Below are 190,779 nucleotides of genomic sequence, written 5' to 3'. Positions count from 1 at the left end.
CCACGAATGATTTACACCATTGTTAGAGTTAACCACTGTAGGCGCTGAGCTTGCTGGCGCGTGGGTTTGTAGGTTGGGCTTAAGCCCAAATGATGGTTCTTACTGCTAGCTTTGTCGGGATAAATCCGCGACCTACATTAAAAACCTTATTCAAGGTTTTGTCGCGCTGGCGACGGCAGCCAAAGAGGGGCTGCCGCTGACCCCTCTCTGGACTCTCCCAGCGCCACCCGAGCATCACGCTTAATCCTTCAAACCACAATAGATGTGAACGTAAACGGCGAAGATAGGCCATCCATGGCCTAGTTTCGCCTTATCGCGCATCCATGCGAGACATTACTCATCAATTGCTTATTTTCAGGGCGTAATGACGGGGGGAGGGTGTTAAACGTAAGATTGGTATTTGGTCTTGGCAATATGCAAGACCTAGCCCCACGGTTTCCAGTCATAGAAAAGCACACTGCCTTTATGCACCTAATTAAGAATTACATTGTTTTGAGTGTTTTTTAACTAATTGATAATATTTAATAAGTGGATATAAGAAGATTAAAGCAACAAAAAATATGATGTTAGAAAATAACAACATTTCACTTCTAGTATAACCTCCAGCAGTAAACTCATAATAAAGCGCCAAAAGAACAGCTGTTATTTGAGCGTATATAATGAGTAACCAAATGATATGATGTAAAATATAACGTTTATATATAATACCTAAACATGCGCCGATAGTAAGAGTATCAAACGTAAATGTAAGACAACTCAGCCATGCTGGCTGAATTTTTTGCAAGCTTATATTGAAAAAGGAGTTATAGATGTCATAGCCTGTGGTAAGTAAAAGTAATAGGAGAAACAAGTACCAAAATATATTGCTTTTCATAGTATCAATACCAATAACCATAAGGTATATCGTTCGGATTTTTTGGTAGCTTTAACCAACCTTCACTGTCATCTATGTATCGTTTAGTAAAGTTTCTTCTTATCGCACCTGCTGGCGCAAGGTTTGCTAGTATTTTTAATAAATTGGTAGATTCATTTGAGCTGCGGCCATAAGTTTGAATCGTAAGTTTTATGGTAGGGTAAACTCTAGTATATGCTTCATTTGCATCTTTATGATTACCGATGAACTGGCGATATACGAAATGGCCTACTGAAGCGATTCTACCGGCAATACCTACTTTTTTCACAACACTCATTTCTTTTGATGAGCTCATAACTTTCCTTGTTCCTTTTTTGACCTATGCTGAAGTTCGATATTCTCACTTTTTTTTTGTAATGTAAACGAACAATTTTTTAAGGCTATGGGGCTTTCTGTTTATAAGCAGTTAACGCAAACGCGAAGATAGTCCAGACTTTCACGCTCCCCAGTTCGGCCATCCATGGCCTCTAGTTCAAAGCTGCGCTTTTCACCCATGGCAAGTCACGGTTTTCATTTCATTGCCTACATGGATGTAGGTACTTAGGATTTGTCGGGAACAAAATCCTGCCATGAAATGCATTACTCATCAATTGCTTATTCTCAGGGCGTGATGACGGGGGAGGGTGTTAAACTTGAGATTGGTGTTTAGTCTTGGCAAGAAACAAGATCTGATTCTCTGCATTTGCATCTTATTTTGTTATAAACACTTAATTTATTGGGTAAAATATGATTAGATAGATTCAAAATATTGTAGGGAAGCTGAATTGTGGCAAAAGTCGAAGTTGATACTAAAGGAATTAAAAATCGTTTAAAATCATATAAATCATTTAAGGCAATTTCTGAATATATCTGGAATGGCTTTGATGCTGGCGCAAGTCAGATATTAGTAGACTTTTCTTTTGATGAAGACGTTGGCAATATTAATTCTTTAAGTATTTCTGATAATGGTTCAGGTATCGATTTTTCTTTGTTAAAAGATAAGTTTAAACCAGTCTTAAAGTCAGAAAAAAAAGATCTACTGAGCTCGAACAGTTCATCTCTACTTCATGGTAAGAATGGTTTAGGGCGTTTAACATTTTATCATTTTTCTGCTAATGCTATTTGGACTACAACATATAAAAAAGGTAATACTTACCAAGAGTATTCCATTAAAGTCGATAGTGATACTCTAGACGATTATAATGAATCCTCACCAATAAACTCTCCAAGCTCTACAAGTAAAACCGTAGTTACATTTCACGGATTTGATGCGAAATTTTCTAAACTGTACTTCGAATCACATGTCATAAAATTTTTAAAGAAAGAGTTTTGCTGGTTTTTGGAACTAAATAACAGTTTAGGATTTAGCATAATAATAAATGGCGTTCCTCTAGATTATGATGCCTTAGTTGGAGAACGTGATTTTAAAGAAATATGCATTTCAGATTATAAATTTAATATTAATTACATTCGTTGGAAATCAGCCCCTAATAACCAACCATCTAGGTATGTTTTTACATCATCTACTGGTTTAACTAAGCATTTCCAAACAACTAAATTCAATCGAAAGGGTGACAGTTTCCATCACTCATTAACAATCCAAAGTGATTACTTTGATAACTTTATCGTTGGTAAGCAGAATGGGACTCAAGATCATTTTAATACGTCAGCCACTGATGAAGAGTTCAAAGAATTAATAAGAGAGTTAGACAGTTTTGTTAGAGGAAAAAGAACACCTCTACTGCATCAATTTGCTAAAGAACTTGTAGAAGATTATGAAAAGAATGGTATTTTCCCTACTTTCAACTCAAGTGACAAGTATCAAGTGTTAAAAGCTCAGGATCTTAAATCAACTGTTCAGTCTTTATATGAGATTGAACCCGCAATATTTAAGGAACTAAATAAAACTCAAAAGAAAACTTTTGTAGGATTCCTTAATTTAATATTAGACGGTGGTGAACTTGAGAATCTCTTTAAGATTCTGGAGAGTGTTATTGATATAGACTCTGCTCAAAGAGAGCAATTTGCTAAACAATTAAATGTTACTAAATTAGGCAACATTATTGAGTCAATAGATTTAATTGTTGATAGAAAAAGATCTGTTGAAGATTTAAATAAACTTGTTTTTGATAATTCGTTATATGCTAAAGAAGTTCCTCATTTACAAAATAAAATGGAAAAGTGTTATTGGCTACTTGGAGAACACTTGAGATTAGTCACAGCAGCTGAACCAAAGTTTCAAGAAGCACTAGATAGATACTCTTATTTATTAAGAGGTGAGAAGCCTGAAGAAACTTCTAAAGAGCTAGTCGAAGGTGAGCATAAATTAAAAGAAATGGATTTATTCTTAACTACTAGAACTATTTATAATGACAAAATAGAAAATATAGTGGTTGAATTAAAGCACCCTACTAATGTGAAGCTTGGAAAAAAAGAAATAGACCAAGTTTTTAATTATTACCACCAAATTAAATCTACAGATGGGTTTAATACTAATCAAGAGAGCTGGAAATTCTATTTAATAGGAAATAGATATGATGGTAGTGAATTCATTGAAGAGCAAATAGATAATTTAAAACATTTTGGAGAAAAGTACCTAGCATATAGAGGTAAGTACGATGTTTATGTTGTTCTTTGGGAGGAGTTATTTACAGACTTTGAGATTAAGCACAACTTCCTTTTAGATAAGCTATCCATCCAACGTGATAACTTAATTGAAGATGAAGAATTATTATTAGCTGACGATTTTGCCAATGTAGAAAGAAGTTCTGACCAAGCTTCTGAGGTTACGCTAGATAAAATGACGTAATTAGAATACCAGTAGGCTCACCGATTAGGACTAAAGGGGTTCAGACATCAAAGGTCTAGATTTATAGTTTACTACTCATTGAGTGAATTACTATGTCTAGGCCGCTGCGAATAGAGTATGAAAATGCGTTTTATCATGTAATGAATCGTGGAAGAGGGCGCGAAAAGATCTTTTTAAATGATAACGACTTTGAGTATTTTTTACATTCCATTGAGCAAGCCTTCGCTTTAATATTGAAGTGCATTCATATTGTTTAATGACCAATAATTACCACCTGCTAATCAAAACCCCAGATGCAAATTTAGGCCGAGCCATGAAGCATATTAATGGCCTTTAAACCAAGTGGGGTCTAAACCAAGTGGGGTCACCCATTAGAAAGTTCCGGTCAAGCAGGCAGCTGTGCTTTCTTGATCTTTTTATTCAAAAACCAAGTGTTGTTACTTTTTTAACTCACTTTAAATATGACTACACATCCAGTAATGACGCCGATTGGTGCGAATATTCACCATGGTTTGGGTAAAGAAAGCTATATGAATTTTAGGCAGTTAAGCTTATTGATAATTAAGGCCCTTGGCTTTCGCCTCGGTCTCACCGTTTAGTTCCAATATCAGTCCGGAATTAATGAATCGAGGAAAAGGGCGCGAAAATACCTTTTTGAGTGATGGTCTTGGGGATCCGCCAGCTCTGAAGAAACCCCAAACCAAAAATCCTAACTAAAAAGTTAGGATTTTTGAACGTATTTACTGTTATTTATTCCTCAGCGCGTGCCGTGTCTTTATAACTTGGCATTGCTTTTAATGTATCTTTTGTTGGATTACCTTTATAAAACAACCAAGGGTAATAAAATTCACGCAATTGCTGGTGAAAATCACGAATTTGCTGCTCATATTTATACGCAGCGGGTGCATCCGTTTCAGCGATACTCGTTAAGCTGCGCTGTAATAATAACGGCGGCGATAACCATGACACCAAGCCCGCTAGCTGATATTTTTGTTTTGCAGCATCGCGATACGCTTTAGACAGCTCTGCCGCTTTAACATCACCCATTTGCTGAAATGCATAATACCATTTCCATTCAAACTCGCTGCTCATATCGGTGTATGGTGTAAACTCTGGGTACTCTTTTGCAAATGCGTTCAGGGTTGTTGATTTGGGTATATCCCATGCACCGTTTACTGCTTCTCGTTGAGCAAGTACGATATCGCCGCCTTTTGGTGCATGCACGGCTTTATTAATAGCAAGGTCGCCTAAAATAGGAATAATAAACGCAAATAAAACCCATAAACCAATTAAGCTCGAAGCAACACGCGGCGCACTGGTTGCGTTTTTACCCCACCACACACTTAGGGCCGTCCAAAATCCTAGGTAAATAATACATAATAACGTGACATAGCCCACTTCAAATAGGCTTGTACCTGCTAAAAATGCGCCAATCAAAAACGGTAGCATTAAGCATAATACACATGCTACGAACCGAACGGTGATACGTGCCCCCCATAATGCAAAGTAAGATTTGGCAGTGGTTACCAATAAATCATGCCTGCCACTTGTACGTTCGTTGGCGAATAAATCATGAAAAAGTAAAATAATTACCAGCGGGGCCAATGCACTAATCACAAACACAAAGTCTATTTTTCCAGCCTGGGCTAACTCTGTATTTTGTGTATCGCTTTCGTATATTTGCCCCTCTAGAGCAAGTAAGTTAATACGATGCTTCCATGGGAAAATATCACGCTCACCTAAGGCTGCAAAGGCAAGATCAGATGGCTGAGAATACGTTAAATGAAAGCTATAATAAGCCATCATTCCCAAATCGTCGTACTTTTGCTGCACCTTTATACGATCTGCTTTATCCGCTGTGTTTAAGCGTTCAAGAGTCTGTTGCTGATCTTGAATTTCGCTTAAACCGCTATTAATGGCAAATCCCGATAACACAAAGCTACAAACAAGTAAGACGAGTAAATATTTTTGGCGCAGTAAAAAACGCCATTCACGTACAAGTTGTGTCATTAAATACATCATATCAACCGTTTTCCTACAAATTTAATTCCGCCAACCAGTACTACAATCCACAGTATTAGCTGTAAAAACGCTGCCATACTGCGTTTTGCACGCACAGTTGCGCTATCCACTGTAAAAGAAAAGTTGTTAAGTAACGTCCAGTTTTCTGCGCTAACACGTGCTCTATTAGATGCGTCGGCACTGGCATTTCGGTTCATATCATCTTTATAATCAAGCTCTTCAGTGTGAATTTTATTAAGCCCTTGAACAAAATCGTAGCGCAGCTGTTCTGTTTCACGTAAAAAACGATGGTGCGTTTCAATACTTGTACCAACCACTGTCATCGACAACGTTCTTATTGCCACCATTGGCGATAGCCAACCAAACCAACGAGAGACCTGTGTTTGCTCAAGCTCTGCTTGCATTCGCTGCTCAGCAAACTGATTGAGCACTTGTGCTTGTTTTGCCTCAGATTCACTGGCAAGTAATCCTCTTAAATTGACTGGCAACTCCTCCATGCTTTGTACATTGTATTTTTTAAGCAGTGATTGTTTAAATTGCTTAAATGCAGGATCGTTTGAGTTATGACCATCGCCTTGCTTTCTAAGCTCAGCTTTTACTTCAAAATCAGTTTCTATTTTACCTGCTGAAGGGACTGCGGTTGATGCACTGGTACTCGCAACACGCGGCATGACAATACATAATAAAATCCAAGCAAACGCCAGTGCTGTAAAGCTCCCGCTGTTTTTACTAAATACGCACGATGCCAGTAAAATAACTAATACCCACACCATTAAATATAACGCGTAGCCCACTACAAAACTTGCAACAGCCACTATGTTCTCACCGCTAGCGAGTGTAAAAACAGCAGATACTGCAAGTGGAGTGATAATTAATCCTACTACAGAGAGTAACGCCAAGCCTTTACCTGCGATCAGCGTACTACCTGCAGTCCCTTGCGCTAATAAGTAAGTTAACGTTTGTGATTCGCGCTCTCGGCTTATAGAGCTATAGCCAATTAAAATTAGCAATAAAGGGGCTAGTGTTTGCACTATAAATGCAGGTGTTAAACTACCTAATTTAGTTAATGCAGTTCCTTGGCGCTGATCGGCAAACATTGCGCTATTTTGCCTATGACCCTCTAAAAATATTGAATTACCTGTATAAGCATCAATACCTGGGTCGAGCGTGCTCAATAGAGAAGGTGTTCTAAATGCATAATGGCCATAATGTACCATTCTGTGAGGGTGACGATCGGGCTGATCAACAAAACGTTGCTCTGCTGTTGTTTGTAACTCATGACGAGTGTGACTTAATTCGTGCATCGTAATCGCTGTCACTATCACCGATGAAAGCGTAAGTAACAAACCAATCGCTAATACACTCATAGCAAGCTTTGAGCGAAGCCAATATCGCCATTCATCCTTGGCTACAATAACAACCTTTGAAAAATTATTAATACTCATTAAGCGCCTCTTTGGGCAAATGCTGCGTGAACTTGCTCAGTCTCAATGCGTGCGCCTTTTGGAGCCTCAAATTCACCCACCAGCTCGCCGGCTCTTAGTAAACCAATACGATTAGCCACTTGGCAGGCACCGTATACATCGTGAGTAACCATTAAAATAGTTGCCCCAGTTAACGCAAGTTCACGTACAAGTTGATTAAATTCATCAATAGCAACGGGATCTAGGCCTGAAGTAGGCTCATCAAGTAAAAATATGGGTGCTTCACGTAATATTGCGAGTGCAATAGCGGTTTTTTGCCTCATGCCTTTTGAGTATGTTTGCATAGGGCGCTCCCATGCAGCTGGTTGCAATGCTACACGGTCAAACGCAGTATTTATTTGCTCCTCATTTTTTTTAATATCAGCGAGCGATAAAAAATATTCAACGTTTTCACGCGCGGTTAAATGAGGATAGAGTGTAGCTGACTCTGGTAAATATGCTGTTTTACTTCTTACAAAATCAAGCGCTTGGGTTACTTCTTTACCAGCAACCTTTACAGAGCCTTGAGTAGGTTTATTAAAGCCAAGTAAGGTTTTTAAGGTGGTCGATTTACCGGCCCCGTTACCGCCAAGTAACGCATAAATTTCACCGCAGCCAACTCTAAAGTTTAAGTTTTTTAAAATAGAATTATGTTTAATATCAAAGCTTAATGAACTGACTTCTATAATTGCTTCGTTTTTATTCGTTGCTAATTGACTATGCTGAGATTTTATTGGAGATGCTTGTTTTTCTGAAAATGATATTGTCACATTTGAACTCTATTAACAGTGAATTTTGTATGATGATATAATAAATTTACGATTAAATGCAATGGTATAACATTGTGATTTGGTGAATATTTACTAAAGTAAAATATATGAATTAGTAAATATTGAATAATTGAAAGGTTTGCAACACTACATGTCTGAAGAGCTAAAAATCTGAATAGTTACCTAATTTAATATCTTGAAAATTATCTAACCAAAACAAATTTTCACGAAAATCATCTTCTGTTGTAAACATACCATTTATATAAAATAATCTTAGTTGATCAATTTGTTTGGTACAGTACCTATCTAGAGGTTGATAACTTGCAGAAGCATAATTAGTGAGAATGAAAGCAAATACTATTAGTTATTTAGTCATTTGATTGCTCCTTCTAAGGGGTTACAGTCTTTATCTGCTGCATAATGAAAATCGTCATCCCAAGCAATATAGTCACTAATTTTATTTTGGCTTTTACGGTTTGCGTAGGCTCTGTCTATTGTATTGAAGTACATAAGTTTTGGGTTTCTAAAGTGTGGGTGCTTAGTTTGAAGTTGTCTTGTACACATACTAATATTTATAAAATCTAAAATAATCTGTTTACCAATATCAGTATCTAAACTTGGGATACGGCCTTGCTCAATATCAATAACCAGTTGCAATGTCGAAGCAGCACCTAAACTGAAGGTGATGAGCTGTGGGGAATCAAATTTTTCATACACATAGCGCTCATAATCATCACGGATACCGTTGTCATTTTGATCAACTCCGTCCAACGTTTTATAGTCGTCAATGTGTTCAGGCGGTAGCTCTGGGGTAAGGTAAAATAAATCTTTAATGCGTTGCCAACTACTGTGGGGCTTAGGTTTGTTATTCTCATTCCAGTAGCGGGCAAGGTAGTAGTCGGCTCCGTGTTTTACAAGGTTGCCACCTTGATACACTTTGTTTGCTTGCCATTTTTCTATCACAGTATTTTGCAGCCAAATCCAACCATCCCAATGGGGTTGGTTTTCTATCGGTTCAATGCTTTTAACCCAAAAAGCGGCAATAAATAAGCTGTTGTTGTGAGTCACAACATCGCCGGCTACATAAATTGAGCTGGCATTCCATTGTGGGTGGTTTGGTTGAATATCGGCTAAATCTGTATTTTTAGATTGTGAGTTAAGCTTAAAAATATTTGTCGCGTAAGCATACGAACAAAAAAGTAACCAAGCAATAATGATGAGTTTAGTCATTGCAAATTCCTTTTGATGAAGTTCCATTACTTTTTTAATTAAGTTCACTTTTTAGGTAAATGCAAGGTGAGAGGATTAAATATTTAAAAGTAATTACTGAATTTGTAGATGTGGATTAATCGGCTAATGAATTTAATATTAGTGTTAAAATCAGCTTTTGTAGGCGCCAAGCTTGCTGGCGCGTGTGGATTTGTAGCTTGGGCTTTAGCCTGAGAACTTAATATAGCTATGAGGCGACGAATAAGGCATTGGCTAACAGTTTTACTCGCTAACTTGGTGATCCAAATCAGGGCGGAGGGTTTCAAACTGAACAGCAACAGGTACATCACTACCTATCAGGGGGAAACAGTCGTAATTACCAGCTTGTGACCCTGTTTGGTTCTTTCTATTTAATCACTAGAAAAATATTACATTAAGTTTTGAAATAGGTTACCGAGCACCGTCGCCGTTTACAGTAATCAAAAAAACTGGATTAATTAAGGCGTAATATTCAGCGCAACTGCTGCACTTATATCGCGACAATGTTCCGTTTCTATGTGTATGGCTATCTGAGGTAATATTTGATTATTTACCGTGCGCACCGTGTGCATCAGGTTCTTTGGTAGTGTAATCAGTACAGTGTTTTCATCATATTTACCGGGGCTAAGCATGAACTCCTTTTTAACTTCAATTTCTTCAATCTGTGTCACGTGACGGACAATTCTTTTTCTATTAAAGGAACTATCATCATCGGCGGAAAAAACAAAAAATACCTCAAGAACTTCAATACGAGCAACTAGCCTTTTTATCTTTACGGCTTGCGTAGGTGACACTTTGTATTTGATTTTAATAGTTTTCCCTGGTTTAAAATCTTGGTGATCAACTTTGATTGATATTGGCCCACATCGACTACGATCCAATTCTTTGCGATAGTAAAAATAGGTTTTAGGAACAAAAAACAACCATAAAGCCGTGCATATCCAACCAAAGGTAGATGGAGCCCATAGGCTTGGGATGGCAATCAGGCTTAACAAGATTGAAAACAGTGTTAAGCGAATACGAAACTGAAGCGGTTTAGAATTTCCATGCCCTTCATACACATTTTCCACTTCTGCTGGCTGTTGGGGAGGAAGGCGACGAACTAATTGTGACTCACCTTGCTCATTTTTGGAAAAAAGCTCGTATTCTATTTGGATTGCCCCCGGTGTTTGCGTCGTAAACGTTGGTTTAAAAGGAATTGAAGATTGGTTTGAATAATCAAGTAAATATTTTTTAATAACTTTTTTATCCCAGCCCAGGGGAATATCCGCGTAAGCTATAATATACCAATCTATCGATAATTTATCGCCGTGCCAGGTTATCGGATAGTCATCCATCGCAAACTGAAAGGGGAGGTGATGCTTTCCTGCAGGCAAGGGGGCTTCATCAGTCTGAAGAACTACTTTATATTTCTCGTGTTGTTCAGTTCTGCCGGCGCCATGTAATTTCCAGTAACAGCTAACATAGATTTCGTTAAATAATTTAGGTGAATCTAGCTCGATATCGACATAGCCACTAACGACTTCACCAAGGGTATAGTGCTCTTTTTTAAGTGATAACTGTAATTCCATGGGCAACTGATTAAAGGGAGGGGGGAGATACTCCTGAGATTATCATATATATAACGTATTAAAAAGTAATAGGAAAATGGGTTTGCTAAGTTATTAACGTTGACACTTTTATATGCTTTTGATGAGCGCTGTAAACCTCGATGCTGACACGTTTTTAATAGATAACCATTGTGAGTCACTAGCAAAAAACTTTGCGGGTGAGGTAAATATTTACACTTCCCGTTGGCGAATAACTGGTTTCCTAAACCTAGAGTGGCTAGCAAATTTGTCTTATCAAAAAATGGACCACCGATTAATATTTTTTATCTATTATCTCATCGAACCTTCAAAACATTTGATAGTAGCAAACGCCTGTTAAATTTGTATTTAGCAGGCGTTGTGACTTTTACAGGTCAATCGTATTATTGCTGCGATCTGCATCGGGTAATTTATGCTCAGGATCGAGGTTGGCACGTTTAATTGTTTTAGTAACAGGCAATACCACACTCGGCGTACCTGTGCGCATCCATGTTTCAACTGGAATGCGAATATCTTCATGTGTATTATCACTGTATTGCACACGCAGTGTTGCTGGCATAACTAACTTTTGATTACTTTTAAAGCTAACTTTAGTGCCTTTACCGTGTTTATCATCAATGGCTTCAACACCCGTTATTGCCATATCAAGCTGCCAGTTATTTAAGTACCAACCACGCCACCACCAAGAGAGATCTTCCCCTGCGGCGCTTTCCATAAAGCGGAAAAAATCTGAAGGGCTAGGATGTTTATAAGCCCATGTTGAGATATATTCTTTAAAAGCAGGATCGAATCGCTCTGGCCCTAATATCTCTTCTCGCAGTAACACTAAACCTAGCGCCGATTTAAAATAAGCAATAGAATGGCGGTATTTCTCATCCGTGGCCTCTGCAGGGGCCATTAATGTAGGTGCTTCATTATCGGCTAATACGGATAAGATCTCATCAACCGGGTTACCGCCTTTCGGGGCATATTCTCCGTCACGTTTTGGAGCAAACTCGCCATCATTAAAAGCATCTGAGGCATAAACATCTATAAACGTGTTAAATCCTTCATCCATAAATGCATGGCGGCGCTCATCAGATCCTACAATCATCGGAAACCAGTTGTGGCCTAGCTCATGCGCTGTTATCCAAAAAAGCAAATCGTCTTTGTCTTGCATACCATCGAACACAATTCCTGGATATTCCATACCGGCCCCATGGCCGCCTAAGTTAATAGCTGCAGGGTAGGGGTAAGGATACCAAGTGGAAAAATGTTCTATATTCGCTTTAACATACTCTGTTGAGCGATCCCATTTAGTACTGCCAATGCCTTCAACTGGATACGCAGACATTGCTAACGCGGTTTTACCCTCTGGTAGATTAATTTTAGCGCCATCGATAATAAACGCAGGTGAAGCGGCAAATGCGACATCGCGGGTATTATCCATTTTGAAATGCCAACTTAATCGCTGGTCATTTTTAGGCCGACTATCGGGGTTATTAATATCTGCTTTGTTGCGAATATAGACGGTTTCTTCGCTTTTTTTAGCTTTAGCTAAGCGCTTCTGTTCCGTTTTAGTGAGCACCTCTTCAGGATTAATTAGCTCACCTGAGCCCACCACCCAATAATCTTTTGGTACATTAACCGTATAGTCAATCGTGCCATATTCTAAATAAAATTCAGAGCTAATGTAAGGATTGTTATTCCACCCATGTAAGTCATCATAAACTGCCATACGTGGGAACCACTGTGCAATTTCAAAAATTTTGCCATTTTTAGAAGGCGTGACCGCAGTTCGACCGCCCCATGTCCCAGGTACTTTATAGCTGTAATCAATTTGCAGTTGTAATTTACCGCCTTGAGCAGCTAGAGGGTTTTTTAAATCGATGCGCATTCGTGTATCGTCAATTAAAAAATCGGCATCGTAATGTTTGTTATTTATAATCACGGTTACTTTGTCAAACTGGTAACCATCAGTAAAATGAGAGCTACGCCACTGCGAGGCGATAGAGCTTCGCGAGTCTTTGCGATACATATTTTGATCAAGTTGCACCCACAAACGGGTTAAATCATCAGGGCTGTTATTAGTATAAGTGATGGTTTCTTTGCTACTTAAAATATCTTGTTCGGTATCTATTGAGGCATTAAGAGAATAATCGACTTGGTTTTGCCAAAAAAGCGGGCCAGGCTTTCCTGCGCCGCTGCGCATTGCATTTACTGAATTGGGTAATGATAGTGGAGCAAACAAGGCTTGTGAGTCGTAGTTTGAAGTCGTGGGGGTTGTTGCCCCTATGGCTATACTTGCAGAGCTTGCAACGCATAGCAAAGTGGTTTTTTTAAACCAGTTAAGCATTTTATTTCCCTTATTTATTATTTACAGCCACTGTTAAAAAGCAGCGCATGCGAGAAGTAGATACCATATAGAAAATTACCAGCTTAGTAAATTCGCTTTATCGGTTGTTAGCGTAGGGGGGGATCATACTTTGTAAATAATTATAATTTATGATCTAATGCGCTAAATTTCATCATTTTATATTCCATTTGTCTTTATTTTCCTATCTAGAACTCGTAAAAGATAACCGCTCAACAATCAACCAGTATCATAACCTTGTCGATGTGCTTTTTCTTATTATTAGTGCTGTAACATCTGGGTGTGAAGAAATGCAAGGCATTGAAATGTAAGGTTGGCTGGTTAAAGCAATTTCGTCCTTTCAGCAATGGCATACCGACACGACACAGTATTGCTCGCATATTTCGAACGGTTGATACGGATTTACGGATTCATTAAGATCAATGAAATACCCGCAGTAAGAGACCCTCTTCAAATGATTGATATTAAATATGCAATCATTACGTTAGATGCATTGTCAAACAGAGACATTAAAACAATTAGCTAGCCGACGTGACGTGCTGATTGTCTTGATGCGTCTACGTTAAAGCCTGAAATTAAGAAAAATGGCGGTCAATAAACACACTCGTTACGGTAAAAAGAGAAAGAAAAAAGGGAATAGAACGAGTATAGATACCCATTATTATCTGACATCGTTAACAGATAGCGCGCTGATAAGCAAAGCTATCAGGCATCATTGGCTGACAGAAAATCAACAACCCTAGATATTAGATGTGGCCTTTAAAGAAGATGCCAGTCAAATACATGAACCACTGAGTGCGCAGCACATTGGTGTATTCCTTCGAGTGATAAGAAACATGGTAAAACAGTATGCAAATAGCAAAGGGTCGATAAGAAGTAAGTGTGTAAGAATCTGTTATGATGACGCTTTTAGAGAGGAATTATTATTCGGTTAACTTTATTAACAAAGTGTCCTCGGGCCCTGTGGAATAACTTCATGTTTTCTTGATATAAAATCGGTTAATATTAATAATTATGGATTGAAATTTAGGAGATAACCTTGCATACAGAGTTAACGGATAATTCGAAAAAGTCAGCATTAGCAGCCATTATTAATTTAGATACCAGTTCATTAAGCGCAGCTGATCTCATGCTTAATGAATTCGAAAGCGATGAAGTCATAACAAGTCTGTTGTTTTTATTAGCCTTTAATAATGAAACTAATAATAAGCTCACGTTGGACGAGCAAGTTAAAGATATACTTGTTACAAGTTGTTATGAGCATTTATCAAAGCAGAGTAAGTATGAATTCAATACTCAATGGTTATATAAGATTATTGACAACTGGGGCGCGGATATCATTCAGGCGTTAATACCTCGGCACTTTTTTTCAAGGTATTTATTATTAGATCTTATTAACTATATCAGTGATTATGATATTGCAGAAACACTGCTTGATGAAATGGATAATGATGATCCTGAATATCGAACCAATGCCAAAATAGCATTATTAGATTTAAAGGGGCAAACAAGTGATATAAATTATCGTAATATATTCAACTGGTTTAATGAAGATATTCAGCTAACGAGTTATGTAGCGGATGGTCGAGAAGAAGCGATGAGCCTTTTGCATATTTTAAAGTATATGCTAAAGCATGAATTCCCGCTTGAATACATTAATCAAACTGTTGAAAAATTAAATAGTTTGTTTATGGTCCGAGGCATTATGCCGTTTTGGAAAGATGCTGCCACGGCTTTAGTGCTCGCTGCGAGTAATCACTCACTGGCACAAGAATATATTGCACTTGCAATGAAATTAAACGATAGCTCAATGCCCAGCGAAGAGCTTATTTTTTATCGTTTAAGTCATGGGTTGATTGACTTACCCACAGCGTGCGATGCACTGCTGGTGGGTTACCCGATACAACCTAACCTACAGGTTTTACGTGATTATTTTGCACTAGATAAGCAGTCTGAGGTGTTTCTAGCCATTGCAGACGCGAGCCTAATCGATAACAAAAACGATAAGTTAAGTGCAAATACGTTATTGACGCTTTGTGAGCACATCCCCAGTGAACATGCGTTAAATAATACACTTATGGCTCGTTTAGATCGTGAATACGCCTCAGGATTCATTTCCTATGCACTGACACACGCACCTGACAAGGTTGAATCATTATTAGTATTGGGAAGAGAGAGCCGAAGTTTATGGGCCATAATTGAAGCTAATACCGAGTTTTTCTCACACGCTATTAATGTTGAGCCAGAGCACGCATTTAAACGTTTTTTTACTGAGATACCAACCGATTACATTGACTATGGATTGTTCATGGCAAACTTTACCCAGCAGCACTGGGTATATTTTATGACCGGGCTTGAAGAGCATTTTGCTAGCACTACTGAACATATTAGATCTGAGACTTTGCAAGCTATCCCTATTTCAGTAATACCTGAACAGTATATAGAAAAGTTTAAGCAATGGATTATTGAATTAGAGTATGGATTTGATCGCGATGAAATTTTTTCTAAACTCACATTCCCTGCAAATAAATTACAAGCGTTATTAATTAAGCTACAAGAGCTGCCGTTGGATTAGTTACTTAAACTTTATCTGAGTAAATGCCATTTGAGCATTATGCTTAAGTGGCTTTTACGATTTTTATCAATTAAGACAAATATAAAGTTTGATCCCGACCTACACTATGAGAGTAAAAGATTAAACTAGATTTTTAAAAAATAAATGTGGTTAACTAGGGTCTGTTTATCTATCGAGGTTGAATTTTCAGCAGTGTTTTTGGCAATTACCTAACATTCATAGGTTTTATAGATAGGTTTGTTTATAAAGCTACTTAGATCATTGGCTACTTTTTCTAAGCTGTTTTTGTAACCTTTATTTATTAATATGTATCTATCTTCATTAACTAATTTAAGATAAAGGCGGTAATCTCTTTTACCAAATAATTTTTCGTCAACCACTATGCCGCGTATATCCGCAAATGCAATTGAATCTGCTTTAATAACGTAAATGCTTTTGGCGCGTATAATTATGTTTTTTGTTTCTTTATCAATTTTAATTTTGTAATTAGCAAATGTACAACAAAAGCCAAGTGTGGAAATAGCAGCCCAAGGTACCAAGGGAAATTCGCCATCTATTACACTAAACATACATAAACAACTTATAAATAAAATAAATGCGCCCATAAAGTTAACAGCACTTGTGGCAAATGGCTTGATTTGCGCTTGTTGATTTGTCAGTTTTGTAAATTTCATTTTATAAAGTAATCGCTATTAGTCCGATGATGATAAAACAGATGAAGGGGAGGAGAATCATTTTAATTAATGATTTGGTATCCCAGAAAGTTATATCTTTGCCGCTTTTTAGAGCTGGATCATCTACTGTATTTGTAGGTCTATTATCGAGTGCATTTTGGTCTAAATCGGGCGTGTTATTGCTGACGTTTGTTTTTTCTGTAAACTCATTTACCTTTTCTGTGTGTATACAGCCAAAATGATTAGCTAAAAACGCGGCGGCTGCTTGGGTATCTTGGTAGGTGCCAATTGTGTAGCGTTCATGACACAGCGCTATTTGATACTTATCTGCAAGGCCTGGAATTTGTTGCACTAAAACTTCAACATCGTTTAAATTTTTTAAAATCTTTTTTGATGTGGCTTTAGCTAGAAATAATTTTTCTTTGTACGCTTTACCTGTTTCAATATCAAGGACTAAATAATGGCTTCTTGAGTAAGCAAAAACGAGTGATAAAAATAAAGGAGCAAAGCAAATACCATAAAATATTGACTCAGTAAAATAGCCAACCACACCACAAAATGGAACGATGAAAGTTAGTATGGCCCTAATTGCAATAATATTGAGGTGGCCTTGAGTCCTTAATTTTACCTTATTTGGCAAATAGGTATTTTTAATGTGAAACTTTACATTCTTAGGTAGATTTGAGTGTTGCAAAAATACATCATCCTTGATTTAGAGTTTTCTAATTTAGCATGATATTTTTTAATAAACCACAATGGGCAGCTATTCGAAAACCTTTAGCAAACAGGCTGCTTTTTGCTTGGTTCTATTTATCATTTAATACCATGTTCTAAGGTTGAGCTTATTTTTGATTGTGTAAGTCGTGAATTAAACCCAAAAATTTGATAATTTAAAGAATAAGATAAGTCGATCATGGCAGTTAAGGTAAATAAATGAATCAACAATTAGTTTTTACAAACGGGCAAATCAGTGATAATTACGCCAGTATTTTATTAGGTCATCACGATGAGTCATACGTGACGCCAATAATGGAATATAAGGAGTATGAACTGATTGTAGAATCGGTTGTTATCATTTTACTTGATGACGACACAGAGCTAATGGGAACAGAGGTGTTAACGTTGGTTGATAGTGGGCACTGTACGTTAGCGCAGTTAATTAACTTTTTAGCCGGTGAAGAGGTGGAGGAAATGCAAGAGTTTGAGTTTATTTCATCTGCTTGGTTTACATGGCAAAGTAAACACGGCGATTGGTCAAGCGAGCCATTTGATACTGTTTATGAATCGCAAGATAAAAACATAACAACGCTTAATAAGTTATTAAACGAGTAAGTTTGCGTTTTTAACAAGCGCTTTGGCATTTTAGGTGTGCCAACCGAGGCAGTTGGTTTACCTTGCCTTTGATTGATAATACTGTAAAAATCAGCGCGTTTTAAATTAAACAGTTGTATGGAATTTGGCGTTGAGTAAAGAACAGCAAAAAGACTATTGGCGCAATGAAACTGTGGCTTTTCTCGCGTTGACTTCATTAAGCGGCGTTGGGTATTGGGTATTACACAAAATAGCAGAGTCAGGCTTAGGCTTTAAAAATTTACTTAAAGCGAGTAATGCTGATGAAATTTCTAAACACCTGAACGTGTCATTACCTGATGATATTGAATGGCAGGCATATCAACAACAACTTTGGTCAATTGGCTTAGCGCGCGCACGTTCTCTTCATGCTGATAATGTAAGACTTTTGTTCAAAGAGCAGGAGCTTTTTCCTCAAGAGTTGAAGAAAATTGATGATGCACCTCATTGGATTTTTGTTCAGGGTCCAATTGAAAACTTACATAAAAAATCCGTATCAGTGATAGGTACTCGTAAGCCATCAACAGATGGTGTAATTTTAGCCAAAACAGTCATCGCAGCATTGGCAAATAAAGGGCTTGTTACAGTCAGTGGCTTAGCTTTGGGTATCGATCAAATAGCACATACAGAATCGATAAAATATAACATTCCCACCGTTGCGGTTCTTGGTAATGGTATATACGTTGAGTTTCCTAAAGGCTCTAACACACTTAAAGCGCAAATATTAAATCGTGGTGGCACAGTAGTAACAGAATACCTCCCTGAACAATTATACAGTGCCGAAAACTTTGTTAGACGAAATCGAATACAGGCTGCGCTTTGTAATACGCTACTACCTATCGAGTGGGAAATTAAAAGTGGCAGTGCTCACACTGTCGCATTTGCACATAAGTACAATAAAAAAATTGCTAATGTGTTCTTACCTGGAACAGCCAGTTTAAGGCCTGAATTAAAGTTCTCTGAAATGGAGCGCGGTGCCAGCGCGTGGGAAATGCCAATCTGCGTGAATGGGCTGTTAAAGTATATTCAAGACGACATGCAAGCAAACGGTAAAGTCGTTCAACAAAGCTTAAGCTTTCAAGACGATTTTATTTCAACGTAAAAGGTTTTAGTTTATAAAAAAGCCCATCATTACAACTAAACGATGGGCCAAGATACGTCATTAAAAGTTGCTGTTAATCTTCGTTATGCATAAAACCAGCAATGAGTTCTGCTAAGCTATGCGCTTGTAGATAGCCGCTTTCTTGGTCTGCGCCAAAACTAATTACCTGCCCAGGTTTTCCTTTACTGTTTGGTGCAAGATCGAGGGCATAAAAATTACCACAACCTTGGTCGAAAAAGGGGATCCAATAGGGGGTGCAATATAAAGGCAGTACTGTGCCATCGTTACTGCTGTAAGTATCGAGCAAGTCCTCTTGCGTCCATTTTTGATATGGTATTTGCCAGTCACTCCATTCTTTTAGTATGGTCTTTGCATTCATAAAGCCTGTTTTTTCAATGCCGTTATGCAGTGTTAAAAAGTCTTTTAAAATAGTGGGAAACTCAAAACCAGCTTGCATTTTAAATTGTTGATAAATCGCTTCGTTATCAATGGGCTCTATTATTTTTAATCCCTCAGACTCAACTAATAGAGTTAAATTTTGTTTTACTAAAGAAAAGTTCTCGTAGGCATCGAGGTTAATAAATGGGGTGATGTAATCTATTTTTTGTTGCGCTAATTCTTCTGCTTTAAATGCATTAGGAATATTTTCATCAATAAACTCACCGGTATGTGTGAATATTTGCTCAGCAAACGCTCTTGATATTGGGCGACTAGATAGACTATTACTGGCAAGATCATACAGCTTAGATTTAGGTTCTACGCCTTTTCTTCTTTCTCTATCAATTGTTGTTAACCATTGTGAAAATAGTGGGGTGTTGAGCACTTCGGCGGTAAAAATAGTCTTATCTTGTAAGTAGGCAACCATATAAAAATGATTACTCAATTGAGTATCAGGTGTTATTAAGAAAAGCTTGAGAACATCTTGGTCTGTTCGATCTTTTACTGCTTGATGAAGTAAGTCACTAAAGATGTAGCTTTCATCTTGTGAAAAAGACGGCAAATTGGTGATTTCTATTGCTGGAAAATGAAAGTCATGCCATTTTTTGGTTTTTAAAGTATCGTTATACGCACAGATATTTTGCATGAGAATTTTATTAATAAAGTAAAAAATAAACTCATTATATCACAGCAAGCTTAACTCAATATTAATTTAAAATAGCTTGAAACTTACAATTAATTAACGTTGAAATTTTAATATATTTAAGATCGTTTTAATTAGTTAATGGATCTACTGTTATCTTTGATTTCTTAGATTAATCATTTTATCTGTTATGGTTTTGTTTTTATCTCATTGTTTAATAATACTTTTATTTGTTAGGATGAACATCTTTTTGGCCTGAATTACACGCACTGAAAAAAATAGGCTTTTTTATTGCACTTTCTTATTTTGATGGATTTTACATATAACAATCAATGTTAGTATAATAAGTGGTTTTTTAAATAGTGGTTTTAATATATATAAAATGATTTAATAATGTTCCGATAAGCGGGGGAGTAATATGAAGATAGGGATTGATCTGGGAACGACACACAGTGTTGTTGCTGTATGGCAAGATAGTGGTGTTAAACTTATCGCTGACTCTGAGGGCAATGTTCTAGTGCCTTCTATTGTGAGTTTTTCAGATGACTATGTATTGGTAGGTCAAGCTGCTCGGGATCGTTTAGCGACTCATCCTGAGTTGACGGTGTCTGAATTTAAACGTTTTATGGGCACAGATAAAGTCTATCAATTAGAAGAACAATCTTATACCCCAATAGAGCTGTCGGCTATTTTACTTAAGCACCTTAAAGAGCAAGCTGAAGCATATTTACAACAACCCATTACTGAAGCTGTTATTTCAGTACCAGCCTACTTTAATAATAAACAACGGCAAGCTACACAGCAGGCGGCTTCACTTGCTGGTTTAACGGTTGAGCGCTTAATTAACGAGCCAACCGCCGCAGCCCTTGCATATGGATTAGATAATAAAGATTCAGATAACACTTATTTAGTGCTTGATCTCGGTGGTGGAACATTTGATGTGTCAGTTATTGAAGTGTTTAATGACATTTTTGAGATTCACGCCTCTGGAGGCGATAATTACCTCGGTGGTAATGACTTTACCCAAGCTATTGTCGACGATGTATTTGGCAAAAATGATATCCAACCGTACCGTCTAGCCAAAAGTGAGCGAAGAAATATATGGTCTTTATGTGATCAATTAAAATGTCAGCTAACCATCGATGATTCTGCCTGTTTTGATTTTGAATACAAAGGCGATGTTTTAACTTATACCCTAAGTGAAGATGATTTCGGCCATATTTGTCATGATTTAATTGAGCGCATTAAGTTTCCCATTCATAGAGCGATGTCTGATGCAAAATTATCGATGGATGATATTGCAGGTCTTATCTTTGTCGGCGGTGCGACCCGCATGCCTATTTTTCGCCAACAAATTAATCATGTATTTTCGCGTATTACACAAATCCAATACAACCCAGACCATGCTATTGCTATTGGGGCTGCCATTCAAGCAAGCATGAACGAGCGTAATATTCAGCTCAAAGATGTAATAATGACTGATGTTTGCCCATTTACACTGGGCGTTGAGGTATCTAACGAGCATAATCAACCCGAGTTTTTACCCATTATTGAGCGTAACTCTACGATCCCGGTCAGTGAAACGCGCTCTTTATTTTCTAGACATCCAAGTCAAGAAAGTGTGTTGATTAACATTTATCAAGGTGAAAATTACCTACCTAAAGATAATGTATTAATGGGTACATTAGATATTACACTTGAACCTTTGAACAAAATTCAGTCTTTTTATATAACTTACACTTATGACCTCAATGGTGTGATTGAAGTGGAAGTTAAAAACAAGGATTCTGAAAAAACCTATCGTACTTATGTTGGTGAGAACGTGAAAGAGCTTGACCAAAATCAATTGCAAGAGCAATTTTCAAGACTTCAAGCTTTAAAAATATTGCCAAAAAATAAACTTGCCAATACCGCTTTTAAAGCAAAGCTCGATCGCATGTTTCAAGAGAGCTTAGGTGATAAACGCAGGAAGGTTGGTGAAAGCATTGGGCTTTTTGAGCGCACGTTAGAAACCCATGATAATCATAAAATTGACGCTGCCAAAGAGCGTATAAAAATGTTTTTGAATATTTCTTATTAACATGCATTCTATTATTTGTGCCCACAACATAAGAGTAAACTAAATGTACCACTGGATACTATTAGGTATTGAACCCACTCAAGATAAGCGGGCTATAAAATTAGCGTATACACAGTTACTAAAACAAACGCCGCCGGCAGAGTTTCCTGAAGAGTTTAAAGCGTTACGTAAAGCGTATGATCAAGCACTAGAAGAAATCTCAAAAAGTGATGATGATGCAAATGATAATTCAGCTAGTTGGCATGATGCGCCACTTAAAGAGTTTCAGCCGCAACTAGATACTGATATTGAAGACACACAGGATGAAGTTTTTTCGGAGCCACCACCTAGTTCAAATCACGAGACTGATGACGACGAACCCGTTGAATTTTCATCTATAAAAACGATAGCCGAACTTAACCTTGCCTTAACACAGCTTTATAGTGATATTTCAGTTAGGCACAATTTAGAACAATGGAAAATGTTGTTCGCGGCGCCGATATTTTGGGATGTTAATCAAAGTAATGCGTTGACTGTCAACTTACTCGACTTTTTGTCTAAACACTATTTTTTACCTGAAAATATCTGGACATTTTTAGATACCAGTTTAAGTATTTCTGGCAGCTTATCTATCAGTGGCGATGATACTACGCGTCAAATTGCGGTTGCATTGTCGGGTTATATAAAAACGTTACCAAAGAGAATACATGACGGTTTAGTAGTCGGTATTTCAGAACATGTTGATTTTAAAAATCTTCAACGCCATCTTGAAATACGTAAGTATATTGAAGATAAATGTTTATACGACACATTGACTACAGAAGATTTAGAAAATGTTGCCGAACAAATTGGACCTGAGTTTAAAAATGACTTTCCCCTTTATAATTATATAGTTAAGTATTTATGGACGCTTAATAGCTATAGCGCCATTAAACGTATACTAGAACCTTTGGTAATTCCACAAACAGAGGAAGATCTGTTAAATTACCAAGCACATGCTGAGTATAAATTAAAAAATTATGAGCTTGCCCTTAAGCTGTATATACAACAAGAACATAATTATCGCGGCATGTGTACTAAGGTGATGTTTAAATATATCGGTTTATGTTACCTAAAACTTAATAACTTTGAAAAGGCATATCTTTATTTAGATGCAAAACTAGTTGCTATTGGTGATATGGAGCTTGAAGTTGCATTAATTACAGCAAGACGCGGATATATAAGACAACTAAAAGCTGATGAAGATAAAAACGCGATAAAAATTGCGACCTTATTGTATGAAAATGGGCGTTATCAGGATGCGTTGTCAATCACCGAGCAATATAAACTGGTGTTTTTAGAACAGGCGAACTATTTGCAAGCGCTTTGCCTATGTAAATTACACCGTTTTGAAGAAGCCTACTCCGAGTTTTTGGTGTTTATTGATTTATACAATCAACGCCAGCTGTGGGGATGGCCATTAGTTGTTGATTTATTAAGATATTGCTACGATTTAATCACATATGAAGTTTTAGTTGATACATTACAAGAGCATATCGCTAGTTTTCAGGATTTCTATAAAACGGATTTCTTCCCTGGTTCAACAAAACCACGTTGTTACTCAGAGCAAGAAATGGCAATACTTGAGCTAACCCGAGAAGACGATTCAGTGAGGCGCCCAGTAGAATCTCTTGGGCATACTGAATCACTGCAAATTTTTGCACTGGCTATATTATATATTCGTGACACCGAATTAGTTGCTTATGCGGATACAAGTGTTGTTGATGATTTTCAACGTAACGTACTTAATTATATAAAAGAAATTAAACAACTTATGCTTTACAACCCGCGTGATTGTTTAAAGTTTTTGGAGGCCGCGTTTGACCAGCAAGACTTTGACACCTGCATCATGTTAGCTGATATAGCGATTAAAGGTTTACGTGCAGCACCACAAGCATATTATTTTAAAGGGTGCGCACTTTTAGAGTTAAACCAATATGACACGGCTTTAGCTGCATTTCAACAAGCTGCCCACGAATATAATACTCATCCATATGCCGTTCATTCTTTAAATTCAGCTATTAAATGCTGTGAAGCGCTTATCGAACAAGGGTTACCTTATGCACAGCAGTGCAAAGCTTTATGCCAGCAATTGCAAGATACAAAGGAGAGAGTTGATGGACAATAATCAAGAAGACTTAATGTTGCAAAGTCAATCGTTAACCGATGAACAAAAGCAATGGTTAATCAGCTTATCAGGCTACTTATCGATGCAAAATGGCTACTCACTGGATTGCTTATTACATAAGAGTGAAACGTACCCACTACAAGCGATTATTAATGGCAATGTAAAAGTATTAAAAAATAGTTATGGTATACATACTAAAGCTGATTTAGTTGAAACATTAAATATTTTTTTAGATACAGCTCGTAGCAGCGAGTTTATGAGCCGTTTGATTGAAAGTGTGCGTTATGATTTATTTATTGAACACTTTTACTTGAATCGAAACAACGATAAAAACAGTAATGAATATATGGTTAGTGGATGGGCTCAAAAGCATAATGTTTCATTATCTGACTGTGGGATTAAAGGTTTTGATGTGGGTCGTTCTGCATTTCTATGCCGGTGTGCGTATACTACGGGTTTAATTACAGAACAAGAAACTTGGTATTATTTGCTAGTGCTAGGTAAAATTGCGCAACAATTATTTACTGATTGGCAAGAGTTAGCCATGAGTCACATAGTAGGGCGCTTAACTTGGGTGGGTGTAAAACTCGATAAACCTATGGATGGTCCACCAGAACGCTACCCTGATGCTTTCGAAGTAAAACAAGAGATTAAGCTAGATATCGAAGAATTGACATCAATTTTAGCTGACGATAACCACCCTTGGTGTCAACTCAACTGGCAAATAGACCTGTAGCGCTAACATTGTAATAAAAGCCACTTAACGTGGCTTTTATTACAACATGTAAACCCGTACTAGCAACAAAACCAAAGAGATAAAATCTTGACTTTACACGTTAAAGCTCTAGCTTTTATAGTCAATTACTTATTGAGTTAATTAATGCTGAAAAATATAGAGAGCGCTAAAGTAGCGCGCACTGCATTAAATTTGCTTGTTCTAGATTAACTCAAAAGGTAAATTCCATAATATAAACTGTACCAAACCACACACCGCGAGCTGATAGTGTCTCAGCCTAAAAAGCTTGAGCAGTTAAGAATATATTTAAAAAATGATCATGCTGTATTTAAAAAGCTAGTTATATAAAAAGTGTTACAGAGTATTCTAAAGCAATGACACATTTCATGAGGTTAATCTTCATCATATTGTAGTTTACTAATAAACAGCTCAAAATTTGTAGCAAGAATGGTTTTTTTAAAGTCATTTTCTTGATCGACATGTACCACTGTAGGCTCACCTGTAGGCCCGCACTCAGTGTAATCTAAAGCAACCAAGTGGTGCCCTGCCGAAGGGCAATTACAAATATATAGCCCGATATCAGGATAACCCCATTCGTTTCTCATATATTCACTTTCTGCAGCGATAGAATCTAGCCTAATAAACTCGCTGATACTATAGTTAGATGGTTTTTCTTCATTGAGTTGAATGAGCGTGTTTTGTGGATAGCCACCATTTTGTATTTTCATTAACTGTATATAGAGTATGGGTAGCGTATATCCCAAGTTATTCACAGTATTTTGAATTTCCTCATCGGTTAATGGCTTATCTATATCCGCGTGGTTTTCTTCGCTTTGTTTTTGCCAAAAGTTAGAGTATTTATTAGCATTAGGGGCCTTAACTTCAACGGTGGATTCTTCAGCTGAAGGACGCGGGGTAAGTTTATCTTGGGTTTGTCGTGCTTTTCGACGCTGTTTATACATCGTTTGCAGTTCACTTTTCTCAATGCCTTTGACATTTGGATCTGCAAGAGAATTATTGTCTGGTAACGGCTCTTTAGGATGAGACAGTAAAGACAGCTCCTCCAGCTTTAGCGTTAGTAATTGTTCTTCATTACAGGTAGAGCGAGCAGTGTCTAACATATCAAAGTTAAGTAGGTCACGCGCGGAAATACTTGGATCAGCTCTTTGCATTAGTTCAATAAATGTTGATAGGGTTGTTTCCTCATTAAGTTCATCGTCGCTAACCAAATCATAGTCAATATCGAACTGCAGCATAACTTCAAATATAAGAGCTGTAGGCCAAATTTCAATTCCATGTTTACGGCTGGATCTACGAAGATCACGAGGTGTCTGCCGTAAAACTTTTTTGCAAGCTGTACAGGCTGCTTTTTCAGCCTTAAGCGGGGTTAACGGATAATAAGCTAAGTGTTGACAAAACTCGCATTTGACTGGAAAAGGGTCTATAAATTGCATCTATATTTTCCTCCTTGTAAAGATGCTTGATAGTCTATCTAAAAAAATGATTCGTATATAGCTTTGTATCAAGTCTAAATATGCATCAAAGAAGTTAGGTCGCTTAGAATCAATTGTTGTGTGCAGTTTTTTTAAATCAAAACGTAAACAAAGAAAGAAGAATAACCTTCGAGGAAAAGCTATTCGCAGCAGCGTAAGCTTGAAATATACTAAAGGTGCTTCGCAGTCATGGCTATTATTTACCTCATTGTCGTTGCTATGAAAAAGGCCACTTGAATGTCACGTTATTGATCGCGTTAAAAAATAGAAAAGTGCTGTCTGGCTTTAGTTTTGGGGCGCAATACTTTGAAAAATTTGGCTATAATATAAAACTGAGAATCTTTTCAAAAGCACTTCAGCAATTAAATAAGGCTTGCCGTGAGTGCTTGTCGCTTAGATAAAAACTGTATGGCTCTCTCGGGATCTGATCCTTACTATAATAGAATTTAAGGAGCAATTAGTTCCCTATATCTAACGGGTATTTACACAGTTTTTACATCCATACCTTTGCTATTCGTTTTAGGTAACAATGCCTCTAGCTAGCTGGTCAACGTATTTTAATAAGGTTGGGTGGCGATTTTTACCATGCATGTGCAGTATGTGTTCTTTTGCTTGTTCAAGATCAATTCCCACACTGCTTATATAAAGAGGATTTTCACTTTTTCCTCGCAAAATTCCAGCTTCTTTTGGTGTATCGACAAATGATCTTTTGGCTACGCCAATAACGGGAATCTGTTGTTCAAGTGCTTCATAAAGGTGCATGCCCAGACCTGGCTTTTGTGCACTACTTAAAGTGACATAGCCATCAACAATGATGATATCTGGTTGAGTATCTAAAGATTTTAGTACGGACAAAATACACGGTAACTCGCGTTTATAAAACTGCCCCGGTTCATAGGGAGCAATATTTTCAATGGTGTTGACTTGCTTTGCTGTTATTTCTTCGTCGTGCCAGTTTTCAAATAAGATACCGGCAGCAATAGCTGTGTCGTCGTAATATTGGCAATCAATGGCAAAAATCAATGTGTACTCCTGTTAAATTATATGTGTCGTAGTGCTTTATTAATAATCACGGCTTTAATTTAAGGTGGCTTAACAGCCGCTTATATCAAGCTTAGATAATGCAGCGACTCGCTTATCTGTTATAGCTGCTATGGTGTTAATGGTTGCGGTGTAGGTGCGGCTGTCGCATTCTACCGATGCGCTAAAATCATTAAATGTGACTTCTACGGGTTGCTTTATAAGTCTTTCTGTACCATGACTTAAACGTTGCCAGTTTTCTTTACCTGCAAATAGTTCGTCTAATTGGGGAGCTGATAAACGTATAAAAATAGCCTCAATCGACGATGTATAACGTCCATGAATGATAGCGGGCAACTTACTGCGCGCTAATCGAGTTGGAATAATACGGATGTTGATAATATCGCCGCTTGCTTGAGTTGGGCTTGCCATATCAAGCTGAATTACGAGTAGTCCACGTATTGTAATTGGCCCGTTGAAACGATAGCGATATAGCTCAGGATTTTGCTCAACTAAAGTTAACGCTTTGCTGTATTTTGGAAAAATAGCAGGCTCAGAGGCGTAGCTTTGAAAAGCAAATATATTAAATAGCAAAATTAAGTATAGACTCAGGTGTTTTAAATTAGTCAATCTCATTCGTTATCTCTAAATTAGTGTCTAGGGTTAATTTACTTGGCTGTTTTTTGTTGTGCACTTAAGCGTTGATAGTGCTGTTTAGTTTGACCATCACTAAACACTGCTTTATTGACTGTTAATGCAATTAAGGTGAGCTTGATTGGGTGTGTTAAGTGTTCACTGCGTATTACCAATATACAATTTTTATCAAGCTGCCACTTTGCCGTCATTTCAGGCCTTTGGTGTAACCATGAATGAAATATATCTTCTCTCTCTAGTGCAAAGGTATCAAAATAGGAGTGCCCCAAACTTCGGTAGCTTCCGATTAAGTCATCAGGTTGCCATTGACAAGCAATTAAAGGTAAGGGGCATAAAACAAGTAAGCTTAGAAAACGCTTTATCATCTTTTTATCCTTAATGATCAGCTTCGGATACGAATATTACTATTATTTAGTTATAGATCTCGTATTTCACTTTGCTTGGTGTTCTTTTGCTAATAAAAATGCCAGTATATCGGCCTTTTTATCATCATCACTGGCACAAGCTGCAGGTGTTTGTTCCTTGTTGTTTAGTGTGTTGACATCAGCCCCATACGCTATAAGTATTTTTATTCGTTCTAAATTAACAACCGCTCGGGCTGCTTCATGTACATAATTAGATGCAGCAAGGTGTAAAGGTGTGTTACCTTCCTCATCGGTTTGGTTGATGTCTGGTCGAAGCATAGCTAACGCCAGTTTTAATGCGTCTGGGTGTGCTTCTGTTACTAAATTTTCCATTGGGGTAGAGTAATGCTTTTCACATCTACTGTCGTGATTAATCTGATAAAGATCAGGCTGTCCCTGTAGTAATAAAGAAAATAGCGTTAATTGATCTTTTCTAACCCCATGGTCTGTAAAGCGAAATAATACACTATGGCCTTCTCTATCTTGTTTTTCATAATCAAAAGCGAGTCCATGCTTAAGTAAAGCACTCACAAAATCGGGATTGTAACTTGTAACTGCTATTTCTAATAAATCAAAGCCATCAATATCCGTTTTTTGAATATGTATATCAGCGCCTAACTCGATCATAACGTCTATACGCTGTGTTGCTTCACCTGATTTAATTAAAGCAATGATAGGGGTTTCGTCTATTACATCACGGTGATTAATATCTAATCCTTGGTCTATAAAATAGGTTAGATATTTTTTAAACGTATCTATGTCTACTTGTTTACGCCATTTCACTATATTAAAAAGAAAGTTTTGTTGAGCGTTATTCTCATACATAGGGTCACACCCCTTTTCAATTAAGGCATCGAGAATCGACAGTGGTGTGTTAGGTGAAAGCGCTTGTGTTAATAATTTTCCCCCTTTGGCATTTAAATTTCTACAAGCGTTTATAAATTTAACTAATATGGCACATTCTTCTTCGCTTTTATGTTCAAAGTACCTTAATTCATTTTCTAATATTAGCAGTGGAAATGATTTTTTTTGATCGACTTTCAGTTTTGGTTTTTCGGTTGTTGAATTGATGAGACTTTCAATATCAATGTTATTAAAATCGACTTCCTCCTCGTCCCCCATATTTTTTAGCAAATCGAGCGACACGATATTTTTTTCATCTAATAGCAGCCAAAAATCCAAGGCAAGCCAATAGGCATGTAGATTTTGTAAAACAAACGTCTCATTCAATACTTGTATAATTTCGCTATCGCTGAGGATTTTTGCTATTTGTGTCGCGAGATTAAAATCCTTCGACTCGAGTGCTTGCTGCAATGTCATTAATCATCCTTGCTTTAAATTATATCAGGCGCGAGTTTTAATAGGGCACCCATTATATATTCAGTCACTACGGCTTCAGCACTGGAATCGGTGCTAAATTCATCGGTTTGTTGAGGATAAATACGTTGATACAAATCACTTAAATCTGCGGTTATAGTAACGCTGCTTTTTTGTGATGCAAAGTTTGTCGCTAGTAGCATCATAATGATATCGCGAAAGTGGCCACTGTCTTTATCTTGGTCAGTTGCAGGCATGAGTGGGTCGCGCTTGTTGCCAAGCAGCGTTTCAAATTCTTTAAGAAAATCCTTACTGCTACGCTCTTTTATCACGAGTGCTTGCAGAGCTTTAAGTTGCTCTGCGCGAGATTGTTGCAGAGCAATCGCAGCAACCGCTTTACGAACATGGTCACTGGGTTCTACTTGAGGAAATAGCATGGGTGCGTAGCGTGCAGCATCGGCGGCTTTCCAATAACCTTTTTTCATATCGCGTGCGATTATTTCAAGTAATGGGCGTTCTTTTCTATCCATTTTGTTGCGCCTGTTTTGCTATTAATAACATTTCAGTTATTTCGTTAAACCCTTTTTGATTACTATAATCAATAGCTTGTTGTTCAGCTTTGTTATAAATCAATGTATCGCAACCGTGTTTTATTAATTCTTTCACTATATCTTTTTTACCGCCCACAGCAGCATAATGTAATGCGCTACTACCTGCGGCATCCAGTGCATCAATATCAGCCTCTTTCTCAAGTAATAGCTTAATCATACTTAAGTGACCTTGTTTAGCTGCAACATGTATTAGGCTTTCGCCTTCACAGCTAATTGCATGATAGTTATCATTACTATAATTTAGTTGTTCGATAACTAAGTCTAAATATGAATTGAGTACAAACTCTTTATTGGTATTTTTACTGTAATTTACATCGACGCCTGCATTTAAAAATGCCGAGACGATATCTTTTTGGTTATTAGCACACGCAAGCCAAATAGACGATACGCCTTCATTAGATTCGATAAGCGGATCAGCACCTTGCTCTAGCAGGTATTTAACAAGCATATTGTTGTGTTTAGTGCAGGCAATGAATAACGGTGTATAGCCATCGTCATTAGCGATATTTATATCGCTACCATGTTCTAGTAGCAAAGTGACTAAGTGTTTATTGATTAATGCTGTTGCTATCAATAACGCGTTATTACCATTTTTGTCACTGTGGTCAATATCGGCGCCTTGATCTAATAAATTGCTTACAACATCACGTTTTCGATTACTAACCGCCAGTAATAATGGACTGTCTGAATTTGTATTGGTTAAATTGATATCTAATCCGGCATCAATTAAAGGGCTTAATAACGCATTTTGGCCTGTTATGGCGATTAGGTGAAGTAGACTATTACCTTGGTAATCACTAATATCAGGACGGGCTCCGAGTTCAAGTAGCAACTCTGCTGCCGGCTTTTGTCGAGCCTTTATAGCCATAAATAAAGCCGTCCTACCTTGATGATCTTCATAGTCAATTTTTGCTCCACTTTCCAATAGCTCGGACATTATATCAACGTATCCGTTAGCCGATGCATAGTGCAATGCTGTACAGCCGTGCGAATTAGTATAATTAGGATCAAGGTCTTTTTCTTGTGATAAGAGCAACTGAGCAATACGGCGATTACCGTCAGCGCATGCTTTAATAAATGATTCTGACATATCTTTCCTTGTCGATTATGAGTGTAGCGTATAACGTGTTATTAATATTTTTATACTAGCAAGAAATAGCATGATGAGAAAGCGACTAAAGCCGCGCAGGAGCTGAAGTTGCCATCTCCATGAATTTATATATTACAAATATTTTCAATTGGTTACACTACATTTTTGTGTGCAATTCAATACTACACAAGCAGTTTATGAACTTAATCTTATTATGAGTTAAGAATGAACGGTTCGTGGTGTTGTCAATTATTTTGGTGTGCTGTTCAGCCTGCTTTGGTATTTTATTTCGCGGTTTATTTTTATTGGGATTATAAAAACGTCTTGGTTTAAGATGTGGTGGTGAAGTGAAAATTAAGTAAAACTACTGCGTTTTTTACAACCCCTTACCTATACTCATTTAAGTAACAAAGAGTTAGTCGCCCAAGGCATTTTGATAACGCGTGTCTGAAATTTATTCGAAAAACTCGATCCTCATTCTTTCAGAACAAAGTAACTTATATATTTTATCGTTTCCATTTACTTGAGCAAACTCCTCTGGGGTCAATCCTTGGTTATCTTTTGATTCTAATAGTTGCCCACGTTTACAAAAAATACCGGTTCCGGGTAGAAGTGATAATAAAAACCAAATGATATCTTCATCTCCTCGCAGAGCAGCATAATATATAGCGGAGCGCCCGGTACTGTCTTTTTTAAACATTTCATCATCTATAGCAAGACTTTTATATTCGGAGTATATGAACTGCTTAATTTTGTCTAGGTTTAAATTCTCAATACTTAACATTAATTCTGTTTTGCCTGAAATATTCATATAATTTATTTTATTCCATAATTTGGCTGAAGTTAGTATTTTCGTTTTTCTTTAAATTGTATTTTAATAACTTTGTAATATTTATTGCAAGTAGGGTAGCGTTTTTTGCCTTGTTTGTATAGAATTCTAAATGATAACTATTATTGCCTACATCTTCAGCTAATTGCCTAGTAGGTTACATTTAAAATTTTTTTGAGTGCAAACTTAATTGATTAAGCTGTGTTATATCTAAGAGATAGAATGAATACAATTAAACGAATCCAAATATCAGCGCTTTCAATTGCGATAAGTGCAATTTTATCACCTTCAGTATACGCAACTACGGCGTCATCAAGCATTGAGAAAATAGCTGTTTCGGGTGTTAGGCAAGCTTTTCGCGGCGATGTGCCTTTAAGTGAACAACCACAAAGTATTGAATTTATATCTGCAGAAAACCTTGATGATGCAGGGGTGACCACACTCACAGATATATTTGATTTAACGCCGAGTATTTCTGAACAAAATGATTTTGGTGGATTGTGGGAAAGCTTTGCAATACGTGGTTTAGTAGGTGATGAGAATATTCCTTCAGGCTTTTTAATTAATGGCTTTTCATCTGGTCGAAGTTTTAGCGGCACCCGTGATACCAGTAATATTGATTATGTAGAAGTGATGAAAGGCCCAGGCTCTGCACTTTATGGCCGCTCTGAGCCTGGTGGTACTATTAACATTATTACTAAAAAGCCACAATTTGAAGAACAAGGCTCTGTAAAAATAAGCGCAGGTAGTTGGCAAAGTTATCGCGGTGAAGGCGACTACACTAATGCAATTACCGAACAACTCGCCTTTAGAGTAAACGGCGCGATTGAAGAAAGTGAAAGCTTTAGAGACTACCACGAAAATAAAAAAACGGTGATAACGCCTTCAATATTATGGTTAATTTCCGACACAACAAAGTTAAATTATGAACTAGAATATGTCGACCAAAGTGTGACGTTTGACCGTGGGATTGTCGCTGTAGGCGGGAAGATAGACGCATTACCCATTGAGACTTTTTTAGGTGAGCCAAGTGATAAACCGACTGAGGTTGATGCTATTTCTCACCAACTAACGTTTGAGCATCAAATTGGACAGTGGTCACTTTTAAATGGTTTTAGCTATAGCGATTCAAAATTTATAAGCGAATCGAGCGATGCAGAACTGGCACCAGGGCGGCAGGTTTATTTTACTGATGGCGAAACCTTAAGTAGACAACATAACCAGCGTGATTTTCAAACTAAAAATATTTCTGCGCGTACCGAGCTTAGTGGCAGTGTAACAGCGGCTGGGTTTACCCACCATTTATTAATAGGTGCCGACGCCAGCAAGTTTGATTTTGATAAACTCTGGTACAGATACCGCCCTACGCTTGAAGATACGCGCTATGCAATCAATATGTATAACCCTGTGTATGGGCAAACAGCACCCGAAGGCTCACTTTTATATAACAGCACTGAAGTACAGCACAGTTACGGGGTTTATATTCAAGATCAAATCGACATCACTGAGCAATGGAAAATGCAAGTGGGCGGCCGTTATGATTGGTTTGATCAGCAAATAGATAATCACATCAATCAAAGTCAGTCTAAGAGTGACCAAAGTACATTTAGTCCACGGGTTGGTTTAGTGTACTCCTACTCAGACGATATACAATATTACACCAGCTACTCTGAAGGTTTTAGGCCAAACAGCGGTTACGACATAAATGGTGATGCATTTAAGCCGGAATCAACAACCTCTATTGAGGCGGGTATTAAATTTAGCACCGATACCCTAAATGGTAGCTTTACCGTATTTAGCGCCGAAAAAAGCAATATGCTAACTACAGATCTGCAAGCGGGTGTGTCGACAGCATTAGGAGAGGTAACTAGCGAAGGGGTTGAGTTTGATTTGCACGGTTATATTACAGAGCGCACCTCATTTGATTTTGCCTATACTTACACCGATGCAAAAACAGCAAACGATACGGTTAATACAGATTGGTGGGTAAAACTGCCAAAAGGTAGCCCATTACTAAATATCCCTAAACATAGTGCAAATGTGCGCCTTAAAAGAGATTTAAATGACTTAATCGATTTAAATGCGACTATTGGTATAGCTTTACAGTATGAAGGTGAACGTTTAGGTGAAACAATTGATCCTACGTATTACTTACCTTCGTATACGCTGGTGAATCTGTTTGCAACTTACAACGTTAATGATGATGTGAGTGTACAGTTAAATGTAAATAACGTTCTGGATAAAGAATATTACTCAAACTCTTACTCTGCAATTTGGACTCAACCCGGTGAGCCGGTAAATTATAAGCTGAGCTTAAAATATAGCTTTTAATTTATAGTAAAAAACCATTTAGCCGCAGTACTACTGCGGCTAAATGGTCTCGTGTGTATTGTCAGTTGGGCTTTACTAACTTGTAGCTAACTGCGTGACTTATATTACAAAACCGCATAAAACAATACTTTGTGTAACACGGCAGCAATAAATTCATTGAATAAGGGTTCTAAACATCAAGTTGACTGGGAAAAGCCAATTTTATCATCACTTTAAGCTTAATTTAGACAATACAGGTTACTACAGGTTTCCAAGTGACAGAGTTATTTTTAATTTAAAACTATTTAAAAATAAATAGTCCAACAGATTAAAGGCAGGTTTTGTTTATGTGTAACAATTAAATTATTACACATAAACACCGTATCGGAAGCAGACCATTACATCAGATTAGTTATTTTGTAAAACACTGGCTCTATCTAAACAAGAAAGTGTTGCTTGGCCTTGCTGCTTATAAAGTTCTGCTATTTCCTCTCTGCCTTGTGCTGCTTTATCTAAACAATACAATAACTCGTCTGGGCGCATTAATTTTATATTTATAGGTAAAAAGTTAAGATGATCATGATTTATATGCGCATTATCTAAACCAATAAACATACCTATATTACCGTCAGGGTGATCTACTGACCATTCTTCAGGTGCGCCATCCATGTCTAATTGTAATGTAAGAAAACGGTGTTTTTTGAGGCGCTCTTTAAAGTTATCGATATTGGGTATTATACCGCCAATGGTTTGAATTAGGTTCATCTGCCAAGAGCTGTTGAATCTTTGAATGGGTTCATTGGTCTCTAGATATACCTCAAATGGTGCTTCAGGACTTGATAAGCCACTTGTAGCAACGATTTGATTTTCCCATTCTGGTGGTGTAACCAAAACAATATCTCGCGTGCTGCCATGCCAGTGAGGGTAACCTGCTAAATAAGGATTCAAAAAGCTCAGCTCTAATGTTTCGTTTATTTCACCGGCTTGTTGCCAATAAGATGATAATATTGCTTGCTCTGATTCAGTTTGTTGCTGATCATCTGAATTGCCTTGCAAAAATATGATCTTATCATAACTGCCCCTTTTCCATGGGCATGACATATCATCTGGCAAGCCTTCCCAAGATTCTATGGCTAAATGAAAGTCGCGACTCAATGAGTCAAACTCAGCAGCATCAGCATCTAGTCCAGTGTAGATTATATAATCTTCATCAAACTTAGTTTTAACGTCGTAACTACCATCACTTTCTAATTCAAAACGAGCTTTGTTCCAAGGTATATCCGATTCGTCTTTCTTCATCATTTTATAAAGTGCATAAAATGCTTCATCACACTGAGAATATTTCAACACTCCATCGATTATATCTACACTATAAAATTTTTCTTCACCGCCTGTATAGTAAGTCCCTGCCATAAAACCACAGGTATTTTCTCGACTCAGGCCGATATCACAATAAGCTTTATCCCACTGTTCGGGTAATGCGTCGAACATTGATTGGCCAATATGCTGGTGAATTTCTTCTGCTGAATTAAACATTATTACTCCTAGAGATTAAAATTAAACATCCTGGTCAGTTAATTGGATCTGGCGTTCTTTAAAGCTGCTAATTAATTTTTTTGATGGATTACTGTGCTCTAAACCGATGACTTGTTGTAAGTTAGGCAGCAGTGGCAAGTCTTTTGATGCTTTATTGCTTACCTTTAACACCTCATCTCCACAGCCTGGATCCCAAAAAGGCCATATCTGAGCATAAACATCTGCGCCGCCATCGACACCGCAATCTTGTGTCAACGAAGTGACTTTCGCTAACAATTCCTCAGAGATATCAAGCCCTTTAAAATAAGCCAGTGCCTCAGGTATAACTTCATACCCTTCTTGCTCTTTATCAATTTCTCGCAGGTGGTATTGGGCTATAAACTGGGTAAGGTCAAACTTAGGGGTTAATAAATTTTTTTTATACATCAGCTCTTCGATAACAAGTAACTTAAAATGCAGGTCGCTAAATTTGATCTTAGGCGTTTTATTAATAGGAAATACTTTGGGGGTGTTTTTAAGGGCTAAAGTCTGTGCGATAAGTTGATCAAGATGTACTTTTGTTTTACTGTCTGGAGTAAGTTTTGAAAGATTCTCTAAAAATGTAATGGTATTATTTTTCACCATTAAAATTTTAGCAGCCTTGTTATAGCCCGCATTTATAAAGGCAATAGGGTCATTTTCAATATTTGCTATTTCTTGGTTATATTCTTTAACTCGTTTTTTGATAACCTGAGCATTGTAGTTACCTTCATTTAATTTTTTTATATAACCCTTTATTTCGGCAATCTTAGTTTTTGGAGTTGGATATATGCTATAGCCATTCAAGACGCCTTGAGTTATAAAGTAATCAATTTGGTCATCACTCCAATGTGAAATATGAGTTGAAAGTAACTTTAAGACCTCTTTTGATTTTTTATAGAAAAAGTCGCTTTTTTCGGTATAAAAACCAATCATTTCGCTAACTAAAATATAGAGTAGTAAATCACGATTTTCATCGTTTTGTTTGCTACATACAATGTCATTAATTAATTGTGTATATTGCTCTAATGGGTCTGAAGCTGATGGTAATAAACTGATTAGAAGGTTACTGGTATCTTGGTAAGGATAAGTGCGTAAAAACTTAAATGCTAAGTTGCCACCAATACGCTTTAAGTCGTCATATCCTTCACTGTGATAAGAAGGATGACAAAAATATAAAGAAATTAAATCACTCACCATTTCCCTTAAATCACCTTGCTCTGCAGGCGTTGGGTTTTGGATCAGTTGAGTGTTGGTCTCAAGTAACAGCTGCTCTATCTCACTCTCTAATAACTCTGTGTGCATTAGCAAAGCATGATGAGATTTTTTGTCAAAAATAACTTTATAATCTGATGAACTAAATAGCTGTAAAAAATAATATAATTTCGCAGGTTGGCTTTGACCTTCACGAAATAATCTTAATTCTTTAATTAGTGATGAATAAAGTTGTAAAAGCGTTGCTTTATCAAATGTGTCTTTCCATCGACGGTTTATCTTATCTTTTAATGACTTGTTTAATTTTTGTGTATTTAAATCCAGTTCATCCAAGTCAGGAATAAACGTTTTAAAAAATGACATATAGATACTCATTAATAAAAATAAAAAGGCTATTTTTAATTTTAAAGAAAAATAGTTTAGATATTAAATAATCATAACTTATCTCGGTAGTAAAAGTAATTGTTAGTTATTTTGGAAATAAGTGGCAATATAGAAATTAAAATATGTATTTTTCTGTATTGATATAGAAACTTTATTCAGCCTGCACCTCCGTACCTATTAAGTCGTCAATATAAGCGAGTTCTTCGCTAAAAATACCATTAATAAATGCACTTTGTTCACTCATTACAGCGTCATTAGGTTGGGCTTGGAAGTCTTGTTGGCATCTGACAAGTTCGTTGACTAACCATGGGCATTTGTCGGTTGCCGTGGTTATTGCTGTTTTTAAAAAAGAGGGCCATTTTATTTTTTGTAAATTAAAGCGGTAAAGCGTGACGGCGATATGACTATACGCTTGTTGCTCAAGAGATGGTGGGTTATCACTATTTGCAGTATCACTATTTAGCAGCTTACTACTGATAAGTGCTTGTTGCAGAGCGACTTGTTGTGATTTACTTAAAAAAATCGTTGTCATAATGCGTCGGAGGCCTTGGTTGCAATTAAAGATGGCATTTAATAGGAAGGTTAAGCAAGGCGTTTCATGACTCATGCAGCACCTAAAATGCAGCGACAGTGATAGCAAAATTGGGCTGACTCTTTACTGAATTAAGTAAATACAATTGTAATCGGGTGGATGATTTTAAACCGTAATGCCATAAATAGGCGGCTTACATACAGGCCGTGTTATGTTTTTGATTAACTTTATAAAAGCAATAACTTACTAAACCCATATACAACTATATGGATGCATAAATTAGAACTGTGCATGGGGGAGGTAACAAGCACACTTGCAGACTATAATAAGCTATTGTTTAACTAATATCAGTTCAGCAATAGCTTATTAATTTAATGTAATGGGTGTTATTTTTGCTGTTGCGTTATCCAGTCATTTATTACTTCTTCAAGTACTGCAATTGGCAGCGATCCTTGGCCTATAACTGTGTCGTGAAAGCTGCGAATGTCAAAATCAGCGCCAAGTTCTTTTTCAGCTTTTGCACGTAGTTCACGTATTTTTAGCTCGCCCATTTTGTAAGAAAGCGCTTGTGCGGGCCAAGAGATATAACGATCTATTTGATCTTCTACGGCACTTTGTGGCAATGCAGTATGTTCGCTCAGGTAGTTAATTGCGCGCTCTCGACTCCAGCCGAATGCGTGAATACCGGTATCAACAACCAGCCTAACTGCGCGCCACATTTCATATCCTAATCGGCCAAAATCACTGTATGGATCTTGATAAAAGCCGGCTTCTTTACCTAAACGCTCTGCGTAAAGACCCCAACCTTCACCAAATGCTGAATGGCTTAAGGTACGCCGAAATGGTGGTACATCCAGTTCCATTGCAATTGCATTTTGTAAGTGATGTCCTGGAATCGCTTCGTGTAGGCTCAAGGCTTCTAAATTATATAAAGGTTGCAACGAAGGGGTTGAAGCTAAAAAGTAAGTGCCGGCAGAGCGGTTATCTGCTGGTGGCATATAAAAAGCGCCGCGACTGGCAGAGTCTTTAATAGTAAACGTATTACGTGGTAAATGACCAAAATAGGTCGGTAATTTGCCATACATTTTTTGCGTAATGAAAGCCGCTTTTTCTAATAAATCTTGTTTGTCTTTTGCATAAAACTGCGGATCAGTTGCTAGAAACTGCAGAAAATCAGCATACGAGCCCTTAAAGTTTAGTGAATCAATAATAGCCTGCATTTCAGCTTTAATACGCGCCACCTCTTTTAGGCCAAGCTCATGAATTTCTTTTGGTGTAGCTTGTGTGGTGGTGTAGTAATTTACTGCATACTGGTAGTATTCAAGCCCGTCTTTAACGCTTGAAATTCCGGGATCTGTTCTGCAATTTGGCATGTAATCATCAACAAAAAAATTATAAAAATGCTGATAAGCAGGAACCACTTTATTGCTAATTAGGGCTTTCGCTTTTTTTTGATAGGCTGCTTTTTGTTGTTGGCTAAAGGTGTTGGGCATACGTGTAAACGGTTCATACAAGGCACTGTTTTGTGGCTCTTTTTCGATATGTTTACTGATGCTTTTATGATAATTTTTAAAGCTCTCGCAATAGTGTGTGTAGCCTTGTTGTATGCCTTCTTTCATGAGGTTGATGTTTTCTTGGTTAAAGCGTGGGTAGTCGCTCAAACTAACCAAAAAATTGTCGTAATCGGTGGTAGTTAAAAACGCCATATTAGCAGGGGCCTCGGCAAAATATGTATGCCAGCCGCTTAAAAAGTTAATAGGAAAGTACTTATCAAGTGACTGGTAACTTTGTTGCTCTGTTTCGCGCTCGTATTTAAAAAGCCGATAATTCATCAGTTGTTCTTTACTGAGTGATTTTGGGTTAATGGCAGCTAATTTGTGCAGCACTTGGTCGTTATAAGTTTGGCGCTTACTTATGGCTTGCTCACTCCAGCGAGCCAGATTTCCATTGGGTTTCCATCCATCGGGGTCGGTGCGAAAAAATACTTTTTCGCTTTTTGCATGTTGCCAGTGTTGGTCAATAATATTTTTTAAATCGGTATTGTCATCAGCCAGACTTGGCAATGACACCATAGTTAAAGAAAGAGCCAAGAGATTTGTTTTATACATGTTGTTTCTCATAATTAGCGAGTTAGTTTTTTATAAAGGGTAGGCAGTGATTTTTTGAGTGCGTACCAAGCTATATAAAATTTATTGTTTTATAGGTTAAGCGTATCAAATTAACGATATGAATGCGCTGACCTTGAACAGCAATACAGAGAAAATTGGCAAGTATGTTGTAAACAGAGCAAATTATTGATATTTAAAACATTAATGGAACGCTTTCGGTTAAGGTATTTAGCGACAACTAAAGTGTATATCGTTCACGCTTTTTATTGAATTTATCCCCCACCCTGAAGATGACAGCCTATGAGTGGTCATTTTTAGTTACTTTTACGCTAGTATTATTTTATAAAGTAAATCATTCTTTATTATTGTATTATAATTGCAGTGTACTACCTTTGTGTTGTTAGTTTTTTGCTAATGACATTATTGATATATCAGTTTACATCTGATGAGTAACCTAATTTAAGGACGATTTTATGACGATTGGAAGTACACCTAAAAAAACACTATATAAAGCCAAGCGCCTTTCACTGGCATTATTGCTCGCTTGTTCCACTACAAGTTATGCAGCGGTTGAAAAGTTAACCGTCAGTGGTAATCAAATATTAGCTGGTGATGAGGCAAAGAGCTTTGCTGGTTCAAGCTTATTTTGGAGTAATACAGGTTGGGGAGGCGAAAAGTTTTATACCGCGCAAACGGTTGCCAATGCGAAACAGGAATTTGGCGCTAATATCATTCGTGCTGCGATCGGTCACGGACAAAATACCTCAGGCAGTTTGAATGACGATTGGGACGGTAATATTACTCGTCTTGATACAGTTGTTGATGCAGCAATCGCAGAAGATATGTATGTCATTATTGATTTTCATAGTCACGAAGCGCATACCGACACTGATATGGCGATCCGGTTTTTTGAACGAGCAGCCACTAAATATGGCGACTACGACAACGTTATTTATGAAATTTATAACGAGCCACTACAGATATCGTGGGCTAACGATATAAAACCTTACGCCAACACCGTTATTGATAAGATCAGAGCTATAGATCCTGATAATTTAATTATTGTTGGTACGCCTACTTGGTCACAAGATGTTGATATTGCCTCACAAGACCCGATAGATCGCTACAATATTGCTTATACCTTACATTTTTATGCAGGTACGCATGGTGAGTCACTTAGAAATAAGGCGCAGACGGCTTTAAATAATGGGATTGCTTTATTTGCAACTGAATGGGGCGCAGTCAATGCTGATGGTAATGGTGGTGTAAATAGCAACGAAACTGACGCGTGGATGGCTTTTCTTAAATCAAATACTATTAGCCACGCTAATTGGGCCTTAAATGACAAAGATGAAGGTGCATCAACCTTTCTTCCTGGTGGTAGCTGGGATTCACTAAGTGCATCGGGGCAGAAGATAAAAGATATTCTACTAAATTGGGATATGAATAATGCACCGCTTGACTCAGATGAAGATGGTGTAATTGATTCACAAGATCAATGCCCTAACACACTGCCGAATACACCCGTAGATTCTATTGGGTGTGCGGCTACAGACTCAGATGGCGATGGCGTAATTGACGTACAAGATCAATGCCCCAATACACCAGAAGGTACTGATGTCGATTCCTCGGGTTGTGCTGTTACAACAGGAACAAGTTGTACTGAGGTAAAAACGTATCCAAATTGGGTTAGAAAGCATTATCCTGCAGGCCCTTACACACATAACGAAGCTGGCGACCAAATTCAGTATCAGGGCAATGTTTATAAGGCGAACTGGTATACAAATAGCCTGCCTGGTAGTGATAGTTCATGGACATTTGTTAAAAGTTGCAGCTAAGTCATACTTGTTTTTAAATAAATAGGTAGAGCGCAGTCGCTTTACCTATTTTATTGATTTTTATAGAAATAGGATTATAGACAATCTTCGAATTCATGACGTCAGGGTTGACTCTTTACTAAAATACAATCGTAATTGGATTGGCGGTTTTAAAAATCTAGCTGATAAGCTGGGGTGGATTTTTCTTTTGCGGATCCACATAACTTATAGCTTCTCCAGAAAACTAATCACTCATTGAGATCGACACAAGACCTACAACAGTACAATATAAGTCTATGCTTTAATTGATTTTGAAAAGAGGCTTTCATTGGATTCACTCACACAGGTTGTGCTTGGTAGTGCAGTTGCTTATACAGTATTAGGTAATAAGCTGGGCCGTAAGTCGTTATTAGTTGGGGCGGCGTTTGGCACGTTACCTGATTTAGATGTGCTCATTAATTTTGGTGGTAATGTCGAAAACTTTGTCTATCACCGCAGTTTTAGTCATTCTTTGCTTATACAGCTGTTAGTAAGCCTCTTGTTTGCATGGCTTTTACTTAAAATGAACTGGGCCAAAGGTGTATCGCTGAGGCGCTGGTCTGTCGCTCTATTTTTAATTTTAAGTACTCACTCATTGCTTGATAGTTTTACCGTTTATGGAACACAATTGCTGTGGCCACTGACGACTTACCCCTTTGGTATATCGAGCATATTTATTATTGATCCTGCGTATACTTTGCCATTGTTACTCTCTTGTATAGCGCTTTGCTTGGCGCGGATGTGGCCTTACGCACAGCGTATAAATACTGCTGCGTTAATCGTCAGTTCGCTTTATTTAGCTTGGGGGTTGGCGGCTAAATGGCATATCGAAGATAAAATTCATCAGGCACTAAATACCCAAAATATCATATTTAAGCACTTTGAAAGTACACCAACGCCATTTAATACCTTGTTGTGGCGGGCTGTGGCCGTTACCGAGTTTGGGCATTATGAGATTTATGCCTCTGTGTTTGATGACGCAGACAACGTTGATATGCAATTTTACCCTAGCGAAAATACGCTACTAGCAAAGCTTGATGATGCAAGGCAGATCAAGCTACTGCAAGCATTTACTAAAGGCCTTTATGGGGTGTATCAACAAGATGAGCAAGTCATTATGAGTGATTTAAGAATGGGCCTTGAAGGTTATTATGTATTCTCATTTGTGGTTGCACAGCAAAAAGATCAGCAGTTGATCCCAGGTTCTTATCAACAACTCAGCAACCGATTTCCACTTGATAAGCTCTGGCTTATTTTTGCGCGTATTACTGACCCAAATATCGATTTAGCAACTACCGTAAAAGAGCCCACATCTCCCTGAAATAGATTGCTGGGTTAGGCCTTCTATTTTGTTAATAATTATGTGGCTATTAGCCAACTATCGCTGGGTACCAATTTGCTAACACTACACCAAATAAGCCCACTAAAAATACAATGGATATCAACATCATTAAAGCTGCGGTGGCGATTGTTATCATTTTATTAGATGTTTTCCCCGCATACCTAACCAGTTCAGCAATGAGCAATGGCATCACATAAGAACATACGCTAACAGCTAACACGGTTGGGCCTGTGAACGTTGTAGTATCAATCCCGAGTGAGCCAAACGTTAAAAACCAGGCAAAAATCATTAACCTAAAAAATAGCACCCCGTTTGCTGCAAGGTATAAACGAATTGCCCATATTTGATGTGAATTTATATTACGCCCTCTAGCAGCCAGCACTGCAAATATGCTCGATAAAATAACCATACCACCACTAAACATTGTCAGGCTATGCATTAGCAGGTTGCCTACTGTGCCTCTAACAATCATAAGGTACATTCCTGCGATTGAAATGGTACAAGCTAACAGTACGAATACGCGCCCGTTATAGCGATGAAACTTAGTATATTTTGCTCTTATTGCGGGGATTAATTGCAAACTCCCGCCGATTATCATTACTACGGCAAGTAGCACATGCGTGGCATAGATTAAATTACCGATGGGGTCGCTCGCAACATAGGCGGTATTGTTAAGGCAGACCCAGCCAGATAAACCTGTAGTAACGCTAGTCAGGGCATACCCCAAAATAAGGTAAATTACAAAGCAACCTTGTGTCATTAGTAAGCAAATAAACCATATTTTTTTACTGTTTTCGAGCAGCCTATTTGGGGTTGTTTTCATTTTTTGCATTAACATGTACTTTTCCATTAAATCGTTTCAATAGCCAAATATAAAGACTTTCAGGGCGAATACTTCTCAAATTCGAAACTTGAGCAACGATATATGGATAATTTTTACGGTTAGTTAATTAGTTACTGACACATTCACTAACAAAGTCTTTTTGCCATCGCTAGAGTTACTTTGTATTATACAAGTTAAAGCAACGTTGTTTATACAACGTCATTTTAAGAGCGACCTGTTATGCAAAATAATTCTCCTTATTACCTTCTCGTCTTTGTGTGCATGGGGTTGATGTTATTTAATGCACTGAAAAAAGATAAGCAACTGGTTCACTATTTGTTTGCACTATTTTGTGGCTCGCTCTGTATGGTTGGGGCGCAAAAACTCAGTGCGTCAAGTGTCGGAGGGTATCAATACCTAATAGGGCTATTTACTTGCGCTACATGTAATGTTTCATGGTTGATTGCTAGAGCGTTATTTCGTGAAAACAAGCCAATTTCTCGCAGGCATATCGTTTTTGCTGCAACTATTGCAGGCTTGATAATGTTTAACCAAACATGGCATTACTTAGTGAGTTTTGATCCTCAGCCATTACCTACCAGTGATATAATGTGGCGCTTAAAGCAAGGGGTGAATGAAGTAACCATATTGCTTTCATCAAGCATACTTGTGCTCTCTTTTTGGGAGGCAATAAGAGGCTACAGTGAAAAAACAGTGTCGCAAAAAATGCAATCAGTGCTCTTTGCCAGCGCTTGGTTTTTAGCTGTGTTTAATGCAAGTGTATTACCTAAGCTAATGTTTAGTAAGACTGAAATTGAGCTATATAATCCCATTATTATTACCTCATCTGCACTACTAATTGTGCTTGCGATGCAAACATTAATGTTTCTTCAAGCGAGAGATAAAAATAGCCAAGGTATTAAAAATGAGGGCGATACAGTTAGTATTTTTAATGACATTGAGATAACTGAAAACACCAATCAACATGAACAAATCGATGTTGCCCCTGAATTAATCGATGGCATTGATCAACTTATCAATAAGCAACAGCTATTCTTGCAAACAAATCTTAAAATTTCAGATTTTGCTCAAGTATTACAAGTACCTGAATATAAAATCAGCCGAGCTATTCGCTATCACTACAAAGTAGCCAACTTTAATCTGTTTATTAATCAATATCGTGTTAAATATGCGCAAGTTTTATTGGCAAGTGAGGATGCTAAAGGTTGGAGCATTTTAAGCATCGCGCTTGAAAGCGGCTTGAAAGCGGCTTTTCTTCTTTAGCGACTTTTAACCGGGTGTTTAAAAGTATTGTGGGTGAAATTCCTAATGAATACCGAAAACAAAGCAGCAATCATCCTAATATAAGGGGTAGGGAACTTGTTGATTAGTGAGTTGTAGGTTTGTTTTTATAGTTAATCAAGAATATTAGATGTGAATCAACCACACTAAATTGAAAGTATAAGGTGCTATAAACATAAAAGCCGCTCATAGAGCGGCTGAATACTGAGGAGCTACTTTGAAAATTCTGGACAAGTTTTATCTTGTATTTGCTTTAAATCGTACTGCATAAAGCCTGCCTCGCCAAATACATCGGTGCCGTTCAAGTAATACTTACCTTGCTCTTCATTCGGGTTTTTAATGTCATAACCCAATACTTTAGCCACTTGCAGACTAATTAAATAATGGTTAGGCATACAACCTAATTCTTTTTTAATTCGAGTTATTTCATTTTTTGGAATATCAACACCGTAAAACATAAATGGTACCCGGGCGATATCCATATCGACAGCGTTATGTCCAAAACGACCATCTTGCCCTGTCAGTTCACCATGATCTGGCGTGAAGAATATATATGTTGGTTTACCTGAATCTTTAAAGAATTCATAAATGTTAGCTATCACCTTTTGTGTGTAAAGTACTGAGTTATCGTAGCTATTCAGCATGTACTTTTCATAGGGTTGCTCATCAACAGGATACACTTCTTGAGTTTTAGGGTAATTAGCTACATAAGGTGCATGAGCGCTGCGCATATGTAACGTAATAAATTGGGGCTTATTGTAATCCAGATTCATGGAATTAAGTTCGAGCAATAAACGATCATCATAATCTCCATCGAACTGATCTAGATGCTTATCTTCTTTCCAGGTATCAATATCCCCAAGTGAAAATGCATAGGTTAAACCTCCTGCATTTTTTTGTGTAGTAATGTAATGGGTTTCAAACCCTTGACGCTTAGCTAACCGAAACAAAGCAGTGTCCATTTTACTTATATGGACTGCATTATTAGGCTCATATACGGTGTTAAAAAATAAGCTAAGAGATACTCGTGTTGAAACAGCGCTTGAGATCGCAGGCAAATAAAAGAAATTAGGGTCTTGTTTATACGGCATTAAATCTGGCGTTGTATCTCTTTGATAACCATATAAACCCATATTGTAATAACTCAGGCTTTCACCCATTAAAATTACAATATTTGCATCCGCAGGTTCGCCTTTGCTCAATTGATAAGGTTGATAGCTAGGCATTTCTTTACGTAATCCCAGAATCATTTTTAACTGGCGAGCGCTAAAGAATGACACACTGTATAAGCCATTTTTCATAGCTGAGTGCGCAATATTAGGCTGGTATTTTTGAGAGCTCTTAGAACCTAAAGACTGTAAAAAGGGTAACGTGAGCAATAATACAAACAACACCGAGATATAAGGTACGGTAAAACTGGTTTTATGGTATTTGTTATAGGTGAAATACGCTAAGCCATAAAATGCCATGGATAAAAAGAACGCTGGAAGCATAAATTTCAAACCATCAGCAAAGCCAATTAGTGCATCATGCATTTCACCCATCATTAGCACCATATCAAAAGCACTGTAAAAGCCGCCAAAGTATTGGAAGTACATCAGTTCAGAGGCCTGCATTAGAGCCATTATCAGTAAAACAATATTGTTAAGTTTAGGGGTGCGGCTTAACAGCATGAAGACCATTAACAGTAAGGTAATGATAATGCTTTTGAAGTTATAACCGGCCAAGTAGTTATGATTAAACAAGCCATAAATGACATCCGGCATCAGTGCGAATGCCCATAGGGCCAAAAGCGTTAAGAGGGTATGTTTAAATTGTTGCACGTGCAGTTCCACTATTCAGGTTTGCAGGCATTGTAATAAAAATCACATGCAAAGGCATGAGTATTTGAAATAATGTATGAATTTTAACTATTAGGTTTTATACCTCTTTGGTCTGATGCCTTTTATTGCTTCTTTATGATGTGCTCACTCTTAGTAAATAAAGATATTTATGAAAAAGATCTTTATTTTTTTACACCTGCAAGATCAGTACACTAGCATCCGCCTGTCATGCATTTGTGCGTTCAGTGTTGATTGTATTTTCCTTAAAAATGCTTGTTAATATGTGGTATATATTAGTTACCTGTAAGGTAATATCAATTAGTATACTTTTAGTAACCTAGTTACATTTTTAGGAGAGTTAATGGGCGGCAAGTGGAAAGGCTCGAGTATTTATCATCTAAAAGGTGGGCTTGTTCGCTTTAATGATTTAACTCGCCTGTTAGGAGAAGTGAGTGAAAGCTCTTAATATAATGAAATATAAAGAGATATTACTTTGAACTACTTAGCTCATCTTTATTTAGCGCAGCCTACAGCAGACTCGCACTTTGGCAACTTGCTTGGTGATTTTGGCGGCAATAGGCATGTAAAGCAATTGCCAATCACGGTAAAAAATGCACTAGATAACCACTATCTAGTCGACAAGTTTACAGATACTCACCCTTTAGTGAAAGAAGCTAAACAGTATTTTTCGCCTCAGCGTAAACGCTTTGCGGGTGTCGCTATTGATGTGGTGTTCGATCATTTTTTAATTCAGCATTGGCAACGGTTTAACGATCAACCGCTAAGTGACTTTAAGCAAATCAGTTATAGGCTTTTGGGTAAGCGTACACCCGTTATGCCGCCAAGAATGCAAAGTGTTGTAAAACATATGACGCAGAATGATTGGTTTAAAGAATACGAAACCGTCGAAGGGGTCGGGGTTGCACTTGATAATATTGCCAAGCGCATTCGCTTTACTAATACGTTTTCTGGCGCTGCTGCTGATATAGCCCGACACTACACTGAATTAGATGCTATGTTTTTAGCGTTTTTCCCTGAATTGATTAAACATGTTAAGCAACGAGGTCTTGAAGGAGCTCAAGATGCTAGTGTGTAAACTTTTTAAATGTAAGTCAGGTTCTAGCCTAAAATGATGCAATATTGATAATTAGCTTTTGATGGAATAAATTCTGACCAACAAAAAGCTCGCATCATACTAAAAACGGCTTGATTGATGGCTACTATCTGACTTAATCATCAGGCCCCTTTAGGGTGAAAACTAAATGCTTGCGCATGTCTTTTAAAATAACGCCTTTTTTAAGCATTGCACCACTTAAACGTTTTTGCCACTTTAATAAGTCAGGCTCTGCCGCTGTTAACGCCTGCTGATTCTCAAACTGAAAACACATTAGTAAAGAGCCTGGAAATAAGTGATATTCCACGTCAAACCAGCATTGCAGCATGCCAGTGAGTTCATTACGGCCTTGCTCTTCAATTGCATCAGCAACTTTAAGTACCAGTGCTTGTTGTTTTATTTGCACCGCAGAGAGTTTTTTCATCGTTTTAATCCAGTTAGAGGCCAAAGATATAGCCAGATGAGCGGATTATAACCGAGCTTGTCGACTGGCAACAACTTTGATAGTAGTTTTAGCCGAAACCACCTTATTATTTGATGTTAAAGCGGCTTATCGTAGGCATAAAGCGTGTTATTTTTTTACCAAGAGGGTGCTGAATAGTTTTTTGATCGCAACTTCCCTTGCTTTAGTGAGGGGGTGAATATAACTCAATCGTAAAAAGTTTTTAAATTGCCCTGATGCTGAGAAAAGTGAGCCCGGGGTCATGACGATACCTTGTTGTAGTATTTCATTGTAACTTTTTTGGGTATCTATTGACTCATCTAACTCGACCCACATAGATATGCCGCCATTAGCTTGTGTAAAGCGTATATCCTCAGGCCAATGGGTTTGTAAAAAATTAATCAGCTCTGCTTGTTGTTGTTTAATTGCATATACGTGCTTATTTAGGTAGCGACGATAGTGACCATCTTCTATAAAAGTGGCTAATCCTTGTTGAATCGACCCACATGAAGAAAGTTGCGTAACGAGTTTAAGTTGAGTGATTTTATCATGCCACTTTCCTCCAAAAACCCATCCGATACGTAAATCTCTTGATAAGCTTTTTGAGAATGAACTACACAAAATTACTTGTCCTTGGGTGTCGAGACTTTTTAAAGACTCACTAACAAAAGGAGGAAAAGCCAGATCGCCGTAAATGTCGTCTTCGATAATACAAAAATCACTTTTCACTGCCAATTTAAGTAGCTCTTCTCTTGCTCTATGAGGCATACATGCACCTGTTGGCGTTGAGTAATTAGGTGAGACGACACATGCTTTTATGGGCCACTTGGCTATTTTTTTTGTCAGATCGTCAATGCTTATGCCGTGCTCGGGATCGCATGCTACTTCTATTATTTTTAGGTTAAGTTGTTCTAATATTTGCAATACCCCGTAAAAAGTTGGCGATTCAACAGCGACAGTGTCGCCTGGCGAACACGTGGCCATAAGAGAAATAAATAAACTGTGCTGACAGCCATTGGTAATGCAAAGCTCATCAGGTTTTTGGTTTAAACCACCATAGTGGTTAATTATTGCGTGCTTCAAACGCAAATCACCATCAGAACTATTATAGTAAAATGCTTTTTGACTTTGAGAAGAACGAAATGCTTTGTTTAAATGTCGATTAAGAACGGTTAAGTGAGTAGCATCTTCCTGCGCGCCAGCACTTGGTAAAATATCAAAGGCAGCACTGCGCGTCATAATGTCTTTTAAAATCGCAGGTACTGACACATTGCGTGGAGTAGATGATGTTTTGATTTGTTTTGGTAGCACTCGTTTAGGCGGCTTTATTTGCGTTACAAAGTAACCTGATTTAGGTTTTGCATAAATAAGTCCTTGTGATTCCAAGCGATGTAACGAATGTAATACGGTTGCTTTTGATAGGCCCTGTAGTTTGCAAAGCTCTCTCACTGAGGGCAACTTGCCTGTTGGAGTAAAGCTGTTAGCGTCAATTTTCTTTTTTAAGATAGCCTCAAGCTCTGTATATTTGAACTGTTTCATGCTCTCGCTCGTAGTGACAATCTGTACTCATTGTAAATTATTTTTCTGTGCCTGTACTGTAAAAAAAAGATATATACCATAGGTGATAAGTTTAATGTTTGCTCTGTAATTAACTAGGAGTAGGTTGGCGTTATGATAGATTTTACTGCTATTGATTTAGCTCGTATACAGTTTGCATTTACAGTCTCTTTTCATATTATTTTTCCAGCAATAACAATTGGCTTGGCAAGTTACCTTGCGGTACTTGAAGGGCTTTGGTTATACACGCGAAAGCCGATATACATGACGCTTTGTCGTTTTTGGATGAAAGTGTTTGCGGTAAATTTTGCTATGGGAGTGGTATCCGGCATCGTAATGGCTTATCAGTTTGGTACTAACTGGAGTCAGTTTTCTAATTTTGCTGGAGCTATTACGGGGCCATTACTCAGTTATGAGGTGATGACTGCGTTTTTCTTAGAAGCTGGCTTTCTTGGCGTTATGCTTTTTGGTTGGAATAAAGTTGGCGAAAAGCTTCACTTTACATCTACCTGTTTAGTGGCAATCGGTACGTTGATTTCAATGACTTGGATTTTGGCTTCTAACAGCTGGATGCAAACACCTCAAGGCTATGAAATTATTGATGGCCGAGCGGTTCCGGTTGACTGGTTTGAGATAATATTTAATCCTTCATTTCCTTATCGTTTAGTCCATATGGGCTTAGCCGCTTTTTTAGCGACAGCCTTGTTGGTAGGCGGATCTGGTGCATGGCATTTATTAAAAGGCTCGCACACTCAAGCGGCAAAAAAAATGTTGTCGATGGCAATGTGGATGTTGTTAATTATCGCACCATTGCAAGCTTTTGTAGGAGACGAACATGGCCTAAATACACTTGAGCATCAACCAATGAAAGTGGCAGCAATGGAAGGGCATTGGCATGAATCAGAACCAGGCGAAGGTGTCCCCTTAGTTTTATTTGGTTGGCCAAATATGGAAGAAGAACGCAACGACTACGCAATAGAAATACCGCGCGTAGCTAGCTTAATTTTAACGCATAGTCTTGATGGCACCATTGCACCATTAACATCTGTACCTCCTGAAGATCGCCCTTATGTACCAATTGTATTTTTTAGTTTTAGAATTATGGTCGCCTTAGGGTTATTGATGATTTTATTAGGCATAACAGGGTTAGTGTTACGTAAAAAAGGCCGATTATACGAGAAAAAATGGTTCTTAAGGTTTTGTGTTGTAATGGGCCCTGCTGGGTTGATTGCGATGCTAACAGGCTGGTTTGTCACAGAGGCTGGACGACAACCTTGGGTTGTATATGGGTTACAAAGAACGGTTGATGCAAGCTCTGCTCATTCGATGACGGCAATGAGTTATTCATTACTTACTTTTGTTGTTTTATATGTGTGTGTGTTTGGGGTCGGTGTGCGTTATATGTTAGCACTTATCAAAAAGGGCCCTGAACAAGTGTATGACAACGATAATAAAGATGATTTAAATAAACGCCCGGCTCGTCCGTTATCAGCGGCCGATGGTGTTGAGCTTTAGGAGATTAAATGATGGATTTTGATTTACCGAGTATCTGGGCACTCATTATTGGCTTTGGGTTAATGATGTATGTGTTTTTAGATGGTTTTGACTTAGGGATTGGCCTACTTTTCCCGCTGGTTAAAAATAAGCACGAAAGAGATATCATGGTTAACTCTGTTGCCCCAGTTTGGGATGGTAATGAAACGTGGCTAGTGCTTGGCGGGGCAGGCTTGTTAGCTGCATTTCCTATGGCTTACTCAGTTATATTATCAGCCTTATATGGGCCTATTTTAGTGATGTTATTTGGCTTAATATTACGAGGCGTTGCGTTTGAATTTCGCTTCAAAGCAACTGAGTCTCACCGCCCATTATGGGATAAGTTATTTTTTGCAGGCTCGTTTATGGCAACCTTTGCTCAAGGTGTAGCAATGGGCGCTGTTATTATTGGTTTTCCTGTTGAAAATGGTGAGTTTGCTGGTGGAGCTTTAGACTGGTTAACACCATTTAGCTTATTTACAGGGTGTAGTTTACTGTTTGCTTATGGCTTATTAGGTGCCACTTGGTTAGTGGTTAAAACAGAGCATAATTTGTATAAACAAATGCGTAAACTTATTAAGCCATTAACTATTTTATTAGCCTTGTGCATGTTAGGTATCAGTATTTATACACCACTTATCAACGCTGATGTAAAAGCAATGTGGTTTAATTGGTCAAATATTGTATACCTTGCTCCTTTGCCAATTATTACCGGTATTTTTGTTTTATTATTACTGGGCTCAGTAAACTCAAGTAAACACTATCGACCATTTATTTATGCGCTGTGTATGTTATTTATGGGATATTTAGGCTTATGTATTAGCCTTTGGCCAAATATTATTCCACCAAGTGTATCTATTTATGAAGCCGCAGCGCCTGAATCAAGTTTAAAATTCACCCTGGTTGGCGTTGTTATCATCGTGCCATTCATATTGGCCTATACGTTTTGGTCTTATTATGTATTTCGTGGCAAAGTTATTGATACCGAGGGGTATCACTAGTTATTCAATGCTATTGCACTATTTAGTGAAGGCTTTGTGGAGGGTATATGAAAAAGCATCTTCATCAATTTAAATGGTTAATTATCATTTGGGTCTTGAGTGTTGCTTCACTATTTTTAGTGTCTCTTTTGATCCGCTTTTTGATGACTCTTGCAGGAATGAAGTAATACCGTTAGTTAAATTACGGGGGACTATTTTATCAAATAATAGTCCCCTTTTTTATATTCTCATTACTTTTATTAAGACTTGAGTTGCTTGGATAAAAAAAGAGTTGTTACATCCGCTATCTTTATCAGTGCTTCTTTGTCTGCATAGTCCCATGACACTTTTGAGTCAACACTTTCACAACAAATTACGCCTAACGTTTTGTCATCTATAAAATAGATATAATCAAGTAAGGAATACACATTGAATGGTTCAAAATAGGATTTATTTAAGTCCTTTGTTACTTCGTTGTTCCTTGCATCCGATGCATCAAGTACTTGGTTACCTAAAATATAATTAAAGTATGCAGGAAAATCCTGAGCTTTTAAAACCATGTCATTTGTTACTACCTCATTTTCATCAAGGCATATTAAACAATTTATCGCAGTATATTCGTGGTTTAGTAACCAAAGGCTAACTCTATTTGCATTTGGAATTAGCTTTTTTAACTCTTGGCATGTCTGATTTAGTTTATATTTGCTTGAAATATTAGGATCACTAATTTTAACCGCTAGCTTTTTTAGATTGAGGTTATTAGGGTTGTAAATATTAAGTAAGCTATTTAATTTATCTTTATCAAATGGTTTAGCTAAATAACCATCCATACCAATGTCTAAATAATGTTCAATGTTTTGTTTCAAGGTGTTAGCTGTCAAGGCTATAATTGGGGTTGTTTTATCTCCTTGTTGTGCCCGAATTGCTTTTGTGGCTTGTACTCCATCCATTACTGGCATTTGGATATCCATAAAAATCAAATCTACAGGGTTTGTATTAAAGTAATCAACACACTCTTTACCGTTTTCTGTGATTACTACATTGGCGTTATGCGCTTGTAGCATTTTACTTACGATGAGTTGATTTATTTTATTATCTTCGGCGATTAGAATGGTGCACCCTTGTAAATTAGTTATTTCTTTCTTTTGTTTTAATGAATCATACAATAGATGTGTTTCAAAGCTCTGTTGATACGTAAATATAGAGCCTTCGCCTTCTTTACTTGTAAAGCCGATTTTACCTTTCATTAGTTGACTTAACTTAGCACAGATTGATAAGCCAAGCCCTGTGCCCCCATAACATCTTGATATAGATGCATCTGCTTGATGAAAATCTTGAAATAAGTTTTGTTGTGCTGCTTCGCTGATACCAATACCTGTATCAATAATTTCAAATAAAATATCCTGTTCAATTAATGAACTACTTTGAACGCTGACTTTGAGATTTACTTGCCCTTGGTTTGTAAATTTAATCGCGTTTGAACACAAGTTATTTAGAATTTGTGAGATCCTTACAGGATCACCTTTTAAAGTTGCTGCCACCTTCTCATCAATATATAAAGTAAGTTTAATGCCTTTAGCTGATGCTTGTTTAATGAGAGGCTTGAAGAGATCGTTAACAACCTCTTTAAGATTAAAATTGATATTTTCGATATCTAGTTTGCCAGCTTCAATTTTTGAAAAATCTAGAATGTCATTCACAATACTTGAGAGTATATTGGCTGAGTTTAAAATACTTTTCAAAGCGTTATCTTTTTCTAAACTCGTTTCTTCAGCTAGGCCAAATTCAGCTAAATTTAAAATACCGTGTAGTGGTGTTCTAAGTTCATGGGTCATATTTGCTAGAAATTGGCCCTTTAAGGTGTTGGCACTATCAGCTTCTTTTTTTAGTACTTCAAGTTCTTCATTATGTATTTTTTGTTGTTCTAGAGCTGATGTTAATCTTCTGTTGTTTAATCTAAGTTCAAGTTGAGTGATAACTTCTCGACCTAGTATCGTCAGAGCGTTAATTTGGTTTTGATTTAGCTTTTTGGGCTTATCGCTAATAACACAGAGTGTGCCTATAGTATTTCCTTTTGGGGTTACTAACGGGGCGCCTGCATAAAATCGTATGTTTGGATTATTAACAACTAGCGGGTTATCATGAAAGCGCTCATCGAGTAATGCGTTCGGTATTTCAAAAATGTGGTCTTGCAGTATTGCATGGGAGCAAAATGCAATCTCTCTCTCAGTTTCATCAACATCAATACCGTACTTTGACTTAAACCACTGTCTTTGCGGATCTACTAAGCTAATGAGTGAAATAGGCGTTTCACAAATTTCAGAAGCAAGTTGAGTTAAATCATCAAATACTTGTTCGGCTTTGGTATCTAATATTTCATACTCATACAAGGCTTTTAGTCTAGACTCTTCGTCTGCTGGGATTTGCGCTGTTTTCATTGCATTGCTCAATATTTATGTCCACTAAATATAGGATTAATTTCAGGGTAATAGCAACTTTCAGATTAAAATCGCATGAAAAAGGTAATATCTGTGCATTTCTTCAATAGAGCTTTATAGGCCTAGCTCTTTTAGCTGTAGAATTAATCTATTCAGTGACTCGAAATAAAACCTATTCAGTGACTCGAAATAAAACCTATTCAGTGACTCGAAATAAAACCTATTGAGTGCAATTAAAGCCTTGTTGTTTTACTAGAATAAATAACTCGAATATAAAACATTCAATGTGAGTTGTTTATTTTATATTGCGTGATATTATCCATCTTATTAGGGACAAAAATATAAGGATATGAATATGTTAAAAATTAAGAATATTGCTTTAGCGACTGCTTTAGCGTCTATATCGTCACTTACACAAGCTGCTGTATTTGATGGTGCCTCTCATTGCTCTGAAGATACAGTTTATAAGTCACAAGCCGTTAATAATCTAGCTGCTTCAATAGGTGATCTAGCTGCACTAAAAGAAGTAACTCTAGAAAAAACTGGTACTACAGAAAATGGCTACTTTACTTTTGATCCTCAATTTTCACGCTCTGAGCGTTATTTCAACTGTAGCATTCCTTTAAATGACACGATTGGTAATTTTGAGCTTAAAGTTCATGGCATTACTGAAGGTTTAAATAGCTCAAACGGCGGCTGCTTAATTTCACGTGTTCGTAAAGTAAGTGATGGCGGGCAAGAGAAGTGGTTTAAGTATGCTACAGGAAAGGGCTTTGACTGGATTGATATTGCTGACACTGCAAATAGCTCAAAGCAGTTTGTATCGTATGTAACAGCTCTTGATAATAATTTTGAAAGTGATGCTGTTCTTAGTTTGAAATGCCGCACTACATGGCAGCACGGCTCTGTTGCTATTGGGCAAATAGAAATCAATAATCAATAATATAATTAAAACTTAGTCCCTAATAATAAGGCTTAGAATCACTTCTAAGCCTTTTTTGTATTTGTTGCTGTTAGGTTAAACTTAGCAACTTAATTAATACCAATCGACTTAAATATCTAACCATTCTAGCGAGCTAAATAAAGCGCTAACTGCGTTATAATTTTTTCAAGTAGAACAACTACATGTCAAAATTTACGCCTTGTTATCACTGTATTTATCTGTCGCTATAAATGGTCATTAACTTAACACGATTGGTATAAGAGCTGTTTTATTTAACAAACACTTATAGCAAGCGCAGTTTAAAAACGCGCTCTTACACCTATACTAAATGAGCGACCTGGAAGTGGTGCTTCGTCTTTTAAGTAAGATGAATGCACGCGCGCTTCTTGATCGGTTAGATTGTCGGCTTTTAAATACAATGTCATGTCAACGTTACCTAAATCAAGGTAATAGTTAGCAGCGGCTGATAGCATGGTATAGCCGTCGGTGGTGGTTTCGTTTGCGGCAATTTTATCTTGCTTACTGTTGCGAGTGACTTCTACTTCAGTGTGCCAATTACCGTATTCATAATGTATTGAAGAACCAACACGTAATGGTGGGATCCTTGGTACGTTACCGCCTTTATCTAGTTTAGCGCGGGTATAATCCGAAAACACATCCAGACGCCATTGTTCGTTTAAGTGCCAGTCAACTTGTGCTTCAAAACCATAGAGTTTAGCATCTCCTTGCGCAAAATTTACCACAGGTAAGCCATCAGTCTCTTCATCTGAAGCTGCACCTGTATCTTGTAATTGATCATAAGCTTGGGAAGTAATAAACTCACCATCACTTAGTACAAGGTTGCTAAAGTCTTCGTAAATATAATCGTTAATTTGGTTCTGGAATATACTGATGCTGGCATTCCAGCTATCAGCGTTATAGCGATATGTAGCGTCTAAGTTGTTTGATACTTCTTTATCCATACTCTGGGCAACTTGAGCCACAGAGTAAGTACCATCACTGTTATTAACAACATCAAAAGCACCGCCTACTTCATATGTGCCTGAGCCTATGTGTGGGCCGTAGGCATAAATTTCTGATGCCGAAGGAGCTCGTTGTGAATATGCATAATTAAATGCTAATGAGTGCTTGTCGTTAATGCTCCAAACTACTCCTGCAGAGCCTGAAACCGCCGTGTAATCTTCATCTGCAAATGAGATACTATTATCGTTTGATAGCTCATCAAAAAATTGGTTATTCACTTTATGGGTTAGTTGCTCCACGCGTGTACCAAGCTGCCACAATAAAGCACCTGTTTGTTTTTCTTCCATTAAAAATGCGGCTAAACTGTCGGTTTTTGTTGGTGGTGTGAAGGCTTCTTCGCCAATCGCTTCAAAATCACTTTTGTTATAATGTAAGCCCATTATACCGTGCCAACCATAAACCGCGCTGTGCTCTGCCCATAGTCTAGACTCGATACTTTCATTTTTAAAAGTAGTGCCTACTTCAGTCCCTTCAATTTCTGAGTGTTGGTAATCAGTATATGCATTTTGCCAATGCAACGATTTTATAAAACCGTCAAGATTATTCCAATCAACAACACCTTGATAGCGGTCTTGTTTTAACTTAATAAATACGCCATCTTCACCCGGTAAACCGTATTCTGAGTCCATTGAGCCATAGGCAAAAGCGACGCGTGTATCGTCAGTGATCCAGCCAGCTCCTAAGTTATAACCGTGTGCATCGATTGCTGAGTTTGAGAGTTTAGTACTGCCACCATGTTCATTAATATCAGCGGGAACAGGTATTTTATAGTCACCGGTATTACGGTTGTAAGCATCAATATGAACAGCAAAGTCGCCCGTTCCGGCATTTAAATCAGTAGATGTTGTTTTTGAATCTGCTACGTTATCGTACTGAGCAAATACTTCTCCAGTAATACCTTGTTGTCTTTCAATGGGGAGGCGGTTATCAACCACATTAACAACGCCGCCAATTGCACCACTACCATAAAGCAAAGTAGCAGGGCCGCGTAATACTTCAATTTGTGTGGCCGTAGAGGTTTCGGTTGATACTTGGTGATCGGGGCCAACGCGTGATGCATCAGATGCGCCTAATCCGTTTTGTACAACCTTGATTCGAGGTCCATCTAATCCTCGGATAATTGGGCTACTGGCAACGGGTCCAAAATAAGAGCTGTGTACACCTGGCACATTTTTTAAGGTTTCGCCAAGGGTTGCTGCTTGGTGCTGATCAAGCTCTTCGCCACTAAGAATTGATACTGGGGTGCTTGATTCAAGTACGGTACGTTTAAGCGGTGAAGCTGTAATAACAATTTTTTCTAAATCGCTTTCATCTTTTTGTATTTGTTTCTCTGCTGCCATTGCGTGTGTACTGATAGCAGTTAATACCGCCAAAACTAATGGTGAATACTTAATTTTCATTGTTTAATCTCTAAAATTTGCACTAAAAATAGCTGCTTACCCAATGGCAAACAGTCTTTATAAAACGGTTTTTTAACAGTGAAATTTAAAGAGTATTCGGCGGATCACGGTTACCTGAAAATGCAACGGTCGCGCTAAATTGAGGAGAGTGTAAGGCTAAAACAGCGCTGTAGCGGTTACTTTCAGGTTCAAATATGCTGGTGGTAGGAGATATTAAATCGTCAAAATCAAACGAACTTATGCAGAGTTGGCACTCTGTGCTGCTTTGTACTGCGTGAACAGTTGAGTGCCACTGTGAAAAAACACTGAACAGCAGTAAAAGCACCATTAAATATTTTAATAGCGTTTTATTGTGTCTGAGTGAGTGTAAATTCATGTGTTTCATCAGGTGATAGTATAACGTTGTTTTTTTTGCAATGTCGAGAGCTGAATAAGTAAAATAATCTGTTTAATTATAAGTTTTTACTTTGTTATTTATAATCAGTGGTTTATGTTTTATTTTGATAAATAAAACCTCTAGATCAGACATCAATCAGGGAATAGGCTGTGCTTTGTTAGTTTGCCATTTTTTTATCAGTTCAACGCTTTTTAACTAAAAGCGATAATTTATAGGCTGTCGTTATGAGTGACAACGTCACTAGCGACATAGACTGAGCAGCCATATTTGATGATTTGATTGCTTGTTAAAGTAGCTTGATTTTTAGGTAATTGTAAAGCGCGAGGTTTGATAGTGTGAAAGGGTTAAATATGAGATTTTGGCATCTTATAGGGCTTTATTAAATGGTATTAAAAAGCCCTAAATTCAAATAATTAATAATTTCAGAGTAACTCTTAGCGACCATCTTCAAATGATGCAGTTGCAGACGCTTTGCTCCAACTTCCATTGGTATAAAGTATCGTTGCTTCCGCTTTGTAAGCTCTAAAAGATCTGATTTCAAATGAACAAGAAGTACCCGAAGTACCACAAGATTTGGCTGCATTGGACCAAATAACGCTATCTATTTCAGAGCCATTGCCGATGACACGAAATACCGCTGTCGCTTTATTTTGACCATAGATCAACGCCATACAGTGATTTGGTGTGTATTGATCATATGCTTGAGTGTCTACATAGCATTCCATTGAACTTGCATTTGCTTGAACAGAAAATACGCTAGCTGCTAGTAAAGTTGCTATTGTTAATACCTTTTTCATTTTTTTGTCCTTATTTATGTTTGTTTTTCAGAAACAACAATACATCATTTTTTAAACAAATAAAGCATTTAGTTAACATTTCTGGTTTGTTAATGATTATTGCCACATCTTATATGTGCTGTGCGGCTTTAATTACTGCGTATTTAGAGATGATATAATAAATTTACTCCAGGCTTTCTATTTAGAGGATGAAGCCTGAAGTCATATTTTTAGCAATAGGATAGTTATCCTATAAATTGATTTATAAAATAACTAGGCTTTGCTCTAACATTGCTTGAATTTGTTTGACTATTTTAGCTTCTGTTTCTGGTTCAAACTGCGCTATACGTGGCGTATGGATATGCCCAGTAGAAATATCTGAATTGAGTTGATCGCGCAGGCGAATACTGCGGTACGAAATTTCGTTAGACAGGTAACCACCGCCGCCGCCTTTTACTGCAATCGCATCTTTTAGTTCAGCTAAAGTTTTAGGTTCAAAGGCTTTTTCGAGTGTAACAACTTTATGATTGTCATTTATCGGAAATGGCCCTTTGGCTTGCTGTATTTGCGTGGCGGGCAAACTGAATTGCACAAACTCACTCCCTGGGAGTGGACGGTCGTTTAAACTTGGAATCAGTGGCGCTTTTGCTGTGCCGCCATAGACAATATTTGCATTGTCGGGGGCGGCTACACTGCGCCGCTTACCTGGAAAGCGCTCAAGATCAAAGTCTTTACTACCCATGCTAACGGTAACTATCATATCTACGTTATTCAGAGCGTAATAGGGGGCGAGTAATTCTTCAATAATACCTTGATCAAAGTCTTCATAGCGAACAGGCACCATCACAGTATTTATTTCAGCGCTGATACCTTGATAAGTAATTACTTGGCCATCGAGTAATAATGCGGCTACACCGGATGGATTACTTTGATTGATGTTTCTATCCAGTAAGAATGGATCAAAGCCAGTTAGTAAAATCTTTTTGGTGGTGTTTTTAGAGTAGGCTAGGTCGGTGCGTCCTCTGCTGCCATTTTCTAGCATTGTTAATAATGCGCTTTGCTCGGCAGTTGTTAATGCAAATTCAGGTTTTGTTGTACGGATTATTTTACTTGAAAGTAGGCGAGCCCAGTAAAGTGCTCTGTCATCGTAGCTTTTAGTGACGGTAATGTGTTGTTTGGCGTTGAGCCAGAGTTGGCTTGAGTAATCATGTAGTAAGTCAGTTGCCTGTTTAAAGTTTCTTAGGCTTTTCCAGCTTTGTTCAAATTGCGCGATATCCTCAGAAAATATATCTAAAACTTGTGGCATAGCGGTTGTGGCTTGCTTAATACGCAGCTCTTCAACCGTTGGGTTAGCGCTAAAAACAGAACCCGAAGAGAAGATTAAGCTTGCGGCTAAAAGTCGTTTGATCATGGTTTTCCTATATAAGCAGTTTTAATAGTTTCAATGCAAAGGCTACTATCGGATGTAGAGCGAGTAAGCGCAAATAAATACGTTGAGTATTGGGTCGTAACTCCCACCTTTAACGTTTAATCAGCCTCTAGAGCCTATTTTCATAAACTGTTATCCTTCACTCATTAAGTTATAACTGAGTAAACAGCATGATTAATGATAACGATGTAATTGACACCCTCGCAGAGCTAGAAGCTTTTTTATTACTGATTGATAATGGTGGATTGGGCTTAAAAAATATAGCCGGTGTGGCACTGGCGACCAATAATACCAATGGTCGCCCGTTTGTAGCTGTACTTGATGATAACCATAAGTTGTTGTTAGGCCGCTGGGTTACACAAGATGTGTTTGAAAACGGTAAAGAGCTTGTTCGTAGTGGGCCTAAAAAGCTACATTAATTTTGGAAAAGCGATTGAAGGCAGCTATTAACTTACTTAGCTTGGGGGGGCCAGCCGAAGTGAGCTTAATTTATACAACATTCATTTTTATAAAAATGCGGAGCATAAAGGCGGGGAGTTTAAAACGTATGCGGGCAATGACAAAGGTCATCTTATAGGCTACCTTTCTGAGCGTAAATTATCAGCTGCTCAATTAAAGCAGGTAAATTGAAGCTGTTACCTGCTTTTATAATATCGAAAATGAATCGCTAGTCTTTTAGTTCAGCTGTTTCGTCTTGCGTTTGAAAGTCTTTAAACAGGTCACCCTGCGGATCCTCGGTATCAAAGACTGCATTGTTTTCTTCATATTCATCATCAATTTCATCGACCACCAACATTTGCTCGTGGGCAGTCGTTTCTTCTATTCGTGGATCCATGGTCGCAGCCAGTGGCGAGTTGGTAACGTCTGATGTGCCTACAACGTAATCACTCGACTCCGGTTGTTCTACTTTTTGTTTCGAATTAATGTAAGTGAGTAATAAGTACATTATCACCGTTAATAGTGCGATGGAGGCATAAAGGGCTTGGTGACCAAAATAGGTCATAACTTGTGCATTGGCAGTTGAACCAAGTGCTGCACCGGCTCCAAAAACAACTAATAACGCAGATGACACGCCAACGCGCTCTTCATCTTCAACGCGTGAATTAGCTAAGGCTGAGGATAATGGATATAAAGTAAAGGCGAACAAGCCAAACATAAAAGTGAGTGCAAAGGCGAGTGTTTGCGTAATAGGTAGCAAAAATAAAGCCAAGCTAACTACACCAATCGCAACCGCATTGGTGCGGATCAACACGCTACGACGTATTTTATCCGACAATATCCCCATTGGCCATTGCGCGATCAGACCTGCAAAAATAGTGGCAGACATAAAAATGGCAATTTCTGACGAATTAAACCCAGATGACTTGGCAAATGTTGGTGCAAGGCCGTAAAAGCTGCCATTTATAATACCCGCAAAGTGAACAGCTGTAAGTGATTGCGGTACTTTTTTAAAGTAGTCAAACAGACTGACTTGAATTGGTTTTAATGGCTTGGGGTGAATCCTACGAGTGATTGAAATAGGAATAATGCCAATTGCCAGTGCCATGCACACTAAAAATAGTGGTGCATAGCCAAGCTCTGGGAATTCGGCTAATGCAAATTGACCTAAAATCATACCCAGATAAGAGGTGATCATATAAAACGAAAACACTCGCCCGCGAGACTCTGGTGCAGCTTGTTCGTTGAGCCAGCTTTCGAGCACCATGTAGTTACACATCATACCAAGGCCTACAAATAGTCGCAGGGCTAACCATAAATAAATATTATCGCTAACGCCGTGTGCTGCAACGCAGGCTAAAACAGCGGCGGTACTGGCTGCAAAGGTCCTAATATGGCCGACCGATTTAATAAGGTGATAACCAAGCTTTGAGCCAAGCAACAAACCCATGTAATAACATGAGGTCATTAACCCGATCCAAAAGGTCGAGATGCCATTTTTCCCTAAATAGAGGGCTAAATAGGTGGTGAGTAAACCGGTGCCAATAATTAAAAATAGATTAGCAAAATACAGCGAAGGAAATGATTTCATTTAAATGCAAATAGTTAGCCTAGACAAGTTGATACTAGAGTAACTAAATGTATTTTCCAAGTAGTAAATGGGTTGTTGGGTCGTTCTACTATTAACTATATTCTGATTAGTATTGAGTACTAAGCATTTATTACTTGGTTTTTTAGCGAATGTTATGGTGGCGCTTGCAGTAAAATAGACACGTTATGGTTTAGTGTGCAATAAAGTCACTCATCAATCTAATGGATACGCTATTACTATGATTTGTATTAATTTATCGATACACAAGTAGTAAGTGTGAGGTGTTTATTGCTACACTGAATTACCTAATTTAGCGAAGTCTCAATGAAACTAATGAAAAAAATAGTTATCACTTTATTTATTATGTTGGCACTGAGTGCTTGCAGTAAGCCAATACCCGCAGATAAGTTTGCTTATATAGGTTATTGGCAAGGTCCTGGCATGTATCTAGAAATACTCCCAGATGGAACTTTTGACTATCAACGAGGTGGAACTTCTATTTCATCATCCGTTGATGAGTTTGATGGCGATAATTTCTTAGTTGATATGCTTATAATGAATACAACTTTTGAGGTTTCGCAACCACCATTTTTTAGCGATGGGCAGTGGTCAATGGTTGTTGATGGAGTAAGATTAACAAGGACGGATGACTAACTTACTCTGCGTTTATGTTAACTACTATAAAATAAACTAATTGGTATCGGTGATTCATAATGATAATAACAGCGTTTCATAGCTTAACAGCGTTCTGTGTACTGACTTTCTTTGTGTTTAGCCACTTAGCTATTGCTCAGCAAGTTGATGGTTTTCAGCATACATTGATTGATGGTAAGCCTTCACTTCGTGGTTCGGCGATATTTGATCAATCGTTGTGGGTCACAGGTACCAATAATAGTGTATGGGTGAGTCAAGATGGCGGTAAACATTGGCATGATCGCAGTGTAAAAAGCAGCATAAATAATGATTTTCGTGATATTGCGGTGTTTGATACGCAAACCGCGATTGTAATGAGTGTTGGCTCAGGTAAACAGTCTTCATTATATAAAACAACAGATGCAGGTAAAAGTTGGCAATTATTGTTACAGAATCAGGATCAGGCAGGTTTTTTTGATTCAATTGCATTTTGGGATCAAGACAATGGTTTATTAATGGGTGATCCTGTCGATGGTTATTATGTAGTTAAACGTACACAAGATGGCGGCAAAACATGGACACGAACCGATAAAGTAAATTTACCTAGCTTAATACCTTCAGAGTCCGCATTTGCCGCCAGTGGTAATACACTCATTGTAGGAAAAGATAATCAAGCATGGTTAACAACGGGTGGAAAGTCGGCTTCTGTTTATCACTCAAATGATGGTGGACTATTTTGGCTAAGGAAAAGTGTTCCTTTGTATCGTAGCGCGGATACTGCTGGTGGTTATGGTCTGGCTTTGAATAGTGATGATGATTTATTTGTTGTTGGTGGTGATTACCTGCAACGTGACAAAAACTATCCAAATATGGCACGGTATGACGTTACAAAAAATCGTTGGAAACATGTTAAATCGGGTGACCGTGGACTAAGAAGTGCGATGGCATGTAACGCATTCGCTTGCATTGCAACGGGTAAAACAGGCAGTGACATTTCATACGATCAAGGAAATACGTGGCAACCACTTGCTAATCCAAAATATGATAATACCGGCTATTTTACATTAAGCGCCAGTAATGCTCGTTTTTTATTTGCAGGTTCTGAGGGCAAAGTAGCTGTTTTAATAATACCGACTGAATAATTAGTTTGATTAAAGAGTCACTAGTGCTTAAAGGCTTTATTTTTCAGAGGTTATCGGCTTTTATCGCTGATTTAGCCTACTTTAGCGCGTTGTTATGGCATCACACTTTTGGCTATAGTAAGTTTAGATTGAAAATTCATCAATAAAAACATAGTTAAACTAACTATGAAGGTACTTTATGAAAAATAATAAAATGACAAAATTTATAGGGTTATTTTGCTGTTTAATTTTTGCAAGCTTCATACAAGCAGAAGAAAATAAGCAGGAAGATAAAAGAGCTGAATATATTCGCTCTCATTATGCTAAATACGAGTACCAAATACCAATGCGCGATGGTACTAAATTATTTACAGCGGTTTATGTACCTTATGATAAATCAAGTAAATATCCAATCATGATGCAACGCACGCCGTATCGTGTTGCTCCCTATGGTGTAGATAAGTATAAAGCCAAGTTAGGGCCCAGTGAGATTTTTGAAGAAGAAGGGTTTATTTTTGTTTTTCAAGATGTTCGCGGTAAGTTTATGTCTGAGGGTAGCTATGTAAATATGCGTCCTCAAGATGCCGGAGACAAAGGTGGTAAAGCGGTTGATGATGCAACCGATACTTACGATACCATTGACTGGCTAGTTAAAAATATCCCAAACAACAATGGCAAAGTAGGCATGTGGGGCACCTCTTATCCTGGTTACTACACGTCGGTGGCTGCAATTAATAGTCACAAAGCATTAAAAGCGATTTCACCACAGGCTCCTATTGCTAACTGGTTTTATGATGACTTTCATCGCAACGGAGCTTTTTCAACACCAATGGCATTTATCTTTTTCGATACCTTTGATAAACAACGGGAAGGTCAGTTTGCTTATTGGCCTGAAGGAATGGATTCTACAACACCCGATGGCTATGAATTTTTCCGTAAATTAGGCCCGCTTTCAAACGTAAATAGAAAATATTTTAATGGCGAGCGTCCTTTTTGGAATGAATTAACTGAGCATCCTAATTATGATGAGTTTTGGCAAAAGCGTGATGTTTTGCAACATCTTGATAATGTAAAGCCAGCGACACTAATTGTCGGTGGGTGGTATGACACTGAAGACTTGTATGGGCCATTAGCGACCTATCAAAAAATGTCTAAGCACAATAAAAAAGATAATGTACATATCATTATGGGCCCTTGGTATCACGGTCAGTGGAATCGCGGAGAAGGCGACAAAATGGGCGAAGCTAATTTTGGCTTTGATACCAGTGAGTGGTTCCAAGAGCATATATTACTGCCATTTTTTAAGCATAATTTAAAAGGCACTAAAGAAGCGTCTTTAGCGAAAGCGACGATTTTTGAAACGGGTGCAAACAGATGGCGTGAGTTTGATACTTGGCCGCCAAAAGAAACGAGCGATGTGACGCTTTATCTTGGTAACAACGAGCAATTATTAACTTCAACAGATAAGCAAGGTGGTTCGAGCGATTATATTAGCGACCCTAATAAACCCGTGCCACACTCTGCACATACAAGTCGAGGTTGGGATCGACCTTATATGGCTGAAGATCAGCGTTTTACAGCTCGACGTACCGATGTATTAGTATTTAATAGTGATGTAGCTAAAGAAGATCAAACTATTGCAGGTGCTATAGATCTAAACTTGTATGTTTCTACCAGCCAAAGTGCAGCGGACTTTGTAGTAAAACTAGTTGATGTATTTCCTGGTATGGATGAATCCACTAACAAAGTTGATGAAGCCACAGGTAACCGCCACGAATTAGTTAGATGGGGCATTATTCGTGGTCGTTTTAGAGACAGCATGAGTGAGCCCAAACCATTTGAGGCAAATAAACCCACTTTAGTTAATTTTGAATTACTGGATGTTTTACATACCATTAAACGCGGGCACAAGTTACAGATTCAAGTTCAAAGTAGCATGTTTCCATTTATGGATATGAACCCACAAAAGTATGTTGATAATATCTTTAAAGCCAAGGCTGAAGATTTCGTAAAAGCGCAACATAAACTTTACCATAGTGAGCAATACCCAAGTTCGATTTCATTTAAAGTTATAGGGCACTAGTTAAATTGTAGCTACTGCTCTTGAATGAGAAACAAATAATAATTGCCAGCTGATAAATATGTTTATCAGCTGGTGGTTATTAACTGTAGTAGCACCTACCTGATCTTAAAGTTTTGACACACCGGTTTATATTTCATCTGATAGACAGTTGTGAGCTGTATGCAGATATTGGTATAAGTTAAATTTAGCCCCACCGCCATAAATATTTTAATTTTGCCCGATAACATTATTCACTGCTGTTTTGATGCAAAATAACAAGCCTTGATTTTAGCTATTTTAATTACTTGTTTACAAAGGTAATTATTAATAGAATTATCAGAGTATGTAATATAGGCCGTTTTGAGGTGTTATAAGCCACCAAAATGGTGTTCAATAAGACGTTAGGCGTAAAGGGAGTTTCAACAATGTTTGGTAAAAATTCAACGATTCGAAAGTATAAATACAAACTTCGTCCCGCATTAGCTAAAAGGTATGGCGGTTCAGCAACGTATGCCAAAGGTCAAGTTGATAAAACCATTGATGAAATGGGCTTTGATAAAAGGCATATTCATTATGCATATTTAATGTATTGTGATGTTGCAACTTTCAAAGCTAATACACCTGTTAATGAATCTAGCGAGTCAATGAACAATACAATTACTTCCGTAACTGGAGTTGGGCTTTTTGGTGCTCTATTTGGTTCTTCACATTATGGCGGAGGGGGTGATGGAGGTTTTTCTAGCAGCGACTCTGGTGGCGGTGACTGATTTATGCACAACACATATAGGCGCGTTACGCAGTAATCTCTTATTGTGATTTCATCGCAGCCAGTTTTTTCCCGTATCCTTTTGGGATCGCTGAGGCACTTCGACTAAATGGATTTAGAAGGTAGAGCGAAGCAGGATGCCAGAGCCGAGACATTCATCAGTTAACCTGATCATGGCATTATTCAAGGCTGCTGGCTTCATTATTGGTAAAAGCATAAACAGTTGCCCTTACGTGGATAAATAGAAGTGAATGCCTTCACGTCATTCTGCGGCAACTGTATTGCCTTGTTCATAATCTAGAAAAACTGCAAAACACGACGCACTAATTAGTGTGAGCCATTACCACCTCAAATAAGCCACTCAAACACCTGCAATACCTTCCAAAACGCCATTAAAGCAACAGCAAATCCTCTTTTTATATTTCACATGAAATAGAAGTAAACGATTGAATCAAAATAGGAACTCGGCTATGGTTAATGCATCAATAAAAATAAATTAAAAACGAGTAATTCTACAGGCTCGTTAGTTCTTCGTGAGAAATCGTATGAAATTAGCGATCGGAAACATAGTTTTTACTAAAGTGAAAAGTGAATACGATGAAGACTGGTATGATTGGCTTTCTTCGGAATTATCGATCCCTTTTCTGAACAACTCAAAGCTTCAGATAAGACTTGATTTCAATGATCAAGAATTAGATGAATTCAAATCTGAATTAGAGAAAACACTAAATAATACATTGGCTCTGGACAAAGATGACAGAGAATATCTCAAGGAGCACCTATTCGCATACTATAGAGACTTTGTCTTAGACGTCGGAGAAGAGTGCCTTGAAGATATGCCAGCTCAGGAGAATGAAGATGATATATTTGAGTTCGTACATATATCATCTTTATCAATTAGCAGAAGCTCTATAACTGAGGAATTTTTCTGTCAATTTACAGGTGGATGCGATTGGGAGATTGAACATGGGATTTCTATATCTTTTAAGGACGGGAAGAATCTAGCTAAAGTTGGGGGTTGTGGACACATAAATAACTCTGATGCTTACGCGGATAAATCCATGGATAAGTATATTTATTATGGCAATATCGTCAAAACATATGCAGCGGAATAGCACTAACAAGCGGTTGTAATCTGACCTCGGCAGTTGAGCCGGGAGTTGGTATGACTCCTACTTTTAAGTTAAACACACTGATCCTGTACTAGATCGAGTCAATATTAGCCCTGAGAACTGGTTAAAACTGATAACGCAGTTTACTCGTGTATTCCATGGTGCAGTCGGTCGACTATCTTCACAGACGAGCTATTGTGAAAGCTTAGGCTGGAAACGACGAGCGAACCTTAGTAACAGTGAAAGTTATTAGCCTAGCGCTGAATATCATTAATTAAACATTCACACTGCAACAATGCAATTATTTGGCTGTCTGTAATTAAAATTTTGATTCCGATAATCAGTTTTTATAAGTATTTTAAGCGTGGAAATATTTAGGTTTTTAGCTACACGGCAAGTTTTGTGGTTCAATTTTGAGAGATAAATTAAAGTGGGTATCTACATAAAATCCTTCTTAAAACACCTGTAATACCTTCCAAAACGGCAATTAAAGCAACAGCAAATCCTCTTTTTATATTTCACATGAAATAGAAGTAAACGATTGAATCAAAATAGGAGCTCAGCTATGGTTTAACCATCAATAAACATAAATTAAAAACGAGTTAATCTAAAGGCTTGTTAAATATTACAGTGGAATAAACTATGGCTACACATTTGGTTTCAGAAGTGCAACATCTTGATAGAAACCCACCAGAAATTCACTACCTAATGTTGGAAGAAAGTGATAATAAATATTATTTTCGAGCAGGTGAAGTCATTGGCAGAGGTGTCGCAAGTGGAGGAGGAGAAGCTAAATTCGATATAAGCTCACTTTTGAAAATGAATGGTTATGAAACGTTTTTAAGAGATACTGATTGCGAATGGATGCACGAAATTCTAATAAACGAAAACACAACAGAAAACGAAAAATACTTAAAAGTATTAAATCGGTGCAAATTGAAAAATATTAATATTTAACAAATTGCTCCACTCCAAAAATGCAGCTGAGCAAGGCGTTGAGGCTTTTTGAGAACGATATGACATCCACTGCATTCAAAAAATTAGATGATTTCCTTAACAAGAGCGATCACGAATCAATGGATTGGTGTGATGGCGGGGAGTCCGAAATGGCTGAAAAGCTTATCGAAAAATTTGACGAGCAAGATTGGAAAACACTTAGCGAAGTATCGCAAAACAGAAGTCTTCAATGGCAGGGCTGCTTGGTCAGTATTTTATGTCCTCAGTACGGAGCAGTTGCTCAATATATTCTCGTTAAAATGACAGGTAGCAAAAATCCCGACATTGCGTTTGCAGCGATGTATGCGATCTCATTTTACTGCGGTATAAACGCAAATTCTGCAGGGCCTTTTATAGATGACTGTATTGTACATGAAGAGTTTAGAGCCAAGCTTAGATTGAACTCAGAGTTTTTGGCATCCATTCCCCAAGTAGGTAATTTGGTGGGGCGTAATTATGAACTGTTACAAAGCATTCTACGCGGCAAGCCATAACAAAGAGCTGCTAACAAGGCGTATGAGGTAGCATCTTGCTTTTTGCTACTTTTTGTTTGAATGACCGAAATGACGCATATGCGACTGTCAGATTTGATTGAATCCCACTAACCAAATCTGACAGTTCAAGGTAAGGTTTATTCATATAACGATTTTGAACATTACCTCTTAAACCCCAGCTGTGGTTTAAATTTGCTGGTTTATACACTCTCTAATTTCATTCAAGGTGGTTTCTTTTACTAATTTACCGTCTTGAAAAACAACCTCTAGCAGTCCTTGTGCTTCTTCTTGCTCGGTTACGTCATCAAACAAGGTGAGCTCGCCATTGACTCGCTCTATTTTTAAGAGCCCTTTTGCTGATTTTTTCTTTGCATCAGTTTTAGGATCTTTAAAAATAGCTAAGCGTTCACCAGCTTTGACTACGCTCGTTGCTTTTACTGCTGAGCCATGTGTATCGCGAGTCACATATTGGTAGCTGTAAGAGCCAATACCTAATACGACTTTTGATGCAAAGCCTTTATCCATCAACCTTTGTAAAATTTGGCGTTGACGGGTTAGCGTTATAGCATCACCATAAATAGCGCCAATGTGTTCATCAAGTAGCTTGTAGCCTTTTGGCGTTGTGGTGCCACCAAATATACCCCATAAACATTCGATGAGCCCTTTTACTTCACATTCCATCAGTTCAATGGTGTTGTTATCTTCAAAGCCAAAATATTGGCCATTAAAACGGTATGCCTCAAAACCTTTTTGTAATACTTCTTTTTCAGCTTCATCTTGAGTGGTGAATAGTTCACTGTAATCAGATACCGGTGAAACAGTATATCCAGTGAGTACTTTAACCGGATCACCTGAGTCTGGGCGTATAACTAACGTGCCGTCGCGCGCCATGATTTCGTTTTTTAATTGTGGTAAGTAATCAGTTACTAACGTCCAAAAGTCCCAGGTATCAGAAACAACGCTTAAAATTCCTTTTGGTGACTGCTCTTTCATTAAGTATTTGAAAAACTCAATTTCACCTTCCATGATCCATGAGCACGTAACCGAATGTTCTGTTGCATCAACAGAGCAACCTACAAGCTCGTTATCTACATTAGCGCCGTAATATTTTTCGGCAAATAAAACAGCAGGAATGGTGTCTGTGCCTACCAGTCCTGATGCTAAATGACCAAAACCACTCATAGCGGCAGCATGTTTGCCGAACATCCCTCTAAAGCTAAAGTCATGCCCTTGGAAAGGTACAAACTCCATAGGCATTGCTGTTTTTTGTGCAAATTCTTTAAATACTTTTAAATAGGCAACAGAGGTTGTGGTACTTGTTTGGATTGGCCAGTTTTCGCAGCTTAGTACCGTTTCAATCATATTTGTTAACCATTGAAAACCGGCTTTAGTATTGACGATTGTCATAGGCGGAACTAAATAAGGGACTAGCGTTCCCTCTGGTAATGCTTTTATTTTCAATGGTAAATAACCTAAGTCATGTAAGTCTTCTAAATACTTTACATCAACAGTATAACCAAGCATTGAGCTCATAATACGTTTGTGATTAGCAACTGCTGTTGCCTTATCCACTTTGAAAAACTCATTCCATTCTTCTAAAAGGTAGCTTTTAATAAAGTACTGTAGACCAACAAACGCCACTTTATCGTTATTTTCTATGTTACTAAGCTTTCCGCTTCTTGATGTGAAGTTTGCATATACTTCACTTACGTCAGGGTGATAGGCGCGGCTATGGAATTCTTTATAAACATCTTTTTGCATACTTGCAGCTATAATAGTCATGGTGTTTTCCTTACATCTCAATAATTTCTAAATTAATGTTGTTACTATGTTTAAATTCATTAGCTGGTTTAAACGAGTCAGTCGTGTAAATTTTGTCTATTAGTCCTTCAAAAACATCAAGCCCTTTTGAAAAAATACCGTGGGTAATAAAAAGAGAAACTTCAACTGCACCATTATTTTTTAGAACTTTGGCAAGCTCAATAAATGTTCTGCCACCATCGCAAATATCATCGGCAATCAGCACGCTTTTACCTTTAACATCGCCAATAATTTCTGTTTTGATTATTTCGCCTGTTTTTAAGTTTCTGACTTTTTGTGCTTGAATAACCTCAGGTACACCATTGAACTTTTCTGAAATTTTAATGGTCTTTTTGCTTGCGCCCGCATCAGGAGAAATAAGGGTCAGCTCCCCTTGTGACAAACGTTGGCTTAGCTCTTCGCAGCGGGCGAGTAGCGAAATTTGTTCAATATTGTTCACTTTATTTATTAAAGCTGGAGATACATCGCTATGGGCATCCCAAATAGTAACCTTTGCAAAGTTTAAGTTATTAATAAACTTTGCCATAACAGCAGCACCTAAAGCTTCTCCTTCAACGCATACTCTATCTTGGCGAGCATAAGGAAAGTAAGGAATAACAAGTTCAATAGGTGTGCTTTCATTTGTTAATCTTTTTAACGCATCGACAGCAATCATTAATCTAACCATGTTTGAAGAGTTGGTTAGCCGTTCAAAAATCTCTATTTTTTTAGAGTCTGAAAAATTAGCGGTATTAAATCTGACATGTTCTTCACCACCAGAAAAAGTGAAATTATCATAATCGATTAACGATTTACTTCCTGCTGAGTCATAGCTAAATACTTTCATTTTTTTGTCCTTTGAATGTTTGTGTCCTAACGACACAAATAAGTTATCAAATGTACTCATTACATTCAAGCTATTTTTTAAACTAAATTACTGAACTTATGATAGGTGTATGATTGTACTATAGGTTGAAATTGAGAAGTGTTTGATTTATTGTGTCATTAAGACATTAACTTAGCGTGAGCATATTGTGGCTAATCATTACGATATTACTGAATATAAAAACCCTTTATTTACAGTCGACAGTGTACTGTTCACAGTTAAAGAGGGCGCTTTAAAGGTTTTAATGGTAAAGCGTGCAAGCGAGCCTTTTGCTGGTAGATGGGGTCTCCCTGGCGGATTTGTAAATGTTGATATTGATGACAATGTTGGCATGACTGCGCTGCGTAAACTTAAAGAAAAAACCAGTGTTGCCCCTCAGTATTTAGAGCAATTACAAACGTATTCAGGAGTTAACCGAGATCCTAGAGGTTTTAGTGTTACTTTGGTTTATTTTGCATTAATTGCAGAGGCGCAAGTATCAACTCATATAGCAACTGTTGATGATGCAAAATGGATAGATCTAAATAAACTAACTGAATTACCTGTCGCTTTTGATCATAAGTTTATAATTGAACAAGCAAAAGAGCGGTTAAAACAGAAAGCGCTTTATTCAATGATCCCCGTATATTGTTTACCAGAGCACTTTACTGTTGGACAGTTTAAGTTAGTGATTGAAACTATTCTTGGTAAACCAGTACAGCGAAAGAGTATTATTAGGCGTATTGAAGCAGCTGATATGTTTGAAAAAGTCGATGAAAAAGTGAAGTCTGGTGGTCGCTTAGCGCAGCTATATAAAGTAAAACCTGATGTAGATATTGTGAACTTTGAACGTAACTTGAGTGTTTAATGTATAAGGTGAAGCGCTCCTAGACTCATTTATAAGAGCGCTAGTTTATTCCTGCTTATATGAGTATGTACTAGCTCAGACTAGATTATATTGAAGTATTTTAAAATCGAGTTAGACTGCACAACCATCTTGGCTATCAGTCCCCCCCGAAGAGTTTAAAACTAGGTATAAATCGGCAAGCTAGGTGTCTTGAGTTTCAAGGGAAGATCATTTACCTGATTTAATAGTGTAGTAAATCAAAGTCTTTCAGACAACATTGAAAGGTTATTCAATTCGGAGAAATAAAATGACAATGAAATTTAATATAGAGCATATAGCTTCTTACTACAAGTACCTTCAAGAAAGCAGTAACTATCCGAAGGATAGTCTTTATGAGCTTTTTCTAATTGGTAAACTCTACAGAGATAAAGACGTTGTAAAAGAAATTTCAGAAATCTTAGAAAAATACGCGGGTAAAGCTCAGTTAAAAGCTTTTAAAACCCGTAATAAGCTTCCTGAAAAATTAGATGATACCGGAAAACTCATCAGTACGCTTGTGCATTTTGCAGCTATAGATCCAGGTTTTCCTATTGGCAAGCTATATAATATGCTGGGGTATACACGTTTCTTTTTAAGTGAAGAAAGCGTTGCTAAAAAAATAAGTAAAGATCCTTCTATTATTTTACGACTCCAAGGCATAACGGGTTTGAACATAACGAATGTATTTGCAAGTGGTATTCCAGAAGAATTTGGAACACTAAGTGGGGTAAATACGCTTTACATTAAAGGGCCGTATACAGTACTCCCAGATTCTTTTAGTAACTTTAAGAATTTAGAAGTCATATCGCTAAAAACCCCTTGTTTACAAAAGGTGCCAGAATATTTTAGCCAATTAAAGCAACTTAAGGAGCTCACTATTGATCAGGCTAAAGGGGGCGAAACGGTAACCTTAGAAATGCCTACAGATTTGCAGCAACTTAGTAATCTTGAAACTTTAAAATTAAAAGGCTTAACCACTAAAAATATTGATCAATTAAAACTTCCGACTTCTATAAGAATATTGGAATTAGAAAATTTAGAAAATTTAAAAACCTTACCGGACCTTTCTTCCTTGAAAATATTAGAAGAAATAAAAGTTTTTGATTGCCCTAGTCTTACCAAAATTCCAGATAACATCCATCAATTAAAAACACTAAAAAAAGTACGGTTTAAGCGTCTGCCAAAAGTTAAAGAGATTGATGATACTTTAGTCTTTATGCCAGATATAGGTGTTATACAATTAGATGACTCGATAGACATTATAAATACTAGTACTACTCTACAGGTTTCTAAATTGACGCTTTATCGGGAAGATTTCCTAGCTTATATGATAAAAAACCCTGAAAGCTTTCCGAATTTAAAGGAATTAGAAATCTACAGTATTAAGGAATTACCACAACTTGCTTCCGGTTTAGAAAGTTTACCAGCATTAGAAACTATTGCTTGTTTTGGGATGAATGATTGTGATTTTTTATTCGCCAATCTAGGAGCATGCCGTAAATTATCTACCCTCAAACTATGGAACTCTGAAATAGAAAAGCTATCTGAAACGCTAAAAAATATAGACCTGCTTGACTCTTTAGAAATTCAACGATGTCCTAATTTAGTCATTGAAAGTGATGTGCTTCCTCAAAAAATTAACAATCTCGACCTTTTAAACATTAAAGAGTTTATTCCAGGAGAAAGGTTAATACAAACTGAAAAAGCGTCTTTTCAATCGCTAAGCATCTCCAATATGAAGAATTTTTTTAGTAAAATCGTAGCCAAAAGCTTAAGTCTATATTTTCCTAAAGCAACGGCAGATCCTGAGATTGACTATTCTGCTTATTTTCCAAAGCCAGAATACTTAAAAAAACTACAGGTTATTTGGTCAACAGCGGCTATAAAAGATGTTTTAAAACACTGTCCGCAATTAGAAAAACTGTTTATAGAAAATCAAAACGAAAGCGAAGCTGCACTTAATGTGCACCCTGCTACTCAATTAAAAGGATTAAAATTAGACTATTATAAAGCGCAAAATGTAAAAGAATTGCTTCAGCAGATGCCTAATTTACAAGCGCTCTCAATAGAAAATAACCAAATTATAAAAGATTTCCCTGCTGTACAGCTTCCTCATTTAGAAAAGCTTTCCCTATCGCGTACAGAGCTATCGTCTTTAGCAGCTTTAGAGGCTCCCAAACTAAACGATCTAGAGATAACGTTATGCTACGCTTTTGATAAAAAGGCTTATGCTGGGCTTAATCAATTTACAGCTTTACAGCGCCTTCACTTAATGGGCGTAGGCGACGATATTAAAACCATACCAGAAAGTTTAACCAGCTTGGATCTTATTGATTTTAACCCGCATCATAAAATTGAGAAACTTCCGGATTACGTTAAAGAGTTTTCAAATTTGGAAACGCTCTATTTCGACGGTATACATTTTATCGATTTCCCTAAATGGGTTGCTGATTTACAACATCTACAGTATTTAGGGATTAATAATTGTACGTTTGAAAATGCTATTCCTGAATATTTTCAGAAACTAAAATTGAAAGAGGTGAAATACTTCATTTCTAAATTTAGTGGTAATAACATACCCTCTAAAACCTATCAAAATTTGATAACACCCAATTACACGAAACTCAAAAAAAAATTCAGTCATGAAAAGCTTTCATTCCTTTTTAGTGCCGACGACTACTAAGATAAGATGCAAAAAGAATTAACTTACTTAATATGCACAGCGTAACCGTCCGGTAATAGCCAAATTTAAAAACTGACGTTGCTACTGCGTGGTGTTCTTTTTCTAAGGAGAACACCAGAGCACAAAAGTGACACCCATCTTAACGCTTTGCGCATCTTTAGCTGCTTTATTTTCTTGCATTTATAAATCGTTTTTTTCAACAATGCGCGGGGGTATTTCTTGTATTTTACAACAACAAAAAACAACAAATATAAATCTCTTGATTTACATTTAGATACAGAGTTAGACTGAAAGTATCAAAAAAATCAAAGGGTTTTCTGTCTGCAACTCGCGGGTTTAGATCCTTTGAATAAGTTGCTATCTGAACTAGGAGGTTGTGGTGCAAGGAATTTGTCGGCTTTGCCATTCTGAGTCAGTTTTAAAAGAAAGCCACTTCATTCCGAAGTTCATTGGTAAGTGGGTAAAAAGAACTGGTATTACAGGCTACATTCGGGAAAGTAACGAAGTTGATAAGCGTGCTCAGGATATCGCAAAAGAGTACTGGCTTTGTGGGGATTGTGAAGCGCTGTTTTCTGAGTGGGAGCGAGAGTTTGCAAACAAGATTTTTTACCCATTTGCTGATAAAGGTGAATCAGTAGCAAATTACGGTGAATGGATGTCAAGGCTATGTGCCTCGTTGTCTTGGCGGACGCTTACATATATTCGTAGTAAAAATGAAGCCGAACAAAAATCTGACGATTACAACAAAGCTCTAGATTATGCTGAGCGACATCTGGGAAAATTTCTTCTGGGTGAAGAATCAAATCTTAATCAATATGAACAGCATGTATTTCCTCTAGAGCGAATTGAATCAACAACCGAGTCAGGGTTGCCACCAAATATCAATAGGTACTTTTTGCGTACAATGGCTATGGATATTGTTGGTAATTCGACAGATTTATACGTATATACAAAACTTCCTTGTTTCATTGTTTTGGGTGTGATTAAAGCAAAAGATCTGAGGAAGATGAGATCTAGCAGAATAGCCATTAAGCACGGAAAGATTAGCCCCAGAGAATATTGGTGGCCTGATGGTTTCATCAATTACATTGTTGAGAAGGCCCAGGCAGTTTCAGATGCATACGACAAAATACCGGAAAAACATAAAGCTAGCTTTGACGAGTACATAAGGAAAAACCCGGATAAAGCGGCAAGCTCAAAGCTATTTGAGGCGTTCACACATGATCACGACCAATTTGGCAAAAAAGTATTCAGATAACAATCGGCGGCAGTCGGATCCAGTTTCGCTCGTGCCTCGCTACAACTGGCCCGCTGCGCCGAGCGTTATGTGGCGATAGGGCTCTATGGAAACTGAAGCAATGAAAGATAACATGGAAAAGGTTTTAACACTCCTTGAAAGTTCTCTGTGTGACTCAGAAGAATCAATGTTCAGTAGTAAAACACCTGAAGAGCTACTTGTTGTCGTTTCAGCAAACCTTGCCTCTGTTAAGTCTACTGGGTATCTTTCTAGCCCAGAGTAAATGGTCAACATGTTCTCACCTACTGCATCCTTGCAAGAAATTGCAATGGATAATGGCTGAGGTAGCCAATACGTTGAGCTAGCAGATCATTTCGAGCAAGCTCTAGAATCGTGCAGTTAAAAGCACATAACAGCTTAGATTATGGCTGTGCAATCGAAAAGGCTTAACAAAACGTTGCAATTGACTTCGTATTGTCACGAAATGTAGTTTCCAACACGTTAAGACCAAATTTATCTTAATTATCTCGATGCTTACGGTATTAAAAAGTAATATCTTCTAAATGGAATAAAATTTTGAGTAGTAAAAATGTACTTTCGTATTACCGCGATTGCTATAAAGAAGATAGCGCGGATTTAAATTTATGGGATTTGAGTAAATTAAAAAAACAAGACTGCTTAGTACTTGAAGGGAGAGATGATGTAGGCTCGGGTTTTTTACCGCGACTGCCAATTCCTCAAGAGTTTGCTGAGCAAATGATAAAGCGTGTTGAGGTATATCAACGTGAACGTGTTTTGTTGTATGTGCGTTTTATATTAGTCGGCAAGCTTGAGATAAAAGGTGAGATAAAACAAGTTGTTTCACCTATCTTATTTAATGAAGCCGTGATAGAAAAAGATGATGATTATTACTTTTCGGTTATCGACTCTCAACCTGAAATTAATGAATCGCTCACCCAACTGTTAATGCCAGAAGCAGAACCTCTTGATGAAACTGCCGATATTCAATCAGCTTATTTTTGGACTTCATTATTAAAACAAAGCCCATTAGCGCTAAACGTATTTGAACTTTTAAATTATCCTGAGCTTGTTAATTATGCCAAAATAAAAAAAGCCTTAAAAAGTAAAAATTTGACACTTTTACCTGCCTCTATGCTGGTGTTTGTTGAACGTTCAAGCAGCAGTCGAGGGGTGATCCATGAGCTCGAAGAAATAATAGCCTCAAAGATGCTTTCGCCCCCTATAGATGCTTTAATTTCAAATGATTTGCCGCCGAACACGGCTAAGTCGTTAAAGTATGACTACTTACCAGGCTTATTGTCAGCACCACAAAAGAAAGTTATTTCGATTGCTGCTAATGCGCATTTAGGCTGTGTGTCAGGGCCGCCAGGTACAGGGAAAAGTTATACCATTGCCGCAGTTGCTGCAGAGCACATGGCGCGAGGTGAGTCAGTACTTATTGTCGCGAATAATGACCCGGCACTTGATGTGATTGCCGATAAATTGAATGAGAATTTTGCGTTAAGTGAAGTATCAATCAGGGCTGGGCAAAAAGAGTTTTTAAAAAATCTAAAAGCGTATATTGCAGACTTATTGTCTGGTTATTTAGCGGATGAGCAGGAAAAAGCCCCTGCTATTTTTGAATCAGAGCTAAAAGCACAAAATGTGTTACTTAATGATTTAGAGCAACGGTTTGATAAGTTTTGTCGCAAAGCGATAATCCGAGGTCAACGCCTTAAAAGGCTTGAAGATAAAGACATTCAATGGTTAAGCAATTTATATCTCAAGTGGGCTCAGCGCAGTATTAAAAAGCTTGCAAAACAGTGGTCTGCTTTAGATGAAATTAACGATCAACAAACAAAAAGAGAGCTGCTGGCTAGTCGTTATTTAACCGTGTTAAAGAATACTAATTTGCGAACGTTAGTTAACACTCAGCGTAAATCGCTGCAGGCGTTTAATCAGGCTATTCGCAGTCGTACTTCTAAAAGGCAGTTTGAGCTGTTTGATAATATAGAATACTCATCATTGCTAGCGGCGTTTCCTGTGTGGTTAGTGAGTTTGAATTCGCTGTATAGGGTATTACCCTTAAAGCCGCAAATGTTTGATTTAGTTATTATCGATGAAGCAACACAGTGCAATATTAGCAGTTGTTTACCAGCACTTTATCGTGCAAAACGAGCGCTTGTAGTTGGCGATACAAAGCAATTAAGGCATTACTCTTTTTTAGCAAAATCAAAAGAGGCTCAGCTTCGCACTAAGAATCAACTATCACTCTCGAGTGAGGGGGTTGTTAGTTATCGTGATAATTCAATTTTAGATTTGACATTAAATACACTCAATAGCGATCAGCAATTAGCCTTTTTAGATGAGCATTTTAGAAGTAAACCTGAGTTAATTCATTTTAGTAACCGCTATTTTTATCAATCAAAATTAAAAGTAATGCAGCATCGCCCTTGTACAAGCAGTGGGCATTTATTTATCCATCGCGTTAATGGTGAAAGAGATAAAAATGGCGTTAATCAGCTCGAAGCCAACGCTGTAATCGCGAGCATAAAACAGCAAATGAGTGATGATCGAGAAGCGGGTGTTTATCACAGTATCGGAATTGTTTCGCCATTTCGAAGCCAAGCAGATTTTATAGCAAAGCAAATAGACGCTAATTTTAGTGACGCTGAAATAATTAAACATAAGCTCAGAGCCGCCACTCCTTTTGGTTTTCAGGGGGAGGAACGCGATGTTATGTTGATCTCTTTTGCCGTCGATAATGATGCAAAACGTGCGGCAGTATATTTAAATAAAGCAGATGTTTTTAACGTGACTATAACGCGGGCAAGACAAGCACAGCATTTATTTTTATCCATTGATGAAACACAGTTACCAGAACATTATTTATTAAGACGTTACTTAGGCTCGGTAAGTGAGTTTGCAGCCGCTCATACGTGTTTGTCTGATGTCGATGATTTTCAACGCGATGTAATACAAGAGCTGATGAAATTGCAGATAGAAACATGGCCTGGGTATGCTGTTGCGGGGACCGAGGTTGATATTTTATGCCGCTATCATGGCCGCTACTTAGCTGTCGATCTGATTGGTTACCCTGGACCTTGGGCTGATTTCTTTGAACTGGATACCTATAAGCTATTTAGTCGTGCCAATATTGAAATGCTACCCATAAGCTATGGCTTATGGGTTGTCGATAGAGATACCTGTATGCAAGCAATTGTTAGTCGGTTGAAGATGAGTAACAACAAGACTTAATATTTATTTAGGCTTGTTGTGTACTGGCATCTTTAACTTCTTTAGTTTCGAACAAGTTTACTTCGGCACTTGATTGGCTGACGCTGTTTTTTTGTAAGGCAATATAGAGATCTGAATGCACGTAGATGCCGTCTTTACCGGATGTCATACCAGCAATTTCAAACCATGATAGTAATTGCCGCTTTCTGCCAGCAAGTTCTAATCGAATACCACGTTTTTTAAATATCACGTCTAAATCGGCGAGCATGGCCATGACACTTAAATCTAAATGGGTGAAGCAGGGGACTGCGTCGATAATAACGCATTGCGTGTCGTCTTTTTGCCGCGCATATTGTTCTAGCAAACGCCGTTTAAAGTAACCGGCATTAAAGTAAGTTAAAGGAGAATTAAAACGATAAATAAAGACTCCTTGTACTGACTTTGCTTTATCTGTGGCATCAAGGCTCCTAACAACGCCCTTAATATCAACACCTAATATATTGTCGGTAGGGCGCATTACGGTGCGAATAAACTGGAATAACCCCAATAGTACAGCGAGAGTGATGCCTGGTATTACGCCAATAAATAACACTGCGAATAAGGTGGCTAGCGCAAGGTAAAATGCTTGTTTGTCTTTACGCTTTAATAGCCAAATGGCTTTTAAGTCTAATAAATGGATTGAAGCAATAATAAGCACAACACCTAATGCTGCACTGGGAATAAATTCTAGGGGAGCGGTTAAAAATAGGGCGATAACAGCAATAATTCCCGCTGCGATAATCGACACTAATTGCGTTTTACCACCGGAATCATCGTTAACAGCTGTACGAGAGTCTGCACCACTGACTGCAAAACCTTGTGATAAAGCAGAGCCAATGTTCGCAATACCTAACGCTCTAAACTCTTTGTCAGCATCTATGTCGTAACCATTTTTAGCGGCAAAACTGCGGGCTGTAAGCATCATACTGACAAAGCTGACTATTGCTAAGTTAAGTGCAGGCACGACAAGTTCACGAATAATACCAATATCATAAATAGGGGTGTTAAACACTGGAAGGCCACCGGTTACAGTGCCAATTGTGTTGATATCATACTGTTTTAAATTAAAAACCCACACTAATAGGGCACCAAATGCGATAGCAAACATCGATGCTGGCCAAGTCGGTTTTAGTCGCTTCATGGCAAAAAAAACACCGAGGGTAAATAGGGCCATTAATAGAGTCGGGATGTGGGTTTGTGATAAATAAGTAGGCACACCTCCTAATCGTTCAAGTAAATATCTGTCATCGAAGGTAAAACCGAATACTTTAGAAAATTGGCTGACAATAATCGTAATTGCAACACCGTTTAATAAGCCCATTAAAATAGGCTTGGATAAGAAGTCTGCTAATACCCCTAATTTAAATCGGCTAGCAATAAAGCACCAAAAGCCAGTCATCGCGGTCATAGTTACAACGAGTTGCCAGTGTTTAACACTGTCCCCAGCTGCAAGTGGTGTCACCACCGCAGCAATAACCGCACATGTTGCTGCATCTGGTCCGACAATCAATTGTTTGGAAGTACCAAACAAGGCATATAAAATCATAGGTAATATGCATGAATATAGCCCGACAGCGGCGTTAACCCCAGTAAGTTGTGCATACGCGATAGCAACAGGTAGAGCAACGGCGGCAACGGATAACGCAGCCCTCACATCATCAGCAAACCACTTTCGTTCATAATGAAGTAAAGTGTTTAAACCCGGCATAAAATCATACAAACGCGACAGCACTAAAGTTTCCTTATTTAATCGTAAGCACACTTGGATAGTAAATTTAATATACCAACAAGTATAGCTCAGGGTTGAGGATTTTTTTAATAAATAGCAGATACTTAGGCTTAGGAGTGCTTTTGATTGAGTGTTAAGTCTGATGAAAAAGTTTAAGGGTGAGCGATATTAGCTGGTTGGTGTTACCACATCGCTAATATCATACTAGATGGTGGTTAAGATAAAACCAGCGCAGAGCAATGGCTTTATCTTAGAGTGTGTAAATGCTTATTAGAAACTTTTAGCGTGCAGAGTATTGGTGAGCCTTTAATACTTCAAGAGAGACTACTTGTAACGATTTTTCATGGGTGGCCTCAAGTATAACCGGCGGAGCTACGTTTTCAGCAACCGCATGGTGCCAGCGCACGGCACATAAACACCATTTATCACCAGCCTTTAGGCCTGCAAAATCGTACATTGGATTAGGCGTTATCAAGTCATTGCCTTGTGCTTTTGAAAACTGTAAAAATTCATCAGTCATGATGGCACATACACTGTGGTTACCAACATCAGATGCAGGGACATAGCAAAATCCTTCTCGAGTGTAGCCTGTATTCCCGCAGCACAAATGCAAGCGCGTACCTAATACATTTAATTGATTGCTCATAAAACTACCTTGTTATAATTTGTATTGTTTTACATTGAGTCTGCTTTCAGACTATGTGAAAACGTGGTGGATGAAAAGCTGAATATTGATAGATAGCATGGAGATCACAAATAACATAGCCATTAAAAATATTAAACGTCAGTTTATTAAACTAATGGCGAGGCCAAAATCAGTTCAATATTCATTTATAGTTGCTTGTTGTGTGATTATTGTGCAATTGTGTTTTTGTTGGCTAGCAATTTTTACGTTTACTGTACTAGTAAAAATTTATTATGGTAGCTTTGCGGCTACTATACGTTTGTCTTATATCCAGAATCTATATATATGTGAATATGGTATTTGAATAGCTTTTGATTTCAAATAAACACTTAATTGTAATTGGCAGTATAATTACAGTTTTTATAAGCTCTCGATGTATCAATACTATGGAGCTTTACATTGTTACACGTGAGGAAAAATGAGTAATCTAAGTCTGAAAAATAAGCTGTTGCTATTAGCTATTTTGCCGCTCACGCTGCTGTTAATTAGTTTAATGGCCAGCTCATATTATTTAGAGTATCAAAATCAGCAGCAAAATTTTGTATCGTTTAAAACAAAATTAATTGCTGACAAAGAAAGTTTATTAGCAACTGAGGTTGAGATAGGCCGCCAAATAATTAATTACGAACTAGCCAAGGGGACTAAAGAAGATGCAAAAAATGCATTGCGAGATCTCACTTTTGGTAAAGATGGTTACTTTTTTATCTATGATACAAAAGGCGTTAGTATTTTCCATGCGTTATTGGGTGATGCAATTGAAGGGCAAAATAAAATAGCCATGACCGATCCTAATGGTAAAAAAATAATTGTTGGGTTGCTTGAGCAAGCAAGACAAGGTGGCGGTGCTTTTTATTATGCTTTTCAAAAGCCTAATACAACGGGTTTAGTTGAAAAAATGGGCTATGCAGCGATGGTTCCTGGTACAGATTGGATGCTAGGAACGGGCGCTTATATGGATGATATTGAAGCTGAGCTAACAAAATACCAAGCAACAATACAAGCTCATATGAATGAAAAAGTAACGACCCTGTTATTAATTGCATTATTTTGGGTGGTGTTGACGGTGTTTTTTGCCTTAATTGCGGCAAACAATATGGTAAAACCAATTCACAATATGGTGCAAAACTTAGATGATATTGCAAAAGGCGAAGGTGATCTGACTAAGCGCTTAGAAGTGCATAGTAACGATGAAATTGGTCAATTGGGTAATTCATTTAATGTGTTTGTTAGTAAACTACATAGCATTATCACCAATGTGGCAGATGTAACCCGTGATGTAAAAGATTCATCAAATGATATCAATACACAAACACAGTTAATTGAAAATCAGTTAGTAAACCATAATCATGAAACTGAGCTGGTAGCAACGGCGATCACCGAAATGTCAGCAACATCTCAGGAAGTCGCGCAAAATACCACACAAGTGGCGGTATCAACCCAGTCAGCCACGCAAGATGTTGCCAATGCTCAAAAATGTGTAGATGTTTCTTTAGAAGAAGTTTCAAATTTAATGAGTGAGATTAATCAAGCTGCTGAACAGGTTAATTCATTAAGTGAACAATCTAAAAAAATTAACAGTGTATTAAGTGTTATCGGTGGCATTGCTGAGCAAACTAACTTACTGGCCCTTAATGCGGCTATTGAAGCTGCAAGGGCTGGCGAGCAAGGCCGTGGTTTTGCGGTTGTAGCTGATGAAGTGAGAAGTTTAGCCAGTCGTACACAAGAGAGTACGTTAGAGATTAATGAAATGCTTAATGAGTTACATACGCTAGTCACGGCTGCGGTAAAGGCAATGTTGGCAAGTCAGCAAAGCTGTAATCGCTCAGTTGAGTCATCTCGCGCAATTTCTGAAAGTTTAGGAGCGGTAACCAGCTCGGTTACTACAATTAACGATATGAGCACACAAATAGCTACCGCTGCCACAGAGCAAAGTAGTGTAACTGAGGAAATTAACCGTAACGTTTTTGCGATTCAAGAAATCGTTAATGAGCTTACTCGTTCAATTAAAACAACCTCATCAGTCAGTCATCACTTAGCTGGTCGAGGGGAGAGTTTAGGCGATTTGGTAGGTCAGTTTAAGATCTAATATAAACAAAAAATAGCGGTATTATTGTTGAGCAGTAATAAATAAAGATCAGGCTTTAAATAGCCTGATCTTTGACTTTAAATATAAATGAATCAGTTTAAACTGAACACAAAACCGCTAGATTAGCTATTGAGTTTGCCCGTTGACGATTCTAAGTGTGCACGCACAAACCATTGAAACTGTTCTAAATCGGCAAGTTGGCTAATTAGCATATCCTCAGATACAGGATCGAGCTCTGATAGCTTGCCAATCGCACTTCGGTGATCGCCATTAATCCCATTGTATACTTTATCAAGCGCAACTAAATGATCTTTTACCAAGCCCTTACCAATTGCGTAATCTTGCCATGAACGACGATCAACTATCGATTTTGGAGTACCAACCGGAACTCCGCCCAGCGTAGCGATTCGCTCGGCGATGGTGTCGGTCATTGCTCTGATCACTTCAACCTGAGGGTCGAGCATTTCATGCACGCCAATAAAATTTGGGCCAACTACATTCCAATGAATATGTTTTAGAGTCAATTGTAAATCGATCAGTGCGACCATGCGGTTATCAAGTGTAGCAATGGTATTTTTTGCAGATTCTTCATTCATACCTGGGGCAGTAAATTCAGCGATTTTGTTTGTTTCGTTATTGTTACTCATTATTCCTCCTGATTTATAAGGAATGTTCACAGCGTCTAATAAAGTCTATGAACATGCGTTAGTTTATATAAAGCAATGGCTGTGCCGATAAAAATTATTTTTTAAGTTTCTGATATTTAATAATTTATATGTTTTTTGAAGTTGGGTGATGAAAGCATTTCTTTGAAATGCCATGAAAAATATGCACTTTTTTGTAAAATCTGCAAAATAAAAGATGCTGTTACGTGTTAGCGAATTACTTACTCTCAATAATAACTGTGATACAGAAGTGTATTATCATTGTTGATTAATCATCACTTACATATACTCAACCCATCTTGTTATTAAAGGAGAAGTGCATGTTGAGATTTTTTTCTATCGAGCAGGGGGTGATCAGAGAGTTAGAGCCTTCATCCGATACCTCTCTTGAAGCATCAATCAGAAATGCACACTGGATTGACACAATCAACCCAACGGAAGATGAGCGAAATACGCTCGCAAAAACGCTCAATATAACTTTTCCTGAGTCAGGGGATGTGCAAGAGATTGAAGCTTCATCGCGATGTTTTATCGACAATGAAGGCTTGCATGTGCACGCATTGTTTATGTCGCCCAATGAAGGACGTTTTAATACGGTAACAGTGGCCTGTTTACTTCAGGATAACTGTTTGCTGACCATTCGCGATGACGAGCTGGCTGACTTTCGATTGTTACGCTTAAGAGCACGTAAAGGTCAAGTAATGTGTGATACGCCAAAACAGTTATTGGTTACATTATTCGATCAAAAAGTCGAAAACCATGCTGATATGCTCGAGGATATGCATCATCAGTTAGAGAAGCTCAGTGCATATGTACTAGAAGAAGATGACTCTGATCTAGAAGAAGCGGTCAGTCGTATCGCGCGTTTAGAGGATGCGAATGGGAAAGTGCGTTTGTGTTTAATGGATACGCGGCGCAATATTTCGTTTTTAATACGTCGTTTAGGTGTACAAAATGAGGATCGCGAATCACTACGAGAAATTGTACTTGATATAGATACGCTAATGTCTCACTGTACCTTTTTGTTTGATAAGGTGAACTTTTTGATGGATTCAACACAAGGTTTTATTAACATTGAACAAAATCAAATTATCAAAACCTTCTCTATTGCTTCGGTGGTTTTTTTACCACCTACCGTAGTCGCCAGTGTATATGGGATGAACTTTAATATAATGCCTGAGCTGCAATGGGAATGGGGTTACCCATTTGCAATTGGCATTATGTTGCTATCGGGCTTTGCCCCTTATTTATTTTTTAAACACAAAGGCTGGCTGTAGTGTGTGCCAAGGACTACTTGGCATACACGATTACACGAGTTTATATTCATTTTATACGGATAGCGGTCTTATTATCACCTTGCATTAAGATAATAAAGCGGCCGCTAGGCGTACAAAGTCTGACGAGGTAAGTATACCCACGAGTTTATTTTTTTCAGTGATCACAGGCATGCAACCATGGCGGTTATCAACAAAAAACCGAGCAACATCTTGCAGTGGTTGGGTTGCTAGTACAGTGGCAAAATCGGTTGCCATAATAGTGTGTATTTTCGTTTGTTTTTCCTTTCGTTCAAGTGCGCTAGGGCTGTAATTAGCCATAATATTCATCACTTGGGCAATCATGATTTTTTGTGTCAACATACCCACTAGTTCGCCATTGTGATCAATTACCGGAATATGGCGGATATTTTTTTCCTTCATTAGATTATGTGCGTCGTGTAGGGTGTTTTCTGCACTTACGGCATATGGATCTGATGTCATTAAATCTGCAACTGTTTGGCTCATTTTGGCTCCTGTTAAATTACTAACCAGAACTTTGGTTAAAAAGGTTTACTAAAATAGCTACTGGAGACAGATTTATTATCCAGAGCTCATATTATTATTTATTCTAGCCTGGTTTTTTCTTATTGCACTTTATCAAGATCAAGGCTTTGTATTTTGTATAGAAATAGTTTTTAGCTTGGCCATCCATAGCCATTGAGGATAGATTTATTATCCGAAGCTCAGATTATTTATCTTTATGCGAAAAATTATCCCTGAGTGTACCAACCCAGCTTGAAAATTTATGCATCGCCGAGCTGCCTTTGCCCAGTAGCTCATGCATTTCTGCTTCAAAATGGATTTGTTCTTTACTACTTGGCTCTGGTAATGGCGGTAAAATATGAGCAAAGTAGGTTTTATCAAGCAGGCGGTGTAATAACCGCTCGCCAATAAAGGGCTTGCCGCTGTTGAGCGCTCTAGCTCCTTTAATTAGGTTACGAATATCATATTGGGTTGGGCTAATGTCGGGCACTTGTTTAGGGATATTAAGTAACTTATATACCCCAATACGTGCTGTACGAATAGAGGCTTCCATCGTGAATATAATATCGTTGTGGGTTTCAACAAATTGACCAATCAAACCTAAGTTTGTACAACCTTCAGGAACTGAGGTGGGTCTGTCACCAGCTGCACGAGTCATAAATTGAGCTGTGATATAAGGCATTAGCGCTGTACGTATCTTGGTATTGGCAATGATTTCATCAAGCTGCTGTTCAATGCCCAAATGGTAGCAAAGCTCCGTAATTATTTCTTCACCGCTACATTGTGGCATTGTTTTAACGATACGATTACCTTGTTTGTCCATTAATAAACCATAGACCCAAAGTACTAACGTATCATCGGGTTGATCTGGAAAATGAGGTTGGCGGTTACACGTTACACTCAATAGCCAGTTAGAGTCTGTAAAAGTAATAATGCCGCCAGTTACCGTGCGACCAGAGTAAGGATCGTTTACTGATAATGTCTTTAGCTTATCTATAAGTGGGGATGGCTTGCAAGTTAGTGTGGCTGACTCCCACATAGATTTATCAATATCGCCATAAAATTTTTCGGGTTTACCAAAAACAGCTGATTTCTTCGCGAGGTTTTTCCATAAATTCCACCCGCTATTTTCGCCGGGATCGTGTTTTTCACAGTTTAGCTCGGGCACATTTTGCATGTCGCCATAAGCGGTATGCTCTGTCATTGAACCCGTTAGTGCATAAACTAAATCGTCTGGAGCAACGTTAATATGCTGTGCTTGACCTTTTATAGTGGCATGGATCCCCGTTACGGTTTTTTTATTACCGGTAAATGTTATATCCAGATCGTTTACACGGCTTGCAAATTGAAAATTCACGCCTTTGTCTCGTAATAAATTAGCAAGCGGTTTAATAAAGGTATCGTATTGATTATATTTCGGAAAAAGTAAAACAGACATGTCGGCAAAGCCATCAATAGAATCAAGAAAGCGATGCAAATACAGTTTAGTTTCTAACAAGCTATGACAATTTTTAAAGGCAAACATAGTACGAAATAAAAACCAAAAATTGCTTTGTAAAAAACCTTTGCTGAAATAGTCTTCAATGCTGAGATCGTCAAGCTCTTCTTTGCGCTTGAGCATTAAACGGATCAGCTCCCATTGCTGGGCTTTATTCAGGCCAAAGTCACTTGCATCGAGTATCTCACCGCATTTATTTATTAAACGGGCTTGTGAGTAATTAGCGTCGTTATCATTAATTAAACGGTACTCATCAAGCACAGAATAGCCTTCGGGCAGTTCAACAGCGGGAACGTCTTGAAACAGATCCCACAAGGTGTCGTAATTCCAGTTCATTTCACGGCCACCACGAATAATATAGCCGTCATCAGGGTTACCCGCGCCATCCATTGAACCGCCTTCAATATCCATTTCTTCCAAAATGGTAATATTTTCAGCGCTCATATGGCCATCACGGATAAGATAAAATGCCGCTGCTAGGCCACCAATACCTCCACCAATGATCCAAGCATTACGTTTTTCTATACCGGGTGTAGGCAGCGTTTTATGACGTGCATAAGGAGCAATAAAATCATGAGGGGGCAAGGTATTAAGTGGTTTATTGCCCCAAAAATCAGCCGTTGCGTCAGCTTCATGTTGGAAATTACTTGCTGCGGTTGCAGAAATATTAAACTTCGCTATTGCTTTATTCGTCATTAGCCATCCCTCTTCATGAATATAGATAAGTGTCAGTACTGTTTGCAAGTCTCTCCATAATTGCACGAGGCAAGCATAGTCATGTTGCAGTAGATCAAAGTTTTAGTTCGCGAGGGGGTTTATAAGTTAGCTGCTGGAAATTGATTTGTTATCCGAAATTGAGGTTAACAATGGCAACTTAACCAAGTTGCCATTGTTAAGGCGTTTATTTTTTTTATTACTCACAGCATACTAAAAAGTACCGAGGCGACTAACAATACAGCCATAAAAATATTGAATGCTCGTAGGCGCTTGCGATCTTTTAGCCATACTTGTAGCTTTTGTCCGACTAACGTCCATGAGCAGACACAGGGTAAATTAACTATACCGAAAATAAGACCTACAAGTACCACTGCACCAATTCCTTTGGATGGGGCATAAACACTCACTGCACTTAATGCCATAGTCCAGGCTTTCGGGTTAACCCATTGAAATAAAGATGCTTGTACAAAAGAAAAAGGTCTAGTATCGCTATTTTTAGCACCGATAGGAGTTTTATTACTGGCAATTTTATAAGCAAGATAAAGCAAATAAGCCATGCAAAGCACTTTTAATAGCTGGTAACTCCATGGAACAAAGTCAAATAATTGCATGACACCTAAACCAACCAATACGAGCATGATCACAAAGCCAATTGTTACGCCGAGTAAATGTGGCAATGAACGTTTAAAACCAAAGTTAGCGCCTGAGTTCATTAACATCAGGTTGTTAGGACCTGGGGTGATGGAAGATACAAGTGCAAATAATGCTAATGCTGATACCAATTCAATATTCATTTATAGTTGCTCAGTTGATAATGATTGTGCAATTATATTTTGTATGGCTCGCAATTTTTGCGCTTATTAATCTATTAAAAATTTACTTTAGCAACTTAATATGAAAAAAGATCGAATTAACGACAGGATATTGCAAGAATTAAAGCGCAGTGGTCGAATTGCCAACGCTGAACTTGCTGATTTGGTTGGTTTATCCCCATCAGCATGCTTGCGCCGTGTACAAGAGTTAGAAAAAGCAGGTGTGATCAAAGGCTACCGAGCAGTTATTAATAATCAAGCGTTTGGACTTGGTTTTGTCGCGTATGTGGGGGTGGGTTTAAATGAGCACTCTACGAAATCACAACGAGCTTTTGAACAAGCACTTGAGTTTATTGATGAAGTTAAAGAGTGCCATAATGTCACAGGAGCATTTGAATATTTACTTAGAGTAGAAACCGCTGATATTAAGTCTTATAAAGCATTCCATGCTGATGTTTTAGGATCAATCCCACAGGTACGAACGATCACTTCGCATGTAGTGATGGACTCACCAAAAGATGAGCGGGCGTAAAGTAGTTGGATAATCTATCTTATTAATAGTTGAGGTTAATAGAGCCTTGCTCGCAAAGCTCAAAATTAAGGCGAATTAATTAAATATTATCTTTCATAGTAGTTACATGCGCCTTTAGTTGAATAACCATTTGGGCTTGCTTTATACCATCCAGATCCAGGGCTGGCTTGAGCACACATCCTATAACCATTTACTTTACTTGCATATACATACCATGGATCAGTAGCGGCAGATGCATTAGATGCTATTGCTGTAAATATAAAAGTTGCAAGCAACAAAGTGGTGTTAATTAATTTCATATCATCATCCTTATTTATAATTTAATATATTGATTTTAAATGAGTATTAAATTTAAAATCAATAGTGTACCGATATTAGCACTGTGTATTGTTTGCGTAAAGGGTTCTTTAAAAGCATGTGTTATGAAAAAATTTAGGTGTAGGGAATTTGCACATAAAGGGATTTTCATTTTAATAAGTATGCTGGCGTTATTTATGTTGCTTCGATTTAACATTAGGACATATTAAGGTAAGTTTTTGATAAACTTGTAGCCACATAGAAGTCACAGGCAATAGTCAGCTTTTTATGTGAAGAAGAGCCATTTTATTGTTAGAATGGCTCTTCTTTAGTTAAGAACTATAGTAACTATCATCGCTGATACGCAGTGCCATACAATCGCTGTGGCCGTTTATAATCATGCTTTTATCAACGCGTACGCCAGCACCGGCGTATTTACCTGCTGCGGTAAAACTACATATTTGCACAAAGTAATCAGCTACTTTAGGAAGGGCAAATAACTGCTGGTATATTTGCTCTTGAGAGGCAAAATGACCCGTTGTTTTTTCTATTACGTGTTGTTGTTCATCAACGAGTTGAATATTTGCACCGCATCGACCAACAATCGGTTTAACGACATAGCCTGTTTGCAATAGCTCATCATTTAAATCAAATGCAGTATTGAGTAAAAACGGATGATTTGGAAATAAACTCCACAGTACTGGCAAAATTGCTTTATTACTGGGTATTAATGTCCATAGCGGCTCAAAAACCATCACATTTTTACGAAGTAATACATCGACCAAGCGTGGGGTTTTACCAGATTGCCAGTGCGGCTCAAAATCATCGCTTTGGGATTGATCTGCCTCACACTCTAGTCTTATTTGATCAAGAGCGGTTTCCCATGACCATGTTTTCCAAACGTAACTGAGTTTTTCGCCATCTGCATCAACAATATTACCCGCTGCGTCCCAGTGTAAATCAGTCAAACCAATGATTACTTTGCACTCAAAACCAGCGGCTTCAATGGCTTCTTTCATAAACAATGCATGGTAATGTTCTTCTGGCTCATCATCTTGCAATATATGGACAAGGCCGTTTACTTCACTTTTTCGCCATGCCCTTACTAAATCTTTAAATAAATCATGGCCGGCATCAATGCCCGTTTTAACACCAAAGTGTTTGGCCCATTTACCTTGTACTTTGCCACTTTCCATATAGCACGATGCTGAATCGCAGTTGTATTCATAGACTTTCAAGCCTGCGGGAGTTAATGCAAAATCAAATCGACTGGTGATCAGTTGATTTAAGCGATTATCCCAGGATTGGCGGATCTTATTGAGCACCGCATCGGGTAAATTAAACTTTTTTAATAGCTCAGGATGCTGCAGTACATAGTCTGTTGCATGCATAAACAAGCCATGTAATTCATTGGTAGCATGTTCAATAGTTTGTTGAGCGGTTTTTGAAATTGTAAAATAATGATGTTGATCAGCATTAACTGAAGTCAATTTATGCCCATGCATCATCTCTACGTAGGCTGCTTCATCGTCATTGGCAATGTTAAGCCATGACTTAGTGGCTTGCCCATAATCAGTGGCATATTGGGCTTTTATGGCAAACAGATCAGTGCTTATTTCAGGCGTCGGTTCACTAAATTCGCTGTGCTCAGTTTGTGTCATCCAGCCTAAAATAGTGGCGTCACTGTAAGAGCACTCAATCCAGTAGTCACCTTCTTTTGTGACTTTCGCTTTGAGTTCGCGACACCACTGTTGATCTTGCGGCCATAGCTGATGGGCCACGTTTTGTTCAGCAAGACGAATTTTATCCTGATGTACTTCAACCACCACCGCAACATGGCCAGTTTCTTCAAATTCACCGCCTTCTTCCCAAATGAGTAAACTTCCTACCACTGGGTGGTGTTTTGCACCATTACGAAATGCTTGTAAAGGCAACCTGGTTTGATTGTTTATGTCACGCACTGAGCGTAGCTCAAAAATATCGTAAGCCATTGCAACATCATCAAAAATATAGCCATGATTGAGATACATCCAGCGTCGCGCAAATTCAACACATTGCCATTTATAGCCCATGTAAATACCATCGAGGTAACTACGATAGGCGCTACGGTTAGGATAAATTGTTTCGTCAGCTGTATCGTAATCAGACGAATAAACAGCAACATTACCAGGCGCATAACCTAATAATTCACCAAACTGACTGACAGGAACGCGGGATTTGATAGACAAAGTAATTCAAAATTAAGGAGTGATAATTTGCAGACGATAGGAGTGAATAAGGCCGATAGCAAGATAATAAATATAATCTTTCAGGCATTTTATATGTTGCTGCTAGATGCGTTAACCAACCGTTATTGCGTATTACAAAGAGCTCATTAATCACTTAATTATCATTTAGTTGATTTACGTCTTTATTGTCCCCATATTAACTAAAAACAGTCATTAAAGGGAAGTTATGCGTCATTATCCATTATATAAAATTGATGAAAAATGTTTACGTCGCTTAGGTCAGGGAGTTTTAAAAACTTATAATTTAAATAAAATTATAGGTTTAGATACTGAAAAAGCAATCGCTAAAGAGTGTGAAGACTTACTTGCGCTGAATGAAGATTGTAATGCAGAGCATTTTGCCGAGCTTCGTCAAAGGCGGGTAATTAGTGACAGCGTGCCAGATGATGATCTATACGCGCAAGTTGTAGAAGCTGATGATGGTAGCTTATTTATAGTCAGTGTTTGTCGTAATGATGATGACGAGACTATGTTTGAAGTGTTTAGTGAGCATTCGTTATCAGAACCATTACTTGCACAGCTGGTCCGCTATATTAGTAAGGTATTTTGCTGGTGTACGCCTAGATATATTTGTGTATGGCCAGCACCAGGATCAATACCAGCCAAACAACTGCTAAGTTTGGCCGGTAGCCGCGCTGTTGATTCATTGTTAGCAGCACAAGATCCTAAACTGACTGTTGATGAATTACTCTGTGCAGATATTGCATTGCAGCCGTTTGAACTTGATAAAGATTGGCCTTGGTATGAGCGTGACTATACTCAGTTTTTAATGCAGCATCCTGAAATGGCAACAATAGTACCAATTAGCGAAAAAGACGATATCAGCGAAGCTATTGCAGCCGGATTGTGCAGCGCGGCGTTTTATAGAGGTAAGCCACTGGGTATGATAATGGCTGAGTCGAGCGATGAGCTAGGGTTTAACGGTTTACTAATCAGTGATATTTTTATTACTGGGCAATTTAGAGGACAGGGCTTTGCATCCCCAATGCAGCGTTTATATTATCAACAGCATATGCAAGATTTTGAATTTTTCTTTGGCTACATTCATGCTGATAATAAACCTTCGTATAACAATGCACTTAAACAAGGACGAGAGTTGCTGCGCCAAGAAGTGTACCTTCCTGCGCATTTATTCTTATAGTTGTTTTGCTATTAATTTCAAAAAAATTAATCAGCTAGAGTAAAAACTTGGTGTTGTCTTGTGGCAATATAGTGGTAATTAAGCTAGCCTTTTTATGGTTATTAGTTTTATTAAGTATGATATGAAGCCTAAACGTTTGACTCGTTATTTGCCGCTTAATTCATTAGTTATGTGCTTGGCAGCTTTGCCAAGTTTTTCATATAGTAATGAGCAAGATACTAACCTATTTGAGATCCCGCTTGAGAGCTTACTTAACATTGAAGTTGTGAGCCCTTCACAAACCGTAAAAAAGATAAGCCAAGCGCCGAATATTATTAGCTCAGTTAACGCCACTCAAATTGCAAGTATGGGCGCGCGAACGCTATCAGATATATTGAAAATGTTGCCTGGCGTACAAATACTATCGCGGCGAAATGGCCGAGACATGGTGTGGATCCGAGGCATTCCATCAGGTCGAAACAGCAAAGTAATGTTAACTATTGATGGCGTACCTCAGCGGGAAGGTTTAATTGGAGGCTGGTCTCCTGATGAACAGATACAAATAAATAATATTGAGCGAATAGAAGTTATCCGCGGACCAGGATCTGCATTATATGGTGGTGATGCATATTCAGGTTTGATTTCTATTTTTACGAAAGCAAAAGCGCCTGAACGAACTCGCATCTCAGCAGGGGTTGCCAGTTACGACCGTCAATCAGCTACTATCAATACGGGGAAAGAGTTTGCGGGCGGAACATTTGTTTTGTCAGGGCGACTCTTAGATAGCAAAGGCTATCCTCAACAATATGACCGCAACGGTTTTGCATCAACGCATGATAATAATGTTGATGCTAAAAGTCTGGGAGTGTCTTTACGCAATGAACAGTGGCAATTTGCTATAAATTATGATGATTACACGACAGAGTATCCTCATTATTCGTCAAATCAATATAAATCTCAACGCTATCAAACACTCAGTGCGCACATTCAAAATAAACTTAGCTTTGATAAATTATCGATAGAAAATCAATTGTATACCTACAAGGTGAAGCGCTACTTTGAGCGCACGATTACCGATCTGCAGGGCAATATTGATTTTTATTCTGACTCAGACTTGGATTCCACATCAAATGGTGTGCGCAGTCAGTGGAGTTACGCGTTTAATCCAAATCACCATGCTATTTTGGGGCTGACCTTTCAACAACGTCAAGTTGGTGAATATCATGAGACGATAAAAAAACAAATCGCGGTAGAAGTTAATGAGTATGAATCAAGGGTGATTCGAGATGGTGACTTAACACCATCAAGCCATAACCGAGCTATTTACTTTCAACAAGAATCACTATTTTTTGAGCAACGCTTAGGATTGACGGTTGGTGTGCGGGTTGATGACTACCCTGAGTTCAGCTCAGAAACTTCTCCGCGGATTGCTGTGACTTATCAAGGTAATGAACAGTGGTCTGGTAAATTGATATGGGGAACGGCTTTTCGAGCGCCTACTTTTTTACAGCAATATGAAGTGCGCAGTGACAATAATATATCAGGAAATCCAAATCTAAATCCTGAACAAATAGAGACATTTGAAGGTGAGTGGGTTTATCATTTTTCAGCTAATAATAATATTACTCTGCGCGGGTTTAGCAGTTACTTGAGTGAGTTTATTCAGTCTGTAAATGGTAAGCCTTACGAAAATAGCAGTGAGCAATTACACGTTCCTGGATATGAAGTTGAGTGGAATAATCAATATTATGCAGATTGGTCTCACTTTAACCGCATTAGTACTTCATTTAATTATACCCGAGTTAATTCAGAGCAAGCGTCATTGGCAAAAGATACATTAAATTGGCTGCTGTTTATGGAGGATGAGCAATTTTCATTTTATGCGGGAATTAATTACCTTAGTCGGCGTAACCAAAGCCTAAGCTATCATACCAGTGTAAAAGTGCCAGAAATTGCACAACGAGATAATAAAGGTAGCTACTGGACTTTGGATGCTCACTTGAGTTATCGCCCTAGTAAGCAAAGTGCGTGGCAATGGACTATTGGTGTAAAAAATATGTTTGATAAACAGCATTATAACCCTACCTATGCGCCAGATAGCTACTATGACGTAAGGAAAGAGCCACAAAGTTATGAAATGAGTGTGGCATTGTCATTTTAATAGGATGACCTGCTAGGTTATTTAAAACAGTTAATACAAAGCGGGTTATCAAGGTGCTTTTTAAATTCAATGTTTGCTGATAGCCATGTTGAAGGCTAACTTGCTTGTATGGTCCTGGGCAACACTTGTCCTGCGAATAGATATAAATATTGACTTCATCCAATATAGAATATTGCAATATCTCTCCTAAATATGCACAACTTTAGGTCTAAAAATAAATCCTAACAGAGGTAATAGTTAACTTTAGAGCGAAGTTTTTTAATTTGTTGAAATAGTTTTCCTCTTTCGTCGGTCTTTGCATGTGGGCACTAATAATAATAATCATTTCAAGAGGTCGTGAGTAGGATGACTAAAGTTAAACGCAGTAGGTTGGGTATGCCAGCGATACTTTATCGAGGTAGCTTATTACTAGGGTCGATGGCTGTTTTTGCAACGGCGACACTTTATTTTGCAGGCGCATTTAATCGTGATGCAGTAACAGCACAAAAATTTGTTGATTTGCAGCAAGGTGACACACCACATGCCGGTTTTCGTCGTGCGCATGCTAAGGGTATGTGTATAACGGGTAATTTTGAATCAACAGGGGCACTATCTTCTTACTCGGTCGCAGAGGTGTTTAAAAAGGGCAGTACGCCATTTTATGGGCGTTTCTCAATTGCAGGTAATAATCCAACCGCGCCAGATTTAAAAGCACCGGTGCGCAGTCTAGCATTTGCAGTAAACAGTGGCACAGTCGATGAATGGCGTGTTGCTATGAATACGCCTCCTGTAATGGCAGTTGCTACACCTGAGGCATTTTTTCAGCAATTGCAGGCATTATCACCGGATCCTATAACAAAACAACGAGACCCAGAAAAAATAACAGCGTTCTTTAAAGCACATCCAGAAAGTAAAGCATTTAATGATTGGAAAGCTGACTATGTGCCTGCCAATAGTTTTGCCGCTGAACGTTATCATAGTATCAATGCGTTTTATTTACATAATGAGCTAGGTGATAAACAAGCTGTGCGTTGGGTTGCGCGTCCGCACAAAGCGACAAATAATGCTGCGCTGCTCGATACGTCATCGGCCAACGCACTTCAACAAGAGTTGGCATCACGTTTAGATCAAAACGCTGTTAAATTTGATTTAATTTTTACCTTAGCGGCGTCTAATGATGATGAAAATAATCCAACCATACCGTGGCCCTCAGATAGACAGACGATAAATGCTGGCACATTATCAATCGTTTCTTGGCACAACCAAGAAAACGCAGCCTGTGGCGACGCAAACTTTGATCCGTTGGTGTTACCGCAGGGTATGAGTGCGACAGCCGATCCGATTTTACGTGCGCGTGGTGCCGCGTATGCGCAGTCCTATCGTCGTCGTGCAAAAGAAACATTGTTAGGTGCTAAAGTTAGCGCAACAAACGGAGGTGAATAATGTCAGCAAATAAGGGTTACTCAGCAGGCAGTCGGTTATTACACTGGGTGATGGCGCTGATGTTAATATCGATGCTATTTTTAGGGTTATCAATGGTACAAAGCTTGGCCGTTTGGCAGGTTGAGGCTGTTACCTTACATAAATCTACTGGTATTTTAGCGCTCATTTTAGTTGTGCTGAGATTAATAAATAAAGTGCGCAGTTGCACGCCTACTTTACCCACTGAGTTACCTAGGTTGCAGCGGTTTGCAGCTCATATCACTCACTTTGGGCTTTATTGCGCGATGATACTTATGCCGCTATCTGGCTGGTTAATGCAAAATGCGGACGGGCGTGTGGTGCAGTTTTTTGGGTTATTTCAGTTACCTAATTTGCTTGACGCTGATATTAAATACTTTGCATTTTTCCGAGAAATGCATGGCATTGTAGCTTGGTTGTTTTTAGCAATGATTTTTATGCACATCAGTGCCGCGCTTTATCATGGTTTAATCAAACGTGATGGCGTTATGAGCGCAATGCTGACAGGCAAAAAGTAGCTGTAATAAAGCTCACTTAGGTATTCATTCCAAGAAAAAGGCCAGTTTTACTGGCCTTTATGCATTTTAGTTTATTCATAGCTGCGGGCTTTTTTGGTTTTAATTACGGCAATATAGCCGTGCCAGCTGGCATAGCTAAGTAGTGGCATAATCACTATAAAACCAGTAGCACCAGTGACAAAACCAAGGGCTACGAGTATAAAAATACATGCAGACCAAACAATCATCGCTGAAAAGTTGGTTTTAACGGCATTCATTGATGACATAACCGCGGTCATTATATCGACCCGTCTTTCCATCATAATTTGTGGAGTAAATGCTGAAATAGCAAATACAGTAACCAGCAAAATTCCGCCGATAATGGTACCTAAAGTTAAAAAAGCGGAGAGTTCTTCAAATGTAGGATTAGCATGACTGGGGTAAAGTGCATGAACTATCGCTGCCAGACGCATCCATATAATCATTATTACCATCAGTAAAATTGCAAATCCCCATTCACCGACCGGGTTTCTGAACATTGATTTTAGAGAATGGCTAAGTGTTGGTGTGTGGCCTTTTTCTAGCTCCCAAGCAACATCATAGAGACCGACCGCAAATACCGGGCCGATCAGAGCAAATGCGACACTGGCTGGTAAAACAACTAAGTAGCTGTCAGTGAACACCGCGAAATAGACAATTGCCAGCGGGATCAGAGTGAAAACAATCCCATAAATCAAGCTTAAAATAGGGGCTCTGGCCATATCTTTAAAGGCCAGTGCCAGCCAATGAAATGCTGCAAAAGTGCTGACCTTATTGCACTCTAAACAGCGCGCAAATTCGGAGTGTTTATCTATTGTGTTTGTTGACGGCATAAGGAGCTTCCTCTAAAGGATATTCTTAAGGTTTAGAACATTTGGCCGCTATTTACAAATTTTCAATTAAGCTTTTTATGCCTCATAAGTGGGGGAGTATCATATTTAATAGGATATCAATTTTGACTTTGTTGAATGAGTAAAAGTAATTCTGCGGTTGCGCTGGCATCAGCGAGTGCTCGGTGATGGCTTGTCAGGTTTAAGTCAAAATGCGCACTGAGGTTACCTAAAGAGTATGATTTTAAACCAGGAAACGCTTTGCGAGATTCAACCACAGTACATAATTTGGGCATTTTAAAGTGGATACCTGCCATTTCACATTCTTTACGAATAAAGCCGTAATCAAAGTTTACATTGTGAGCCACAAAAATAGTGCCTTTTAGTTTATTAAGTAAAGTCTCAGCTATTTCAGTAAAGCGTGGTGCAGTTGCTATCATTGCGTCATTAATACCTGTTAAAGACACTATAAACTTAGGAATGCGCATTTGCGGGTTGATAAGTGTTGACCAAGTATCAATTACTTTGCCGTGTTGCATTTTAACTATGCCAATTTCGGTGATCCGATTGCCGCCTTTTAAACTACCAGTGGTTTCAATGTCGACCACGCTGTAAATACGATTGGGATCATTAACCCATTTTACGGCCGCAATGTGTACATTGAATCCATTACTTTTGAGGCAATCAATCGTTGTTAGCTGATTACGTCTTAATTTATCACCTGGGGCTTTTACTTCTTCAAAATGGAGTTTATTAGCATTTAGCACCATCAAATCAGGGTAACCATCTTTAAGCTGCATAAAGCGCATGGTCATATTCTTTAAGTGACTTTTTAGCGCTGCTAATGAGCTATTTAAAATCAGCACTTCTAATGGTCGTAATAGCTCGCTATGCCAGCGAAACAGCCCATTAGCTTGCTCAAAATAACGGGCGGCACTTTTACAAACGTGTTTTAGTAAATCATCCGGTGTTTGCCAGTTTGCTAGTAGTGCTTCAATTTGTTGGTGTTGGGTATGATAAAAGCAGTCGGTTCTCAATGATTGTGGAAACATATCAAACTCATTGCAAGGTGGGGTGGGAGTATCTATATAAAGCTCGCGCCAAAAAACTAAACCAAAAAGGCTCTGCCAAAGCGTATTTTCGGTATAAAAAACAGTTAACCCTTGTTGAGTGTAGTGTTCTGTAACACCTTGCTCTACATCGTTTCGATAAACTTCGTCAATTTCAATAACACATTGCGTATCGGCGAGCATTGCACTTAAGCGAGAGCGAGTTTGCTTGTTAAATTTACGCATTAAAAAGTCATCAGCAAAATACAGTAAATCATCAGTGAGCGGATCTTCGATGATGGTTTCAAGCTGGATTTTTACCCACTCTTTATTACCTTGGCGGTATTGCTCGCGTATTTGTAATTCAGTTGCTTCAGCGCTATTTTCACAGGCATTTAAAAGTGTAAAACACAGCTCAATATTATATTTTTTTAGTTGTTGGTGAAGTCGTAAAAGGAGCTTGTTTTTAAGGTTGACTGCTAATGTACCTTCGGCCGGTTGATTAATAAGCTCAATAGCTAAAGCTTGATATTCGTCATCACTTTGCGCGCTTTTAAATGCCATGCGATAACGATTTAGCGCGTAGTTAGATTGCGCCTCTTCACGTGTATCAAAGCGAGCTAAACTTACTGTATGGTTTTCTCGTGTGGTTCTTAGGCCCAAATCACGCAGTACAAAGCTATTTTGATGGTTAATATCACCAGTGCTTAAGCGGCCTATGTATAGAAATTCAAAGTATTCATACACAGCAAAGCGGTTATTAATAACAAACTGGTTATAAAGGCAGGTTAAATGTTCCGGCTTAGTAGCAAAAAAATCGCAAGTCTGTGCTACTAATTGCGCTTTAGTAACGCTTTTTTTAATACTAGGTTGGATATCGAAAGGCGCAAGTAGTGCTAGCAATGCGGGTTTAGTTAGATGTGCGAGTACGTGTTGATAGTCAGTGTAATTTGGATGACTAATGAGCTGTGCTGTTTTTAGCTCTTCGAGTGCCAGTGCAGGGCTGTCTATTTCATTATAATTAAGTGTGGTGATTGCTACGAGTAAAGGTTTACGAGAATAAATGCGTGCCAGCATGCACTGGCCTTGCTCAGTAAGTCGGTTTGCTTTATTAATGAAATCGACGTGTTTTTGCTCTAATAAGTGTCTGCATTGAGTGTCGATAAATGTTATTAGCTCTTTAAAGTGGGCTAAATAATATTTTTCGGGTAATTCTTTTTTCATAACACACACCGTAACTGTATAAAAAAACAGTATCTAGCATTTGCTTTAAGTAATCAAGAGTCGGTTAGTTGTTTTAGAATATCAGCCATAACTTGATTGTTATATTGATGGACGATGCGTTGACTCTTAAAAAGCTGTGGTAATTCAATTAACAAAACGACGATGATTAAAAATACGCCAAAGCTATAAATAGTGAGTATGCCAATTAGCATCAGCGTTAAATTCACCGCACCACGTTGAAATCTACCTAAGTAAAAGTGGTGTAAACCTGCGGCAAAAAACCAATTCAGTACCGCATAAGTATCAGGGTCTTTAACGAGACGCTTTTCTTGCTGGTAAAATAGTTTACGCTGTTCAGGGGACAATGCATTTACTTCTGAACGAAGCTGCTCTTCTTGAGCATTTAGTTGTTCTGATGTCATGGCATTAATAAGCCTTAAGGAAGTGGATCGGATTTTACGGTTACACAGTCGGGGTTATTGCAACGCCGTATTCTTTTTACGCCAATAAACAGACCTTTCACTAGCCCATATTTAGTAATTGCTTGATGAGTAAACTCTGAGCAGGAAGGACTGAAATTACAACTAATATTAAAATGTGCCTTAGCGCCGCCATTTTTTTGATAGCGGCGAATTGCACTAAGCGTCATTGCTTTAAGCACGGTTTCTGCCTAACGTTAAGATCACAGCTTCGCGTGACCAAAATAGCAAAAAACGTTTGCTTTCGATAACCTGAAATACCAGTTGCCAGCCATTTTGTGCTTCATCATTAAGTGTTGCTTCTAGCCTTTTAAGTGGTAACCCGCTCGAACCTAGCAGCAATGTGCCACAGCCACCTTCAACAACATGCAATACTTTATATTCATTAAAATTAGACATCGAGTTTCCTATAGTTTGTTTTTTTTGATAGATAATTCTGTGATTTTAAAAGTGACACCTGAGACTAACCAGATATGATTTTCAACCTAATATAGCTGATTTTTGTATCATTTACTTAAAAAACAGCTGTTTTTCAATTTTTTTCGCAACTTTTTTCTAAGCCGATTTATCAACGCTAGTACAGTTACTTAGGGTCACTTAGCTCTCTTCATTTTAGCCTATTCACAGTTTGTCAACCTTGAATTATCAGTTCCATTACTTTAACCTTTATTTTTATTGAACGTTCAATTAATAAAAATATGCCTAAAGTTGGAATGGAACCTGTCCGTCGTCAGCAGCTAATTGACGCTACTATTAGTTCGGTTGCTGAATTTGGCTTACAAGCAACAACCATTAATAGTATCAGTAAAAAAGCAGGATTATCGTCGGGCATTATTAGTCATTATTTTGGTGGTAAGCAGGGCTTGATAGAAGCCACTGTGCGTTATTTATTAACCAATCTAAAACACGAGCTGATCAAACAAGTAACGCCAACAACGACCCCTGAGCAAAGGTTAATGCTGATAATAGAAGCTAACTTTGCCAGATTACAACAGCGCAGCGATACCACTAAAACTTGGTTAAGCTTTTGGGCGCAATCGATGCACGATGTTCAGTTGCATCGCTTACAGAACGTAAATAGCCGACGACTTCTTAGTAATTTAGTCAGCTCATTTAAACAATTGATGGGTGATGATGAAGCCAAACTTGCAGCGCAATTATGTGCGGCAATGATCGATGGCTTATGGTTAAGAGCGGTACTAAGTAAGTCTGATCAAGATCAATTTGCACATTGTGAACAGCTAGCAAAAAACTTTGTATGTTCACTTATCAAACAGTATGGAGCTTAATGTGACAACACCTGTTTATCAAAACTTTATCAATGGTCACTTTTTAAAAAATCAAAGTGGCGAAACATTTGCAGTTAAAAACCCAGCAACAGATGACGTAATTTATTATGTAGAAGTGGCAGATGCGTTTATTCAAAATGCGGCTATTCAAAGTGCTAAACAAGGATTTGCTGCATGGTCAACTATGAGTCCGATTGAACGTAGTCGTATCTTACTAAAAGCGGTTGCATTATTGCGCGAGCGTAATGATTTACTTGCAAAAACAGAAGTGCTAGATACCGGTAAACCATGGCAAGAAGCCGAGTGTGTTGATGTGCAAACTGGCGCTGATGTAATCGAGTATTTTGCAGGGCTAGCACCTGCCCAAGTTGGCCAGCAGCAAATGGTTGGCGAAGATTTTTATTATACCCGTAAAGAGCCATTAGGGATTTGTGCCGGAATCGGTGCGTGGAACTACCCGCTGCAAATCGCTTGTTGGAAATCAGGCCCAGCTTTGGCTGCCGGAAATGCATTTATTTTTAAACCTTCTGAAGAAACGCCACTTGGCGCAATTAAGCTTGCCGAAATATTCATCGAAGCGGGTGTACCTGCAGGCGTGTTCAACGTGGTGCAAGGTGCAGCAGAAGTTGGCCAGTGGTTAACACAATCAGCTGATATTGAGAAAGTATCGTTTACCGGCGAAGTAGGCACAGGTAAAAAAGTAGTTGCTAGTGCTGCGGGTTCATTAAAAGATGTCACCATGGAACTTGGTGGTAAATCACCACTGCTAGTATTTGATGATGCCGATATTTCACAGGCAGTAAGTGCTGCAATGTTAGGTAATTTTTATACGCAAGGTGAAATTTGCACTAACTGCACCCGTATTTATGTTCACAAAAATGTTTATCAGCAATTTATTGATGAGCTTAAAACACGCACTGAAGAAAATATTATAGCGGGCGATCCACTCGATCCTAACGTTAACTTTGGCGCATTAATTTCCAAAAAGCATCAACAATTAGTGATGAGCTATATCGATAAAGGCATCAGCGAAGGTGCAACGTTATTAACGGGTGGTAAAACGCTTAGCCCAGCCTCTGCACCAAACGGTTACTTTGTTGCACCAACGGTATTTATTGATTGCACTGATGATATGACGATCGTCAAAGAAGAAATCTTTGGTCCCGTAATGAGCGTATTAACGTTTGATGACGAAGATGATGTAATTCACCGTGCTAACGATACTCACTTAGGCCTTGCTGCAGGCGTGTTTACCAAAGATATTAAGCGCGCACACCGTGTTATTCATCAGCTGCAAGCAGGCATTTGTTGGATCAACAGCTACGGCAATTCGCCAGCAGAAATGCCTGTGGGCGGTTATAAGCAGTCAGGTATCGGTCGTGAAAATGGTATTGAAACACTTGATCATTACACCCAAACTAAATCGATTTATGTCGGTATGACTAATATAGAGAGCCCATTTTAATGACTGCACTAACGTATGATTACATCATAGTGGGTGCAGGGTCGGCAGGCTGTGTACTGGCTAATCGTTTATCCGAAGATAGCAGCAACCGCGTTTTATTATTAGAGACTGGCGGCAGCGATAAAAGCATTTTTATTAAAATGCCTACCGCGCTATCAATTCCGATGAATTCAGATAAATACGCGTGGCAGTTTCATAGTGAAGCTGAACCGTATCTAGATGATCGTCAAATGCACTGCCCGCGTGGCAAAGTGTTAGGTGGCTCATCATCTATTAATGGCATGGTGTATGTACGTGGCCATGCTAAAGACTTTGATGAATGGCAACAACATGGTGCACAAGGGTGGGATTATCAATCCTGTTTACCGTATTTTCAAAAAGCAGAATCATTCTATTTAGGTAAAAACGACTATCGTGGTGATCGTGGCCCTTTGGGTGTGAACAACGGTAATGAAATGGCGAACCCGCTTTATAAAGCCTTTATCAAAGCGGGCCAGCAAGCCGGATATGCAGCCACTGACGATTATAACGCAGCGCAGCAAGAGGGTTTTGGTCCAATGCACATGACCGTTAAAGACGGTGTGCGCAGCTCTGCAAGTCGTGAATATTTAGACCCAGTGAAGTCACGTAAAAACTTAGTTATTGTTACTGGTGCGTTGGCTGAAAAGGTGTTGCTTGAAGGCAAAAAAGCCGTTGGCGTGCAGTACAAAGTTAATGGCGATATTGTTAAGGCAAAGGCCAGTAAAGACGTTATTTTAAGTGCCGGTCCGATTGGTTCGCCGCATGTCTTGCAACTTTCGGGTATTGGCGACAGCGAAATACTTAAAGCCGCAGGTATCGAGGTTAAGCACCATTTACCTGGAGTTGGGCAAAACCTGCAAGATCACTTGGAGTTTTATTTCCAGTATAAGTGTAAGCAGCCAATTACCTTAAACGGCAAGCTTGGCCTTATTTCAAAGGGCCTTATTGGCGCGCGTTGGTTATTAAACCGCAGTGGCCTTGGGGCGACTAATCATTTTGAATCTTGTGCATTTATTCGCTCAAAACCGGGGGTTGAGTGGCCTGATATTCAATATCACTTTTTACCTGCGGCAATTCGTTATGACGGTAAAAGTGCTTTTGATGGCCATGGTTTTCAAGTCCATGTAGGGCATAACAAGCCTAAAAGCCGCGGTGCAGTAACGATTAAATCGGCTGATCCAACGGTTGCACCTAAGATCCAATTTAACTATTTACAGCATCAAGATGATATTGAAGGGTTTAGAGCCTGTGTGCGTTTAACGCGTGAAATCATTGAGCAAAGTGCGTTTGATGATTACCGCGATGGCGAAATCCAACCAGGTAAAGAGATTCAAACTGATGAACAAATAGATGCTTTTGTACGTCAGGCAGTTGAGAGTGCTTACCATCCTTCATGTTCATGCAAAATGGGTGAAGATGAACTGGCAGTAGTAAACTCAAACACTCAAGTACATGGCATTGAGGGACTGCATGTGGTGGATTCATCAATCTTCCCAACGGTTCCTAACGGAAATTTAAATGCGCCAACCATTATGGTGGCAGAAAAAGCGGCTGACTTAATTTTAGGTAAGCCACCACTTAGTAAATCGCAAGCAAAGGTTGCTGTTGAATCTCAATGGCAAACTGTGCAGCGTAGTTCGGAGATCTAATAAAGTCACCTGCAGCATACTTTGTGCTGTGGGGCTTGCAGTGGCGCGCATCATAAGTTGTTTGTGGTGCGTTAATGCGAGACTAAAAACACGGAGACATAATGATGTATTTTCATTTATTTTGGGGAGGGAATTATGACCTTATGGCTTAGCGCAGGCATTATTTTCACCCTACTAGCAATTGTTGCAATTTTAGTAAAATGGGGCAATGTAAAGTGTGTTGGCGTCACACCGGTAAGAACATTTACCTTTATCGCCATCTTATTCACATCAGGCTTAGATGTTGGCTTGATCATGTTTCCACTCACTGAGTTTGCAGGTTATGCAGACATAAAAGCAAGCCCAGAGTACGCGTTTGCCAATCCACTAGCTATCGAGTTTGGTTATTGGGGCTTTCTGATCTGGGGATTCTATTTCCTTACGTGCTTTTATTTCTGTGTAATAGAACCTAAAGTGAAATTTTTCGAAATTCCTTGGGTTAAATTAATCAATAATGTAGTTATTATTGGTACTTGTGCCTTCACCGCTTTCTTATTGCTCTCTAACCTACCTTGGTATTTACCTAGTCTAGGTGATGGTGAGTCGATTATTCCGTCATTTTATTTAATTGTATTCGCAGCTATTTGCTTTGCGGTGTATTCAAGCACCGATATTAAATATGTACGTTTTCTAAGTATTTCAACTACCTGGTTATTTATAGCGCTAATTGGTTTTATGTGGTTTGGCGCATTTATGGGCGAAAATGGCCAAGTGTCAGATTTTACAAATAATTTAACGTTAATTGGTAGTTACTTTGGCAATATTAATCAGTTTGTACTGCCACTCAATGATTACCATGAGTTTTATTTATTTTGGTGGTTTGCGTGGAGTATTATGATTGGTCAATTCACATCGCGTTTTGTCGGTGGATTAAAAACCTATCAAGTATTGGGGGCAATGTTAATTTTCCCTTCAATCCCAATCGCAATTTGGTTTGGCGTGCTTTATCAGTATCACGAAGCAGGTATTGCTACGCAAGGGATCAAAAATATTGCAATGGTATTTGTTGGCGTAGTGTTTGTGATCAACTCGCTTGATTCACTGATCCGTTTATACACCGACAATATGGGTATGACGGTTAAACGTTTAGGTAAATTTAAATATATTGCGCTAAATGTTGTCGCTCTTTCATTATTAACCCTATTATTTAAGCAGAACTTTCTACAAATCCAGTGGGTCGGGGTGTTAGTGATTGGTTTGTTCTTTGCGTGTGCAGCCTATATTGCCTATAGCAAAGTTAAAACTGTTAGTAACATTGATAGTTCGCCGAAAGACAACAAAATTGACTACACAAAAATTGAATCAGCTAGCTAGATATTAGCTTATACAGTAGCGAAGGAATTAACATGACAACACAAAAAACATTATTAGCAGTCGCATTACCGTTTGCACTTTTTTCAACCTCAGTATTGGCTGATTGGTCAGCAACCGTAACCGGTGCATCAGATTATACCTTTAATGGTGTGAGCCAAACGCAAAACGACCCAGCGTTACAAGGTAGCCTTGATTATTCATTTGGCGAGTCAGGCATGTATGCTGGCACGTGGGCGTCAAACGTTGACTTTGGTGACGACACAAATATTGAATGGGATGCTTACTTCGGTCGCTATGCGCAGTTAAATGAAGCGCTCAGTATTGATTACGGCCTTGCGTATTACAGTTACCATGGGCAAAGCAACTCAAGCGATGGTAACTACTTTGAAGCTTACACTAAATTTGGTTACGCAAGTGAGTTAGGGCAAACAGAGCTTAACTTTTGGTATAGCTGGGATTATTTTGGTACCGGCGCAGGTCATGTGATTTCTATGGTTGCACACACCATTGAACTTGCACCTAATCACGCACTGCGTGCCAGCTTTGATATTTCAAATTCACTCGATGGCGATAAGTTTGCATGGGATACCGATGGTAAATCGTATAACCACTATCGTCTTGCTTATCAAACAAGTTTAGCGGGTTTTGACATTGAGGTAGCGGGCGAGAACACCAGCCTAGATATTGATACTGCAGATGAGCGTATTGTATTGTCTATAGGCCGTACATTCTCACTATAATTACAGTGCTAGGCAATACTTTTTACATGCGCGGCATAAAGCCGCGCATTATATCTATAAGTCATAGATGATTCGTTATCATTTGTTACATAGAAAATAAACTATGTATTGATTAATCGGTGAAACATATAAGGCCATTGTTAAACCGTAAATTTAGCTATTCGTTGTTGCGCTTATCAGTGTTACGCAGCGAGATTTATAATGTCTCGCTGTACTCAGTCATGATCTGTTCAACCCAGTTAGCGATACGCTCATCACTGTGTTCGTATTGGCTGTCTTCATCAAGGGCTAAACCAACGAAGTGTTTGCCATCTTCGGTGAGTGCCTTAGAGGCTTCAAACTCATACGTGCTGTCGTTCGGCCACAATCCTAATAAAGTATATTGTTGGCTACTTATTTCATCATGTAACATACCAAGTGCATCTTGAAACCATTGACCATAACCTTGTTGATCGCCCATGCCAAATAAAGCGATGGTTTTGCCATTGAGATCAACATCTTTAATGTCGTCCCAAATCGACTCCCAATCTTCTTGTAACTCGCCAAAATCCCATGTGGAGATACCAAAGATGATAAAGTCGTAATTTTCTGCATTTTTTAATGGTTCATCTTTGATGTTATGCAGGCTGACAATGTCTTGACCGATAATATCGCGAATTTTTTCTGCTGCTATTTCTGTATAGCATGTGGTAGAACCATAAAATAAACCAATTTGCATCGTATTTATCACTGTGTATTTGCCTGATATGATAGGCTGAAGTTTACCGTAAGGTATTATTAATTGATACCTTGATAACTATGAGAATAACTGTGACCACGTTACCTGATCATGAGTCATTAGACTCAGCCATTACAGATCACGACGAACTACTCGGTAATAGCGATTATCTTGAATCTTTTTTAGATAACCTCTATTTAGAACAACACGTAAGCGATAACACTTTATCTGCGTATCGCAGCGACTTGGATAAATTTTGCCACTTTTTAAAAGGTCAAGATTTGCTCACCGTGAGTGGCCAAGATATTGAAAGCTATTTAGCGCATCGTGTTGATTTAGGTTTAAAGCCTCGCAGTACGGCGCGCAGTATTAGCGCGTTAAAGCGCTTTTACCAATACTTTGTACGTGAAAAACACATTACTGATTCGCCAATGGTAAATATTGCTCAGCCTAAAGCGGGCCTATCATTGCCGAAAACGTTGTCAGAAAATGAAGTAGAAGCACTTTTGGCGGCGCCTAATGTTGAAGAGCCGATGGGCTTGCGAGACAAAGCTATGTTAGAGCTATTATATGCAACGGGTTTACGGGTTAGCGAGTTAGTTGGGTTGCGTATTGAACAAATTAATTTGCGCCAAGCAGTGGTGTTTGTTAAAGGTAAAGGTAATAAAGAGCGTTTGGTGCCGCTTGGCGAAGAGGCTATGTATTGGCTCGAGCAATTTTTAAAAGTGGGGCGCGCGCAAATGATCAAACATGCCACTGATTTTGTGTTTCCGTCAAAGCGTGGAGTCGGTATGACTCGACAAACTTTTTGGCATCGTATTAAACACTATGCTATTTTGGCAGCAGTTGAATCGCCTTTATCGCCCCATACGTTGCGCCATGCGTTCGCAACACACTTACTAAATCATGGTGCTGACCTAAGGGTTGTACAGATGATGTTAGGGCATAGTGATTTATCAACCACACAAATTTATACCCATGTAGCTAATGAACGGTTAAAATTGGTACATCAACAACATCATCCGCGCGCTTAGTGAGAATTTTTTCGTACTTCGGCGGTCTGAGTAGTTAAGAATTATCAGGATATAAGAGAACATTATGAAAAAGTTAGTATTAGCCGGTGCGATATTAGGCACCAGTATAAGTGCGTTTGCCAATGGCGTTGCAGCCATTCCTGATGCCAACGATCCAATCGTGACTAAGTTTGCAGAGCTAGGTGTTACTGTTAAGCAAATTAGCCCAAGCCCAGTGGCCGGTTTAAAAGAGTTGATCACTGATAAAGGCGTGCTGTATGCAAGCGCAGATGGTCAATACTTAATGCAAGGCACCTTGATTGATTTAAATAACCGTAACAATCTAACCGAGCAAGCGCTTAATGGCGTTCGTAAAGAAGGCCTAGCGCAATACGAAGACTCAATGATTGTTTACAAAGCTAAAAATGAGAAACATAGCATAACTGTGTTTACTGATATTAGCTGTGGTTATTGCCGTAAGTTACACCGCGAGCTTGATGATTTACTTGAAGCGGGTATTACCGTTAAGTATTTAGCGTTTCCACGTGGTGGTTTACAAGGCTCAGGCTATGCAGATCTAATGAATGTTTGGTGTGCTAAAGATCAACAAGAAGCAATGACAGCAGCAAAATCGGGCGCTGATACAAAAGTAATGGCCGGTTGTCATGCCCCAGTTGCAGAACATTATCAGCTTGGCCAAAGTTTTGGCATTAGCGGTACACCAGCAATTATTTTAGAAGATGGTACGATGATCCCAGGTTATCAGCCTGCGGCCGCATTAGCTGCTGCGTTAGACGCTAATAAATCGTCATAGTATTATGCTTTTTATAAAAAGGCCGTTAAGGCCTTTTTTTGTCTTTATTCCTTAATCTAAAAGTACCGCGCCTGCATGAAAAAATTAATTGTTGCTCGTGATCATCATGATGATTCACACCTGCCAAGTCATTTGCACCCTGTTATTAAACAAATTTATGCTAGCCGCCAAGTTAATCATGCCGATGAGCTAAATAATAGCGCAGCCACTTTACATGACTTCAAATTATTTAAAGACATAGATAAAGCCACCGCTTTACTTCAACATGCTCTGCGAGCGCAAAGTAAAGTGCTGATCGTGGGTGATTTTGATGCCGATGGCGCAACCAGCACCGCTACCTTAATGCAAGGCTTAGCGATGTTTGGTTTTGTTCATTTAGACTATTTAGTGCCAGACAGATTCAGCTTAGGCTATGGTTTAAGTCCCGCGTTGGCCGAGCAAATAGTCACTATGGCACCAGATCTAGTGATCACTGTTGATAATGGTATTTCCTGTATTGCTGGCATCGCAATTGTAAAAGCCGCGGGCATTAAAGTGCTGGTTACCGATCACCACTTGCAAGGCGAACAACTACCCAATGCTGACGCTATCGTTAACCCTAATCGCCATGATTGTGAGTTTCCATCAAAATCAATCGCAGGAGTCGGGGTTGCATTTTATTTATTGATTGCGCTTAGAAGTGCATTGCGTGATGTTGGTCATTTTGCGCAGCAACCACCGCCTAACTTAGCCGATCTGCTTGATATTGTAGCGCTAGGTACGGTTGCTGATGTGGTGGCACTGGATGCCAATAATCGCACCTTAGTTCACCAAGGTCTAGCGCGAATTCGTAGCGGCAAAACACGCCCAGGTATTACAGCGCTGATTGAGGTCGCTAATCGTAACGCAGCGCGTTTAAGCGCCAGTGATTTTGGTTTTTCGCTTGCACCACGCTTAAATGCCGCAGGACGTTTAGATGATATGAGTTTAGGCATAGCTTGCTTACTAGCTACTGATATCAATCAAGCGCGACGCATAGCCGCTGAGCTGGATAGTTTAAACCATGAGCGTCGAGAGATAGAGCAGGGCATGCAACTTGAAGCACAAGCCGTGCTAGATAAGCTCGCTTTTAGCGATGAGCAAACACCGGATGCTATCTGTTTATATCAAGAAGACTGGCATCAAGGTGTGATCGGTATTTTAGCGGGACGTTTAAAAGAGAAATACCACCGCCCAACAGTAATTTTTGCTGGTGGCGACAACGGTGAAATAAAGGGCTCTTGCCGCTCGATTGAAGGCTTGCACATGCGTGACTTGCTTGAGCGCTTAAATACCTTGCATCCACATTTGATCAGTAAATTTGGTGGTCATGCTATGGCGGCCGGTCTGAGCATTAATGAGCAGCACTTTAGTGAGTTTAAACGTGAGTTTGAGCAGGCGGTAAGTGGGCAGTTAAGTGAAGAGCATAAACGCTGTATTATCTTAACCGATGGCGAGCTTGCTGATGACTGCTTTAGCATGGAGTTTGCAAATGTACTCAAACAAGCAGGGCCATGGGGGCAGCAATTTCCAGAACCCGTGTTTGAACACACTTTTGAACTCGTACAGCAGCGCATTGTTGGTGAAAAGCACTTAAAGCTGGTATTAAAACACCGTTCAGGGCGTTTGGTTGATGCTATTGCCTTCGGTATTGATGTGCGCGAGTGGCCTGATACTGAAGCGCGCTTGGTGAAATTGGCCTATCAGCTCGATATCAATGAGTTTAGAGGTAAATTTTCATTACAGTTAATTGTCCGTGAGCTGCAAAAAGTAGCTTAAAAAATATCTATTATCGATGCATAAAGTACTAATAAAACGCACGGTTTTTTGTTAAAATCGGGCGTTTTATTATTTAAAGCAAAATTTAAATAATTATTAGCATAATTTTACCTGGCGATTAGCCGCGTAAACCAGCCATTTTGGAGTAATGTACATGTTTGAAGTGAATCCTGTGATTAATCAAATCAAGGAAATTCGCGAACGTACTGAACTGCTTCGGGGGTACCTTTGACTACGCTCTTAAACAAGAACGTTTAGAAGAAGTTAACGCCGAACTTGAAGATTCAGCCGTATGGAATGAGCCCGAGCGAGCACAAGCACTAGGTCGTGAAAAGTCAGCATTAGAAGCGGTTGTTGAAACTATCGATAATCTAGTAACTGGTACTGACGATGTTGAAGGGTTGCTTGAACTTGCAGTTGAAGCAGAAGATGAAGAGACCTTCAATGAAGCACAAAGCGAACTGACAGACTTAAACGAACAGCTTGAAGGTTTAGAATTTCGTCGCATGTTCTCTGGCGCACATGACGCAAATGATGCTTACCTTGATTTACAATCAGGCTCAGGCGGTACAGAAGCTCAAGACTGGTGTAACATGTTATTACGCATGTATTTACGCTGGGGTGAAGCCAAAGGCTTTAAAGTTGAACTGGTAGAGGCCACTGACGGTGATGTTGCCGGTATTAAAGGCGCAACCGTGCGCTTTGTTGGTGAATACGCGTATGGCTGGTTACGTACAGAAACTGGGGTTCATCGTTTAGTACGTAAAAGCCCATTTGATTCAAGTGGCCGTCGTCATACCTCGTTTGCTTCTGCATTTGTTTATCCAGAAGTTGACGATAATATTGAGATTGATATTAATCCGGCTGATTTACGTATCGACGTATACCGTGCATCAGGCGCGGGTGGTCAGCACGTAAATACCACAGAATCTGCGGTACGTATTACCCACGTACCGACAAATACGGTAGTGCAGTGTCAGAACGAACGCTCTCAACATAAAAATAAAGCACAAGCGATGAAGCAGTTAAAAGCGAAGTTATTTGAGCTTGAGCTACAGCAGCAAAATGCTGAAAAGCAAACCCAAGAAGATGCCAAATCTGACATCGGCTGGGGCAGTCAAATACGTTCATACGTACTTGATGATGCGCGCATTAAAGATTTACGTACCGGCGTTGAAAACCGTAATACCCAATCGGTACTTGACGGCAATTTAGATAAATTTATTGAAGCCAGCTTAAAATCTGGCCTATAACCACCAAGCTAAAAAAGAGCTAAAAAATGACTGATCAAATCCAAGACGAAAATAAGTTAATCGCTGAGCGTCGTGGCAAATTAGACGCTATTCGCGCCAATTGCCCTGCTAACGGTCATCCAAATCAATTCCGTCGTGAGCATTACACGGCAGACTTACAGGCCGAGTTTGGTGATAAGAGTAAAGAAGAATTAGTAGAGCTTAACCACGTTGTGTCTATCGCGGGTCGTATCCTAGCTAAACGCGGACCATTCTTTGTAATTCAAGACATGAAAGGTCGTGTGCAAGCGTATGCATCAAAAGATGTCCAAAAAGATCTGAAAGAAAAATACGGTCAATTAGACACTGGCGATATCATTGGTGTTAAAGGCGCGCTTAATAAATCAGGTAAAGGCGATTTATACGTAGAAATGACAGAGTATCAATTACTGACTAAGTCACTACGTCCACTTCCTGAAAAATTCCATGGCTTATCTGATCAAGAAACTAAATACCGCCAACGTTATGTTGATTTGATCACTAATGAAGCAACCCGTGAAACGTTCCGTATTCGTTCACAAGTAGTTGAAGGTATTCGTCGCTTCTTAGCAGATCGTGACTTTATGGAAGTTGAAACGCCAATGCTACAGGTTATCCCTGGTGGTGCATCTGCGCGTCCATTCGTGACTCATCACAATGCACTTGATATCGATATGTACTTACGTATTGCACCAGAGCTTTACTTAAAACGTTTAGTAGTAGGTGGTTTTGACCGTGTATTTGAAATTAACCGTAACTTCCGTAACGAAGGGTTATCAACGCGTCACAACCCAGAATTCACTATGATCGAATTCTACCAAGCCTACGCTGATTACATTGACCTGATGAACATCACCGAAGACATGTTGCGTACTGTTGCGACTAACGTATTGGGTAGCCCAATCGTTGTTAATACGACTAAAAACGAGAACGGCGAAGTGGTTGACTCAGTAGAGTATGACTTTGGCCAACCGTTTACCCGTTTAAGTATGGCGGATGCGATTTTAAAATATAATCCTGAGTTTAATGCTGCAGTATTCAATGATCCAGAAAATCACTTTGACGAATTAAAAGCGTACGCAAAGCAAGTGCACGTTAAAATTCCTGAAAATTGTGTGTGGGGCCCAGGTAAGTTCTTATGTGAAATATTTGAAGAAACAGCAGAGCACATGCTTATTCAACCTACTTTCATCACCGGTTACCCGTGGGAAGTATCACCACTTGCTCGTCGTAACGATGAAAACCCATTTGTTACTGACCGTTTTGAATTCTTTGTTGGTGGCCGTGAGCTTGCAAATGGTTTCTCTGAGCTTAATGATGCACAAGATCAAGCTGAGCGCTTTACTCGCCAAGTGGAAGAAAAAGACGCCGGCGATGATGAAGCAATGCACTACGACGAAGATTACATTCGCGCGCTAGAGTATGGCCTTCCGCCTACGGCAGGTGAGGGGATTGGTATCGACCGTTTAGTGATGCTATTTACTGACTCATCAACAATTAAAGATGTTATCTTGTTCCCGCATATGCGCCCACAAGCTGACTAATGCTATGTTAGATTAAGTTGATATTATAAACGCCGCTTTAATAGCGGCGTTTTTGTGTCTGTAGCGGGTCCCGTCAATGGAAATTATACTGGCAATAATAAAATTTTAATTTTAACGTATTGAATTATGTGAAAATAAAAATTAATTATATAAAATCATCAAAATGAACGAGCATTATTTCTAAATTTAGCTAAACTATTGACTGAAAAAACAGCATAAAGCATGGTTTTTTAAACTCGCGTCAATCTAAAGGGCTTATATAAACGGATTTTATATGAAAGATAATAAACCTGATTCACCCTCTGAAGTACTCAGTATTGAATTACAAAGAGAAACCTATTATCGAGCATGTATTGCTGAATTTCAGCAATTAGGCTACCAAGATCAATATCTCGAACAATTAACTGACGAATTAGTGCCTGTTCTCGGTGTATCCGCTGATATTAAAACCTCTTAATTTGATTAACGATTAAACAAAGTTGACTCTTTTTTGGCTGTTATGGGTGTTCTCTAACCATACAGTTACTTTAAACAAGAAAAGTGTTTGACATATTTTCTGAAATCTTTATTATACGCCCCACAAGACGGAGAGGTGGCCGAGTGGCCGAAGGCGCTCCCCTGCTAAGGGAGTATAGGGTTTGTAGCTCTATCGAGGGTTCGAATCCCTCCTTCTCCGCCATTTATTTTATAAATGGTTATCTTGTAAAGTAAAGAATGGGCGCATAGCTCAGCTGGATAGAGTACTCGGCTACGAACCGAGCGGTCGGAGGTTCGAATCCTCCTGCGCCCACCATCCTTTACACACTCTGCTTAGAGTTTAAATAAGCAAGTAAAAGTGATTGGTTTAGTAAACCAAGCGGTCGGAGGTTCACTCTTTGAAGATACGTCCTGCGCCCACCATCTTTTACACACTCTGCTTAGAGTTTAAATAAGCAAGTAAAAGTGATTGGTTTAGTAAACCAAGCGGTCGGAGGTTCACTCTTTGAAGATACGTCCTGCGCCCACCATAATTTACTTATTAGTAAGAAACTCGAATTAGAGTATAAAAAAGTGGGCGCATAGCTCAGCTGGATAGAGTACTCGGCTACGAACCGAGCGGTCGGAGGTTCGAATCCTCCTGCGCCCACCACTTTTTATTTACTACTGAGAGTTATATTAGTTATTGCATACTAATATGTCAGATAAGGCATTAAAATCAAAATAGAATGTGGGCGCATAGCTCAGCTGGATAGAGTACTCGGCTACGAACCGAGCGGTCGGAGGTTCGAATCCTCCTGCGCCCACCACTTTCTATTAGTGTTAATTTATAAAGAGCCCGACACATGGTCGGTTTTTTTATCTTTAAAATCCGTAATAAGCTTTGTTATTAATTAGCTTAATGCGTCAGTCAAAGTAAGACTTTAAAATCAAAATAGAATGTGGGCGCATAGCTCAGCTGGATAGAGTACTCGGCTACGAACCGAGCGGTCGGAGGTTCGAATCCTCCTGCGCCCACCACTTTCTATACATTTACAGAAGGATGTAAGAAAGTATCAACCGACGAGAGTCGGTTTTTTTATGCCTGAAATTTGCTGTAGGCTCGGGTTTATCCCGCGCTTTTTAAAGTTGAAACCACCAACCGAGTGGTCGAAGGTTCACTCTTTGAAGATACGTCCTGCACTCACCACTTTCTATTACTATTAAAGTTAATAGAAGATAACCGACGAGAGTCGGTTTTTTTATGCCTGAAATTTGCTGTAGGCTCGGGTTTATCCCGCGCTTTTTAAAGTTGAAACCACCAACCGATCGGTCGAAGGTTCACTCTTTGAAGATACGTCCTGCGCTCACCACTTTCTATTACTATTAAAGTTAATAGAAGATAACCGACGAGAGTCGGTTTTTTTATGCCTGAAATTTGCTGTAGGCTCGGGTTTATCACGCGCTTTTTAAAGTTGAAACCACCAACCGAGTGGTCGGAGGTTCACTCTTTGAAGATACGTCCTGCGCCCACCACTTTCTATTACTATTAAAGTTAATAGAAGATAACCGACGAGAGTCGGTTTTTTTATGCCTGAAATTTAATAGATCAAGTGTCAATGAGGTTTGCTTTGAGATATGACAATTGTATGAACTTTTTATGGAGGCCGTTTTTATAGGATAATTTCATTTATCATATGCCTGTTATTTTATCACACTATGAGTTTTACGATGATCTCAAGAAGACAATTTATTATTAGTGCCGGTACACTCGCTTTTATGGGGCTTTCTCGTAGTACTTTTGGCAAAGTACCATTTCTTGACGTGAGTGAGCATTTAAGTGCCTATGGTCCGTTAGTGACTGATCCTAACAAGTTACTCGATTTACCAGCAGGGTTTAGCTATCAAGTTATATCAAAACTGGGTGATAAAATGGATGATGGCTTTACAGTGCCAGATAAAGCCGATGGTATGGGCTGTATTGCCCTTGATGATGAGCGGGTTGCATTAGTCAGAAACCATGAATTAAAACCAACTGATTTAGCAAAAGCAGATGTTAGCTTACAAACGCATAAAACGTCATTTGCTTATGACACTACTGCGCAAGGTGTTGCTTTGCCAGGAGGCACAAGTCATATTATTTATAATTTAAAAACCGGTAAAAAAGAGCAAGAATATTTGTCACTCACTGGCACGATCCGCAATTGTGCAGGTGGTATTACCCCATGGGGTAGTTGGCTTACTTGCGAAGAGACTGTTCTGACTAAAGCGGATGGCTTTAATCAAGATCACGGTTATATTTTTGAGATACCAGCCAACGCTAAAGGACTAGTAAACCCTGAGCCTCTCAAGGCAATGGGGCGGTTTAACCACGAAGCAGCTGCTGTTGATCCAACAACCGGTATTGTTTATCTGACAGAAGATAAAGGCGATAGTTTATTTTATCGTTTTATTCCTAATGAATACGGTAAGTTGAGTAAAGGAGGTAAACTTCAAGCTATGATGATTAAAGCACAGCCACAGTTTGATACTCGTAATTGGGTTACAGGGGTAATGCCTTTACAACACAATATGGCCGTTGAATGGGTTGATTTGGCGCAACCTGAAAGTCCAAAAGACGATTTAAGAATACGCGGCCACAAACAAGGCGCTGCACTTTTCGCTCGTGGTGAAGGGATACATTGGGGTGAAAAAGAACTTTATTTTTGTTGCACTAATGGTGGTCAAAAGCAGCTTGGTCAAGTGATGAAGTATCAACCATCAGCATTTGAAGGAACAGATAAAGAGCATCTAGCTCCAGGACACGTTCAACTATTTGTAGAAAGCACAGATAAGTCGTTATTTAACTTTGGTGATAATCTCACTGTTGCACCTAACGGGCACTTGATCGTTTGTGAAGATCAGTATACCGACGTGGTAGATAACCATTTACGTGGCGTAACACCTAGTGGTGATGTATATAATTTTGCCCGCTTAACAGCGCAAACCGAGTTGGCGGGAGCTTGTTTTTCTGCTGATGGCAACACCTTATTTGTTAATGTGTATTCACCAACAAAAACATTAGCGATCACAGGACCATGGCAGAGTTTTAAAGGCTAACTGGTGATTATTTAATGCTTATATACAAGTGCACTATGGCTATTTAGTAGTGCTAAGTGAGTTAATTTAAAATGCAGCCTTGCTGATCCGCTTCATACCTTAAAGTATAAACCGGATCAGCAAAGTATTTAGCTCAATTATTAATAACAATAACCAAACTAAAATAACAGGCTGAAGTTTAGGCGCAGGGTACGCGGCTCAATCGGGTGGAAGTGATTATCTTCAACGCCTTCAATAGCTTCACCAGCTAAGCGTGACGTGTAAAAGTAGTCAATATCGTGATCCGTACTATCAAATATATTTAATAGCTCAAGGCCCACTTTCCAATGCGTTTGTTGATAACTTACTAAACCATTAATGACTGTAAGCGGCTCTGAGCGTTTATCGCCATCACTACTGAGTATCCGTTTGCCAATGTGGCGTACGCGCAGTGAAGACTGCCACTGCTGGGTAATATGCCAATTAATGCCAGTACTGGCAACCACAGGCACTGCACCTTCAATTCGATCGTCATTTGAATCGATATCTAAGCGTGAATGTGTAAATGAGGCCTCGGCGTCTAAACTCAAGGCATCATTAAGCCAATAATACGCACTGAGCTCTAAACCGTAGCGTTTTGATGCATCACTGGCTTCAGTGTTACCCGCATCACCCACAAATAATAATTCAGAATCTAAGCTTAGCCACCATAATGCCGCTGATAAATTAAACCGTTGGTGATCAAAGTAGCGTAAACCCAGCTCTGCGCCATTGCTTTGCACCAGTAAATCAACCTTATCAGCAGACTCAAGTGTCACCGGATCTTGTTTAATAGTCGCTCCACGCGTATCATTTGAATGATACGACTGCCCCCAGTTGGCATAACCGGCTAGGTTGTCATTAAACAGGTAATTTAAGCTGGCTTTAAAGCTAACCAAATCATCATCTGCACTGCCTGAATTAATACTGTTATTGCTATCAACATCTGCGTCAAAGTAATCATAACGCACACCAAATGTGGCTTCGAGTGCTTGGCTTAAATTTACTTGTGATTGCCAATAGGCTGAGTAGCTGGCTTCGTCTACAGCATCTTCACGCACAGTACTTAAGCGTTGGCGCTGCTTGGTATTGTATAAACCAACTTGATCAATATCATCGCGGCGATATTCCACACCAACTGTATGCTGGATTAGCATATCTGCAAGAGTATCAGCAAATTGATAACTCAGTGCGCCACCACTAATTGTCCGGCTATCGACTTGTTGGAACTGATCGCCATTAATAGGATCATTTAAAAAGTAAGAGAAGTTAGAAAACAAGTCCATGTCGTAGTTGATCACATAGGCATTGGCTTTAATGTGCTGGCCTTGCCAATTTGCCGATAAACTATAGCGACTAGAGCTGCCGCCTACGGTCGTATCGAGTGAACCTAGCGCACTGATAATACTTTGTTCAACTGCACGTTGTGGAATTTGATCTGCGGAATTCCAGCTGTTGTCATAAGCCATTGCCGTGACAGATAAATCGCCATCCCATGCTTTACCTACATAGCGTACTAGGGCATTTTTTTTATCTACATCTTCATTGATATCTTGCCAAGGGCCATCATAACCTTGCCACTCACCGGCAATAATAATTTTCCCGTTAGCAATCCCAATTGAGCCTAATGCCATCACTCTCTGGTAATTGTCTTCGCCAATTGTAAAGTCAAGTTGTTGATGTTTTGGATTATCAGCTAGATTAAATTCAGCACTGCCAGCGGTCGAAAAGTCACCTTGAGCGGCGCCATACGCACCTTTTTGATAATCTATAGTCGAAATTGTTTCAGGAATAATAAAGTTAAGGTCGGTGTAGCCTTGACCATGCCCATGGCTGCGCATATTAATTGGCATACCATCAATGCTGGTGGCAAAGTCAGTACCATGATCGAGATTAAAACCGCGAATAAAATATTGATTAGCTTTACCTGAGCCGCTGTGCTGTGTGACGGCCATACCTGGGATCAGTTCTAGCATTTCTGCGCTACGTAACATTGGACGGTTTTCTATTTCACCTTGGCCAATTACGCCACTTGATGCACTAATAGCCTCACCAATAAGTCCCGTGCGGTGTCCGTATATGGTAATTTCTTCAATGTTTGCAAGTACATTGGTAGAGCAAAACAAGCTACCAGATAGAATTAAAAAAGTGCGCATTATCATTTCCTTATAAATAGATCGAAATGTTTATATTTAATACTAGTACGTTTTAAGATGTTAATCGGATGCAAATATTTGCTTGCTGTGGAAAATATGTTATTTTCAATAAAATATTCCAAAAATAAAAATCATAAGGAATTTAATTTTGATTGTAATGAAACTGAAAAAAGCGGGGCTGAATGTTTTCAGTGTGAGCTTAGTAACTGGGCTTTTTGGCTGTCAGAGTCAGCCACAGCAAGAGACTGTTGTATCGTTACAAGAGCAACATAAGACGTTCTATCAACAGGTGATGTTGGCTGCGCCTGTCTTACCGGCTGATTTAACAAATATTCCTATGCAGGCGCATTTAGTTGCTAATCGTGTTGCGCAATCGCACTATAAAACGGCGGCGCAGGTTAATTATAGTCAGTTAGGGTGGCAGCAACGCGTGGCAGCAGATTGGCACTATTTTGATATTCCGACATCGCAGGGTAAGTTGTTAGTAATTGATTACCAACAGCAAGGTAACCAACTAGCGTATCGTTATTTAGCAAATGGTACCCAGAATGATTTATATGAGCCATGGAGTTCATCTAAAATTCAAGCTTTTAGCGGTGCAATTGCAAAAGTACGGCAAATAAACCCAGAGCTTGGTGCACATGCGCTAATAGGTGATAGCAATGTTGCTGATTTGATCACTAGTATTAATAGCTACGAGCATTTTGGCAGCGCTGATGGAAACTCTAATGCAATAGCGAGCTACTTTATTAATGTTGCTGGGCGTGATTATTTAAGTAATTTATTTGCAGATAATTGGCTAAAGCTTAATGATTCTCGCATTATGTTTAAAGGTGCTTATGCTACAGAGATTTTTACTCCTAGCACGATTCGTTGGCAAAGTACTGATAGTGATGTTATTGCTAGCAATATCGCTTATTTTACTGTTAATACCGATGATCCTGCTTATTTAGACTACCGGTGTGATGGCTGTGGTTTAACCGGTAATAAAGCCATGACAACTTTGGCTCAAGCTGAGTGGTTAAAACGTTTAGCAAGCCACACTCGAGAGCCCTTAACTCAGCAGCCTTTACTACAAGCACAAGACATTGATGTACTATTTAATGGCACCGGCAATACGGATAAAACCGCTAAAGTGGGTGGTATGATGCAAGGGCTCAGTCAAATGATCACTGACTCTTTAGCGCAAGCGCTTGCACCAGACGATACTCGCCCAGCAAAACAAATTTTAGACGAGTTAACGCAGGGGCAATGGCGAGTTTGGCAAAAAATAGGTTGGGGTCCAAGCGAAACACGCTCAACCACAGAAACTGTCATGTTGGCTCATGTTTACTTACCGTTTATTCAAGGTGGACGCGAATTTACCTTAGCGGCACAAAATAGTGTGCCAGGTGCAAGTGAAAAAAATTTAGCCGTGGTTGGCTTAAAAATGCAGGCTAATTTTACGCATGCATTTAAACAGTTACTGATACCGCAAAAGCAATAATAAGTAGCACACAGCACGACTTACCAAGCAAATTGATAATAGGGAACCCACGAATGCGACATACATTTATCGCCCTGAGTATTTCATTAGCAAGTATTATTACCATGGCACCCGTCATTGCGGCGGCTAACACGTGGCAATCAGATGTCATCGGGGTCACTCAATCTCAATTAACCCCGCAGCACTGGTTAAGCCAAGTGACAGATAAAACTCTGATGAGTGCAGCGCAAATCGCGGCATTTAATAAACAATTGATTGCTGACAATGAACATATTGTCGATCCACTCGATTTTGCCTCTCAGCTAACTCGTGAGCAGTTAAAGGCATATATACTCAGTATTAGTGCGGTACCAAAAATCCCGCGTTTTTACCCTAATGGCGTGGCATTAAGTAATAAGCATTTTGCAAAATATCTAGCCAATTTGAATTTAGACGCTGTGACAGATAATAATCAAGTTAGTTATGCCATGGTGGTAAAGCGCTCAGTCCTGCGTACTTTTCCAACGTCGGACCGAGTATTAAATAGTGGCTTAGATAATGACTTAGATCGTTTTCAAGAAAGCGGATTGTTCCCCGGTGATACAGTGGCTATTTTGCATGAAAGTGCCGATAAGAAATGGTTACTTGTGCGCGCTTATAACTATCTAGCATGGGCGCCCAAAGCTGATATTGCGATATCGAATAAAAGCACACTTCGTGAATTTAAAAATAACGATGACTTTTTATTGATAACTGGCGCAAAAGTAAATACTGCTTACGTGCCTAATGATGCCACTACATCGCAAGTGCAATTGGACATGGGCGTTCGTCTGCCTTTAATGCCGGCAGATAAAACCCCTCATTTATTAAATGGCCAAAACACCTACGCTAATTATGTTGTGCAACTGCCAACCCGCGGGGAACAAGGTCAGTTAGTTATTAAGCCTGCCTTGATCAGTCGCAGCAGTGATGTGCATTTAGGGTATTTACCTTACACCCAACAGCATTTAATAAAACAAGGGTTTAAATTTTTAGGCGAACGCTACGGTTGGGGACACGACTATAATGGCCGTGACTGCACTGGTTTTGTTGGCGAAATATATAAATCATTTGGTCTATTAATGCCGCGTAATTCAGGTCAGCAGGGGAAGGGGGAGTATGGTACTAATCACCGTTTTGATAAAACCAGCAATGAAAGCGATAAATTAGCGGTAGTTAATAACATGCAAGTGGGCGATTTAATTTATATACCAGGCCATGTAATGATGTACTTAGGTGAACAAGACGGTCAACCGTATGTGATCCATGATGTTAAAGGGTTGGGTTATAACAAGGCTGATGGTAGTTTTTATTCAAGTTCACTTAATGGGGTATCGGTAACGCCTTTATTGCCACTGCGTTTATCGCAAACTCAGAGCTATTTAGACCGTACTTATAATATTAAGCGTATTCGCTAGGAGTTAAAAATGAAGATTACGGCGATACGTTTTGCCAAACTTAAAGTGCCATTAGTTACGCCGTTCAAAACAGCGCTGCGTGAAGTGAGCTATATTGAAGACTTAGTGGTGTTAATTGAAACCGATAAAGGCGAAATTGGCTATGGTGCTGCGGCGTCTACGCCAGTAATAACCGGCGATACTCACCAAAGTATCCTTAGCGTTATTAAACAATTTATAGCGCCAAAACTAATTGGTATGGAAATCGAAAACCTCAATCAAATTTGCCAAGTGATCCAATCAAGTGTGGTGGCAAATTACAGCGCTAAAGCCGCACTCGAGCTGGCTGTGTATGACTTGTGGGGTAAATTATATCAAGCGCCGCTGTATAAATTGCTCGGCGGTGGTAGTCAAACATTACGAACTGATATCACTATTAGCGTTGATAATATTGATAAAATGCTCAGTGATTGTGCTGTGGCTGTAGCGCAAGGTTTTGATATTTTAAAAGTAAAAATTGGCAATGATTTACAGCAAGATATCGAACGAGTGAAGGCGATTTATCAAGGTTTTGGCCAGCAAACGCAAATTCGTTTGGATGTAAATCAGGGCTGGAATGCTAAACAAACGGTGTTTGCTTTACGGCAATTAGAAAGCCACAATGTTGAATTAGAACTTGTTGAACAGCCAGTGAAAAGTGATGATTTTAAAGGTTTAAAGTATATTACTGAGCGGGTAAATACGCCGATCATGGCTGACGAAAGTGCCTTTTCGCCCAAGCAAGTAATTCAATTATTAGAGCAAAATGCTGTTGATATTATCAATATCAAAGTCATGAAAACGGGTGGCTTAAGTCGTGCTATTGAAATTGCCAATATTACTGCACAGTATCAAGCTGATTGTATGATCGGTTGCATGTTAGAAGGCAGTATTGCCGTTGCAGGTGCTGCGCATTTAGCGTCTGCAAAAGCCCAGCAGATCAGTAAAATAGACTTAGACGGTCCAGCGCTTGGACAATATGATCCGGTGCAAGGCGGTGTGGAATTTAATGGCCCAGCGATCACGTTAAGTGATGGTCCTGGCTTGGGGATTAAAAGTATCGACACATTACAACCGATAAACGATGGAATTTGGCCGTTATGAAAAAAATAATAATAACATTAATCACCACTGCAGCCCTCAGCGGCTGTGCAAATAGTGCAAGTACATCAGCAGCTGCAAGTGCTGCAGTTATCCCACAGCAAAGCCAACAGTTAGTGGTGGTGGTTGCAGATGATTGGCAAGCCATTGCCGCACAATTGTATCGATTTGAGCGTGTTGCAGGACAATGGCAACAACAAGGCCAAGGTCACAGTGTGGTACTTGGGCGCACCGGTCTTGCGTGGGGTATTGGTTTACACCCAGCTCAAGCGGGCGAACAAAAACAAGAAGGCGATGGTAAAGCTCCCGCTGGTATTTTTGAACTCGGCACCGCGTTTGGTTATTTAGATTCATTAAAAACCAATATGACCTACCAAGGCATGACTGCTGACGACTATTGTGTTGATGTCAAAGGTTCGCCATTTTATAACCAGCTAGTTAATAAGTCAGTGGTAGGAGAGGCTGCTGTCAAAGACTCGTCTGAGTGGATGCGCCGTGATATTTACAGCCAAGATAACCTTTACAAAAAAGGCTTAGTGGTTAAGCACAATAGTCAAAATGTTGATGGTGCAGGCAGTTGTATCTTTATGCATTTATGGCGCGCAGAAAATAAACCAACTGCCGGTTGTACTGCAATGACTGAGCAGAATATGGATACCTTGTTAGCTTGGTTAGATGAACAGAAAAAACCATTGTTAGTGAGCTTACCTAGCGAACAATATCAACAAAAACAATTGCTTTGGAAGTTACCAGCGATTAAATAATACGTGTACAGCCACGCGATCGCGTGGCTTTACAAAGTAAATAATAAAATTGTTTTCTTTTTATTAATTTAATGGAATAATATATTCCATTAATTGGTTTGAAATTGGGATAATAAATGAGTGCACAATACACCTTGCTTGATTGGCTCGTATTCGCAAGCTACGGAGCAATTTTATTACTCAGTGGTTGGTGGTTTAACCGTAAGCGCGCCAACTCAAGTAAAGACTTCTTTTTAGGCGGTAATAGTATGCCGACCTGGATGGTGGCTATTTCGGTATTAGCTACTTCACAGTCTGCTGCCACTTTTATTGGTGGACCTGATCAGGGTTATCAAGGTGATTTATCGTATTTAGCGACGAACATTGGCGCATTCATAGCTGCATTTATTGTTTCTATTTTTCTGATCCCTAAGTTTTATCAACAAAAAGTGTACACCGTTTATGAACTGCTTGAAAAGCGCATAGGGCCAAAAGCTAAACGCCGCAGCGGCTTAATGTATTTATTTGGCCGAGTGTTCGCCAGTGGCGCACGTCTATATATGGCCGCGATTGCAGTAGCGATGATTTTATACGGTAATATAGCCGCAGAAAGTGTGATTATAGCGACTTTGCTATTAGCACTTGCGGGTTTGTTGTATACCGTATTTGGTGGTATTCGCAGTGTAATTTATTCTGATGTGCTGCAAAGTGTCGTATATGTCAGTGCTGCGATTGCCGTTATCTGGTGTTTGTTGGTACTGATCCCCGCTGATTTTTCAACTATTTTAGCAACCTTAAATGAGCCAACCCCCGGTGCTGATTCAAAGCTGGCGATTTTCAAATTTGATTTAGATTTTGGCCCAAGTGGGGTGTTCAATATGGCGTCGGTATTAACCGGCTTTGTATTACTTAACATTGCCGCCTTTGGTCTTGATCAAGATATGACACAGCGTCTACTGACGTGTAAGAGTGACAAAGAAGGCAGTAAAGCATTACTACTTTCTATCGTGATGGTTATTCCCGTGATGTTGGTATTTATCTTTATTGGTTTATTACTTTATATCGTTTATCAGCAGCCAGCATTAATGAACAGTGACGGTGCGCAAGTCGTACAAGAATTTAATGGTGAAAAAATCACTATTTTTATGTACTACGTACTTAATGAGGCTCCTGCTGGTGTTAAAGGTTTAGTTAGCGTCGGTATCATTGCCGCGGCCATTTCAACATTAAACTCCGGTTTAAGCTCGATGTCGTCGGTCATTGTACAAGATTTATATCGACCTTATTTAGCAGCTAAAAATAAGCAAGTTGCCGATAACCATTTTGTTAAAGCCGGGCGTATTGGCATGGCGGTTGTGAGCCTATCATTAGCATTAATGGCCATAGTTTGTTATTTCTGGCAGCAATACAGTGATATGCCGCTTCTTAAGTTTGCGCTGAGTGTCATGGTGTTTTCGTACAGTGGTTTACTGGGCGTGTATTTTACAACACTATTTACTAAACGTGGCAGTGAAGGCTCAGTATTGGCGGCGTTAATTGTCGGCTTTATGATCACTTTATTCATGCAACCATACATCATTGATTGGTTATTGCCGGCAGCAGATCGCTTCTATTTAGGCTTTACTTGGCAGTTATGTATTGGTACTGCGTTGTCGACTCTAGTGTGTTGTTTAGGTAAACCTCAACTTGCCCAGCGCGGCCAGTCAGCTGTAGGAGCCCAATAGGCATGAACATTGACTATATACTAGCTATTGATGGCGGGGGTACCAAAACGCTGGCGAAATTAGTGAATTTACATAGCGCTGAAGAACTTACTGCGCAGGCTGGTGCAGCCTCAGTTTATAACGATTTTAATACGGCGCTTACTAGTTTACAGCAAGTGATCACTAGCGTATGTGCACAAAGTGGCGCTAAGCATAGCCAAATTTTGGCGGTAATGGGACTTGCGGGCGGCTCGTCTAAAGTGTTGGCTGAGCGAGTAACTGCAAGCTTACAGCTAGACTGCGATATTAAATTTGCGCAATTGAGTATTGTTAGCGATGCAATCACTTCATTATATGGTGCAAATCTAGGTCAGCCAGTTGCAATGTTAGCGTTAGGAACGGGCGCTGTAGCAGCAAGATTATCCGCTGATGGAGAAACAAAATTAATTGGCGGCTGGGGTTTTTCTGTTGATGATTTTGGCGGTGGTGCGCGCCTAGGGTTAAGTGCTGTGCAATGCTTGTTAGATGAAATAGACCGCTTTGAGCAACCTAAAAGCCTGCTAACGCAACAGCTGAGTGAACAAGTTGGCCGTGAGCGAGAACAAATATCAAGTTGGTTAATGAAGGCCAAAGCGTTAGATTATGCGCGTTTTAGCCCTTTAATCTTTAGTTTAAAAACACAGTGTATAATAGCCGATACGGTGCTTAGTGAGCATGTTCGACAAGTCGAGAGATTGATTGAAAAATGTCGTGGTCAGAGCCAGTTACCAGTCATAATTATTGGCGGTTTAGCGGACGTAACTATTGCATTATTAAATGAAAATACACAACTGAATTTATCTCCCCGGCAAGGGGATTCGTTAGCCGGTGCGGTGATTTTAGCCAGCGACCGCATTAAACAAATTGAATACACAAGGATTACACAATGAGCCCTGAGTCTAATTTTAATCAGCAGCGTGCACTTTTAGAAGAGCTGAACGGGATTGTGTCAGAAGGACAAAATTTAGATACGTTGGATATAGATTTACTCGATAGTCGCGAAATTTTAACCAAAATAAATTTGGAAGATCAAAAAGTTGCCGCTGCTGTAAAGTTAGTGATCCCAGAGATAGCCAAAGCGGTCGATCATATTGTAACGGCATTTAAGCAAGGCGGTCGTTTAATTTATATTGGTGCCGGCACCAGTGGTCGCTTAGGTATTTTAGATGCTGTGGAATGCGCGCCAACTTACAGTGTCAGCGATCAACAAGTAATGGGAATAATTGCTGGTGGCGAAACGGCTTTTAAAAAAGCAGTTGAAGGTGCCGAAGATAGCTTAAAATTAGGCGTAGAAGATCTTAAAGCCGTTAATCTACAAGCTAAAGATGTCGTGGTAGGGATTGCCGCTAGTGGCCGTACACCTTATGTGCGAGCAGCCATTGAGTATGCAAAATCAATAGGATGTATCACCGTTGGAGTAACCTGTAATCCTAACTCCGCGGTAATGAAACTACCTGATATTGGTATTTGCCCGGTAGTTGGCGCTGAAGCGGTAACTGGTTCAACACGTATGAAATCGGGTACTGCACAAAAGTTAGTATTAAATATGCTCAGCACAGCCAGTATGATCCGCACCGGTAAAGTCTATAAAAACTTGATGGTTGATGTGAATGCCAGCAATGAAAAGCTGCATGCTCGTGCGATCCGCATCGTAATGCAAGCAACCGATTGCACTCATCAGCAAGGAGTCGATGCGCTTGCCCAAGCAAAACAAAGTGCTAAATTGGCTATTTTAATCATCTTAACAGGCAAAGATGCCGCCCAAGCTGAGCAAATGTTAACCCAAGCGGATGGTTTTTTACGAAAAGCGGTGGAACTATAAATGTTAATTAGATTATTGGTTATATTACAATGCCTAATTTTGAGCGCATGCGCCCACAACAGCACTGACGATGCAATCTTAACTGATACACCGCAAGTAAATTTAAGTGTTGGCGCTTTACAATATCAGCAGTACCTACCACAACTTGAGGGCAAACGAGTTGGCTTAGTCGTTAATCAAACTTCACAAGTTAATGACACCCATATAGTCGACTTACTGCGTGATAAAGGCGTGAATGTTACTAAAATATTTGCCCCTGAACATGGTTTTCGTGGCGACCACGATGCCGGCGCGCATGTAAAAAGTACGGTGGATACAAAGACCGGTATTGATGTGGTGTCTATTTACGGCAGTAATAAAAAGCCAGATACCACTGTATTAAGCAAATTAGACGTGATTATTTTTGATATTCAAGATGTTGGTGTGCGTTTTTACACTTATATCAGCTCAATGCATTACATGATGGAAGCTGCTGCTGAGAATAACATTGGTTTTATTGTACTTGATAGGCCAAACCCGAATATTGCTTATGTTGATGGGCCAGTTTTAGATTTAAAATTTCAGTCTTTCGTTGGCATGCATGAAATTCCTGTATTACATGGTATGACAGTGGGTGAGCTGGCAAAAATGATCAAAGGTGAAGGGTGGATAAATAAAGCTTCGTCACTAAACTTGACGGTTGTTCCTGTGGCGCATTATCGCCGCGATATGACGTATAGTTTACCTGTTCAGCCAAGCCCTAATTTACCAAATGATCAGTCAATTGCGTTGTATCCATCATTATGCTTTTTTGAAGCAACACCAATTACAATTGGCCGTGGTACAGACTTTCCATTTCAAGTGATAGGTTATTCACCGATTGCGTTAGGGGAGTTTAGTTTTACTCCGCGCGCTATTGAGGGAGCATCAATGAACCCTAAATTTAAAGGGATAGAGGTGCAAGGTCTTGATTTACGCGACAGTACAATCAAAGGACTAGATTTAAGTTTATTTATTACAGCCTACAAAACTTTTACGCAAAACGAGCAAACGTTCTTTGAACGTGCTGGCTTTATGGATAAACTTGCAGGCACTGATAAGCTGCGCTTAGCTATCGAAGCCGGCCAAACAGAGCAGCAAATCAAACAAAGCTGGCAACAAGATCTAGCTCGCTTTAAACAGCAACGCGCAGCATATTTGTTATATCAATAAGACTATTTTTATTTATAAAACTTTAAAACGCAGCTTAGGCTGCGTTTTTAGTTTTCAATTAATGTTGTCTTGTTTTAGCGTCAATCTCAAAACAGTAAAAATAGTCTCCATAAATGAACCACTACAATTAGTGGGGGTATTTGTAGCAGCGAGTTTACCTCGCGACAATAACGTTAAACCTTTGCCTACATGTTGGGATAAACCGCGACCTGCATTTTAACTTTGCCACAAGGTGGGTTAAAAGCAAATAAGGTATTTGTTTTGTATTGGGATGATTTGAGTTATTAGTCATTAAAAAGGGCATTAAAAAAGGCCACAATTGTGGCCTTACCATGGATGGGGAAATAAGCGCCCATTAAGCGCTTACTTTAATCCATAAGATTAAAACTTAAAGTTAACTGATAACTGCAAGCTACGTGGATTGTAGTAGCTACGCGATTCACCAAATTTCTCTTCAAGTACATACGGGTTTTTGTTATAACCTGTTTGACGATTAAATACGTTGAAGAGATCAGCACGAAATTGTAGTTCCATATCACCAGAGAACTTAAAGTCTTGCGTATAGTTTAAGTCTAGTTGCCAATGGCTAGCAGTGCGACGACTACCAGCAGACTCTGCATAGCGGCTAATATGGCTTGTAGGGTATCCGTATGTTGTTCCATCCCATGCTTCCCATGCTTTACCTGATTGGAATACGAAGTACGCCCCTAAGTTAGCTTCCCAAGGAAGAGTATAGTAACCGTATACTTTTAACAGGTGAGGTTTATCACCTGAGAGTGTGCCATAGCGATTATCCCAAGGGTAACGACCGCGACCATCACCATAATAAGATGAACCAATAAAGTTATTCGCATCATTGCTTGTTGTGGTGTTATCTTGGTCAAAGTTGCCATAGTAGTGACTCCACACATATGAAGCGTTTACGTAGCTATTCTCACCCAAGTATTCGGCTTCAATACTCGCTTCCCAGTATTTGGTTTCGCCGCCATCAACCTCTGCAATTACATACGATGAACCACCAATTTCGTCGCGAATATCAGCTAAGTTAGCTACATATAAGCCTTTATCTGCAATGTGTTGCGGTACACCTTCGGCATCAACACCTGAGTAATCAGTTAGACGCGCATTGTTTGGCATATCCTCCCAAAAGTGCATGCCTTTACGGTGACGAACATGAGCTCGTAATACTAAGTCAGAACCAACATACTTAGTGGTTCCGATAGTAAATTCGTTAATACGACGTGGTTTCATATCATCTTGGAATACTTTACCAGATGAACCATTTCTAGGTGAAGATGATAAAATATTACCAGCTTCATCTAGTAATAACTCAATTTCGGCACGAGTGTTTCGATCCCATGATGCTGCGCGAGATAATGAACTCGCTTCAGGATTATAAATCGCAAAGTTTGCAAATACGGAATCTTCGTCAGAATAAGTCCATGTTGCACCTAAACGAGGTTGCAGCATATCTTTCCAGTCGGTTTGGTACATTTGGTACTTGTGACCAGGGGCAACTTCATAGCCAGAAATAGTACCTGATTTAGCTTTTAAGCCTTGACCATACCACGTGTCTTGGCTGACCAATAATCCTAAGTTATAAGTCCAATCACCCAATTCTATAGTATCGTTAATTTCAAAGTTTAGGCTGCGTGTTTCAGAGTTAATGCCCGTAACAGGCGCGCCATCAGCCGTTGCTAAACTCATTTGTTGGACTCGAGCACGGTAGATAGCATTTGCAGGGTCAAAACCATCAGTGTTTGCATCAGCATCAACTAAGCCACCAATGTATGCAATTGAACCCCAACCGTTAGAGAGTCTGGTTAGTTGCTCTTCGCCTTCTTCCCATTTTGCACCAAAATGGAGTATGTGGTATGCATCGCCCCAGCTAAGTTCATGTTCTAAAATAACTTCAAAGGAATCACGATAAAAGTTTTGATTGTCATAAGTTGCGTATGCACCAACACCACCACTGCCTTTCATCACTGCGTCTTCAAGATAGCCATAGGTATTAATTAATGCATTTGCGCCAGCATTATATGCGGCGATTTGTGCTTCGCTAAATCCTTCATCTGGGTCATAACTTCTTAAGCTTGGGACAGAGAAATAACCCATTTGAGCTAAGTCATCAATACCAAGTTGGCTTGATAAAGAAGGGATTACACTCAATGGTGTATCAGGTTGTGAGCCTGTTTCTAATTCAAACTTACTATATTGGAACGAAAGTGTGGTTGCTGATCCTAAGATCCATGAACCATCTAAAGTAAAGATATCCTGATCAGCTTTACTGCCGACAGATACAGTGTCCATCTCGTAAGCACCAATCGAATCGCCTTTAACTTCTTTATCTGAGGTACGTTGTGAGATATTTATCAAAATATCATCAGTTGGTGCCCAGGTTAATTTACCAAAGTATTCGTCGCGGATACTCTCATAATCTTTTACTTCGCCATAGGCTGTGTTTTTGTTTGCTTTGGTCTCTTCAGGACGGTAATAAGAGGTATAAAAATATAATGTATCTTCAATCAGTGGACCGCTTAAACTTGCGGTTAACCAGTTTTTATCAAGCTCAAAGCTCTCTTCACCTACTGGCGTTGCAACAAAGGTTTTTGGTTGTATTTTGTATTCTATATTACCGTGAAACTCATCCGTACCAGATTTTGATACTGTGTCAATTGAAAAGCCACCAGAACGGTTAAAGCCAACCGCTTTTGCACCACCTCTGTCCATAGTAACAAAGGCAACATCGTGTGTTGATGGCTCTGAAGCTAAGTTTCCATACATCGGCAATGACACATTAACACCATCAAAGCCATATGAGTTATCAACACCTGATCCACCAGCGGATGGGCCCAACGTTGAATTTGCCGAAAGTTCTATACCAGGGACAAGCTTTAAAAGGTCTCGGTAATCTTGACCTACAGGGACATTATTAATTCCGTCTTCACCTAATGAGTTTGTGAGTGCTGATTTACCTTGGCGAAATAGTTTACTGCCTGTCACTGTAATTACTTCAACATTATCTTTTTTACCGCCAAGAACAACATTAGCACTTGAGGTTTGCTCTAGCAGTACATCAACAGTTATTGTTTGTGTAACGCCGCTGCTGTCTTCAAAGGTCAGCTCATAAGTGCCTGGTTTTAGTTGCGGGAGATCATAACTGCCATCTTCACGGGTTACCACCGTACGCGCTTTTGGCATGACGTTACTACGTGCAGTAATGGTTATACCCGCTAGTGATTGGTTTGCTTGCTCGGTTTTTACCTTACCTTTAATGCTACCGTTTAAATTCGCGAATGCAGGAGCACTTGCTAGCGAGGCAGCTATTATAGCGGTGGTTATTGCAGTTTTTGGCACTCGCAGAGCGCGATGTGTGGCCTGCGCTAACGAGCTTATAGTGAAGGTTGGTACATGTTTTTTCATTGTTTTCCCCGTCCTTATTATAATTAGCTTATCGCTCTGAACTTTGTTGATTCCCCAAACAGAGTTATAAACTTTGATCAATTGTTGCTATTCCATTAAACATGCGTTGCCATTAATGGTCAAGAATAAATTCTTCCTTATTTTGTTTGTATCTATAAATAAAATATATAAAAACTGGTTTCGTTATATTTTTTGTCAATATAAGCGTAAGGCTGGGGGAGTGTTTTCGCGATTTTTAGCGCAGTTACTCATATTTAATGTATTGAAATAACATGTTTTTGTGTTTTTCATTCTAAAGAAGGAGGATTTTTTATTGAGTTGGAACAATACTGTTGGAGTTACAATAATAATTATTGTTTATGAACTAAAAAATTTTGGTTGGCATGGAATAAAGAAATAATTTATAAATTAGCAAACGAGAGATAGGTTATTATTGCACGGCTGTTGTTAAAGTGGTTTTTATAATAAGAAAGGCCACAATAGTGGCCTTAATTCTTTAGGATGTCGTTGGTTAGTGATTTCTAAATTCACCAACAACGTCATTTGAATGCTCTAGTAATTTACGACCTTGACGACTCGATTGCGTTAAAGCGATAAATAGAATATCAATAACAAAGTCTTGCGCAGTACGGGCAAGTATCGATGATAAACGGACTGACTCTTCTTCTGCCACAGAGTAAAGCCTAACATTGGCTTGATCAGCAACAGGATTACTACCAAATTTAGTGACAGAGATCACGTAACTGTCGTTCTTCTTAGCCTGCTTTACCACTTCAGCAATTTCTCTGGTAACACCCGATTCACTGATCGCAATAACTAAGTCGCCTTTTGCAAAGGTTGATACATAGGCGAGCTGCGCATGACCATCAGGTTCAGCTATTGCTGGCATACCTAACTTTTGCAGCTTATAAGAGAAGTCTTTAGCCACCAGGGCAGAGCCCCCTAAACCACAAATTAAAATTCGCTTAGCTGATTTTAACAAGCTAACAGCCTGTTCAATGGCTAGCGCTTCATTGAGGTTTTTTGTTTCAGTAAGCACAGCAAGTTTACTACTGAGTAGCTTTTCTGCTATTTGCTCTAGTGAATCACTTAAGGTGATTTTACCATGCAGTTTTGGTTCTGATGTTTCATCATTGAGTGCATCAATGACAGCCAGCTTAAATGCTGGAAAGCCTTTGTAGCCCAGTTTTTGCGAAAATTTTACAACGCTTGACTGGCTCACGCCGACAACTTTAGCCAGCTCTACAGACGAAAGATTACGAATAGCATTAGCTGAGTTCAATGTGAAGTCGGCTAGCTTAGCTTCGCTGCTCGATAGGGACTGACGTAAGGCTTTAATTTTTACAAATGTAGACATACTACCCGCTTATTTTTATATTTGGCGTATTTATAGCATTAATCGAAATAAATTTGTACTTATTCTAGGTTCAAATGTAACCATCTTAGTTTTTACTCTTGTTCCTGTGCGTACAAAAAATAAATTATTCCCAATAGCCGCAATTAAGTTTTGGAATATTGTTTAAGAATAATTGGAATAATATAGTTTTAATTATCTAATTTTACAACACCAATAGCGCGAACTAACAGATTTATTTGCTAGTCGCTTGGGCACTGTTTTTATGGTGAGATAAAATATCTTTATTTAATTTACTTGTTGAAATAAATTATTTACAAATCATTTTACTGTGATAGGGTTTGGTTTATACAACTCAAATTGAGTTGTCCAAACTATAATAACAATATGAGAACTGGGTTTATTTAATGTATTGTTTACTAAAAGCACATACCGCTAATCGTGGTTTTGGGATTGCGCTTATTTACTTTGATCAGCAATGAGAAGGCTATGACGTTTTTATCTTGGTTTAAAAAACTTTGTTTAGTTACAACTGCCGCACTTTTGACTAGTTGCGCTTCAACACCTTACGAGTTTACACAATCTGCCAATTACAGTCATCGTGTTAAGTTTTTAGTCATGCATTACACCGCTATTGATTTTGAAAAATCGATGCGTGCTTTAGTCGATGAAGGTGGTTTAAGTGCTCATTATTTATTACCAGAGTTAAATGATCCTAGCTACCCTGAGGATGAATTAAAAGTAATTCAACTAGTTGATGAACATGATAGGGCGTGGCATGCCGGGACAAGCTTTTGGCAAGGCCGTGAAGATTTAAATGATCAATCAATTGGTATCGAAATTGTTAACGTACCAAGCTGTCACTATCCCGAAGTTAAACCTGATGAGCAAATGGAAAATGACGCCTCAAAACTGTGTATTTTCCCCGATTTTGACGCTAAACAAATAGCGTTATTGATTGAGCTCAGTAAAGGTATTTTAGCCCGTAACCCTGATATTGGCCCAACTCAAGTTGTAGGGCACTCCGATATAGCGCCTACACGAAAAAACGATCCAGGTCCGCGCTTTCCATGGTATCAATTGTACCAAGCTGGTATTGGTGCATGGTATGACAGTGACACGGTTGATAAATATTGGCAGCAATTTAATTTAGTTAAACCATCCATTAGTTTAATGCAAAAAGCGTTACGTGGTTATGGTTATGATGTACACGTGACTAATCAACTTGATCCACAAACCCTTGATACATTAAGTGCCTTTCAAATGCACTTTTTACCTTGGCATGTAAGCGGTAATGCAGATGCGCGCAGCGCTGCGGTATTGTTTGCTTTGATGCAGAAGTACTTTCCGAAAAAAGCAGCTAAGTTAATGTTGCAATATCAACAACAGCAACTTGCCCCAGAACCGATTATTAAGCCTTTAGCAAATGCGCAGGTTGTGTTGCAGGTACCAAATCCTAATCCAAGTTCTCGGGCACTTGTTAATGACCGTGGTACATTTAAAGCTTATAAAGGCCGAGGCGAAATTATCATTGAAAATAACACCGTAACGAGCGCGGATATTTTTATCAATGGTGAAAAAATAAATATTGCTCAGCCACTTATGGCAAATAAGAGTTACAAATACAGCTTATCTAAACGGACCCACAACGGCACAAATACGTTCAAGGTTGAAAATGTGCAGCCTGAAGGGGCAAGTTTAACATTACGTTTTCCTTATCCAACTTTAGTAACTAAGCCCGTAAAGTCAGTGCAGTTTAATAATGTGGATAAATTGATCAACGAAGAAGTCGCGGCAGGGTTTCCCGGTGCCGTACTGGCAGTGATCAAAGATGGTAAGTTAATTAAATTAAGCCACTATGGAGATGCTAAAAAATACCTTGCTGATGGCTCATTATTAGAGCAGCCACAGCAGATGAAAAGCGATACATTATTTGATATTGCCTCTAATTCAAAAATGTTTGCCACAAATTTAGCGTTAATGAAATTAGCCAGTGAAGGTAAAGTTGATGTAGAAAAACCGCTATTTTATTACTTACCTGAGTTTCGTGGGGCGGGCCGTGAGCAGCGGTTAGTCAAAGATTTACTGACCCACAGTGCAGGTTATCCAGCGGTAGTTGATTTTCATCGTAAAGATAATAAGTTTGGTGAGCGATTCTTTTCACAAAATAGCTTACGTACTAAAAACTTATTACTGACAGGCGTGCCATTTGTTGCGGGTCGTAGCGTTAAACATTTATATTCAGATATTGATTACATGTTACTCGGTGTATTAGTGGAGCGACTTTCCGGGCAGTCGCTGGATAATTATGTTGAAGGGCAAATTTATCAACCGCTTGGTTTAACCCACACCGTTTATAATCCATTGCAAAAGGGCTTTATAAAAAACCAAATAGCTGCCACTGAGTTAATGGGAAACACTCGTGACGGACGGATCAGCTTTGATAATGTTCGTACCGACGTTTTACAAGGACAAGTACATGACGAAAAAGCATTTTATTCCTTAGGTGGGGTCGCAGGTCACGCAGGACTTTTTAGTACAGGTCAAGACTTAGCTGTGCTTGCGCAGTTATTGCTGAATCGCGGTGGCTATGGTGATAAGCAAATATTTACCCCGCAAGTATTAGAGCAATTCATTGCCCCGCAAGCCAGCGATGAAAGTTATGGTTTAGGTTGGCGTCGTGCCGGTAACGGTGCTTTACAATGGCATTTTGGCCCGTACGCGAGCCCACAAGCGTATGGTCACACTGGCTGGACGGGCACGGTTACTGTGATTGATCCCGCTTATGACTTGGCGATAATTTTGCTTACCAATGCTCGCCATACCCCGATTGAAGGGAATGAAACAGATTATGAATTTATGGGGAGAAAGTTTGAAACCGGTAAATATGGCTCAATTGTTTCGCTAATTTATGAAGCAATATTAAATAAGCATTGATCTAAATGGCAGTGTTCAGCTTATCGCTAATCGATTTAAGTTGTGTTTATTGACGAACAGATTAAGCTAATGAGTTTGTTCCAGCCTTTATAACAAAGGCCTGATAATAATTAGAGTGAGTCATAGACTCACCACAAAAAAGGTTACAGTATGTCTTGGTATTCAATTTTACCGCCACTAATTGCGATTTTGATCGTATTTTGGCGTAAAGAAGTCATTATGGCGCTACTTGTCGCTGTTGCTTCTTCAGAGTTTTTGCTGGCCTTGCAAGGTAACGGTAATACACTTTTTAATACATTTATAAATACCATAGAGCGCGTGGTGAGCGTAGCAAGTTCGCCAGGTAATAGTCGTATCCTAATTTTTAGTATCTTAATCGGTGCATTACTTGCTTACATACGCGAATCGGGCGGTGTGGCTGCAACAGTAAATGTGTTGATGAACAAAGGTGTGGCAAAGAGTAAACGCCAAGTGGGTTATTTAACCATGTTTTCAGGCATTGCGGTATTTATAGAATCTAACTTAAGTGTACTGACTGCGGGTATTTTATCGCGGGGTTTATTCGATAAATTTAAAATGAGCCGTGCTCGCTTAGCATACATTATTGATAGTACCAGTGCTCCTGTGTGTATTTTGATTTTACTTAATGGTTGGGGGGCATACATACTTGGCTTGCTTGGTAATTATGAACTGTCAGAATCGGCAGTCTCGGTGTTATGGGGCAGCATAGGCTATAACTTTTACGCCATCATCACCTTACTCATTGTGTTTTACACAATCTCGTTTGATAAAGTACACGGCCCGCTTAAAAAGGCTGAAGAGCAAGTGGAATATCAAAAAACTGAGCTGCAAGAAGAAGTCAAAGGGACTAAAGCACGTTACATGTTAGTACCACTAATTACATTAATTGGTAGCATGGTCGGCTTTATGTATTGGTCAGGTAATGGTGATATTGCCAGCGGCAGTGGCTCTAAGTCGGTATTGTATGCAACTATTTTAGCTTGCGTTGTCGCCTACTTATTAATGGTAAGCTCTCGTCAATTTACTCACCATAAACTGGTTGATATTGGCTTTAAAGGCATGGGTGAGTTATTACCCTTAGTCGCGATTGTATTACTATCATTGACTCTCGGCGCCAGTTTAAAAGATTTAGGTACTGGCACTTTTGTTGCGGGCTTAGTGGGTGATTACTTACCTATTTACTTAGTCGTACCAGTGTTGTTTGTAACCGGTGCGGTGATCTCTTTCACAACAGGCACCTCATGGGGTACATTTGCAATACTTATCCCGATTGGTGTGCCATTAATTCAAGCGCTCGGCCTACCACCGTCATTAGTGATTGCGGCAATTTTAGGTGGCGGCGTATTTGGCGATCATTGCTCGCCAATATCAGATACCAGTGCGGTGTCAGCTATTGCCTCCGGCTGTGACTTGCTTACTCACGTTAAAACACAAATGCCGTATGCATTATTCGCGGGTGGCTTAACGTTTGTAGCTTACCTAGTTACGAGCATTATTGTGTTGTAAAGAGTTAGCGAGAGTAAAGCTAGCGAGAGTAAAGTTAACGAGAAAGCCTGCAATTTTGCAGGCTTTTTTATTGCTGAATTAACTTTTTATACTTAGCTGGGGGTATTTGTAAAATAGCGTTGAACTCATTGTTTAGGTGAGATTGATCGGAAAACCCGCACTCAAGGGCGAGTTGTGCCAAGCTTAGCTGTGGGTTTGCTTTTATAAGTTGTCTGGCTTGCCTGACTCTGTAAATACGTGCTAGGTGTTTGGCAGTGATGCCACAGGTGTTTTTAACGTAGCACTCTAATTGCCGCTTACCTTTAGGGGTGTGCTCGTAAGCAGTACTTAGTGGGGTAAGATTGATTATTTTATGGATCAGTTTTTGTGTGTGCTCAATAGCCTAATGGTGTATTTTTGGTGCATTGAGGTGCGCCGACAACAAATCAATAAACGAATCTAAGTTAGCATATTGGTCAAGCGCCTGTGCTAAACCTGTTAAGGTTGCAGGCGCCACAAGCGAATGATTTACCTTTTGTAAATGGGCAAGTCCAGCGGGTTTAAACCGGATCCCACAAAAAACGGAGTCAGCAGTAAACGTTATTTTTGCTGACTGTGTTGATATGGTTTGCATGAAATAGGGGAATTTAATGGTTTTCCAGCTAAATTAAGACGCCCAGATAGCAAAAATATAACGCCTTTTGCGCCATCGCAGGGGAGCCAACTCTCCCCTGAAGATTGGGCGCTTGCAAACCAAACTGCTTGTACATAATCAGCGATATCGCCCGTTGGGCTGTAAATAGTTTATCGTTCATTAAACTCGACTGTCGGTTTAAACATTTTCACCATACGATTCCAACTATTTATAGCATTAATTGCTACGGTGAGGGTAACTAAACTTGATTGATCAAATAATGCTGAAAGTGTTTGGTAAAAGTCATCATCAATGTTCTGTGACAAAGTCAACTTCTCGCAAAGCGCTAATGCAGCACGTTCTTTATCGTTATAAAGTGGCGTGTCTTGCCACGCATTGAGGGCAATAATGCGGTTAATGCTCTCGCCATACTCCAGTGCTTGTTTGCTATGCATGGCTAAACAATATGCACATTGGTTTAACTGTGATGCTCTTAGTTTTAGCAGCTCCCAAATTGTCACTCCAAAGGTAGCCTCGACTTTCTGTTTGATCAGTACTTCTTGATCAATCAAGTAGGTCATTAACTCGGGTTCGATATTAAAGTAATTCGCTCTTTTCATAATAGTTCCAAATCGATAAATAACTACTAGCTAGTTTATTGACGGATAAATAAAAAGAATTGTAAAAAAACGACTTTTTGATTTGTTTTTAGTGTAGTCGTACCTCGCTAAAGACTTATCATACTATTACACAATAATAAAACGGTATAAGTCGCTGATATATTAATTTACACCCTAAAATTAGCGAATTTCAATACTAATTTAGCTCTTAAGCTTTAAAAATCTCACAGTCGATAATGACTGTAGTTTACTTTTATTTAACAATTAGCTTTATTTGTAATATAAATGATCCTAATATAAGTGCGCAAACGATAATTATTAACTGTTTGTACCTAAGTGCAGGATTTGCATTTTACACAACACCATTCAAGGAATGGCATAAATTGGAGCAAAAGAATGAGCGTTATGACAACACTGATACAACGGAAAAAGACTTTGTTTTTACTTCTGTTATCTACTTGTAGCTTTGCTACATTGGCAGAAAATTGTACAACTATGCCCACCTCAGGTGAGGTTTACTCTGTAATTAACCGTGGCTCTAGCTTGGCATTAGATGTAAATACGTCTGATACTAGTGGCGCACCGGATGTAATTAGCTATCAATATTGGGGGGGGACAAACCAGAAGTTTGCTTTTACTAAAGGCAGTGATGGTTACTGGACTATTCGTTCGCAACATAATAACCAAGTACTTGATGTACTCAACTCGTCACAGTCTAATGGTGCTAATATTGTGGTGTATGACGATTGGCAAGGTGACAATCAACGTTGGCAGCTGAAGTTGTCTTCATCGGGAGGCTTTAATATTGTTAATAAACTTACGCAAAAGTCATTAACTGTGGCGGGTTCGCAAAACGGTGCCAATGTGTATCAAAATGATGATGCGGGTGGCAGTTCACAGCGCTGGTATATCAACCCTGTTTCAGGTAGTTGTGGTAGCAGTAGTGGTGGCGGTCAAACAACAGCTGGTTTAATTGGTTTTGCAGCACAACCAGGTAATGATGGCCTTGCAACTACAACTGGCGGCGGTAATGTATCTCCTACTATTGTAACTAGCTGCAGTGCGTTAACAGCCGCATTAAACTCAACATCAACTGCGGTTATTCAAGTTCCTAACAATACAACGATTAACTGCCATACGGCAAACCGAACTGTTGCAGCATGTCCACTCGATTGTGGCACATGGGGCGATTACGGTAAAACCTGGTATCGCTTACCGGTTGGTAACCAAAGTTGTAGTGAATTAGGTAGCAGCTCCAACAACACGGTTAACGTTACACGTAATGACTCTCGTCTTCGTGTTCGCTCAAATAAAACCCTTGAAGGATTGGGGAAAAACTCAAAAATCATCGGCGCAAGCTTAGTGATCAGTAATGATCGTAATATCATCATACGTAATATTTTACTTGAAGATATTAACCCTGCATTAGTTGAAGCGGGGGATGCTATTTCTGTTGATGACAGTAGCCACATCTGGATTGATCATATGGCGTTTAATAAAATTAGTGACGGTTATATTGATATTGGCAATAGCCAAAATATCACTTTAAGCTGGAACCGCTTTTATGGTTATAATACGCAAGTGTGTGCTAACCAACATTGGTACACTCATTTATTCAAAAACTCTCAAATAACGGCACATCATAACTTTTGGGATACAGCGGCAGGGCGTAACCCTAAAGTAGACGGTTATAATTCACGTGTACACATGTTTAATAACTATTGGAAAAATATTACTTATTTTGCAATTAGCGCAGGTAATGGCGCTGAAGTATTAGTTGAAAATAATTACTTTGAAAACAGTGCAAAACCACATTGGAACCAAGGCTCAGGCTACTTTAGCGCGTCAGGAAATGTGTATACTGGTGTGTCAGCAACCGATCAGTATCGCGACAATGGCGCTAACATCTTTAACGATATTCAGTTATACCCATACAGTTTAGACAATGCCAATAGCTTAGGCAGTCAAGTTGATGGCGGTACAGGGCCGCAGTAATACATCCAAACCATCTAAAAATGCAAAAAGCCCTCAATTAGAGGGCTTCATCACATTGCGTGTATTAATCGTTAGATTTTACTATTAGGCACGATACGGTAAATTCCCATACCATCAATACCCAGATATAAATCGCCATTAGGGTGGGTTGCAATACTGCGCACGCGGCCTGCACCTTCAAATAGCTTGCTGTGACCCGTTACTTTATTACCATCAAGTTCAACCAATACTAAGTGTGCAAACTTCATAGCGCCAACAAGCACATGACCTTGCCACTGCGGGTATTTGCTGCTTGTAACAAACTCCATCCCAGAAGGGGCGATAGACGGCACCCACACCCAATCGGGTTGTTGCATACCTTCGCGGCTTGTTTCATCAGTAATTTTGGTACTAATGTAATTGATGCCATGAGTTACTTCTGGCCAGCCGTAGTTAGCACCCGCTTTAATAATATTGATTTCATCACCACCGCGAGGACCGTGTTCATGACTCCAAATTGCCCCCGTTTCTGGATGGATAGCCATGCCTTGTGGGTTTCTGTGGCCGTAAGAGTAAATGCTCTTACGTGCATTTGGCTGGTTTACAAATGGGTTTGATTCAGGGATTGAGCCATCGCTATTAATACGGTGAATTTTTCCTGCATCATACTCTAAGCTTTGTGGGTGAACATCACGCGCGCCGCGATCACCAATCGAAAAGTACAAGTAACCGTCTTTATCAAATTCAATACGCGAGCCGTAATGTTTACTGGTTGTGGTGTTTGGCGTGCCGTCGAACAGCAGCTGCGAGTCGACTAGTACCATATCTTTTAAGCGCGCACGCATAATGGATGTATTGTAGCCTTCTTCATCGCCTTCATAACCTGAGTAAGAAAAGTAGATCCAGCCATTATCTTTAAAGTTAGGATCAAGCTCGATATCTAATAAGCCGCCTTGACCTTCCGCATGCATGTTAGGCAGCCCTGCAATTTTTTGTTCTAGCAGTTTGCCATTACGAATTAGCCTAAGCTCACCAGCGCGGTCTGTTACCAATAAATCTTGCTCGTTAAGCCACGCCATTCCCCAAGGAATATTTACTCCTTGAGCAACTAATTCAAGCTGATACTTATCAGCGCTTTTAGCGACAGGGATTTCTTGTTCCGCTTGCTGCGCACACGCCTGCAAGGTAGATAAACTGACCATAGCAATAGCTAAACTGGTGTAAAAAGACGTCTTCATGATGACTCCAATTTTTTAAACACGATGTAAATAGAGTAGCGTGTTAATAGTTTAATTGTTATTAACATTTACTAAAGTGCGACTATTAGTAGAAAAAGCGGGATAAAAGTCGAGTTATTGCTGTTTCAAGTTTCGTCGTAGGAGATAGCTTAAGCTACGAATAAAAAATGATGGCTTCGTGCGGCGGGCGACGAGCTACGGCACAATCCTAGTACCTAGTCACTTCCTCGAACCTAGCCACTTTATATTGTAGGTCGTCCTTTAGGGCGAAAAAGTGAATATCACCACCGAGAGCACAAAGGCGCTTCGCGCTGCACAGAGGTTAAATATTGGAAGTAGGAGCTGGCTTTAGCCACGAAGGGTTTAACAGCAGTGATAAGTTAACCTGCGTAGGCGCCAAGCTTGCTGGCGCGCGAGGTTTGGTTGGCTAAAGTGCAACGATAAAACCAATGGGGACGTTTAAATTGTAGGTCGCCCTTTAGGGCGAAAAAGTGAATTTCACCACCGAAAGCACAGAGGCGCTTCGCGCTGCACAGAGGTTAAATAGTGGATGTAGGAGCTGGCTTTAGCCACGAAGGGTTTAACACCAGTGATAGAGTTAACTATCGTAGCAGCTAAGCTTGCTGGCGCGCGTGGTTTGGTTGGCTAAAGTGCAACGATAAAACCAATGGGGGCGTTTAAATTGTAGGTCGCCCTTTAGGGCGAGAAAGTGAATATCACCACCTAGAGCACAGAGGGGCTTCGCTACACAGAGGTTAAATATTGGAAGTAGGAGATGGCTTTAGCCACGAAGGGTTTAACACCAGTGATAAGTTCACCACCGAGAGCACAGAGGCGCTTCGCTGCACAGAGCTTAAATATTGGTTGTAGGAGATGGTTTCAGCCACGAAGGGTTTAACACCAGTGATAAGTTCACCACCGTAGGCGCTAAGCTTGCTGGCGCGTGTAACTTTTAGTCATTGCTTGCTAACTTGTCGCTTTCAAACTCGCTAACTGTTTAAAGAAACCTTATTCAATGTTTTTTGCCAGATTGCTGGCAGCAACCAAGGGGCGGCTGCCGCCGGTCGCCCCTTGGAACCCCTCGGCGCCCCGAGCATCACGCTTAATCCTTCAATGCGTAATTGATGTGAACGTAAACGGCGAAGATAGGCCAACTTACACATCCTTGTACGCTCCCCAGTTCGGCCATCCGTGGCCTCTCGTTCAAAGCTACGCTTTTCACCCATGGCCTTGTTTCGCGTTATCGCGCATTGCCTACATGGATGTAGGTACTTAGGATTTGTCGGGAACAAAATCCTGCCATGCGCGATATTACTCATCAATTACTTATTTTCAGGGCGCGATGACGGGGGAAGGGTGTTAAACGTGAGATTTGTGTTTGAGCTTGGTCTTACGTTTCTAGTCATCTATGTATCGATTATAATTGCTTTGTTATAAGTTTATAAAAAATAGTTTCTTTACTCGTCTTGAAACGAGTTTGGCAAACACCTTTGTAAGCTTGTTTAATTACCAGTTCCTTACAAGGCTTAAAGAGGTGAGCTTTTTTCAAAAAGCTAAACTTCTAATTTGAATTTATATGAGTCGCTAACTCTTGTCTTAATTTTGAAACGGCCACTCTGAAATCTTCATCCCAATTATCAGTCTGCGCATTTTGTTTTTTTGTTTGTGCTAATCTAAATACACTTTCCAAAGAGTTGTTTATTGGTAAGGGAGCTTTACCATCTTTATATAAAATATGGATTTTTAATGATGCGCTTCTGATTTTATGTGTCCATTGCTGAAGCTCCCCATCTTTTGGGTTTGAAGTTAGTGTATCTAATATTTCAATTATAGCTTTATGCCTTTGTTCTAGTCTCCATTTAGCAAACTCTCGCTTATTAGTAAAATGGTTATTTCCTAATAATGTTATGATTTGACCAGCTAATCCTCCAGCTAATATGGAAGTAATTATTACGTCCCAGTCCATGCTGCAACTCTCTTTAAGTAAATTATTGATAATATTCAATGTTTATATTATGTTCAATCATATAAGTCAACTTATGTGATTACAGGATTGAGTTAATGGTAGATATTACTAATCGATTTTTAGATAGAGACGCATTTATAGATATTTACGGTATTCTATCAAATCATAGATGGGCAGAAGGAATGGAACATAAGTTAATAAATATATGGGAGTTATGTTCTGAATCTGATGAAAGAAAGTTAATGAAAGAGTTATGTGATAAGTTTTTTGTTCTTGATAGTAGTAGTCAAAAGTTGGCTTGTAATAAAATAAATGATTACATTGCTTCAGAAAAGCTTACGCCAGATTCTACCATTTTAGTTTCGGTTGCCGACGTTGGTAAAGTAGATGGTTCATTAGCTGGTCTTCAATCACTAGAACAAAATATTGAGCCAGTAGGAGACTGGGAGAAATGTTTTGTTAGTCACATACCTGATTTAATTGGAAGGATTAATGAGAGTGTGAGGAATATCATAATATTTGATGATTTTATCGGAAGTGGCCAAAAGATTTCTAAAAAATACGCCTGGCTATCGCAGCAGTTAAAGGTGAACTCATTGGGAATTGAAAATTTCAATATTTACATCATCTCTTTTTCAGCTATGAATTCTGGTTTAAATGTTATTGAAAATGACTTATGTGTGAAGTTTTTTACTGCAAATAAATTTGATAAAGGCATTAGCGTAGGTAGTGATAGCAGCAGCATAAAAAATAAAATTGAAATAATGCTAAAAATAGAGAGTAGGTTAAATGAGACATACAAGAATCGTAAAATAAAAAATTATTCTTTAGGTTATGAAAAAAGCGAAGCTTTATACTATTGGGAGGGATATAGTTGCCCTAATAATGTATTCCCTATTTTTTGGTGGCCAGAGCTTAAAAATAATAAAAAACATTCAACTCTTTTTGTGAGGAGTGGCTAATGGATGAACAAATAAAAATAGCTACAAAAGTTATCTTTAATGAAATCATAAAAAAAAACAGCTGTGAGTTGTTCTATCTTCACCAAAAATATAACCTTTCTCCAAGGATAATCATTGAAGCCCTTTCTATTTTAAAAAAAAATGATTTAGTTAATGTTGAAGGCCAGATAGTTACAATTGCTCCTAAAATTGATAATCAACAAGTAGCAATTATCAATAAAATTATAAAAACAAATAAACCTAAATGTTTATATAAAACAATGCTTGACATATGATTTCATAAAAGTGAAAGTGAAAGGGTTAAACCCCAGCTCTAGCAATATAAGGTGTATTCGCCTTTATCGTTAAGGTTAACTTTAACCTTCAAAAGTCTTAACTACCTCACTCGAACGAAGTGAAATTCGAGCGAGGTAGTTAAAAATTTTCACTACGTGAAAAGTTTTTAATAACAAAACCATAGTAAGTAGGGGTGGGGTTTAACTTTAATGAATAAAAAATTAGAAAACTTATTTGAATCGCTCGATATTAGCGATACGACTCATAATTTAACAGTTGTTTCTAGTATCCTATTTTCTGCGGAAGACTATTATAGGGAGTTCAATATACCCAAAAGAAAAGGTGGTTTTAGGAAAATTACTTCGCCTTATCCTACCCTTCACCTTTTACAAGAAAGGTGCAAATCAAAGTTTTTTGATGCTTTAAAAGTTCACACTAAAGCTTATGCTTTCGAAAGTGGTAGGAATGCAATAGAACACGCAAAGTTGCATTGCGGTTCAAAAGAGCTACTTACAATTGATATTAATGATTTTTTCTTAAACATCAAACGTGACAAGGTTTTCAATATTTTTTACCAGCTTGGACTCGATAGTAATTTAGTAAATCAACTTTCATACCTGTGCACATTGGATGGCTCTTTACCACAAGGAGCATGTACTAGCCCTAAATTAAGCAACGCTGTATTTTATCATTTAGATTGTCGACTTGATAAACTTGCACAATCTTTTGCCCTGAAATACTCTCGTTATGCTGATGATCTAGCTTTTTCGGGAGACAAAATACCAAAGCGATTAATAAAAATAGTAGTTGAAATTTTAAGTGAATACAATTTTAGGTTAAATGAAGATAAAACTAAATTTAAAGTTGAAGGAAGTAAAAAAATAATAACTGGCATTTCCATATCTAGTGGAGAGGTTAAAGTCCCCAAGAAATTTAAAAGAGAGCTTAGAGCACAAGTGTATGAACTTGAAAGAAATAGAGATTGTTTATATGAAATGCCAAATTTTGATCCATTAATATATGAAAAAACCCTTGGAAAAATAAACTATCTATTACAAGTCGAACCAAATAATGAATATGCTAAAAGTAAAAGAGAAATAATTTTGAACAATTATAAAGAATTATTGCGTGGTTAATTTAAAAATTTTAAAAGCCTATAATTTCGTATTAAGTTCCAATCTTAAGCTCAGTTGATAGTTAAACCTTAGGATGCTAATTCTCTATGATAAAATAGCAATTATCCTCCTTGCTACCCCCTACACATCTTTACCCCATCTCCCGCATGTTTAAGCGCTATGATCTGGCCTTGGCTGTTGTGGGCCATGGCGAGCATGTCGCCTTTTACAATATCACTCGCTACGGCGTGTTTGGTTTTTAAGTTATTCAATAGCGAGTCTTTTATTTGAATGAGCACTTCGCTGTGGCAGCTGGCGATGTACCAGTCGTTATCCACTTTTACTAATTGCCCGTATTCAATGTAGCGTTGTTGGTGTAGGCGTAAGTCGGCGGCGAGTTTGTCATCGAGTTGTTGTTTTTGGCGGGTTACCTCACTTGAATAACTGCCCGCATTATCTACTTGGTGTATTTCTATAAAGTGGTAACTGCTTTGCTGTACGGCAAAGGCGTTGTTAAGTGTGTGTTGTTGTTCTGTGTTGTTAAAAATGGTAAAGCCCAGTACTACCAGAGCACAGGCGAGGCCGGTCATTTGCAGGGGTAATAAAAATCGAGTCGGCTTTTTATTAGCTTTTTGATTCGGCATTTGCGTAAACAATGCCTGTTGTTCAGGCGTCAGTGTGTGGCGTTTTTTACGCTCACTAAAATGCTGGTTAAGTTGCTGCTCAAACTGTTCGTTATGCTTGTTCATGGTAGCCTCCTAATAATGTTTTTAAGTTTTGTTTTGCATAACGTAGCCGTGTTTTTACGGTTTCATGATTGCTTTGGGTGATCTGTTGTATGTCTTCAAGCGAAAAGCCTTCTTGCTGTAAGCTGAGCGCTTCGCGTTGTACAAAGCTTAGTTGCATTAAAGCGTGGTTAAAGGCTTCGTAATCAAAGCTTTGCTGAGTATTAGGTGCTGCAATTGCAGTATCGTCTTCTAATTCTACAAAACGCTGTTGTTTGCGAAATTCATCGATTAACGCATTACGGGCAAGGCGGAACAACCAGGCTTTCGGGTTGTCTTGCGGTTGATAATAATGGCGTTTTTCCATCACTTTTAACCATGTTTGTTGGCTTATATCAAAGGCGAGTTGCTCATTACTTTGCGTGACTAAGTAATGATACAAATCGTTGCCAAACAAGGTAACGAGTTTAGTTAAGTGGCAATTGTCGCCACTTTTTGCGTAGTCAGCCAAGTAGTCGTTACTGGGCTGACTGATAAACCATGACTTTAAGCTTGTAAGCATAGGCAACCTTATCCGTTAATGAGCTTTTATTGCGTTTGGTCTAACTTAAAATCAAGTTGTACACTTTGCCCCGTTTGCATTTGTGCTACGCCATCAATCACTTTTGGGCGGTATTTCCAGCGTTTTATTGCCCGTAGTGCTTCACGGTCGAAAATGCGTTTTGGTTCTGCGTTTGTTACTTGTGCATCTATTACTTCACCAGTTTGAGATACATTAAAGCTTAATTGTACCCAGCCTTCAATGCCTTCTCGTGCGGCAATGGGCGGGTATTTAGGATTTATACGTACTATGGGGGTCGCATCACCGGTTGGTCGCTGTAAGTTAGCTTTTATATCGCCACCTATTTTATCAATACTTATATCTGGCGTTATTGCGGTTGTTACTATATTAGTATCAGTACTTGGCGGTGTACGCGGCGGCACTTTAGGCGGCGTTTGCATTTTAGGTGGCGGCGGCAGAGTTTGTTTGTGCTGCACTTTAGAATCTTCCGGTACTTGAAATATCTCCACAACAAAATTTTCACCATTGAAGCTTGGCGCGCGTTGCTCGCCGCTTATTAAATACTGCATAAATGCAAATGCCGCAAAGGTCATGGCTGCACCGCCAACAATGGCCGTTGATGTTTTTAAAGCATGATTAGTGTGTGGTAAAGCTACTGTTTGCATAAGCAAATCCTCGATAAGTTAAGTCGTATTCATCACTAAAACGTGCGCTAGATTAAAAAGGGGTGAAATATTTTTAAAAAGTTTCGTGTTTGCTTATGGGCATTGGTTACAATGGCGGCTGTGAATTTTGGTTTTTATTTTATTAGGCAGTTATGCAACTTATTCAAATTGATAAAGCTCGTTATCGTAAGCATTTAAACCGCGTTATTATCGGCTGCGGCTTGGCGTTGGCTATTGGCAGTTTAGCAATCTCACAACTACTAATCGCGTTATTCCCTGATGAAAGTGGCAGTCATTTTCATTGGAATTTAATAGGTGTAGTTATTACTAGCCTAACAATTGGCTGGGCGCTGAATAAATACCGCACACATGAATATATGACCGAAGTGGTGTATGTGTGGGATCTCAAACAAGCATTGAATAAAATCACCCGAAAAATGGCAAAATTAAAAGCGGCGGGGCGAGAGGGAAATCCTCAAGCATTGTTAGCAATTCATTATAGTTATGCTGGCTCGCGGTTATTATGGCAACTAGACGATAACACTATCACCATGGATGAATTAGCTATTAAGCAAGCTGAGCTTGACAGTGTGGCGGCTAAGTTTAATGTGACGTTAAACGTTGATGATTATGATGATGTTATTTTGAAGCAATTTTAGTTGCCTTTTTGTTTCTAAAATGTGTAAAGTAGCGTTCGCTTTATAATAAAAAACTTAAAAGGAACTTTAATGACATTAAACAAGCTTTGCCTAGGTGCTTTGCTAACGATTTGTACTTTTTCATCTAATGCAAACGATGTTAATTTTTCAATCGGTGGCGGCTACCCTTACTTTGTTATACCAGAGGTATCATTATCAGCAGCACAAGGTACACAGCGCTGGTATGCTAACTATAAAATAGGCTTAGATGATGGTTTTTCTGTCGGGTTTGAACATGCGCTAACGAGCGATAAAAAGCATGCTTTAGGCTTAGTTGTTGGCGCCATTGGTGCACAAGATGATGGTCGTGAGTGTCCGGATACTGATGATAAAGACATTGGTGAGGCATTTGGTAATATTTTTGGCTGTGCGCTGTCAGGTATGTTTGATACAGAAACGACCAACGGTGTAGGCGTGAGTTATAGTTACCTTTTTAGTGGTTTAAATGAAGGCGGTTGGCGCGTTCGTTTTGAATTAGGCTACGGTGAAGGCAGCAACAGTAATGAAAAACGCGCTGATGGTGGCGTGAGTATTAGTTACGAATTTTAATAATTGCATTAGCTTATATAGGCTTTAGTGATAAATTAAAGCCTACCTCTACCTTGTAATACATAGTGAGTCATCTGATGTAACTGGTTATTTAATTCCTCTTACTAGCACCGCAAATTCCAACCCTGCTTGGTAAATACTACCTGAAAATAGACAACCCACTTGATGGTCGAGCCAGACTTATACCTCTATGCAGCTGTGATTAGTTAGCTGTAAAATCACATTTCATTCAGTTAAATGTAAACGCAGTGGGTGGTGTTTACGTATCACGATGATCAATGTTTAATGATGTTAGATAGGAATCATATGAATAAAATTAACCACAGAAAACTATTAAACAGTAAATGGACGGCCGTTTCACCCGTCAATAAAGAAAAGCATTTTATGATTACGGAAATGGAGTTTGATGAAGAGGGCGTTGTTATCAGCTGTGTTATTGAAGCGGTGATGTCAAAGCGTTCGATGGAAATAAATTGGCATGATTTAAAAGACCAACAGCGCTGGTTACAAGGTTGGAAGTAACCTTGGTATGCAGGTTTTAATTTTATTGGTATCTTATGAATGCATGTTGATGCTAGTGGATGAAATTTAATCATGAAAAAAATACTGATCGTTTGTTTAGGTAATATTTGCCGCTCACCGACTGCGGAGGCGGTGTTAAAGGCTAAAGCATTACAGCGTGGATCACAGTTTGAAATTGACTCAGCGGGTACCGCAGGCTACCACATTGGTAATCCTCCCGATAAACGCTCGCAAGCGGCGGCACTTAAACGTGGCTATAGCTTTGAGGGGATACGGTCACGACAAGTCAACGCTCATGACTTTGAGTACTTTGATTTGATCCTCGCCGCAGATAAAGCCAATTTAGCTGATCTAACTGCACTTTGTCCGGCGCATTTGCAGTATAAGCTGTCGTTATTTTTAGCTTATGGAACCTGCGTTGATGAGATCCCCGACCCTTATTATGGTGGCGAAAATGGTTTTGAACAGGTACTTGATTTAATCGAGGATGCCAGTGACAAAATACTCGATACCTTACAAAAATAGCCCAGTCATGCTGGGCTTAAAACGTGTTTATAAACAGTATTACAAACACTGATGTTATTAGTAATTACGTGTATTTACCTGCCAATTTTAAAGTCTAGCTGCACTTGAGCTTTTGCAACCACTGCTTTTCCGTCTTCAAACTTAGGGGCATAACGCCACTTTTCCATTGCTTTAATGGCTTCTTGTTCAAATGCTTCACCACCTTCAGATTTAATGATAGTGATATTTTTTACAAAGCCAGCGGTGTTAACGTCAAATTCCATTTGCACTGAACCATCTTGCCTAAACCTTGCTTTACTATCTGGGTAGTTAGGTTCTTGACGATAAAGTGGGGTTTGTTGCTGGTTTTCTTGCCACGGCACCATTTTAGCTATAGCTAAACAATGTTTGGTCGCTTCGTCACTTTTACCTGTTTTTTCATAAAGGTGAACTAATTTAGAGTGAGCACTAAGCTCTGTTTCATGATCGAAGCTAAGCGCATCATCAAATACACTTACAACTCGATTTAAACGCTCAATCGCTTTAGAATATTGTCTTTTACCTTCTGCAAAAGCGGCAACTAAAAAGTCAGCTTTGATCCGCTCTACTGAGTTCTCAGGTAAGTTTTGGCTGTAAAACTCGTCTGCCTCAAGTAGGTAACGTTTGGCTTGGTTGTATTTCTTCCCTTGGAAGCCATACGCTAATCCTTGTGCAGCAGCCAGTTTCATATCTGCTACTAATTTTGGGACTTTTTGGACTGCAGCGATTTCAATAACTTGTTTGTATAGGGCGTCGGCTCTATTTACCGAATCAGTATTGGTTGCCATACCAAGCAATGCATCGATGAGTTCAATGCTACTTGCTGGATGATTAGCCGCTAAAATAGTGTAAGCCTGCTCAAACAAGGTAAAACGTTTTTGTTTGTTTTCTGCAGGGTATTGATGAAGCTCATTAGCATAGTTTATGGCTAAATTTGCAGTGTTATCTGATTTATCTCCATAGATTTGCTTACCTAGCAAATAGGCTTGTTCAGCTTTATCTTCTGCGCCTTTACCTTGTTGCTGTGCATCAAGGTATTGCTGGTAAACTATTTTAAATTGACTATGTATAGATTCATCGGCGTGGCTATAACCAGAATAGGCGATGGCAAGACAAAGTAGTAAAGAGGAGGCTTTCATAATGTTCCTTATTATTATGTTTAATTAAATTACACCAAATAGGTACAACTATGTCATTGATTTAGAGTATCGGGTAAGAATTTTGTTTTTGGTGGGGTGGAATTGTCGATTTAGCGCAGGGCAATGCTTGAATTGCGAGTAACTGCCTCAATATAGTTATTACTCATTGCGGTGTTGTATTATTTTCAATGCAGTTTATTTTTGTGATATTATCACGTTTGCATTATCGCATTACTTTTTAATTTTGGATTTGTCGTGGCGCAAGTAAGAGCTAGAGTCCAGCTAAATGTTGGCAAAAACAGTGATATACCCGCAGAAATCGTGTCATTTAGCGATTTAAAAGATGGCCAAGAGCATGTTGCTTTGGTGTTTAATAGTGCTGATAGCGAGCAGTCTGTGCCGCTTATTCGTATGCATTCTGAATGTTTAACCGGTGATGTATTTCATTCATCACGGTGTGATTGTGGTGAACAACTCAACGAATGTATTGAAATGATGCATCAACAAGGTGGTATTTTACTTTATTTACGCCAAGAAGGGCGTGGTATTGGTTTATACAATAAAATTGACGCCTATGTATTGCAATCACAAGGTATGAATACCTATGAAGCAAATAATCATTTGGGCTTTGCTGATGACTTACGTGACTTTTCTGACGCGGTATTAATGCTAGAAGCGATGGGGTTGGCTCACGTAAAGCTGATGACCAATAATCCTAAAAAGCTTAATGCCTTGAAAGATGCAGGTATTGAAGTTGAATCAGTGGTTGGCACGCATGCACACATTAAAGCTGGTTTAGCGGGCAATAAAGCATACCTAGAGACGAAAATTAAGCATGGTGCGCATATGTTAGATATAAAGAAGATTAAAAAACCGTAATTTTAAGCTGTCGTCTATGTAATCCCATCCAACGCCGAGTTATACTCGGCGTGTTTTGTTGTTAATTTAAGAGCAAGTATGTCAATTGAATTACGAGTATTTAAGGCCGATGCAGGGCTGAAATGGTTTAAAGCAGGCTGGCTTATTTTTAAAACTCAGCCTTTTACCTTTATTTTTATGCACTTATTTATAGGTATTATTGGTTTACTATCGCTATTTTTACCTTTTTTACAAATTATAGCAGCCATTGCCACGCCATTTTTAACTGCGGGGTTTTATCAAGCGGTGATCACCAAACAGCAAGGCGGCAAAATTATGTTGGCCGATATCCTAAAGCCGTTTACCGCCAAGGGTAATCGCATGGGGCTGCTTCGTTTAGCGCTTTATCAAATGGCGGCAGGTGTGCTAATGGCCTTGTTAGCTGCTGGCTTATTTGCTGAAGCTGTTGAGATTATGAGTAATCCGAATGTCGATCCTAACATTGCCTTGCAGCAAGTAATTGATAGCATCTCGATGGCAAATTTGGCGCTGTTTTTAATTGCGTTATCGGTGTATTTAACGGCTTTTTCTTATGCAGTGCCGTTGGTTTATTTTAATCAACAAAAACGTATTTTTGAGGTGCTAAAAAGCTCACTTATGGTGTTTTACCACAACATGGCACCATTGAGTGTATATGGGGCAATTACTGCAGGCTTGATGATGCTTTCAATGTTTTTATCATTCTTGCCGCTGTTGGTTTTAATGCCAATTTGCTACATTAGCTTTTTTGTTTCTTATCAAGCTATTTTTATGCCGATCGTACCGCCTGCAGAGGCAGAGCCTGTTGCGCCGCAGCATAATGATCAAAGCGGTCGTTTTGACGCATAATGGCTGAAGAAATGGATGAAGCATTACAAAAGAAGTTAAAAAATTATGTACTTTGGTTACTCGGGCGCCAAGAATATTCGCGTCGAGAGTTAACCCAAAAATTACAGCAAAAAGAGGCGACGCCTGAATTTATCGAAGCTTTATTAGATTGGTGTGAAGAGCACAATTTTATAAATGAGCAGCGTTATGTTGAAGGTTTTGTACGTCGCCACATTGCTAAAAAACATGGCTTAAAACGTATTCAAAGCGAAGCCATGGGCAAAAGGATTGACCGAGCACTGTTAGAAAGTGTGATTGAATCATTCGAAATTGATTGGTTTGGGTTAGCGCAGGATGCGTATTTAAAGAAGTATTCAAATTCACAGAACGACTTCGATCACAAAGAAAAAGCTAAGCGCGTGCGCTACTTAATGTATCGAGGGTTCAGTTACGAACAAATAGATTTTGCAATGCAAGCACAGTAAAAATGGGTGAGACGTTCACATGCAGCACATGACTACCGCACAGATCAGGCAACAGTTTTTAGATTTTTTTGCCTCTAAACAACACCAAATTGTTCCATCAAGCTCGCTTATTCCGGGTAACGATGCGACGTTATTATTTAATAACGCCGGCATGGTGCAATTTAAAGATGTATTTTTAGGCGCCGAAAGCCGCCCTTATAACCGCGCAACTAGCTCACAACGTTGTGTGCGTGCCGGTGGTAAGCATAATGATTTAGAAAATGTAGGCTACACAGCACGCCACCATACATTTTTCGAAATGTTAGGTAACTTCAGCTTTGGTGATTACTTTAAGCAAGACGCGATTAAGTTTGCGTGGGAGTTTTTGACTGACGTTGTAAAACTGCCGAAAGAAAAACTGCTCGTTACTATCTACCATGATGATGAAGAAGCATTTGGTTATTGGGCTAACGAAATTGGTTTGCCTGAAGATCGCATTATTCGTATTGCTACTTCAGATAATTTCTGGTCAATGGGTGATACTGGCCCGTGTGGTCCATGTTCTGAAATTTTTTATGATCATGGCGAACAGATTTGGGGCGGACCTCCAGGCTCACCTGAAGAAGATGGCGACCGTTTCATTGAAATTTGGAACCTGGTATTTATGCAGTATAACCGTCAAAGCGACGGTACGATGGAGCCGCTTCCTAAGCAGTCTGTTGATACAGGTATGGGTCTTGAGCGCATTGCTGCAATTTTACAAGGCGTGCATTCAAACTATGAAATCGATTTATTCCAAGGCTTAATTAAAGCTGCTGCAGAAGTTACCAATGCACAAGATATGGATGATAAATCACTGCGCGTAGTGGCGGATCATATTCGTTCATGTGCGTTTTTAATTTCTGATGGGGTTATGCCATCAAACGAAGGCCGTGGTTATGTACTGCGCCGTATCATTCGTCGTGCAGTTCGCCATGGTAACAAGCTTGGCGCACAAGGTTCGTTCTTCTATAAGTTAGTTGCTGCGCTAATCGAACAAATGGGTCAAGCGTATCCAGAGCTTGCAAAACAGCAAGAAATCATCGAAAAAGTACTGCGTATTGAAGAAGAGCAGTTTGGCAAAACTCTTGAGCGTGGTTTAGCTATTTTAGAAGAAAGCCTGACTGATTTAACTGGCGATGTGATCCCAGGTGAATTGGTATTCAAATTATATGACACCTATGGTTTCCCTGCCGATTTAACCGCAGATGTAGCGCGTGAGCGCTTTATGACGATTGATGAGCAAGGCTTCCAAGAGTGCATGGCTGTACAGCGTAAAACTGCACAACAAGCTGGTAAATTTGGTGCTGACTATAACCAGCAATTAAAGTCTGACAAACACACTGACTTTAAAGGCTATGACGCAACGCACTATAGTGGCACTGTGATTGAAATGTTCGCGCAAGGTGAAGCTGTATCAGTACTTGAAGATGGCCAACAAGGCATTGTGGTACTAGATCGCACACCGTTTTACGCTGAATCTGGTGGCCAAGTTGGCGACACCGGCACATTAACGGTAGCTGGCGGTGAGTTTACAGTAACTAATACTACTAAACTTGGTAATGCATTCGCGCATCACGGAACAGTGATGGGGCGTATTGGTGTGAATGATAAAGTTGACGCTAACATTGATGATAAGCGCCGTGATCGTGTTAAAAAGAATCATACAGCGACGCATATTTTACATGAAGCACTACGTCAGTTATTGGGCGATCATGTGTCGCAAAAAGGTTCGCTCGTAGACCCTGAACGTTTACGTTTTGACTTCTCGCATTTTGAAGCAGTCACGAAAGCTGAACTACGTGAAATTGAGCGAGTTGTGAATGACGAGATCCGTCGTAACTTTGCACTAAATACTGAGCTGATGGCAATCGATGCCGCCAAAGAAAAAGGCGCAATGGCGTTATTTGGTGAGAAGTACGATGATGAAGTTCGCGTAGTGACTATTGGTGATTACTCTATAGAACTGTGTGGTGGTACTCACGTAAATCGTGCTGGTGATATCGGTTTATTCAAAATAGTTTCTGAGAGCGGTATTGCTGCCGGTGTGCGCCGTATTGAAGCGGTAACAGGTGCTGATGCAATTGCTTATGTAAGTGAGCAAGAGCAACACCTAAACGACGTAGCGGCTCTTGTTAAAGGCGACAGCGCATCAGTACTTGAAAAAGTAACTGCCTTGCTTGAAAAGTCGAAAGGGCTTGAAAAGCAAATAGCACAGCTAAGCGACAAGCTAGCCAGTGCTGCGGGTGCATCATTAATTGATTCAATTGTTGAAATTAACGGTGTTAAATTACTTGTGGCAAACGTTGAAGGCACTGAATCAAAAGCCTTACGCGGCATGGTTGATGACCTTAAAAACAAGATTGGCTCAGGTGTTATTGCACTTGGTGTTGCTGATGGCGACAAAGTAAGCTTAATTGCTGGTGTGACTAAAGACTTAACTGGCAAAGTGAAAGCCGGTGAGCTGGTAAATCACATGGCATCACAAGTTGGTGGTAAAGGCGGCGGTCGTCCTGATATGGCGCAAGCTGGTGGCTCTGAGCCGCAAAACTTAACTGCAGCACTTGATAGCGTAACCGCTTGGTTAACTGAGCGTACTTAATAGCTCAGTACGTAAAGTTGATTTAACACTTTAGGAGGCTCAATTGAGTCTCTTAAGGTGTTTACTCTAAATCTGCTTTAACAGCTAAGCCACGTCCTAAATTTATAGCTAAAACGGCATACCTTACTAAATACACACTACCGCATTTTTTATTGCCACTGGATTTACCTTAATTACGAAAAAACTCGGAACTATCCCCATAAACTCTCCACAGCGATGATAAAACTAATTTTTATTGAAACTTTTTCTCGATAACTGCGTCCAAATAGTTAAGATTAATCATAACTTTGAAAAAATAGGCTATGCTTATATCGACTACCGTTATAGTGCACAGAAAAGATTTTAGTAACTACTTGAAGTATTAAATGACAGCCACCATTATATTAACAGTAAAGAAATTTCTGTTGGTTGCTCAGTTACTAAAGTCGCCATTGAGGCAGTGACTATGAAATCATATCCTAGTGTAGTAAGTTTGTTTTTATAGATTAACGTAAACACGTATCAAGATCTGATATTAAAATATTAGTTTGAATAGATGAAACATACTTAGAATTGGCAATAGGCGCATTATAAAGAGTTTTTTTAACAGAAAATGAATCGATTTAGAGTTTTTACTTACTATTAAGGCTTATTTTCTTTAATATACAGACGCGGAATCTTTTAATTTATTGGAATACGGGAGCAAGAGAATGCTAATACTAACTCGTCGAGTAGGTGAAACCCTAATGATTGGTGACGAAGTAACTGTCACTGTACTAGGTGTTAAAGGAAATCAAGTACGTATTGGTGTTAATGCACCTAAAGACGTTTCGGTACACCGTGAAGAAATTTACATGCGTATTCAAGCTGAAAAGTCTAACCCGAATCCGGGCAATGCTTAATCAATTTAATTGATATGAAAGAGCCACTATTTAGTGGCTCTTTTTTTTATGTATTCAATAATCTCATCACTCAGTACGCTGTTTGAAACGTACTGCATGCCGCGACGACTTTTTAAAATAATACCGCGAACAGTAAAAATTACTTCATCAATATCTTGCCATGCTAGCTGATAGCTTTTATGTGGGTTTTCGCTTTTAAAACCGCTTTCATCAATAGTTAACGTTGCCTCAGAGCCTGATGCTCGACTAAGCATTTGCCGCGTTACCCACCAAGGCCTGCGATAATAAAAAGCAACACATTCAAGTACTGCGGCCATGATCAAGAAATTTCCTAAATAGTGTTTTTCTAACCAATAAATAGCTGTAAGTCCTAAACTAACCAATAATACTAAAAAAACATATTTCGGCTTTGCTTGTGCGCTGTAAGGCAGAGACTCATCAAAACATTCGTAAAAGTAGGGTTTATCTAATGTATAAGTGGTGCTAAATGACATGATTAATAAATTCAGGATTACTGTGCGGTTATTTTAGCAAGCTTAGTCGCAAAAAGCCGTTCTTTTAACTGTTCATTTGTTTGTTACTATGAGAGCTTAAGATCTATTTGCGTGATAGGGGATGGTGATGTTTAGTTTAATTGGTTTGACTTGGGCGCTGTCCAGTAATGCGTTTTTGGTGATGGGGGATATGCCATATACTCCAATTGATGAAATGAATTTAGCGCCAATAGGAGCTTTGGGTAAAAAAATAAAAACGACTGAGCATGCTTTTTTGATCCATGTTGGCGATATGAAATCCGGTTCTGAGCCTTGCACCAATGAGTTGCTTGAGAAGCATAAACAGTTACTTACCTCTTTAACTACGCAGCCATTTATTTACACCCCCGGTGACAATGAATGGACTGATTGCGACCGCAAAAATTTAACTCCTCGTTATGATGAATTAGAGCGCTTGGTATTTTTAAAAACCTTGATGTTTGATGATAAATACCTTGAAAAAGCCAATACCTTAGTTGATTTTCAGCAACAGCCTAGCATGCACGAAAATGCGCGTTGGCGGTTCGCTGATGTAGAGTTTATAACGCTGCATATTGCAGGCACCCACAATGGCCGTCGAGAGGTGCTAAAAAGTGATAAACAACTTGCTTATCAACAAGCTGATACAAGAGACGGCAACAACCTTAACTGGTTAGCGCAAGCAAACTCAGCAGCCAAAGGTTATGTGATTGCTTTTCAGGCGGATATTTACACCCATCAAACAGCACAACCAGCATGCAGTAAAACTCAGCCAGAACAGTGTGATGGTTTTAAAGTGTATCGCGATGCTTTGGCGGAATTTGTAAACACAGTAAAAAAGCCGGTATTAGTGATCCACGGTGATACAGGCCCTTATTGTCAGCAACCATTATCACAAAATTTAACGCGACTTAATGTACCCGGTGATTTTATGTTTAGTGACATTGCCAAAGTAAGTCTGGTGCAACAAGATACAGATGTAACTTGGCAGATCAGTAGCTTAAAAAGTGGTAAATCACTTAAGCGGATCTGCCGTTAATGTTCGGCTAAGCCGGCATCGGTCATCAGGTTTTCAAGTTCGTCTTGCAGCTCAAAAAGCTCAGGCTCAATATAACTTAAATCACAATCGCCTTTTAACGCGGTTTCCAGTGCTTCAGCGAGTGCCTTGAGCTTGGGTACGCCAGTGTAACAACAAGCACCGTGAAATTTATGAATAATACTTAGCACATGTTCGCAATCTTGGCTGGCGGTTGCTTCTTCAAGTAGTCGCAGGGTTTCTGGCACACTGAGTAACAACATATTAAGCATTTCAAGCGCCAGTTCGTTTTTACCGCCGGCACGTTGCAGTGCTAATGGCCAATCCAGTGAAGAGCTTACAAAAGGAGGCTCAATAGCAACTAGCTCATTGCGGCTTTTGTCTCGTCGCAGCGGTGATTGTGGACTATGATCACTGATAATTTGTTTCAGCATATCTTCATCAATAGGTTTAGTTAAATACCCTTTAAAGCCATCGGTAATAAGTTGCTCTTTCTCGCCTGCTAAGGCGTGTGCTGTGACTGCAATAATAGGGGTATCTTCGTTTAAGGATGATTCTAGGATCAGTTTACAGGCGGTAATACCGTCCATAATTGGCATTTGAATATCCATAAAAATAATGTCGTATTTATGGCTTTTGCTCAAACTATAGGCTTGTGAGCCATTATGAGCGGTATCGATAGTTTCAATTTGCTCTTCTAATAAAGTACAAAGTAACTTTAAATTGGCATCATTATCATCAACGACTAATACTTTTAGCGGTAATAACTTTTCGTCATTTTCTTCAATATTGTGTACGGGATGATCGAGTCGATAAGGTGCTGCAAGCACTTCACAGAGCTTGCGGTGGTTCAGCGGTTTACTTAAACACGCATCTGCACCACAGCCAATATATGCTTCGCGCATATTATGCGATACCGAATTAAGCATTAAATACAGGTAGTCAGTCGATTCACGGACTGCTTTGATATAGCTTTTTAAGCGTTGCATTTCGTCAACTGCGGCAACATGACCAATAATACAAATATCGTAATTAAACTCTTTGTTTAACTCTTGTAAAAAGGTTTCTTGGTCAAAGCACGCAGTAACCCTTGTTTGCCACTCGGTGAGTAAAGAGAGCACCGCATTATGGGTATGTTCATGCGGTTCTAGGTATAAAATACGTTTATTTGCAAGAGATCTACTTGGTAAGTCGCTGTTATAAATATGGCTTGGAAGCCTAAATACACCATTAAAAGTAAAGCAGGTGCCGTTACCAGGTGCTGAGTTTAAGGTAATGCGGCCACCCATGGTTTCAACTATGTGCTTGGTAATAATTAAGCCAAGGCCTGTGCCACCAAATTTACGGGTAATGCTTGAATCAGCTTGGCCAAAAGGAGTGAACAAGGCATCTTGTTTATCCATTGGAATGCCAACGCCTGTATCGGTTACCGACACTAATACTGAGGTCCGTTCTTCATCAAGTAAACGATGGCCAACATCAATTTTAATTGAGCCTTTTTCAGTAAACTTAATTGCATTACTAATCAAGTTGATCAGAATTTGTTTAAAGCGGGTCGGATCACCAGTAATGTTATCAGGCACCAGTGAGTTGATATAAATCGATAGCTCTAATTGTTTTTCATGCGCACTGGGGGCCAGTAGCGTAAGTACTTCGTTTATTGTGTCACGTAGTTGAAATTGAATGGACTCAAGTTCCATGGCGCCTGCTTCAAGCTTCGAAAAATCTAAAATATCGCTGATGATAGTCATTAAACTATTGGCTGAGAGTTCGATGGTATCGAGGTAATCTTTTTGGTGTTTATTTAGCGGTGTTTTATGTAATTGACGAGTAAAGCCAATTACACCATTGAGTGGTGTGCGCAGTTCGTGACTCATTTTCGCTAAAAAGTCCGATTTTACGCGGTTGGCGTCTTGGGCATCGGTTTTAGCAATACTGAGCTGAATATTCTGTGTTTCGTATAATTCTAACGACTCGCGCAAGTCACTGGTCGCCTGATCGATGTGCTTTTGCATTTCATCTTTTTGCATCACCATAGTATCAGAAATGGTGTTTAGCCCTTGGCGTAATAATTCAAACTCGCCCATCATCGGAGCGGTTAGGCCGGTTTCTCTTTTCCCTTCGATTAATTTGTCGGTAGCCAGTACTAACTTATTTAATGGGGTCATAAACATATGGCTAAGCCTGATGGCTAAAATAGCCGCCAACACTAAGGCTAAAATAATTACAATACCGCTGACTAATAATGCCTGTTGCTGACCAATAATCGCTTGGTCTTTGTTGAGCTGAATAACCACAGTGCCAAGGGATGTTTGAAACGTTGCATTATTCCACTGTGCGTCTGGCGTTGAGTGGTTGATGATCGGCGTAAAAAATGTAATTAAGTGGTCGCTGGGCACTACTTTGGTGTTTTTTCCTGCTTGCAAGTACTCACTGTGCAGTAGATCATCAAAGTCACGGTGATAGTTACTGGTTAATACCAGTTCATTATGCTCGTCAAAAATGGCGATGGTTTTAATTGCTGGAGAGTGTTTATTATGCGCATGGCTGATCAAACGGTTTAGTAGCTGTTTATTTTTTGCTAATAATGGCTGTTCAATGGCAATCGACAGGGGCTCGGAGATAGTCGCACCTTGCTGATATAAAATTTCATCAAGCTCAATGTAACGATTTATTGTAAAATAGCCGCCAAGTAGTAATCCGATAATCACTGTGGGAATAAGTGTTAGCGTTAAAACTGAGTCGCGCAAACCAAGTTTAGTCATAAGTGAACGTTGTTATCATTATTAGTTAGTTAAAGAGTATATACTTATAAGCTAGTAATCAATCACCCTCGTAGAATCAATATTTAAGGTGTTGCCCGATGGCGCAGTTTTTCCAAGCAAAAAAGAAAACCCTTTCTGGACAGTCGTTAACTTTAGCCATTTCAGGAATGGATCATCAAGGTCGGGGGATTGCCAAGCATAATAATAAAGTGTGCTTTGTTAGCGGTGCACTGACAGGTGAAACGGTTAAGGCCAAACTAACCGAAGATAAAGCTCGTTATAGCGCGGCTAAAACGATAAAAGTTGAGCAGGCCAGTGAAGCACGGGTTAAACCGTTTTGCGAACATTATCAACAATGTGGTGGTTGCCAATTACAGCATTTGCGACTTGACCAACAATTAGTTGAAAAGCAAGTGGCGGTGAGCCAGCTGTTTTCAAAGTTTGCCAAGCTTGATGCAATGAACTGGCAAGCCCCGTTATTGAGCGAGCCGACGCACTACCGTCGCAGTGCGCGGTTAGCGGTGATGTTTGATAAAACCGCAAAAAAAATGCGGGTTGGTTATCGCGCGCAAGGTTCTAAACAAATTGTCAGTGTGCAGCAGTGTGCAGTACTGAGTGACGATTTTGCCGCAATTTTTACTGTTTTTGATCAGTTATTAAACCAATATGGCGAACTTCGCAGTGTTAGCCATATACAATTATGCCAAGCAGATGAGCAAAATTTTGTGGTGATCCGCCACACTAAAAGCATCAGTGATAAGCTAAAAGCAACTATTGAGCAGCAGGGGCTTGATCATCAGTGGCAAATTATATGGCAAGGAGATACTCAGCAAATTAACCACAGCCATTTACCTATGCCGTTTTATAGCTTACCTGAGCTTGGACTAAAATTTACTTTTGGGCTGGAAAACTTTATTCAAGTCAATGCGCAGGTAAATCAAGCTATGCTTTCTCAAGCGGTTGACTGGCTTAGTTTAAAAGGGGACGAACAGGTACTAGACCTATTTTGTGGGATTGGTAACTTCGCTTTAGCGCTGGCAAATAACGCAAAAAGCGTAATTGGTGTTGAAGGAGTGGCTTCTGCGGTTGCAATGGCGGCGCAAAATGCGCAAACTAACCATATAGCCAATGCTCATTTTCATTGTTTTGATTTAACACAAACAATGCAGCAAGCTCCGTGGTTTAGTAAAGAGTTGAATGTATTAGTACTGGACCCTTCACGTACCGGTGCCTTAGCTATTTTAGAGCAACTGCCTCTGAAGCAATTTAAAACGATTTTATATGTATCTTGCGACCCTGTTACTTTAGCCCGTGACAGCGCAATTATTACGCAAGCTGCATTTTCACTTGAAAAAATAGGGCTAATGAATATGTTTCCACACACGGGGCATATCGAAACGATGGCGTTATTTCAACGGAGGTAGAGCGCATTATGGTAGCTACTCGGCAATCACACCAACACGACAAACCGGGTGATTTTAGCACACGACTTGGTTTACTTAACTTAACGCAAGAAAAGCGCGAACTATTAAGTAAAGCGAATACCCTTTGCGCTGAACTGCATAATCATCAGCAACAAAATATTGCCATGGAAATGGTCGAAATTTTGGTGGAAATGAATCTCGATGCAGACACCCTCGCTACCGCATATATTACGCCGAGTTTTTTGGCTAATCTAATCGACATCGATACAGTAAGCGATGTGATGGGGAGCCATGTGGCAACTCTGCTAACGGGTGTTGCACAAATGGCTACTATTAGCACTTTGGCTCATCAAGGTACTGGCACCGTTCAAGTTGATAATATACGCCGTATGTTATTGGCGATGGTTGAAGATGTGCGCGCTGTGGTTATTAAACTTGCTGAGCAGGTATGTCATTTACGAGAGGTTAAAAACGCCAACGAAGAAGAGCGGGTGATTGCTGCAAAAGAAACCGCTGATATCTTTGCGCCACTTGCTAACCGGTTAGGGATTGGGCAATTAAAGTGGGAGCTGGAAGATCTATCGTTTCGCTATTTGCACCCTGATGTGTATAAAAATATTGCCAAGCAATTGGATGATAAGCGCCTAGGTCGCGAAGCTTATATGGTAGATATGGTTGAGCAAGTTAAAACTAAACTGGCTCAAGCAGGTATTAAAGGCGAGGTATATGGTCGGCCAAAACATATCTACAGTATTTACAAAAAAATGGCGCAAAAGAATTACGAGTTTGACCAGTTATTCGATATTCGCGCCATGCGTATTGTGGTGGATGAATTGCAAGATTGTTACGGTGCGCTGGGGATCGTACACACCAATTGGCGCCATCTAAATAAAGAATTTGATGATTATATTGCCACCCCTAAACAAAATGGTTATCAATCTATTCATACCGTAGTATTTGGCCCAGAAGGCAAAACGGTTGAAATCCAAATTCGTACCCACGCGATGCACCAAGATGCTGAGCTCGGAGTCGCTGCGCACTGGATGTATAAAGAAGGGGCGTTACCTGGGCGTGGTTCTGGGTATGAGCAAAAAATTAGCTGGTTGCGTAAATTATTGCAATGGCAAGAAGAGGTGGTTGATGGCAGCGATTTAGCCGAAGAGCTAAAAAATCAAGTGGTCGAAGATCGGGTGTATATTTTCACCCCTCGAGGCGATATTTTTGATTTACCGCTGGGCGCAACACCATTGGATTTTGCTTATTATATTCACTCAAATGTCGGTCATCGTTGTATTGGTGCAAAAGTATTTGGCAAAATTGTGCCTTTTACCCATCAATTACACACTGGCGATCAGGTTGAAATTTTAACCCAAAAACAACCTAATCCTAGCCGCGATTGGTTAAATCCATCACTGGGATATATTAAATCATCCCGCGCGAGAGCGAAAATACACCACTGGTTTAAACAACTCGATCGCGATAAAAATCTCAGTGCTGGTAAAGAAATTCTAGATAATGAATTGCAAAAGCTCGATCTGACCTACAAAAACTTAGAGCCGGCTATTACTCGCTATAACTTTAAAGAGTTAGATGACTTAATGGTTGCGATTGGCGCCGGTGATGTGCGTTTAAATCAGTTGCTGAATTTTATCACGGATCGCTCTGATGACGAGCCCGTCATCCGCTTTAAGAACCCGACTAAAATCAGCGGTGATAAAAATGGTATCGTGGTTGATGGGGTTGGTAGTTTAATGAGCCATGTGGCTAAATGTTGCCGCCCAGTTCCTGGTGAGTCAATAATCGGTTATATCACGCAAGGGCGTGGCATAGGTGTGCATAGGACTGATTGTGATTCTTTTAATAATCTAAGAACACAACATCCTGAGCGTGTTATTGCGGTTAGTTGGTCAGACGAAATTAACGGCTCTTATGCCCTGTGTATTAAAATTGAAGCAAGTGACAGAGCTGGGCTTATACGTGATATTAGTTCGGTACTGGCCAATGAAAAAGTTAATGTGCTGAATATGAATATGGAAACCGTGGACGACCGCCAATTAGCGTTGTTTACCATGCAAGTGGAAGTACATGATTTATCAAGTACCAATCGATTACTATCAAAATTAGATCAAATCGAAGGCGTGCATGAAGCAAAACGTAGTCACTAGGAATGTAAATGAACCAGACAACTAATACCTCAACGAATACATTAACTGAGTTATTAGCCATTATGGCTAAATTACGTGACCCAGCAACAGGCTGCCCGTGGGATTTAAAGCAAGACTTTACATCCATCGTACCGCATACCTTAGAAGAAGCATACGAGGTAGCCGATTGCATTGAAAAAGGTGATTTCGGTGAGCTTAAAAATGAACTGGGTGATTTACTCTTTCAAGTGATTTTTTATGCGCAATTGGCACAAGAGCAAGGGTTATTTGATTTTAATGATGTAATGGCTGGGCTAAATAATAAGTTAGTGCGTCGCCATCCACATGTATTTGCCGATCAGCAAGGGCTGACTGAACAACAACTCAGTGAGCAGTGGCAAACCATAAAAGCACAGGAGCGGGCAGCAAAAGCTGAACCGCAGAGCAACACATTATGGCAAGATATACCTGCAAATCTGCCTAGTTTGAGTAAAGCCAAAAAAATTCAGCAGCGGGTTGCAGGATTAGGCTTTGATTGGCCTAGTTATCATGGTGCATTAGATAAAGTGGCTGAAGAAGTTGATGAAGTAAAAGAAGCGTTAGCCGTTGATCCATTTTCAGCACACAGCGCAGAAGAAATCGGCGATTTATTGTTTGCTACAGTTAATGTAGCACGGCATATTAAACGTGACCCAGAGCAATTATTACGTAGCGCCAACGATAAGTTTTCAGCGCGATTTGAAAAAGTACAAGCCTATTTATGTGAGCGTGGGCAATCGCTTGATACAGCAACCCTTGCTGAAATGGATGCCGCATGGGATGCGATAAAAAAGCAGCAGTAAATAATGCGAAACGCTGAGTGCGTTTTTTGTGCAGAGAATTACTAACTTTCGCTGGATTGATGGCAGTGCCTTTGCTATAATTTCGCCCCGTCTTGATTCTATATTTTTCCTTTTAATTCCTGATATTCTAGGGTTCGCATGAGTACAAAATTTATCTTCGTTACCGGCGGGGTTGTTTCCTCGTTGGGTAAAGGTATTGCAGCAGCATCGTTGGCAGCTATTTTAGAGGCCCGTGGTTTAAATGTTACCATTTTAAAGCTGGATCCTTATATCAACGTTGACCCAGGCACAATGAGCCCAATTCAACATGGTGAAGTATTTGTCACCGAAGACGGCGCTGAAACCGATCTTGATTTAGGTCACTATGAACGTTTCATCCGTACCAAAATGACAAGCCGTAACAACTTCACACAAGGTCGTGTATATGAAGATGTGCTGCGTCGTGAGCGTCGTGGTGAGTACCTTGGTGCAACAATTCAGGTTATTCCACATATTACCAACGATATTAAGCAACGTGTTTATGACGGTGCTGAAGGCCATGATGTGGCACTCGTTGAAATTGGTGGAACGGTTGGTGATATTGAGTCACAACCATTCTTAGAAGCAATTCGTCAGCTTGGCACAGAGATTGGCCGTGAGCGCGCATTGTTTATTCACTTAACGTTAGTGCCATTCTTAGGCCCTGCGGGTGAAGTGAAAACCAAACCAACACAGCATTCTGTTAAAGAGTTACGCTCGATTGGTATTCAACCAGATATTCTTATCTGCCGTTCAGATCGTAAATTACCAAATAACGAACGTGCAAAGATTGCTCTTTTTACTAACGTTGAAGAAAAAGCGGTTATTTCATTACCTGATGTAGACAGCATTTATAAAATTCCTGCGCTATTAAAATCGCAAGAGCTTGATAACTTTGTATGTCGTCGCTTCCATCTTGATTGCCCTGAAGCTGATTTAGTTGAGTGGGAACAAGTGTTATACCAAGAGTCAAACCCAACGGGTGAAGTGACTATCGGTATGGTTGGTAAATACATTGAACTACCTGATGCCTATAAATCTGTAAACGAAGCACTTAAACATGCAGGTCTTAAAAATCGTTTAACAGTAAACATTCAATATGTTGATTCACAAGATGTTGAAAGTAAAGGTACTGAGTTACTAGCTAACCTTGATGCTATTTTAGTTCCTGGTGGTTTTGGTGGGCGCGGTGTTGAAGGTAAAATTTTAGCGGCAAAATATGCCCGTGAAAATAAAGTACCTTACCTTGGTATCTGTTTAGGTATGCAAGTTGCGCTAATTGAGTATGCACGTAATGTTGCAGGCTTATTAGATGCAAACTCAACCGAGTTTAATGCTAACTCGTCAAGCCCTGTGGTTGGTTTGATCACTGAATGGTTAGATGCTGAAGGCAATATTGAAACACGTAGCGAAAAATCTGATTTAGGTGGCACTATGCGTTTAGGCGCACAAAAATGTCATTTAACACCAGGCTCAAAAGTACGTGAAGTATATGGTAGTGATGAGATTGTTGAACGTCATCGTCATCGTTACGAAGTAAACAATAATTTTGTTGAACAGCTTGAAAAAGCTGGCTTGAGTTTCACTGGTTTATCGGAAGATAAGAAGCTAGTTGAAATCATCGAGAATAAAGATCACCCGTGGTTTATTGCGGCTCAATTCCACCCGGAATTCACCTCAACACCGCGTGATGGTCATCCGCTATTTGAAGGGTTTGTTGCCGCTGCGCATATTCATCAAAAAGCGTCATCGTAATATGAATAAGCCGTGCACTATGCACGGCTTATTTGTTTTCAAAGTCGACGGCATTAAGGAAAATTAATAAAGTCGGAGTAGACTCACCATTTTGGGAAAAGAGGAATCAAGATGTCAAATATCGTAAAAGTGATCGGTCGCGAAATTATGGATTCGCGTGGTAACCCAACTGTAGAAGCTGATGTTCATTTAGCTGACGGTTCATGGGGCCGCGCTGCTGCACCATCAGGTGCATCAACAGGTACTCGCGAAGCACTAGAATTACGTGATGGTGATAAAGCACGTTACTTAGGTAAAGGTGTATTAAAAGCGGTTGGTTTTATTAATAATGAAATCGCGACAGCCTTAGCTGGCCAAAATGCACTAGAGCAAAGCACTGTTGACCAAGTAATGCTAGATTTAGATGGTACCGAAAATAAAGAAAAATTAGGTGCAAATGCAATCTTAGCAGTGTCATTAGCAACTGCAAAAGCTGCTGCACAATCTAAAAAAGTAGAGCTTTATGAGCACATTGCTGACTTAAACGGTACACCAGGTGTTTATTCTATGCCGTTACCAATGATGAACATCATCAATGGTGGTGAGCATGCTGATAACTCAGTTGATATTCAAGAATTCATGATCCAGCCAGTTGGCGCTGCCAACTTCCGTGAAGCGCTTCGCATGGGTGCAGAAATATTCCACAGCCTTGCCAAAGTACTTAAAGCTGATGGTCATTCAACCGCAGTGGGTGATGAAGGTGGTTTTGCACCAAACCTTGCCTCTAACGAAGCGGCACTTGCAGCAATTAAAGTTGCTGTTGCTAATGCAGGCTACGAGTTAGGCAAAGACATTACTCTAGCACTTGATTGTGCTGCGTCTGAGTTTTATGACAAAGAAGCAAATATCTACGACCTTAAAGGCGAAGGTAAAAAATTCACCTCAGAAGAGTTTAACTACTTCTTAAAAGATCTAACTGAACAGTACCCAATCGTGTCTATCGAAGATGGCCTTGATGAGTCTGATTGGGACGGCTTTGCACACCAAACAAAACTACTTGGCGATAAGATCCAATTAGTTGGTGACGATTTATTCGTGACAAACACTAAGATCTTAAAGCGTGGTATCGACAACGGTATTGCTAACTCAATCTTAATCAAGTTTAACCAAATTGGTTCACTAACTGAAACGTTAGCTGCAATCAAAATGGCTAAAGACGCTGGTTTCACTGCTGTTATTTCTCATCGCTCAGGCGAAACTGAAGATTCAACAATTGCTGATTTAGCAGTGGGTACTGCAGCTGGTCAAATCAAAACAGGTTCATTGAGCCGTTCTGATCGTGTAGCGAAGTACAACCAATTGCTACGTATTGAAGAGCAATTAGGCGCTAAAGCACCTTTTAATGGTCTTAAAGAAGTTAAAGGTCAGTAATTCTTTTATAAGAAGCTGATTTAAACTTTTGAAAAATCCTCGCAAATGCGGGGATTTTTATTTAAGTGCCTTGTAGGCGCGAGTTTATCTCGCGCATTTTTAGGCGTTAAAGCTGAAATTGCTGCTTCAAAATCTGCCCTGTAAAGCTGGTTTTTAAATAAAAACCTCGGGGTAGGGTTTTAATAATTTGCCCGTTTGGACCGATGGCATCGGTGACTATTCTGCTATTAGCTGCTTTTGGGCGAATTTGCATCGCATCCCCTAAATGCCCTGAGATCTCATCAACACGTCCCAGTGCTATCAGCTCCATTTGTTCTTCCCAGTCTCGCTGTAACTGCGCATCTTGCTCTGCTGAGGGTTGCCATAAAAAGCCACTACCAATGGTTCTATCAAATGGCACAATGTCGCGCTCGCCTAGTATGGGTAGCCACAAGACATGATTGAGTTTTTTACGCACATTACTTTGCTGCCATGTCATACCTGTGACATTCAATAACGGTGTCACAGACACAAAAGTGGTCTCTAATGGTTTGCCTTTATATGAGATTGGTAGCGTTTTAAGTTCAATCCCGAGCTCTTCAAAATCAGGGGTAGGTTTGGAACCTGCTGTAGCACCTAATGCATATTCAATCAATTGCCCCGTCCAGCCTTTCTCCTTTAATAAATGCTCAGGTGTTTTAAACTGATAATGACTTGCTAATTGGCCTAATGTCAGTCCTGCAATGTTGCTAACACGTTGCATTAATTCATTGATTGAATGTGGTTTTATCGGTTTCATAGCGAGTTATTTGGTTGTATAAATTCACTACTCATGATAGCAAAAGAGTTTAACCGTGGATATCTTTGCGTTTGGGTGTTTTTTGTCCAGTGATAGTTCGCTGTGTTTTTAGACAAGGTGAAACTTGCTGACTTTAAGCTTAATGTATTGAATTTAATGGTTTTTAACTGTTGAATTTGTAAAGCCTTTAAGCTGTGTTGAAAACTTGTTGGGATAAATACATAACTATGAACAATGTTATCCACAGAAACTGTGGAAAAGGCAAGTTATTGGATCTGTTATTGTGGATTTGTTTGCAAAATGAGCTGTATAAACTAAAGTTATGCACAAGCTGTGAGTAAGATGCGTAAAACTCTGAATATTGTTTGCCGTATTGCAGGTAATGTGGAACAATCATTAAAAATCGACTTACAAATGAGGCACTAAGGTGATTGATGCCGAAGGTTTTCGTGCCAATGTCGGAATTGTAATTTGCAATAATCAGGGACAGGTCTTTTGGGCCAGACGTTATGGTCAGCATTCTTGGCAGTTTCCTCAAGGTGGTGTTGATAGTGGCGAAACAGCAGAGCAGACCATGTTTCGTGAATTACACGAAGAAGTCGGCTTGCGCCCTGAAGATGTAGAAATTGTCGCAAGTTCAAAACATTGGTTACGTTATAAATTGCCCAAGCGTTTGATCCGCCGAGACTCCAGTCCGGTGTGTATTGGGCAAAAGCAAAAATGGTTTTTATTGAAACTGCGTTGTAAAGACGAAGACGTCAACTTACTAAAAACACATCATCCGGAATTTGATGATTGGCGGTGGGTAAGTTATTGGTATCCGGTAAGGCAAGTTGTATCGTTTAAACGCGATGTTTATCGCCGTGTTATGAAAGAATTCGCACCCTTTGCGATGCCTTTTAATAAACGTGAACAGTCCAAAGATACGTGGCGCCATAAAGGTAAATAATATAAAGGAGCAGTATTATGCTGGCTACACTCAGAGCTATTGCAGAGTCCGTTTCGCAACAAGCGAGTTTGGATAGTGCGCTAGCATGTTTTGTTGAAATGGTGAAAGATGCCATGAAAACTGAGTGCTGCTCCATTTATTTTGCTGATTACAGTCAAGATAATTTTGTATTAATGGCAACCAGAGGGCTTAATCCCGCAGCCGTGGGTAAGTTTAGAATCGGTTTTACCGAAGGTTTAGTTGGCTTAGTAGCACAACGAGAAGAACCTATTAATATTGCCTTTGCCAAGTCTCACCCGCGTTTTAAACTCTCTCCTGAAGTGAATGAAGAAGGCTTCAACGCATTTTTGTCTGTGCCTGTAGTTCATCAAAAAAAAGTGCTGGGCGTTATTGTTGTACAACAGAAAATTGCCCGTGTATTTAGTCAAGATGAAGAGTCCTTTTTAATTACGTTATCTGCGCAACTAGCGTCGCAATTAGCCCATGCAGAAATCAAAGAAGTACTACGCCAAGATGAGTTTTCTCATCAGACCTCGGTGCTAAAAGGGGTTTCTAGCGCGCCAGGAATTGCGATAGGGCAGGCGTTTGTTATTCTGCCGAAACTTGACTTTAAATCGATAGAATTAAAAAAAGACGATAACTGTACTGAGCAACGCCGCTTATTTACTCAAGCTGTTGCTGCAACCCGCAAAGAATTTAACACCTTGTCGATGACTCTTAGCGATTCTATCCCTAAAGAAGCGTTGGCAGTGTTTGAGGTGTATCAGCAACTACTGGATGCAAAAAGTTTAGGGCAGAATGTTGAAGCACAACTGCAAGAAGGCTGGTGTGCAAAAAGTGCATTGAAAATTGTGATCGAACGATTGATCTCGCAATTCAATGCAATGCAGGATCCCTATATCAAAGAGCGTGCGGTTGATGTTAAAGATATCGGCCTGCGCGTACTGCATCATCTCGTCAATACTGAACACGCCGTAAAAAGTTATCCTAAAGATACAGTACTGATCGCTAATACTTTAACCCCAGCCATGCTTGCAGAAGTGCCTAAAGGCCATTTAGTTGGCGTAGTAAGTGTTAACGGTGCGGCAAATAGTCATGCGTCAATTTTAACCCGTGCTATGGGGATCCCTGCAATTTGGGGTATTGAAGATTTACCGCTATTGCAGTTTGATGGTAAACCAATGATTTTAGATGCATACGCAGGGCGATTATATATTTCGCCTTCGCAAATGCTACAAGATGAATATTTACAATTACAGCACCAAGAAAGTCTATTAAACGACAAGTTTGTGGCTGAGCAAGAATGCGATGCAGTGACATTAGATGGCGAGCATATTAGTTTGTTGCTCAATGCTGGTTTGGAACTCAATACTGAAAAAGCTAACACCAAAGTCTGTGATGGCGTTGGCTTATACCGAACTGAAGCCTGGTTTATGCAAAAAGGCCAGTTTCCATCACAAATAGAACAAGAGAATTGGTATCGCGAAGTATTAGCCAGTTATCATCCAGAACCTGTAGTGATGCGTACGCTTGATATTGGTGGTGATAAAGCACTTGATTACTTTGATATTACAGAAGAAAACCCATTTTTAGGCTGGCGGGGTATTCGTGTCACATTGGACCACCCAGAGATCTTTTTAGACCAGCTCAAAGCCATGGTTAAAGCAAACATTGGTTTAGGTAATTTAAAAATTATGCTGCCAATGATAAGCGGTACCGAAGAGGTTGATGAATCTTTAGCATTGTTAGAGCAAGCCTATTTTGAACTGGAAGAAAAATACCCAGAGCAAGCCATTGAACGCCCAGAGATTGGCGTAATGTTAGAAGTCCCTTCAAGTGTATTTATGCTCCCTGAATGGTCTAAGAAAGTAGATTTTTGTTCTGTAGGTAGTAACGATTTGACGCAATACTTACTTGCCGTCGATCGTTCGAATGCGCGTGTTGCTGATTTATTTAATCCCTATCATCCAGCGGTATTAAGAGTACTGCAAAAAGTTGCGAAAGAGTGTCAGCAATATGAGATGTCCTTTAGTTTATGTGGTGAATTAGGTGGCGATCCTGAAGGTGCAATACTGCTGATTGCGATGGGGTATCGTCGCTTGAGTATGAACTACTCATCATTAAGTAAAGTTAAATGGGTATTAAGACGTTTAAAAGCCAGCGATATGGAAACATTACTGGCGGAGTGTTTAGCACAATCTACTGCAAAACAAGTACTTAGGTTAACGCGTAATTTTATGATTGAGCATCAACTTGGTGAATTATTTTATACCCCAAATCAGGCTTCTTAGTTATACCAATCGACTTAAATATTTAACCATTCTAGCGTGCCAAATAAAGCGCTAACTGCGTTATAAATTTCTCAAGTAGAACAACTACATGTCGAAATTTATGCCTTGTTATCACTCTATTTATCTGTCGCTATAAATGGCTAATAACTTAACACGATTGGTATTACCAAAACGAGTGCTGTAAAGATTCGATATAATCGATTAGTATATGCATATAATAAATCCAATTTTATAAGAGTGTACGATGCATGATTTAGTTATCCTGATTATCAGCTGCGCGCTATTAGGTTGTGTGGTTGGTTTTTTAGCTGGGTTATTAGGCATTGGCGGTGGATTAATTATTGTGCCAGTACTGAGTTCATTATTAGTGCATTTTAATGTTGTTGCGGTTGATCATGTACTGGTTATTGCGATTGCTACCTCGCTTGCCTCTATTTTATTCACTTCAACGTCATCTGCATTAGCACACCATAAAAATCAAAATGTGCCATGGGAAATTGCGCCTTGGGTTATGTCTGGCGTTGGACTTGGTGCTCTGATCAGTGGTTTTGCCGCGAGTTTAATTCCAGAACAGTTATTACGCATCGTTTTTGCTGTTAGTGTGGTGTTTATTGCTGCTCGTATGGTGTTGTCTGCTCGTAATAAGCCTGTCGCGGTCAAACCTATGCCAAGTGGCCCAGTTATTGGCGCTATTAGCGCAGTGATGGGCGGATTATCAGGTTTGATTGGTATTGGTGGCGGCGCATTGATTGTGCCGCTACTGCACTATTTTTCAGTTGATATTAAAAAAGCCATAGGCTGCGCGGCAGCATGTGGCATTGTGATTGCGCTATTTGGCTCTGTGGGATATGTCAGCGCTGGTTGGCAAGTAACCGATTTACAACATGGCTTTGCAGGTTTTGTGTATTTACCGGCATTATTAGGTATAGTAATAACCTCGTGGTTTATGGCACCAATAGGAGCCAAAGCAACGCATTATTTACCCGTTTCAACGATAAAAAAAGTGTTCGCGGTGTTACTGATTATCATCGCGCTTCAAATGGTTTTTAGTTAAGGTTTAATTTTATGGCTCTTGAATTTCCAGAGATCGATCCGATCATTTTCACTGTCGGTCCTCTTAGCGTACGTTGGTACGGTTTAATGTATTTAATTGGCTTTGCTTTTGCGATGTGGTGGGCAAATAGGCAAGCAACTAAACCAGGCTCGGGTTGGACGAAAGAAGAGGTCAGTGATTTACTGTTCTACGGTATGTTAGGGGTTATTCTGGGTGGTCGGATTGGCTATGTACTGTTTTATCAATTTAGTTACTTTTTAGAAAATCCACTGTATTTATTTAGAATCGATCAAGGTGGTATGTCTTTCCACGGTGGCACTTTAGGGGTGATAACCGCTATTTGTGTGTTTGCCTGGACACGTAAAAAACAGTTACTTGCAGTGGGTGATTTTGTTGCACCGCTAGTGCCGGTTGGCCTTTTAGCTGGACGTATTGGTAACTTTATTAATGGCGAATTATGGGGCAGAACTACCGATGTGCCTTGGGCTATGGTATTCCCAAATGGTGGGCCATTGGCGCGTCATCCTTCACAGTTGTATGAAGCCTTTTTAGAAGGCTTCGTGCTGTTTATTATTTTGTATGTGTTTACTAAAAAGCCACGTCCAGCGGGTAGTGTCGGCGGATTATTTTTACTATGCTATGGGGTATTTAGATTCTGCGTTGAATATGTGCGCGAACCAGATGCACAACTAGGATTGTTTGCTGATTTTATATCAATGGGTCAAATATTGTCATTGCCAATGGTCATTGCTGGTCTTGGTTTGATAATATGGGCATACAAAAAGCCACAGCCTGCTGTTGCCAGTAAAGCATAAAAAAGAAGCGAATAATGAAACAATATTTAGAGTTATGTCAGCGCATTGTTGATGAAGGTATCTGGGTTGAGAATAAACGTACGGGAACGCGTTGTTTAACAGTCATTAATGCGGAGCTTGAATACGACGTTGCGAACAACAAGTTCCCAATGATCACCACCCGTAAAAGTTATTACAAAGCGGCAATCGCAGAGCTGTTGGGTTACCTTCGTGGTTATAGCAGTGCTGCGCAATTTCGCGACATAGGTTGTATGACTTGGGATGCTAACGCTAATGAAAACCAAGCATGGTTAAATAATCCGAACCGTAAAGGTGAAGATGATATGGGCCGTGTATATGGCGTACAAGCTCGTGATTGGCGACGCCCTGATGGCACACCGTTAGATCAGCTAAAAAAGGTCATTGATAATCTTAAAAATGGTGTGGATGACAGAGGCGAGATCATCACTTTTTATAATCCGGGTGAGTTTGAGTTAGGGTGTTTGCGCCCATGTATGCACACGCATACTTTTTCGCTTCTTGGCGATACGCTTTATTTAACCTCGTATCAGCGCAGTTGTGATGTGCCACTTGGTTTGAATTTCAATCAAATTCAATGCTTTGTAATGCTTGCACTGGTCGCGCAGATCACTGGCCACAAAGCAGGTAAGGCATACCATAAAATCGTTAATGCCCATATTTATGAGAACCAACTGGAATTAATGCGCGATGTGCAGTTACAGCGTGAGCCATTTGCATCACCTACGTTGACGATTAATCCAAATATTAAATCACTCGAAGATATCGAAACGTGGGTCACCCGTGATGACTTTGAGGTAAATGGCTATCAATGCCATGAAGCAATTAAATACCCGTTTTCAGTGTAACAATTAATAAGCATCATAGTTTTAAGGAGAGAATAATGAAAGCAGTGATCCCAGTCGCAGGACTTGGCACCCGTATGTTGCCAGCTACTAAAGCTATTCCAAAAGAGATGTTACCTGTTGTAGATAAACCCTTGATTCAATATGTAGTTAATGAAGCGGTTGCTGCGGGTATTAAAGAAATTGTATTAGTGACTCACTCGAGTAAAAACTCGATTGAAAACCATTTTGATACCAGTTTTGAGCTAGAAGCAACGCTAGAGAAGCGGGTAAAGCGTCAGTTACTTGCTGAAGTACAAGCTATTTGCCCTAAAGATGTGACAATTATTCACGTTCGCCAAGGTGAAGCAAAAGGCTTAGGGCACGCAATCAACTGTGCAGCGCCAATTATTGGTAACGAACCGTTTGTGGTTATTTTACCTGATGTGATCATAGATGATGTTGAAAGTAATCTTAAAAAAGATAATTTAGCTGAAATGATTACTCGCTTTAATACAAACGGTGAGAGCCAAATAATGGTTGAGCCTGTGCCTATGCAGGATGTTGATAAGTTTGGTGTGGTCGATTTAGGCGACGTAAAGCTTGAACAAGGGCAAAGCGCAGCGATCCTTAATATGGTTGAAAAACCTCCTGTGCATAGCGCACCATCAAATTTGGCTGTGGTAGGTCGTTATGTGCTAAGTAAAAATATTTGGCCATTACTTGCAAAAACTCCCGCAGGCGCCGGCGACGAAATTCAGTTAACAGATGCAATTGCGATGCTAATGGAAAAAGAATCTGTTGCTGCTTATGCGATAAAAGGGCGTAGTCATGATTGCGGTAGTAAGTTGGGCTATTTAAAAGCCACTATTGAATTTGCACTGCGTCGTGATGAATTTAAAGATGAGCTAAGTGATTTTATTAAAACCTTAGTTTAAGCTCATTTATTGAGCCTAACTTATAAAAGTGCCTTAGTGGCACTTTTTTATTGCTTAAAAATCCTGAAACTGGCACTGACTTTGCTTATAATATGGCATTATTTATTTTGTGATGCTAACAGATGATGTGTTTTAAAAAGCAAGCTTGGTATACCACAGTGTTGGTTACAGCAACTGTCTGGCTTAGTGGGTGCAGTAGTATTAATGCTAACCCGGTGGAACAGCAGCCTGCATTAATTTCTGATCAACAAGTCAAAGAGTATGTTCAGCAATGGCACTCGCAACAAGAGAGTATTACTCGTTTAGCTGCGATGGAGGAAGACTTGCAACTATTAATAATGGCACTTTCCTCTCAAACTGATATTGCAGAAAACCCAGCGGTGCTTCGCGAAGATAATGTTACGGTGGCTCATTATGCTGAAAAAATACAGATCCCTGATACTGCTAACTCCTCAAAAACTATCGAAAACCGCCCTCTGCCACTGTATGGCAACTCACTGCCAGGCGCGCAACTTGGGCTGTATTTAAAACCGCAAAGAGTGAGAACGCAAATAGCAAGGTTGCAGCAACAATATCCGCAGGCATTTAGCCAATTAGATTTTGTAATGACAGAGCGTCACAATAAAGGCGTTACCTTGTATGGGTTACGAGTTGGGCCATTTCAAAATTATACCGAGGCCAATCTATTTTGTTCATTAGCACAAAATTTAGGCCAAAAATGCCTGAGTGCCCCATTTGTTGGTCAGCCTTTGTAATTAAATAAGCTATTTTTCTGATTTTTCAGTAATTAAGCTTAAAGTAATTGTTCTGAGTGTCGATAATATCTAAGATAGGGGCAACATAGGGTAATGTCCCATCACTTATAAGGATTTAATATGAAATTATCTTTAACTCTTCTGGCAGCAGCAGTTACAGCAAGCTCATTCGCGACTTATGCAACAACCGAAAGCTTTGATGCGAAAGTTAAAGTGCAAAATACTGTCGTTTTAACCAAAGGAAATGACTTAGATTTTGGTACAATTCGAGCGGTTGCAGATCCAGACGGTGTTAACCAAGCTACATTGGTTATAAACCCTGAGCCTACAGCAAGTCCTGTATCGTCTAGAACTGATAACGCACCTGCGATTATTTCAATAATAGAGCAAGGTTCGCCTGCATCTTTTACAGTATCGGAAGTAGTGCCAAATGCTCGTTTATCAATTACTAACCCAACAGCAACAACCCTGAGCTCTAATGGCCAAGGTTTGAATGAGCCAAACTTTACGGTTGGTACTTGGACATACTTTATCACTAGCGGTCCAAATGCAAACGCTTATTATTCATCAGTGACGCCTAATTTAACTGCTGACGGTGATGGCAGTGTATCGTTTAATATTGGTGCAACTCTTTCTACAGCATCAACAATTTCTAGCGAAGCGTACCGAGATACTGAGTATACAGGCACTTTTCAATTAGAAGTTGCTTATTAATTTAATCATGCGTTTTTTGTTGTTATTTGCGATGCTTTCAATACTGTATTCACAGTCAACAAGAGCCGCGAGTATAGAGCAACAAGCGCTTGATTTTGGCACCTTAGTTATTCTTAAAAGTGATCAAATAGGTTCTGTAATTATCAAGGATGATGGTTCGATTAGCACCTCTGGCGAAATCTATATCCTTAAAGATGGTCGCCCAGCTGAGCTGATACTCACTGACATCCCCCCTGGCACTCGAGTTTCCATGAATTTAGTGGCTCCTGCAACTATGCAACACAATACTAAAGGAAGTAGTAGTGCCGACTTTAGAGTGACCTTAAATGGCTTTCCTAAAGACGCAACAAGCGATGAGTTTAGCGAAGTGCATGTATTTATTGGTGGTAAATTAGAAATAAATACAAGCAGCAAACAATATGTTGACGGCGACTATTCAACAACCACAAACTTAGAAATTTCAGTGGATTATTAAGGATTTAAATGTTTAATAAATTAACCGTGATACTGCTTTTAAGCTTTTGTTTTTTTAGCCAGGCGGTAATGGCGAATTTACTTATTTCTCCTACTCGTATTAGTTTTGATGAGCGTCAACGTACTGCAAAGGTCACAGTGATCAACACCAGTGACGAGTACAAAACTTACCGAGTGCATTGGAGCGAAAAGCAATCCACATCAACCGGAGGGTATGTAACCTTACTTGAGCCGACGGCGACAAGTTTAAGCCCGATGACGCGCTTATCACCAAAGCAAATGCGTTTGGCGCCTGGTGAAAAGCAAACCGTTAAAATTGCAATTCGAAAACCAAAACAGTTAGCAGATGGTGAATATCGTTCGCATTTATTATTTCAGGCGTTGCCAAATGAAAACCCAAATAGTACGAGTTCAATAAAAATTAATATGATCATGAGCTACAGTATTCCAGTCATCCTTCGTGAACATGCTGAAGTACCAAAAGTACTCATTGAGCAAGCGCAAGTGATTAAAAACCAGGGCAACCAACGACTACAATTTAAATTAAAACTCAATCGTGAAACTCACTTTAGCAGTTATGGTAAATTAACCGCGTTTTATCAACAAAATGCTAATGCTAAGCTGGAAGCTATCGCTGAAATTGGCAATTTAAGTATTTACTCGGATGTAAAAAATGCCGAGGTAATGTTGAGTTTATTTAGTGATAAAACCCTAGATAAGCCTGGTACTGTTATTTTTAAATATATCGGTGCAGATGAATATCAAGACATAAATTTTGCCGAGTATGCTTTAGCGATTAGTCCAAAAATGCTGCAACTTTAACTCTTCATGACCAAGAATACAGGGCTAAAGTGCATTACACTATGGCTAAGTTTATGCCTTAGTAACAATGCATTCGCGACTAATAACGTAACTGTGAATGATGCATTAAAAACACTTCGCAAGATTGAAGCTAAATTAACCGACTTACCAACAGCTTCTCAGCCTAACGTTAACAGCCCTGTTGCGTCAAACCAACCGCGGATCGCAAGCGGTGAGTTTTTATTATTTTCGTTGTCTTTAAATGATTACTACTTAGGCGAAGTGTTCGCTTTAAAAAGTGATCAGGGTATTCAACTTGGCCTTAGTAGCCTAGCTGATATATTGCAATTTGGAATAGAAGTTGATCTTGCAACTCGTTCTGCTCAAGGCTGGTATCGAGATCAACAGCCTTTCATTTTAGATGCCAGCACCCTGCCTGCAACACTGATAACTGACGCAGGTATGCTTGAACTAACGGCTGCTGATATTAGCATTGATGATGACATGTATATTGAAATGGCGCAGTTAAAAGAGGTTTTTGGGCTGCAATTTACAGTCGATTATGGTGATTTAGAAATAGAGTTAAGTTCGGCCATCTTATTACCAATTGAACAACAGCGAGAACGCCATGGTAGAAGGCTTAACCCCTCGAATCGTAATGCCAAGCCCACCTTGCCTTGGAAAGCCAGCCCGTATCAAGCGCTTTCATCACCTGTTGCTGATTTACAATTAAACTACAGTGCTGATAAAAATCAAAATAGAACAAGTTACTCATTATTAGGTGCACAAGACTTTGCTTATTTATCTGCCGAATACTTTTTATCTGGTCGCGAGGGCGATTTACTCAGCGATTCGCGTTTAACATTTACTAAGCAAGACCCGCAAAGCTCATTACTGGGAGTGTTAGCAGCCAGTGAAGTTGAGTTTGGTGATGTAACGGCCACACAAGTTGGCAGCCGTTACAACAGTCAGTATGGTCGTGGTATTAAGTTTTCAAACCGCGGACTGACTCAACAATTTGATAGTAACCGTATTAATTTAAGTGGTCCGATTCAGTTAGGCTGGGACGTTGAGCTTTATCGTAACGGCGTATTGATTGCGCAGCAATTAAGCTTATCAGATGGTCGTTATATTTTTGATAATGTTGATTTGTTTTATGGTGAGAATAACTTCGAGCTTATTTTTTATGGTCCTCAAGGGCAGGTCGAGCGAAAAAGCGAATATTATTTTATTGATAGTAACCAATTAGCACAAGGTGAAGGATTTTATGAACTATCAGTCTCTGAGCAGGGTAAAAAATTGCTTGGCAATACTGCCTTCAATAATGACAGCACGGGCTGGCAAATAGCAGGGCGCTACGAGCAAGGTATTACAGACGACTTCTCGATATATACCGCTGCATTGGCACAAAAAAGAACACATGACGACCTACAACACATGTCACTGGGGACTAACCTTAGCTTATTTAGCGCTCTGCTATTAAACTTAGACTACCAGAAAAATAATCAACATGAACAAGAGCTTGAACTTACAGCACGCACGCAATTTGCTGATCAATCTTTACTTTTTAGCGCAACGAATCGAACCGATGAATTAAAACAAAAATACGACAGCTATCAGTTTGATATGGCTGGCGAGTTGATGCAAAACAGTTACGGGCGGCTAAACTACCAAAACAATTTATTGTATCAAACATCAGATAACCGAGGCATCTATAAGCAAGCACAGAACCGTTTGAATTATGCGATTGCAGGCCTAGCTTTGAGCAACCAATTACAATGGCAACAAAGTAATAATGTTGAATCAGTGTATGGCTCAACACGTTTGCAAGGGCGTTTGGGTCGTATTTATAGTCGTTTTAGTGTTGATTACACATTATCTCCTATCAATGAAGTCACCAGCTACGAGGCTGAGTTTAACCGTAGTATTACCAGTCAACTGCAAGCAGAAGTCACCTTACGTGATTCTCGTATTAATGATATTCAATCGGCTGATTTAGGCTTAAGTTGGCAAAGCAATAAGTTTAGTCTCACTAGTAATCTAAACTACGACAGTGAAGATAACTGGCAGCTTGGCGTATATAGCAGATTCAGCCTTGGTTATGACACACAAAACAATCACTATTTTGTGTCTAAGCAAAGCTTAACAACGACAGGTACATTAATGTTACGGGTATTTTTAGATCAAAATAACAACGGCATTATGGATCCTGACGAGCAAGGTGTTGCAGGTATAAAAGTAAAAGGGCTGCAAAATTATCGCCAAGCAATAACCGATGAAAATGGCATTGCATTGTTAACCTCAATGCCAGCTAATCGCACCACAGATATTGTGCTCGATAGAGACAGCTTCCCCGATCCGTTTTTTGTGCCTGCCAATGAGGGCTTTTCAATCACGCCAAGAGCAGGATTTATTGAATACATGGATTACCCGCTAAATAACGCCAGCGAAATTGAAGGGGTGGTGTATCAGCAGCAAGGGGAGCACACTTATGTGCAGCCTTATGCAAAAATAACCTTATTAGATCAAAACGATAAAGAAGTTGCCAACACCCAAGCGGCTTATGATGGCTATTATTTGTTTACTGACCTACGGCCAGGGCAGTATCGGGCTGTGGTTGACGATAGCTTTAAAGAACGTAAAGCATTAAAAAACACCCAGCAGGTAACAGTTGATTTATCAGCAAAAGGGGATGTGTTGGTTGGGGTTGATTTTACTTTAAAATCACTCGAAGAAGTGTCGGGGACTATTGTTAATGCGGGGAATTTTTCATCGTTAATGATGTTAAAGGCATACTTACGTTTGATAAGCCCACGCTTAAAATTACAACAGCAAGACGTGTTTTATATTCATGATCAACAGCAAAGTAAGTACATACTCGCCTTAGCATACGCTAAGCAAGCACAGCCTGAATTTACGGAGCTTTGTCAGTCATTAATAAAACAAAGATTGAAGTGTGATATTGAACAACGAACAATACTTCATTAAAGGAATAGCAATGAATATCAAACAATCGTTTAGTGTAATGCAATCAGCCGTATTAATAATGAGTTTAATTATATTATCTGGCTGTACCAGCACGACGGATAGCGCGCAAAAAAGTACCAGCAGCACAGCTGAAACTAATCATGAAACCTATGTGCAGATCACGCAACAAGAGCTACAACAGTTACAAACTAGCTCTGCACAGTGGCAAGCAATTAAACCCGATCTTGAACGATTATTACTGATTGAAAGTGATTTGAATTTATTGATAGCACAGTTAACCGCGATAGCAAATGATGACGAGAACACAGGTAAGAAGAGCCATTCATCTGCTGCCTTGGCATCACAGCAAGTACCGTTAGATAGGCCTGCGCAATCTATAGCAACACAGTCAAACATAACTAACAACGCGCTTTTTGCGCTGCAAATTATTGCGGTCACTCAACAATCGCAATTAGCTCCAAGCTGGCAAACAATTCAACAAAAAGTACCGAGTTTATTGTCAGATAAATTTACCACCAATGTCGAAACTGCTCAGGTAAAAGGCATGACTTATTACCGCTTAAAAATCGGGGCATACCAATATCAAAAAAACGCCCAAGCTGATTGTGATAAATTAAAGCTACAACAGCTCAACTGCATGGTGACTCACTACACCGATAACCCAATAAAATTATAAATAGGCATAATACTTGCTTTGTTATTGCCATGTTTAGTGAGGATGGCAATTATGCGCCTTTTGTTATGTTTATTATTGCTGAGTCTAACTGCGTGTAGTTTAACGCAAGAAAAACCGCCAGCACCAAGTACCAATGCCCCAAAAGCAACAATGGCACCTTATACTGTGCATCAGTATGTCAGCGACTTGAGTAGTCAATTGAGCCATGTGCAAGGGCCGTTTAAAAGCTCTGCACGGATTGCCGTTACTAGCTTTTACTTAGCCAACGCGCTAGACAGTGAGCTGGCACAAGGGCAGGGCGCAGGGTTGAGTCAGCAAATTCAAGAAAGCTTACTTACTCAGTTTACCCAACTTGGCTATAACACTATTGAATATCGCCTTGAAAAACACCTTAATTTAGCCAGCAACGCAGATGGTATATTAAGTCGCGACATAAGCAAATTACGCCAACGTCAGAATATTGACTTTGTTATCACGGGTACCTTAACACGGCAACAACATGCCTATATAGTTAACGCCCGTATGGTAAATACGCAAGATAGCCGCGTTGTATCTGCCGCCAGTACAGAGATCCCCATAAATGTGATGTGGGGCGATGAAAAAATACAACAGCGCGACGGTTATATTTACCGCAGCGAATACTAATTAGGAGCTCTCATGAAACGCTTAATATTAACTTTATGTTTGCCACTGGGTTTTGGTTGCGCGCAAATGATGGAACCGGGCAAAACAGCACAAACTGATAACTCTGCGCAGTTAGAGGGTGATCAAAGAGTGGTTGCAGCTCCTGGGCAAAGTAATACATTTTATCAAAACAATATTCCAGTGATGAACGATAGCAGCCAAGTCACAGTCCCAACACGTAAAAATATTAATCATTATGTACGTGGCATAATGCAAGATATGGCTGAAAATTTACAATACGTAAATACCAAAACGCCGCTGGCCGTATCAAGCTTTATCTTTTTAGATGATGATTACAACGACGGCACATTGTTAGGTAATCAAATCGCCGAAAGTTTTATGCACGAGCTACACAGTTTTGGTGTACCGGTGATCGACTTTAAAACCACCGACTACATGCGTGTTACTCCCTCTGGCGACTTTGTATTTAGTCGCGACTATTTAGAGCTAAGCCAAGATCAAAACTTCAACTACGTACTGGCGGGCACTATGGTAAATCACCAAGGTGGTGTATTAGTCAATGCCCGAATTATTGGTTTAGCTAGTAAGGCTGTGGTTGGCTCTGCACAAGGGTTTATTCCGCAATCCGTTGTTGATGCACTCGACAGCAGCTATCGCACTGATGGCGTAATGCTAAAACAAGCGAGTAAGTGAGGCCAATGATGGGTAAGCTAATCCATAGCACTAAGTTATTAACCGTAGGGGGGGTGATCAGCATCCTCAGCGCATGCAGTATGACTAATGATGCAGCGCCAGTTGAGCCAGTCCAAAGCACGACTAGCCGATATGACCTTACTCAAATGCTAAAACAAGTACAAATGAATAGTGCCGAGCCATTAGATAGTGGTGAGCAGTTTTTTCCTAACAAGCATCATAAAACACTGGTTAATTATGTAGAGCAAATGGCGTTAGACTTAGTCGACACAATGCAAACAGAGCTTGATACTTCGATTGCCGTTACTTCATTTGTAGATTTAGATGCCAGCCTTAATAACAGTAGCCAATTAGGCAACCAGTTATCAGAGAGTTTTATTCATCAACTGCAAAAATTTGGTTATGGTATTGTTGACTTTAAAACCACCGACCAAATAACTATGAACCCACGCGGTGACTTTGTATTTTCACGCGATATAGAGCAGTTAGCGGATCAACGCATCGCCAGTCATGTGTTATCAGGCACCTTGATCTACCGCAGCAACGGTGTTGAAGTAAACGCCCGTATTATTGATATCACCAGCAAACGCGTAGTTGCCAGCAGCAACAAAATACTGCCTTATTACGTACTCAACAACGCCGATATTCACCTACAACGCGCAAGTATTAACTAGTATCGTTATAAAATCCATTTAACTGCTTGATTGTAAATAGGATAAACCGTTATAATTTTGCTATCAGCTCGAAGCTCGAAGCTCGAAGCTCGAAGCTCGAAGCTCGAAGCTCGAAGCTCGAAGCTCGAAGCTCGAAGCTCGAAGCTCGAATGTGGCCTCTTAGTTAAATGGATATAACGGCCCCCTCCTAAGGGGCAGTTACAGGTTCGATTCCTGTAGGGGCTACCAATAAAATCAATGAGTTACATGGTTTTTTTCTTCCACTTATTTTTTATAGCACATTTATAGCATCGTAAATTGAAATATAAAAAATTTAGCGCTGTCCTTTTATTAAAGTACCCAAATTACATCCAGTTTGCTTTCGCCATGAGCGGACCTTCAAGCGTAACTCGTTTCTGCCCCGAAACAAGCTAACGCAATTACTCTAAAGATCGGCTTTGAACGACAAGCAGACACTAGTAGATAGTAAACTCACAGGGTATGCTACCTTGCAAAGTCTTGCTGATAAATGATACCTACAGGTAAATATGCGAAATTTTCTTGTCTTATTAATTACGATTCTTGCTTGTAAGTCATTCACAGCTACAAATAAGGAACCTAGGGGTATAAAATGGCACGTAGAATGCTAATTTGATGTAGGTTATCATCACCTGAACACCTCCGCTTTAATTGTTTTTTGGCGAATTTATTGTGTGCTTAAATATTCAGTTAATGTTTGGTTATAGATAAATACTTAGGTACAACCAATTATGCTTGACGCTTTCCTAGAGCAGTTACAAAAAAATGACTTTACTCGACACGAAGTAGAACAGCTAAAGCAATCTGCAAAGCTTTGTTCTTTGCCTAGTCGGCATATTTTTTTCCATCAAGGGGAAGTTGCAAAAGAGATTTTCTTTCTATTAGAAGGAATATGTCACGCTGTTTATTTTACTGACAAGGGCAAAGAGTTTAGCAAACAGTTTTATTGGGAAAATGACTGGATCATTGGTTTTGAAAGCCTAGTTAACCAAACGCCATCACCATACCAACTTGAATCACTTACCTCTTGCTCGATTATGTCTCTCCCTATCGAAACATTAAGAACATGGCGTAAGAATAAATATAGTATTTATCTCAAGCTATTGGAAATACAACTGATGTATAAAGAAAACAAAGAACGTTTTATGTTGCTTTATACTCCAGAAGAACGCTATCAACAGTTCTGTAACAGTTATCCTAACTTGTTAGAG

155 protein-coding genes, 6 tRNA genes and 4 pseudogenes are annotated in these 190,779 nt (G+C 39.3%); 103 read left to right on the top strand and 62 right to left on the bottom strand.

Annotated features, from left to right (window positions below):
* Positions 1 to 878: 878 nt before the first annotated feature.
* A complete protein-coding gene (locus tag FW757_RS09650) occupies positions 879 to 1,208 on the bottom strand; it encodes a hypothetical protein (RefSeq protein WP_182719586.1) in 330 nt (109 codons plus the stop codon).
* Between the two features lie 471 nt (positions 1,209 to 1,679).
* Here FW757_RS09650 and FW757_RS09645 point away from each other — a divergent pair, with 471 nt between their 5' ends.
* The gene (locus tag FW757_RS09645) at positions 1,680 to 3,701 is read left to right on the top strand and encodes an ATP-binding protein (protein ID WP_182757946.1); all 2,022 of its coding nucleotides are present in this window, start codon (positions 1,680 to 1,682) and stop codon (positions 3,699 to 3,701) included.
* A gap of 750 nt (positions 3,702 to 4,451) precedes the next feature.
* Here the strand turns inward: FW757_RS09645 and FW757_RS09640 are convergent.
* The 6 genes from FW757_RS09640 to FW757_RS09615 all read right to left on the bottom strand — a co-directional run bounded on the left by FW757_RS09640 (position 4,452) and on the right by FW757_RS09615 (position 13,128).
* Positions 4,452 to 5,723: a DUF3526 domain-containing protein gene (locus tag FW757_RS09640; RefSeq protein WP_446441169.1), complete on the bottom strand. Its 1,272-nt coding sequence runs from the start codon at positions 5,721 to 5,723 to the stop codon at positions 4,452 to 4,454.
* Entirely contained in the window at positions 5,720 to 7,168 is a 1,449-nt protein-coding gene (locus FW757_RS09635; RefSeq protein ID WP_446441168.1) for an ABC transporter permease, read from the bottom strand. The genes FW757_RS09640 and FW757_RS09635 overlap by 4 nt, the downstream gene beginning before the upstream one ends.
* On the bottom strand, positions 7,168 to 7,920 hold the full coding sequence (locus FW757_RS09630) for an ABC transporter ATP-binding protein (RefSeq protein WP_446441170.1): 753 nt from the start codon (positions 7,918 to 7,920) through the stop codon (positions 7,168 to 7,170). Before FW757_RS09630 ends, FW757_RS09635 begins: the two co-directional genes overlap by 1 nt.
* A gap of 408 nt (positions 7,921 to 8,328) precedes the next feature.
* On the bottom strand, positions 8,329 to 9,186 hold the full coding sequence (locus tag FW757_RS09625) for a chitodextrinase (protein ID WP_446441167.1): 858 nt from the start codon (positions 9,184 to 9,186) through the stop codon (positions 8,329 to 8,331).
* 476 nt (positions 9,187 to 9,662) lie between these two features.
* A complete protein-coding gene (locus tag FW757_RS09620) occupies positions 9,663 to 10,775 on the bottom strand; it encodes a hypothetical protein (protein ID WP_446441166.1) in 1,113 nt (370 codons plus the stop codon).
* A gap of 385 nt (positions 10,776 to 11,160) precedes the next feature.
* Positions 11,161 to 13,128, bottom strand: a complete 1,968-nt coding sequence (locus tag FW757_RS09615) for a M1 family metallopeptidase (RefSeq protein WP_446441165.1) — start codon at positions 13,126 to 13,128, stop codon at positions 11,161 to 11,163.
* Between the two features lie 188 nt (positions 13,129 to 13,316).
* Here FW757_RS09615 and FW757_RS09610 point away from each other — a divergent pair.
* Positions 13,317 to 14,081, top strand: a pseudogene (locus FW757_RS09610) (ISAs1 family transposase).
* A gap of 104 nt (positions 14,082 to 14,185) precedes the next feature.
* Entirely contained in the window at positions 14,186 to 15,721 is a 1,536-nt protein-coding gene (locus tag FW757_RS09605) for a hypothetical protein (protein WP_446441164.1), read from the top strand.
* Between the two features lie 209 nt (positions 15,722 to 15,930).
* Here FW757_RS09605 and FW757_RS09600 read toward each other — a convergent pair whose 3' ends face one another.
* A complete protein-coding gene (locus FW757_RS09600) occupies positions 15,931 to 16,395 on the bottom strand; it encodes a hypothetical protein (RefSeq protein ID WP_446441163.1) in 465 nt (154 codons plus the stop codon).
* A 1-nt stretch (position 16,396) separates the two neighbouring features.
* Entirely contained in the window at positions 16,397 to 17,089 is a 693-nt protein-coding gene (locus tag FW757_RS09595) for a hypothetical protein (RefSeq protein ID WP_446441162.1), read from the bottom strand.
* A gap of 239 nt (positions 17,090 to 17,328) precedes the next feature.
* Between FW757_RS09595 and FW757_RS09590 the strand changes: the two genes are divergently transcribed.
* Together FW757_RS09590 and FW757_RS09585 are read left to right on the top strand one after the other, a co-directional pair.
* A complete protein-coding gene (locus FW757_RS09590) occupies positions 17,329 to 17,727 on the top strand; it encodes a hypothetical protein (RefSeq protein WP_446441161.1) in 399 nt (132 codons plus the stop codon).
* Positions 17,728 to 17,857: 130 nt separating this feature from the next.
* The gene (locus FW757_RS09585; RefSeq protein ID WP_446441160.1) at positions 17,858 to 18,847 is read left to right on the top strand and encodes a DNA-processing protein DprA; all 990 of its coding nucleotides are present in this window, start codon (positions 17,858 to 17,860) and stop codon (positions 18,845 to 18,847) included.
* Between the two features lie 73 nt (positions 18,848 to 18,920).
* On the opposite strand, the gene FW757_RS09580 is transcribed toward FW757_RS09585, so the two are convergent.
* Positions 18,921 to 19,931: an SMI1/KNR4 family protein gene (locus tag FW757_RS09580; protein ID WP_446441159.1), complete on the bottom strand. Its 1,011-nt coding sequence runs from the start codon at positions 19,929 to 19,931 to the stop codon at positions 18,921 to 18,923.
* Positions 19,932 to 20,346: 415 nt separating this feature from the next.
* On the opposite strand from FW757_RS09580, the gene FW757_RS09575 reads away from it, so the two are divergent.
* The 3 genes from FW757_RS09575 to FW757_RS09565 are packed head-to-tail and all read left to right on the top strand — an operon-like array spanning position 20,347 to position 24,890.
* Entirely contained in the window at positions 20,347 to 22,008 is a 1,662-nt protein-coding gene (locus FW757_RS09575) for an Hsp70 family protein (protein WP_446441158.1), read from the top strand.
* Positions 22,009 to 22,051: 43 nt separating this feature from the next.
* A complete protein-coding gene (locus tag FW757_RS09570) occupies positions 22,052 to 24,154 on the top strand; it encodes a tetratricopeptide repeat protein (RefSeq protein ID WP_446441157.1) in 2,103 nt (700 codons plus the stop codon).
* On the top strand, positions 24,144 to 24,890 hold the full coding sequence (locus FW757_RS09565) for a DUF1266 domain-containing protein (protein ID WP_182719022.1): 747 nt from the start codon (positions 24,144 to 24,146) through the stop codon (positions 24,888 to 24,890). Before FW757_RS09570 ends, FW757_RS09565 begins: the two co-directional genes overlap by 11 nt.
* 392 nt (positions 24,891 to 25,282) lie before the next feature.
* On the opposite strand, the gene FW757_RS09560 is transcribed toward FW757_RS09565, so the two are convergent.
* A complete protein-coding gene (locus FW757_RS09560) occupies positions 25,283 to 26,344 on the bottom strand; it encodes an SMI1/KNR4 family protein (protein ID WP_446441156.1) in 1,062 nt (353 codons plus the stop codon).
* Positions 26,345 to 26,474: 130 nt separating this feature from the next.
* Between FW757_RS09560 and FW757_RS09555 the strand changes: the two are divergent.
* Positions 26,475 to 26,784 (top strand): annotated as a pseudogene (locus tag FW757_RS09555) (IS4-like element ISPtu1 family transposase); the annotation flags it as partial.
* Between the two features lie 118 nt (positions 26,785 to 26,902).
* On the opposite strand, the gene FW757_RS09550 reads toward FW757_RS09555, so the two are convergent.
* The 7 genes from FW757_RS09550 to FW757_RS09520 form a co-directional block, all read right to left on the bottom strand.
* Complete coding sequence (locus tag FW757_RS09550; protein ID WP_182719024.1) at positions 26,903 to 27,406, bottom strand: endonuclease V; 504 nt, start codon at positions 27,404 to 27,406, stop codon at positions 26,903 to 26,905.
* Between the two features lie 69 nt (positions 27,407 to 27,475).
* Positions 27,476 to 28,039, bottom strand: a complete 564-nt coding sequence (locus FW757_RS09545) for a hypothetical protein (RefSeq protein ID WP_182831327.1) — start codon at positions 28,037 to 28,039, stop codon at positions 27,476 to 27,478.
* A gap of 32 nt (positions 28,040 to 28,071) precedes the next feature.
* Entirely contained in the window at positions 28,072 to 28,422 is a 351-nt protein-coding gene (locus tag FW757_RS09540) for a hypothetical protein (protein WP_182719026.1), read from the bottom strand.
* Between the two features lie 66 nt (positions 28,423 to 28,488).
* A complete protein-coding gene (locus tag FW757_RS09535) occupies positions 28,489 to 29,781 on the bottom strand; it encodes an ankyrin repeat domain-containing protein (RefSeq protein WP_182798134.1) in 1,293 nt (430 codons plus the stop codon).
* A gap of 14 nt (positions 29,782 to 29,795) precedes the next feature.
* The gene (locus tag FW757_RS09530; protein ID WP_182719028.1) at positions 29,796 to 30,308 is read right to left on the bottom strand and encodes a hypothetical protein; all 513 of its coding nucleotides are present in this window, start codon (positions 30,306 to 30,308) and stop codon (positions 29,796 to 29,798) included.
* Positions 30,301 to 31,479, bottom strand: a complete 1,179-nt coding sequence (locus FW757_RS09525) for an ankyrin repeat domain-containing protein (RefSeq protein WP_182794669.1) — start codon at positions 31,477 to 31,479, stop codon at positions 30,301 to 30,303. Before FW757_RS09525 ends, FW757_RS09530 begins: the two co-directional genes overlap by 8 nt.
* Positions 31,480 to 31,933: 454 nt before the next feature.
* A complete protein-coding gene (locus FW757_RS09520) occupies positions 31,934 to 32,290 on the bottom strand; it encodes an ankyrin repeat domain-containing protein (RefSeq protein WP_182719031.1) in 357 nt (118 codons plus the stop codon).
* Positions 32,291 to 32,530: 240 nt separating this feature from the next.
* Here FW757_RS09520 and FW757_RS09515 point away from each other — a divergent pair, with 240 nt between their 5' ends.
* Positions 32,531 to 34,639: a TonB-dependent siderophore receptor gene (locus FW757_RS09515; protein ID WP_446441155.1), complete on the top strand. Its 2,109-nt coding sequence runs from the start codon at positions 32,531 to 32,533 to the stop codon at positions 34,637 to 34,639.
* 387 nt (positions 34,640 to 35,026) lie between these two features.
* Here the strand turns inward: FW757_RS09515 and FW757_RS09510 are convergent, their stop codons facing one another.
* The 4 genes from FW757_RS09510 to FW757_RS09495 all read right to left on the bottom strand — a co-directional run bounded on the left by FW757_RS09510 (position 35,027) and on the right by FW757_RS09495 (position 40,411).
* Positions 35,027 to 36,154, bottom strand: a complete 1,128-nt coding sequence (locus FW757_RS09510; RefSeq protein WP_446441154.1) for a hypothetical protein — start codon at positions 36,152 to 36,154, stop codon at positions 35,027 to 35,029.
* Positions 36,155 to 36,175: 21 nt separating this feature from the next.
* The gene (locus FW757_RS09505) at positions 36,176 to 37,750 is read right to left on the bottom strand and encodes a DUF6892 domain-containing protein (RefSeq protein ID WP_446441153.1); all 1,575 of its coding nucleotides are present in this window, start codon (positions 37,748 to 37,750) and stop codon (positions 36,176 to 36,178) included.
* A gap of 172 nt (positions 37,751 to 37,922) precedes the next feature.
* Complete coding sequence (locus FW757_RS09500; RefSeq protein ID WP_149982755.1) at positions 37,923 to 38,303, bottom strand: hypothetical protein; 381 nt, start codon at positions 38,301 to 38,303, stop codon at positions 37,923 to 37,925.
* A 386-nt stretch (positions 38,304 to 38,689) separates the two neighbouring features.
* On the bottom strand, positions 38,690 to 40,411 hold the full coding sequence (locus FW757_RS09495) for a DUF885 domain-containing protein (RefSeq protein ID WP_446441152.1): 1,722 nt from the start codon (positions 40,409 to 40,411) through the stop codon (positions 38,690 to 38,692).
* 473 nt (positions 40,412 to 40,884) lie between these two features.
* Here FW757_RS09495 and FW757_RS09490 point away from each other — a divergent pair, with 473 nt between their 5' ends.
* Together FW757_RS09490 and FW757_RS09485 are read left to right on the top strand one after the other, a co-directional pair.
* On the top strand, positions 40,885 to 42,249 hold the full coding sequence (locus FW757_RS09490) for a cellulase family glycosylhydrolase (RefSeq protein ID WP_182719039.1): 1,365 nt from the start codon (positions 40,885 to 40,887) through the stop codon (positions 42,247 to 42,249).
* Between the two features lie 307 nt (positions 42,250 to 42,556).
* Positions 42,557 to 43,588 carry a metal-dependent hydrolase gene (locus FW757_RS09485; protein ID WP_446441151.1) on the top strand — a complete coding sequence of 344 codons (1,032 nt, stop codon included), beginning with the start codon at positions 42,557 to 42,559 and terminating at the stop codon, positions 43,586 to 43,588.
* A gap of 49 nt (positions 43,589 to 43,637) precedes the next feature.
* On the opposite strand, the gene FW757_RS09480 is transcribed toward FW757_RS09485, so the two are convergent.
* Complete coding sequence (locus tag FW757_RS09480; RefSeq protein WP_446441150.1) at positions 43,638 to 44,447, bottom strand: DUF2306 domain-containing protein; 810 nt, start codon at positions 44,445 to 44,447, stop codon at positions 43,638 to 43,640.
* Positions 44,448 to 44,672: 225 nt separating this feature from the next.
* Here FW757_RS09480 and FW757_RS09475 point away from each other — a divergent pair, with 225 nt between their 5' ends.
* Entirely contained in the window at positions 44,673 to 45,716 is a 1,044-nt protein-coding gene (locus tag FW757_RS09475; RefSeq protein ID WP_446441149.1) for a helix-turn-helix domain-containing protein, read from the top strand.
* Positions 45,717 to 45,946: 230 nt separating this feature from the next.
* Here the strand turns inward: FW757_RS09475 and FW757_RS09470 are convergent, their stop codons facing one another.
* Entirely contained in the window at positions 45,947 to 47,557 is a 1,611-nt protein-coding gene (locus tag FW757_RS09470; RefSeq protein ID WP_149982750.1) for a phosphoethanolamine transferase, read from the bottom strand.
* Positions 47,558 to 47,918: 361 nt separating this feature from the next.
* On the opposite strand from FW757_RS09470, the pseudogene FW757_RS09465 reads away from it, so the two are divergent.
* A pseudogene (locus FW757_RS09465) lies at positions 47,919 to 48,011 on the top strand (winged helix-turn-helix transcriptional regulator); the annotation flags it as partial.
* Between the two features lie 39 nt (positions 48,012 to 48,050).
* The gene (locus tag FW757_RS09460) at positions 48,051 to 48,653 is read left to right on the top strand and encodes an acyl carrier protein phosphodiesterase (RefSeq protein WP_182719044.1); all 603 of its coding nucleotides are present in this window, start codon (positions 48,051 to 48,053) and stop codon (positions 48,651 to 48,653) included.
* A 133-nt stretch (positions 48,654 to 48,786) separates the two neighbouring features.
* On the opposite strand, the gene FW757_RS09455 is transcribed toward FW757_RS09460, so the two are convergent.
* Both FW757_RS09455 and FW757_RS09450 read right to left on the bottom strand, forming a co-directional pair.
* Positions 48,787 to 49,095: a hypothetical protein gene (locus FW757_RS09455; RefSeq protein WP_149982748.1), complete on the bottom strand. Its 309-nt coding sequence runs from the start codon at positions 49,093 to 49,095 to the stop codon at positions 48,787 to 48,789.
* Positions 49,096 to 49,242: 147 nt separating this feature from the next.
* Positions 49,243 to 50,652 (bottom strand): aminotransferase-like domain-containing protein, encoded by a 1,410-nt coding sequence (locus FW757_RS09450; protein ID WP_446441148.1) that lies wholly within the window; start codon positions 50,650 to 50,652, stop codon positions 49,243 to 49,245.
* Positions 50,653 to 50,784: 132 nt separating this feature from the next.
* Here FW757_RS09450 and FW757_RS09445 point away from each other — a divergent pair, with 132 nt between their 5' ends.
* From FW757_RS09445 to FW757_RS09435, 3 genes are read left to right on the top strand one after another with little or no spacing between them, the layout of a single operon-like run.
* Entirely contained in the window at positions 50,785 to 52,185 is a 1,401-nt protein-coding gene (locus FW757_RS09445; protein WP_182740543.1) for a cytochrome ubiquinol oxidase subunit I, read from the top strand.
* A gap of 11 nt (positions 52,186 to 52,196) precedes the next feature.
* Positions 52,197 to 53,204, top strand: a complete 1,008-nt coding sequence (cydB, locus tag FW757_RS09440) for a cytochrome d ubiquinol oxidase subunit II (RefSeq protein ID WP_182731186.1) — start codon at positions 52,197 to 52,199, stop codon at positions 53,202 to 53,204.
* 47 nt (positions 53,205 to 53,251) lie between these two features.
* Positions 53,252 to 53,371 carry a DUF2474 domain-containing protein gene (locus FW757_RS09435; RefSeq protein WP_149982745.1) on the top strand — a complete coding sequence of 40 codons (120 nt, stop codon included), beginning with the start codon at positions 53,252 to 53,254 and terminating at the stop codon, positions 53,369 to 53,371.
* A 72-nt stretch (positions 53,372 to 53,443) separates the two neighbouring features.
* Here FW757_RS09435 and FW757_RS09430 read toward each other — a convergent pair whose 3' ends face one another.
* Positions 53,444 to 55,621: a response regulator gene (locus tag FW757_RS09430; RefSeq protein ID WP_446441147.1), complete on the bottom strand. Its 2,178-nt coding sequence runs from the start codon at positions 55,619 to 55,621 to the stop codon at positions 53,444 to 53,446.
* Between the two features lie 355 nt (positions 55,622 to 55,976).
* Here FW757_RS09430 and FW757_RS09425 point away from each other — a divergent pair, with 355 nt between their 5' ends.
* Positions 55,977 to 56,564 (top strand): hypothetical protein, encoded by a 588-nt coding sequence (locus FW757_RS09425; protein WP_149982743.1) that lies wholly within the window; start codon positions 55,977 to 55,979, stop codon positions 56,562 to 56,564.
* A gap of 299 nt (positions 56,565 to 56,863) precedes the next feature.
* On the opposite strand, the gene FW757_RS09420 is transcribed toward FW757_RS09425, so the two are convergent.
* The 3 genes from FW757_RS09420 to FW757_RS09410 form a co-directional block, all read right to left on the bottom strand.
* The gene (locus FW757_RS09420) at positions 56,864 to 58,987 is read right to left on the bottom strand and encodes a TonB-dependent receptor (protein ID WP_404699613.1); all 2,124 of its coding nucleotides are present in this window, start codon (positions 58,985 to 58,987) and stop codon (positions 56,864 to 56,866) included.
* A gap of 831 nt (positions 58,988 to 59,818) precedes the next feature.
* Positions 59,819 to 60,181 carry a hypothetical protein gene (locus tag FW757_RS09415; protein WP_446441146.1) on the bottom strand — a complete coding sequence of 121 codons (363 nt, stop codon included), beginning with the start codon at positions 60,179 to 60,181 and terminating at the stop codon, positions 59,819 to 59,821.
* Positions 60,182 to 60,422: 241 nt separating this feature from the next.
* The gene (locus FW757_RS09410; RefSeq protein ID WP_446441145.1) at positions 60,423 to 61,571 is read right to left on the bottom strand and encodes a hypothetical protein; all 1,149 of its coding nucleotides are present in this window, start codon (positions 61,569 to 61,571) and stop codon (positions 60,423 to 60,425) included.
* Positions 61,572 to 61,759: 188 nt separating this feature from the next.
* Between FW757_RS09410 and FW757_RS09405 the strand changes: the two genes are divergently transcribed.
* The gene (locus FW757_RS09405; RefSeq protein WP_149982739.1) at positions 61,760 to 62,008 is read left to right on the top strand and encodes a hypothetical protein; all 249 of its coding nucleotides are present in this window, start codon (positions 61,760 to 61,762) and stop codon (positions 62,006 to 62,008) included.
* A 70-nt stretch (positions 62,009 to 62,078) separates the two neighbouring features.
* Positions 62,079 to 62,219: pseudogene (locus FW757_RS09400) on the top strand (delta-class carbonic anhydrase); the annotation flags it as partial.
* A 37-nt stretch (positions 62,220 to 62,256) separates the two neighbouring features.
* Here FW757_RS09400 and FW757_RS09395 read toward each other — a convergent pair.
* Positions 62,257 to 63,618, bottom strand: coding sequence for an MFS transporter (locus FW757_RS09395; RefSeq protein ID WP_446441144.1), 1,362 nt, complete (start codon positions 63,616 to 63,618; stop codon positions 62,257 to 62,259).
* Between the two features lie 333 nt (positions 63,619 to 63,951).
* Here FW757_RS09395 and FW757_RS09390 point away from each other — a divergent pair, with 333 nt between their 5' ends.
* From FW757_RS09390 to FW757_RS09360, 7 genes are all read left to right on the top strand, one after another.
* Complete coding sequence (locus FW757_RS09390; RefSeq protein ID WP_182719567.1) at positions 63,952 to 64,272, top strand: membrane lipoprotein lipid attachment site-containing protein; 321 nt, start codon at positions 63,952 to 63,954, stop codon at positions 64,270 to 64,272.
* Between the two features lie 59 nt (positions 64,273 to 64,331).
* Positions 64,332 to 65,393: a WD40/YVTN/BNR-like repeat-containing protein gene (locus FW757_RS09385; RefSeq protein WP_182719564.1), complete on the top strand. Its 1,062-nt coding sequence runs from the start codon at positions 64,332 to 64,334 to the stop codon at positions 65,391 to 65,393.
* 178 nt (positions 65,394 to 65,571) lie between these two features.
* Complete coding sequence (locus FW757_RS09380; protein ID WP_259398583.1) at positions 65,572 to 67,455, top strand: CocE/NonD family hydrolase; 1,884 nt, start codon at positions 65,572 to 65,574, stop codon at positions 67,453 to 67,455.
* 404 nt (positions 67,456 to 67,859) lie between these two features.
* Entirely contained in the window at positions 67,860 to 68,201 is a 342-nt protein-coding gene (locus FW757_RS09375) for a DUF6559 family protein (protein WP_182719565.1), read from the top strand.
* A gap of 544 nt (positions 68,202 to 68,745) precedes the next feature.
* Positions 68,746 to 69,315, top strand: a complete 570-nt coding sequence (locus FW757_RS09370) for a DUF6985 domain-containing protein (RefSeq protein WP_182717984.1) — start codon at positions 68,746 to 68,748, stop codon at positions 69,313 to 69,315.
* 639 nt (positions 69,316 to 69,954) lie between these two features.
* Positions 69,955 to 70,269, top strand: a complete 315-nt coding sequence (locus FW757_RS09365; protein WP_182717985.1) for a hypothetical protein — start codon at positions 69,955 to 69,957, stop codon at positions 70,267 to 70,269.
* Positions 70,270 to 70,328: 59 nt separating this feature from the next.
* Entirely contained in the window at positions 70,329 to 70,802 is a 474-nt protein-coding gene (locus FW757_RS09360; protein ID WP_182717986.1) for a hypothetical protein, read from the top strand.
* 186 nt (positions 70,803 to 70,988) lie between these two features.
* Here FW757_RS09360 and FW757_RS09355 read toward each other — a convergent pair whose 3' ends face one another.
* Both FW757_RS09355 and prs read right to left on the bottom strand, forming a co-directional pair.
* A complete protein-coding gene (locus FW757_RS09355) occupies positions 70,989 to 72,584 on the bottom strand; it encodes a nicotinate phosphoribosyltransferase (protein ID WP_404699616.1) in 1,596 nt (531 codons plus the stop codon).
* Between the two features lie 10 nt (positions 72,585 to 72,594).
* The gene (gene prs / locus FW757_RS09350; RefSeq protein ID WP_182760976.1) at positions 72,595 to 73,449 is read right to left on the bottom strand and encodes a ribose-phosphate diphosphokinase; all 855 of its coding nucleotides are present in this window, start codon (positions 73,447 to 73,449) and stop codon (positions 72,595 to 72,597) included.
* 187 nt (positions 73,450 to 73,636) lie between these two features.
* Here prs and FW757_RS09345 point away from each other — a divergent pair, with 187 nt between their 5' ends.
* The 5 genes from FW757_RS09345 to FW757_RS09325 all read left to right on the top strand — a co-directional run bounded on the left by FW757_RS09345 (position 73,637) and on the right by FW757_RS09325 (position 81,531).
* Positions 73,637 to 74,335, top strand: coding sequence for an NUDIX hydrolase (locus FW757_RS09345; protein WP_149981773.1), 699 nt, complete (start codon positions 73,637 to 73,639; stop codon positions 74,333 to 74,335).
* Between the two features lie 286 nt (positions 74,336 to 74,621).
* Positions 74,622 to 77,036: a hypothetical protein gene (locus FW757_RS09340; RefSeq protein ID WP_446441143.1), complete on the top strand. Its 2,415-nt coding sequence runs from the start codon at positions 74,622 to 74,624 to the stop codon at positions 77,034 to 77,036.
* A gap of 379 nt (positions 77,037 to 77,415) precedes the next feature.
* Positions 77,416 to 78,294: a hypothetical protein gene (locus tag FW757_RS09335; RefSeq protein ID WP_446441142.1), complete on the top strand. Its 879-nt coding sequence runs from the start codon at positions 77,416 to 77,418 to the stop codon at positions 78,292 to 78,294.
* Positions 78,295 to 78,379: 85 nt separating this feature from the next.
* Complete coding sequence (locus FW757_RS09330) at positions 78,380 to 78,556, top strand: hypothetical protein (protein WP_446441141.1); 177 nt, start codon at positions 78,380 to 78,382, stop codon at positions 78,554 to 78,556.
* 293 nt (positions 78,557 to 78,849) lie between these two features.
* Complete coding sequence (locus tag FW757_RS09325; protein ID WP_446441140.1) at positions 78,850 to 81,531, top strand: DEAD/DEAH box helicase; 2,682 nt, start codon at positions 78,850 to 78,852, stop codon at positions 81,529 to 81,531.
* 7 nt (positions 81,532 to 81,538) lie between these two features.
* Here FW757_RS09325 and FW757_RS09320 read toward each other — a convergent pair whose 3' ends face one another.
* On the bottom strand, positions 81,539 to 83,281 hold the full coding sequence (locus tag FW757_RS09320; protein ID WP_446441139.1) for a SulP family inorganic anion transporter: 1,743 nt from the start codon (positions 83,279 to 83,281) through the stop codon (positions 81,539 to 81,541).
* Between the two features lie 277 nt (positions 83,282 to 83,558).
* Positions 83,559 to 83,924, bottom strand: coding sequence for a DUF2237 family protein (locus FW757_RS09315; protein ID WP_149981770.1), 366 nt, complete (start codon positions 83,922 to 83,924; stop codon positions 83,559 to 83,561).
* 457 nt (positions 83,925 to 84,381) lie between these two features.
* On the opposite strand from FW757_RS09315, the gene FW757_RS09310 reads away from it, so the two are divergent.
* Positions 84,382 to 86,049, top strand: a complete 1,668-nt coding sequence (locus FW757_RS09310; RefSeq protein WP_182760978.1) for a methyl-accepting chemotaxis protein — start codon at positions 84,382 to 84,384, stop codon at positions 86,047 to 86,049.
* Between the two features lie 122 nt (positions 86,050 to 86,171).
* Here the strand turns inward: FW757_RS09310 and dps are convergent, their stop codons facing one another.
* Complete coding sequence (gene dps / locus FW757_RS09305; protein ID WP_149981768.1) at positions 86,172 to 86,696, bottom strand: DNA starvation/stationary phase protection protein Dps; 525 nt, start codon at positions 86,694 to 86,696, stop codon at positions 86,172 to 86,174.
* 338 nt (positions 86,697 to 87,034) lie between these two features.
* Here dps and corA point away from each other — a divergent pair, with 338 nt between their 5' ends.
* Positions 87,035 to 87,991 (top strand): magnesium/cobalt transporter CorA, encoded by a 957-nt coding sequence (gene corA, locus FW757_RS09300; protein ID WP_182717992.1) that lies wholly within the window; start codon positions 87,035 to 87,037, stop codon positions 87,989 to 87,991.
* Positions 87,992 to 88,075: 84 nt separating this feature from the next.
* On the opposite strand, the gene FW757_RS09295 is transcribed toward corA, so the two are convergent.
* From FW757_RS09295 to FW757_RS09285, 3 genes are all read right to left on the bottom strand, one after another.
* Entirely contained in the window at positions 88,076 to 88,495 is a 420-nt protein-coding gene (locus FW757_RS09295) for a CBS domain-containing protein (protein WP_149981766.1), read from the bottom strand.
* A gap of 223 nt (positions 88,496 to 88,718) precedes the next feature.
* Entirely contained in the window at positions 88,719 to 90,707 is a 1,989-nt protein-coding gene (locus FW757_RS09290) for an oleate hydratase (protein WP_182717993.1), read from the bottom strand.
* A 221-nt stretch (positions 90,708 to 90,928) separates the two neighbouring features.
* On the bottom strand, positions 90,929 to 91,522 hold the full coding sequence (locus tag FW757_RS09285) for a LysE family translocator (protein WP_182760979.1): 594 nt from the start codon (positions 91,520 to 91,522) through the stop codon (positions 90,929 to 90,931).
* A 100-nt stretch (positions 91,523 to 91,622) separates the two neighbouring features.
* On the opposite strand from FW757_RS09285, the gene FW757_RS09280 reads away from it, so the two are divergent.
* A complete protein-coding gene (locus tag FW757_RS09280) occupies positions 91,623 to 92,072 on the top strand; it encodes an Lrp/AsnC family transcriptional regulator (protein ID WP_149981764.1) in 450 nt (149 codons plus the stop codon).
* An 86-nt stretch (positions 92,073 to 92,158) separates the two neighbouring features.
* On the opposite strand, the gene FW757_RS09275 is transcribed toward FW757_RS09280, so the two are convergent.
* Entirely contained in the window at positions 92,159 to 92,371 is a 213-nt protein-coding gene (locus FW757_RS09275; RefSeq protein ID WP_149981763.1) for a hypothetical protein, read from the bottom strand.
* A 330-nt stretch (positions 92,372 to 92,701) separates the two neighbouring features.
* The gene (gss, locus tag FW757_RS09270; RefSeq protein ID WP_182718040.1) at positions 92,702 to 94,591 is read right to left on the bottom strand and encodes a bifunctional glutathionylspermidine amidase/synthase; all 1,890 of its coding nucleotides are present in this window, start codon (positions 94,589 to 94,591) and stop codon (positions 92,702 to 92,704) included.
* Positions 94,592 to 94,823: 232 nt separating this feature from the next.
* On the opposite strand from gss, the gene FW757_RS09265 reads away from it, so the two are divergent.
* The 4 genes from FW757_RS09265 (at position 94,824) to FW757_RS09250 (ending at position 99,896) form a co-directional block, all read left to right on the top strand.
* Entirely contained in the window at positions 94,824 to 95,798 is a 975-nt protein-coding gene (locus tag FW757_RS09265; protein WP_446441138.1) for a hypothetical protein, read from the top strand.
* A gap of 121 nt (positions 95,799 to 95,919) precedes the next feature.
* On the top strand, positions 95,920 to 97,938 hold the full coding sequence (locus tag FW757_RS09260; RefSeq protein ID WP_446441137.1) for a TonB-dependent receptor plug domain-containing protein: 2,019 nt from the start codon (positions 95,920 to 95,922) through the stop codon (positions 97,936 to 97,938).
* A 375-nt stretch (positions 97,939 to 98,313) separates the two neighbouring features.
* Entirely contained in the window at positions 98,314 to 99,360 is a 1,047-nt protein-coding gene (locus tag FW757_RS09255; protein WP_182717997.1) for a catalase family peroxidase, read from the top strand.
* Complete coding sequence (locus tag FW757_RS09250) at positions 99,360 to 99,896, top strand: cytochrome b (protein WP_182717998.1); 537 nt, start codon at positions 99,360 to 99,362, stop codon at positions 99,894 to 99,896. The genes FW757_RS09255 and FW757_RS09250 overlap by 1 nt, the downstream gene beginning before the upstream one ends.
* 71 nt (positions 99,897 to 99,967) lie before the next feature.
* Here the strand turns inward: FW757_RS09250 and FW757_RS09245 are convergent, their stop codons facing one another.
* From FW757_RS09245 to FW757_RS09225, 5 genes are all read right to left on the bottom strand, one after another.
* Positions 99,968 to 100,747, bottom strand: coding sequence for a DUF2189 domain-containing protein (locus tag FW757_RS09245; RefSeq protein ID WP_145240784.1), 780 nt, complete (start codon positions 100,745 to 100,747; stop codon positions 99,968 to 99,970).
* Between the two features lie 116 nt (positions 100,748 to 100,863).
* A complete protein-coding gene (locus FW757_RS09240) occupies positions 100,864 to 103,017 on the bottom strand; it encodes an exonuclease domain-containing protein (RefSeq protein ID WP_182794659.1) in 2,154 nt (717 codons plus the stop codon).
* Positions 103,018 to 103,070: 53 nt separating this feature from the next.
* Positions 103,071 to 103,439 carry a TM2 domain-containing protein gene (locus FW757_RS09235; protein ID WP_182718001.1) on the bottom strand — a complete coding sequence of 123 codons (369 nt, stop codon included), beginning with the start codon at positions 103,437 to 103,439 and terminating at the stop codon, positions 103,071 to 103,073.
* Positions 103,440 to 103,453: 14 nt separating this feature from the next.
* The gene (gene yidD, locus FW757_RS09230; RefSeq protein WP_220491300.1) at positions 103,454 to 103,666 is read right to left on the bottom strand and encodes a membrane protein insertion efficiency factor YidD; all 213 of its coding nucleotides are present in this window, start codon (positions 103,664 to 103,666) and stop codon (positions 103,454 to 103,456) included.
* A 4-nt stretch (positions 103,667 to 103,670) separates the two neighbouring features.
* Entirely contained in the window at positions 103,671 to 103,895 is a 225-nt protein-coding gene (locus FW757_RS09225) for a DUF4177 domain-containing protein (RefSeq protein ID WP_145240804.1), read from the bottom strand.
* A gap of 299 nt (positions 103,896 to 104,194) precedes the next feature.
* Here FW757_RS09225 and betI point away from each other — a divergent pair, with 299 nt between their 5' ends.
* The 5 genes from betI (at position 104,195) to FW757_RS09200 (ending at position 110,013) form a co-directional block, all read left to right on the top strand.
* Entirely contained in the window at positions 104,195 to 104,785 is a 591-nt protein-coding gene (gene betI / locus FW757_RS09220) for a transcriptional regulator BetI (RefSeq protein ID WP_145240806.1), read from the top strand.
* A gap of 1 nt (position 104,786) precedes the next feature.
* On the top strand, positions 104,787 to 106,250 hold the full coding sequence (gene betB, locus FW757_RS09215; protein WP_446441136.1) for a betaine-aldehyde dehydrogenase: 1,464 nt from the start codon (positions 104,787 to 104,789) through the stop codon (positions 106,248 to 106,250).
* Positions 106,250 to 107,920, top strand: coding sequence for a choline dehydrogenase (gene betA, locus FW757_RS09210; RefSeq protein ID WP_446441135.1), 1,671 nt, complete (start codon positions 106,250 to 106,252; stop codon positions 107,918 to 107,920). Before betB ends, betA begins: the two co-directional genes overlap by 1 nt.
* A 135-nt stretch (positions 107,921 to 108,055) precedes the next feature.
* Positions 108,056 to 109,273: a BCCT family transporter gene (locus tag FW757_RS09205; RefSeq protein ID WP_149981751.1), complete on the top strand. Its 1,218-nt coding sequence runs from the start codon at positions 108,056 to 108,058 to the stop codon at positions 109,271 to 109,273.
* Between the two features lie 32 nt (positions 109,274 to 109,305).
* Positions 109,306 to 110,013, top strand: a complete 708-nt coding sequence (locus tag FW757_RS09200) for a TorF family putative porin (RefSeq protein ID WP_145240814.1) — start codon at positions 109,306 to 109,308, stop codon at positions 110,011 to 110,013.
* Positions 110,014 to 110,209: 196 nt separating this feature from the next.
* On the opposite strand, the gene fldB is transcribed toward FW757_RS09200, so the two are convergent.
* Entirely contained in the window at positions 110,210 to 110,731 is a 522-nt protein-coding gene (gene fldB, locus FW757_RS09195) for a flavodoxin FldB (protein ID WP_149981789.1), read from the bottom strand.
* Between the two features lie 80 nt (positions 110,732 to 110,811).
* Here fldB and xerD point away from each other — a divergent pair, with 80 nt between their 5' ends.
* The 12 genes from xerD to FW757_RS09135 all read left to right on the top strand — a co-directional run bounded on the left by xerD (position 110,812) and on the right by FW757_RS09135 (position 120,725).
* Complete coding sequence (xerD, locus tag FW757_RS09190) at positions 110,812 to 111,765, top strand: site-specific tyrosine recombinase XerD (RefSeq protein ID WP_220491296.1); 954 nt, start codon at positions 110,812 to 110,814, stop codon at positions 111,763 to 111,765.
* Between the two features lie 64 nt (positions 111,766 to 111,829).
* Complete coding sequence (dsbC, locus tag FW757_RS09185) at positions 111,830 to 112,558, top strand: bifunctional protein-disulfide isomerase/oxidoreductase DsbC (protein WP_145240834.1); 729 nt, start codon at positions 111,830 to 111,832, stop codon at positions 112,556 to 112,558.
* A 75-nt stretch (positions 112,559 to 112,633) separates the two neighbouring features.
* Complete coding sequence (gene recJ, locus FW757_RS09180) at positions 112,634 to 114,355, top strand: single-stranded-DNA-specific exonuclease RecJ (RefSeq protein ID WP_182740130.1); 1,722 nt, start codon at positions 112,634 to 112,636, stop codon at positions 114,353 to 114,355.
* A 154-nt stretch (positions 114,356 to 114,509) separates the two neighbouring features.
* A protein-coding gene (gene prfB, locus FW757_RS09175; RefSeq protein ID WP_145240838.1) for a peptide chain release factor 2 occupies positions 114,510 to 115,608 on the top strand; the annotation gives its coding sequence in 2 pieces (ribosomal slippage) (positions 114,510 to 114,584 and positions 114,586 to 115,608; 1,098 coding nt in all).
* A 26-nt stretch (positions 115,609 to 115,634) separates the two neighbouring features.
* Positions 115,635 to 117,170 (top strand): lysine--tRNA ligase, encoded by a 1,536-nt coding sequence (lysS, locus tag FW757_RS09170; RefSeq protein WP_145240841.1) that lies wholly within the window; start codon positions 115,635 to 115,637, stop codon positions 117,168 to 117,170.
* Between the two features lie 274 nt (positions 117,171 to 117,444).
* Positions 117,445 to 117,627, top strand: coding sequence for a hypothetical protein (locus FW757_RS09165; protein ID WP_145240843.1), 183 nt, complete (start codon positions 117,445 to 117,447; stop codon positions 117,625 to 117,627).
* 129 nt (positions 117,628 to 117,756) lie between these two features.
* Positions 117,757 to 117,849, top strand: a tRNA-Ser gene (locus FW757_RS09160).
* A 37-nt stretch (positions 117,850 to 117,886) separates the two neighbouring features.
* Positions 117,887 to 117,963 (top strand) — tRNA-Arg (locus tag FW757_RS09155).
* A gap of 259 nt (positions 117,964 to 118,222) precedes the next feature.
* Positions 118,223 to 118,299 (top strand) — tRNA-Arg (locus FW757_RS09150).
* 80 nt (positions 118,300 to 118,379) lie between these two features.
* Positions 118,380 to 118,456 (top strand) — tRNA-Arg (locus FW757_RS09145).
* A gap of 134 nt (positions 118,457 to 118,590) precedes the next feature.
* Positions 118,591 to 118,667, top strand: a tRNA-Arg gene (locus tag FW757_RS09140).
* Positions 118,668 to 119,357: 690 nt separating this feature from the next.
* Complete coding sequence (locus tag FW757_RS09135) at positions 119,358 to 120,725, top strand: alkaline phosphatase PhoX (protein ID WP_149981742.1); 1,368 nt, start codon at positions 119,358 to 119,360, stop codon at positions 120,723 to 120,725.
* Between the two features lie 158 nt (positions 120,726 to 120,883).
* Here FW757_RS09135 and FW757_RS09130 read toward each other — a convergent pair whose 3' ends face one another.
* The gene (locus tag FW757_RS09130) at positions 120,884 to 122,899 is read right to left on the bottom strand and encodes a TonB-dependent receptor (RefSeq protein WP_446441134.1); all 2,016 of its coding nucleotides are present in this window, start codon (positions 122,897 to 122,899) and stop codon (positions 120,884 to 120,886) included.
* 148 nt (positions 122,900 to 123,047) lie between these two features.
* On the opposite strand from FW757_RS09130, the gene FW757_RS09125 reads away from it, so the two are divergent.
* The 8 genes from FW757_RS09125 to FW757_RS09090 all read left to right on the top strand — a co-directional run bounded on the left by FW757_RS09125 (position 123,048) and on the right by FW757_RS09090 (position 132,438).
* A complete protein-coding gene (locus FW757_RS09125; protein WP_182760995.1) occupies positions 123,048 to 124,385 on the top strand; it encodes a hypothetical protein in 1,338 nt (445 codons plus the stop codon).
* Positions 124,386 to 124,438: 53 nt separating this feature from the next.
* A complete protein-coding gene (locus FW757_RS09120; RefSeq protein WP_446441133.1) occupies positions 124,439 to 125,821 on the top strand; it encodes an NlpC/P60 family protein in 1,383 nt (460 codons plus the stop codon).
* A gap of 9 nt (positions 125,822 to 125,830) precedes the next feature.
* Positions 125,831 to 126,943 (top strand): dipeptide epimerase, encoded by a 1,113-nt coding sequence (locus tag FW757_RS09115; RefSeq protein WP_149981738.1) that lies wholly within the window; start codon positions 125,831 to 125,833, stop codon positions 126,941 to 126,943.
* On the top strand, positions 126,940 to 127,704 hold the full coding sequence (locus tag FW757_RS09110; protein ID WP_145240855.1) for a L,D-transpeptidase family protein: 765 nt from the start codon (positions 126,940 to 126,942) through the stop codon (positions 127,702 to 127,704). The genes FW757_RS09115 and FW757_RS09110 overlap by 4 nt, the downstream gene beginning before the upstream one ends.
* A gap of 116 nt (positions 127,705 to 127,820) precedes the next feature.
* Positions 127,821 to 129,407: a sodium:solute symporter gene (locus tag FW757_RS09105; RefSeq protein ID WP_182718009.1), complete on the top strand. Its 1,587-nt coding sequence runs from the start codon at positions 127,821 to 127,823 to the stop codon at positions 129,405 to 129,407.
* A gap of 2 nt (positions 129,408 to 129,409) precedes the next feature.
* On the top strand, positions 129,410 to 130,315 hold the full coding sequence (locus FW757_RS09100) for a BadF/BadG/BcrA/BcrD ATPase family protein (RefSeq protein WP_446441132.1): 906 nt from the start codon (positions 129,410 to 129,412) through the stop codon (positions 130,313 to 130,315).
* Positions 130,312 to 131,247, top strand: a complete 936-nt coding sequence (murQ, locus tag FW757_RS09095) for an N-acetylmuramic acid 6-phosphate etherase (RefSeq protein WP_145240861.1) — start codon at positions 130,312 to 130,314, stop codon at positions 131,245 to 131,247. Before FW757_RS09100 ends, murQ begins: the two co-directional genes overlap by 4 nt.
* Positions 131,248 to 132,438: an exo-beta-N-acetylmuramidase NamZ family protein gene (locus tag FW757_RS09090; RefSeq protein WP_182739906.1), complete on the top strand. Its 1,191-nt coding sequence runs from the start codon at positions 131,248 to 131,250 to the stop codon at positions 132,436 to 132,438. It abuts the gene before it with no gap.
* A 381-nt stretch (positions 132,439 to 132,819) separates the two neighbouring features.
* Here the strand turns inward: FW757_RS09090 and FW757_RS09085 are convergent, their stop codons facing one another.
* Entirely contained in the window at positions 132,820 to 135,861 is a 3,042-nt protein-coding gene (locus tag FW757_RS09085; protein WP_446441131.1) for a carboxypeptidase regulatory-like domain-containing protein, read from the bottom strand.
* Between the two features lie 511 nt (positions 135,862 to 136,372).
* Entirely contained in the window at positions 136,373 to 137,218 is an 846-nt protein-coding gene (locus FW757_RS09080; protein ID WP_145240869.1) for a MurR/RpiR family transcriptional regulator, read from the bottom strand.
* Positions 137,219 to 137,704: 486 nt separating this feature from the next.
* Between FW757_RS09080 and pbp4b the strand changes: the two genes are divergently transcribed.
* Together pbp4b and FW757_RS09070 are read left to right on the top strand one after the other, a co-directional pair.
* Positions 137,705 to 140,152 (top strand): penicillin binding protein PBP4B, encoded by a 2,448-nt coding sequence (gene pbp4b / locus FW757_RS09075; RefSeq protein ID WP_182761001.1) that lies wholly within the window; start codon positions 137,705 to 137,707, stop codon positions 140,150 to 140,152.
* A 150-nt stretch (positions 140,153 to 140,302) separates the two neighbouring features.
* Positions 140,303 to 141,679 (top strand): Na+/H+ antiporter NhaC family protein, encoded by a 1,377-nt coding sequence (locus FW757_RS09070; protein ID WP_182718013.1) that lies wholly within the window; start codon positions 140,303 to 140,305, stop codon positions 141,677 to 141,679.
* Between the two features lie 67 nt (positions 141,680 to 141,746).
* On the opposite strand, the gene FW757_RS09065 is transcribed toward FW757_RS09070, so the two are convergent.
* The 3 genes from FW757_RS09065 to FW757_RS09055 form a co-directional block, all read right to left on the bottom strand.
* On the bottom strand, positions 141,747 to 142,025 hold the full coding sequence (locus FW757_RS09065) for a helix-turn-helix domain-containing protein (RefSeq protein WP_404699684.1): 279 nt from the start codon (positions 142,023 to 142,025) through the stop codon (positions 141,747 to 141,749).
* Positions 142,026 to 142,061: 36 nt separating this feature from the next.
* Positions 142,062 to 142,292 (bottom strand): hypothetical protein, encoded by a 231-nt coding sequence (locus tag FW757_RS09060; RefSeq protein WP_182794681.1) that lies wholly within the window; start codon positions 142,290 to 142,292, stop codon positions 142,062 to 142,064.
* Between the two features lie 170 nt (positions 142,293 to 142,462).
* Positions 142,463 to 142,912 carry a carboxymuconolactone decarboxylase family protein gene (locus FW757_RS09055; RefSeq protein WP_182718015.1) on the bottom strand — a complete coding sequence of 150 codons (450 nt, stop codon included), beginning with the start codon at positions 142,910 to 142,912 and terminating at the stop codon, positions 142,463 to 142,465.
* A gap of 405 nt (positions 142,913 to 143,317) precedes the next feature.
* Here FW757_RS09055 and FW757_RS09050 point away from each other — a divergent pair, with 405 nt between their 5' ends.
* Positions 143,318 to 144,907 carry an RICIN domain-containing protein gene (locus tag FW757_RS09050; RefSeq protein WP_446441130.1) on the top strand — a complete coding sequence of 530 codons (1,590 nt, stop codon included), beginning with the start codon at positions 143,318 to 143,320 and terminating at the stop codon, positions 144,905 to 144,907.
* Positions 144,908 to 144,978: 71 nt separating this feature from the next.
* Here the strand turns inward: FW757_RS09050 and FW757_RS09045 are convergent, their stop codons facing one another.
* Positions 144,979 to 146,124 carry a PQQ-dependent sugar dehydrogenase gene (locus FW757_RS09045; protein ID WP_446441129.1) on the bottom strand — a complete coding sequence of 382 codons (1,146 nt, stop codon included), beginning with the start codon at positions 146,122 to 146,124 and terminating at the stop codon, positions 144,979 to 144,981.
* Positions 146,125 to 147,685: 1,561 nt separating this feature from the next.
* Entirely contained in the window at positions 147,686 to 148,090 is a 405-nt protein-coding gene (locus FW757_RS09040; protein ID WP_404699676.1) for a hypothetical protein, read from the bottom strand.
* A 95-nt stretch (positions 148,091 to 148,185) separates the two neighbouring features.
* Between FW757_RS09040 and FW757_RS09035 the strand changes: the two genes are divergently transcribed.
* From FW757_RS09035 to FW757_RS09025, 3 genes are all read left to right on the top strand, one after another.
* On the top strand, positions 148,186 to 149,052 hold the full coding sequence (locus FW757_RS09035) for a phosphoribosyltransferase-like protein (protein ID WP_404699675.1): 867 nt from the start codon (positions 148,186 to 148,188) through the stop codon (positions 149,050 to 149,052).
* Positions 149,052 to 149,327, top strand: a complete 276-nt coding sequence (locus FW757_RS09030) for a hypothetical protein (protein WP_404699674.1) — start codon at positions 149,052 to 149,054, stop codon at positions 149,325 to 149,327. Before FW757_RS09035 ends, FW757_RS09030 begins: the two co-directional genes overlap by 1 nt.
* Before the next feature lie 210 nt (positions 149,328 to 149,537).
* Entirely contained in the window at positions 149,538 to 150,464 is a 927-nt protein-coding gene (locus tag FW757_RS09025) for a reverse transcriptase family protein (protein WP_404699673.1), read from the top strand.
* Between the two features lie 113 nt (positions 150,465 to 150,577).
* Here the strand turns inward: FW757_RS09025 and FW757_RS09020 are convergent, their stop codons facing one another.
* From FW757_RS09020 to FW757_RS09010, 3 genes are read right to left on the bottom strand one after another with little or no spacing between them, the layout of a single operon-like run.
* Positions 150,578 to 151,192 carry a hypothetical protein gene (locus FW757_RS09020; RefSeq protein WP_446441128.1) on the bottom strand — a complete coding sequence of 205 codons (615 nt, stop codon included), beginning with the start codon at positions 151,190 to 151,192 and terminating at the stop codon, positions 150,578 to 150,580.
* Entirely contained in the window at positions 151,179 to 151,730 is a 552-nt protein-coding gene (locus FW757_RS09015; protein ID WP_446441127.1) for an RNA polymerase sigma factor, read from the bottom strand. The genes FW757_RS09020 and FW757_RS09015 overlap by 14 nt, the downstream gene beginning before the upstream one ends.
* Before the next feature lie 26 nt (positions 151,731 to 151,756).
* The gene (locus FW757_RS09010) at positions 151,757 to 152,395 is read right to left on the bottom strand and encodes an energy transducer TonB (protein ID WP_446441126.1); all 639 of its coding nucleotides are present in this window, start codon (positions 152,393 to 152,395) and stop codon (positions 151,757 to 151,759) included.
* Between the two features lie 152 nt (positions 152,396 to 152,547).
* Here FW757_RS09010 and FW757_RS09005 point away from each other — a divergent pair, with 152 nt between their 5' ends.
* The 4 genes from FW757_RS09005 (at position 152,548) to FW757_RS08990 (ending at position 154,689) form a co-directional block, all read left to right on the top strand.
* The gene (locus FW757_RS09005; protein WP_182739897.1) at positions 152,548 to 153,054 is read left to right on the top strand and encodes a DUF3087 domain-containing protein; all 507 of its coding nucleotides are present in this window, start codon (positions 152,548 to 152,550) and stop codon (positions 153,052 to 153,054) included.
* 69 nt (positions 153,055 to 153,123) lie between these two features.
* Entirely contained in the window at positions 153,124 to 153,642 is a 519-nt protein-coding gene (locus tag FW757_RS09000; RefSeq protein ID WP_404676334.1) for a hypothetical protein, read from the top strand.
* Positions 153,643 to 153,948: 306 nt separating this feature from the next.
* Entirely contained in the window at positions 153,949 to 154,164 is a 216-nt protein-coding gene (locus FW757_RS08995; RefSeq protein ID WP_145240894.1) for a TIGR02450 family Trp-rich protein, read from the top strand.
* A 72-nt stretch (positions 154,165 to 154,236) separates the two neighbouring features.
* The gene (locus FW757_RS08990; protein ID WP_145240896.1) at positions 154,237 to 154,689 is read left to right on the top strand and encodes a low molecular weight protein-tyrosine-phosphatase; all 453 of its coding nucleotides are present in this window, start codon (positions 154,237 to 154,239) and stop codon (positions 154,687 to 154,689) included.
* Positions 154,690 to 154,763: 74 nt separating this feature from the next.
* Here FW757_RS08990 and FW757_RS08985 read toward each other — a convergent pair whose 3' ends face one another.
* The gene (locus FW757_RS08985; protein ID WP_145240898.1) at positions 154,764 to 155,846 is read right to left on the bottom strand and encodes an energy transducer TonB; all 1,083 of its coding nucleotides are present in this window, start codon (positions 155,844 to 155,846) and stop codon (positions 154,764 to 154,766) included.
* Between the two features lie 255 nt (positions 155,847 to 156,101).
* Between FW757_RS08985 and FW757_RS08980 the strand changes: the two genes are divergently transcribed.
* The 5 genes from FW757_RS08980 to csrA all read left to right on the top strand — a co-directional run bounded on the left by FW757_RS08980 (position 156,102) and on the right by csrA (position 161,557).
* Positions 156,102 to 156,725 carry a GTP cyclohydrolase II gene (locus FW757_RS08980; protein ID WP_182768045.1) on the top strand — a complete coding sequence of 208 codons (624 nt, stop codon included), beginning with the start codon at positions 156,102 to 156,104 and terminating at the stop codon, positions 156,723 to 156,725.
* Between the two features lie 78 nt (positions 156,726 to 156,803).
* Positions 156,804 to 157,592: a BPSS1780 family membrane protein gene (locus FW757_RS08975; RefSeq protein ID WP_149981689.1), complete on the top strand. Its 789-nt coding sequence runs from the start codon at positions 156,804 to 156,806 to the stop codon at positions 157,590 to 157,592.
* An 11-nt stretch (positions 157,593 to 157,603) separates the two neighbouring features.
* A complete protein-coding gene (locus FW757_RS08970; protein ID WP_145240947.1) occupies positions 157,604 to 158,056 on the top strand; it encodes a regulatory protein RecX in 453 nt (150 codons plus the stop codon).
* Positions 158,057 to 158,075: 19 nt separating this feature from the next.
* Complete coding sequence (gene alaS, locus FW757_RS08965) at positions 158,076 to 160,676, top strand: alanine--tRNA ligase (protein ID WP_145240904.1); 2,601 nt, start codon at positions 158,076 to 158,078, stop codon at positions 160,674 to 160,676.
* A gap of 689 nt (positions 160,677 to 161,365) precedes the next feature.
* Complete coding sequence (gene csrA, locus FW757_RS08960; protein WP_004587515.1) at positions 161,366 to 161,557, top strand: carbon storage regulator CsrA; 192 nt, start codon at positions 161,366 to 161,368, stop codon at positions 161,555 to 161,557.
* A gap of 26 nt (positions 161,558 to 161,583) precedes the next feature.
* Here csrA and FW757_RS08955 read toward each other — a convergent pair whose 3' ends face one another.
* Positions 161,584 to 162,051: a YcxB family protein gene (locus FW757_RS08955; RefSeq protein WP_145240906.1), complete on the bottom strand. Its 468-nt coding sequence runs from the start codon at positions 162,049 to 162,051 to the stop codon at positions 161,584 to 161,586.
* Positions 162,052 to 162,178: 127 nt separating this feature from the next.
* Between FW757_RS08955 and FW757_RS08950 the strand changes: the two genes are divergently transcribed.
* Positions 162,179 to 163,108 carry a hypothetical protein gene (locus tag FW757_RS08950; protein WP_182718026.1) on the top strand — a complete coding sequence of 310 codons (930 nt, stop codon included), beginning with the start codon at positions 162,179 to 162,181 and terminating at the stop codon, positions 163,106 to 163,108.
* Here the strand turns inward: FW757_RS08950 and barA are convergent.
* Complete coding sequence (barA, locus tag FW757_RS08945; RefSeq protein WP_149981683.1) at positions 163,105 to 165,870, bottom strand: two-component sensor histidine kinase BarA; 2,766 nt, start codon at positions 165,868 to 165,870, stop codon at positions 163,105 to 163,107. The two genes, FW757_RS08950 and barA, sit on opposite strands and share 4 nt — an antisense overlap.
* 98 nt (positions 165,871 to 165,968) lie before the next feature.
* Between barA and rlmD the strand changes: the two genes are divergently transcribed.
* From rlmD to eno, 5 genes are all read left to right on the top strand, one after another.
* A complete protein-coding gene (gene rlmD, locus FW757_RS08940; RefSeq protein WP_182785106.1) occupies positions 165,969 to 167,294 on the top strand; it encodes a 23S rRNA (uracil(1939)-C(5))-methyltransferase RlmD in 1,326 nt (441 codons plus the stop codon).
* Positions 167,295 to 167,302: 8 nt separating this feature from the next.
* Complete coding sequence (relA, locus tag FW757_RS08935) at positions 167,303 to 169,459, top strand: GTP diphosphokinase (RefSeq protein ID WP_145240914.1); 2,157 nt, start codon at positions 167,303 to 167,305, stop codon at positions 169,457 to 169,459.
* Positions 169,460 to 169,467: 8 nt separating this feature from the next.
* Entirely contained in the window at positions 169,468 to 170,280 is an 813-nt protein-coding gene (mazG, locus tag FW757_RS08930; RefSeq protein ID WP_145240915.1) for a nucleoside triphosphate pyrophosphohydrolase, read from the top strand.
* 138 nt (positions 170,281 to 170,418) lie between these two features.
* Positions 170,419 to 172,053, top strand: coding sequence for a CTP synthase (locus tag FW757_RS08925; protein ID WP_145240916.1), 1,635 nt, complete (start codon positions 170,419 to 170,421; stop codon positions 172,051 to 172,053).
* 111 nt (positions 172,054 to 172,164) lie between these two features.
* Positions 172,165 to 173,463: a phosphopyruvate hydratase gene (gene eno / locus FW757_RS08920; protein WP_145240917.1), complete on the top strand. Its 1,299-nt coding sequence runs from the start codon at positions 172,165 to 172,167 to the stop codon at positions 173,461 to 173,463.
* A gap of 106 nt (positions 173,464 to 173,569) precedes the next feature.
* Here eno and mutH read toward each other — a convergent pair whose 3' ends face one another.
* A complete protein-coding gene (gene mutH, locus FW757_RS08915; RefSeq protein WP_149981676.1) occupies positions 173,570 to 174,241 on the bottom strand; it encodes a DNA mismatch repair endonuclease MutH in 672 nt (223 codons plus the stop codon).
* Between the two features lie 427 nt (positions 174,242 to 174,668).
* Here mutH and rppH point away from each other — a divergent pair, with 427 nt between their 5' ends.
* The 17 genes from rppH to FW757_RS08830 all read left to right on the top strand — a co-directional run.
* Positions 174,669 to 175,190, top strand: coding sequence for an RNA pyrophosphohydrolase (gene rppH, locus FW757_RS08910; protein ID WP_145240920.1), 522 nt, complete (start codon positions 174,669 to 174,671; stop codon positions 175,188 to 175,190).
* A gap of 17 nt (positions 175,191 to 175,207) precedes the next feature.
* Positions 175,208 to 177,481: a phosphoenolpyruvate--protein phosphotransferase gene (ptsP, locus tag FW757_RS08905; protein ID WP_182718031.1), complete on the top strand. Its 2,274-nt coding sequence runs from the start codon at positions 175,208 to 175,210 to the stop codon at positions 177,479 to 177,481.
* Positions 177,482 to 177,725: 244 nt separating this feature from the next.
* Complete coding sequence (locus FW757_RS08900; RefSeq protein WP_182761005.1) at positions 177,726 to 178,535, top strand: sulfite exporter TauE/SafE family protein; 810 nt, start codon at positions 177,726 to 177,728, stop codon at positions 178,533 to 178,535.
* Between the two features lie 11 nt (positions 178,536 to 178,546).
* Positions 178,547 to 179,350 carry a prolipoprotein diacylglyceryl transferase gene (lgt, locus tag FW757_RS08895; RefSeq protein WP_149981669.1) on the top strand — a complete coding sequence of 268 codons (804 nt, stop codon included), beginning with the start codon at positions 178,547 to 178,549 and terminating at the stop codon, positions 179,348 to 179,350.
* A gap of 14 nt (positions 179,351 to 179,364) precedes the next feature.
* Positions 179,365 to 180,216, top strand: coding sequence for a thymidylate synthase (locus tag FW757_RS08890; protein WP_182830927.1), 852 nt, complete (start codon positions 179,365 to 179,367; stop codon positions 180,214 to 180,216).
* Positions 180,217 to 180,251: 35 nt separating this feature from the next.
* Positions 180,252 to 181,130 (top strand): UTP--glucose-1-phosphate uridylyltransferase GalU, encoded by an 879-nt coding sequence (gene galU, locus FW757_RS08885; protein ID WP_182739893.1) that lies wholly within the window; start codon positions 180,252 to 180,254, stop codon positions 181,128 to 181,130.
* Between the two features lie 122 nt (positions 181,131 to 181,252).
* Positions 181,253 to 181,885, top strand: a complete 633-nt coding sequence (locus FW757_RS08880) for an SPOR domain-containing protein (protein ID WP_259398479.1) — start codon at positions 181,253 to 181,255, stop codon at positions 181,883 to 181,885.
* Between the two features lie 120 nt (positions 181,886 to 182,005).
* A complete protein-coding gene (locus tag FW757_RS08875) occupies positions 182,006 to 182,599 on the top strand; it encodes a DUF4402 domain-containing protein (RefSeq protein ID WP_182739892.1) in 594 nt (197 codons plus the stop codon).
* Between the two features lie 7 nt (positions 182,600 to 182,606).
* A complete protein-coding gene (locus FW757_RS08870) occupies positions 182,607 to 183,074 on the top strand; it encodes a DUF4402 domain-containing protein (protein ID WP_446441125.1) in 468 nt (155 codons plus the stop codon).
* Positions 183,075 to 183,082: 8 nt separating this feature from the next.
* Positions 183,083 to 183,895, top strand: coding sequence for a fimbrial biogenesis chaperone (locus FW757_RS08865; protein ID WP_182718035.1), 813 nt, complete (start codon positions 183,083 to 183,085; stop codon positions 183,893 to 183,895).
* Positions 183,896 to 183,988: 93 nt separating this feature from the next.
* Positions 183,989 to 186,862: a hypothetical protein gene (locus tag FW757_RS08860; protein WP_446441124.1), complete on the top strand. Its 2,874-nt coding sequence runs from the start codon at positions 183,989 to 183,991 to the stop codon at positions 186,860 to 186,862.
* A gap of 10 nt (positions 186,863 to 186,872) precedes the next feature.
* Entirely contained in the window at positions 186,873 to 187,538 is a 666-nt protein-coding gene (locus FW757_RS08855; RefSeq protein WP_182718037.1) for an SPOR domain-containing protein, read from the top strand.
* A 51-nt stretch (positions 187,539 to 187,589) separates the two neighbouring features.
* Positions 187,590 to 188,183 (top strand): FlgO family outer membrane protein, encoded by a 594-nt coding sequence (locus tag FW757_RS08850; protein WP_145240937.1) that lies wholly within the window; start codon positions 187,590 to 187,592, stop codon positions 188,181 to 188,183.
* 12 nt (positions 188,184 to 188,195) lie between these two features.
* Entirely contained in the window at positions 188,196 to 188,876 is a 681-nt protein-coding gene (locus tag FW757_RS08845) for a FlgO family outer membrane protein (RefSeq protein ID WP_446441123.1), read from the top strand.
* Positions 188,877 to 188,884: 8 nt separating this feature from the next.
* Positions 188,885 to 189,550: a FlgO family outer membrane protein gene (locus FW757_RS08840; RefSeq protein WP_404936374.1), complete on the top strand. Its 666-nt coding sequence runs from the start codon at positions 188,885 to 188,887 to the stop codon at positions 189,548 to 189,550.
* Positions 189,551 to 189,703: 153 nt separating this feature from the next.
* A tRNA-Arg gene (locus FW757_RS08835) sits at positions 189,704 to 189,778 on the top strand.
* A 521-nt stretch (positions 189,779 to 190,299) separates the two neighbouring features.
* Positions 190,300 to 190,779: Crp/Fnr family transcriptional regulator (locus tag FW757_RS08830; protein WP_446441122.1), on the top strand; the 480-nt coding region annotated here is incomplete at its 3' end.

This window comes from Pseudoalteromonas sp. 1181_04 (genome assembly GCF_052850545.1).
Note: the sequence above shows the minus strand (reverse complement) of the source record. Positions and strands in the feature narration are given on the sequence as shown.

Coding starts and splice junctions, on each gene's coding strand:
- FW757_RS09545 (WP_182831327.1), bottom strand. CDS start 28,039: ATGAGATTGACTAATTTAAAACACCTGAGTCTATACTTAATTTTGCTA.
- FW757_RS09520 (WP_182719031.1), bottom strand. CDS start 32,290: ATGAATATTTCAGGCAAAACAGAATTAATGTTAAGTATTGAGAATTTA.
- FW757_RS09355 (WP_404699616.1), bottom strand. CDS start 72,584: ATGACTATTATAGCTGCAAGTATGCAAAAAGATGTTTATAAAGAATTC.
- FW757_RS09200 (WP_145240814.1), top strand. CDS start 109,306: ATGACAACACAAAAAACATTATTAGCAGTCGCATTACCGTTTGCACTT.
- FW757_RS09330 (WP_446441141.1), top strand. CDS start 78,380: ATGGAAACTGAAGCAATGAAAGATAACATGGAAAAGGTTTTAACACTC.
- FW757_RS09130 (WP_446441134.1), bottom strand. CDS start 122,899: ATGCGCACTTTTTTAATTCTATCTGGTAGCTTGTTTTGCTCTACCAAT.
- FW757_RS08875 (WP_182739892.1), top strand. CDS start 182,006: ATGAAATTATCTTTAACTCTTCTGGCAGCAGCAGTTACAGCAAGCTCA.
- FW757_RS09385 (WP_182719564.1), top strand. CDS start 64,332: ATGATAATAACAGCGTTTCATAGCTTAACAGCGTTCTGTGTACTGACT.
- FW757_RS08925 (WP_145240916.1), top strand. CDS start 170,419: ATGAGTACAAAATTTATCTTCGTTACCGGCGGGGTTGTTTCCTCGTTG.
- FW757_RS09410 (WP_446441145.1), bottom strand. CDS start 61,571: ATGATCAAACGACTTTTAGCCGCAAGCTTAATCTTCTCTTCGGGTTCT.
- FW757_RS09070 (WP_182718013.1), top strand. CDS start 140,303: ATGTCTTGGTATTCAATTTTACCGCCACTAATTGCGATTTTGATCGTA.
- csrA (WP_004587515.1), top strand. CDS start 161,366: ATGCTAATACTAACTCGTCGAGTAGGTGAAACCCTAATGATTGGTGAC.
- ptsP (WP_182718031.1), top strand. CDS start 175,208: ATGCTGGCTACACTCAGAGCTATTGCAGAGTCCGTTTCGCAACAAGCG.
- rlmD (WP_182785106.1), top strand. CDS start 165,969: ATGGCGCAGTTTTTCCAAGCAAAAAAGAAAACCCTTTCTGGACAGTCG.
- yidD (WP_220491300.1), bottom strand. CDS start 103,666: ATGACGCTTAGTGCAATTCGCCGCTATCAAAAAAATGGCGGCGCTAAG.
- FW757_RS08970 (WP_145240947.1), top strand. CDS start 157,604: ATGGATGAAGCATTACAAAAGAAGTTAAAAAATTATGTACTTTGGTTA.
- FW757_RS09290 (WP_182717993.1), bottom strand. CDS start 90,707: ATGACGAATAAAGCAATAGCGAAGTTTAATATTTCTGCAACCGCAGCA.
- FW757_RS09405 (WP_149982739.1), top strand. CDS start 61,760: ATGATTAATGATAACGATGTAATTGACACCCTCGCAGAGCTAGAAGCT.
- FW757_RS09245 (WP_145240784.1), bottom strand. CDS start 100,747: ATGCCGTCAACAAACACAATAGATAAACACTCCGAATTTGCGCGCTGT.
- FW757_RS08865 (WP_182718035.1), top strand. CDS start 183,083: ATGTTTAATAAATTAACCGTGATACTGCTTTTAAGCTTTTGTTTTTTT.
- FW757_RS09260 (WP_446441137.1), top strand. CDS start 95,920: ATGAAGCCTAAACGTTTGACTCGTTATTTGCCGCTTAATTCATTAGTT.
- FW757_RS08975 (WP_149981689.1), top strand. CDS start 156,804: ATGTCAATTGAATTACGAGTATTTAAGGCCGATGCAGGGCTGAAATGG.
- FW757_RS09340 (WP_446441143.1), top strand. CDS start 74,622: ATGACAATGAAATTTAATATAGAGCATATAGCTTCTTACTACAAGTAC.
- FW757_RS09280 (WP_149981764.1), top strand. CDS start 91,623: ATGAAAAAAGATCGAATTAACGACAGGATATTGCAAGAATTAAAGCGC.
- FW757_RS09060 (WP_182794681.1), bottom strand. CDS start 142,292: ATGCAAACCATATCAACACAGTCAGCAAAAATAACGTTTACTGCTGAC.
- FW757_RS09565 (WP_182719022.1), top strand. CDS start 24,144: ATGGACAATAATCAAGAAGACTTAATGTTGCAAAGTCAATCGTTAACC.
- FW757_RS09415 (WP_446441146.1), bottom strand. CDS start 60,181: ATGAAAAAGGTATTAACAATAGCAACTTTACTAGCAGCTAGCGTATTT.
- FW757_RS09105 (WP_182718009.1), top strand. CDS start 127,821: ATGAGTGCACAATACACCTTGCTTGATTGGCTCGTATTCGCAAGCTAC.
- FW757_RS09115 (WP_149981738.1), top strand. CDS start 125,831: ATGAAGATTACGGCGATACGTTTTGCCAAACTTAAAGTGCCATTAGTT.
- FW757_RS09010 (WP_446441126.1), bottom strand. CDS start 152,395: ATGCAAACAGTAGCTTTACCACACACTAATCATGCTTTAAAAACATCA.
- fldB (WP_149981789.1), bottom strand. CDS start 110,731: ATGCAAATTGGTTTATTTTATGGTTCTACCACATGCTATACAGAAATA.
- FW757_RS09135 (WP_149981742.1), top strand. CDS start 119,358: ATGATCTCAAGAAGACAATTTATTATTAGTGCCGGTACACTCGCTTTT.
- FW757_RS09360 (WP_182717986.1), top strand. CDS start 70,329: ATGACATCCACTGCATTCAAAAAATTAGATGATTTCCTTAACAAGAGC.
- FW757_RS09590 (WP_446441161.1), top strand. CDS start 17,329: ATGAATCAACAATTAGTTTTTACAAACGGGCAAATCAGTGATAATTAC.
- FW757_RS09205 (WP_149981751.1), top strand. CDS start 108,056: ATGACCTTATGGCTTAGCGCAGGCATTATTTTCACCCTACTAGCAATT.
- FW757_RS08990 (WP_145240896.1), top strand. CDS start 154,237: ATGAAAAAAATACTGATCGTTTGTTTAGGTAATATTTGCCGCTCACCG.
- FW757_RS09005 (WP_182739897.1), top strand. CDS start 152,548: ATGCAACTTATTCAAATTGATAAAGCTCGTTATCGTAAGCATTTAAAC.
- FW757_RS09575 (WP_446441158.1), top strand. CDS start 20,347: ATGAAGATAGGGATTGATCTGGGAACGACACACAGTGTTGTTGCTGTA.
- FW757_RS08985 (WP_145240898.1), bottom strand. CDS start 155,846: ATGAAAGCCTCCTCTTTACTACTTTGTCTTGCCATCGCCTATTCTGGT.
- FW757_RS09560 (WP_446441156.1), bottom strand. CDS start 26,344: ATGCAATTTATAGACCCTTTTCCAGTCAAATGCGAGTTTTGTCAACAC.
- FW757_RS08845 (WP_446441123.1), top strand. CDS start 188,196: ATGAAACGCTTAATATTAACTTTATGTTTGCCACTGGGTTTTGGTTGC.
- dps (WP_149981768.1), bottom strand. CDS start 86,696: ATGAGTAACAATAACGAAACAAACAAAATCGCTGAATTTACTGCCCCA.
- FW757_RS09510 (WP_446441154.1), bottom strand. CDS start 36,154: ATGTTTAATTCAGCAGAAGAAATTCACCAGCATATTGGCCAATCAATG.
- FW757_RS09540 (WP_182719026.1), bottom strand. CDS start 28,422: ATGATAAAGCGTTTTCTAAGCTTACTTGTTTTATGCCCCTTACCTTTA.
- FW757_RS08840 (WP_404936374.1), top strand. CDS start 188,885: ATGGGTAAGCTAATCCATAGCACTAAGTTATTAACCGTAGGGGGGGTG.
- FW757_RS09475 (WP_446441149.1), top strand. CDS start 44,673: ATGCAAAATAATTCTCCTTATTACCTTCTCGTCTTTGTGTGCATGGGG.
- pbp4b (WP_182761001.1), top strand. CDS start 137,705: ATGACGTTTTTATCTTGGTTTAAAAAACTTTGTTTAGTTACAACTGCC.
- lgt (WP_149981669.1), top strand. CDS start 178,547: ATGGCTCTTGAATTTCCAGAGATCGATCCGATCATTTTCACTGTCGGT.
- FW757_RS09450 (WP_446441148.1), bottom strand. CDS start 50,652: ATGAAACAGTTCAAATATACAGAGCTTGAGGCTATCTTAAAAAAGAAA.
- galU (WP_182739893.1), top strand. CDS start 180,252: ATGAAAGCAGTGATCCCAGTCGCAGGACTTGGCACCCGTATGTTGCCA.
- murQ (WP_145240861.1), top strand. CDS start 130,312: ATGAGCCCTGAGTCTAATTTTAATCAGCAGCGTGCACTTTTAGAAGAG.
- FW757_RS09080 (WP_145240869.1), bottom strand. CDS start 137,218: ATGTCTACATTTGTAAAAATTAAAGCCTTACGTCAGTCCCTATCGAGC.
- recJ (WP_182740130.1), top strand. CDS start 112,634: ATGAAAAAATTAATTGTTGCTCGTGATCATCATGATGATTCACACCTG.
- FW757_RS09045 (WP_446441129.1), bottom strand. CDS start 146,124: ATGAAGACGTCTTTTTACACCAGTTTAGCTATTGCTATGGTCAGTTTA.
- FW757_RS09000 (WP_404676334.1), top strand. CDS start 153,124: ATGACATTAAACAAGCTTTGCCTAGGTGCTTTGCTAACGATTTGTACT.
- FW757_RS09640 (WP_446441169.1), bottom strand. CDS start 5,723: ATGATGTATTTAATGACACAACTTGTACGTGAATGGCGTTTTTTACTG.
- FW757_RS09530 (WP_182719028.1), bottom strand. CDS start 30,308: ATGGATAGAAAAGAACGCCCATTACTTGAAATAATCGCACGCGATATG.
- FW757_RS09455 (WP_149982748.1), bottom strand. CDS start 49,095: ATGAAAAAACTCTCTGCGGTGCAAATAAAACAACAAGCACTGGTACTT.
- alaS (WP_145240904.1), top strand. CDS start 158,076: ATGCAGCACATGACTACCGCACAGATCAGGCAACAGTTTTTAGATTTT.
- FW757_RS09635 (WP_446441168.1), bottom strand. CDS start 7,168: ATGAGTATTAATAATTTTTCAAAGGTTGTTATTGTAGCCAAGGATGAA.
- FW757_RS09250 (WP_182717998.1), top strand. CDS start 99,360: ATGTCAGCAAATAAGGGTTACTCAGCAGGCAGTCGGTTATTACACTGG.
- FW757_RS09445 (WP_182740543.1), top strand. CDS start 50,785: ATGATAGATTTTACTGCTATTGATTTAGCTCGTATACAGTTTGCATTT.
- xerD (WP_220491296.1), top strand. CDS start 110,812: ATGAGAATAACTGTGACCACGTTACCTGATCATGAGTCATTAGACTCA.
- FW757_RS09020 (WP_446441128.1), bottom strand. CDS start 151,192: ATGAACAAGCATAACGAACAGTTTGAGCAGCAACTTAACCAGCATTTT.
- FW757_RS09390 (WP_182719567.1), top strand. CDS start 63,952: ATGAAAAAAATAGTTATCACTTTATTTATTATGTTGGCACTGAGTGCT.
- FW757_RS09570 (WP_446441157.1), top strand. CDS start 22,052: ATGTACCACTGGATACTATTAGGTATTGAACCCACTCAAGATAAGCGG.
- FW757_RS09535 (WP_182798134.1), bottom strand. CDS start 29,781: ATGACATTGCAGCAAGCACTCGAGTCGAAGGATTTTAATCTCGCGACA.
- FW757_RS08995 (WP_145240894.1), top strand. CDS start 153,949: ATGAATAAAATTAACCACAGAAAACTATTAAACAGTAAATGGACGGCC.
- FW757_RS08900 (WP_182761005.1), top strand. CDS start 177,726: ATGCATGATTTAGTTATCCTGATTATCAGCTGCGCGCTATTAGGTTGT.
- FW757_RS09420 (WP_404699613.1), bottom strand. CDS start 58,987: ATGAAAATTAAGTATTCACCATTAGTTTTGGCGGTATTAACTGCTATC.
- FW757_RS09490 (WP_182719039.1), top strand. CDS start 40,885: ATGACGATTGGAAGTACACCTAAAAAAACACTATATAAAGCCAAGCGC.
- FW757_RS09580 (WP_446441159.1), bottom strand. CDS start 19,931: ATGCAAAATATCTGTGCGTATAACGATACTTTAAAAACCAAAAAATGG.
- mazG (WP_145240915.1), top strand. CDS start 169,468: ATGAACCAGACAACTAATACCTCAACGAATACATTAACTGAGTTATTA.
- FW757_RS09085 (WP_446441131.1), bottom strand. CDS start 135,861: ATGAAAAAACATGTACCAACCTTCACTATAAGCTCGTTAGCGCAGGCC.
- FW757_RS09055 (WP_182718015.1), bottom strand. CDS start 142,912: ATGAAAAGAGCGAATTACTTTAATATCGAACCCGAGTTAATGACCTAC.
- FW757_RS09515 (WP_446441155.1), top strand. CDS start 32,531: ATGAATACAATTAAACGAATCCAAATATCAGCGCTTTCAATTGCGATA.
- FW757_RS09285 (WP_182760979.1), bottom strand. CDS start 91,522: ATGAATATTGAATTGGTATCAGCATTAGCATTATTTGCACTTGTATCT.
- FW757_RS09110 (WP_145240855.1), top strand. CDS start 126,940: ATGAAAAAAATAATAATAACATTAATCACCACTGCAGCCCTCAGCGGC.
- FW757_RS09120 (WP_446441133.1), top strand. CDS start 124,439: ATGCGACATACATTTATCGCCCTGAGTATTTCATTAGCAAGTATTATT.
- barA (WP_149981683.1), bottom strand. CDS start 165,870: ATGACTAAACTTGGTTTGCGCGACTCAGTTTTAACGCTAACACTTATT.
- FW757_RS09435 (WP_149982745.1), top strand. CDS start 53,252: ATGAAAAAGCATCTTCATCAATTTAAATGGTTAATTATCATTTGGGTC.
- FW757_RS09620 (WP_446441166.1), bottom strand. CDS start 10,775: ATGGAATTACAGTTATCACTTAAAAAAGAGCACTATACCCTTGGTGAA.
- FW757_RS08880 (WP_259398479.1), top strand. CDS start 181,253: ATGATGTGTTTTAAAAAGCAAGCTTGGTATACCACAGTGTTGGTTACA.
- FW757_RS09430 (WP_446441147.1), bottom strand. CDS start 55,621: ATGAAAACAGCGCAAATCCCAGCAGACGAAGAGTCTAGACTAAAAGCC.
- FW757_RS09265 (WP_446441138.1), top strand. CDS start 94,824: ATGCGTCATTATCCATTATATAAAATTGATGAAAAATGTTTACGTCGC.
- FW757_RS09050 (WP_446441130.1), top strand. CDS start 143,318: ATGACAACACTGATACAACGGAAAAAGACTTTGTTTTTACTTCTGTTA.
- FW757_RS09315 (WP_149981770.1), bottom strand. CDS start 83,924: ATGAGCAATCAATTAAATGTATTAGGTACGCGCTTGCATTTGTGCTGC.
- FW757_RS09380 (WP_259398583.1), top strand. CDS start 65,572: ATGAAAAATAATAAAATGACAAAATTTATAGGGTTATTTTGCTGTTTA.
- FW757_RS09600 (WP_446441163.1), bottom strand. CDS start 16,395: ATGAAATTTACAAAACTGACAAATCAACAAGCGCAAATCAAGCCATTT.
- cydB (WP_182731186.1), top strand. CDS start 52,197: ATGGATTTTGATTTACCGAGTATCTGGGCACTCATTATTGGCTTTGGG.
- FW757_RS09425 (WP_149982743.1), top strand. CDS start 55,977: ATGTTAAAAATTAAGAATATTGCTTTAGCGACTGCTTTAGCGTCTATA.
- FW757_RS09365 (WP_182717985.1), top strand. CDS start 69,955: ATGGCTACACATTTGGTTTCAGAAGTGCAACATCTTGATAGAAACCCA.
- corA (WP_182717992.1), top strand. CDS start 87,035: ATGTTGAGATTTTTTTCTATCGAGCAGGGGGTGATCAGAGAGTTAGAG.
- FW757_RS09165 (WP_145240843.1), top strand. CDS start 117,445: ATGAAAGATAATAAACCTGATTCACCCTCTGAAGTACTCAGTATTGAA.
- FW757_RS09015 (WP_446441127.1), bottom strand. CDS start 151,730: ATGCTTACAAGCTTAAAGTCATGGTTTATCAGTCAGCCCAGTAACGAC.
- FW757_RS08855 (WP_182718037.1), top strand. CDS start 186,873: ATGAATATCAAACAATCGTTTAGTGTAATGCAATCAGCCGTATTAATA.
- FW757_RS09040 (WP_404699676.1), bottom strand. CDS start 148,090: ATGGACTGGGACGTAATAATTACTTCCATATTAGCTGGAGGATTAGCT.
- relA (WP_145240914.1), top strand. CDS start 167,303: ATGGTAGCTACTCGGCAATCACACCAACACGACAAACCGGGTGATTTT.
- FW757_RS08950 (WP_182718026.1), top strand. CDS start 162,179: ATGTTTAGTTTAATTGGTTTGACTTGGGCGCTGTCCAGTAATGCGTTT.
- FW757_RS09240 (WP_182794659.1), bottom strand. CDS start 103,017: ATGAAAAAAGAATTACCCGAAAAATATTATTTAGCCCACTTTAAAGAG.
- FW757_RS09090 (WP_182739906.1), top strand. CDS start 131,248: ATGTTAATTAGATTATTGGTTATATTACAATGCCTAATTTTGAGCGCA.
- betI (WP_145240806.1), top strand. CDS start 104,195: ATGCCTAAAGTTGGAATGGAACCTGTCCGTCGTCAGCAGCTAATTGAC.
- FW757_RS09310 (WP_182760978.1), top strand. CDS start 84,382: ATGAGTAATCTAAGTCTGAAAAATAAGCTGTTGCTATTAGCTATTTTG.
- prs (WP_182760976.1), bottom strand. CDS start 73,449: ATGAAAGTATTTAGCTATGACTCAGCAGGAAGTAAATCGTTAATCGAT.
- betA (WP_446441135.1), top strand. CDS start 106,250: ATGACTGCACTAACGTATGATTACATCATAGTGGGTGCAGGGTCGGCA.
- FW757_RS09525 (WP_182794669.1), bottom strand. CDS start 31,479: ATGTCAGAATCATTTATTAAAGCATGCGCTGACGGTAATCGCCGTATT.
- FW757_RS09625 (WP_446441167.1), bottom strand. CDS start 9,186: ATGACTAAACTCATCATTATTGCTTGGTTACTTTTTTGTTCGTATGCT.
- dsbC (WP_145240834.1), top strand. CDS start 111,830: ATGAAAAAGTTAGTATTAGCCGGTGCGATATTAGGCACCAGTATAAGT.
- FW757_RS09275 (WP_149981763.1), bottom strand. CDS start 92,371: ATGAAATTAATTAACACCACTTTGTTGCTTGCAACTTTTATATTTACA.
- FW757_RS09375 (WP_182719565.1), top strand. CDS start 67,860: ATGTTTGGTAAAAATTCAACGATTCGAAAGTATAAATACAAACTTCGT.
- FW757_RS08870 (WP_446441125.1), top strand. CDS start 182,607: ATGCGTTTTTTGTTGTTATTTGCGATGCTTTCAATACTGTATTCACAG.
- FW757_RS09615 (WP_446441165.1), bottom strand. CDS start 13,128: ATGCTTAACTGGTTTAAAAAAACCACTTTGCTATGCGTTGCAAGCTCT.
- FW757_RS08850 (WP_145240937.1), top strand. CDS start 187,590: ATGCGCCTTTTGTTATGTTTATTATTGCTGAGTCTAACTGCGTGTAGT.
- FW757_RS09035 (WP_404699675.1), top strand. CDS start 148,186: ATGGTAGATATTACTAATCGATTTTTAGATAGAGACGCATTTATAGAT.
- FW757_RS09025 (WP_404699673.1), top strand. CDS start 149,538: ATGAATAAAAAATTAGAAAACTTATTTGAATCGCTCGATATTAGCGAT.
- FW757_RS09395 (WP_446441144.1), bottom strand. CDS start 63,618: ATGAAATCATTTCCTTCGCTGTATTTTGCTAATCTATTTTTAATTATT.
- FW757_RS09480 (WP_446441150.1), bottom strand. CDS start 44,447: ATGTTAATGCAAAAAATGAAAACAACCCCAAATAGGCTGCTCGAAAAC.
- FW757_RS09255 (WP_182717997.1), top strand. CDS start 98,314: ATGCCAGCGATACTTTATCGAGGTAGCTTATTACTAGGGTCGATGGCT.
- eno (WP_145240917.1), top strand. CDS start 172,165: ATGTCAAATATCGTAAAAGTGATCGGTCGCGAAATTATGGATTCGCGT.
- FW757_RS09370 (WP_182717984.1), top strand. CDS start 68,746: ATGAAATTAGCGATCGGAAACATAGTTTTTACTAAAGTGAAAAGTGAA.
- FW757_RS09495 (WP_446441152.1), bottom strand. CDS start 40,411: ATGTATAAAACAAATCTCTTGGCTCTTTCTTTAACTATGGTGTCATTG.
- FW757_RS09030 (WP_404699674.1), top strand. CDS start 149,052: ATGGATGAACAAATAAAAATAGCTACAAAAGTTATCTTTAATGAAATC.
- FW757_RS09500 (WP_149982755.1), bottom strand. CDS start 38,303: ATGACAACGATTTTTTTAAGTAAATCACAACAAGTCGCTCTGCAACAA.
- FW757_RS09650 (WP_182719586.1), bottom strand. CDS start 1,208: ATGAGCTCATCAAAAGAAATGAGTGTTGTGAAAAAAGTAGGTATTGCC.
- FW757_RS09505 (WP_446441153.1), bottom strand. CDS start 37,750: ATGTCATTTTTTAAAACGTTTATTCCTGACTTGGATGAACTGGATTTA.
- FW757_RS09100 (WP_446441132.1), top strand. CDS start 129,410: ATGAACATTGACTATATACTAGCTATTGATGGCGGGGGTACCAAAACG.
- lysS (WP_145240841.1), top strand. CDS start 115,635: ATGACTGATCAAATCCAAGACGAAAATAAGTTAATCGCTGAGCGTCGT.
- FW757_RS08890 (WP_182830927.1), top strand. CDS start 179,365: ATGAAACAATATTTAGAGTTATGTCAGCGCATTGTTGATGAAGGTATC.
- FW757_RS08955 (WP_145240906.1), bottom strand. CDS start 162,051: ATGTCATTTAGCACCACTTATACATTAGATAAACCCTACTTTTACGAA.
- FW757_RS09225 (WP_145240804.1), bottom strand. CDS start 103,895: ATGTCTAATTTTAATGAATATAAAGTATTGCATGTTGTTGAAGGTGGC.
- mutH (WP_149981676.1), bottom strand. CDS start 174,241: ATGAAACCGATAAAACCACATTCAATCAATGAATTAATGCAACGTGTT.
- FW757_RS09295 (WP_149981766.1), bottom strand. CDS start 88,495: ATGAGCCAAACAGTTGCAGATTTAATGACATCAGATCCATATGCCGTA.
- FW757_RS09235 (WP_182718001.1), bottom strand. CDS start 103,439: ATGACATCAGAACAACTAAATGCTCAAGAAGAGCAGCTTCGTTCAGAA.